Origin of the sequence: Herbiconiux dendrobii (assembly GCF_052048175.1) — a bacterium.
Classification (GTDB): Bacteria; Actinomycetota; Actinomycetes; order Actinomycetales; family Microbacteriaceae; genus Herbiconiux.
Genome location: NZ_JBLZQV010000004.1, coordinates 115,344 through 346,029, shown reverse-complemented (window position 1 = coordinate 346,029; position 230,686 = coordinate 115,344). Strand labels below are relative to the sequence as shown.

The 230,686-nt window shown below is 70.3% G+C and carries 197 protein-coding genes, 1 tRNA gene and 2 pseudogenes (1 of these 200 running past the window's edge); 132 read left to right on the top strand and 68 right to left on the bottom strand.

Translation table 11 applies throughout. The features are described 5' to 3' along the window. From pstA to ACN4JJ_RS14390, 9 genes are all read left to right on the top strand, one after another. On the top strand, positions 1 to 385 hold the 3' portion of the coding sequence (gene pstA, locus ACN4JJ_RS14430) for a phosphate ABC transporter permease PstA (RefSeq protein ID WP_440710579.1). It extends 1,004 nt beyond the left edge of the window; the window shows 385 of its 1,389 coding nt (coding positions 1,005-1,389); its start codon lies off the left edge, out of view; the stop codon is at positions 383 to 385. Then, the gene (gene pstS / locus ACN4JJ_RS14425) at positions 382 to 1,983 is read left to right on the top strand and encodes a phosphate ABC transporter substrate-binding protein PstS (protein WP_440710578.1); all 1,602 of its coding nucleotides are present in this window, start codon (positions 382 to 384) and stop codon (positions 1,981 to 1,983) included. The genes pstA and pstS overlap by 4 nt, the downstream gene beginning before the upstream one ends. A gap of 222 nt (positions 1,984 to 2,205) precedes the next feature. Beyond that, entirely contained in the window at positions 2,206 to 4,788 is a 2,583-nt protein-coding gene (locus tag ACN4JJ_RS14420) for a hypothetical protein (protein WP_440710577.1), read from the top strand. Between the two features lie 118 nt (positions 4,789 to 4,906). Next, positions 4,907 to 6,013 carry a hypothetical protein gene (locus ACN4JJ_RS14415; RefSeq protein ID WP_440710576.1) on the top strand — a complete coding sequence of 369 codons (1,107 nt, stop codon included), beginning with the start codon at positions 4,907 to 4,909 and terminating at the stop codon, positions 6,011 to 6,013. 36 nt (positions 6,014 to 6,049) lie between these two features. Further along, entirely contained in the window at positions 6,050 to 7,111 is a 1,062-nt protein-coding gene (locus tag ACN4JJ_RS14410; RefSeq protein WP_440710575.1) for a hypothetical protein, read from the top strand. Positions 7,112 to 7,241: 130 nt separating this feature from the next. After that, positions 7,242 to 8,423 carry a COG1361 family protein gene (locus ACN4JJ_RS14405; RefSeq protein WP_440710574.1) on the top strand — a complete coding sequence of 394 codons (1,182 nt, stop codon included), beginning with the start codon at positions 7,242 to 7,244 and terminating at the stop codon, positions 8,421 to 8,423. Next, positions 8,420 to 9,211, top strand: a complete 792-nt coding sequence (locus ACN4JJ_RS14400) for a hypothetical protein (RefSeq protein ID WP_440710573.1) — start codon at positions 8,420 to 8,422, stop codon at positions 9,209 to 9,211. Before ACN4JJ_RS14405 ends, ACN4JJ_RS14400 begins: the two co-directional genes overlap by 4 nt. A gap of 140 nt (positions 9,212 to 9,351) precedes the next feature. Then, positions 9,352 to 10,242 carry a sortase gene (locus ACN4JJ_RS14395; RefSeq protein ID WP_440710572.1) on the top strand — a complete coding sequence of 297 codons (891 nt, stop codon included), beginning with the start codon at positions 9,352 to 9,354 and terminating at the stop codon, positions 10,240 to 10,242. Positions 10,243 to 10,470: 228 nt separating this feature from the next. Beyond that, positions 10,471 to 11,244, top strand: coding sequence for a phosphate ABC transporter ATP-binding protein (locus tag ACN4JJ_RS14390; RefSeq protein ID WP_440710833.1), 774 nt, complete (start codon positions 10,471 to 10,473; stop codon positions 11,242 to 11,244). Positions 11,245 to 11,251: 7 nt separating this feature from the next. Here ACN4JJ_RS14390 and ACN4JJ_RS14385 read toward each other — a convergent pair whose 3' ends face one another. Further along, on the bottom strand, positions 11,252 to 11,656 hold the full coding sequence (locus ACN4JJ_RS14385) for a protealysin inhibitor emfourin (protein ID WP_440710571.1): 405 nt from the start codon (positions 11,654 to 11,656) through the stop codon (positions 11,252 to 11,254). After that, on the bottom strand, positions 11,637 to 12,797 hold the full coding sequence (locus ACN4JJ_RS14380) for a M4 family metallopeptidase (protein ID WP_440710570.1): 1,161 nt from the start codon (positions 12,795 to 12,797) through the stop codon (positions 11,637 to 11,639). The genes ACN4JJ_RS14385 and ACN4JJ_RS14380 overlap by 20 nt, the downstream gene beginning before the upstream one ends. Positions 12,798 to 12,956: 159 nt before the next feature. Here ACN4JJ_RS14380 and ACN4JJ_RS14375 point away from each other — a divergent pair, with 159 nt between their 5' ends. Together ACN4JJ_RS14375 and ACN4JJ_RS14370 are read left to right on the top strand one after the other, a co-directional pair. Beyond that, on the top strand, positions 12,957 to 15,176 hold the full coding sequence (locus ACN4JJ_RS14375) for a DNA-3-methyladenine glycosylase 2 family protein (RefSeq protein WP_440710569.1): 2,220 nt from the start codon (positions 12,957 to 12,959) through the stop codon (positions 15,174 to 15,176). Beyond that, positions 15,173 to 15,703, top strand: coding sequence for a methylated-DNA--[protein]-cysteine S-methyltransferase (locus ACN4JJ_RS14370; protein WP_440710568.1), 531 nt, complete (start codon positions 15,173 to 15,175; stop codon positions 15,701 to 15,703). Before ACN4JJ_RS14375 ends, ACN4JJ_RS14370 begins: the two co-directional genes overlap by 4 nt. 118 nt (positions 15,704 to 15,821) lie before the next feature. Here ACN4JJ_RS14370 and ACN4JJ_RS14365 read toward each other — a convergent pair whose 3' ends face one another. Next, positions 15,822 to 16,955 (bottom strand): LLM class flavin-dependent oxidoreductase, encoded by a 1,134-nt coding sequence (locus ACN4JJ_RS14365; RefSeq protein ID WP_440710567.1) that lies wholly within the window; start codon positions 16,953 to 16,955, stop codon positions 15,822 to 15,824. Between the two features lie 136 nt (positions 16,956 to 17,091). Here ACN4JJ_RS14365 and ACN4JJ_RS14360 point away from each other — a divergent pair, with 136 nt between their 5' ends. The 3 genes from ACN4JJ_RS14360 (at position 17,092) to ACN4JJ_RS14350 (ending at position 19,524) form a co-directional block, all read left to right on the top strand. After that, on the top strand, positions 17,092 to 17,433 hold the full coding sequence (locus ACN4JJ_RS14360; protein WP_440710566.1) for a nuclear transport factor 2 family protein: 342 nt from the start codon (positions 17,092 to 17,094) through the stop codon (positions 17,431 to 17,433). 116 nt (positions 17,434 to 17,549) lie between these two features. Next, complete coding sequence (locus ACN4JJ_RS14355) at positions 17,550 to 18,410, top strand: universal stress protein (protein WP_440710565.1); 861 nt, start codon at positions 17,550 to 17,552, stop codon at positions 18,408 to 18,410. Positions 18,411 to 18,486: 76 nt separating this feature from the next. Then, positions 18,487 to 19,524 carry a DnaJ domain-containing protein gene (locus tag ACN4JJ_RS14350; RefSeq protein ID WP_440710564.1) on the top strand — a complete coding sequence of 346 codons (1,038 nt, stop codon included), beginning with the start codon at positions 18,487 to 18,489 and terminating at the stop codon, positions 19,522 to 19,524. A gap of 30 nt (positions 19,525 to 19,554) precedes the next feature. Here the strand turns inward: ACN4JJ_RS14350 and ACN4JJ_RS14345 are convergent, their stop codons facing one another. Beyond that, complete coding sequence (locus ACN4JJ_RS14345) at positions 19,555 to 20,535, bottom strand: NAD(P)H-quinone oxidoreductase (RefSeq protein ID WP_440710563.1); 981 nt, start codon at positions 20,533 to 20,535, stop codon at positions 19,555 to 19,557. Positions 20,536 to 20,652: 117 nt separating this feature from the next. Here ACN4JJ_RS14345 and ACN4JJ_RS14340 point away from each other — a divergent pair, with 117 nt between their 5' ends. The 3 genes from ACN4JJ_RS14340 (at position 20,653) to ACN4JJ_RS14330 (ending at position 23,530) form a co-directional block, all read left to right on the top strand. Beyond that, positions 20,653 to 22,263, top strand: coding sequence for an AMP-binding protein (locus tag ACN4JJ_RS14340; RefSeq protein ID WP_440710562.1), 1,611 nt, complete (start codon positions 20,653 to 20,655; stop codon positions 22,261 to 22,263). Between the two features lie 51 nt (positions 22,264 to 22,314). Beyond that, a complete protein-coding gene (locus tag ACN4JJ_RS14335; RefSeq protein WP_440710561.1) occupies positions 22,315 to 23,079 on the top strand; it encodes a dienelactone hydrolase family protein in 765 nt (254 codons plus the stop codon). A 67-nt stretch (positions 23,080 to 23,146) separates the two neighbouring features. Continuing rightward, positions 23,147 to 23,530 carry a VOC family protein gene (locus ACN4JJ_RS14330; protein WP_440710560.1) on the top strand — a complete coding sequence of 128 codons (384 nt, stop codon included), beginning with the start codon at positions 23,147 to 23,149 and terminating at the stop codon, positions 23,528 to 23,530. Positions 23,531 to 23,575: 45 nt separating this feature from the next. Here ACN4JJ_RS14330 and ACN4JJ_RS14325 read toward each other — a convergent pair whose 3' ends face one another. From ACN4JJ_RS14325 to ACN4JJ_RS14315, 3 genes are all read right to left on the bottom strand, one after another. After that, entirely contained in the window at positions 23,576 to 24,061 is a 486-nt protein-coding gene (locus tag ACN4JJ_RS14325) for a glutathione peroxidase (RefSeq protein WP_440710559.1), read from the bottom strand. A gap of 45 nt (positions 24,062 to 24,106) precedes the next feature. Next, a complete protein-coding gene (locus ACN4JJ_RS14320) occupies positions 24,107 to 24,613 on the bottom strand; it encodes a GNAT family N-acetyltransferase (RefSeq protein WP_440710558.1) in 507 nt (168 codons plus the stop codon). A gap of 144 nt (positions 24,614 to 24,757) precedes the next feature. Further along, the gene (locus ACN4JJ_RS14315; protein WP_440710832.1) at positions 24,758 to 25,372 is read right to left on the bottom strand and encodes a DNA-3-methyladenine glycosylase I; all 615 of its coding nucleotides are present in this window, start codon (positions 25,370 to 25,372) and stop codon (positions 24,758 to 24,760) included. 60 nt (positions 25,373 to 25,432) lie between these two features. On the opposite strand from ACN4JJ_RS14315, the gene ACN4JJ_RS14310 reads away from it, so the two are divergent. After that, positions 25,433 to 25,594: a hypothetical protein gene (locus tag ACN4JJ_RS14310; RefSeq protein ID WP_291053808.1), complete on the top strand. Its 162-nt coding sequence runs from the start codon at positions 25,433 to 25,435 to the stop codon at positions 25,592 to 25,594. A 60-nt stretch (positions 25,595 to 25,654) separates the two neighbouring features. Here ACN4JJ_RS14310 and ACN4JJ_RS14305 read toward each other — a convergent pair whose 3' ends face one another. Both ACN4JJ_RS14305 and ACN4JJ_RS14300 read right to left on the bottom strand, forming a co-directional pair. Beyond that, positions 25,655 to 26,683 carry a zinc-binding alcohol dehydrogenase family protein gene (locus ACN4JJ_RS14305; RefSeq protein ID WP_440710557.1) on the bottom strand — a complete coding sequence of 343 codons (1,029 nt, stop codon included), beginning with the start codon at positions 26,681 to 26,683 and terminating at the stop codon, positions 25,655 to 25,657. 87 nt (positions 26,684 to 26,770) lie between these two features. Beyond that, on the bottom strand, positions 26,771 to 27,208 hold the full coding sequence (locus ACN4JJ_RS14300; protein WP_440710556.1) for a YdeI/OmpD-associated family protein: 438 nt from the start codon (positions 27,206 to 27,208) through the stop codon (positions 26,771 to 26,773). Between the two features lie 64 nt (positions 27,209 to 27,272). Here ACN4JJ_RS14300 and ACN4JJ_RS14295 point away from each other — a divergent pair. Then, positions 27,273 to 27,566: pseudogene (locus tag ACN4JJ_RS14295) on the top strand (aldo/keto reductase); the annotation flags it as partial. 197 nt (positions 27,567 to 27,763) lie between these two features. Here ACN4JJ_RS14295 and ACN4JJ_RS14290 read toward each other — a convergent pair. Genes ACN4JJ_RS14290 through ACN4JJ_RS14280 form a run of 3 tightly spaced genes read right to left on the bottom strand, consistent with a single transcriptional unit; the run spans position 27,764 to position 31,999 of the window. Further along, positions 27,764 to 28,558 (bottom strand): ferritin-like domain-containing protein, encoded by a 795-nt coding sequence (locus ACN4JJ_RS14290; protein ID WP_440710555.1) that lies wholly within the window; start codon positions 28,556 to 28,558, stop codon positions 27,764 to 27,766. Between the two features lie 10 nt (positions 28,559 to 28,568). Next, the gene (locus ACN4JJ_RS14285; protein WP_440710554.1) at positions 28,569 to 30,992 is read right to left on the bottom strand and encodes an SDR family oxidoreductase; all 2,424 of its coding nucleotides are present in this window, start codon (positions 30,990 to 30,992) and stop codon (positions 28,569 to 28,571) included. Continuing rightward, positions 30,989 to 31,999 carry a hypothetical protein gene (locus ACN4JJ_RS14280; RefSeq protein WP_440710553.1) on the bottom strand — a complete coding sequence of 337 codons (1,011 nt, stop codon included), beginning with the start codon at positions 31,997 to 31,999 and terminating at the stop codon, positions 30,989 to 30,991. Before ACN4JJ_RS14280 ends, ACN4JJ_RS14285 begins: the two co-directional genes overlap by 4 nt. 89 nt (positions 32,000 to 32,088) lie before the next feature. Between ACN4JJ_RS14280 and ACN4JJ_RS14275 the strand changes: the two genes are divergently transcribed. Genes ACN4JJ_RS14275 through ACN4JJ_RS14265 form a run of 3 tightly spaced genes read left to right on the top strand, consistent with a single transcriptional unit; the run spans position 32,089 to position 35,494 of the window. Further along, a complete protein-coding gene (locus tag ACN4JJ_RS14275; protein ID WP_440710552.1) occupies positions 32,089 to 32,982 on the top strand; it encodes an SDR family NAD(P)-dependent oxidoreductase in 894 nt (297 codons plus the stop codon). After that, the gene (locus tag ACN4JJ_RS14270; RefSeq protein ID WP_440710551.1) at positions 32,979 to 33,764 is read left to right on the top strand and encodes a lysophospholipid acyltransferase family protein; all 786 of its coding nucleotides are present in this window, start codon (positions 32,979 to 32,981) and stop codon (positions 33,762 to 33,764) included. The genes ACN4JJ_RS14275 and ACN4JJ_RS14270 overlap by 4 nt, the downstream gene beginning before the upstream one ends. Then, on the top strand, positions 33,761 to 35,494 hold the full coding sequence (locus tag ACN4JJ_RS14265; protein ID WP_440710550.1) for an FAD-binding oxidoreductase: 1,734 nt from the start codon (positions 33,761 to 33,763) through the stop codon (positions 35,492 to 35,494). Before ACN4JJ_RS14270 ends, ACN4JJ_RS14265 begins: the two co-directional genes overlap by 4 nt. Before the next feature lie 81 nt (positions 35,495 to 35,575). Here the strand turns inward: ACN4JJ_RS14265 and ACN4JJ_RS14260 are convergent, their stop codons facing one another. The 4 genes from ACN4JJ_RS14260 to ACN4JJ_RS14245 form a co-directional block, all read right to left on the bottom strand. Next, a complete protein-coding gene (locus ACN4JJ_RS14260) occupies positions 35,576 to 36,139 on the bottom strand; it encodes a TetR/AcrR family transcriptional regulator (protein WP_440710549.1) in 564 nt (187 codons plus the stop codon). A 277-nt stretch (positions 36,140 to 36,416) separates the two neighbouring features. Next, entirely contained in the window at positions 36,417 to 37,067 is a 651-nt protein-coding gene (locus ACN4JJ_RS14255; RefSeq protein WP_440710548.1) for a TetR/AcrR family transcriptional regulator, read from the bottom strand. 179 nt (positions 37,068 to 37,246) lie between these two features. Beyond that, positions 37,247 to 39,328, bottom strand: a complete 2,082-nt coding sequence (locus ACN4JJ_RS14250) for a coiled-coil domain-containing protein (RefSeq protein WP_440710547.1) — start codon at positions 39,326 to 39,328, stop codon at positions 37,247 to 37,249. Between the two features lie 101 nt (positions 39,329 to 39,429). After that, positions 39,430 to 39,846 carry an RNA-binding S4 domain-containing protein gene (locus tag ACN4JJ_RS14245; RefSeq protein WP_440710546.1) on the bottom strand — a complete coding sequence of 139 codons (417 nt, stop codon included), beginning with the start codon at positions 39,844 to 39,846 and terminating at the stop codon, positions 39,430 to 39,432. Between the two features lie 98 nt (positions 39,847 to 39,944). Here ACN4JJ_RS14245 and ACN4JJ_RS14240 point away from each other — a divergent pair, with 98 nt between their 5' ends. Then, positions 39,945 to 42,455 (top strand): DEAD/DEAH box helicase, encoded by a 2,511-nt coding sequence (locus ACN4JJ_RS14240; protein WP_440710831.1) that lies wholly within the window; start codon positions 39,945 to 39,947, stop codon positions 42,453 to 42,455. 262 nt (positions 42,456 to 42,717) lie between these two features. On the opposite strand, the gene ACN4JJ_RS14235 is transcribed toward ACN4JJ_RS14240, so the two are convergent. The 4 genes from ACN4JJ_RS14235 to folP all read right to left on the bottom strand — a co-directional run bounded on the left by ACN4JJ_RS14235 (position 42,718) and on the right by folP (position 45,812). Continuing rightward, positions 42,718 to 43,452, bottom strand: a complete 735-nt coding sequence (locus ACN4JJ_RS14235; protein ID WP_440710545.1) for a trimeric intracellular cation channel family protein — start codon at positions 43,450 to 43,452, stop codon at positions 42,718 to 42,720. Beyond that, positions 43,449 to 43,952 carry a GNAT family N-acetyltransferase gene (locus tag ACN4JJ_RS14230; protein WP_440710544.1) on the bottom strand — a complete coding sequence of 168 codons (504 nt, stop codon included), beginning with the start codon at positions 43,950 to 43,952 and terminating at the stop codon, positions 43,449 to 43,451. Before ACN4JJ_RS14230 ends, ACN4JJ_RS14235 begins: the two co-directional genes overlap by 4 nt. Continuing rightward, positions 43,949 to 44,806 (bottom strand): pyrimidine reductase family protein, encoded by an 858-nt coding sequence (locus ACN4JJ_RS14225; RefSeq protein ID WP_440710543.1) that lies wholly within the window; start codon positions 44,804 to 44,806, stop codon positions 43,949 to 43,951. The genes ACN4JJ_RS14230 and ACN4JJ_RS14225 overlap by 4 nt, the downstream gene beginning before the upstream one ends. Before the next feature lie 115 nt (positions 44,807 to 44,921). Then, positions 44,922 to 45,812 (bottom strand): dihydropteroate synthase, encoded by an 891-nt coding sequence (gene folP, locus ACN4JJ_RS14220; RefSeq protein ID WP_440710542.1) that lies wholly within the window; start codon positions 45,810 to 45,812, stop codon positions 44,922 to 44,924. A 58-nt stretch (positions 45,813 to 45,870) separates the two neighbouring features. Here folP and ACN4JJ_RS14215 point away from each other — a divergent pair, with 58 nt between their 5' ends. Further along, positions 45,871 to 46,887 carry an NUDIX domain-containing protein gene (locus ACN4JJ_RS14215; RefSeq protein ID WP_440710541.1) on the top strand — a complete coding sequence of 339 codons (1,017 nt, stop codon included), beginning with the start codon at positions 45,871 to 45,873 and terminating at the stop codon, positions 46,885 to 46,887. 67 nt (positions 46,888 to 46,954) lie between these two features. Then, the gene (locus ACN4JJ_RS14210) at positions 46,955 to 47,944 is read left to right on the top strand and encodes a DNA-3-methyladenine glycosylase family protein (protein WP_440710540.1); all 990 of its coding nucleotides are present in this window, start codon (positions 46,955 to 46,957) and stop codon (positions 47,942 to 47,944) included. A 104-nt stretch (positions 47,945 to 48,048) separates the two neighbouring features. Here ACN4JJ_RS14210 and ACN4JJ_RS14205 read toward each other — a convergent pair whose 3' ends face one another. Then, entirely contained in the window at positions 48,049 to 49,281 is a 1,233-nt protein-coding gene (locus ACN4JJ_RS14205) for an aggregation-promoting factor C-terminal-like domain-containing protein (RefSeq protein ID WP_440710539.1), read from the bottom strand. A gap of 191 nt (positions 49,282 to 49,472) precedes the next feature. Here ACN4JJ_RS14205 and ACN4JJ_RS14200 point away from each other — a divergent pair, with 191 nt between their 5' ends. Continuing rightward, a complete protein-coding gene (locus ACN4JJ_RS14200; protein ID WP_440710538.1) occupies positions 49,473 to 50,027 on the top strand; it encodes a YceI family protein in 555 nt (184 codons plus the stop codon). Positions 50,028 to 50,219: 192 nt separating this feature from the next. Next, positions 50,220 to 51,329 carry a DUF4192 family protein gene (locus ACN4JJ_RS14195; protein WP_440710537.1) on the top strand — a complete coding sequence of 370 codons (1,110 nt, stop codon included), beginning with the start codon at positions 50,220 to 50,222 and terminating at the stop codon, positions 51,327 to 51,329. 83 nt (positions 51,330 to 51,412) lie between these two features. Here ACN4JJ_RS14195 and ACN4JJ_RS14190 read toward each other — a convergent pair whose 3' ends face one another. The 3 genes from ACN4JJ_RS14190 to ACN4JJ_RS14180 are packed head-to-tail and all read right to left on the bottom strand — an operon-like array spanning position 51,413 to position 54,737. Then, positions 51,413 to 52,819 carry an NAD(P)/FAD-dependent oxidoreductase gene (locus tag ACN4JJ_RS14190; RefSeq protein ID WP_440710536.1) on the bottom strand — a complete coding sequence of 469 codons (1,407 nt, stop codon included), beginning with the start codon at positions 52,817 to 52,819 and terminating at the stop codon, positions 51,413 to 51,415. 17 nt (positions 52,820 to 52,836) lie between these two features. Beyond that, complete coding sequence (locus tag ACN4JJ_RS14185; RefSeq protein ID WP_440710535.1) at positions 52,837 to 54,273, bottom strand: aspartate aminotransferase family protein; 1,437 nt, start codon at positions 54,271 to 54,273, stop codon at positions 52,837 to 52,839. Next, entirely contained in the window at positions 54,270 to 54,737 is a 468-nt protein-coding gene (locus ACN4JJ_RS14180) for an Lrp/AsnC family transcriptional regulator (RefSeq protein ID WP_440710534.1), read from the bottom strand. The genes ACN4JJ_RS14185 and ACN4JJ_RS14180 overlap by 4 nt, the downstream gene beginning before the upstream one ends. Before the next feature lie 147 nt (positions 54,738 to 54,884). On the opposite strand from ACN4JJ_RS14180, the gene ACN4JJ_RS14175 reads away from it, so the two are divergent. The 13 genes from ACN4JJ_RS14175 (at position 54,885) to ACN4JJ_RS14115 (ending at position 75,426) form a co-directional block, all read left to right on the top strand. Next, the gene (locus ACN4JJ_RS14175) at positions 54,885 to 55,958 is read left to right on the top strand and encodes an FHA domain-containing protein (RefSeq protein WP_440710533.1); all 1,074 of its coding nucleotides are present in this window, start codon (positions 54,885 to 54,887) and stop codon (positions 55,956 to 55,958) included. Positions 55,959 to 55,989: 31 nt separating this feature from the next. Further along, positions 55,990 to 56,814: a PP2C family protein-serine/threonine phosphatase gene (locus ACN4JJ_RS14170; protein WP_440710532.1), complete on the top strand. Its 825-nt coding sequence runs from the start codon at positions 55,990 to 55,992 to the stop codon at positions 56,812 to 56,814. A gap of 8 nt (positions 56,815 to 56,822) precedes the next feature. Beyond that, the gene (locus ACN4JJ_RS14165; protein WP_440710531.1) at positions 56,823 to 58,241 is read left to right on the top strand and encodes a serine/threonine-protein kinase; all 1,419 of its coding nucleotides are present in this window, start codon (positions 56,823 to 56,825) and stop codon (positions 58,239 to 58,241) included. Further along, positions 58,238 to 64,345 (top strand): Ig-like domain-containing protein, encoded by a 6,108-nt coding sequence (locus ACN4JJ_RS14160; RefSeq protein WP_440710530.1) that lies wholly within the window; start codon positions 58,238 to 58,240, stop codon positions 64,343 to 64,345. Before ACN4JJ_RS14165 ends, ACN4JJ_RS14160 begins: the two co-directional genes overlap by 4 nt. 14 nt (positions 64,346 to 64,359) lie before the next feature. After that, positions 64,360 to 65,358, top strand: a complete 999-nt coding sequence (locus ACN4JJ_RS14155; RefSeq protein ID WP_440710529.1) for an AAA family ATPase — start codon at positions 64,360 to 64,362, stop codon at positions 65,356 to 65,358. Next, positions 65,355 to 66,575, top strand: coding sequence for a DUF58 domain-containing protein (locus ACN4JJ_RS14150; protein WP_440710528.1), 1,221 nt, complete (start codon positions 65,355 to 65,357; stop codon positions 66,573 to 66,575). Before ACN4JJ_RS14155 ends, ACN4JJ_RS14150 begins: the two co-directional genes overlap by 4 nt. After that, complete coding sequence (locus ACN4JJ_RS14145; protein WP_440710527.1) at positions 66,575 to 69,082, top strand: transglutaminaseTgpA domain-containing protein; 2,508 nt, start codon at positions 66,575 to 66,577, stop codon at positions 69,080 to 69,082. Before ACN4JJ_RS14150 ends, ACN4JJ_RS14145 begins: the two co-directional genes overlap by 1 nt. A 2-nt stretch (positions 69,083 to 69,084) precedes the next feature. Next, positions 69,085 to 69,747, top strand: a complete 663-nt coding sequence (locus tag ACN4JJ_RS14140; RefSeq protein ID WP_440710526.1) for an FHA domain-containing protein — start codon at positions 69,085 to 69,087, stop codon at positions 69,745 to 69,747. 184 nt (positions 69,748 to 69,931) lie between these two features. Further along, positions 69,932 to 71,158, top strand: coding sequence for an ABC transporter substrate-binding protein (locus ACN4JJ_RS14135; RefSeq protein WP_440710525.1), 1,227 nt, complete (start codon positions 69,932 to 69,934; stop codon positions 71,156 to 71,158). Continuing rightward, complete coding sequence (locus ACN4JJ_RS14130; RefSeq protein WP_440710524.1) at positions 71,158 to 72,357, top strand: ABC transporter ATP-binding protein; 1,200 nt, start codon at positions 71,158 to 71,160, stop codon at positions 72,355 to 72,357. The genes ACN4JJ_RS14135 and ACN4JJ_RS14130 overlap by 1 nt, the downstream gene beginning before the upstream one ends. A gap of 9 nt (positions 72,358 to 72,366) precedes the next feature. Beyond that, positions 72,367 to 73,278, top strand: coding sequence for an ABC transporter permease (locus ACN4JJ_RS14125; RefSeq protein WP_440710523.1), 912 nt, complete (start codon positions 72,367 to 72,369; stop codon positions 73,276 to 73,278). After that, positions 73,275 to 74,075 carry an ABC transporter permease gene (locus ACN4JJ_RS14120; RefSeq protein WP_440710522.1) on the top strand — a complete coding sequence of 267 codons (801 nt, stop codon included), beginning with the start codon at positions 73,275 to 73,277 and terminating at the stop codon, positions 74,073 to 74,075. Before ACN4JJ_RS14125 ends, ACN4JJ_RS14120 begins: the two co-directional genes overlap by 4 nt. 94 nt (positions 74,076 to 74,169) lie before the next feature. Then, entirely contained in the window at positions 74,170 to 75,426 is a 1,257-nt protein-coding gene (locus ACN4JJ_RS14115; protein WP_440710521.1) for a hypothetical protein, read from the top strand. A gap of 4 nt (positions 75,427 to 75,430) precedes the next feature. Here ACN4JJ_RS14115 and ACN4JJ_RS14110 read toward each other — a convergent pair whose 3' ends face one another. Both ACN4JJ_RS14110 and gabT read right to left on the bottom strand, forming a co-directional pair. Next, positions 75,431 to 76,423: an asparaginase gene (locus ACN4JJ_RS14110; RefSeq protein WP_440710520.1), complete on the bottom strand. Its 993-nt coding sequence runs from the start codon at positions 76,421 to 76,423 to the stop codon at positions 75,431 to 75,433. A 104-nt stretch (positions 76,424 to 76,527) separates the two neighbouring features. Then, positions 76,528 to 77,901, bottom strand: a complete 1,374-nt coding sequence (gabT, locus tag ACN4JJ_RS14105; RefSeq protein WP_440710519.1) for a 4-aminobutyrate--2-oxoglutarate transaminase — start codon at positions 77,899 to 77,901, stop codon at positions 76,528 to 76,530. A 69-nt stretch (positions 77,902 to 77,970) separates the two neighbouring features. Here gabT and ACN4JJ_RS14100 point away from each other — a divergent pair, with 69 nt between their 5' ends. After that, complete coding sequence (locus ACN4JJ_RS14100; RefSeq protein ID WP_440710518.1) at positions 77,971 to 78,441, top strand: OsmC family protein; 471 nt, start codon at positions 77,971 to 77,973, stop codon at positions 78,439 to 78,441. 52 nt (positions 78,442 to 78,493) lie between these two features. Further along, the gene (locus tag ACN4JJ_RS14095; RefSeq protein WP_440710517.1) at positions 78,494 to 78,922 is read left to right on the top strand and encodes a hypothetical protein; all 429 of its coding nucleotides are present in this window, start codon (positions 78,494 to 78,496) and stop codon (positions 78,920 to 78,922) included. A gap of 45 nt (positions 78,923 to 78,967) precedes the next feature. Here ACN4JJ_RS14095 and ACN4JJ_RS14090 read toward each other — a convergent pair whose 3' ends face one another. Both ACN4JJ_RS14090 and ACN4JJ_RS14085 read right to left on the bottom strand, forming a co-directional pair. Then, a complete protein-coding gene (locus ACN4JJ_RS14090) occupies positions 78,968 to 79,093 on the bottom strand; it encodes a hypothetical protein (protein WP_440710516.1) in 126 nt (41 codons plus the stop codon). Between the two features lie 11 nt (positions 79,094 to 79,104). After that, positions 79,105 to 80,355: a glycoside hydrolase family 76 protein gene (locus ACN4JJ_RS14085; RefSeq protein ID WP_440710515.1), complete on the bottom strand. Its 1,251-nt coding sequence runs from the start codon at positions 80,353 to 80,355 to the stop codon at positions 79,105 to 79,107. Between the two features lie 421 nt (positions 80,356 to 80,776). Between ACN4JJ_RS14085 and ACN4JJ_RS14080 the strand changes: the two genes are divergently transcribed. The 9 genes from ACN4JJ_RS14080 to ACN4JJ_RS14040 all read left to right on the top strand — a co-directional run bounded on the left by ACN4JJ_RS14080 (position 80,777) and on the right by ACN4JJ_RS14040 (position 91,443). Then, positions 80,777 to 82,198 (top strand): DHA2 family efflux MFS transporter permease subunit, encoded by a 1,422-nt coding sequence (locus ACN4JJ_RS14080; protein ID WP_440710514.1) that lies wholly within the window; start codon positions 80,777 to 80,779, stop codon positions 82,196 to 82,198. Positions 82,199 to 82,306: 108 nt separating this feature from the next. After that, positions 82,307 to 83,770, top strand: a complete 1,464-nt coding sequence (locus ACN4JJ_RS14075) for an MFS transporter (RefSeq protein ID WP_440710513.1) — start codon at positions 82,307 to 82,309, stop codon at positions 83,768 to 83,770. 47 nt (positions 83,771 to 83,817) lie between these two features. Continuing rightward, positions 83,818 to 84,792 (top strand): FKBP-type peptidyl-prolyl cis-trans isomerase, encoded by a 975-nt coding sequence (locus ACN4JJ_RS14070; RefSeq protein WP_440710512.1) that lies wholly within the window; start codon positions 83,818 to 83,820, stop codon positions 84,790 to 84,792. A gap of 41 nt (positions 84,793 to 84,833) precedes the next feature. Next, positions 84,834 to 85,931, top strand: coding sequence for a 1-deoxy-D-xylulose-5-phosphate reductoisomerase (locus tag ACN4JJ_RS14065; protein WP_440710511.1), 1,098 nt, complete (start codon positions 84,834 to 84,836; stop codon positions 85,929 to 85,931). A 62-nt stretch (positions 85,932 to 85,993) separates the two neighbouring features. Further along, positions 85,994 to 87,322 carry a M50 family metallopeptidase gene (locus ACN4JJ_RS14060; RefSeq protein ID WP_440710510.1) on the top strand — a complete coding sequence of 443 codons (1,329 nt, stop codon included), beginning with the start codon at positions 85,994 to 85,996 and terminating at the stop codon, positions 87,320 to 87,322. Positions 87,323 to 87,478: 156 nt separating this feature from the next. Beyond that, positions 87,479 to 88,609, top strand: a complete 1,131-nt coding sequence (gene ispG / locus ACN4JJ_RS14055) for a flavodoxin-dependent (E)-4-hydroxy-3-methylbut-2-enyl-diphosphate synthase (protein ID WP_440710830.1) — start codon at positions 87,479 to 87,481, stop codon at positions 88,607 to 88,609. Between the two features lie 52 nt (positions 88,610 to 88,661). Then, positions 88,662 to 89,120 (top strand): MaoC/PaaZ C-terminal domain-containing protein, encoded by a 459-nt coding sequence (locus ACN4JJ_RS14050; protein ID WP_440710509.1) that lies wholly within the window; start codon positions 88,662 to 88,664, stop codon positions 89,118 to 89,120. A gap of 27 nt (positions 89,121 to 89,147) precedes the next feature. After that, positions 89,148 to 90,863, top strand: a complete 1,716-nt coding sequence (locus ACN4JJ_RS14045) for an AMP-binding protein (RefSeq protein ID WP_440710508.1) — start codon at positions 89,148 to 89,150, stop codon at positions 90,861 to 90,863. 139 nt (positions 90,864 to 91,002) lie between these two features. Then, positions 91,003 to 91,443: a DUF1801 domain-containing protein gene (locus ACN4JJ_RS14040; protein WP_440710507.1), complete on the top strand. Its 441-nt coding sequence runs from the start codon at positions 91,003 to 91,005 to the stop codon at positions 91,441 to 91,443. A gap of 30 nt (positions 91,444 to 91,473) precedes the next feature. On the opposite strand, the gene ACN4JJ_RS14035 is transcribed toward ACN4JJ_RS14040, so the two are convergent. The 4 genes from ACN4JJ_RS14035 to ACN4JJ_RS14020 form a co-directional block, all read right to left on the bottom strand. After that, positions 91,474 to 93,201, bottom strand: a complete 1,728-nt coding sequence (locus tag ACN4JJ_RS14035) for a dipeptide ABC transporter ATP-binding protein (protein WP_440710506.1) — start codon at positions 93,199 to 93,201, stop codon at positions 91,474 to 91,476. Between the two features lie 112 nt (positions 93,202 to 93,313). Continuing rightward, the gene (locus tag ACN4JJ_RS14030) at positions 93,314 to 94,108 is read right to left on the bottom strand and encodes an ABC transporter permease (protein ID WP_440710829.1); all 795 of its coding nucleotides are present in this window, start codon (positions 94,106 to 94,108) and stop codon (positions 93,314 to 93,316) included. A gap of 80 nt (positions 94,109 to 94,188) precedes the next feature. Further along, positions 94,189 to 95,241, bottom strand: coding sequence for an ABC transporter permease (locus ACN4JJ_RS14025; protein WP_440710505.1), 1,053 nt, complete (start codon positions 95,239 to 95,241; stop codon positions 94,189 to 94,191). A gap of 7 nt (positions 95,242 to 95,248) precedes the next feature. Further along, a complete protein-coding gene (locus ACN4JJ_RS14020; protein ID WP_440710504.1) occupies positions 95,249 to 96,853 on the bottom strand; it encodes an ABC transporter substrate-binding protein in 1,605 nt (534 codons plus the stop codon). Between the two features lie 146 nt (positions 96,854 to 96,999). Here ACN4JJ_RS14020 and ACN4JJ_RS14015 point away from each other — a divergent pair, with 146 nt between their 5' ends. From ACN4JJ_RS14015 to ACN4JJ_RS13985, 7 genes are all read left to right on the top strand, one after another. Continuing rightward, positions 97,000 to 97,581, top strand: a complete 582-nt coding sequence (locus ACN4JJ_RS14015) for a TetR/AcrR family transcriptional regulator (protein WP_440710503.1) — start codon at positions 97,000 to 97,002, stop codon at positions 97,579 to 97,581. A gap of 128 nt (positions 97,582 to 97,709) precedes the next feature. Further along, positions 97,710 to 98,729 carry an ATP-grasp domain-containing protein gene (locus ACN4JJ_RS14010; protein ID WP_440710502.1) on the top strand — a complete coding sequence of 340 codons (1,020 nt, stop codon included), beginning with the start codon at positions 97,710 to 97,712 and terminating at the stop codon, positions 98,727 to 98,729. A 273-nt stretch (positions 98,730 to 99,002) separates the two neighbouring features. Continuing rightward, positions 99,003 to 102,413, top strand: a complete 3,411-nt coding sequence (gene ileS, locus ACN4JJ_RS14005) for an isoleucine--tRNA ligase (protein WP_440710501.1) — start codon at positions 99,003 to 99,005, stop codon at positions 102,411 to 102,413. After that, positions 102,406 to 103,902, top strand: a complete 1,497-nt coding sequence (locus tag ACN4JJ_RS14000) for a bifunctional folylpolyglutamate synthase/dihydrofolate synthase (RefSeq protein ID WP_440710500.1) — start codon at positions 102,406 to 102,408, stop codon at positions 103,900 to 103,902. Before ileS ends, ACN4JJ_RS14000 begins: the two co-directional genes overlap by 8 nt. Then, complete coding sequence (locus ACN4JJ_RS13995) at positions 103,899 to 104,276, top strand: DUF4233 domain-containing protein (RefSeq protein ID WP_440710499.1); 378 nt, start codon at positions 103,899 to 103,901, stop codon at positions 104,274 to 104,276. The genes ACN4JJ_RS14000 and ACN4JJ_RS13995 overlap by 4 nt, the downstream gene beginning before the upstream one ends. Positions 104,277 to 104,673: 397 nt before the next feature. After that, positions 104,674 to 105,093 (top strand): nucleoside-diphosphate kinase, encoded by a 420-nt coding sequence (ndk, locus tag ACN4JJ_RS13990; RefSeq protein ID WP_440710498.1) that lies wholly within the window; start codon positions 104,674 to 104,676, stop codon positions 105,091 to 105,093. 263 nt (positions 105,094 to 105,356) lie between these two features. Next, complete coding sequence (locus ACN4JJ_RS13985; RefSeq protein ID WP_440710497.1) at positions 105,357 to 106,865, top strand: phospholipase D-like domain-containing protein; 1,509 nt, start codon at positions 105,357 to 105,359, stop codon at positions 106,863 to 106,865. Between the two features lie 9 nt (positions 106,866 to 106,874). On the opposite strand, the gene ACN4JJ_RS13980 is transcribed toward ACN4JJ_RS13985, so the two are convergent. Beyond that, positions 106,875 to 107,489 carry a vitamin K epoxide reductase family protein gene (locus tag ACN4JJ_RS13980; protein WP_440710496.1) on the bottom strand — a complete coding sequence of 205 codons (615 nt, stop codon included), beginning with the start codon at positions 107,487 to 107,489 and terminating at the stop codon, positions 106,875 to 106,877. Between the two features lie 257 nt (positions 107,490 to 107,746). Here ACN4JJ_RS13980 and ACN4JJ_RS13975 point away from each other — a divergent pair, with 257 nt between their 5' ends. Then, positions 107,747 to 110,692, top strand: coding sequence for an Rne/Rng family ribonuclease (locus ACN4JJ_RS13975; protein WP_440710495.1), 2,946 nt, complete (start codon positions 107,747 to 107,749; stop codon positions 110,690 to 110,692). Between the two features lie 87 nt (positions 110,693 to 110,779). On the opposite strand, the gene ACN4JJ_RS13970 is transcribed toward ACN4JJ_RS13975, so the two are convergent. Continuing rightward, entirely contained in the window at positions 110,780 to 111,052 is a 273-nt protein-coding gene (locus tag ACN4JJ_RS13970; protein WP_440710494.1) for a DUF4031 domain-containing protein, read from the bottom strand. A 196-nt stretch (positions 111,053 to 111,248) separates the two neighbouring features. On the opposite strand from ACN4JJ_RS13970, the gene rplU reads away from it, so the two are divergent. From rplU to ACN4JJ_RS13920, 10 genes are all read left to right on the top strand, one after another. Next, positions 111,249 to 111,557, top strand: coding sequence for a 50S ribosomal protein L21 (rplU, locus tag ACN4JJ_RS13965; RefSeq protein ID WP_291057460.1), 309 nt, complete (start codon positions 111,249 to 111,251; stop codon positions 111,555 to 111,557). Between the two features lie 12 nt (positions 111,558 to 111,569). Beyond that, entirely contained in the window at positions 111,570 to 111,833 is a 264-nt protein-coding gene (gene rpmA / locus ACN4JJ_RS13960; protein ID WP_440710493.1) for a 50S ribosomal protein L27, read from the top strand. Between the two features lie 106 nt (positions 111,834 to 111,939). Next, positions 111,940 to 113,448 (top strand): GTPase ObgE, encoded by a 1,509-nt coding sequence (gene obgE / locus ACN4JJ_RS13955; RefSeq protein WP_440710492.1) that lies wholly within the window; start codon positions 111,940 to 111,942, stop codon positions 113,446 to 113,448. Beyond that, entirely contained in the window at positions 113,445 to 114,299 is an 855-nt protein-coding gene (gene proB / locus ACN4JJ_RS13950; protein ID WP_440710491.1) for a glutamate 5-kinase, read from the top strand. The genes obgE and proB overlap by 4 nt, the downstream gene beginning before the upstream one ends. Positions 114,300 to 114,378: 79 nt before the next feature. Then, entirely contained in the window at positions 114,379 to 115,647 is a 1,269-nt protein-coding gene (locus ACN4JJ_RS13945; protein ID WP_440710490.1) for a glutamate-5-semialdehyde dehydrogenase, read from the top strand. Between the two features lie 70 nt (positions 115,648 to 115,717). Next, positions 115,718 to 115,942, top strand: coding sequence for a hypothetical protein (locus ACN4JJ_RS13940; protein ID WP_440710489.1), 225 nt, complete (start codon positions 115,718 to 115,720; stop codon positions 115,940 to 115,942). 8 nt (positions 115,943 to 115,950) lie between these two features. Then, positions 115,951 to 116,568, top strand: coding sequence for a nicotinate-nucleotide adenylyltransferase (gene nadD / locus ACN4JJ_RS13935; protein ID WP_440710488.1), 618 nt, complete (start codon positions 115,951 to 115,953; stop codon positions 116,566 to 116,568). Positions 116,569 to 116,615: 47 nt separating this feature from the next. Beyond that, positions 116,616 to 117,653 (top strand): hypothetical protein, encoded by a 1,038-nt coding sequence (locus tag ACN4JJ_RS13930; protein WP_440710487.1) that lies wholly within the window; start codon positions 116,616 to 116,618, stop codon positions 117,651 to 117,653. A gap of 56 nt (positions 117,654 to 117,709) precedes the next feature. Beyond that, the gene (gene rsfS, locus ACN4JJ_RS13925; protein WP_440710486.1) at positions 117,710 to 118,081 is read left to right on the top strand and encodes a ribosome silencing factor; all 372 of its coding nucleotides are present in this window, start codon (positions 117,710 to 117,712) and stop codon (positions 118,079 to 118,081) included. 100 nt (positions 118,082 to 118,181) lie between these two features. Further along, positions 118,182 to 118,254: transfer RNA gene (locus ACN4JJ_RS13920), tRNA-Ala, on the top strand. 77 nt (positions 118,255 to 118,331) lie between these two features. Here the strand turns inward: ACN4JJ_RS13920 and ACN4JJ_RS13915 are convergent. The 5 genes from ACN4JJ_RS13915 to ACN4JJ_RS13895 are packed head-to-tail and all read right to left on the bottom strand — an operon-like array spanning position 118,332 to position 122,055. Further along, positions 118,332 to 118,712, bottom strand: coding sequence for a RidA family protein (locus ACN4JJ_RS13915; RefSeq protein WP_440710485.1), 381 nt, complete (start codon positions 118,710 to 118,712; stop codon positions 118,332 to 118,334). 11 nt (positions 118,713 to 118,723) lie between these two features. Then, positions 118,724 to 119,386: a GntR family transcriptional regulator gene (locus tag ACN4JJ_RS13910; RefSeq protein WP_440710484.1), complete on the bottom strand. Its 663-nt coding sequence runs from the start codon at positions 119,384 to 119,386 to the stop codon at positions 118,724 to 118,726. A gap of 37 nt (positions 119,387 to 119,423) precedes the next feature. Beyond that, positions 119,424 to 120,305 (bottom strand): fumarylacetoacetate hydrolase family protein, encoded by an 882-nt coding sequence (locus ACN4JJ_RS13905; protein ID WP_440710483.1) that lies wholly within the window; start codon positions 120,303 to 120,305, stop codon positions 119,424 to 119,426. Further along, the gene (locus tag ACN4JJ_RS13900; protein WP_440710482.1) at positions 120,302 to 120,781 is read right to left on the bottom strand and encodes a nuclear transport factor 2 family protein; all 480 of its coding nucleotides are present in this window, start codon (positions 120,779 to 120,781) and stop codon (positions 120,302 to 120,304) included. Before ACN4JJ_RS13900 ends, ACN4JJ_RS13905 begins: the two co-directional genes overlap by 4 nt. Continuing rightward, positions 120,778 to 122,055, bottom strand: a complete 1,278-nt coding sequence (locus tag ACN4JJ_RS13895; RefSeq protein ID WP_440710481.1) for an FAD-dependent monooxygenase — start codon at positions 122,053 to 122,055, stop codon at positions 120,778 to 120,780. Before ACN4JJ_RS13895 ends, ACN4JJ_RS13900 begins: the two co-directional genes overlap by 4 nt. Before the next feature lie 204 nt (positions 122,056 to 122,259). Between ACN4JJ_RS13895 and ACN4JJ_RS13890 the strand changes: the two genes are divergently transcribed. The 7 genes and pseudogenes from ACN4JJ_RS13890 to ACN4JJ_RS13860 form a co-directional block, all read left to right on the top strand. Continuing rightward, positions 122,260 to 123,288: an ABC transporter permease gene (locus tag ACN4JJ_RS13890; protein WP_440710480.1), complete on the top strand. Its 1,029-nt coding sequence runs from the start codon at positions 122,260 to 122,262 to the stop codon at positions 123,286 to 123,288. Positions 123,289 to 123,342: 54 nt separating this feature from the next. After that, positions 123,343 to 124,509, top strand: coding sequence for a sugar ABC transporter substrate-binding protein (locus ACN4JJ_RS13885; protein WP_440710479.1), 1,167 nt, complete (start codon positions 123,343 to 123,345; stop codon positions 124,507 to 124,509). 2 nt (positions 124,510 to 124,511) lie between these two features. Next, positions 124,512 to 126,185 carry an ATP-binding cassette domain-containing protein gene (locus ACN4JJ_RS13880; protein ID WP_440710478.1) on the top strand — a complete coding sequence of 558 codons (1,674 nt, stop codon included), beginning with the start codon at positions 124,512 to 124,514 and terminating at the stop codon, positions 126,183 to 126,185. Next, positions 126,182 to 127,504: a DUF3500 domain-containing protein gene (locus ACN4JJ_RS13875; RefSeq protein ID WP_440710477.1), complete on the top strand. Its 1,323-nt coding sequence runs from the start codon at positions 126,182 to 126,184 to the stop codon at positions 127,502 to 127,504. The genes ACN4JJ_RS13880 and ACN4JJ_RS13875 overlap by 4 nt, the downstream gene beginning before the upstream one ends. Continuing rightward, positions 127,501 to 128,550, top strand: a complete 1,050-nt coding sequence (locus ACN4JJ_RS13870; protein ID WP_440710476.1) for an amidohydrolase family protein — start codon at positions 127,501 to 127,503, stop codon at positions 128,548 to 128,550. The genes ACN4JJ_RS13875 and ACN4JJ_RS13870 overlap by 4 nt, the downstream gene beginning before the upstream one ends. A 29-nt stretch (positions 128,551 to 128,579) precedes the next feature. Beyond that, the gene (gene hpaD / locus ACN4JJ_RS13865; RefSeq protein WP_440710475.1) at positions 128,580 to 129,578 is read left to right on the top strand and encodes a 3,4-dihydroxyphenylacetate 2,3-dioxygenase; all 999 of its coding nucleotides are present in this window, start codon (positions 128,580 to 128,582) and stop codon (positions 129,576 to 129,578) included. 25 nt (positions 129,579 to 129,603) lie between these two features. Further along, positions 129,604 to 130,299: pseudogene (locus ACN4JJ_RS13860) on the top strand (RraA family protein); the annotation flags it as partial. Positions 130,300 to 130,341: 42 nt separating this feature from the next. Here the strand turns inward: ACN4JJ_RS13860 and ACN4JJ_RS13855 are convergent. After that, positions 130,342 to 130,947, bottom strand: coding sequence for a helix-turn-helix domain-containing protein (locus ACN4JJ_RS13855; protein WP_440710474.1), 606 nt, complete (start codon positions 130,945 to 130,947; stop codon positions 130,342 to 130,344). Positions 130,948 to 131,002: 55 nt separating this feature from the next. Here ACN4JJ_RS13855 and ACN4JJ_RS13850 point away from each other — a divergent pair, with 55 nt between their 5' ends. The 4 genes from ACN4JJ_RS13850 to ACN4JJ_RS13835 all read left to right on the top strand — a co-directional run bounded on the left by ACN4JJ_RS13850 (position 131,003) and on the right by ACN4JJ_RS13835 (position 136,521). Further along, positions 131,003 to 132,376, top strand: a complete 1,374-nt coding sequence (locus ACN4JJ_RS13850; protein ID WP_440710473.1) for an NtaA/DmoA family FMN-dependent monooxygenase — start codon at positions 131,003 to 131,005, stop codon at positions 132,374 to 132,376. A gap of 107 nt (positions 132,377 to 132,483) precedes the next feature. Further along, positions 132,484 to 133,110, top strand: coding sequence for a PadR family transcriptional regulator (locus ACN4JJ_RS13845; protein WP_440710472.1), 627 nt, complete (start codon positions 132,484 to 132,486; stop codon positions 133,108 to 133,110). Between the two features lie 184 nt (positions 133,111 to 133,294). Beyond that, positions 133,295 to 133,483: a hypothetical protein gene (locus ACN4JJ_RS13840; RefSeq protein ID WP_440710471.1), complete on the top strand. Its 189-nt coding sequence runs from the start codon at positions 133,295 to 133,297 to the stop codon at positions 133,481 to 133,483. Then, entirely contained in the window at positions 133,480 to 136,521 is a 3,042-nt protein-coding gene (locus tag ACN4JJ_RS13835; protein WP_440710470.1) for a helix-turn-helix transcriptional regulator, read from the top strand. Before ACN4JJ_RS13840 ends, ACN4JJ_RS13835 begins: the two co-directional genes overlap by 4 nt. A gap of 39 nt (positions 136,522 to 136,560) precedes the next feature. Here ACN4JJ_RS13835 and ACN4JJ_RS13830 read toward each other — a convergent pair whose 3' ends face one another. Beyond that, positions 136,561 to 137,535 (bottom strand): alpha/beta fold hydrolase, encoded by a 975-nt coding sequence (locus tag ACN4JJ_RS13830; protein WP_440710469.1) that lies wholly within the window; start codon positions 137,533 to 137,535, stop codon positions 136,561 to 136,563. A gap of 95 nt (positions 137,536 to 137,630) precedes the next feature. Between ACN4JJ_RS13830 and ACN4JJ_RS13825 the strand changes: the two genes are divergently transcribed. Next, on the top strand, positions 137,631 to 138,332 hold the full coding sequence (locus ACN4JJ_RS13825; RefSeq protein WP_440710468.1) for a Pr6Pr family membrane protein: 702 nt from the start codon (positions 137,631 to 137,633) through the stop codon (positions 138,330 to 138,332). Here ACN4JJ_RS13825 and ACN4JJ_RS13820 read toward each other — a convergent pair. Continuing rightward, the gene (locus tag ACN4JJ_RS13820; RefSeq protein WP_440710467.1) at positions 138,256 to 139,602 is read right to left on the bottom strand and encodes a flavin monoamine oxidase family protein; all 1,347 of its coding nucleotides are present in this window, start codon (positions 139,600 to 139,602) and stop codon (positions 138,256 to 138,258) included. The genes ACN4JJ_RS13825 and ACN4JJ_RS13820 overlap by 77 nt on opposite strands. Positions 139,603 to 139,822: 220 nt before the next feature. Here ACN4JJ_RS13820 and ACN4JJ_RS13815 point away from each other — a divergent pair, with 220 nt between their 5' ends. Then, positions 139,823 to 140,266: a pilus assembly protein CpaE gene (locus ACN4JJ_RS13815; RefSeq protein WP_440710466.1), complete on the top strand. Its 444-nt coding sequence runs from the start codon at positions 139,823 to 139,825 to the stop codon at positions 140,264 to 140,266. A 9-nt stretch (positions 140,267 to 140,275) separates the two neighbouring features. Beyond that, positions 140,276 to 141,106 carry an aldo/keto reductase gene (locus ACN4JJ_RS13810; protein WP_440710465.1) on the top strand — a complete coding sequence of 277 codons (831 nt, stop codon included), beginning with the start codon at positions 140,276 to 140,278 and terminating at the stop codon, positions 141,104 to 141,106. Here the strand turns inward: ACN4JJ_RS13810 and ACN4JJ_RS13805 are convergent, their stop codons facing one another. Beyond that, on the bottom strand, positions 141,107 to 141,943 hold the full coding sequence (locus ACN4JJ_RS13805; RefSeq protein WP_440710464.1) for a DUF1295 domain-containing protein: 837 nt from the start codon (positions 141,941 to 141,943) through the stop codon (positions 141,107 to 141,109). A 100-nt stretch (positions 141,944 to 142,043) separates the two neighbouring features. Here ACN4JJ_RS13805 and ACN4JJ_RS13800 point away from each other — a divergent pair, with 100 nt between their 5' ends. The 3 genes from ACN4JJ_RS13800 to ACN4JJ_RS13790 all read left to right on the top strand — a co-directional run bounded on the left by ACN4JJ_RS13800 (position 142,044) and on the right by ACN4JJ_RS13790 (position 143,999). Further along, entirely contained in the window at positions 142,044 to 142,526 is a 483-nt protein-coding gene (locus ACN4JJ_RS13800; protein WP_440710463.1) for an FHA domain-containing protein, read from the top strand. A gap of 125 nt (positions 142,527 to 142,651) precedes the next feature. Next, positions 142,652 to 143,299: a transcriptional regulator FtsR gene (ftsR, locus tag ACN4JJ_RS13795; RefSeq protein ID WP_440710828.1), complete on the top strand. Its 648-nt coding sequence runs from the start codon at positions 142,652 to 142,654 to the stop codon at positions 143,297 to 143,299. A 151-nt stretch (positions 143,300 to 143,450) separates the two neighbouring features. After that, a complete protein-coding gene (locus ACN4JJ_RS13790) occupies positions 143,451 to 143,999 on the top strand; it encodes a MerR family transcriptional regulator (protein WP_440710462.1) in 549 nt (182 codons plus the stop codon). 576 nt (positions 144,000 to 144,575) lie between these two features. Here the strand turns inward: ACN4JJ_RS13790 and ACN4JJ_RS13785 are convergent. Next, positions 144,576 to 145,385 carry a ParA family protein gene (locus tag ACN4JJ_RS13785; protein WP_194681152.1) on the bottom strand — a complete coding sequence of 270 codons (810 nt, stop codon included), beginning with the start codon at positions 145,383 to 145,385 and terminating at the stop codon, positions 144,576 to 144,578. A 75-nt stretch (positions 145,386 to 145,460) separates the two neighbouring features. On the opposite strand from ACN4JJ_RS13785, the gene ACN4JJ_RS13780 reads away from it, so the two are divergent. The 3 genes from ACN4JJ_RS13780 to ACN4JJ_RS13770 all read left to right on the top strand — a co-directional run bounded on the left by ACN4JJ_RS13780 (position 145,461) and on the right by ACN4JJ_RS13770 (position 150,418). Then, positions 145,461 to 148,874: a pyruvate carboxylase gene (locus ACN4JJ_RS13780; protein WP_440710461.1), complete on the top strand. Its 3,414-nt coding sequence runs from the start codon at positions 145,461 to 145,463 to the stop codon at positions 148,872 to 148,874. Positions 148,875 to 148,951: 77 nt separating this feature from the next. Then, positions 148,952 to 149,443, top strand: a complete 492-nt coding sequence (locus tag ACN4JJ_RS13775) for a peptide deformylase (RefSeq protein ID WP_291052036.1) — start codon at positions 148,952 to 148,954, stop codon at positions 149,441 to 149,443. An 81-nt stretch (positions 149,444 to 149,524) separates the two neighbouring features. Beyond that, entirely contained in the window at positions 149,525 to 150,418 is an 894-nt protein-coding gene (locus tag ACN4JJ_RS13770) for a cell wall-binding repeat-containing protein (protein WP_440710460.1), read from the top strand. A 4-nt stretch (positions 150,419 to 150,422) separates the two neighbouring features. On the opposite strand, the gene ACN4JJ_RS13765 is transcribed toward ACN4JJ_RS13770, so the two are convergent. Continuing rightward, on the bottom strand, positions 150,423 to 152,246 hold the full coding sequence (locus ACN4JJ_RS13765; RefSeq protein ID WP_440710459.1) for an AMP-dependent synthetase/ligase: 1,824 nt from the start codon (positions 152,244 to 152,246) through the stop codon (positions 150,423 to 150,425). Between the two features lie 103 nt (positions 152,247 to 152,349). Here ACN4JJ_RS13765 and ACN4JJ_RS13760 point away from each other — a divergent pair, with 103 nt between their 5' ends. Genes ACN4JJ_RS13760 through ACN4JJ_RS13750 form a run of 3 tightly spaced genes read left to right on the top strand, consistent with a single transcriptional unit; the run spans position 152,350 to position 155,440 of the window. Next, positions 152,350 to 153,297 carry an ROK family glucokinase gene (locus tag ACN4JJ_RS13760; RefSeq protein WP_440710458.1) on the top strand — a complete coding sequence of 316 codons (948 nt, stop codon included), beginning with the start codon at positions 152,350 to 152,352 and terminating at the stop codon, positions 153,295 to 153,297. A 14-nt stretch (positions 153,298 to 153,311) separates the two neighbouring features. Next, complete coding sequence (locus tag ACN4JJ_RS13755) at positions 153,312 to 154,025, top strand: lysophospholipid acyltransferase family protein (protein ID WP_440710457.1); 714 nt, start codon at positions 153,312 to 153,314, stop codon at positions 154,023 to 154,025. Between the two features lie 26 nt (positions 154,026 to 154,051). Next, on the top strand, positions 154,052 to 155,440 hold the full coding sequence (locus ACN4JJ_RS13750) for a class II 3-deoxy-7-phosphoheptulonate synthase (RefSeq protein ID WP_440710456.1): 1,389 nt from the start codon (positions 154,052 to 154,054) through the stop codon (positions 155,438 to 155,440). Positions 155,441 to 155,673: 233 nt separating this feature from the next. On the opposite strand, the gene pknB is transcribed toward ACN4JJ_RS13750, so the two are convergent. Then, on the bottom strand, positions 155,674 to 157,740 hold the full coding sequence (pknB, locus tag ACN4JJ_RS13745) for a Stk1 family PASTA domain-containing Ser/Thr kinase (protein ID WP_440710455.1): 2,067 nt from the start codon (positions 157,738 to 157,740) through the stop codon (positions 155,674 to 155,676). A gap of 135 nt (positions 157,741 to 157,875) precedes the next feature. Here pknB and ACN4JJ_RS13740 point away from each other — a divergent pair, with 135 nt between their 5' ends. Then, on the top strand, positions 157,876 to 158,217 hold the full coding sequence (locus ACN4JJ_RS13740; protein WP_440710454.1) for an Rv2175c family DNA-binding protein: 342 nt from the start codon (positions 157,876 to 157,878) through the stop codon (positions 158,215 to 158,217). Here ACN4JJ_RS13740 and ACN4JJ_RS13735 read toward each other — a convergent pair. Beyond that, on the bottom strand, positions 158,214 to 159,323 hold the full coding sequence (locus tag ACN4JJ_RS13735; protein WP_440710453.1) for a polyprenyl synthetase family protein: 1,110 nt from the start codon (positions 159,321 to 159,323) through the stop codon (positions 158,214 to 158,216). The two genes, ACN4JJ_RS13740 and ACN4JJ_RS13735, sit on opposite strands and share 4 nt — an antisense overlap. Before the next feature lie 76 nt (positions 159,324 to 159,399). Between ACN4JJ_RS13735 and ACN4JJ_RS13730 the strand changes: the two genes are divergently transcribed. From ACN4JJ_RS13730 to ACN4JJ_RS13635, 20 genes are all read left to right on the top strand, one after another. Continuing rightward, positions 159,400 to 159,792: an SCO2097 family morphological protein gene (locus ACN4JJ_RS13730; RefSeq protein ID WP_291052055.1), complete on the top strand. Its 393-nt coding sequence runs from the start codon at positions 159,400 to 159,402 to the stop codon at positions 159,790 to 159,792. Positions 159,793 to 160,045: 253 nt separating this feature from the next. Continuing rightward, complete coding sequence (gene mraZ / locus ACN4JJ_RS13725) at positions 160,046 to 160,477, top strand: division/cell wall cluster transcriptional repressor MraZ (protein ID WP_291052058.1); 432 nt, start codon at positions 160,046 to 160,048, stop codon at positions 160,475 to 160,477. A gap of 141 nt (positions 160,478 to 160,618) precedes the next feature. Then, positions 160,619 to 161,653 (top strand): 16S rRNA (cytosine(1402)-N(4))-methyltransferase RsmH, encoded by a 1,035-nt coding sequence (gene rsmH, locus ACN4JJ_RS13720; protein ID WP_440710452.1) that lies wholly within the window; start codon positions 160,619 to 160,621, stop codon positions 161,651 to 161,653. Next, on the top strand, positions 161,650 to 162,276 hold the full coding sequence (ftsL, locus tag ACN4JJ_RS13715) for a cell division protein FtsL (protein ID WP_440710451.1): 627 nt from the start codon (positions 161,650 to 161,652) through the stop codon (positions 162,274 to 162,276). Before rsmH ends, ftsL begins: the two co-directional genes overlap by 4 nt. Before the next feature lie 6 nt (positions 162,277 to 162,282). Beyond that, on the top strand, positions 162,283 to 164,073 hold the full coding sequence (locus ACN4JJ_RS13710; protein ID WP_440710450.1) for a peptidoglycan D,D-transpeptidase FtsI family protein: 1,791 nt from the start codon (positions 162,283 to 162,285) through the stop codon (positions 164,071 to 164,073). A gap of 39 nt (positions 164,074 to 164,112) precedes the next feature. Beyond that, complete coding sequence (locus ACN4JJ_RS13705; RefSeq protein WP_440710449.1) at positions 164,113 to 165,738, top strand: Mur ligase family protein; 1,626 nt, start codon at positions 164,113 to 164,115, stop codon at positions 165,736 to 165,738. Positions 165,739 to 165,741: 3 nt separating this feature from the next. Next, positions 165,742 to 167,217 carry a UDP-N-acetylmuramoyl-tripeptide--D-alanyl-D-alanine ligase gene (locus ACN4JJ_RS13700; RefSeq protein WP_440710448.1) on the top strand — a complete coding sequence of 492 codons (1,476 nt, stop codon included), beginning with the start codon at positions 165,742 to 165,744 and terminating at the stop codon, positions 167,215 to 167,217. Then, positions 167,214 to 168,308: a phospho-N-acetylmuramoyl-pentapeptide-transferase gene (mraY, locus tag ACN4JJ_RS13695; protein ID WP_440710447.1), complete on the top strand. Its 1,095-nt coding sequence runs from the start codon at positions 167,214 to 167,216 to the stop codon at positions 168,306 to 168,308. Before ACN4JJ_RS13700 ends, mraY begins: the two co-directional genes overlap by 4 nt. Next, positions 168,308 to 169,876, top strand: a complete 1,569-nt coding sequence (gene murD / locus ACN4JJ_RS13690; RefSeq protein WP_440710446.1) for a UDP-N-acetylmuramoyl-L-alanine--D-glutamate ligase — start codon at positions 168,308 to 168,310, stop codon at positions 169,874 to 169,876. Before mraY ends, murD begins: the two co-directional genes overlap by 1 nt. Continuing rightward, positions 169,836 to 171,164 (top strand): putative lipid II flippase FtsW, encoded by a 1,329-nt coding sequence (ftsW, locus tag ACN4JJ_RS13685; RefSeq protein WP_440710445.1) that lies wholly within the window; start codon positions 169,836 to 169,838, stop codon positions 171,162 to 171,164. The genes murD and ftsW overlap by 41 nt, the downstream gene beginning before the upstream one ends. Beyond that, positions 171,161 to 172,276 (top strand): UDP-N-acetylglucosamine--N-acetylmuramyl-(pentapeptide) pyrophosphoryl-undecaprenol N-acetylglucosamine transferase, encoded by a 1,116-nt coding sequence (locus ACN4JJ_RS13680; RefSeq protein WP_440710444.1) that lies wholly within the window; start codon positions 171,161 to 171,163, stop codon positions 172,274 to 172,276. The genes ftsW and ACN4JJ_RS13680 overlap by 4 nt, the downstream gene beginning before the upstream one ends. A gap of 58 nt (positions 172,277 to 172,334) precedes the next feature. Next, positions 172,335 to 173,759, top strand: coding sequence for a UDP-N-acetylmuramate--L-alanine ligase (gene murC, locus ACN4JJ_RS13675; RefSeq protein WP_440710443.1), 1,425 nt, complete (start codon positions 172,335 to 172,337; stop codon positions 173,757 to 173,759). Between the two features lie 101 nt (positions 173,760 to 173,860). Further along, a complete protein-coding gene (locus ACN4JJ_RS13670; protein WP_440710442.1) occupies positions 173,861 to 174,784 on the top strand; it encodes a cell division protein FtsQ/DivIB in 924 nt (307 codons plus the stop codon). A gap of 225 nt (positions 174,785 to 175,009) precedes the next feature. Then, a complete protein-coding gene (gene ftsZ, locus ACN4JJ_RS13665; RefSeq protein ID WP_440710441.1) occupies positions 175,010 to 176,233 on the top strand; it encodes a cell division protein FtsZ in 1,224 nt (407 codons plus the stop codon). After that, on the top strand, positions 176,230 to 176,913 hold the full coding sequence (locus tag ACN4JJ_RS13660) for a YggS family pyridoxal phosphate-dependent enzyme (RefSeq protein WP_440710440.1): 684 nt from the start codon (positions 176,230 to 176,232) through the stop codon (positions 176,911 to 176,913). The genes ftsZ and ACN4JJ_RS13660 overlap by 4 nt, the downstream gene beginning before the upstream one ends. A gap of 39 nt (positions 176,914 to 176,952) precedes the next feature. Further along, positions 176,953 to 177,435 (top strand): cell division protein SepF, encoded by a 483-nt coding sequence (locus ACN4JJ_RS13655; RefSeq protein WP_440710439.1) that lies wholly within the window; start codon positions 176,953 to 176,955, stop codon positions 177,433 to 177,435. A gap of 7 nt (positions 177,436 to 177,442) precedes the next feature. Then, positions 177,443 to 177,748, top strand: a complete 306-nt coding sequence (locus ACN4JJ_RS13650; RefSeq protein ID WP_291052102.1) for a YggT family protein — start codon at positions 177,443 to 177,445, stop codon at positions 177,746 to 177,748. Positions 177,749 to 177,816: 68 nt separating this feature from the next. Then, complete coding sequence (locus ACN4JJ_RS13645; protein ID WP_440710438.1) at positions 177,817 to 178,473, top strand: DivIVA domain-containing protein; 657 nt, start codon at positions 177,817 to 177,819, stop codon at positions 178,471 to 178,473. Then, positions 178,463 to 179,077, top strand: coding sequence for a signal peptidase II (gene lspA, locus ACN4JJ_RS13640; RefSeq protein WP_440710437.1), 615 nt, complete (start codon positions 178,463 to 178,465; stop codon positions 179,075 to 179,077). The genes ACN4JJ_RS13645 and lspA overlap by 11 nt, the downstream gene beginning before the upstream one ends. A 1-nt stretch (position 179,078) precedes the next feature. Further along, positions 179,079 to 180,002, top strand: a complete 924-nt coding sequence (locus ACN4JJ_RS13635; protein WP_440710436.1) for an RluA family pseudouridine synthase — start codon at positions 179,079 to 179,081, stop codon at positions 180,000 to 180,002. Between the two features lie 16 nt (positions 180,003 to 180,018). Here ACN4JJ_RS13635 and ACN4JJ_RS13630 read toward each other — a convergent pair whose 3' ends face one another. The 4 genes from ACN4JJ_RS13630 to ACN4JJ_RS13615 form a co-directional block, all read right to left on the bottom strand. After that, positions 180,019 to 180,309: a hypothetical protein gene (locus tag ACN4JJ_RS13630; RefSeq protein ID WP_440710435.1), complete on the bottom strand. Its 291-nt coding sequence runs from the start codon at positions 180,307 to 180,309 to the stop codon at positions 180,019 to 180,021. A 64-nt stretch (positions 180,310 to 180,373) separates the two neighbouring features. Then, complete coding sequence (locus ACN4JJ_RS13625; protein WP_440710434.1) at positions 180,374 to 181,393, bottom strand: NAD-dependent epimerase/dehydratase family protein; 1,020 nt, start codon at positions 181,391 to 181,393, stop codon at positions 180,374 to 180,376. Further along, the gene (locus ACN4JJ_RS13620) at positions 181,390 to 181,767 is read right to left on the bottom strand and encodes a hypothetical protein (protein WP_440710433.1); all 378 of its coding nucleotides are present in this window, start codon (positions 181,765 to 181,767) and stop codon (positions 181,390 to 181,392) included. The genes ACN4JJ_RS13625 and ACN4JJ_RS13620 overlap by 4 nt, the downstream gene beginning before the upstream one ends. Positions 181,768 to 182,324: 557 nt before the next feature. Beyond that, a complete protein-coding gene (locus tag ACN4JJ_RS13615) occupies positions 182,325 to 184,070 on the bottom strand; it encodes an NAD+ synthase (RefSeq protein WP_440710432.1) in 1,746 nt (581 codons plus the stop codon). 56 nt (positions 184,071 to 184,126) lie between these two features. Between ACN4JJ_RS13615 and ACN4JJ_RS13610 the strand changes: the two genes are divergently transcribed. The 4 genes from ACN4JJ_RS13610 to ACN4JJ_RS13595 all read left to right on the top strand — a co-directional run bounded on the left by ACN4JJ_RS13610 (position 184,127) and on the right by ACN4JJ_RS13595 (position 189,857). After that, the gene (locus tag ACN4JJ_RS13610) at positions 184,127 to 185,464 is read left to right on the top strand and encodes a glutamine synthetase family protein (RefSeq protein WP_440710431.1); all 1,338 of its coding nucleotides are present in this window, start codon (positions 184,127 to 184,129) and stop codon (positions 185,462 to 185,464) included. Positions 185,465 to 185,477: 13 nt separating this feature from the next. After that, on the top strand, positions 185,478 to 188,471 hold the full coding sequence (locus ACN4JJ_RS13605) for a bifunctional [glutamine synthetase] adenylyltransferase/[glutamine synthetase]-adenylyl-L-tyrosine phosphorylase (protein ID WP_440710430.1): 2,994 nt from the start codon (positions 185,478 to 185,480) through the stop codon (positions 188,469 to 188,471). A 150-nt stretch (positions 188,472 to 188,621) separates the two neighbouring features. Continuing rightward, positions 188,622 to 189,530 (top strand): Ig-like domain-containing protein, encoded by a 909-nt coding sequence (locus tag ACN4JJ_RS13600; RefSeq protein ID WP_440710429.1) that lies wholly within the window; start codon positions 188,622 to 188,624, stop codon positions 189,528 to 189,530. A gap of 93 nt (positions 189,531 to 189,623) precedes the next feature. Beyond that, on the top strand, positions 189,624 to 189,857 hold the full coding sequence (locus ACN4JJ_RS13595; RefSeq protein WP_440710428.1) for a hypothetical protein: 234 nt from the start codon (positions 189,624 to 189,626) through the stop codon (positions 189,855 to 189,857). A gap of 34 nt (positions 189,858 to 189,891) precedes the next feature. Here ACN4JJ_RS13595 and ACN4JJ_RS13590 read toward each other — a convergent pair whose 3' ends face one another. The 4 genes from ACN4JJ_RS13590 to ACN4JJ_RS13575 all read right to left on the bottom strand — a co-directional run bounded on the left by ACN4JJ_RS13590 (position 189,892) and on the right by ACN4JJ_RS13575 (position 193,011). Then, the gene (locus ACN4JJ_RS13590) at positions 189,892 to 190,098 is read right to left on the bottom strand and encodes a hypothetical protein (protein ID WP_440710427.1); all 207 of its coding nucleotides are present in this window, start codon (positions 190,096 to 190,098) and stop codon (positions 189,892 to 189,894) included. 196 nt (positions 190,099 to 190,294) lie between these two features. Further along, a complete protein-coding gene (gene glnA, locus ACN4JJ_RS13585; RefSeq protein WP_440710426.1) occupies positions 190,295 to 191,719 on the bottom strand; it encodes a type I glutamate--ammonia ligase in 1,425 nt (474 codons plus the stop codon). Between the two features lie 150 nt (positions 191,720 to 191,869). Then, on the bottom strand, positions 191,870 to 192,280 hold the full coding sequence (locus ACN4JJ_RS13580) for an RDD family protein (RefSeq protein WP_440710425.1): 411 nt from the start codon (positions 192,278 to 192,280) through the stop codon (positions 191,870 to 191,872). 8 nt (positions 192,281 to 192,288) lie between these two features. Then, positions 192,289 to 193,011, bottom strand: coding sequence for a DUF4191 domain-containing protein (locus tag ACN4JJ_RS13575; RefSeq protein ID WP_440710424.1), 723 nt, complete (start codon positions 193,009 to 193,011; stop codon positions 192,289 to 192,291). 295 nt (positions 193,012 to 193,306) lie between these two features. On the opposite strand from ACN4JJ_RS13575, the gene ACN4JJ_RS13570 reads away from it, so the two are divergent. Next, complete coding sequence (locus ACN4JJ_RS13570; RefSeq protein ID WP_440710423.1) at positions 193,307 to 194,764, top strand: serine/threonine-protein kinase; 1,458 nt, start codon at positions 193,307 to 193,309, stop codon at positions 194,762 to 194,764. Between the two features lie 27 nt (positions 194,765 to 194,791). On the opposite strand, the gene sucB is transcribed toward ACN4JJ_RS13570, so the two are convergent. The 3 genes from sucB to ACN4JJ_RS13555 form a co-directional block, all read right to left on the bottom strand. Next, the gene (gene sucB, locus ACN4JJ_RS13565) at positions 194,792 to 196,291 is read right to left on the bottom strand and encodes a 2-oxoglutarate dehydrogenase, E2 component, dihydrolipoamide succinyltransferase (protein ID WP_440710422.1); all 1,500 of its coding nucleotides are present in this window, start codon (positions 196,289 to 196,291) and stop codon (positions 194,792 to 194,794) included. A 75-nt stretch (positions 196,292 to 196,366) separates the two neighbouring features. Continuing rightward, entirely contained in the window at positions 196,367 to 197,740 is a 1,374-nt protein-coding gene (lpdA, locus tag ACN4JJ_RS13560) for a dihydrolipoyl dehydrogenase (RefSeq protein ID WP_440710421.1), read from the bottom strand. Positions 197,741 to 197,831: 91 nt separating this feature from the next. Further along, positions 197,832 to 199,406, bottom strand: coding sequence for a leucyl aminopeptidase (locus tag ACN4JJ_RS13555; protein ID WP_440710420.1), 1,575 nt, complete (start codon positions 199,404 to 199,406; stop codon positions 197,832 to 197,834). 92 nt (positions 199,407 to 199,498) lie between these two features. On the opposite strand from ACN4JJ_RS13555, the gene ACN4JJ_RS13550 reads away from it, so the two are divergent. The 5 genes from ACN4JJ_RS13550 (at position 199,499) to ACN4JJ_RS13530 (ending at position 205,435) form a co-directional block, all read left to right on the top strand. Beyond that, the gene (locus tag ACN4JJ_RS13550; RefSeq protein ID WP_440710419.1) at positions 199,499 to 200,431 is read left to right on the top strand and encodes a proteasome assembly chaperone family protein; all 933 of its coding nucleotides are present in this window, start codon (positions 199,499 to 199,501) and stop codon (positions 200,429 to 200,431) included. 31 nt (positions 200,432 to 200,462) lie between these two features. Then, the gene (locus ACN4JJ_RS13545; RefSeq protein ID WP_440710418.1) at positions 200,463 to 201,782 is read left to right on the top strand and encodes an MFS transporter; all 1,320 of its coding nucleotides are present in this window, start codon (positions 200,463 to 200,465) and stop codon (positions 201,780 to 201,782) included. Positions 201,783 to 202,024: 242 nt separating this feature from the next. Beyond that, positions 202,025 to 203,335: an RNA polymerase sigma factor gene (locus ACN4JJ_RS13540; protein ID WP_440710417.1), complete on the top strand. Its 1,311-nt coding sequence runs from the start codon at positions 202,025 to 202,027 to the stop codon at positions 203,333 to 203,335. A gap of 4 nt (positions 203,336 to 203,339) precedes the next feature. Further along, positions 203,340 to 204,680 carry a MurT ligase domain-containing protein gene (locus ACN4JJ_RS13535; protein ID WP_440710416.1) on the top strand — a complete coding sequence of 447 codons (1,341 nt, stop codon included), beginning with the start codon at positions 203,340 to 203,342 and terminating at the stop codon, positions 204,678 to 204,680. Then, positions 204,677 to 205,435 carry a type 1 glutamine amidotransferase gene (locus tag ACN4JJ_RS13530; protein ID WP_440710415.1) on the top strand — a complete coding sequence of 253 codons (759 nt, stop codon included), beginning with the start codon at positions 204,677 to 204,679 and terminating at the stop codon, positions 205,433 to 205,435. The genes ACN4JJ_RS13535 and ACN4JJ_RS13530 overlap by 4 nt, the downstream gene beginning before the upstream one ends. A 21-nt stretch (positions 205,436 to 205,456) precedes the next feature. Here the strand turns inward: ACN4JJ_RS13530 and ACN4JJ_RS13525 are convergent, their stop codons facing one another. Then, complete coding sequence (locus ACN4JJ_RS13525; protein WP_440710414.1) at positions 205,457 to 206,476, bottom strand: cell wall-binding repeat-containing protein; 1,020 nt, start codon at positions 206,474 to 206,476, stop codon at positions 205,457 to 205,459. Positions 206,477 to 206,574: 98 nt separating this feature from the next. Further along, a complete protein-coding gene (locus ACN4JJ_RS13520) occupies positions 206,575 to 208,662 on the bottom strand; it encodes a DNA gyrase/topoisomerase IV subunit B (protein ID WP_440710413.1) in 2,088 nt (695 codons plus the stop codon). 206 nt (positions 208,663 to 208,868) lie between these two features. Between ACN4JJ_RS13520 and ACN4JJ_RS13515 the strand changes: the two genes are divergently transcribed. Then, positions 208,869 to 209,096, top strand: a complete 228-nt coding sequence (locus ACN4JJ_RS13515) for a DUF7455 domain-containing protein (RefSeq protein ID WP_291055525.1) — start codon at positions 208,869 to 208,871, stop codon at positions 209,094 to 209,096. Between the two features lie 97 nt (positions 209,097 to 209,193). Here the strand turns inward: ACN4JJ_RS13515 and ACN4JJ_RS13510 are convergent, their stop codons facing one another. Beyond that, positions 209,194 to 211,656 (bottom strand): DNA gyrase/topoisomerase IV subunit A, encoded by a 2,463-nt coding sequence (locus ACN4JJ_RS13510; protein ID WP_440710412.1) that lies wholly within the window; start codon positions 211,654 to 211,656, stop codon positions 209,194 to 209,196. 116 nt (positions 211,657 to 211,772) lie between these two features. Between ACN4JJ_RS13510 and ACN4JJ_RS13505 the strand changes: the two genes are divergently transcribed. Then, entirely contained in the window at positions 211,773 to 212,918 is a 1,146-nt protein-coding gene (locus tag ACN4JJ_RS13505; protein WP_440710411.1) for an alkaline phosphatase family protein, read from the top strand. 75 nt (positions 212,919 to 212,993) lie between these two features. Here ACN4JJ_RS13505 and sepH read toward each other — a convergent pair whose 3' ends face one another. Further along, entirely contained in the window at positions 212,994 to 214,175 is a 1,182-nt protein-coding gene (sepH, locus tag ACN4JJ_RS13500) for a septation protein SepH (RefSeq protein ID WP_440710410.1), read from the bottom strand. 202 nt (positions 214,176 to 214,377) lie between these two features. On the opposite strand from sepH, the gene ACN4JJ_RS13495 reads away from it, so the two are divergent. Then, positions 214,378 to 214,671: a DUF4193 domain-containing protein gene (locus ACN4JJ_RS13495; RefSeq protein ID WP_290809022.1), complete on the top strand. Its 294-nt coding sequence runs from the start codon at positions 214,378 to 214,380 to the stop codon at positions 214,669 to 214,671. Between the two features lie 22 nt (positions 214,672 to 214,693). On the opposite strand, the gene ACN4JJ_RS13490 is transcribed toward ACN4JJ_RS13495, so the two are convergent. After that, a complete protein-coding gene (locus ACN4JJ_RS13490; RefSeq protein ID WP_440710409.1) occupies positions 214,694 to 215,152 on the bottom strand; it encodes a DUF3093 domain-containing protein in 459 nt (152 codons plus the stop codon). A gap of 39 nt (positions 215,153 to 215,191) precedes the next feature. On the opposite strand from ACN4JJ_RS13490, the gene dut reads away from it, so the two are divergent. The 6 genes from dut (at position 215,192) to dxs (ending at position 224,634) form a co-directional block, all read left to right on the top strand. Continuing rightward, complete coding sequence (gene dut / locus ACN4JJ_RS13485; RefSeq protein WP_440710408.1) at positions 215,192 to 215,647, top strand: dUTP diphosphatase; 456 nt, start codon at positions 215,192 to 215,194, stop codon at positions 215,645 to 215,647. Continuing rightward, positions 215,647 to 216,345: a DUF3710 domain-containing protein gene (locus tag ACN4JJ_RS13480; protein WP_440710407.1), complete on the top strand. Its 699-nt coding sequence runs from the start codon at positions 215,647 to 215,649 to the stop codon at positions 216,343 to 216,345. Before dut ends, ACN4JJ_RS13480 begins: the two co-directional genes overlap by 1 nt. Positions 216,346 to 216,347: 2 nt before the next feature. Further along, on the top strand, positions 216,348 to 217,106 hold the full coding sequence (locus tag ACN4JJ_RS13475; protein ID WP_440710406.1) for a DUF3159 domain-containing protein: 759 nt from the start codon (positions 216,348 to 216,350) through the stop codon (positions 217,104 to 217,106). Positions 217,107 to 217,113: 7 nt separating this feature from the next. Next, on the top strand, positions 217,114 to 219,531 hold the full coding sequence (locus ACN4JJ_RS13470; RefSeq protein ID WP_440710405.1) for an HAD-IC family P-type ATPase: 2,418 nt from the start codon (positions 217,114 to 217,116) through the stop codon (positions 219,529 to 219,531). Between the two features lie 183 nt (positions 219,532 to 219,714). Next, positions 219,715 to 222,552 carry an aconitate hydratase gene (locus ACN4JJ_RS13465; protein WP_440710404.1) on the top strand — a complete coding sequence of 946 codons (2,838 nt, stop codon included), beginning with the start codon at positions 219,715 to 219,717 and terminating at the stop codon, positions 222,550 to 222,552. Positions 222,553 to 222,663: 111 nt separating this feature from the next. Beyond that, entirely contained in the window at positions 222,664 to 224,634 is a 1,971-nt protein-coding gene (dxs, locus tag ACN4JJ_RS13460; RefSeq protein WP_440710403.1) for a 1-deoxy-D-xylulose-5-phosphate synthase, read from the top strand. Here the strand turns inward: dxs and ACN4JJ_RS13455 are convergent. The 5 genes from ACN4JJ_RS13455 to ACN4JJ_RS13435 form a co-directional block, all read right to left on the bottom strand. Continuing rightward, positions 224,616 to 225,155: a dihydrofolate reductase family protein gene (locus ACN4JJ_RS13455; RefSeq protein ID WP_440710402.1), complete on the bottom strand. Its 540-nt coding sequence runs from the start codon at positions 225,153 to 225,155 to the stop codon at positions 224,616 to 224,618. The two genes, dxs and ACN4JJ_RS13455, sit on opposite strands and share 19 nt — an antisense overlap. 131 nt (positions 225,156 to 225,286) lie before the next feature. Continuing rightward, positions 225,287 to 227,434 (bottom strand): 3-hydroxyacyl-CoA dehydrogenase NAD-binding domain-containing protein, encoded by a 2,148-nt coding sequence (locus tag ACN4JJ_RS13450; protein ID WP_440710401.1) that lies wholly within the window; start codon positions 227,432 to 227,434, stop codon positions 225,287 to 225,289. Then, complete coding sequence (locus tag ACN4JJ_RS13445) at positions 227,431 to 228,672, bottom strand: thiolase family protein (RefSeq protein ID WP_440710400.1); 1,242 nt, start codon at positions 228,670 to 228,672, stop codon at positions 227,431 to 227,433. Before ACN4JJ_RS13445 ends, ACN4JJ_RS13450 begins: the two co-directional genes overlap by 4 nt. A 72-nt stretch (positions 228,673 to 228,744) precedes the next feature. Continuing rightward, positions 228,745 to 229,965, bottom strand: coding sequence for a ribonuclease D (locus tag ACN4JJ_RS13440; RefSeq protein ID WP_440710399.1), 1,221 nt, complete (start codon positions 229,963 to 229,965; stop codon positions 228,745 to 228,747). Beyond that, the gene (locus ACN4JJ_RS13435; RefSeq protein ID WP_440710398.1) at positions 229,958 to 230,554 is read right to left on the bottom strand and encodes a DUF3000 domain-containing protein; all 597 of its coding nucleotides are present in this window, start codon (positions 230,552 to 230,554) and stop codon (positions 229,958 to 229,960) included. Before ACN4JJ_RS13435 ends, ACN4JJ_RS13440 begins: the two co-directional genes overlap by 8 nt. Positions 230,555 to 230,686 lie beyond the last annotated feature (132 nt).

Genomic DNA, 230,686 nt, shown 5'->3' with positions numbered 1-230,686 from the left:
CGTCACCGCCGTGATGAACGTGAACCCGTTCTCCGGCCCGATGATCTCGCTGCCGCTGCAGGTGTTCGACTTCGTGCGCTCGCCCGAGCCCACGATGATCGCGCGCGGCTTCGGCACGGCGGCGGTGCTCATCCTGCTCGTGCTCACCCTGTTCATCGTCGCCCGGATGATCGGCGGCAAGGGCCCCGGCCAGCTCTCCGACCGCCAGCGCCGCGCCGCCACCGCCGAGTCGATGCGCGACCTGCAGCGCATCACGATGCTCGACGACCGCATCGCCGAAGGCCGCTACCCGGCGCGCGCCGCCGCACCCGCTCCCGCCGCACCCGCTCCCGCCGCACCCACGGCATCCGCCCCCACCCCGACCCCAGAGGACCACCCCGCGTGACCCCGAAATATCGCCGCAGCATCCGCCCCACCCTGGCCGCGGCGCTCTCCGCCCTCGTGCTCGCCACCCTCGCCGTCGTCGGGGGAGCGGATGCCGCTCCCGCCCGTGCCGACACCTACGCGCCGATCACCGGCACCGGCTCCACCTGGTCTTCCAACGCCCTCGACCAGTGGCGCAAGAACGTGTCGGCCAACTACGGCATGACCGTCAACTACTCCGGCACCGGCTCCTCCGCCGGCCGCCGCGACTTCATCTCGCAGTCGGTCGATTTCGCGGTCAGCGAGATCCCGTTCCAGGCCGCCCCCGAAGACGGTTCGGTGCCCGAGGTGCCCACCACCGGTTACGCCTACATGCCGATCGTGGCCGGCGGGACCTCGTTCATGTACAACCTGCAGATCGGCGGCAAGCGGGTCACCAACCTGCGCCTCAGCGGCGACTCGATCACCAAGATCTTCACCGGCGTCATCACCAACTGGAACGACCCGCAGCTGGCTCAGGACAACCCCGGGCTCGCGATGCCCGACAAGGCGATCGTGCCCGTGGTGCGCTCGGACGGATCCGGCTCCACCGCCCAGTTCACGCTCTGGATGGCGACGCAGCACCCGGCGCTGTGGAGCGCGTACTTCGCCGCCGGGTCGAAGACCTCGCAGTACCCGGTGGGCGGCACCATGAAGGCGCAGAACGGATCGCTCGGCGTGGCCGGGTACGTCTCGCAGGGCTACGGCGAGGGCGCGATCACCTACGTGGAGTACTCGTACGCGAAGAACGCCGGCTTCCCGGTGGCCAAGGTGCTCAACAACTCGGGCTACTACATCGAGCCGAAGGCGACCTCGGTGGCCGTGGCGCTGCTCTCGGCGCAGATCAACGACGACCTCACGCAGAAGCTCGAAGGCGTGTACAACAGCGCCGATCCGCGCACCTATCCGCTCTCCAGCTACTCCTACATGATCGTGCCCACCGAGACCACCACCACCTTCACGGCCGAGAAGGGCAAGACGCTCGGCGCCTTCGCGCGCTACATGCTCTGCGAGGGGCAGCAGCAGGCCGACACGCTCGGCTACTCGCCGCTGCCGCTGAACCTGGTGCAGGCCGGGTCGGCGCAGATCGCGCGGATCCCGAACGGCGGCGGCGGCGTGGATCCGGCCACCTGCAACAACCCCACCTTCAGCGCCGACGGCAGCAACGCGCTCGCGGCCACCGCGCCGCAGCCGGCCGCCTGCGACAAGCAGGGCCCCGATCAGTGCACCACGGGCACCGGTGGCGCGGCCGAGACGCCCACCGACACGACCGGATCGGGCAACGGCGGCACCTCCGCGGATGCCGGCGGCGCGGCAGCGGCGGCAGCCCCGGCGGCGGCCGGCGCGGCCGCGGCGGCCACCACGGGGGGAGCGGCCCCCGTCTACGACGAGAACGGCGCCCTGGTCTCCGGCGGCACGGCGGTCGCCGGCGCCGCGGTCTCGAGCCCCTTCACCCTGCCCGACGCCGGGATGGGGCCGCAGCAGTGGCTGATGGTGGCGGCCGGAGTGCTGCTCCTCGGGGCCGTGATCGTGCCCCCGCTCGCCTCCCGGCGCCTCAAGCGCGCCGGTCGCGACAGCTGATACCGGCCCACCGCACACCCTGATCCACCGCTGTTCCCACCCGCTGTGACCCGTTCGCGGGGCACCGGATCCTGCCGCCCCCGCACCGCCCCCGCGCGGTCGCCCGCCCGAAATCTCCCGGGGTGGTGCCCTTACCACACCGTTCATCCCGCCGACACCGAGCGCCCGTACTCTCTCAGGCGTTCACCCACGAATCCACAGGATTCCCACCTGGAGCAACCCGTGCCCTCTGCCCCTCGCCACCGTCGTCCTCGGCGCCGTTCCTGGCTTCTCTCGCTCACCGCGGGCGTCGCCGTCGGCGTTCTCGCGGGCGGTGTCTCCGTGGTCGCCGGTATCGGCACGCCGGCCACGCCGGCCAGTGCCGACACCTCCTCGGCGGTCACCGTCTCGGCGAACCAGCAGGACACCGACCTGCAGAACGCGCCGATGCCCGAGCTCGCGGTGACGGTCTCCCAGACCCGCGACCTGCTCGCCCAGGGCATCCAGGTGAGCTGGACGGGTGGCAAGCAGTCGCAGGCGCCGAGCGGGCAGGACGGCGGCACCGACTTCCTGCAGATCATGCAGTGCTGGGGCGCCGACGACGACGACGCGCCCGACCGCACGAAGTGCCAGTACGGCGCCTTCAACACCCCGGGCACCAGTCGCGACTCCTACCTCGGCGAGACGCCGGTGCCGGCCGAGGACACGATCTACTCGATCCCCGGATCGGGCTTCGCCAACCCCACCTACACGGGCATCCCGTTCTTCGGCGCCAACGGCGACAAGGTCGAGAAGGTCGCCTACGACACGACCACGAAGACCACGAGCCTGATCGACAAGGACTTCCCGGCCGAGGCGAAGATCAACCTCAACTCGAACCAGTTCTTCACCAAGCTCACCAGCAACGAGATCAGCTGGGCGGGATCCGGTGCGAACGGCGAGGGTTCGGTGAAGTTCGAGGTGCAGACCGCGGCGCAGTCGCCCGGCCTCGGCTGCGGAACACCGAAGACGTCGGTCAGCGGCACCGTCACGGGCAGCGCCTGCTGGCTCGTGATCATCCCGCGCGGCCAGGCCGACGCCAACGAGACCAACATCAAGAACTCCGGCCTGCTCTGGGACTCCTGGAAGCACCGGATCGCGGTGAAACTCGACTTCCTCCCCGTCGGCGTGCGCTGCAGCATCGGCGCCAAGGAGCGCCAGCTCTCCGGCAGCGAACTCGTCTCCGAGGCCATCGCCTCCTGGCAGCCGAGCCTCTGCGGGGCATCCGGCGGCGCGGCCTACACCACCATCACCGGGGCGGAATCGGATGCCGCGGTGGCGGCGAACGGCACCACGGTGGCTCCGATGGCCCTCACCTCGAGGGCGCTCAGCGCGCCGGACGTGACCGACTCGCTCACCTACGCGCCGATCGCGCTCACCGGCGTCTCGATCGCCTTCGCGATCGACAGCGAGGTGAACCGGCTCGGCGGCGACCTCCCCGACGAGGTGTCGGGCAGCGAGCGGCTGCCCTTCGAATCGCTCAAGCTCACCCCGCGGCTCGTGGCGAAGCTGCTCACGAACTCCTACCTCGACTCGCTGCCGACCGGCGCCGACAAGTCGCACCTGAACTACGTCAGTCCGCAGGATCCGGGTCACAACGCCCGCAACATCACCAGCGACCCCGACTTCCTGGCCATCAACGACCCGGCCTGGGCCTACCAGAGCATCAACGCCCCCTCGCTGGCCGACATGCTGCTGCCGCAGGGCCGCTCCGACTCGGCGCGCGCCCTCTGGAACTACGTGCTGAGCGACCAGCAGGCGGTCGACTTCCTGATGGGCAACCCCGACCCGAACGGCATGATCGTCAATCCCTGGAGTTCGATGAACCCGGATGTCTATTCGGGGGTGTCCGGCACCGCCAGCGGTGTGCTGACCTTCCCGCGCGACGACTTCCCGAAGGCCGACCCCTCCGAGCAGGAGGCCGGCACGCCCTCCGCCGTGAACCTGGTGACCTGGCGGCCGTACACCAACGACCTCGGCACCAGCGCCTACCTGGTGCTGCGCGGCGACGGCCAGATCCTCGGCCCGTGGGACCCGAACTCGGTTCCGCCGAAGTACACCAAGGCCGCCCGCAACCTGGCGGGCTTCCAGCGGGTCATCGGGCTCACCGACACGGCCGCCGCCGCCAAGTACCAGGTGGTGTCGGCCAGCCTGCTGAACGCGGCCGGCAACTACGTGGCCCCCACCACCGATTCGCTCAGCGCCGCCGCGGCCGCCATGACGGCCGACCCCGCCCAGCCGCAGGTCTATCGCTTCGACTCCACCTCCGAGCAGGCGAAGGGGGCGCCGGGCGCCTATCCGCTGGCCATGCCGGTGTACGCCGCCGTGAACGCGAAGATGGCCGACGCCGCCGTGCGCACCGACTACGCGAACTTCATCAACTACGCGGCCACCACCGGTCAGGAGCCGGGAACGGCGTTCGGGATGCTCCCCGAGGGCTACGCACCCATCCCGGCCGGCTGGCAGGCGCAGGCGCTCACGGCGGCGGCCTCGATCGCCGCCGGCGGAGCGGTGGCCGCCACTCCCACACCCAAGCCCACGGCCGCCGCCACCGCCCCCACCCAGGCCACCGCGCCCGTCGCCGTGCCGGGCGCCGTGCCCGCCGCGGCCGCCCCCGCCACCGGACCCTCCGCATCCGGAACCGCCGCGGGCTCGCTCGTGGGCAAGGCCACCCCCGCCGATCAGAAGCTCGGGGCGATCAGCGCCGCCGTGCCGATCGCGCTCATCGCAGGACTGCTCGCCGCGCTCGCGGTGCCGGCCCTGACCCGCATCCGGAGACCCCTCTGATGCCCCCAGTTCTTGGAGCCCGTCCACCCGGCCAGGTCGGCCGTGCGGATGCCAAGTCGAAGCCTTCGCGTCGCGGATGCTCGGATACCCATCCCGAAAGGAACCATTCACAGTGAAGATGAAGAAAGTCGTTGCGCTCGGCGCAGCGGTCGGCGTCGCCCTCGCGGGGCTCGGCCTCGCTCTGCCCGCGAACGCGGAGCCCGTCTCCAACGGTTACGTGCTCGTCGGCTCCGACACCCTCCAGGACTCCACCAACGCCCTGCTGAACGGCACCTCCGTCGGCGGCGCGCCGGTGCGTGTGACCTCGGCGGGCACGAGCCTCGGATCGTTCGACGCCTTCGGCTCCACCGCCATCCAGACCAAGACCGGCGGCGCGTACTTCGGCCGTCCGGCCGGCTCGGGAGCGGGCGTCAACGCGCTCCGCGCCTCGATCACCGGCAACACCTACACCGGCAACGCGGCCGTTCCGGCGCGCGTGATCACCGGCCAGGTGGACATCGCCCGTTCCTCCAGCGGCGCCGGCGCGAACGCCAACACCAACGGGCTGCTCGCCTACGTGCCCTACGGCCGCGACGCCGTGGCGTACGCGTACAACGGCACCAACTCCGACCTGGCCGCGCTGACCACCGCGCAGCTCAAGCAGATCTACGAGTCGAACACCCCCGTCACCATCGGTTCGACCGTGGTCAAGCCCCGCATCCCGCAGAGCAGCTCGGGCACCCGCTCGTTCTTCCTCAGCGCGATCGGTGTCACCACCCTCGGCACCACCGTCGGTGACTCGACCGCGAACACCACCCCCGAGAACGACGCGTCGATCCTCGGCGCCGACGAGATCATCCCGTTCTCGGCCGCCAGCTGGGTCGCGCAGGCCAACGGCGTCACCGGTGTCAACACCACCGCCGCCGCCAGCGCCGTCAACGTGAAGCTCGGCAGCCCGAACGGCGTCGCGCCGTTCACCGGAACCGGCACCTCGCTCGTTCCGAACTCGGCCTTCTACAGCGCCGCGCCGTTCGGTCGCGACACCTACCTCGTGGTCGAGTACGCCCGCATCAACTCCTCCGACGCGAAGTACGACGCGAACCTCGCCAACCTGCTCGACCCCTCGAAGACCCAGAGCCTCACCAACACGGGCACCTTCGCGAGCACCACGGGTGCGGTGAAGCGCAAGTTCGGCTTCCTCGCCCCCTCCAGCACCACCATCATCCGCGCGTTCGCGACCCTCTAGTCGCCCGACCCATCCCTCAGAAAGGCACACAGAATCATGTTTCGTAAGACCATCGTCCGCGCCGCGGCCGTCGGCGTCGTCGCCGTCGCGCTCGTCGCGGGCAGCGCCGTCGCGGCCCACGCCGCCGACACCGTCCCGCCCACCGTGGGCTCCAAGGGCCCGTACTACATCGGCGACGCCGGTGACGGCTCGATCATCCCCGCCGGCACCGAGCTCGACTTCGACTACGCGCTGATCGGCATGCCCAGCGCCGACCCGGCCCAGATCGAGGCCGTGTTCCCCGGGACCGCCGACGGCGAGACCGTCCGCACGTTCATCTCGCCGCGCGGATCCGAGCACACCCCCACGCAGTGGACCGCCTGGGCCGACAGCGCCTTCAAGACGGGCACGAAGGACGTCATCTACCCGGCGGTCACGCTGGGAGCGCAGATCCTCGGCAACCAGTCGACCGTGCGCGCCGGTGGCAACTTCAGCGTCGGATTCGCGTTCATGAAGAACAACAACCTGAACCTCGCCGACGGCGACGTGTACTTCACGTACATCACCGTGCAGCCCAACGGCAAGTGGACCTTCGCCACGCCGAGCGGCACCGGCCCGGTCGACCCCGAGCCCTCGGCGGACTCGTTCGACGTGAACCTCGAGGCCGTCACCACCTCGGCTCCCGACGGTGCGCTCAGCCTCGTCGCACCGGCGTCGAACACGGCCACCATCGGCAACCCGGCGCTGGTCGAGGGCCTGTCGACCTCGACGGGTTCGCTCGGCGACTTCTCGGTCGTCGACGAGCGCTTCCAGACCCACCCGGGCTGGACGCTGACGACCACGGTCACCCAGTTCACCAACGCGGCCGACTCCAGCAAGATCATCAACGCCTCGCAGCTGGGTGTCGCGCCCAAGCTGGTCGAGCCGAACGCGGCGGTCACGCTGGCGAACCCGCAGGTCGCGGGCTCGGCGACGTACCCCTCGGTGTTCGCGCAGACCGGTGACGCGGCCGCCGCCGGCACCGCGAAGTTCAACGCCGACCTGAAGTTCGTCTCGCCGGCGAACATGCCGGCCGGCACCTACACCTCGAAGCTCACGCTCACGCTCGCGTCGAAGTAGCACCACCAGCACCACCCCGGCGGAGGGGGTCGCGAGCGATCGCGGCCCCCTCCGTTCTCGTGCATCGGGCGTTCACCTTCCAGACACCACGAGGCCGCGCCGGCGACAACTGGCGCTGGCTTAATCAACTGTGCTTGTCATCCCGAACCCGATCCGCGCATCCGACCCCGTGCGCTCCCACCCCGTGCGCCGCCTCCTGGCCGCCGCGCTGGTGGGCCTCGTCCTGGCCTCCGGCATGGTCGCCGGTTCGGCCGCCCTGTCCGCCCGCGCCGACGACACCGACGGCATCTCCGGCTCGCCCTCCAGCGACACGGGCCCCGACGGCCGAAGCCGCTTCAGCTACCAGGTGGCTCCCGGGCAGGTGCTCGAGGACTACTACGTGCTGAAGAACACGGGCAGCACCGCGCAGGTGATGAAGGTCTTCGCCACGGATGCCTACAACACCGACGACGGATCGTACGGTCTGCTCGACACCGACGTTACGCCGACGGGCGCCGGAAACTGGGTCGCCTTCGACGGCGGCCAGAAGGCGCTGGAGATCCCGCTGGATCCCGGAGCCCAGCAGGTCGTGCCGTTCAGCATCACCGTGCCTGCGGATGCCGCCCCCGGCGACCACGCGGCGGGCATCGTGATCTCGGTCACCACGGCCGAGGGGCAGATCCTGGTCGATCGCCGCGTCGCCACGCGGCTGTACGTGCGCGTACCCGGCGACCTGCAGCCGGCCCTCACGATCTCCAGCATCGCGGCCGACTACGAGGGCGAGTTCAACCCCTTCGACGGCCACACCACCATCACCTTCACCGTCAAGAACAGCGGCAACGTGGCGCTCGGCGCCGAGATGGTGGCGGGCGTGAACACCTACCTCGGCATCGGCACGGGGGAGCAGAGCCGGCAGGAGCTGGCCGAGATGCTGCCCGGCAGCACCAGAACCATCACGATGACCGTGAACGGCACCGGCCAGTGGGGCTACCTCAACCCGTACGTGTCGATGCAGCCGACCGTCGACAAGGACGCCCTCGACCCGGGTGCGCTGCCCACGGTGAACCGCGACACCGTGACCGTCGCCGTGCCGTGGCTGCTGCTGGTGCTGCTCGTGATCGCCGCCGCGATCTGGGGGTTCCTGCGCATCCGCCGGGTGCGTGACGAGAAGACGGCGCGCGACTGGATCGCCTACACCGAGGCCGAAGCGCGCCGGAAGGCGCGCGACGAGGCCGCCGTGCCCGTGGGCGCCGGGGCGAACCCGCGCACCGGCACCGGCACCGGCACCGGCTCGGACACCGGCGCCGGCTCGAACCCGGGCGCATCGCGGTGAGGCCCGTCGTCGCCCCCCTGCTGGGCGCGGGCGCGGTGCTCGCGCTGCTCGGCGCGCTCGCGGGCGGCAGTGCCGCCCTGGCCGCCGACAACCCGGCGCCGGACGGCGTGAACATCACCGTCACCGTCGGCCCGGGATCCGGAACCGCCGTCACCCCGCCCGCCGCCGGCACCACCTCGAACACCACCACGCGCACCACCGTGAACGGCGAGGTGGTCGTCACCGGGCCCGCGGTGACGCCCGCCGTGGCCGACGACGAGCAGAGCATCGGCGGCATCCTGTACATCAGCGGGCTGGGCACGGCCTACGCGCCCTCGATCGACCCGCTGAGCGGCGAGCTGCAGGCGCACTTCACCGTGCGCAACGTGTCGGACGCCACCCTCGACAGCACGGCGCGGTTCTGGGTGAGCAACCCGTTCGGTGGCGAGATCAGCGCGGTCGGGCCGGTGGATGTCGCCGGGCTGAAGCCCGACGAGTCCCGCGTGGTCGACGCCACCCTCCCGGGCGTGGGGCAGTGGACCTTCGCCACCGCGCACGTGACGCTCACCCCGCCGGAGACCGTCGACGGGGTGGAGCTGGCGCCGCTCACGCGGGACGCGTTCGTGTTCCTGCCGCCGTGGTTCCTGCTGGCGCTGGGCGCGATCGGCGCCGCCGCCTACGCCGTCGTGCGGCTGATCCGGGCCTCGTCGGGCGTGGCGCCCCTCGCCGGTGCGGGTGCTGCGGCCGGCGCCGGTGCCGGTACTACCGGCACTGCCGCGGAACCGGCGCTGGCGGAGTCGACCGCGTGAGCTCGGCCGTGATCGACGCGCCGTCGCCCGCGGCGGGGCCGCCGCCGGTTCCGCCCGCGCCGCCCCTGCTGCCACCGACGGGAGGGCCAGGTGGGCCGAGCGGCCCCGGCGGCCCGTCGAGGCCGCCCAAGCCGCCGCGGATGCCCAAGCGGATGCCGCGGTCGATGCAGCCGCTGGCCCCGTTGACCCCGCAGCAGGTGCTCGCCCGCAGCGCGCTCGCGCTCGTCGCCTCGCTGCTGTTCGCCTTCGCGCTCAACCTGATGGTGCTGAGCCACCTCCAGCACGCGGTCTCGCAGCAGCAGCTCACCGACACCTACCGCGCCCAGCTGGCGGCGGGCACCGCGCCGGTCAGCGAGGGGGCGTTCGACGACACCCTGCTGGTCGACGGCGCTCCGGTCGCGATCATCGAGATCCCTTCGATCGGCGTGAGGGAGGTCGTCGTCGAGGGCACGTCCGCGGCCGACACCAAGGCGGGTCCGGGTCACCGGCGTGACACCGTGCTGCCCGGTCAGTCGGGGGTCAGCGTCGTGATGGCGCGCTCGGCGTCCTACGGCGGTCCGTTCAGCCGCATCCAGGAGCTCGCACCCGGGGCGACCTTCTCGGTGCTCACCGGCCAGGGCATCCAGAAGTTCGCCGTGATCGGCGTGCGCTACGCCGGCGATCCCGCACCGCCCAGCCCGAAGGCGGGGGAGAGCCGGCTCATCCTCGAGACCGCCCGCGGCGCCGCGTACATCCCCACCGGCATCGCCCGGGTGGATGCGCAGCTCGTCTCCACCACGCAGCCCGCCGGCCAGCGCCAGTCGTCGTACACCACGCTCCCGCCGCAGGACACCGAGCTCGCCACCGACTCCTCGCAGGTCTGGGCGCTCGTGTTCGCGCTGCAGTTCTTCGTGGTGGCCGAGATCGCCGCCGTCTGGGCCTACCGCCGGGTCGGTGCCCAGAAGATGTGGGTGGTGTTCGTGCCCGTCATGTTCCTGGCCGGGCTGCTCGTGGCCGACCAGGTGAACCTGCTGCTCCCGAATCTGCTGTGACCCGAGAGAACTCCTATGACTGACAACGAAACCACCACGGCTCCCGACGAAGTCACCACGGTGATGCCCCCGATCAGCCGTCGTGAGCAGCGCAAGATCATGAAGGGTCAGGCTTCCGGTCCGCGGGACTGGGTTCCCACCGCGCCGCTCGCCCAGCAGCAGATCTCGGGCGCGTCCTCGGCGCAGAGCTACGAGCAGCTGCTGCTCCCCACCCTCGAGCGGCCGCCGCTGGCCGAGCTCGACGCCCGCAACATCACCGCCTGGTTCGGCGACCACCAGGTGCTCGACCGGGTCTCGCTCACCATGCCGGCCGGGGTGATCACCTCGCTGATCGGGCCCTCCGGATGCGGCAAGTCGACCTTCCTGCGCATCCTGAACCGGATGCACGAGCTGATCCCCTCAGCGAGCCTGGCCGGTGAGGTGCTGATCGACGGCGAAGACATCTACGACCCCTCGCGCAAGCTCGTCGATGCCCGCAAGAGCATCGGCATGGTCTTCCAGAAGCCGAACCCGTTCCCGGCGATGTCCATCTACGACAACGTGCTGGCGGGCCTGAAGCTCACCGGAACCAAGGCCGACCGCGACCGCAAGGACTACCTCGTCGAGTCCTGCCTGACCAAGGCGGGGCTGTGGAAGGAGGTGCGGGATCGCCTCCGGGCTCCCGGCGGCGGCCTCTCGGGCGGCCAGCAGCAGCGCCTGTGCATCGCGCGCTCGCTCGCGGTCACCCCGAAGGTGCTGCTGATGGACGAGCCCTGCTCCGCTCTGGACCCGACGTCGACGCGCGTGATCGAGGAGACGATGCTCGAGCTGGTGAACGACGTCACCATCGTCATCGTCACCCACAACATGCAGCAGGCGCAGCGGGTCTCCACGCAGTGCGCCTTCTTCCTCGCCGCACAGGGCCGCCCCGGCCACATCGTCGAGCACGGCGCCACCGAAGCCATGTTCTCGAGCCCGATCGATCCCCGCACCTACGACTACGTCAACGGCGTCTTCGGCTGACCCGCGTTCAGGCGGAGGTGCTGGCGTCCTTGACCCGGTCGACGAGGGGGCGCCACGGACCGAGGGCGCGTTCGGGAACACGGGCGTCGCGCTCGTCGTCGGGCTCCGGGGTGGAGGGCTCGGCCAGCACCACCCGGATCGTGTAGACGAAGCGGTCGGGCGCGCCGGGGGTCGAGCCGGCGACGGCATCCGCGTCCGCCTCGGGGGCGTCCCACGGGCACGACTCGACCAGCGAGAGCCAGGAGTCGACCTCGGGCTCCTCGGTGGCCGTGATGCTCCAGGTGGGTGCGATGCCCGCGACGCCGCCGGATCGCGCGACCGTGATGCGCAGCGCCCGCGCCGGCGCGTTGGAACCCGGGCCCACGGTGCTCTCCGCAGACGGCCGGGTCGGATCATCCTGGGGCTGGTTCATCACTCCTCACGCCCACGGTACGCCATGCCTGCACGATCGCGGCGGTCTCGTCCGACTGCTCGCCGAACCGGGCTCCGGATGCCGTGACCGTCGCGGCAGCGAACATCGCGAAGTCGGCGGTGGGGGAGAGCGACCCCGCGATCGCGTCGTACCAGACTCGACCCGCGCGCTCCCAGGCCGGGCCGCCGAGCTCGACCGCCGCGAGCGCGAAGGCGCGGTTGGGGATACCGGAGTTCAGGTGCACGCCGCCGTTGTCGTCGGCCGTGTCGACGTACTCGTCCATCGAGGCGGGCTGAGGGTCTTTGCCGAGGACGTCGTCGTCGTAGGCGGTGCCCGGCTCGAGCATCGAGCGCAGCGCCCGCCCCTGGACGGCGGAGGTGAACAGGCCTTCGCCGATCAGCCAGCTCGCGGCATCGGCGCTCTGCCCGAGCCGGTGCTGCTCGACGAGCGCTCCGATCACGTCGGAGAACGACTCGTTCAACGCTCCGGACTGCCCCTGGTAGACGAGCCCGGCGGTGTACTGCGTCACTCCGTGCGCCAGCTCGTGACCGATCACCGAGAGCGAGGCGGTGAAGCGACCGAACACCTCGCCGTCGCCGTCGCCGAACACCATCCGCTCGCCGTCCCAGAAGGCGTTGTCGTAGTCGTCGCCGTAGTGCACCGTGGCGTTCAGCGGCAGCCCGCGCCCGTCGACCGAGTCACGCCCGAAGGCCTCCCAGAGCAGCGCGTGGGTGGCCCCGAGCCCGTCGTAGGCCTCGTTCACCGCGACGTCGGCGGCATCCGGATCGCCCTCGCGCCGCACCACCCGCCCCGGCAGCGTCTCGGTGCCGGCCGCGTCGAACACGGTGCGCTGCACGGTGGGAGCCGCCGCCGCAGCCATCGATCCGGCACCGGCGCCACCTCCGGCGGCGGGCCCGGTGCCGGAATCCGTGGTGGGTGCGAGCAGCCCGTTGCGGGTGCCGGACCGCCCCTCTCCGCCGTCGTTCTCGGGGGTCGCGCGCATCCGCTCGTCGCGCACCTCGCGCAGCTGCGGATCGCTCAGCAGCGATCGCCGGGCGGCGGCCGCGGCGCGCTCCATGCCGAACGCGTCGGCGCGCGCGATCCGGGCCAGCAGATACGGGGGAACGATCGATCGCCTCATGCCCCGACCCTACGTCGCCCCACCGACACCCGCCCCTCCAGCCCCGACCCCATTCCCGCCGCGTGACTCTGTGCGCCCGTACGAGCGGAGGGCGTGGGGCGGCACTGCCGTGTCCGTTTTCCGCTAGTGGGGGTCGGTGGGGCGTGTGAGACTCGTGGCATGGACTTCGACGAGCGCTACCGGATCATCCTCTCCCGGGATGCGCGCTTCGACGGGCAGTTCATCACGGCGGTGCGGTCGACGGGCATCTACTGCCGCCCCAGCTGCCCGGCGCGCACGCCGAAGCCGGCCAACGTGACCTTCTACGAGACCAGTGCCGCGGCGCACGAGGCCGGCTACCGCGCCTGCAAGCGCTGCCTGCCCGAAGCGGTGCCCGGAACCCCCGCCTGGAACCTGCGCGACGACCTCGCCGCCCGCGCCATGCGCCTGATCGGCGACGGCGTCGTCGAGCGCGACGGCGTCGACGGGCTCGCCGAGCGCCTCGGCTACTCCAGCCGCCACCTCACCCGGGTGCTCCGTGAGGAGCTCGGCGCCGGCCCCCTCGCACTGTCCCGCGCGCACCGCGCCCAGACCGCCCGCACGCTCATCACCGGCACCGACCTCTCGATGTCCGACATCGCCTTCGCGGCGGGCTTCGCGAGCATCCGCCAGTTCAACGACACCGTGTCGGAGGTGTTCCGGCTCTCGCCCACGCAGATCCGCGAGCGCCCGTCGCGGCACCCGCACGCCACGCCTGGCGCGATCCGCCTCGAGCTGCCCTATCGCGAGCCGTTCGACGCCGCCGGCGTGTTCGCCTGGCTCGCGGTGCGCGCCATCCCGGGCATCGAGTCGGCCCTGCCGGACAGCTATTCGCGCTCGCTGATGCTGCCCGGGGGCCCGGCCTGGTTCACCGTGCGCGACGGCCACCGGCACCTGGTGCTCGACGCCCACCTCACCGTGCTGCGCGACCTGCCGGTGCTGGTCGCGCGCATCCGCCGCCTCTTCGACCTCGACGCCGACCCCGTGGCGATCGACGCCGCGCTCGCGCGCGCTGACGACGGTGCCGGCGCGGGTGGTGGCAGTGGTGCTCCGGCACCTGGCGCCGCTCTCGTGCACGGCGACGACGGTGGCGGCGCGGGTGGTGGCAGTGGTGCTCCGGCACCTGGCGCCGCTCTCGTGCACGGTGACGACGGTGGCGGCGCGGGTGGTGGCAGTGATGCTCCGGCACCTGGCGCCGCTCTCGTGCACGGTGACGACGGTGGCGGCGCGGGTGGTGGCAGTGATGCTCCGGCACCTGGCGCCGCTCTCGTGCACGGTGACGACGGTGGCGGCGCGGGTGGTGGCAGTGGTGCTCCGGCACCTGATGGCGCGCTCGCTTGCGATGGCGACCTCGCAGTCGTGGGCGGCGGAACGGCTGTCGCAGACCCAGCGATCGGTGCGGCTCTGCTGGCCGGGTGGGTTCGCGGGCTGCCCGGCATCCGGATGCCCGGAGCCGTCGATCCGCATGAGATGCTGTTCCGCGCCATCCTGGGCCAGCAGATCACGGTCGCCGCCGCGCGCACCCTGCTGCACCGTCTCGCGGTCGCGGCCGGCTCCCCGTTCCCCGGGGGAGCGAACGCGGCGGGGGAGACGGATGCGCCCGCCGCCGAGTCGCCCGATACCCGGGCGGCGACTCCCGCAAGCAGGCCGGGCTCGACGGCTCCGGATGCGCCGGCCGCGGACACCGGGACGCCGCCCACCCTGCTCTTCCCCACCGCCGCGCAGATCGCGGAACACGCGCGTGCCGTGCTGACCGGCCCGCGCGCGAAGATCGACACGGTCGTGCGCGTGGCCGAGCTGCTGACATCCGGAGAGCTCGAACTGGGCTTCGGCGACGACCCGGTAGATCTGCGCCGTCGCCTCACCGCGATCCCCGGCATCGGCGAGTGGACGGCCGGCTACCTCGCGATGCGCGTGCTTGGCAGCCCCGACGTGCTGCTCACGGGCGACGTCGCGGTGCGCACCGGAGCCCGCCGCCTCGGCATCCCCGACACCCCGCGCGGTCTCACCGAGTGGTCGGCCCCCTACGCCCCCTGGCGCTCCTACCTCTGCCTCCACCTCTGGCGCGCGGCCGCCGACCCCGCGCTCGCCCCGCCGCGCGACCCCGCCGACAAGGCCGCCCCCCGCAAACGCGCCGCCGGATCCGCCCGACCCGAGGCGCCCCACCGCGCCGCAGCCGAGTCCGCGCCCGAGTCCGCGAGTGGCACCGCGCCCGAGTCCACGGCCCGCACCGCATCCGCGTCCGGACGTCACACCGCATCCATCCGCAGCGCCGGACCCACCGCACCCACCCGCAGCGCCGCACCCACCAGCCCTACCGCTCAGACCCGCCCCACCGCACCGACCGAGGAGACCTCATGACCGCCACGATCCAGTTTGTCGGCACCCCCGACGGCCCGTTCGGCATCATCGCCGACGCCGAGGGGCGCGTGCTCGCCTCCGGCTGGACCTCCGACGCCGACGCCCTGCTCGCGCGCCTGACCCCGTCCATCCGGCCGGTCGCCGCCGACCTCGTCCGGGGTGAGACGGCGGCCGCCGAGGCCGTCCGCGCCTATTACGCGGGCGACGTTCACGCGATCGACGCGGTCGAGGTGCGGCAGGCCGGCGGGGAGTTCCACACGCGCGGCTGGGCGGCCCTGCGCGGCATCGCCCCGGGGCATCCGCTCAGCTACCAGGAGTTCGCCGCCGAACTCGGTCGCCCCACCGCCGTGCGCGCGGCCGCCAGCGCCTGCGCCCGCAACGCCCCCGCCCTTTTCGTGCCCTGCCACCGCGTCCTCCGCACCGACGGCTCCTTGGGCGGCTTCGCCTGGGGCGTGGAGGTCAAGCGCTCCCTGCTCGCCCGCGAATCCCGCGCCGCCCACGAGTCCCTCGCATCCCTGCCCGCCTGACCCCCGGGGCTGTCGAGCGCTCGTTCGGGCGCACTTTCGGTCGTAAAATCAGGGCTTTTCAACCAAAAGTGCGACCGAACAGGGCCCATGAGGGTGGGGCGGGTGGAAGCGGCGCGGGCTACGCGTCCGCGAGCAGCTCGCGCACGCGCGGGATGACCTGCGTGCCGTAGAGCTCGATGCTCGTCATGAGGTTCTCGTGCGAGAGGCCGCCGTTGCCGTACTTGAGGTCGAAGCGGTCGATGCCGATCGTGCGCGCGGTGGCCGCGATCTTCTGCGCCACGGTCTCCGGCGAGCCCACGTACAGCGACCCCGAGCGGATCTCCTGCTCGAAGTGCCCGCGCCCCATCGGTGACCACCCTCGCTCGCGGCCGATCCGGTTCATCAGCGCCTGGTAGTGCGGCCACAGCTGCTCGCGGGCCTCCTCGTCGGTGGCCGCGACGTGGCCGGGCGAGTGCACCGCCACCTGCTGGCGCGGCAGCTCGAACTGGTCGAGCGCCCGGTGGTACAGGTCGACGAACGGCGCGAACCGCGAGGGCTCGCCGCCGATGATCGCCAGCGCCAGGTTGAAGCCGTACCGCGCCGCCCGCACCACCGACTCGGGGCTGCCGCCCACGCCCACCCAGGTCTTCAGCAGCCCGTTCTCCACCGGCGGGAACACGCTCTGGTTCGTCAGAGGCGCCCGCGTGCTGCCCGACCAGGTCACCGGATGCTGCGACCGCACGGCCGCGAACAGGTCGAGCTTCTCCTCGAACAGCACCTCGTAGTCCGAGAGCTCGAAGCCGAAGAGCGGGAACGACTCGGTGAACGAGCCGCGCCCGAGGGTGACCTCGGCGCGCCCGTTCGAGAGCGCATCCAGGGTCGAGAAGCGCTGGAAGACCCGCACGGGGTCGTCGGAGGAGAGCACCGTCACGGCCGAGCCGAGGTGGATGCGCGAGGTCTTCGCCGCGACCGCCGCGAGCACGACCTCGGGGGTGGTGACCGCGAAGTCGTCGCGGTGGTGCTCGCCGAAGCCGATCAGGTCGACGCCCACCTGGTCGGCGAGCACGCCCTGGGCCACGAGGTTGCGCAGCACCTGGGCGTGCGGCAGCGGGGTTCCGGAGACGTCGGCGGTGACGTCGCCGAACGTGTCGAGCCCGAACTCGAGAGCCGAAGGAGTCGAGTCGACCTCCGAGGCCGAGTCAGTCGACTCAGCCGAGGAGTGCGAGTGCGGTCCCTGCTCGGCCCGAGCGGCCTGCTGGTCATCGTGCGCCATGCGGATCCCATCCATTTCCATGCGTATGTATGAAGTCTGCAACGCGGTCACGCCATCCGCTATTCCGCCTCCCAGTATCCCGTGCGACGCCCGTGAACCCTGGCGCGTCGCCCGGCGGATCGCTCAGGATGGGGACATGTCCGCTCAACCGTTCGAGCTGCCCGCCGCCATCGACGCCTTCTTCTCCGCCAGCAACGACGAAGACCGTGAGCGCTTCCTCGCCGCCTTCGCCCCCGACGCGGTGCTCGACGACTGGGGCCGCACCTTCACCGGCGTCGGCGAGATCGCCCGCTGGAACGAGAGCGACAACATGGGCGTGCACAGCCGTTTCGAGGTGCGTGAGCTCACCGTCAACCGCGACATCCACGTGGTGACGGTCCAGGTCACCGGTGAGGGCTACAACGGCGGCGGCGCCATCGCGTTCCAGCTCGAGGGCGGGCCCGACGGACTCATCTCGCGCGTCGACATCACAGGCTGACGTGCGCTGACACCCGGCGCGGCACAGGCTGACACCGGGCGCGGCATCCGCCATGCTGGGGATGAGGCCCTCACACAGTGGCGGCCCGCGCACGACGACAGCACGGGAGGCACGCGATGAGCGGTCGGATTCTGGTGGGGTACGACGGATCGCCGTCGGCCACGATCGCCCTCGACTGGGCCCTGCGCCGCGCCGAGGCGACCGGGCTCGACGTGGACGTGCTGTACGTGGCCGACACCTCGTGGGACTCCGAGGGCTTCACGGCCACCCCGCTGCTGGCCAAGCAGGGCGAGGTGGTGCTGGCCGACGCCGCCTTCCACGCCGACTCGAAGGCCCCGCACGTGACCGTCACCTCGCGCACCCTGCCGGGCAACCCGATCGCCGTGCTCTGCGCCGAGGCCGAGTCGACCGGCGCCGAGCTGCTGGTCGTGGGCTGCTACCGCAAAGACGTCTACGAGCGCCTCACCACGAGCGCGGTCAGCGTGCGGGTCGCGGCCGCCGCGACCGTGCCGGTGGCCGTCATCCCCGATCTCCCGCCCGTGCACCGCCGGGGTGTGGTGGTCGGCATCGACGGATCGGGCGGCTCCGACACCCCCGACGTCATCCTCGCCGCCGCCGTCGCCGAGGCCCGCCGCCTCGGCGAACCGTTGCGGGTGGTCACCGCCTGGACCCTCCCGCCGTTCGCCACCCCCGACTTCAGCGACACCGCCGCGCTCTACGACGCCCTCGAGGATCGGGCGCGATCCGTCGCCGAGGCCGCCGTCGAGCACACCGACACCGCTGGGGTCGAGGTGGTCGCGTCGGCCGTCTTCGAGGCGCCCGTGAACGCGCTGCTGCACGCGGCGGCGGATGCGTCGCTGCTCGTGATCGGCAGCCACGGCCGGCGCGGCCTCAGCCGCTTCCTGCTCGGCTCGGTCAGCCACGACGTGCTTGTGCACGCGCCCGCCCCTGTTCTGGTGCTGCGCGTCACGAAGTAGCGCGTCATCCGGGCACCCGGCGCACCCGCACCGATCCCGGAGCCGGGCCACAGGATCGGGCCGGTATCGTGGTCGGGTGTCCGAGAGTCCCGCTGGTGCCACCCCTTACGAGGTGCTCGGCGTCGACCCGGCCGCCAGCGCCGAGGAGCTGAAGCGGGCCTACCGTCGCTCGCTGCGGCAGGCGCATCCGGATACCGGGGGAGACCCGGCGCGCTTCGTGGCCGTGCAGCGCGCCTGGGAGCGCATCGGCACGCCTGAGGAGCGTGCCGCCTACGACCGTGGTCGCGGCCTGGGCGACTTCGGCGGCGCCGGAAGCAGCAGCGGCGGAGCGGGCGCCGCCGGTTTCGGCGCGCACCCCGCCGGCGCCTCGGGCTCGGCCTCCACCTCGGGTTCGGGCTTCGGCCCCGCCTCCGGATCGGCCGGCCGTGCCACGAGCTCGTCCGTCAAGGCCCGCAGCTACGGCCACCCCGGCGGTCAGGAGCGTGAGATCTACCTGAGCCTGCTGCGAGAATGGGTGGGCCGCGGCGTCGACATCGCCGACCCCTACGACCCGGCGCTCGTGCGCTCGGCGCCGCGGGAGATCCGCGGCTGGCTCGCCAAGGCGCTCGCCGAGGAGGCCACCGCCGGCATCGTCGGCACCCTGGGCATCGGCTACACCATCTGGAACAACGTGCTCTCCGGCCGCACGGTCGACGGCGTCGCCGAGACCATCGACCACGTCGTGCTCGGGCCCTCGGGCCTGTACGCCGTGCAGTCCGAGGACTGGGGCGCCCCCGTGCGCCTGAAGAAGGACGAGATCGTCGGCGAGGCCGTGCACCCCGACCACGAACCGCTGCACGAGCTCGGCCGCGCCACCCGCGCGCTCGGTCGCTCGCTGGGCGTGCGATTCACCGGGCGGGTCGTGGTGGTTCCGGATGCCGACCTGGCCGATCCCTTCGAGGTCGTCAGCCGGGGTCGCCTGGCCGGGTCGGTGCTGGTGCGCCGCTCGCTGCTCCCGCAGCTGCTGCGCAACGGCGTCGGCGGCGACTCCGCCACCGCGGCCTCCGCCCGCGAGAGCATCGACCGCGCCTTCGAGCTGCGCCCCCGCCTGCAGAGCGGCATCCGCCTGGCCTGACCTCTGCCGAGGTCGGGGAGCGCCGCCGCGTCAGACCGTCAGCAGGATCTTGCCGATGTGCGAGGAGGTCTCCATCAGGCGGTGCGCCTCCGCCGCCTCCGCGAGCGGGAAGCGTGCGGCGATGATCGGGCGCACGCTGCCGTTCTCCACCAGCGGCCACACGTTCTCGCGCACGCTCGCGATGATCTCGGCCTTCTCCTCGGCCGGCCGCGCGCGCAGGCTCGTGGAGCGGATCGTGCCCCGCTTCATCATCAGCGCCCCGAAGTTCAGCGACGCGGATCCGCCCCCCTGGTTGGCGATGTTCGCGATGCGCCCGTTCACCCGCAGCGCCCGTACGTTGCGGTCGAGGTAGTCGCCGCCCACCACGTCGAGGATGACGTCGGCACCGCCGGTCTCGTTCTTGATGCGCTCCACGAAGTCCTCCGTCGTGTAGTCGATCAGGATGTCGGCGCCGAGCTCCCGGCACGCCTCGAGCTTCTCGGCCGAGCGCGCCGTCACGGCCACCCGGGCCCCGAACAGCGCGCCCAGCTGCACCGCCATCGTGCCGATTCCGCTCGACCCGCCGTGCACCAGCAGGGTCTCGCCGGCGCGCAGATCGGCCAGCAGGAAGACGTTCGACCACACCGTCGCCACCACCTCCACGAGCCCCGCGGCGTCGATCAGGTCGACGGATGCCGGCACCGGCAGCACCTGCGCGGCGGGCACCACCACGCGCTCGGCGTAGCCCCCGCCTCCGAGCAGCGCGCACACCCGGTCGCCCACCTGGAACCCCGAGGCCGCGCCGGTCTCGCCGTGCACCTCGGCCACCACGCCCGAGACCTCCAGCCCCGGCCAGTCGGGGCTGCCGGGAGGCGGGGGATAGGCGCCCTGCCGCTGCGACACGTCCGCGCGGTTCAGGCCCGCCGCGGCGACGTCGATCACGAGGTCGCCGGGCCCGGGTTCCGGCAGCGTCACCTCACCGATCTCGAGCACGGACGGGTCGCCGGGTTCACGGATCACGACAGCTCTCATCCCGCCCACGTTACGCCGAGCCCGTGCGTTCGCCCCGCAGGCATTGCGGATGACGGTCCCTCCGGTGTGCAATAGCCACACCACCGTCGATGGAGACGGTGCCGAAGGAGACAGCTGATGGCCCGTTCGACCTACCCCGACGTCGAGATCCCCGCCCTGAGCGTGTACGACGCCCTGTTCGCCGGATTCGACGAGGCCGACCTCGACCGCATCGCCCTGATCGACGGTCCGTCCGGCGACGAGACGAGCTACCGACAGTTGATCGCGCAGATCGACGCGCTCGCCGGGTCGCTGGCCGCCCGGGGCCTGGCAGTGGGCGACACGGTCGGCATCCTGTGCCCCAACACGCCCGCCTTCGCCACCGTGTTCCACGGTGTGCTGCGCGCCGGCGGCACCGCCACCACCATCAATTCGCTCTACACGGTCGGCGAGATCACGAACCAGCTGAAGAGTGCGGAGGCGCACTGGCTGTTCACCGTCTCTCCGCTCTACGCACAGGCGGCGGAGGCGGCCGCCGCAGTGGGCATCGCCGCTGACCACCTCGTGGTGATCGACGGCGCCGAAGGGCACCCCTCCCTCCGAGACCTCCTGTTCGACCGCGCCGCACCGCCCGCCGTGTCGTTCGATCCGGCCACGCACCTCGCCGTGCTGCCCTACTCCTCGGGCACGACCGGTCACCCCAAGGGAGTGATGCTCACTCACCGCAACCTCGTGGCGAACATCCTGCAGTGCTCGGATGCCATCCCGCTCGGCCGTGACGACCGGGTGCTCGCCGTGCTGCCGTTCTTCCACATCTACGGCATGTCGGTGCTGCTCAACTACGCCCTGCTCAAGCGCGCGAGCCTGGTGACGATGCCCAAGTTCGAGCTCGCCGACTTCCTCCGCACGGTCAGCGAGCACCGCTGCACCTGGATCTTCATCGCCCCGCCGATCGCGGTCGCCCTGGCGAAGCATCCGATGGTCGCGGAGTACGACCTCTCGAGCGTGCAGGTCGTCTTCTCGGGCGCGGCGCCGCTGGACGGCGCGCTCGCCCGAGCGGTGGCGGAGCGGCTGGACTGCGTCGTCTGCCAGGGCTACGGCATGACCGAGACCAGCCCGGTGACGCATGCGGTGCCCCCGTCGGCGACCGGGATCGACCGTTCGGCCATCGGCCTGGCCGTGCCCAACACCGAGTGCCGGGTGGTCGACAGCGAGACGGGAGTCGACGTCGAGGTTCCGGATGCCGGCCCCAGTGCTCCCGGTGAACTCCTCATCCGCGGTCCCCAGGTGATGCCGGGCTACCTGCACGACGAGGAAGCGACGCGGCACACGCTCGACGGGGACGGCTGGTTGCACACCGGCGACATCGCCACCGTCGACGCCGACGGCGTGTACACGATCGTCGACCGGTTGAAGGAGCTGATCAAGTACAAGGGCTACCAGGTGGCGCCGGCCGTGCTGGAGGCCGTGCTGCTGGCGCATCCGGATGTCACCGACGCCGCCGTGATCGGCGTCACCGACGACGACGGGCAGGAGGTGCCCAAGGCATTCGTGGTGCGCCGCGCCCAGGGGGATGACGCGGTCGAGCTCGACGAGGACACCGTCATCGCCTGGGTGCAGGAGCGTGTGGCCCCGCACGAGAAGGTGCGTCTGGTGGAGTTCATCGAGGTCATCCCGAAGTCGACCTCCGGCAAGATCCTGCGCAAAGACCTGCGGGCGCGTGTCGGCCGCCACGCCGCCGTCTCCTGAGGCGTGTATCCCGGGGTTATCGACCTCAGGGGCGCGTGGTAGACCGGAGTCATGACGACGATCTCACCTCAGCACCAGACCATGCTCGACGCCGTGCCGCTGCCCGTCGGAGCCCGGATCGAGAGCGCACGCATCGCGTACGAGGTGCAGGGCTCGCCGGCGGACGGGCGCCTCGTGTGGGATGCGGCGGCGGAGGGCCCGCGGCCCGCCGTGCTGGTGCTGCACGACTGGTTCGGCGAGGGGGAGTACGTCGGCGTGCGTGCCGAGATGCTGGCGCGCCTGGGCTACGTGGCCTTCGCGGCCGACCTCTACGGCAGCGGCGTCCGGCCCGACACGAATGACGAGGCCTCGGGCCTCGCGCACCACTACTACGGCGACCTGCCCGCCCTGCGCGAGCGGGTGCGGGCCGGCTACGACGTGCTGGCGGCCGACCCGCGGGTCGATCCGGAGCGCATGGCCGTGATCGGCTACTGCTTCGGCGGCTCCGCGTCGATCGAGTTCGCGCGCATCGGCGCGCCGATCGCGGGTGTGGTGTCGTTCCACGGCGGGCTCGTGACGCATGATCCGGCCGACGTCGACGCCCTCGAGGCGCCGCTGCTCGTGCTCACGGGAGCCGCCGACCCGGTGGTGCCCGACGAGGCCGTGCTCGCGTTCGAGAACGAGTTGCGCACGAAGCCCGGGCTCGACTGGCAGGTGGTGAGCTACAGCGAGACCCCGCACGCGTTCACGCAGCCGATGATCCCGAGCTACCGGCCCAAGGCGGATGCGCGCAGCTGGGCGGCGATGGAGGGCTTTCTCGCCGAAGTACTCGCCTGAGCGGCCGATCCGTGACATTGTGAACAGTGTCCACATCGGAGTGCCCGAACGAGGTCAGGAGATCACCATGGTGACAGCGGTTCACGGTTTCAGCGGCTTCAGCGTCGACGACATCGACGCGGCGAGGACGTTCTACGGCGAGGCCCTCGGTCTGCCGGTGACGACGAACGAGATGGGCATCCTGGGCATCACCCTGCCCGGTGGCGCCGAGGTGATGGTGTACCCCAAGCCCGACCACGCGCCGGCGGTGTTCACCATCCTGAACCTCGTGGTGGACGACATCGATGCGGCGGTCGACGAGCTCGCCGCCGCGGGCATCGAGCTGGAGCGCTACGAGGGCATGCCACAAGACGAGAAGGGGGTCATGCGCGGCAAGGCTTCGGATCGCGGGCCCGACATCGCATGGTTCCTCGACCCGGCCGGCAACATCCTGTCGGTGCTGTCGAACTAGGTTCCGGATGCGCGCACGGCCGCCCTCGGCGAGACGGCCGGGCGGCTAGCGGGGGAGCGCGGCCTCGACGGCGGCGAGCACCTCGGGGGCGTCGGGCTCGGTGCGCGGGCGGAAGCGGCTGACCGCGCCGTCGGGCGCGATCAGGAACTTCTCGAAGTTCCACTGCACGTCGCCGGCGGAGCCCTCGGCATCCGGAACCTCCACCAGCGCGCGGTAGAGCGGATGCCGGCCCTCGCCGTTCACCTCGCTCTTGGCCAGCAGCGGGAAGGTCACACCGTAGGTGGCCGAGCAGAACTCCACGATCTCCTCGGCCGTGCCCGGCTCCTGGCCGTTGAACTGGTTGCACGGGACACCGAGCACCGTGAACCCGCGGTCGGCGTACTGCCTCTGCAGCTGCTCGAGCTTCTCGTACTGCGGGGTGAGGCCGCAGCGCGAGGCCACGTTCACGATCAGCACCGCGTCGCCGGCGTAGTCGGCGAGGGAGGTGTCGTTTCCGTCGATGGTCTGGAGCGGGATGTCGCGAAGAGTCACCCTCTCACGCTACCGTCCGCCACCGTCGCCGGGCGGCCGTCGCGGCTAGAGCGAGGCGCGCAGCTGGATCGACACCGGATCGACGATGTCGTCGAAGTCGTGGTGCTTCTTCACATAGGCGTCGACGAACGGGCACACGGCGACCGCACGCAGGCCGGCCTCGCGCACCTGACCCAGTGCGCCCTTGACCAGGATGCTGCCGTACCCCTTGCCGCCCTCGGCCGGGTCGATCTCGGTGTGCACGAACACGCGCTGCTCGCCGCGGTCGACGTACTCGGCGATGCCCACCTCGCGGCCCTCGGCCACCAGCACGTAGCGGTTGTGTGCCCCGTCGTACACAACCTCCGTGGCCCCCACGTTCTCGACATCGCTCATGCCCTCAGAGTACGCCCGCAGCCGCGCCCGCAGCCGCGCCCGCAGACGCAGCCGCACCCGCAGCCGCGCCCGCAGCCGCAGCCGCACCCGCAGCCGCACCTGCAGCCGCAGCCGCAGCCGCACCCGCAGCCGCGCCCGGCAGCCCCGCTTGCCTGCCGCCCACGCGCGACTTGCCACACGTTGTGACAAGTCGCGCCGAAAAGCGGCGACTTCTGCCAAGTGGCGGGCGGTGCGTGGCGACTTCTGCCAAGTGGCGGGCGGTGCGCGGCGACTTCTGCCAAGTGGCGGGGGGTGCGTGGCGACTTCTGCCAAGTGGCGGAGTCAGCGAGGCCAGACGCCCGAGCTGCCCCGGCGGTGGCTGCCGAGCAGGTGGGTGTCGACGAGGCCCGCGGCCTCCATCAGGGCGAACATCGTGGTGGGGCCGACGAAGCGGAAGCCCTTCGCGCGGAGCGCCGCGGCCAGCGCGACCGACTCCGGCGAGGTCGTCGGGATCTCGTCGAAGCGGGACGGCGCCGGGGTCTCGGCGGGCTGGAACGACCAGATCAGGCCCGCGAGCCCGCCGTCGACCTCCGGATCGGCGCGTAGCGCCACCGTCGCCCGGGCATTGGCGATGGTGGCCGTGATCTTCGCGCGATTGCGGATGATGCCCGCGTCGCCCAGCAGGCGCTCGACCTCGGCCTCGCCGTAGCCGGCCACGGCATCCGGATCGAAGCCGTCGAACGCCGCCCGGAACGCCGGGCGCTTGCGCAGGATCGTCGCCCACGACAACCCCGACTGGAACGCCTCGAGGCTCACCCGCTCGAAGAGCCCCTGCTCGTCGCGCACCGGCATGCCCCACTCGGTGTCGTAGTACTCCCGCAGCATCGGGTCGACGGATGCCCAGACCGGCCGGGCGAGCCCGTCGTCTCCGAGCACCACGCCCGAGTCGGCCGGCATCCGATCGTCCTCGTCCACACCCTCTAGTATTGGGGAAGCCACTGAATCGGAGGACCTGGAATGAACGTGCTCGCTGCCATCGGAGCCATCCTGCTCTTCCTGCTCGGGATGTTCCTGTTCGGCCTGCTCGAGAACGCCTGGGTCTTCTTCGCCGGCATCCTCTGCGTCTCGGCCTCGCTGTTCATCGTGTTCTCGGTGCTGCCGACGCAGCGTCGCCACTGACCGCGTCTCTCCTCCTCGTCACCGCGTCTCCCGCCGTCACGGCACCGAGCGGCGGCCCGCTCAGCTGCGGCTGACGACGACCTTCCCGATCGACCGGCCCGACTCCACCAGGCCGTGCGCCTCGCGCAGTGTCGCCGCATCCAGCGGGGTCAGGATGCGCGTCGCCGTGGTGCGCAACGCCCCCGACTCCACCAGCTCGGCCACCGAGTCGAGGATGCGGTGCTGCTCCACCATGTCGGGCGTCTGATAGGTGGAGCGGGCGAACATGAACTCCCAGTGGAAGCCGAGCGCCTTCGGCTTCAGCGAGGTCACGTCGAGCACATCGGGATCGTCGATCGCGACGATCTGACCGAAGGGCTTCAGCACGTCGACCAGCGTGGGCAGGTTCGCCTTCGTGCGCTGGGTGCTGAACACCCAGTCGATGCCCTCGGGCACCAGTTCGGCGATCTGCGGGGCGAGCTCCTGAGCATGGTCGACCACGAGGTCGGCGCCGAGCTCGGTCACCCAGGCCACGGTCTCCGGCCGTGAGGCGGTCGCGATGACGGTCACGCCCGTGAGCGTCTTGGCGAGCTGGATGACCATCGAGCCGACGCCGCCGGCCCCGCCGACCACGAGCAGGGTGCCGCGAGAGTCGCCGGTGAGCCGAAGCTGTCGCAGCAGGCCCTCCCAGGCGGTGAGCGAGGTCAGCGGCAGCGCGGCGGCCTCGGCGAAGGAGAGGATCGCGGGCTTCCGCCCCACCAGCCGCTCGTCCACGAGCTGGTAGCCCGCGTTGGAGCCCGCTCGCAGCACGCTGCCCGCGTAGTAGACCTCGTCGCCGGGGGAGAAGAGCTCCACCGCCTCGCCGACCGCAGCGACCGTGCCCGCCGCGTCGAAGCCGAGGATGCCGTCGCCGATCGGCTCGGCCTTCGCCCGCCGCTTCACGTCGACCGGGTTCACCGAGACCGCCTCGACGCGCACCAGCAGGTCGTGCGGGCCGGGAGCGGGCACCTCCACCTCGGCGTCGACGAAGCTGTCCGGAGCGTCGACCGCGCCGGGGGTGCGGTAGATCACGGCGGGCATGGCGGCGGGGATCGGCAGCAGTTCGGTCATGCTCCGACGCTACCGCGCACGCCCGACAGCGGCACGGTGAGGCTGATGCGCGCGAGCTCGGCCATCCGCCGCGCATCGTCGCGCTGGTCAGGCCAGCAGCTCGCCCAGCGTCTTCTCGATGCGGCGCTGCCTCGTGGCATCCGTCTTCGCGCCCTCGACCGAGAGCACGATCCGCCGCTTGTTGCTGTAGGAGAGCGCGGCGAAGGCCGCCGCGGCATCGGCTTCGGCGCCCAGCGCCTCGGCCAGGTCGGCCGGCACCTCCACCTCGCGCGGCTGCTCGTCGAGCTGCACGTCGACCTCGACGGTCTCGCCCGCCGTCACGCCCGCGCCCGCGCGGTTCTCGGCGCTCAACGCGATCAGGTACCGGCCCGTGTAGAACACGATCGAGCTGCGATAGCTGTACCCGTTGATGGTGACGACCACGGGGATCCGCTTGCCCGCATCCAGCGCCTCCACGACGCTCTCGGGCACGGGGATGCCCGTCGCCGTCTTACCGCTGGACAGGATGGTCGCCTCGAACAACATGACTGAATTATGGGGGTTGCCGGTGGATGCTGCCACTCGTTCGACGTCAAAGAAACACCCCCTGATGAAGAAGACCACCCTCGGTGTCGACAGCCCCCTGCAGGTCTCGCAGCTCGGCCTCGGCTGCATGGGCATGTCGGCCTTCTCCACCGGCGCCGGGCACGACGAGGCGGAGTCGATCCGCACCATCCACCGCGCTCTCGATCTCGGCGTCACCCTCTTCGACACCGCCGAGAACGTGCGGATCGCCGTCGAGGGATCGCTGGAGCGGCTCGGCACCGACCACATCGACCTCTACCATCAGCACCGGATGGACCCGGGCACACCGATCGAGGAGAACGCCGCCGCCGCCGAGCTCACCCTGAGCGCCGAGCAGCTCGAGCGCCTCGCCGCGATCGCCCCCGCGACGGGCGACCGCTACGCGGACATGTCCTCCGTCAACCGCTGAACGACCATCGACCCGTCAGTTCGTGCCGCTATTCCGGTCGGATAACGGCACGAACTGACGGGTCGATGCGGTGGAAGGTGGTGGGGTGGAGGGGTGGTGGAGGCGGCTCAGGCGGCGATGCCGCGCTTGTCGAGGGCGTCCTGCACGATGGTGAGGCCGTCCAGGCCGGGCATGCGCGCGACGTGGGCGTCGATCTTGGCGGCCTCGCGACGGCCCTCGGGGCCGCCCATCAGCTGGCCCATCACGTGCTTGACCTCGTCGTCGCTCATCACGCCCGAGCCCACGGGGCCCCAGAAGTTCTTCAGCGCGAAGCGGGCGAGCACCTGAGCCTTCTTGCTCTTGCCGAGGCGCTCCCGGGCCTGGGTGGCGTAGAACGCCACGTGCCGGGCCTCTTGCTTCGCGATGCGGCGCAGCAGCTCGGCCAGAACCGGGTGCCCCTCCATGTCGGCGAGCCGGTTGTAGGCGGCCACGGCCGACCACTCGTTCACGGCACCCCACACCATGTGCACGGCGATGAAGCCCGAGCCCACGATGTTGCCGAGCAGCGACTGCTTCACGGGGTCGAGGCGGTCTTTCCAGCCGAGCTTGAGGCGCGTGGCCTTGAGCTCGTCGAAGTCGACGATGATGTCGTGCTCGGCCAGCACGGCGGCCAGCGCCTCGCCGTGCCAGAACTCCTCGCGGTTCCACATGGTCATGAAGGCGGTGACGTCTTCATCCTTGTGCGAGGGGGTCACCAGCATGTCGCGCAGGTAGCAGACGGTGTGGTACTCGATGTCGCACATGTAGCGCAGGGAGCGCAGTGTGCCCTCGGGCAGCGGGTTCTCCCGGAAATCGGAGAAGTCGAGGTCTTGCCACGCGACCTTGACGGAGGTCTCGGTGTACTTGTCGATGTCGAATGCCATGGCGTGTCGGTCAGCGCGGCTCGTGGCCGGTGGACCGATCTCCTTCCTCGGGTACAGCGGATGCGGCGGGTACAGCGGATGCGGCGGGTACAGCGGATGCGGCGGACGCTCCGGATGCAGCGGACTGCTTCTCGTGCAATGACGTCAGGTTAGCCGGAAGCACCTGCCGTTCGGATGAACGACGTGTCCAATCCTCTACCGTCCACTTGGTTCGTTGCGCGTGCCGATACAGTTCGGTGTCCGGGTTGACCACGGTGGCGTTTCCCAGCAACTGGAGCCAGGAGACGTCCGCGAGGCTGTCTCCGTAGCCGTACGACTGCGTCAGGTTCGCCCCGTGGGCGGCCGCGTATTCGCGCAGCCACGCGGCGCGCGCCTCGTCCACCAGCGGGGGAGTCGCGAGGTAACCGGTCAGCACGCCCTTCGAGGCGTGCATCTCGCCGGCCACGATCTCGTCGAAGTACGGCGCGAACGGCTCGGCGGCCGAGCTCGTGGCCCCCGTCACCAGCACGGTGCGGTGACCCGCCGCGCGGTGCTGGGCCACGCGGTCCAGCGCATCCGGAATCGCCCGGCTGAGCATCGCGGCGCCGAACTGGCCCTTCACGAGCTGCTGCAGGTCTTCGACCCGGATGCCCTTGTAGCGGCGCACCAGGGTGCGGATGAACTCACCGCGGTCGCGGTGGTCGGCCCGCAGGTACTTCGGCACCGAGAACATCAGCGAGGCGAACTCCTGCGGCCACTGCGCCTTCGGGATGAGCGCGAGGCGCACCCAGAGGTACTGCTCCACGAGGTTCGACTCCACGACGGTGCCCTCGAAGTCGAACACGGCCAGCACGTCGCTGCGCACGGGGAGTGCGCGCTTGGCGCGGGCGCGGCCGGCGGGCCGGTTCGCGTAGGCCTTCGTGAGCCCGGTGATGGAGGGGAAGTGGATGTTCTGGAAGTAGTCGTGCCAGTCGATCTCCACCACGTCGAAACCGCGGTCGGCCTTCTGCTCCTCGGGCAGCGAGGCGTGCAGCGCGCGGGTGTTCTTGTCGTCGAAGATCAGCTCGGTCTGCACGTAGGCGCGGTAGAGCTCGGCGAAGTAGCGCAGCTGGTCGAGCCCGCGCTGGCGCTGGTGCAGGGTCTGCGTCCAGGTGCGGGTGCGGGTGGTGGAGGGAAGCCGGGCGACGAGGCCATCGGTGCCCGCGGTCAGCCGCTCCTGCATCCGGAGCGTGCGCTCCACCGAGCGGCCGCCGGGGAAGCGCCAGGAGGGCACCTGGATGGGGCCGTCGACGTGCGGCATCGGGTTGGTGGTGAAGAACTCTTTGACGTTCTCGTACATCGTGTGGAACGGCAGCGGGTTCCGGGCGCCGGAGACCACCTGGTAGTAGTTCGGCTCGTCGACCTTCGCCGGGGTGACGGCGGCGGCGAGGATGGCGTTCACCACGAAGTCGACCGGGATCACGTCGAGGATGGAGTCGGGCACGCCCGGGAACTCGGGCAGCTGACCGCGGCCGTAGGCCATGATCAGCGGGTCGGCCACCTTGAAGCCGTCGAGCCAGCCGGGGAACGGATGGCGCAGGGCGCTCTCGATGATCGAGGGGCGCACGATCGACAGGCGGTGCCCGGCCGTGCCCCAGAGCTCTTCGGCGGCGCGCTCGGCGAAGGCCTTCGTGAGCGTGTAGACGTCGGTCCAGCCGAGCGATTCGGCACGGATGCGGCCGTAGTCGATGAGTCGCTTCGTGACCCACTCGATGCGGGCGGCCTCGGCATCCTGAGCCACCGCCTGGGGGCCCACCTTGCCGAGCTTGGCGCGCGACTTCGCCAGCAGGGAACGCAGCACCTCGGGCTGACGCGAGGCCATCTCCACCCGGCGGCGGGCCGAGCGGGCGGCGTAGTTCTCGGCGCGCCAGTCGATCTCGTGCGTGAGCGAGGCCTCGGGCGAGACACCCTTGCGCATGCCGCCGACGTACGCCGTGGAGACGTGCACGACGTGCGGGTCGCTGCCGGAGGCGAGCAGGGCGCCGTAGATGCCGGTGGCGCCGTCGACGTTGGTCTGGAAGGCCTCGTCGATCGGCGGGTCGAAGCTCACGGTGGAGGCGCCGTGGATGACCACGTCGATGTCGCCGGGCAGCTCGCCCGGGTTGGCCAGGTCGCCCTGCACCACGCGCAGGCGCTCGCGGATGACCCGCTCGACCTCGTCTTCGCCCACGCTCTCGCGCCAGCTGCGGAACACGGGCTTCTTCAGCAGAGTGGTGAGGCGCGATTCGCCGCTGGTGCTCGACTTGGGGCGGATCAGCAGCGAGACGGTGGTCTCCGGATGCGACGACAGCAGGCGTTCGAGAACGGCCTGGCCCACGAAGCCGGTGGCGCCCGTGAGCAGCACGTGCGAGGAGCCCAGGGAGTGGCCGGGCATCGCAGTGGGCGTCTCGGGGTCGGTCGGGGTGGGCTCGGTCATCCGGTCGGGCCGCCTTTCAAGGTGTTCGTCGAGGGGGAGGTCGTGGTGCTTGAAGTCGTGGTGCTCGGGGTCGTGGTCTTCGGGGCGGCCGTGCTTCCGGTCGTGCCGAGCGGGAGGGCGTTCCTGGCCGTGGCCGCCGCGCGCCCGAGCCAGCGGCCCGTCGTCGCGGTGGGCGTCGATCCGCCGCGCAGGGCCTTGACTCTAGCCGTTCTGACCAGCCGCAGTCTCTCCAGCCCGGGCAGACCCTGCACCCTCTCGTCGATCCGGTCGGCCAGCGCCTCGTCGACGAGTGTTTCGTAGAAGAAGGCCGTCTCGGATTTCGGCAGGCTCGCCGCGCCGATCGGCCAGGCCGCCCGGCGCAGGCTCCGGCGGCTGAGCGAGCGGGCGCGGGCGGAGGACTCGAGGCGGTTCACGGCGTCGACCTCGACGAACAGCCGGTGCCTCCTCTTCACCTCCTGCACGTGCTCGAGCACCGTCAGCAGCACGGGGTGCGGGTCGAACTCGGCCAGCCGGGTGTAGGCCGACTCGGTGATCCATTCGTCGACGGTGACGGATGCCAGGTGCACGCCGATCACGTCGGGGCCGATCGAGTTGGCGCGGAACGCCTCCACGATCGGGGTGGCGCGCTCGGCCACCTCCAGCGCGATTCCGCGGAAGCGCGACAGGGGCAGCGGCTCGGTCACGTCGAGGCCGTGCGCGCGGGCGATGGCCTCGAAGGAATCGGCGATCCAGAACTTCTCGAAGGCCCAGGTGGTGAGGAAGGCGGTGACCCGCGCGTCTTTGTGCGTGGGCGTCACGAGCACGTTGCGCAGGTAGGTCATGGTGCTGCGCTCGAGTTCGCGCAACGTGGCGAGCACGCGCACGGTGGCCGGCTTCAGCGGCTGGGCGGCGAAGGCCTCGAGGTCGATCTCCGAGCGGTAGCTGCCCACGGCGGTCCGTGCGAATTCGCGCACGTCGAAGCGGTCGGGCACCGATTCCCCGACGGATGTGGTGTGCTCTCCGGTCAACGGAATCCCTCCGCATCGGCGGCGTACAAGTGGTGGTGAAGAGGCGCGCGGGTCGATCGCTACGCACTCCGTAGCGTATCGTAAGCATCATGGCGACGGCTCTCGTGACCGGTGGCACATCCGGTATCGGTGCCGCATTCGCTCGTGCACTCTCGCTGCGGGGCTACGACCTCGTTCTGGTGGCGCGCGACGAATCCCGGCTCCGCAGCATGGCCGACGAACTCGGGCGTGACGGTGCCACGCGCGTCGAGATCCTCTCGGCCGATCTCTCGGTGCGCGCCGACGTCGACCGGGTCGCGGCCCGGATCGAGTCGACGGACGACCCGATCGAGTTCCTGGTGAACAACGCCGGCTTCGGCATCCACGGTTCGCTGCTCGAGCGCGACGTGTCGATCCACGAGCGCGCCCTCTCGGTCATGTGCCTGGCCGTGCTCGTGCTCGGCGGCGCCGCGGGGCGGGCCATGAAGGCCCGGCACAAGGGCACGATCCTCAACGTCTCGAGCGTGGCGGGTTCCATCGCCACGGGCAACTACTCGGCGGTCAAGGCCTGGACGACGTCGTACACCGAGGGGCTCGCGGTCGAGCTGCGCAACACGAACGTGACGGTCGCGGCGGTGCTGCCGGGCTGGGTGCGCACCGAGTTCCACGAGCGGGCGGGCATCCGTACCAAGTCGATCCCCGAGTTCCTCTGGCTGGATGCCGACGCCCTGGTCGAGGAGTGCCTGCGGGATGTCGCGCGCGGCGCGGTGCTGTCGGTGCCCTCCGCGCGGTTCAAGGTCTTGTTCTTCTTCACGCGGCACCTGCCCCGGCGGGTGATCCGCTGGATCTCGGGGCGCATCTCGTCCAGCCGCAACGTGCCCGCCGCACCGGCCGCGGCCCCCGATGCGGCGCCGTCCGAGGCGGCCGGCACCGAACCGGCCGCACCGGCTGCTCCGAACAACGACGCAGCGGCACCCGCCGCGGGATCGAAGGCGAAGCGATGAGCGACAAGCATCCGCACCTGATCAGGGCCCCGAAAGACCGCTTCACCTCCGGTGTGATGGCGGGCATGCGCTTCGTGGCGCAGCGGATGGTGCTGAAGCCCGTCGTCTGGTCGATCACGCGCGTCAGCGTTCGCGGCCACGACGCCGTAAAGGGCGTGCACGGCGCGTTCATCGCCGTGGCCAACCACTCCAGCCACCTGGATGCTCCGCTCATCATGTGCGCACTGCCGCGCCGCCTCGGCCGGTACCTGGCCGCCGGAGCCGCCGCCGACTACTTCTTCGACATCTGGTGGCGGCGCATCCTCACCTCCCTGTTCTTCAACGCCTTCCCGATCGACCGCACCGGCACCGCCGAGAAGCGCGGCGTGTCGAAGAAGCTGCTCGCCCGGGGCGTGCCGCTTCTGGTGTTCCCCGAGGGAACCCGCTCGAAGACCGGCGAGATGGCCGACTTCAAGGCCGGCGCCGCCGCCCTGTCGATGGCCTGCGACGTGCCCTGCGTGCCGGTGGCGATCGTGGGAGCCTCGCTCGCCATGCCGCGCGGCCGCAACTGGCCGCTTCCCGGCCGCCCGCCGGTCGCCGTCGTCTTCGGCGCCCCCATGCTCGGCCTGCCCGGCGAGACCGCCGATGAGTTCTCGGCCCGGATCGCCAAGGAGGTGCGCCGGCTGCACTCCACCGGATCGGGCACCGCGGCGATCCCCGCGCTGCCCACGCACGCCCGCACGAGCGACCTGAACAACTTCTCCAGCACCGACAGCTCGAACTCCGCGAAGGGAGCCGCATGACCGACGTCAAGCACATGAAGTGGTGGGGCTGGGGCGTCGAGGGCGTCGGCTTCCACTTCGAGGACAAGCCCGAGTTCGTTCCCTTCGTGCAGAAGGCCGTGGCGCTCGACGTGCGCACCCCTCCCGTACCGCCGCTGTCGTTCGACGAGCTGACGATCGCACCGTCGCGCATCTCGCCGTCGTTCGAGGCCGAACTCGTCTCCATCGTCGGCGAGGAGCACGCGCACACCTCCGACGAGCTGCGCGTCATCCACACCTACGGCAAGTCCATCCGCGACCTGCTGCGCATCCGCCGCAACGAGATCGCCCGGGTCCCCGACATCGTGGTCTACCCGGCCGACGAGTGGGACGTGCAGCAGATCGTCGACGCCGCGGTCGCCGAGGGCGCCGTCATCATCCCCTTCGGCGGCGGCAGCAACATCGCCGGCTCGCTCGAGCCGCTGCCCGACGAGCAGCGCACCATCGTGTCGCTCGACCTCGGCCGTCTCGACCGCGTGCTCGACATCGACGAGGGATCGGGCCTCGCCCGCATCCAGGCCGGTGCGCAGGGCCCCTCGATCGAGGAGCAGCTGGGCGCCAAGGGCTGGACGATGGGTCACTTCCCCGACTCCTTCACGCACTCCACGGTCGGCGGCTGGGTCGCCACCCGCTCCTCGGGAATGCAGTCCGACAAGTACGGCGACATCGCCGACATCTGCCGGGGACTCCGGATGGTGCGGCCGGGCGAGATCGTCGAACTCCGTGCCCTGCCCTCCACCTCCACCGGGCCATCCGTCCGCGAGATGATCATCGGCTCGGAGGGGCGTCTCGGCGTCATCACCGAGGTCACCGTGCAGGTGCACCGCACGCCGGCCGTGCGCGAGGTGCAGGCCTACTTCTTCCCGAACTGGAAGGCGGGCCTCGCCGCGATGCACGAGATCTCGGAGTCCGACGCCTCGCCGTCGATCACCCGGGTGTCGGATGCGCGCGAGAGCGGGTTCTCGCTGGCCACGCGCAAGGCGTCCAAGGGCGTCTCGGGGGCCGCGCAGAGCGTGCTGATGTCGGTGCTGAAGCGCCGCGGCTGGGTGCTGGAAGACATGTGCCTCTCCTTCATCGGCTTCGAGGGCTCGGCCTCGCACGTCGCCTACGAGAAGAAGCTCGTGGGCGCGATCGTGAAGAAGCACGGCGGTCTCGGCGTGGGCAAGGGCCCCGGCGCCCTCTACGACCAGAAGAAGTTCGACACGCCCTACCTGCGCGACTTCCTGCTCGATCGGGGAGCGGCGGCCGACGTGTCGGAGACGGCCGCGCCGTGGTCGCGCCTGCAGGAGGTCTACGACGCCACGCGCGCTGCGGCGGATCGCGCCTACGAGGCGCTCGGCGTGCACGGCTGGATCATGTGCCACCTCTCGCACTCCTACCACTCGGGTGCCTGCCTGTACTTCACGTTCGCGTTCGTGCACGGCGACGACCCGATCGCGCAGTACGAGGTGGTGAAGTTCAGCATCCAGCAGGCGTTCCAGGATGCCGGCGGAACGCTCTCGCACCACCACGGCGTGGGCGTCGAGCACTCCCCGTGGATGGAGCAGGACATCTCGCCGGCCGGTGTCGCCCTCATGCAGGGCCTCTTCGACGCGGCCGACCCGGCGCACCTCTTCAACCCCGGCAAGGTCCTGGGCCCCCAGGTCACCGCGCACGACGTCGCGTCCCTCGTCGAGAACGCCCCCCGCGCCGCCAAGGTCCCCGCCACCTGACCTCATCGCGACCCGTCGATTTTGGCCCTGAAGCTCAGGTTTCAGGGCCATTTTCGACGGAACGCCAGGAGGCCGGTGGGGCTAGGCCGGAGGTGTGAGGGCTGGCCAGAGGAGGGTGAGCAGGCGGTCGGCCCATTCCTCGTCGGGCTCTCCGCCTCGGATGACGTGGCCGACAGCGCTTCCGAGCAGCACACTGACCACGAGCTTCACGTCCAGGCCCGCGCGGAGGTCGCCGCGCGCGACCGCCTCGTCGAGGAACGCGACCAGCTGGTGGCTGCGCATCCGGATCATGTCGCGCAGCTGTTCGGCGAACGGCCCACCGTCGTCGATCAGGATGGCGGCGACGGTGCCGCGCCCCACGATGTCCTGCACGCGGATGCGGGCGGCGCCGAGCAACCAGTGCAGGGTGTCGTAGGTGGACATTCCGGTGGGAAGTGTGACCTCGGTGGTGGCCACGTCGATCGCGGCGCCCAGCAGCGCTTCGCGGTCTTCGTAGCGGCGGTAGATGGTGGTCTTGGCGACTCCGGATGCCGTGGCCACCGCCTCGACGTTCACCGCGTTCGGCCCCTTGTCGCGCAGGATCTGCAGCGTCGCCGCCACGATGCGCGCGTCGGCGCCGACCTGGGAGTGGTCGGCGTCGCTCATGACCCCGAGTCTATTTGTTGCCGGTCGGGTCGTGCTGCGCGCGGCCCGACCGGCCCGCGCCGCCGCCTCTGCGGCGCGGGGCGACATGCTCGCGTGCGGTCGCTGTCGCGGCCGCGCGCTCGCCCTGGGTCATTCGGGCACGGCCCGAGACTTCCGTCCCTTACCGTGGTGCCTCTGCGAGAGCTGCCCGTGCCCCGAAGCGGGCACGTTGCTGCGTTCCGCCGCACGTTTGCGGCGTGGCCGATGGCGACCGATCGTGAGGTGACGCCGTCGCGGGTCAGAGGCCTCGGTCGACCATGTCGAGGAGGCGGTCGGTGGCGAAGGAGATCATGCGGTCGTCCAGGCCGCGGAGGGGGCCGTCGATGACGAGCATGCCGAGGCCGTGCACGGTGGCCCAGGCGAGGAACTCGGCGTTCGGGCGGCGCTCGGGCGGCAGCACGCCGGCCTCGAGCAGGCCGTCGAGCGCGATGCCGACGAGCTGGAACGGCGTGCGGCCACGGCGGCCGGCCTTGCTCGGCTCGGCGGCGCGCTGCAGGTTGTCGGGCACCGAGAACGCGGTGCGGAACAGTCCCGGCTCCTCGCGCGCGAAACCGATGTAGCCGAGGCCGACCGCCCGCAGCAGCATCCGGGCGTCGGCCACGTCGTCACCGGTCGACGGATGCGCGTCGAACTCGGCCTCGATCCGATCGGCCGCGAAGCCCAGGCAGGTGTCCGACACGGCGTGCAGCAGCGCGTCGCGGTCGGCGAAGTGCCGATAGGCGGCGTTGGGGGAGACCCCGGCGCGCCGGGTCGTCTCCCTCAGCACGACGGCGGCCGGACCGCCTTCGCGCGCCAGCTCGACGCCGGCCTCCACGAGCGCCTCGCGCAGCCCCCCGTGCCGATACGTCGCCCGGCCGGGTGCTCCCTTTGCGATCGTCTCGTCGCTCATCGCCACCCCTGCCTGCCCTGCCCGGCGTCTCCGCACCTCATCCGCCGTCTTGTGGACAGCGTATACATCTCTCGGATCGATACGTCGTAATCGAAACAGTGTGTCGGACAGGAGCACATCGCGCCGGCGGCTGTGAACACCGCCGCCAGGGTGATGCCGCTCCGAACGACGCCGCCGCGCTACTCCGAGCCGGCGATGGCGTTGAGCACGAGGACGGCCGAGTCGTTGGCGCCGATGGCGTACTCGCTGGTCTCGTCCTCGGCGCAGAGCTGGCCGGTGGCGATGTCCTCGATCTCGCTGACGAGAGCACGCGAGGCCTGGAGCTCGACCTCGAGCGCGCCGGTGGCGACGCCGCCAAGGGCACCGCCCCGAGTGGCCTGCAGCTCGAGCAGGGCGTCGCTCAGCTTCTCACGGTCTTCGAGCGAGATGGCCGCATCCGACAGCGCGCGGTCGCGCTCGTCGGCCAGCACACCGATCTCGGTGCGGGCGACGGCGAGTTCCTGCTCGAGCTCGGCGACCCGCGCGCGGGCTTCGGCGAGCTCGGCGAGGATCTCGACGCTGTCGGAACCGGCTCCCGCGCTCTCGGGGACCGGGGCGGACGAGCCGGCCGTCGCTGCGGACGCCGCTGCCACGGCTGCGGCCTCGGCGGCCGACGCGGCCTCCACCCGCTGCTGCGCCTCGGCGAGCGACTCCTCCAGGGAGGCCTCGCGCTCCTGCGCTCCTGCGAGCGTGCCCTCCAGCCCCGCCACCCGCTGCTGAGCGGCGTCCAGTGCGGCAGCGTTCGAGGCGGCCGCCGCCTCGGATCCGTCGCCCTCCGCGCTCAGCCCGGCCAGCGTCGCGGCGTGCTCCGCCCGCAGGGCCTCCTCGGCCGCCGCGTGCTCGGCGCGCAGGCGCTCGACCTCATCCGCGTGCTCGCTCAGAATGCGCTCCGACTCACCGGAGACCTCCCGCGAGGCCACGATCTGCTCCGCACGCAGGCCCTCGTTCTCCACTGCCAGCGCGTCCAGCGATGCGGCGTGGTCGGCCTGGAGACGCTCGGTCTCGTCGGCGTGCAGTTCGTCCTTGGCGTCGAGCTCGGCGCGCAGCTGGTCCTGCTCGGCGGTGAGCCGCTCCTGGATGCTGTCCCGCTCGCTCTGCAGTTCTTCGGCCTGGGCGGCGGCTGCGGCACGCACCTCTTCGAGAGCGGCCTCGTGCGAGGCGTGCAGCTGCTCCAGCTCGGCGGCGTGCGCAGCCGTGAGCCCTTCGAGCTCGGCGGCGTGGGCGGCGCGGAGCTGCTCGTCGTGCAGGCGCAGCTGCTCCGACTCCGAGGCGTGCCCGGCGCGCAGCTGGTCGGCCTCGGCGGCGTGCGCCGCCCGCAGCTCCTGCACCTGGGCTCCGTGAGCGCTCGTGAGCTGCTCCACCTGCACCCCGTGCGCCGCCGTGAGCTGGTCGACCTGAGCCGAGTGCGCGGCCTGCACCTCGCCCAGCTGGGCGGCGTGCGCCGCGTGCAGCCCGGCGATCTGGTTCTCGTAACCGGCGGAGGAGGCGCGCTGCTCCTCGGTGAGCCGGGTCGTCGTCGCCGCGAGCTCGGCCTGCAGCCGCCCGGTCTCGTCGGCCAGCTGCGCCTGCAGCGCGCCGGTCTCGGCCGCCAGCTGCGCGGTCAGCGCGGCCGTCTCCGCCGCCAGGCGCTCGTGCAGGGCGGCCAGCTCGGCCTCGCGCGCGGCCAGGGCTGCAGCGGTGGCATCCAGCCGCGCCTGGGTGTCTTCGTAGCGGGCCGTCATGTCGACGAGCCGCGCCTGGGTCTCGGCGAGGCGGCGCTCGGCATCCGTGCGGGCGTCGTCGCGCAGCCGCCGGTCGTCGATGACCAGACCGAGGTTCGCCCGGATGATCTCGAGCGGGTCGTTCTCGCCCTCCACCTCTTCGGCCGGCACGATGACGGGCGGCTCGTAGGCGGGGCGGGCCGTCGGGTCCACGAAGTGGTGGCGGTACAGGTCGTCGACGATCGCCTCGTAGCGCTCGCGGAACTCGGGCGTGCCGATCTTCACCGAGGCACCGATGAAGCGCAGGGCGGTGCGGTCGCGGCCGGTCAGCTCGTAACCGGAGGGGTCGGGTTCGGCGGCCCCGAAGGAGGGTGCCCCGAAGGCGGGTGCCCCGAAGCCAGGTGCTCCGGATGCGGGTGCTCCCGCTGCGGCGCCGAAGGCCGTTCCGGGGGTGGCGGGCTCGCCGGCTGCGGCGCCCGAGGTCTCGTTCTGGGGGGCTTCGGTCGGGGTGGCGTCAGACATGATGCTCCTACTGGCCTCGCTGGAGGGGGTGCGGCCGCTCGTCAGCGGCGCGCGGGTGTGATCGTGGTGGCGGTCGTCGTCGTCGTGACCGTGAGTCAAGGTTAGTAGTCGTCCCTGACACCGCGCAGCCGTTCGATCTCACGACGGTCGCGTTTGGTCGGACGGCCGGCGCCGCGATCGCGCACCGGCACCGAGGCGACGGCCTCGCGGGGCGGCGGAGGCGGCGTCAGATCGACGAAGTTCTGGGCGGCGACCGTGGCCGAGCCGCGCTTGACTGCCAATCCGCTGACTTTCAGGATGCGGTCGAAGCCGCTGATCCGGGCGCGCACCTCGTCGCCCGGGCGCACGGTCTGGGCGGCCTTCGCACGCTCTCCGTTCAGCCGCACGTGCCCGGCCCGGCAGGCGGCCGTGGAGAGCGAGCGCGTCTTGTACACGCGCACCGCCCACAGCCAGCTGTCGATGCGCACCCCGCCGCCCGTCGCGCCGGATGCGCCGGCCGCCGATCCTGAACCCGCCATCCGCCCAGCCTTGCACAGCGGCCTGGGCGTCGGGGGAGGATGTCGCACGCCCCGCCTAGGCTGGGGTGGTGCCGATCCAGACCCCCTCCCGCCCGGCGATGCCGGCTCCGTTCGATCCGGATGCCGCCTACGACGCCTTCGCGGGCTGGGCCGCCGGGCGCGGCACCCCTCTCTACCCTGCGCAGGACGAGTCGATCATGGCGATCGTCGCAGGCGAGAACGTCATCCTGAGCACGCCCACCGGAACGGGCAAGTCGCTCGTCGCGGTCGGCGCGCACGCGGTGGCGCTCGCCCAGGGCATCCGGAGCTACTACACGGCTCCCATCAAGGCCTTGGTGTCCGAGAAGTTCTTCGCGCTGGTCGAGATCTTCGGTGCCGAGAACGTGGGTATGGTCACGGGCGACTCCTCGGTGAATCCGGATGCGCCCATCATCTGCGCCACGGCCGAGATCCTGGCGAACCTGGCCCTCCGGCACGGCCCGGAGACGCCGGTGGGCCAGGTCGTGATGGACGAGTTCCACTTCTACGCCGAGCCCGATCGCGGCTGGGCCTGGCAGGTGCCCATCCTGGCGCTGCCCGCCGCGCAGTTCGTGCTGATGTCGGCCACACTCGGCGACGTCGACTGGCTGGCGCTCGACCTCTCCCGCCGCACCGGCCGCGAGACGACGGTCATCACGGGCGTCGAGCGCCCGGTGCCGCTCAGCTACAGCTACGCCACCACGCCCATCCAGGAGACGGTCGAAGAGCTGCTCTCCACCCAGCGCGCGCCGATCTACATCGTGCACTTCTCGCAGCTGGCCGCCGTGGAGCGGGCGCAGGCCCTGTCGAGCATCAAGGTGGCCTCCCGTGAGGTGCGAGACGAGATCGCGGAGCTGATCGGCCCGTTCCGCTTCACCACGGCCTTCGGCAAGACGCTGTCGCGACTCATCCGGATGGGAATCGGCGTGCACCACGCCGGCATGCTGCCGAAGTACCGCCGCCTCGTCGAGCGGCTCGCCCAGCGCGGTCTGCTCAAGGTCATCTGCGGCACCGACACATTGGGCGTCGGCATCAACGTGCCCATCCGCACGGTGCTGCTCTCGGCGCTCACCAAGTACGACGGCATCCGGATGCGTCAGCTCACCGCGCGCGAGTTCCACCAGATCGCGGGTCGCGCCGGCCGGGCGGGCTACGACACCGCCGGAACCGTGGTGGTGCAGGCTCCCGAGCACGAGACCGAGAACCTCAAGGCGCTCGCCAAGATGGGCGACGACGTCAAGAAGAAGCGCAAGTTCATCCGCAAGAGGGCCCCCGAGGGCTTCGTCTCGTGGGGTGAGCCCAGCTTCGAGAAGCTCATCGCGGCCACGCCCGAGACGCTCACCTCGCACCTCACGGTGACGCACGCGATGGTGCTCAACACCATCGCCCGCGGCGGAGACGTGTTCACGAACCTGCGCACCCTGCTGGAAGACAACCACGAGCCGCGCGCCAAGCAGCGCGACCTCATCCGGCAAGCGCTCGCCATCTACCGCACCCTGCGCACCGCCGAGGTGGTGGAGCAGGTGACGGATGTCGCGACCGGGCAGGTGCACATCCGGCTCACCGTCGACCTGCAGCCCAATTTCGCGCTCAACCAGCCGCTCTCGCCGTTCGCGCTCGCCGTCTACGAACTGCTCGACGAGGAGTCGCCGACGTTCGCGCTGGATGTGGTGTCGGTCACCGAAGCCATCCTCGACGACCCGCGTCCCGTGCTCTCGGCGCAGCAGTTCGTGGCCCGCGGCGAGGCCGTGCAGGCGATGAAGGCCGAGGGAATCGAGTACGAGCAGCGGATGGAGCTGCTCGACGAGGTCACCTACCCCAAGCCGCTGCTGGGGCTGCTCACCGAGGCCTTCGACACCTACCGCGCCACCCAGCCGTGGATCGGCGACTTCGACATCTCGCCGAAGTCGGTCATCCGCGACATGTACGAGCGCGCGATGTCGTTCGGCGAGTACATCGCCTTCTACAAGCTCGCGCGCTCCGAGGGCCTGGTGCTGCGCTACCTCTCCGATGCCTACCGCACCCTTCGTTCGACGGTTCCCGACGAGCTGAAGAACGACGACCTGCTCGACCTGATCGAGTGGCTCGGCGAACTCGTGCGGCAGACCGACTCGAGCGTGCTCGACGAGTGGGAGGCGATGGTCGACCCCGAGGCCGTGGCCGCGCGGGCGCTGCTGGAGGATTCGGATGCCGCGCCCATCGTGCCGCCCGCCCCGAAGCTGCTCACCTCGAACCCGCGCGCCTTCACGGTGCTCGTGCGCAACGAGCTGTTCCGGCGGGTGCAGCTGGCCGCCCGCGAGGCCTGGGAGGAGCTCGGTGAGCTGGACGCCGCCTCGGGCTTCGACGCCGACCGCTGGGCCCGCGCGATGGACGACTACTACGACGAGCACGACTCGGTCGGCATCGGCCCGCACGCCCGCAGTGCCGCGCTCCTCATCCTCGAGCAGGAGCCCACGGTCTGGAAGGCGCGCCAGATCTTCGACGACCCCGCCGGCGACCACGACTGGGGCATCACGGCCGAGATCGACCTCGCCGCCTCGAACGAGGCCGGCGTCGCGGTCGTGCGCGTGCTGGCGGTAGACCGGTTGTAACCGCGCGTCAGCCGGTTCACGGTGGTGGTCGCGCGCAGCGAAGGTGCGTTGGTGGTTGTGCTGAATGGTGGAGTCTCTCACCGCCATCCACTTCCACCGCGAAGCACGGTGACAGGCCCTACTCGACGACCCAAGGTGAGCGTGTGGCCGACGGGCGCGAGCGAAGCCCGCGCCCGTCGACCGCGCGCTCACATGTCGCGCTGCGCCGGGCAGGGACCGGCGCAGCCCGGTCACGCCGAGCGAAGCCCGGCGCGACCGGCAGCTAGCTCAGCCGGGGGAGTTGCCAGTCGAACACGATGGCGAGGATACGCAGGGCGGCGCAGGTAGCGAACCCCAGCGTCATGCAGACCCAAGGGGACAGACGCAGACGTGCGGCGACGTAAACCACCAGTGAGGCGGCGGCTGCGGCTGAGGCGTAGACGCTCGAGGTGAGTACCGTCGGGACGTGGCCCAGCAGGAGGTCTCGGGTGATGCCTCCGCCTACGGCGGTCAGGGTGCCGAGGATGACGACGACCCAGCCGTTGGCGTTGTGGTCCAGGGCCTTCTCGGCTCCCGTGATGGCGAAGAGGGCGAGGCCCAGGGCGTCGAGCACGGCGAAGAGGTCGTCGGGAACGGTCGCATCCGGCGCCGCGAAGGCGATCGCGATCGCCGCCAGCGAGCCGAGCAGGGCCACCAGGATGCGGGAGGGCGAGCGGAAGGCGAACGGCGGCGTGTCGCCGAGCAGCAGATCGCGCAGGATGCCGCCCACGAGCGACGAGACGCAGCCCACCACCAGCACGCCGAAGACGTCCAGGCCGGCTTCCGCCGCCAGACGCGCTCCCTCGAAGGCGAAGAGGAGGGTGGCCACGAGGTCGGCCACGGTGAACAGCACGGTCGTCCGTGCCCCGTGACGTGACCAGGCGGACGGCGGGGCTGCAGCACCCGCCGAGGGTGCAGCGGCCTGCGGGCCCACGGAACCGGCCGGGGTCGCGTCGTGTGCCGGGTCGGCCGCGCTCATCCGGTCACCCGTTCGAGGCAGACCAGGCCCTCGCGGTCGTCCCACGAGTCCGTGCGCACGAATCCGGCACGCTCGTAGAGGCGGAGGGCCCCCTCGCGCCACTCCCACACCGAGAGCCGCACGCCGCGGTCGCCGCAGCGGTGCGCCCGTTCGGCGGCGGCGTCGAGCAGGGCGGTGGCGACGCCGGATCCGCGCGCAGCCGGATCGACCCAGAGACGCTTCACCTCGGGGAGCTCCCCGTCGGAGCCGCTCGCCGTGAGCACCAAGCAGCCCACCGGGTCGCCGCCGGCCGTGCGGGCCAGCAGCAGCGAGCAGTCGGCGAAGGCCGCGGCCGGATCCTCAACCTCGGCGCGGTACCGCCCCGGCAGATCGGCCGCCCTCTCGACCGGACGTCCCTTCTCCTGCTCGGTCTGGCGGTGGTAGCCGAACAGCAGCGAGGCGACGGCCGCATCGTCAGCGGTTCCGGGCGTCCACAGCTCGGGCGTGATCGCCGCGGTCATGGAGCGCCTCCCGTTCCGGTACCGGTGTCGGTGCCGTTCGCCGAGCCCTCCGAGCGGGCCCAGCGACTCAGCAGCATGCTGTCGGAGAGCAGCAGACGCACGAGCTCGAAACCGGGCGGCGGCGAGGCGGGGGCCGAGCGCGCCGCCGTGGTCGCATCCGCAGAGCCCGTGGCGCGGGCGTCCCGAGCTCGAGGCGCCGTCGCGATCCGGGGGCCGGCGCCCCCCTCCAGCACCGGGCTGATGCTCAGACACAGCTCGTCGACGAGGTCGGCGGCGATCAGCCCGCCGAACAGCGACGGGCCGCCCTCGCACAGCACCTGCAGCAGGCCGCGGGAGTGCAGCTCCCGCAGCACGACGGCCGGGTCGGCGTGCGTCTCGCCCGCGTCGATCACCGTGGCGACCTCGCTGAGCCGAGCGCGAGCATCCGCCGGCGCCGCCGATGCCGTGAACACCAGGGGCGGCGTCGGGGCCTTCGTGAACATGTCGCCGCTCGGGTCGAGGTCGAGCCGGCCGCTCACCAGCGCGAACACCGGATGCGCGGCGAGGCCCGCGGCCCGCCGCCACTGCACGAACGGCTCGCCGACGGTCAGCGCGCCGTAGCCCTCGGCGCGCGCCGTTCCCGCCCCGACGAGCACGACATCCGAGACCGCCCGCAGCACGTCGAAGACCGCTTTGTCGGCAGGGGAGCCGAGCCCGCCCGAAAGGCCCTCCACGGTGGCCGATCCGTCGAGGCTCTCGATGAAGTTGACCCGCGTGACCGGACGACCGCGGTCGACCGGCGCGTAGCGCTCGAGCAGGTCGTCTCGGTCGAGCGGCCCGGACCGCACGGGATGCAGCTCCTGGATGGCGGACATGGGGGAGTCCTTTCGGCGGCACGGACGAGGGTGATTGCGACGAACTGAAACGCTACCGTTCGGAGCGTCCCGGGTGGCCGTCCCGGTGGGTGACCGGGTGCACGGCCGGGCGCCGTCACACGTTGTGCACGGCTTCGACCGGTTCCCGGAAGCCGAGCACGCCCTCCAGCATCCGCATGGCGCTTACGCTGGCCGGCACGTCGTGCATCCGCACCACGCGCGCGCCGAGCATCGCGCACACGGTGGCGGCCACGAGGGATCCCTCGGTTCGCTGCGACTTCGGCGCACCGAGGGTCTCGCCGACGAAGTCCTTGTTCGACACGGCGGCCAGCGTCGGCAGGCCGATCGCCGTGATCTCGTCCATCCGCCGGGTCAGCTCGAGCGAGTGCAGCGTGTTCTTGTTGAGGTCGTGTCCCGGGTCGATGAACAGCCGGTCTTCGCCGATCCCGGCCGCAACGGCCCGATCGATGCGCTCTTCGAGGAAGGCCCGCACCGAGGTCACGACGTCGTCGTAACGGGGGCTCGGATACGGCTTCCGCGGCTCGGCCAGACTGTGCGTGAGCACGAGCGAGCCGCCCGACGCGGAGTCGGCGACGGCCGACGCCATCTCCGGATCGCTCAGCGCGGTGGTGTCGTTCACGACGTGGGCGCCGGCGGCGAGGCAGGCGGCCGCCACCTCGGCGCGGAAGGTGTCGACCGAGATCACGACGTCGCTCGCCGCTGCGACGGCCTGCACCACCGGAAGCACGCGATCCAGCTCTTCGGCCGCCGAGATCTCGGGACCGGGAGCGAACTTCGCCCCGCCGATGTCGACCCAGTCCGCGCCCTGCCCGGCGGCGAGTACCGCGGCGTCGACCGCGCGGTCCAGTGCGAAGGTGGCGCCCTGGTCGTAGAACGAGTCGGGCGTGCGGTTCACGATCGCCATCACGGCGATCCGCCGGCCGAAGTCGATCGTGCGACTTCCGAGGGTGCGCACCGGATGCCGGAGCTCGGGTGTGAAGATCATGTTTCCATCATGGTCTGCCGGTGCGGTGACCCCTGTCACCTCGTGAGAAGGTGGAGGTATGACCGAGGTTCCCTTCCGCCCCGCGACGCCCCGCGACAGCGGGGACGCCTGGGTGGAGGGCCCCGACGGCCGCCGGTACTGGGGCCGTTACGGCGCCGCGGGGCTGCTGGTGCACGACACGGAGGCCGGCATCCTGCTGCAACACCGCGCCGAGTGGAGCCACTTCGGCGGCACCTGGGGACTGCCCGGCGGGGCGCGGCACCAGGGCGAGTCGGCCGTCGACGGCGCCATCCGCGAGGCCGAAGAAGAGGCCGGGGTGCCCTCCGATGCGCTCGAGATCTCCTTCACCTCCGTCTTCGACCTCGGCTACTGGTCGTACGTGACGGTCGTCACGCGGGCCGCCCGCTCCTTCGACCCGGTGATCGGCGACGCCGAGAGCCTCGAGCTGCGCTGGGTTCCGGTCGACGAGGTCGAGACGCTTCCGCTGCATCCGGGCTTCGGATCGGCGTGGCCGGCCTTGCGCGACAGGCTCGGGGAGAGCATCCGCGTCGTCGTCGATGCGGCGAACGTGGTGGGCTCCCGGCCCGACGGCTGGTGGCGCGACCGCCTCGGAGCCGCCGAGGCCTTGATCGAGCGGGTCGGCCGGCTGAGCGCCTCCGGAATCGACTCGGCCGAGCTCGAGCTGGGCGACGGGCTCCTCGCAGGCCGCAGCTGGCCGCGATTCGGCGTGGTGGTCGAAGGGCAGGCGAGGTCGGCGCGGACGTTGACGGCTCAGGATGCTGACGCGGGGGTGTCCGCGGAATCCCCCGACTCGGCATCAGCGGAATCGGCAGCAGCGAGTGCACTCGGCGACCTGACGACGACCGTCGGCGGGGCATCCGGAACCCTGATCGACGTGGTGCGGGCCGAGGGCAGCGGGGACGACGAGATCGTCGCCGAGGTCTCCCGCGCACCGCGGGGCGCGAGCGTGGTGGTGGTGACCGCCGACCGCGAGTTGAGCGAGCGCGTGCGGATGCTCGGCGCGAGCGTGCGGGGGCCGGGCTGGCTGCTGCGGCTGCTCGACGCCGAATCGTGAGCGATGCCGTCGACCGTGCGCTGCCGGCCCGCCGATGTCGGCGCCCTCGCGTAGTGTTCAGCGCACGATGACCGTTCTGATCCCGTCTGCCACACCGGCGGATGCCGCTGGGCCGCCGGGCGACGCATCCGGCGAGTCCCCGCTGGAGATGCTCTACCAGCCGCGCACGCCGGTCGATCTGCGGGCCACCCTCGGCCCGCTGCGGCGCGGGGGCGGCGATCCGTGCCTGCGCTACGACGACGGCGGCATCTGGATGGCTGTGCGCCTCGAGACGGCCGGTGGTTCGGCCGTGGCGTCGCTGCACTTCACGGGCCTCCGCGGTGCGGTGCGGGTGCGCGCGTGGGGGAGCGGTGCGGGTGCCGCGCTCGAGGCCGTGCCGGCCCTCCTCGGTTCCGGTGACGACTGGAGCGAGCTCGACACCTCGCGCTCGCCTCTGCTCGCCGACGCCGCCCACCGCAATCCGGGCCTGCGCCTGTGCCGCACCGGCCGGGTCCTCGATGCCCTGGCGCCGGCCGTGATCGAGCAGAAGATCACCTCGGTCGAGGCCTTCCGGGCCTGGCGCATCCTCGTCACCCGGCACGGCGACCGGCCGCCCGGGCCGGTGCCCGCGGCACTCCGGGTGGCGCCGACCGCGGCGCAGTGGCGGCGCATCCCGTCCTGGGAGTGGCATCGGGCGGGGGTGGATCCGCGCCGGTCGCGAACCGTCTTGCTCGCCGCCGAGGTGGCCCGCGGCCTCGAGCGCACGGCGACGCGCGATCCGGGAGAAGAGCTCTGGCGCCTGCTGCGCACCGTGAACGGCGTGGGCGTGTGGACGGCGGCCGAGACCGCCCAGCGTTCGCACGGAGATCCGGATGCCGTCAGCTTCGGCGACTACCACCTCGCCTCCACGGTCGGGCTGGCCCTCACCGGCCACAGGCTCGACGACGACGGGCTGGCCAAACTGCTCGAGCCCTGGGCCGGGCAGCGTCAGCGGGTGGTGCGCCTGGTGCTCGCCAGCGGGTTCCGGGCCGAACGGCACGGGCCGAAGATGACCATCCAAGACCACCGCGGTCACTGAGACCGGTCGTCCCGTCGCGCTTTCGTCCCGTCGTGCTTTCGTCCCGTCGTGCTTTCGTCCCGTCGTGCTCCGCCGTCAGCCGGCGGGGCACACCGCGCGTCGGCTCAGTACCAGTGCGGGCTGCGGGCCAGCCAGGCCGACCAGGCGCCGCAGGGCGTGTCGTAGCGGCCGGCGATGTAGTTCATGCCCCAGATGATCTGGGTGGCGGCGTTCGTGACGTAGTCGTCGCCCACCGAGGCCATCTTCGAGGCGGGCAGTGACTGCGGGATGCCGTAGGCGCCGCTGGAGTCGTTGTAGGCGTTGGCGCGCCATCCGGATTCGCCGTTCCAGAGCTGGATCAGGCACGAGAACTGGTCGCCGCCCCAGCCGTACGACCCCATGATGCTCGACGCGTAGTTCTGCGCCTCGGCGGGCGACATGATCTCGCCGCTGCCGGGAACCCAGGCTCCTGTCGGCCCCTCGTCGGCGCCCTCGGCGGCGGCCTGTCGACGTGCTTCCTCGTCGGCGGCCTGCTTGCGAGCGATCTCCTCGGCTTTGGCCGCTTCGCCGGCCCGGTACGCGGCCTCCACCTCGACGGACGTGTTCTTCAGCGACGCGAGCTGGGCCACGAGGGTGTCCTTGTTGGCCTTCTCCTCGGCCACCTGGGCCTCGGCGTCGGCCTGCGCGTCCTTCGCGGTTTGGAGGCTAGCGGATGCCTCCGTGGCCAGGCGGTCACGTTCTGCCTGAGCCTTCGCCGCCTGGTCGGTGAGATTCTTGGCCGTGTTCTGGGCGGCGACCGCCGCATCACGGATCTGCCCGGTCTGCTCGGTGAGCTTCGTCATCGTGCCGAGCTGGTAGAGCAGCGAGTCGGAGTCGCCCTGGTTGAGGATCAGGTTCAGCGTCGAGTCGCCACCGGAACGGTAGAGCTGCGCGGCCAGCTGCCCGACCTGCGTCTGTGACTGCTGGGCCTTGGCAGTGGCGTCGGCCGCCTGCACGGCGAGCATCGCGGCCGTCGTGGTCGCGGCATCGAGGTCGCGCTGGGCCTGGAGGTATTCTTCGCCGCGCTGCAACGCCTCGTTGGCCTTGAGCGCGGATTCCGCTTCGAGGTTGTCCAGCGTGGCGGTGATCCTGTCGACCTGCTTCGCGGCCTCGGCCTCGTTCTGCTTGGCCGCGTTCACCTCGTCCCAAGAGGGATAGTCGTCGCGCACCAGCGAAGCAGGCGCCGAGCCGGCGAGGGAGAAGGCGGTCAGGGCGGCAGGGCTCGATGTGGGCGCTGCCGAGGCGGGCAGCGCGGGTGTGGCCACGAGCGCGACGATCGCGAGACCGGCGGCCCAGGCGCGGGTGGGCGGCTTCCACATGGCCTCTAGGGTATGTGACGAAAGTGAAAGTTGTGGAGTGCGGATGCGCGCGTCCCGATACGGCGCCCGGCAGGACGGTGCGGGAAATTCATCCGCTCTTCGGAATAAATACCCAGATCTATGCATTTGTATTGATCGTGCGCGCTCGTCGCGCCCTTCTCTCGCCTCACCACGACACGAAATGAGACAGCATGACTGACACCATCGAGATCCCCGGTTACAAGGCCGGCACCTGGACCGTCGACCCCTCGCACTCCGAGGTCGGCTTCAGCGTCCGCCACATGCTCATCAGCAAGGTCAAGGGCACCTTCGACACCTTCGACGCCACCTTCGTCACCGGTGAGAACCCCCTCGACACCACCGTCACGGCCACCGCTCAGGTCGCCTCGGTCAACACCAACGACAAGAACCGCGACGGCCACCTGGCCACCAACGACTTCTTCAACGCCCCCGAGTTCCCGGAGATCACCTTCGTGTCGACCGGCGTCCGCAACGAGGGAGGCGACTACAAGGTCGACGGCGACCTCACCATCAAGGGCGTCACCAAGCCCGTCACCTTCCACTTCGAGTTCGGCGGCTTCGGCGCCGACGCCTACGGCAACTACAAGGCCGGCTTCGAGGCGAAGACCGAGATCGACCGCAACGACTTCGGCGTGAACTGGAACGCGGCGCTGGAGACCGGCGGCGTGCTGGTGGGCGACAAGGTCACCATCACCCTCGACGTGCAGGCTGCCCTGCAGGCGTGACACCCGGCCGGTTCGCCGGCTGCGCAGTGATCGGATCGCCGGTCGGAGTCCTGGATTCCGGCCGGCGATCTGCTGTTCCTGGCTGTCAGGGACGCTCGCGAGCACTTCTCCACAGGGTCGGCCCGACCGGGATCCGTCCACAGATGCCGGCCGAGGCCCCCCTCCGCCGCAGCGGCCGACGACACTGGCCGCATGACCACGATCGACACCCGGCCACGCGCCGGATCCTCCGCTCCCACCGTGCTCCACGACATCGACGAGGTGCTCGGCCTCCGCCCCCGGCGCAGTCTCGTGCTGCGCGTGCGCCGTCGTCGCAAGCCCATCGCGGTGCTGCGGCTCGACCTCCCGCAGCCGCCCGGGCCCCGCACCGGGGAGAGCTGGCGACTCGAGCATCTCCGCTTCGCGCACGTGCTCACGGGCCTGCTGGCGCGCGTGCGGCAGGCGACCGCGGTGACCGTGGTCGTCTACGGCGACTGGGCCGACCACGAGCGTCGCCTCGTCGAGGTGGTGGCCGGCTCGCTCGACGCCGCGGGCTTCCCGGTCGAGGCCGCGCTCTGCGTGGCCGGAGACCGGTGGGCGTCTGTACTCGGCCCCTCCGCCGAGAGGCCGGACTGGCAGGAGATGCCTCCGTCGCGCCGGCAGCCGGCCGGAACGCCCGGGCGTGCGGGGCCGCATCGGGGTCCGTTCCTGGCCATCGAGCCGATCGATCCCCAGCGGCGACAGCGGGCGCTGGCCACCCTCGCGGCCTCGTTCGCCGGCGCGGAGGAGACGCACCCGGGGCCGGATGTCGCGGAGGCACTGCTCGACTGGCGATCGGTGCTGAACGACGGCACCGTGCTCCCCGCCGACCCGCGAGCGATCAGCCTGGCCTGGGCGCTGCGTCACAAGCGCGTCCGCGACGGGGTGCTGCTCCAGTGCGCGTGGGGTTTCGACGCGGCGATCCTCGCCCTCCAGGAGGCGGGGTCGCCGTGGGCGCCGGGGATGCTCGACCGCGGCGGCCCGGGCGGCGGGTCGCCCTCGCCGGGGTACGCGAGCGTTCTCGGCGACGGCCGCGAAGCGCCCCCCGCGGCACGACTCCAGCGCGCCGTCGAGGTGCTCCGGCACGTGGTCGCCTGCGCTCCGGAGCCGATCCGGGCACCGCCGCTGGCCATTCTGGCCTGGATCGAATGGTGCCGGGGGCGAGGCAGCGTCTCCGCGGCCTATCTGAAGGCCTGCCTGCGGGTCGATCCCGGGTACGAGCTCGCGCGGCTGTTCGAGCCGATGCTGGCGTCGGGGCACGTTCCGGAATGGCTCGGCCGGTGACTCTGCTCATGGCGCGCGAACTCGTCGACGAGTAGTTCGAGCTCACGCGTCCTCCAGCGCGGCCGGAGGTGTCCGGATGCCGCTCAGTGACCGGTGAGCGGGCCCAGCAGCCGGGCGGCGAGCGATCGCCTGCCGGTGACCGACTCCTCGAGGTCGGCCGCGGTGGTGCCGACGAGGCCGAGGTTCGCTCCGAGGAAGCGCAGCGGCTCGCGTTCCCACTTGGGCGAGAGGTGGTTCACCCACGGCAGCGCGGTGAGGTCGCTCTCACGACCGGTGATCAGGTCGGCCAGCGTGCGGCCCGCCAGGTTGGTGGTACTGAGGCCGTCGCCCACATAGCCGCCGGCGAACCCGAGCCGTGTGCGCGGGTTGAAACCCACCGAGGCGTGCCAATCGCGGGGAACCCCGAGCGGTCCTCCCCACCGGTGGGTGACCTCTGCGTGCTTCGCGGCGGGGAAGAGATCGCCGAGGGTGTCCTGAAGGCGGTCGAACACCCGGTCGACCCGGTCGTACTCCGGCTTCACGGCGCTGCCCCAGTGGTACCGGGCGCCGCGACCGCCGAAGGCGAAGCGGTTGTCCGCTGTGCGCTGGCCGTAGATCAGCAGATGGCGGTAGTCGGAGAAGGTCGTGCCGTGCTCGATGCCCAGCTCGTCCCAGGTCTCGTCCGGAAGCGGCTCGGTGGCGATCATCAGCGAGTACAGCGGCATGATCCGGCGCCCCACGCCCGGCAGCTGCGATCCGTAGCCCTCGGTGGCGATCACCAGATCGTCGCAGGTGATCAGTCCGTCGCCGTCGGCGCTGTGGAACAACGCGCGCCCCGGCGCCCAGTCCACCACTTCGGTCTGCTCGGCGATCACGACGCCGAGCCCCTCGAGAACCCGGGCGAGGCCGCGCACGAGCTTCGCCGGGTGCAGGCGGGCGCACGAGGGGTCGAAGGCGGCGGCGAGCGAGGATGTCGACGCGATCGCCCTCGAGTGGGCGTCGTCGTGCGCACCGGGGGTCACGAGCTCCAGCGGGTCGACGCCGAAACCGCGGGCCGCGTCGACCTCGGCGGCGGCCGAGGCCCGCTGCACGGTGTCGCGGGCGAACGTCAGCGTTCCGCCCTTCACGAAATCGCAGTCGATGCCCTCGGCGGCCGCGACCCGGCCCACCTCGTCGACCGTGTCGATCATCGCGAGCCGCAGCGCGCGGGCCGCCTCGTCGCCGTAGAGCCGGCGCAGGGCGTCGGTCGATTTCGGGAACAGGGCCGAGCACCAGCCGCCGTTGCGTCCCGATGCGCCGAAGCCCACCGTCTCCTTCTCGACGACGGTGATGGTCAGGCTCGGATCCGCCTGCTTCAGGTAGTACGCCGTCCAGAGGCCGGTCAGTCCTCCACCGATGATGCACACACCGGTCGAGACGTCACCGTGCAGAGCGGCTCGGGGTTCGAGTGCGTCGCTCCCGGAGGCGGCGAGCGAGTCGAACCAGAACGAGAGGTCGCGGTATGCGCTCATCCGATCCGTGGCCCGTGTCAGAGCCTGGTCCAGGCTTCGCTGAGCACGCCGCGCAGGATCGACTCGATCTCGTCGAACTCCTTCGGGCCGATCGTCAGCGGGGGAGCGAGCTGGATGACGGGGTCGCCCCGGTCGTCGGCGCGGCAGTACAGCCCGGCGTCGTACAGCGCCTTCGAGAGGAAACCGCGCAGCAGGCGCTCCGACTCGTCGTCGTCGAAGGTCTCCTTGGTGGCCTTGTCCTTCACCAGTTCGATTCCGAAGAAGTAGCCGTCACCGCGCACGTCACCCACGATCGGCAGGTCGTTCAGCTTCTCGAGGGTCTGCCGGAAGATCGGGGAGTTCTGCTGGACGTGCTCGTTCAGCCCCTCCTCCTCGAAGATGTCCAGGTTCTCCAGGGCCACGGCGGCCGACACCGGGTGACCGGCGAAGGTGTAGCCGTGGTAGAACGCGGTCTGACCGTGCTTGAACGGTTCGTACACCTTCTCGTTCACGATGGTGGCGCCGATCGGCGAGTATCCGCTGGTCATCGCCTTCGCGCAGGTGATCATGTCGGGCTCGAAGCCGTAGGTGTCGCAGGCGAAGTAGTTGCCGATCCGGCCGAAGGCGCAGATCACCTCGTCGCTCACCAGGAGCACGTCGTACTGGTCGCAGATCTCGCGCACCCGCTGGAAGTAGCCGGGGGGAGGGGGGAAGCATCCGCCGGAGTTCTGCACCGGCTCCAGGAACACCGCGGCCACCGTCTCCGGGCCCTCGAACAGGATCATCTCCTCGATGCGGTTGGCGGCCCACAGACCGAAGGCCGCCTCGGTTCCCTCGAAGCCCATCTCCTTGGCGCGGTAGTAGTTCGTGTTGGGCACCCGGAAGCCACCCGGGGTCACCGGCTCGAACATCTCCTTCATCGCGGGGATGCCGGTGATGGCCAAGGCGCCCTGAGGAGTGCCGTGATAGGCGATGGAGCGCGAGATGACCTTGTGCTTGGTGGGGCGGCCCTGCAGCTTCCAGTAGTACTTGGCGAGCTTGAACGCGGTCTCCACGGCCTCACCGCCACCGGTGGAGAAGAACACCCGGTTGAGGTCGCCGGGCGCCAGGTGGGCGAGGCGGTCGGCGAGTTCGATGGCCGAGGGGTGGGCATACGACCAGATCGGGAAGAAGGCCAGCTCCTCGGCCTGCTTCGCCGCGACCTCGGCCAGCCGGCGGCGCCCGTGGCCGGCGTTCACCACGAACAAACCGGAGAGTCCGTCGATGTACTTCTTGCCGGCCGAGTCCCAGATGTGGTGACCTTCGCCCTTGGTGATGATCGGCACACCGGCGCCCGACTCCATCACCGACTGCCGGGCGAAGTGCATCCACAGGTGGTCCTTGGCCATCCGCTGCAGGTCTGCTTCGGAACGCGAGGCGCGAGCAGCGCTCCCGGACCCGAACGAAGGCGTGACGGGCTGTTCTGTCGTGGTCATCGTGTACCCCAGTTGTAGAGCTGCTTGTGCAGCTTCAGATAGACGAAGGTCTCGGTCGACTGCACGCCGTCCAAGGCCCGGATCTCGGAATTGAGAAGGGCGATCAGATCGTCGTCGTCTTCGCAGACGACTTCGGCCAGGATGTCGAAGGTGCCGGCCGTGAGCACCACGTAGTCGACCGCCGGCATCCGAGCCAGGGCATCGGCGACCAGACGGGTGTCTCCCGACACCTTGAGGCCGATCATCGCCTGGCGGTAGAAGCCCAGCTGGAGGGGGTCGGTCACGGCGACGATCTGCATCACGCCGGAGTCGGTGAGCTTCTGCACCCGCTGGCGAACCGCGGCCTCGCTGAGCCCCACCGCCTTGCCGATCTCCGCGTAGGAGCGCCGGCCGTCATCTTGCAGCTGCTCGATGATGGCCTTGGAGATGTCGTCGAGCTGCGAGGCTCGCGGTTTCGGGCTCATGGCTCGATCCTGTCAGTTGGAGGGCCTGTCAGCAAGCGGATCCGAAGCAAAACACGTTTCGGTCTGATGAAATCATCATCCCCGGCAGGGCGCGCCCGAGGGGTCGGGATGCGGCGCCGGGCTGCGGGCGGCCGCTAGCGTGGCGGAATGGGGAGTCTGCGATTCGTTCCCGCCGAGGAGGACGGGGCTGCGGGGCACTGGGTGGTGCTTGCAGCGTGGCCGGGACTCGTGCTGATGCCCGGTGACGGGCCGGCCGAGACGGTGCAGCAGGTCTGGGACGCTCTCGGCGCCGACGACGCCTCGCTGGAGTCGATCGTGTCGAGCATCCCGCTGCGGGGTGCGGCGCAGGTCGACTCCTTCGCCGTCATCCGGTTCTCCGAGACCCAGACCCAGACCCGGACCCAGACCGAGGCCGGGACCGGGACCGGGACGGCGACCGTGGTCGTGCGCGGCACCGCCGCCGTCGACCTGCTCTCGGTGGGCGGAAGCCGCCGGTTCGGGTCGGGCGGCGCGCAGCCCTGGGCGCTCGCCGAGTTCGGTTCCGTCATCGGGGTCACCGCGGGCGACACGCCTCCCGTCCCCGAGTCCCGACTCCGGCTGCCCGAGGGAGCCCGGCGGCTGGAGCACGGCGTCGTGCGGGCCCGCCGTGTGCTCTGGGTCGATTCCGCCGACCACTTCGCCGATGACGGCGTCACCGAGAACGACGACGACAACGACGACGACAACGACGACACGGTCATCCGTCCGCGCCCGCTGCCCGCCACCGATCCCTCCGGCGAGCCCGAGTCGGCGGCCGAAGCCCCGATGCCTCTCGAATCCGAGGCGGGCAGGGAGAGCCCGGAATCGCCGCCGACGCCCCGCTACCTCTACCGCCTCGGAGACGGACCCCTCACCGAGCTCACCGGACCGGTCGTGATCGGCCGCCACCCGAGACCACGGATCGGCTACTCCACGCAGACACCCGAGCTGCTGGCCGTCGAGTCACCCCAGGGAAAGGTGTCGCAGAACCACGTCGAACTCGCCCCCGTGGGCCGCACCGTGGTGATCACCGACCTGCGTTCCACGAACGGCACCCGGGTGGCGGTGGACGGATCCGCGCCGCGGCGACTGCGGCAAGGGGATTCGGTGGTGGCAACCGGGTCGGCTATCGTCGAAATCGGCGACGGAAACGTTATCCACATCTCGTCGCGAGACCGAGAAAACACCGAGACCACCGTTTAGGATTCCCGGATAGCTGTCAGGAGTTGGTCCAGTGACCCAGATCGGTCGAACGAGTGCGCGCGCGAACGTCACCCGCGATGGTGCGGAGCCGCGGCGCGTCACCCTGTCGTGGGCCGCGCTCACCGATACGGGCAACAAGCGCGCCGGCAATGAAGACAGCTCGCTCTCCGACGTCCCCCTCTTCGTGGTGGCCGACGGCATGGGCGGGCATTCGGCCGGAGACATCGCGAGCGCGGCCGTGGTGGAGCGCCTGGGTGCGATCACCGATGCGGTGACGGATGCGAGCGCCATCGAGGCGGCTCTCGCCACCGCACTGCAAGACATCGACAGGGTGGGCGACGAATCCGTGCTCGGCACGGGCACCACCGTCACCGGTGTCGCGCTCGCCGAGATCGACGACGACCTCGGCTGGCTCGTCTTCAACATCGGCGACTCGCGCGTCTACCTTCTGGAGGGCGAGGTACTGCGCCAGCTCACCGTCGACCACTCGGTCGTGCAAGAACTCCTCGACGCCGGCCTGATCACCCGGGAGCAGGCCGACCACCACCCCGACAGCAACGTGATCACCCGCGCGGTCGGCTTCCACGAGAAGCCGGTGCCCGACTACATCACCCTTCCCGTGGTCGCGGGCCAGCGCATCCTGGTGTGCTCCGACGGGCTCACGAAAGAGCTCACCGACTTCGGCATCCGCCACTACCTCAGCACCACGCCCACCGCCGAGCGCGCCGTCGCCGAGCTGGTCGCGGCCTCCCTCGCGAACGGCGGCCGGGACAACGTCACCGTCGTGGTGGTCGACGTCGAGTCCGACGAGGTCGGCGCCGCCGCGTCGGCGGGTGTGTCCGGCACCGGAGACTGATCCACCCGATGGCCCGTCGTCTTCCGTCCGCTCCACCCGCACTGGCCGGGTTCACGGCCGTGCGCGTGCTCGGCTCCGGAGGGTTCGCCGACGTCTTCCTGTTCGAGCAGAACATGCCGCGCCGTCAGGTCGCGGTGAAGGTGATGCTGCCCGAGGTGGTGAACGAGCAGGTGCGGCGGATGTTCCAGGTCGAGGCCGATCTGATGGCCACCCTGAGCGCGCATCCGTCGATCCTCACCGTCTACGAGGCCGGGGTCTCCTCCGACGGGCGGCCCTACCTCGTGATGGAGCTGTGCTCCTCCTCGCTCGGCCAGGGGTACCGCCGGCAGCCGCTTCCGGTGCCCGAGGTGCTGCGGATCGGCGTGAAGATCGCCGGGGCCCTGCAGACCGCGCACGACCAGGGCATCCTGCACCGCGACATCAAGCCCTCCAACATCCTGCTCACGGCCTACGGCTCGCCCGTGCTGTCGGATTTCGGGATCTCGTCGTCGACCCGCGGATCGGCGGCGACCGCGCAGGCCGTCGGTCTGTCGATCCCGTGGTCGGCCCCGGAGGTGATCGACGAGTCGACGCAGGGAACGGTCGCCTCCGAGGTCTGGGCGCTCTGCGCCACGCTGTACTCGCTGCTCGCCGGTCGGTCGCCCTTCGAGGTGGCCGGCGAGACCTCGTCTCCGGGCGATCTGGCCCGGCGGATCGCCAAGGCGAAGCTGCCGCCGATCGGGCGCGACGACGTGCCGGCCTCGCTCGAACGGCTGCTCCAACGCGGTCTCGCGAAGAATCCGGCGCAGCGGCCGGAGTCGGCACTGGCCGTGCTGCGCGAGCTGCAGGCGGTGGAGACGGAGCTGGGCTTCACCCCCACGGCCGCCGAAGTCGCCATGGCGGAGTGGGCGGCCGACTACGCCCGCGACCCGGGCGAGCACACGGTGCTGCACAGCACCACCGGGGCGGTTCGCCGGCGCCGTCGTGCGAGCACGGCCGCGCTCCGGGCCGGCGGTACGGCATCCGGCGACTCGCGGCCACCGATGACGGCGGGCTCGGCGCTGGAACGCAGTGACACCGGCACGGGGGTCGCCCGCGCCACCCGTCGCCGGCGCGGCTGGCTCGTCGGCGTGGCCGCCGTGGTCGCGCTCGCCGCGGCCGTCGGCGTGGTGCTGTCTCAGCTGACACCGGGCACGGGGATCCCCCGGGTCGGCGAGATCAGCGCTTCCACGAGTGCCGGCCGCATCCTGTTCAGCTGGGACGACCCCGGGCTGCGCGACGGCGACAGCTACCGGGTCAGCACGGCCGGAGGGGAGAGCTCGGTGCAACGCGGACGCGAGTTCGCGGCCTATCCCACCGACGACGCCACGGTCTGCATCACCGTCGCGGTCGTGCGCTCGGGCAAGTCGGGGGAGGCCAGCTCCGAGAAGTGCGCGGCCGCGGAATGACACCCGCACCCTTCCTCGCCCGCACGGTGAACCGGATGAAGGCCCGGCGAGCCGGTACCCTCACCGCCACGGCCGGTACCGTGGTGGCCGCTCTGGTGGTGGTGACGGCCGTCGTCTCGACCGGGTACACCGCCCAGAAGGTCGAGCTCGACGACGCGACGGTCTGGGTGAGCAGCGACCTGCACCAGGCGGTCGGCCGTGCCAATCCGCCGCTCGCCGAGCTCAACACGGCGCTGCGGATGGAGTCCGGCGCACTGGACGTGAGCCAGTACGGCCAGACCGTGGTGGTGAGCGACCTCGGGCGCTCGGAGGCGCGCCTGATCGACACCGCCTCGGCCGCGGTGACCGACACCGTCGCCCTGCCCGCCGGCGATGTCGACGTGCAGCTGTCCGGCACCCTCGCGGTCGTCACCTCGCACACCTCGGGTGACGTGTGGATGCTGCCGAGCGTCTCGCTCGCCCAGTTCGACGCCACGGCGCCGCCCGACCTCACCCTCGGCGAACACGGCGACACGGTGCTGTCGGCGTCCGGCACCGTCTATGCGGTCTCGCCGGCCACGGGATCGGTGTTCGCCGTCGACCCGACGATCGGCGCCGAGGGCTCGACGACCTGGCCGATCGACGTCGCGGCCGACGACGACGTCTCGATCACCGCCGTCGGCGACCGCTGGGTGGTGCTGGACGCCGACTCGGGTACGCTCTCCACGCAAGACGGCAGCGTCGAGGTCGAGGCGCTCGCGGGATCCGCCTCCGACGACCCGGCCTCCGATTCTCCCGGCGCAGACGCCGGCGACGATCCCGGCGCGCTCGCCGGCGGTGCCCCGCAGGTCGCCCTGCAGGCCGCATCACCCGACGCCGCCGCAGACGTGCTGATCGCCACATCCGGCTCCCTCCTGAGCGTGACGCTGAGCAGCGGTGTCGGCCAGACCCTCGACGACGGCCATCTGGGCCTCCCGGCGGCACCGGCCCGGGTCGACGGATGCTGGTACGCGGCCTGGTCCGACGCCCGCTCATGGAGCCGCTGCGACGGCGACCCGGTCGTGGGAACGCTGGCCGGCGCCGTCGCCACCGACGATCTGGTGTTCCGCACCAACGGCACCGGCGGCATCCTGCTGAGCGACACGGTCTCCGGCCGCTCCTGGGACGTCGTGCGCGAGAACGCGCCGATCGACGACTGGGATCTGCTGCTGCCCGACAGCACCGCCGACCAGAGCTCCGACGAGGCGGTCACCGATCAGCCGGTGCAGGTCGACCCGGCGCAGCGCCCGCCGGTCGCCACCGACGACGACCTCGGCGCCCGGCCCGGGCGTAGCACCGTACTGCCCGTGCTGCAGAACGACTACGATCCCAACGGAGATGTGGTGGTGATCGATTCCGTTCAGCTGCCCGAGGGCGTCGACTGGACGATCGACACGATTCAGCAAGATCAGCAGCTGCAGCTCACGCTGCCCGAGACGGCGAGCGGCGAGATCGCCTTCGGCTACACGATCTCCGACGGCCGGGGCGGGCGGGCGCAGGCGACCGCGCGGGTCACGGTGCGCGATCCCGCCGAGAACTCGGCGCCGGTGCAGAGCAGCTCCCGCGCGGTCGACGTCGGCCTCGGCGGGCGCACCGACGTCGACATCCGCTCCGACTGGTTCGATCCCGACGGGGACGCGTTCTTCGTGCTCGCCGCCGGCGTGCCCGCCCCCGACACCGTCACGTACACGCCCGAGGGGGTCGTCACCGTCACGGATTCCGGCCAGTCGACCGGGTCGAAGGAGGTGTCGGTGACGGTCAGCGACGGCACCGCCTCGAACACCGGCACCGTGACCGTGCGCACGCATCCGGCCGACGAGGTGCCCCTCGTGGCGGAGGGATTCGTGGTGCTCGCCTCGGTGGGGCAGGAGGTCGAGGCCGCCCCGCTCGAGCACGTGCGCGGGGCCTCCACCGACTCCTCCTCGGCACTGCGGCTCACCAACGTGCCGTCCAAGGACGGCTACACGCTCGCGCCCGACTACTCCGGCGGCACCGTGCGCATCACGGCCGCCTCGGCGGGCGACGGCATCCTCGACTACGCGGTGTCCGACGGCGTGCGCACCGCGGCCGGCACCATCCGGGTGATCGCGACCTCGCCGCCGGATGCGAACACGCGCCCGGTCACGGTTCCGCACGCGGCCTTCGCACGGCAGAACACGAGTGTGCTGGTCGACGTGCTGGCGGGCGACTTCGACCCGGCGGGTGGCGTGCTGATCGTGAGCCAGGCCGACCAGCAGGCCGAGGCGGTCGGTGCGCGGGTCGAGGTGATCGACCAGCGGATGATCCGGGTCACCCTGAGCAGGCCGCTGGACACCGGCACGGTCACCTTCGGCTACACCGTCACGAACGGCCTCGCCGAAGCGCGCGGTTCGGTGACCGTGATCGCCATCCCGGATCCGCTGGTGCACCAGCCGCCCATCGCCGTGGCCGACACCGCCTCGGTGCGGGTGGGCGATGTCGTCGACATCCCCGTGCTCGCCAACGACGTGCATCCCGACGGCGACGCGCTCACCCTGAATCCCGATCTCGTGCAGGGCCTCGGCGAGGGTTCCGGCCTGCTCTTCGCCTCCGGATCGCGCCTGCGCTACCTCGCGCCGAGCACACCGGGCGACTTCACCGCCGTGTACCGGGTCGACTCACCCGACGGGCAGTGGGCCACCGCCGCCGTGACCATCAGCGTGCGCGAGGCCGACCCCGCCGCGAACGCCGCTCCGGTGCCCGCGCTGGTGACCGCGCGGGTGATCGCGGGGGAGACCGTGCGCATCCCGATCCCGCTCACCGGCATCGATCCGGACGGCGACTCGGTGCAGTTCCTCGGCATCGACTCGGTGCCCGACAAGGGCACGGTCGGCAGCACCGGGACCGACTGGATCGACTTCGAGGCGGGCGAGTACTCCAGCGGCACCGACACCTTCCGCTACACGGTGATGGACCGACTCGGCTCCCGCGTCACGGGCACCATCCGGGTGGGCATCAGCCCGCGCCTGGAGGGCGCCCGCAACCCGGTCGCCACCGCCGACGACGTTCTCGTCCGGCCCGGCAAGACCGTCTCGGTGCGGGTGCTGCAGAACGACTCCGACCCCGACGGGAGCCCCCTGCGGGTGACCGCCGTGGAACCCGTGGGCGGATCGGCGGACGTCGCAGGCGCCGACGGCCCGGACACCGGCGTCCCGGATGCCGCGTCCGGAGCCGTCGCCGGAGGTGACAGCGGCGCAGCCACGGCCACCGTCGTCGACGACACGCTGCGGTTCGTCGCTCCGGCGGCCACCGGCCGGTACGGCTTCATCTACACGATCGCGAACGAACGCGGCGGCACGAGCTCGGCCTTCGCCACCCTCGAGGTGAGTCAGGACGCCCCGCTTGCGCGCCCGCAGGTCTCCGACACGGTGCTCTCGCTCACCGACATCCTCGACGAGCCGGCCGTCGACGTCGACGTGCTCGCGAACGTCTTCTTCGCCGAGGGCCCGGCGAGTCAGCTCTGGCTCTCGGTGCTGCCCGCCTACTCGCAGGTCGCCAAGGTCGTCGACGGGCGCATCCGGGTGCAGGTGCAGGAGCGGCAGCAGGTCATCCCGTTCACGGTCGCGCATCCGGATGACCCCAACATCCGGGCCTCCGGCTTCCTCTGGGTGCCGGGGCAGGACGACGCACTGCCGCAGCTGCGAACCGGCGCGCCGAAGCTCACGGTCGAGTCGGGAGCGACCCTGCGGATCGCCGTGAACGACTACGTGGTGGCGGTCGGCGGCCGGCCGGTGCGGATCGCCGACACCAATTCGGTGCGGGCCACCCACGCCGACGGCGCGAGCCTGGTCGACGGATCGGGCACCCTCGTGTTCACGAGCGCCGACAAGTACTTCGGCCCGGCGTCGATCTCGTTCCAGGTGGCCGACGGCGACGGCCCGACCGCCCGCACGGCGACGCTGGTGCTGCCCCTCACCGTCACGCCCCGCGCCGACCAGCCTCCGGTGTTCGGCGGCGCCGTAATCGAGTTCGAACCGGGCCAGCAGAAGGCGATCGACCTCGCCAAGCTCACCACGTCGGCCTCCGCCGGGTCGGGCGCCTTGAGCTATCAGGTGCTCGAGCCGCGGCCGGCCGGGTTCTCGGCGGTGCTGCTGGGCTCCACGCTCACCATCACGGTCGACCCGGGCACGAAGAAGGGCACTCAGGGCGCGTACTCCATCGGCGTCGCCGCGGGTGGGGTGACCGGCAAGGCGGGCCGGATCGAGATGACGGTGGTGCCCTCCACCAAGCCCCTCGCCCTTCCGGCGACCGACACCGTGGTCGCTCCGCGAGGCACCACCACTCCGATCGACGTGCTGGCCAACGACGACGCCACGAACCCGTTCCCGCAGATCCCACTCACCGTGGTCGCCGTGCGCGGGATCGACTCGGCCTCGTTGCCGGCCGGTGTGGCGATCGCGCCGAGCGCCGACAGACGGGTGCTGCAGGTGAGCGTGGCCCCGGATGCCGCTCCCGCGGATCTCACGGTGCAGTACCAGGTGCTCGACGGCACCGGCGACCCCGAACGGGCGGCCTGGGGCACGGTGCGGATCGCGGTGCAGGACAGGCCGGGAACGGTCAGCGGCGTCGCCGTGACCGCCTTCGGCGACCGCACCGTCACGGTCTCGTTCTCACCCGGCGTGGCGAACAACGCGCCGATCACCGGCTTCGAGGTCAGTGCCCGCACGCCCGGCGGGGCCGGTGGCGTGACGCGCTGCGAGAGCACGCGGTGCGTCGTCGCGACGCCGGGCAACGGTCCCGGGAACGCGGTCACGCTCGCCGTGTCGGCGCGCAACGCCCTCGGGCTCTCCGATCCGGTCGGCTATTCCGTGCCGGTCTGGTCCGACCTGCTGCCCTCCGCTCCGAGCGCACTCACGGTGGCGCCGCTGGACGGAGCCCTCGCCGTGACCTGGGGCGCCGCCACCGTCGGCGCCGGGGGATCCGAGGTGCGCCAGTACGACGTGGCCGCGAACGGCCGGCCGGTCGCCACGCTCGACGCGACCGGCCCCGGATGCGGCGGGAGCGGCTGCAGCACCACGGTGGGCGGGCTCGCCAACGGCTCCTCGGCCGAGATCACGGTCACGGCGCGGAACGGCGCCTTCCCGGCCCTGGCCGTGTGGCCCTCCGCCTCGGCCGGCGGCACCCCGTACGGGGCCCCGATCGCGCCGTCGATCACGGCGGTGGCGAACCTCGACGCCGGCCCCGGCACGGTGACGGTGCGCTGGCCGGAGTTCGGCGGCAACGGCAACGCCGTGTCCGGCTACATCGTGCAGCAGCTAGCCCCCGGCACGGCTTCTGCTCCCGGTGGCGCCCAGTCCTGCACCGTCTCCGCGCCCGCCCCGGGCGCTGTCTCGCTGCCCCAGGTGGGCGGCGCCGTGCTCGCCCAGCAGGTGCTCGGAGCCGAGGCGCGCGCCGCGACCTTCACCGGCCTGACGGGTGTCGACACCGCGTACCCGTTCGCGGTGTGGGGTTACAACGCAGCCGGCTGTGCGGTCTCGGGGGTGGTGTCGGCGGTCGCCTATCCGAGCCCGGGCACCATCGACGCGGCCGCTCTCCAGGCCGGCCTGCGGATGGTGCAGCAGGGCTCGCTGGTCGACGTGGAAGTGACCTCGGTGCCCGCATCCGGAACCGTCTCGAACGCGCGGTACTACGTGCAGGCCGTCGACGGAGCGGGAGCACCGACCGGTGCGCCCACGGCCCTGAGCGTGCCCGGCTTCCCACGCGCGGTGACCCAGGGCGCCTTCGGCGAGGCGTTCCGGTTCCAGCTGCAGGCCTGCAACGTGTGGGGCGGCACCGAGGTGTGCGGCCCGTTCTCCTCGACCGTGCAGGCGCCGGAGCCCTCGCTCACCTTCGCGTTCGGGACCGCGCCGCGGTACGACGGCACGAGCTGGGGCTGGACGAACGATCCGCCGAACGGGTCGCTGGTGCCCACCTACTACTGCGGATCGACCTCGGCGGGCGCCCCCTCGCGTGATGAGGCCGGCCGCACCGTCACGGCCACCTCGTGCACCCCGGCGTCGCCGGTGGCCCCGGGCGACGCCTGGCTGCTGGTCGCGATCGGCGCGTACGACTACGAATACCCTGGCTAGCGGAAAGGTGATCCATGACGGACACGGGAATCACGGCGAGAAGCACCATGACGGCCGAGCAGGCGGTGCGGTTCGCCGACGTCTTCGACCGGCTCACGGCCAACGTCGAGCGCACCCTGCACGGCAAGTCGCATGTGATCCGGCTGGCGCTCACCGCGATGCTCAGCGAGGGCCACCTGCTGCTCGAGGATGCTCCGGGCACCGGCAAGACCTCGCTCGCCCGCGCCATCGCCGACAGCGTGCGCGGCACCAGCAGCCGCATCCAGTTCACCCCCGACCTGCTGCCCGGTGACATCACGGGTGTCAGTGTGTACGACCAGCGCACGGGCGTCTTCGGCTTCCATCCCGGGCCCGTGTTCGCCAACGTGGTGCTCGCCGACGAGATCAACCGGGCCAGCCCGAAGACCCAGTCAGCGCTGCTCGAGGTGATGGAGGAGGGGCGGGTCACGGTCGACGGCACCGCGCATCCGGTCGGTCAGCCGTTCATGGTGATCGCCACCCAGAACCCGATCGAGCAGGCCGGAACCTACCGCCTGCCCGAGGCGCAGCTCGACCGCTTCCTGATCAAGACCAGCATCGGCTACCCCGATCACGCGACGACGCTCCGCATCCTGCAGGGCGCAACCGAGAAGGCGCACGGCGACCCGCTGCCCCCCGTGGTGACGGCCGAGGGCATCACGCTGCTCGCCGCCGAGGCGCGCACCGTGCACGTCGACGCCACGATCAACGACTACGTGTCGCGGCTCGTGCAGGCCACCCGCGACGCCTCTGAGACGCGCCTCGGGGCGAGCGTGCGCGCCGCGCTCGCGCTCATCCGGGCCGCGAAGACCTACGCGGCCTCCGACGCGCGGCACTACGTGGTGCCCGACGACGTGAAGTCCCTCGCCGGCCCCGTGCTCGCGCACCGCCTCGTGCTCGACCCCGAGGCGGAGTTCGACGGGGTCACACCGCTCGGCGTGATCTCGCAGATCCTGCTCGACGTCCCGCCGCCCGGGGACGTCTCCGCCGCATGACGGGCGAACGGCGCGCCGTCGCCGTCTCGGCCGGCGGCTGGATCGTGGTGGCACTCGCGGTGCTGGGCATCGGGTTCGGGATCGCCTTCGGCTGGCTCGAGCTCCTGGTGATCGGCGCTGCCTGCGCTGTGCTGGCCGTGGTCTCGGCGCTGTTCCTGTTCGGCCGCGCGTCGGGCCGGATCGGCATCGAGGTGCTCGAGGGCTTCGTGGTGGCCGGCGCCTCGGCGACCGTCGCGGTGCAGGTGCACAACGACACCGCCCGGCGGCTCCCGGCCCGTGCGGCCGAGCTCGCGGTGGGGGAGCGGGTCGAGCACATCGTGCTCCCGCCGGTCGCGCCGGGGGAGACCCGGCAGGTCGTGATCGCCGTTCCCACCGAACGCCGCGGCGTCATCCGGCTGGGGCCGGTGACCGTGTTGCGGCGGGATCCGATCGGACTCGCCCGCCGCGAGTCGGTGCGCTCGGATGCGGCGGAACTCTTCGTGCACCCGCATTCCGTGCCGCTGGAACTGCGCAGCACGGGCCTGCTACGCGATCTCGAGGGCATCCCCACCGCCGACCTCACCGACAGCGACATGTCCTTCCACGCGCTGCGCGGCTACCTGCCGGGCGACGACCGGCGCCACATCCACTGGAAGAGCACCGCGAAGACCGGCGACTTCCTGGTGCGCCAGTTCGAGCAGACCCGGCGCAGCCACCTGATCGTGATGCAGTCGCTCGCCGCCGCCGACTACGCCTCCGACGACGAGTTCGAGCTCTCGGTGAGTGTGACGGCCTCGATCGGCGTCAGCGCGATCCGCTCCGGCATGTCGGTGTCGGTGTACGCGGGCTCGCACGACTCGGGACGGCGGGCCGGGAGCGCGCGTGCCCGCGGACCCCGCGCGGAAGGCCTGTTGCGCAGCCGCGCCCCGCGCGAGCTGCTCGACGACCTCAGCCTGGTGCGGGAATCGGGCTCCGCGCCCCGCCTCCCCGCCCTGGCCCGAGCGGTCGGCGACGCCGCACCCGACGCCTCGGTGGTCTTCCTGGCCTGCGGATCGGCCGTGACGGCCCGGCAGCTGCGGGCGGCGGCCGCGCACTTCCCGGCCGGCGTCGAGGTGATCGCCGTGCTGGCCGAACCCGAGGGCGAGTCGGCCCTGGTGCGGATCGACGCGCTGCGGATCAGCCGGATCGGCTACCTCGACGACCTCGTGCGCACGCTCGTCAGGGCGGTGGGAACGTGATGTCCGCGCGCCGCATCGCCGTCTCCGCGGTATTCATGGCCGCGCTCCTCTTCACGGCCGCCGGCGCCTGGTGGCCGGTCTACGGATCGGCGTCGTTCCTGCTGATGGCCGGGGTGACCGTCGCCGTCGGTACGATCGTCGGCGGCGCCGGAGCGCGCTGGTCGTGGCCGGCTCCGGTGCTGGCCGGAGCCCTGCTCGCCGCCTGGCTGCTGCTCGGTGTTCCGCTCGCCGTGCCGGCGAAGGCGTTCGCCGGGGTGCTGCCGACGACCGGCGGTCTGGCCGATCTGGTGGTCACCACCGCCACGGGCTGGCGTCAGCTGCTCACGATCGAACTGCCGGTGGGCTCGTTCCAGGCGCTGCTGGTGCCGGCCTTCGTGCTGCTCCTCGTCTCCTCCGTGCTCGGTACGACCGTCGCCACGCGCACCCGGCGGCCGGCCCTCGCCGCGCTGTTCCCGGTGGCCGTGCTGGTGTCGGGGATCGCCTTCGGGGGCGGGACGGCGTTCGCTCCGATCGTGATCGGCGGAGTGTTCACGGTGCTGCTGGTGGCGTGGCTCGCGATCTGCGCGCGCTTCGCACCCGGAGGTGGCTCCGCATCCGGTGCCGAGCGTGCATCCGGTGCCGGCCGGGCGGCGGCCGCAGCCGCGAGTCGCAGCGCCGCGCGGGTGTCGGCTCGGGGCGCCGGTCCCGGCCGGGTGCGCACGGTGGTCGCGGCGTCGGTGGTGACCGCGCTGGCGGTGCTGGCCTCGGTCGGCGTGGCCACGGCGGTGCCTCCGGGCGAGCGCACCGTGCTGCGCGACGCCGTCGAGCAGCCCTTCGACAGCAGCCGCTCGGCGAGCCCGCTCGCAGGATTCCGGGCGTACGTGAAGTCCCCGCTGGCCGACTCGGTGCTGCTCACGGTGAGTGGTCTGGCCACCGGCAGCCGGATCGCCGTGGCGCGGATGGACGACTACGACGGCGTGGTGTTCGGGGTCGGCGGTGGAACGACGGCGCAGTCGCTGTTCACCCGGGTGCCGGGTGCCCTGAGCTCCGCACGGGCATCGGGCGGCGGCTCGACCGACACCGACACCGACACCGTCTCGGCGCGCGTCACCGTCGGCCGCTACGACGGCGTCTGGGTGCCGACCACCGGCGATCCACTGGCCATCGATTTCGGCGGGCCGGATGCGGCGACGCTTCAGGATTCGCTCTATTACAGCGCCGGCCTGCAGACCGCGGCCACCACCGCGGGACTGACCGAGGGCGATGCGTACGAGCTCCGTGCGGTGCCGGATGCCGTGCCCACCGATGTCGCGGCCCTCACGCCCGGCGAGGTGTCGGCGGGCGACGGCCGCGGGGCCGATCCGTCCCCGGTGACCTCGGGCGACTCGGCCGGGGTGCTCCCCGACGCGCTCAGCACCCGGCTGGCCGAGTGGGCGCCGGATTCGCTCAGCCCGGGTGCCCGCCTGCAGGGCCTGCTCAGCGGCCTGCGCTCCGGGTACCGCAGCAGTGGTCTCGAGGGCGAGGTGTTCAGCCGCTCGGGCCACGGCACCGATCGCCTGCAGGAGTTGCTCACGGCCACTCCGATGGTCGGCGACGCCGAGCAGTACGCCGCGGCCGCGGCCCTGCTGGCGCGCGCGGCCGGGTTCCCGTCGCGGGTGGCGCTCGGCTTCGTGGTGCCGGCCACCGCCGAGGGCGTGGCCGATCCCTCGGTGGTCCCGGCCCCGACCGGGCCGGGGGCGGAGGCCGATCCGGGCGCGGTCGCCGTGCGCGGGCAGGACGCCACGGCCTGGCTGGAGGTCTACACGGCCGAGGACGGCTGGGTGGCCCTGGACCCGGTGCCCGAGCTGCGCCCGATCCCGGAGAGCGCCCTGAACGACACCCGCACCGCGGTGCAGCCGCCCGAGGTGGTGCCGCCGCCCTCCGGCGACCTCGACGACCCGGCGGAGGCCGTGCCCCTGCAGCAAGACGACGACGTGCCTCCCGCCTCCGACGAGCTGCTCGCCACCGCCCTCCGGATCGCCGGAATCGTGGGTCTCGTGCTCGCCGGCCTGGCTGTGCTGCTGTCGCCCTTCCTCACCGTGATCGCGATGAAGGCCCGGCGCCGCCGTCACCGGCGCAGTCGCGGCCCGGCTCGCAGCCGCGCCGCCGGCAGCTGGGCCGAGCTGCTGGACGCCGCGCGCGACGCCGCGCTGCCGCTCCCGGCGAACGCGACCCGGCGCGAGGCCGGCCGCCTGCTCGACGCGGCCGGCCGATCGCAGGAGGCCGGGCATCCGGATGCCGCCGGGCGGGCAGGCGGGGCCGGGCACCCGGAGGCTGCCGGATCCGTGGCCCTCGCGGCCCGTGTCGACGGGGCGTTGTACTCGCCCGTCGAGCCCGACGAGGCCGAACTGCGCGCGCTCTGGGCCGCCTCCGACCAGCGCCGCCGCGAGCTGCGGGCGGGGCAAGACCGCCTCGCGCGGCTGCGCTCCCGGGTGTCGACCCGATCCCTGCGCCCGTATCATGGCAGGGACAGGAAGAGGCGGTCATAGCGGTGAAGTGCAGAACCTGCGGCACGACCCTGAGCGCGGGAGCGCTGCTCTGCGGCGAGTGCGGAACGTCGGCCATCGCGCCGCGACCGACCCTCGGCGACACCGCGCACCACGACCGCCGTGCCCTGCTGGCGGCGATCGCCGCAGAGCAGCGGCCGGCCTCCCCGACCTCGCCGGCCGACCCGCCTCGCTCGGTACCGGGTGCAGCCCCGGCGCACGCGGCACAGGCGTCGCATGCGGCGCACGCGGCGGCACCCGACTCGCCTCCCGCCACCTCCCTCCCGCGCCCCGACGGCCCCGCGCACGCCGCGGCCGCCGAGTCGCGGCGACCGCGCTCCAGCGCGCTCTACAGCCTCGTGTTCAGCACCGGCGAGAGCATCCGTGTCTCCGGCGGAGGCCTCGTCGGCCGTAACCCGGTCGCGGGGCCGGGTGAGCAGCCGGAGTACCTGGTGCAGATCGTCGACCCCGCCCGGAGCGTGTCGAAGACGCACCTGGAGTTCGGCGTCGACGACGAGGGCTTCTGGATCGCCGACCGGGGCTCCTCCAACGGCACCCGGCTCGAACCGGGCACCGCCGCCCCCGTGGAGCTGGTTCCCGGCGCGCGCACACGGGTGCCCCGCGGCAGCCGGGTCGGTCTCGGCGACCAGCACTTCGACCTGCACTGAGCGCGGCGGGCGATCGACCGACCGACCGACCGACGAAATCGTAGGTGCAGCTTCGTAAACATCACCGATTTCGTAAAGGTTGTGTTTCGGGCAGATGTTTTTCGTCGTTTCCGCTGTTTTCGGCGGCGGTCGCTGTGCCAGGATCGGTGCTACTCGTCGACCCCACATGGAAAGCGTGAAGAGCATGGCGTTGAAGCCCCCGACCGACCCGATGATCCTCCAGGCGATCCGGCACTCCCAGGCCCTGCAGCGCGCCAGGGCGCTCTCGCTCTCGCGGCGCGGGTTCCTCGGCGCCGCCGGCTTCGGTGCCACGGCGCTCGCCCTGGCCGCCTGCTCCACCGGCGACAAGAAGGAGCTCACCCCGGCGAAAGACGTCTCGGCCTCGGAGAAGACCCTGGTGTGGGACAACTGGCCCGGTTACATGGACGAGGACGACGACGGCAACTACCCGACCTTGATCGGTTTCCAGGACGAATCCGGCATCGAGGTCACCTACAACGTCGCCGTCGACGACAACAACACCTACTACGCCAAGGTCAAAGACCAGCTGGCCCTCGGGCAGGACATCGGTGCCGACACCGTCTGCCTCACCGACTGGATGGTCGCCCGGCTCGTCCGCAACGGCTACATCCAGAGCCTGGACCACGCCAACATCCCGAACATCGCCAACCTCAGCGACTCCTTCGCGAACCCCGACTTCGACAAGGGCCGTCAGCTCTCGCTGCCCTGGCAGGGCGGTTTCGCCGGCATCTGCTGGAACAAGGAGAAGGTGCCGAACGGCCTCGCCAGCGTCGACGACCTCTGGGACGTAGCGCTCAAGGGCCGGGTCGGCGTGCTCAGCGAGATGCGCGACACGATGGGCCTGATCATGCTCAGCCAGGGCACCGACATCACGGGCGAGTGGGGTGACGACGAGTACGCCAACGCGATGGACGCCTTCACCGAGCAGGTGGAGAACGGCCAGATCCGCAACATCAAGGGCAACGCCTACCTCAACGACCTGCAGAGCGAAGACACCTACGCCGCCATCTGCTGGTCGGGAGACATCACCTCGCTGAACGCCACGGCGGGCGACAAGTGGGAGTTCGCGATCCCGGATGCCGGCGGCACGCTCTGGAACGACACCTTCGTCGTGCCCATGGGATCGGCCCACAAGGCCAACGCCGAAGCGGTGATGAACTACTACTACGAGCCGGAGGTGGCCGCCGAGCTGGCCGCCTGGGTCAACTACGTCACGCCGGTGAACGGGGCGAAGGAGGCGATGGACGCCATCGACCCCGAACTCGCCTCGAACCAGCTGATCTTCCCCGACGAGGACACCCTCTCGACGGTGCACGTGTTCCGCACGCTCACCCCGCAGGAGGAGAACGACTACCAGGCCCAGTTCCAGAAGGTGCTGCTGGGCAGCTGATGGCGATCGCATCCTTCGCCGAGAGCGGCGCCGACCTCGAACTCGTCGGCATCACCAAGCGGTTCCCCGGGTTCACCGCCATCGAGTCGCTGGATCTGCAGATCCCGGCCGGCTCGTTCTTCGCCCTGCTCGGCCCGTCCGGCTGCGGCAAGACCACCACGCTGCGGCTCGTCGCGGGGCTCGAGGAGCCGACGGCCGGCCAGATCCTGATCGGCGGCAACGACGTCACGCAGACCAAACCGTTCCAGCGGCCGGTGAACACGGTCTTCCAGTCGTACGCGCTCTTCCCGCACATGACGATCCTGGAGAACGTGGCCTTCGGGCTCCGCCGGCGCAAGCTCGGCGACCCGGTGGGCAAGGCGCACGAGGCGCTCAAGCTGGTCGAGCTCGACCACCTGGCCTCACGCCGGCCCGCCCAGCTCTCCGGCGGCCAGCAGCAGCGGGTCGCTCTGGCCCGCGCGATCGTGAACCGTCCCGCCCTGCTGCTGCTCGACGAGCCGCTCGGCGCGCTCGACCTGAAGCTGCGCCGCCAGATGCAGCTGGAGCTCAAGACCATCCAGACCGAGGTCGGTCTCACCTTCCTGCACGTCACCCACGACCAGGAGGAGGCCATGACCATGGCCGACACCGTCGCCGTGATGAACAAGGGCAGGATCGAGCAGATGGGGGCCCCCGAAGAGCTCTACGAACTCCCGCGCACCGCCTTCGTGGCCAACTTCCTCGGCCAGTCGAACCTGTTCACCGGCGAGGTCGTCGCATCCGGACCCGAGCACATCACGGTCGACGTGGCGGGCACCCCGATCGTGGTGCCGCGGGCGCGGGCCCAGCGCCACGCGGGTGAGATCGCCATCGGCGTGCGGCCCGAGAAGGTGACGCTGCTCACCTCGGCGCCCGTGCCCGAGGCCGGCCGCAACGTGCTCGGCCCCGGCCGGGTGACGGATGTCTCGTTCAGCGGTGTGAGCACCCAGTACCTGGTCGACGTGCCCGGCGTGGGCGAGCTGGTGGTGTTCGCGCAGAACATGGTGTTCGGTCCGGTCGTGCAGGTGGGCGCCTCGGTGTGGATTTCCTGGAACGCCGACCACGGTTTCGGCCTCGACGACGACCCCGGGGTGGTGCCGCGCTTCGTGCCGGACGACTCGACCGAGTCGATCGCCATCCAGCGGCGGATCGCCCTCGAAGAAGAGCTCGAGCAGGCGTAGGCGCATCCGATGGCCTTCACCGCATTCGCCTCCCAGGCGGCCGTCGAGCAGGCGCCGCGCAAGCGCAGCTGGATCGCGCTCGTGCTGCTGCTCCCCGGCATCGCGTACCTGGTGCTGTTCTTTCTGGCACCGCTGATCTCGCTGATCATCACCTCGTTCCAGCAACCCGTGCTCGACGGCGACATCGGCGAGTACACGGCCGGGTTCCAGTGGCAGAACTACACCGATGCGCTGGGGGAGTACTGGCCGCTCGTGCTGCGCTCCTTCGGGTTCGCGCTCATCGCGACGGTGCTGGCGCTGGCGCTGAGCTACCCGATCGCGTACTTCATCGGCGTGAAGGCCAGGCGCTTCCCGCTGCTGCAGAGCCTGATGCTGACGCTCGTGATCGCCCCGTTCTTCATCAGCTTCCTGCTGCGCACGCTGGCCTGGAAGCAGATCATGTCGGACGAGGGGCCGATCACGCAGTTCCTCAAGACGATCGCGATCCTGCCCTCGGACGGCCACCTCACCGGCACCGCGTTCTCGGTGATCTTCGGCCTCACCTACAACTTCATCCCGTTCATGACGCTGCCCCTGTACGCCACCCTGGAGCGGCTCGACACGCGCTATCTGGAAGCCGGGGCCGACCTGTACGCGAGCCCGTTCACGGTGTTCCGCAAGGTCACCGTGCCGCTGTCGATGCCCGGGATCATCTCGGGAACGCTCTTGACGTTCATCCCGGCGGCCGGCGACTACATCAACGCAAGTCGTGACTTCCTCGGATCCTCGTCGACCGCCATGGTCGGCAACGCGATCGAGGCGAACTTCCTGGTGCTGCAGAACTACCCGATCGCGGCGGCGCTGTCGATCGTGCTGATGGCGGTGATCCTCGTCATCGTGGGGGTCTACGTGCGGCGGGCCGGGACGGAGGACCTCGTATGAAGTTCGGCAAAGGCCTTGGGCTCGGCATCTACACGGTGCTGGCGCTGCTGTTCCTGCTCATCCCGATCGCGTACACCTTCGTGTTCTCGTTCAACGACGCGGGCAAGCTCAACATCGCCTGGCAGGGCTTCACCTTCGACAAGTGGCTCACGGTGTGCAGCACGCCCGGGCTCTGCGAGGCGTTTGGCAACAGCATCCTGGTGGGTCTCGTCTCGACGGTGCTGGCGACCGCGCTCGGCACCCTGATCGCGATCGCGCTGGTGCGCTACCGGTTCCGGGCGCGCTCGTCGATCAGCCTGCTGCTGTTCCTGCCGATGGCGACGCCCGAGGTGGTGCTGGGTGCGGGCCTGGCCGCGCAGTTCCTCACGCTCGGCACCGAGAAGGGGCTGCTGACGATCATCCTGGCGCACACGATGTTCTGCATCAGCTTCGTGGTGGTGACGGTGAAGGCGCGGGTGGCCTCGCTCGACCCGGCGCTGGAGGAGGCGGGCCGCGACCTCTACGGCTCGCCCGGCCAGGTGTTCTGGCGCATCACCTTCCCACTGCTGCTGCCGGGCATCGCGGCGGCGGCGCTGCTGTCGTTCGCGCTCTCGTTCGACGACTTCATCATCACGAACTTCAACTCCGGCTCGGTCGATACCTTCCCGAAGTTCATCTACATCGCTGCGGCCCGCGGCATCCCGGCCCAGGTGAACGTGATCGCCTCGGCGGTCTTCCTGCTCGCGATCGTGCTGGTCGTGGTGGTGCAGGTCTCCCGGGCCGCGCGCGCGAAGCGCCTGGCCCGCCAGCTCGGCTGATCACCCGCTGTGAAAAGCTGACGGATGCTCGCATACCGATGCGAAAGTAATAATATCTCGGGTTATGCCCACTCGAAAACGATCCCGATTCCTCGTGCCCGCCGCAGTGCTCTGCGCCGCACTCAGCCTCTCCACCGGTGCGCTCGCCGCGCACGCCACCCCGCCGCCCCCCGGTTCCATCCAGCTCGTCGACGTGTCGACGACGCCCGGAGTCGCCTCGACCAAGGGGTTGGAAGGAATACTCGGCAACGAAGCCATTTCGATTTCCGGGAACGGACGCTACGTCGCGTTCATCTCCAGCTCACCCGACCTCCCTGAGGCTCTTCCTGGTCAAGCGAGCCTGTATCTGCGCGACCTGGTCGCCGGCTGGACTCGGCTGATCGGGGACTCGAACTGGATCCCCGTCGGTGAGCCGTCCGTCTCCGACGATGGGTCCGTCGTGGCCTACAGTGCCCTGAACACCGGTGTGAGTCCGTTCGGGCAGGCCGTGGTCTGGACGACGGATACGGACACCACTGCGCTGATAAGCGATAGTTACGAAGGCGCAGGGCACGGCGTCAACTCCGAGGTGTCGTGGGTGAAAGTCTCTGCTTCAGGACACGAATTCCTGTACATGACCGGCGCTTCAGACGTTGTGGCTGGCGACCTCGACCTGCGGTTCGCTCCGCGCGCGTATCTACGCGACGCTCGAGGCGACACCGTGTTCGCCGCGGGCGATCCGACCCTCATGGAATATCAGGCAGATCTTTCAGCGGACGGCCGCTTCATCGTGTTCCTATCGTGGGAGGACCACACGGCTCTGCCTGCGAATCGCCACCTGCAGGTCTATGTCCGCGACAGGCTGTTGGCAACGACTCAGCTCGTCAGTCGCAATCTCGGGGCGACGGCCGGGGGCGATGGGGACTCCCTGCACATCTCGATGAGTTCTGATGGACGATACGTCTCGTTCGACAGCAACTCCTCGGATCTTGCGTCCATCGCCCATCGAGATCTGGGCAAGAGCTATTCCTACCTTTACGACCGGTCGCTCGATCACCTCACTGTAGAGAGCCTGGACAGCGCTGGTGATCCCGTGCCCGGAAATGCCCCGTCGATCTCGGACGATGCATCGAAACTCACCTACATCGGCGAGGACGACCAGGTTTATCTGAGGTCTCGAGCCCTCGGATCGACGCGTTTGCTGAGCCTCAACAGGTTGGCTGAGTCGGGAAACGGGGATTCGGGCCTGGCGAGGATCTCTGCGGACGGCCACTTCGTGAGCCTGGCCTCACAGGCCACGAACTTGACCGGCGACACCTACCCCGCGCATGCCATCCCACCGTCTCACGTGCTCGTGGCCAATATCGGCTGAGGGGTCAGAGGGTGGGGGAGACGCGGATGGTGCCGACGGGGGCGGCGGCGCCGTGGATCGTGAGGTCGAGGTCGGCGGTCATTCCGCCGACCTCGACAGCGGTGAGCGCGCCGGTGCGCGCGAGCAGCGTGAGGGCCACGAGAGTGGCCGCGCGCAACGAGCCGTCGAGCATCTTGAGGGCGACGGATGACCCGTCGGGGGTGGCCATCACCATCACACCCTCGGCACCGAGCTTGGCCACCACACCGAGCCTGTCGATCACGACCGTGTTCGCCCGGCCGGGGCCATCGATCGCCCAGCCGTTGGACAGGATGCTGTCGGTGAGCTGCTTGGCCGGGCCATCCGTCGCCCGGCGGATGCGACCGATGCCGCGGGCCAGGGCCACGAGCGACATCGCGTGCACGGGGGCGCCGCATCCGTCGACCCCGGAGTGCGCCACGGGCTCACCGGTCTCGCGCTCGACGACCTCGAGGATGCGCTGCTGCAGCGGGTGCGAGGGCTCGAGGTAGCTCGCGGTGTCCCAGCCGTTCTGCACGCAGGCGAGCAGCATGGCGGCGTGCTTGCCCGAGCAGTTCATCAGGATGCGCTCCTTGTGCCCGTGCGCCCGGATGATGCCGTCGCGCGCCGCCGAGTCGCCCGGCCAGTCGGGCGGGCAGCCCAGAGCATCCTCACCCAGCCCGGCGCGGGCCAGGATCGACCGCACGACCTCGATGTGCGCCGGCGTCGCCGCGTGGCTCGCCGTGGCGAGCACGGTCTGCACGGGGTCGAGCTCGACGCCCGACTCGAGCACGGCCAGCGCCTGGAACGGCTTCATGCACGACCGCGGGTACACCGCGAGCTCCGGCGACCCGACGCTCAGCGCCACCGCGCCCGTGGGGTCGAGCACCACGGCCGAGCCGATGTGCCGCGACTCCACGAACCCGCTGCGCTCCACCACCGCGAGCTCCACCGACTGGTCGATCCGAGCCGTCCCCGGCTCGTTCTGCTCCTCCGTCATGGGCGACCTCTCTCGAAGAAACTCCTCGCGACCCGTCGATTCTGGCCCTAGAAGCTGAGCTATAGGGCCAAAATCGACGGGTCGCGAGGAGGGGGGTGGGGGGGCTACGCGTCGAGCGAGGCGAAGGCCTCGTCGATGACCGTGAGGGCGTCGCGCAGGAGCTCGTCGGAGATCGCGAGGCTCGGCAGGAAGCGCAGGACGTTGCCGTAGGTGCCGGCCGTGAGCGCGAGCACGCCGTGCTGGGCCGCGTACGCGACGATCGCGGTGACCGCGGCGGCGTTGGGCACCTTCGTGGTGTCGGCGGTGCCGGACTCCACCAGCTCGATCGCCACCATCGCTCCGATGCCGCGCACCTCGCCGATGATGTCGTACTTCTCCTGCAGGGCCAGCAGCCCTGAGGTGAGCACGCCCTCGATGCGGGTGGCCTCGGCCAGCAGCGAGGCCGACTCGATCTGCTCGAAGACGGCGATCGCGGCGGCCGCGGCCACCGGGTTCCCGCCGAAGGTTCCGCCGAGTCCGCCGGGCTGGGCGGAGTCCATGATCTCGGCCCGGCCCGTCACACCGGCCAGCGGCAGACCGCCGGCGATGCCCTTGGCCGAGAGCACCATGTCGGGAACCAGCCCGAAGTGCTCGCTCGCGAAGTACGCGCCGGTGCGGGCCATGCCGCTCTGGATCTCGTCGGCGATGAACACGATGCCGTTCTCGGTGCACCACTCCTGCAGTGCCGGCAGGAACCCGGGAGCCGGCACGACGAAGCCGCCCTCGCCCTGGATCGGCTCCACCACGAGGCAGGCCAGGTCGGATGCTCCGACGGTCTTCTCGAGGTACGCGATGGTGCGCGCGGCCGCCTCGGCACCCGAGAGCCCGTCGTGGTACGGGTACGAGTTCGGCGCGCGGTAGACGTCGCCGGCGAAGGGACCGAACCCGGTCGAGTAGGGCGAGGCCTTGAAGTTCATCGCCATCGTGAGGTTGGTGCGGCCGTGGTACGCGTGCTCGAGCACGGCCACGCCGTAGCGGCCCGTGTATTTGCGGGCGATCTTCACGCCGTTCTCCACGGCCTCGGCGCCCGAGTTCACCAGCACGGTGCGCTTGGCGAAGTCGCCGGGGGTGTGCTCCGCGAGCAGTTCGGCCACCCGCACGTACTCCTCGTAGGGCGTGATGGTGAACAGGGTGTGCGTCACGTCCTGCAGCTGCGAGGTCGCGGCGGCGACGACGGCCGCATCCGTGTGCCCGATCGTGGTGACACCGATGCCGGCGCCCAGGTCGATGAACTGGTTGCCGTCGACGTCGACCAGGATGGCCCCGTGCGCCTTGGCGATGTACACGGGCAGAGCGCTGGAGACGCCGGGCGGCACGACGGCGAGGCGTCGGCGGTGCAGCTCCTCGGACTTCGGACCGGGGATCGCGGTGACGACCTTCCGCTCCTGGGGAACCCCGTGGGTCGCTGCGTCGGCCGGTGCGTCGATGGTGTCAGTCATAGTTCTCCGTGAGTGAAGGGTCCTCCGAGTTTAGGCCAGCCCCGCTGAGCGCCGGGTTAGCATGGCCGGGTGAATCATGAGCATCACTACAGCGTGGATGTCGCCTGGCTTGGCAATCGGGGCACCGGAACGAGCGGATACCGCGCGTACGGCCGGCAGAGCACGGTGACGGCCGCGGGCAAGCATCCGATCGACGCCTCGGCCGACCGCACCTTCCACGGCGATGCCGACCGCTGGAACCCCGAGGAACTGCTGCTCGCCGCGCTCAGCGAGTGCCACATGCTCTCGTTCCTGCACGTCGCCGTGCAGCACGGCGTGGTGGTGACCGACTACACGGATGCCGCGACGGGCACGATGGTGCAGCAGGGCGACGGGGGACACTTCACGAGCGCCGTGCTGCGGCCGGTCGTGACGGTAGCCGCGCCCGTGGACGACGAGCTGTTCGCGCGGATGCACCACGAGGCCGCCGGGAAGTGCTTCATCGCGAACTCGGTGAACTTCCCGGTGACGCACGAGCCCCGTGCCGTCGTCGCCGGCTGAGCAGGCCGGGCCTCCGCCCCCATCTCCGCCTCCGCCGCCGGTCGAGTTGTTCGTGACGCCGCGCACCCTGCGCGGAACGCTCGGCCGTGCCTTCGTGCTCTCGTGCGTGGAGCTGTTCGAGCGCGATCACGGAGCGGGCAGCGGATGCTTCACGTCGAGTGCGCGCACCGTCGAGCTGACCGTGGTGGGCATCAGCGCCTCCGGGCCCGTGGCGGTCTCGGCCGGCATCGCCGACCCCGCGTTCGCGGGGGCTGAGGGGGCGTCCCGGGTGCCCGGCCCTCCGTCGTCCCGGGTCGACGTCGACGCGCTGGTCGATGTCGACGCGCTCGTCGATGTCGATGCACTGGAGGGGATCGGTGCCCTGCACGGTCCGGCGGGCGTCGACCTGCGCCGATGGGCGGGCATCCGGATGCTCGGGCCGGGCGGGGAAGACCGGCCGGTCGGCCAGGCGCTCCTGCGGGTGCGCGTAGTAGCACCGTGACGTGTGCGGGTGCCGCCTCGCGCGGCTGCACCCGCACGGTTGTGGCTACACCCGCACGGTTGCGGGTGCCGCCTCGCGCTGCTGCACCCACACGGTTGCGGCTACACCCGCACGGTTGCGGGTGGCGCCGCGCGCGGCCACACCCGCACGGTCGCGGGTGCGCGTGATCACACCGTGGCGCCTCAGCCGGGCCGACTTCGCCTTGCCTCCCAGCGCGCGCGGGCCTCGAGGGTCATCACCGCGCCGAGCTCGGTCGCCAGCGCGGTGGTGCGGGGGGCGGCACGACCCCAGTCGTCGCCCGCGAGGAACTGCCGTGATCCGCGGGGGTGAGCGGCGTCGGCTCCGGCGGGGTGCAGATGCTGCCGGAGGTGATCCGTCGCCACGACGAAGAACCGTGCCAGGTCATCGGGCGTCTCGCCGCGTGTCTCGCCCGGTGTCTCGCCCGGTGTCTCATCGGGCGTCTCGCCGGCGGTCTCGGCCATCGACTCGCCGGGTGTCCCGCCCGGTCGCGCATCCGCCAGTCGCTCGACCAGTCCCTCGAGGTGACGGAAGAAGATGCCCTTGAACAGGCCGGCGTCACCCCCTCCGCGCTCGTCGAGTCGCGCCTTCTCGCCGGTGATGACGCCCTCGGGCGCGAGCAGACGGATGCTCGCCTCGGCCGTGCGGGCGGCTTCGAGCAGCAGGGCGGTGTCGCGGGTGCGGTCGAACTGCTCGGTCAGCACGCCGATCAGGAGTCCCTGGTTGTAGCTGAAGATCCAGTCGCGGTCGACATCGTCGCCTCCGGTGCGGCCGATGCCGTCGAGCACTAGAGAGCGGTCGTCGACGAGGTGGGAACGCATCCAGTCGAGCGCCGTCTCGCCGTGGTCGAGGAAGCGGTGCTCGCCGGTGCGGGCGTGCAGGCGCAGGGAGGCGAGCGCGAAGGCGCCGTTGCTCGGAGCGTTCTTGTAGGCCGGCTGCTGCACCCTCCAGGAGACGCTCAGGCCGTGGGCGGCGTTCCATCCGTGGGTCGAGATGTGCTCCCAGAGCGCCACGGCGTCGTCCAGGTAGCGGCGCTCGCCGGTGGCGTCCGCGAGCCGGACGGCCGCCAGGCACAGCCAGCTCATGTCGTCGAAATAGTCGTTGAACAGGCCGCGATTGCGCTTCAGGATGCGCGCGTACACCGCTCGGGCCTGGTCGAGGCGGTGACGGTCTCCGCTGCGCTGGAAGGCGTCGACCCGCACCTCGACCGCGTGCGCCAGCCACCAGTAGTTGAAGTCGAAGGCCTGCCGCAGCCGCCACGGACTCGTGTTGCGCATCCGCCCGCTGCCGCCCGGCCGCGCCCTGCCGAGCGGCATCCGTTCGCAGACGCGCTCGCTCCACGGCACGAAGTGAGCGTCCAACGCCTCCTGTCCCTGCTCGGCCTCACCGGACCAGGCCCGCGCATCCGCTCTCACCCGCTCACCGTACCGCCGCTTCCGCCCCGCCCCATCCACGCGACTTGACACAAGTTGTGACAACTCGCCCCGAAAAGTGGCGACTTCTGTCAAGTCGCGTTGGCTCGGAGGTGGTTCGGGGTAGCTGCGGGAAGTCGGGACCCGCTCACCGTACTGCGGCGGCCGCCTCCGCCCCACACCCCCGCGACATGACAGAAGTTGTGGCAAATCGGCGCCAGAAGCGGCGACTTCCGTCAAGTCGCACTCTGCCTTGCGCGAAAAGGGCTGGGCACTGGTTGCACCCAGAAGGGCGGCTCCTGTCGAGCGGGTGGGTGGGGGTGGGCCTCAGAGTGGGCGACTTCTGAGAAGTGGCGGGTGCGGGCGGGGAAGGCGGTGGCCCGCGGATCCGGGGTCGGGCGCGTCGGCGTGCTTGACTGAGCGCATGGCGGCAGCAGCAGGAGCAGGAGCAGGAACGGGCACCGGCACGGCAGGCGGCGCGATGAGCGGCGCGCAGCGGGTGGTGCTGGCGGTCGCGATCCTCTCGGCGTTCGTGTCGTTCCTCGACGCCACCGTCATCAACGTGGCGCTCCCCGCGATCAGCCGCGACCTCGGTGGCGCGCTCTCCAGCCAGCAGTGGGTGGTGGACGCGTACCTCATCACGCTGGGCGCCGTCATCCTGCTGGCCGGTTCGCTCTCCGACGTGTTCGGCCGCAAGAAGGTGCTCTTCGCGGGCCTGATCGGCTTCGGTGTCAGCTCGCTGCTGTGCGCCTTCGCGCCCACGATCGAGTTCCTCATCGTGGCCCGCGGGCTGCAGGGCATCGCCGGGGCGCTGCTCGTGCCGAGCTCGCTCGCGCTCATCCTCGCCAACTTCAGCGGTCCGTCGCAGGGCCGCGCCATCGGCACCTGGACCGCCTTCACCAGCGTCGCCAACATCGCCGGCCCCATCCTCGGCGGCGTGCTGGTCGACCAGCTCTCCTGGCGCTACGTGTTCGGCATCAACGTGCTGCCCATCGCGGTCACGCTCCTTCTGCTCACCCGCCTCGAGCACGACCACGTGCGCGATCCGGCCGCCCGCATCGACTGGACCGGCGCCGTCCTCGGCATCCTGGGCCTCGGCCTTCCGGTCTTCGCCCTTATCGAGCAGGCGAACTTCGGCTGGTCGTCGCCGGTGGTGCTCGTGCCGCTGATCGTCGGCATCCTGGCGCTCGCGGTCTTCATCGTGCACGAACGCCGCACGGCGCAGCCGATGCTGCCGCTCGAGCTGTTCCGCGTGCGCAACTTCTCGATGGGCAACATCGCCACCTTCCTCATCTACGGAGCGCTCGGCCTCGGCTTCTTCAGCCTCGCCGTCTTCCTCCAGCAGGTGGCCGGCTACACCGCCACCGAGGCCGGCTTCGCGATGATCCCCACGAGCCTGCTGCTGATCGGCCTGTCGAGCCTGTTCGGCCGGCTCAGCGGTCGGATCGGCCCGCGCCTGTTCATGACCGTCGGCCCCCTGCTCGCCGCCGCCGGCTTCCTGCTGATGCTCCGGATCGGCCAGGACGCCGACTACCTCACCCAGGTGCTGCCCGCCATCGTGGTGTTCGGTCTCGGCATGGCCATCACGGTGGCGCCTCTGACGGCCGCGATCCTGGGCGCGATCGCCCCGGCGCGGTCGGGCATCGCCTCGGCGGTCAACAACGCGGTCTCGCGGGTGGCCGGCCTCGTCTTCGTGGCCTTCGCGAGCGTGATCGCGGGCTCGGCGGTACTCGATCTGGCGGGCTTCCACCGGGTAGCGATCGTGACCGCGGTCTTCTTCGCCGCCGGGGGCGTCGTGTCGTTCGCGGGCATCCGGAATCCGAAGCGGTCCGTCGAGACCTCGTAGCCGGGGTTCGCGAGGTCGGAAGCGCGGTGCCCCGGGATAGGATCGGAGCGTCACGAGACAGCCGGTGGGCGTTCCCTCCTTCGCGTGGCCAGATTGACGAGACACACCGTGCCGCACGACGCCGCCACGCCGTTGCCCGCCACCTCGCAGCCCGCGACCGCCCCGGTGCCTGCGCCAGCGCTTGCTCCCGGTCAGGCGGTTCCGGATGCGCCGAACCCGACGACCTCGCGCGACTCGAACAGCCACACCGGCCCGCTGCGCCGCTACCGCCGCATCTTCGCGGTGCGCGGCTCGGCGGCCTTCTTCGTGGCGGGCTGGATCGGCCGCATCCCGCGCTCCACGCTCAGCCTCGGCTCCGAGCTGCTGATCGCCGGCGCGACGGGCCGCTACACGCTGGCGGCCGCCGTCGCCGCGGCGATCGTGATCGGGGTCGCCGTCTTCGGTCCCCTCTGGTCGCGCGGCATGGACCGCCTCGGTCAGCGCCGCATCCTGATCGTCACCGTGAGCGTCTCGACGCTCGCCGGGCTCGCGCTGCTCGCCGTCGTGCTGGCCGGCGCTCCCCAGTGGACCTGGTTCGTGGCGGCGTTCCTGGTGGGCGCCACCTCGGTGGACATCGGATCGGCGACCCGCGCACGCTGGTCGTCGCTGCTGCCGGCCGGTGAGGCCCGCCACACCGCGCTGTCGCTGGAGTCGGTGGCCGACGAGTCGGTGTTCGTGATCGGGCCGCCGCTGGTGACCGTGCTGGCCGCCGCCGTGAATCCGGTGCTGGGGTTCGGCGTCGGCCTGCTGCTCGGGGTGGTCGGGGGAGCGGCCCTGGTGCTGCAGCGCCGCACCACCCCGGTCGTGCAGCGCGAGCCAGCCGCCGCTGCCTTTGCGGAGCCCGCCGCAGGATCGGCCGCCGCCGCGCATCCGGAGCCGCCCGCCGCCGCCTATCGGGAACCCGCCGCGCCGCCGCGCCGCCGCCGCATGCTCCGCCCGCTGCCGCGCGGCGTGCTCGCCCTCCTCCCCGTCTTCCTCGGGGTCGGCGTGGTGTTCGGCTCGCTCGACCTCACCGCCGTCGGCGTGAGCGAGGCCGAGGGCGCGCCCGCGGCGGCCGGCTTCCTGCTCGCGATGTTCGCCCTCGGCAGCGTCGTCTCGGGCCTCGTGTTCGGCGCCAGAGGTACCCGCATCCGCCCCGCCGTCATGGTGGCCGCCAGCGCGCTCGCCTACGGCATCGTGGTGTCCCTCGCCGTCTTCGTGCCCACCCTCCCCGCCCTCGGCGCCGCCCTGCTCGTCGCCGGCGGCGCCACCACACCGCTGCTGATCTCGGCCATGGCGCTGGTCGAATCCCGCGTCGAGCGGGAACGCCTCACCGAGGGCCTCGCCTGGCCCTCCACCGCCATGAGCATCGGCGTGACGGCGGGATCGGCGTTGGCCGGCATCCTCATCGACGCCTCCGCCGCCCGCGCGGGCTTCCTGATCACCGCCGCCGGAGCATCCGCCGTCGGCGTCGCCGGTCTGGTGGGCATCATCGCGCTCCTGGTACGCCGACGCCGCTCCCAGGCGGTCATCAGCTTGGCCCAAGGGGACTGAGCCAGACTGGCTCGCGATCCCCTCCCCATCTCTCACGAAGAGGAACCATGCGCAGAATCCCGGTCGTCGTGACCGCCGTCGCCGCCGCCACACTCCTGCTGGCGGGGTGTTCCGCGTCCGATCCGAGTTCCACGGATGCCGCCTCGGGGGAGTGCACCTCGGCCTCCTCGGGCAGCGCCTCCGACTCGGTCACCGTCACCGGCGACTTCGGGGCCCTCCCCACCACGGCCTTCACCGGCCCGCTCTCGGTCGACGCCACCGAGCGCACCGTCGTCACCGAGGGAGACGGGGCGGATGTCGTGAACGGCGAGGTCGCCACCATCGACTTCACCATCTACAACGGCACCTCGGGCGCGCAGGTGTTCTCCACGCTCGACGAGGGCGGCACGCAGCTGCAGCTCACACTCGACGACACCCAGTACATCCCCGGCATCGTGAACGCGGTCGCCTGCGTGCCGATCGGGTCGCGCGTGGTCGCGGTCATCCCGCCGGCCGACGCGTTCGGCGAGACCGGGAACTCCTCGCTCGGCATCGCGGCCACCGACAGCATGGTGATGGTCGCCGACGTCGAGGCCGTGGTGCCCACCCGCGCCGACGGCGAAGACCAGCCCGCGCAAGACGGCTTCCCGACCGTCGAGCTCGACGACACGGGCGCGCCCACCGTCACCATCCCCGACACCGACCCGCCCGCCGAGCTCCAGATGGAGACCCTGAAGAAGGGCGACGGAGCGGTCGTGGGTGACGGCGACAGCGTCACCGTGCAGTACCAGGGAGTGATCTGGGGCTCCAAGACCGTGTTCGACCAGAGCTGGGGCAACGGCGGTCCGCGCACCTTCCAGACCACGGGCGTGGTCAAGGGCTTCGCGGCCGCGATGATCGGCCAGACGGTCGGCTCGCAGGTGCTGGTGGTCATCCCGCCGGACCAGGGCTACGGATCCGACGGCAACAGCTCCGCCGGCATCTCCGGCACCGACACCCTCGTCTTCGTGGTCGACATCCTGGCGACGGCCTCGGCGAGCTGATCCCGGCATCCGGAACCGACCGGCAGTGGGATGATGGCACGGTGAGACGTGTCATCATCCTCGGGTCCACCGGTTCCATCGGCGTCCAGGCGCTCGACGTCATCCGCGCCAATCCCGAGCGGTTCGAGGTGGTGGGGCTCGTCGCGGGCACCAACCGCGAGACGCTCGACGCGCAGGCCGCCGAGTTCGGTGTGGATGCCGGTCAGACCGGTCTCGGCGTCGTCGAGGCCGAGCAGATCGTGCGCGACATCGACGCCGACGTGGTGCTGAACGGCATCACCGGATCGGTCGGGCTCGGCCCGACCCTGGCGGCGCTCGAGGCGGGCCGCACGCTGGCGCTCGCGAACAAGGAGAGCCTGATCGTGGGCGGTGAGCTCGTGAAGGGCATCGCGGCCCCCGGGCAGATCGTGCCCGTCGACTCCGAGCACTCGGCCATCGCGCAGGCACTGCGCTCGGGCACCCACGGCGAGGTGTCCCGCCTGGTGCTCACCGCATCCGGAGGCCCGTTCCGCGGTCGCAGCCGCGAGGACATGTCGTCGGTGACGCCCCGCGAGGCGCTCGCCCACCCCACCTGGGACATGGGGCTCGTGGTTACCACGAACTCCGCCACGCTGGTGAACAAGGGCCTCGAGGTGATCGAGGCGCATCTGCTGTTCGATGTGCCATTTAGCGATATCGAGGTGACGGTCCATCCGCAGTCGGTGGTGCACTCCATGGTGGAGTTCGTCGACGGATCGACGATCGCCCAGGCCTCCCCGCCCGACATGCGCCTGCCCATCTCGCTGGGCCTGGACTGGCCGTCGCGGGTGGCCGGAGTCGGCGCGCCGATCGACTGGACGCAGTCGCACAGCTGGACCTTCGCCCCGCTGGACGAGGCCGCGTTCCCCGCGGTCGCCCTGGCCAAGCAGGTCGGACGCGCCGGCGGCAGCTATCCCGCGGTCTTCAACGCGGCGAACGAGCAGGCCGTGGCAGCCTTCCATGCCGGCCGGATCGGCTTCCTCGACATCGTCGACACCGTGCGCCGCGTGGTCGACCTGCACGAGATGCCCTCCGACACCCTCACCCGCGATTCCCTCGCCGAGGCCGAACTCTGGGCCCGCGCCACCGCCGACGCCCTGCTGGCCAAGCCCCGCAGCTAGCCCACATCCCGCGCACAGGGAAAGGTCAGCGGCGTCTTCGGGCGCCGGGGTAGGGTCCTCGTGTGGAAACGGTCCTGCAGTTCATTCTCGGCGTGCTCGTCATCGCCGTCGGCGTCGCCGTGTCCATCGGCCTGCACGAAGTGGGGCACCTGGTGCCGGCCAAGCTGTTCGGCATCAAGGTCACGCAGTACATGATCGGCTTCGGCCCCACCGTCTTCTCCCGCCGGCGCGGCGAGACCGAGTACGGGCTCAAGGCCATCCCCTTCGGCGGCTACATCTCGATGATCGGCATGTTCCCGCCGCGGCGCGAGGGCGAGAAGGCGGTGGCGAACAGCACCGGCTTCTTCCAGTCGATGGTTCAGGATGCGCGTCAGCAGTCCCAGCTCACCATCGGCCTCGACGAAGACCGGGCCTTCTACCGCAAGCCCGTGTGGCAGCGCATCATCGTCATGCTCGGCGGTCCGTTCATGAATCTCGTGCTCGCGGTCGTGTTCTTCTCGATCGTGCTGGTCGGCTTCGGCACGGTGCAGTCCTCCACCACGGTCGGCAGCGTCTCGTCCTGCGTGCTGCCCGCCACGAGCGACCGCCAGACCTGCGAAGACGGCGACCAGCAGTCGCCGGGTGCGGCGGCGGGAATCCAGCCGGGCGACCAGCTCGTCAGCCTCGGCGGCACCCCCATCACCAGCTGGGACCAGTCGACCCAGATCATCCGCGACTCGGCCGGCGACACCCTGCCGCTCGTCGTGCTGCGCGACGGCGTCGAGACCACCCTCAGCCTCACCCCGCTGCTCACCGAGCGCTACGTCCTCGACGACAAGGGCGCCGTGGTGAAGGATGCCGACGGCACGAGCGTCACGCAAGACGTGGGCTTCGTCGGCATCGGGGCCGCCTCCGAACTGGTTCCGCAGCCGATCACCGCCGTGCTCCCGATGGTGGGCGACACGATCGGCAGCACCGTGGGGCTGGTCGCCAACCTGCCCCAGAAGCTCTACGGCGTGGCCCAGGCGGCGTTCGGATCGGGCGAGCGCGACATCAACGGGCCGATCAGCGTCGTCGGCGTCGGCCGGGTCGCCGGCGAGATCGCGTCGATCGACACCATCCCGCTCGCCTCCAAGGCCGCCAGCCTGCTGGGACTGCTCGGCTCGCTCAACGTCGCGCTGTTCGTGATCAACCTCGTGCCGCTCACACCGCTCGACGGCGGACACGTGGTCTCGGCGCTCTGGGAGGGCATCCGGCGCTTCTTCGCCAAGCTGTTCAAGCGCAAAGACCCGGGGCCGGTGGACGCCGCCAAGCTCATGCCGCTCACCTTCGCGGTCGTCATCCTGTTCGGCGGCATGACCGCCCTGCTGGTGTACGCCGACATCGTGAAGCCGATCAACGTCTTCGGGTAGCCCACCGACGTCTTCGGGTAGCCCATCGACGTCTTCGGTTAGATCGGCGCGGCCTGCACCGGGGGTGACCGCGGTCGCGGCATCCGTTCACCCGGTGCTGACCGCTCGTCCAGACAACGGATCTAGACTGAATCCGTGCCTGCAATCAACCTCGGGATGCCGAAACCGCCCCCTGAAACCCTCGCCCCGCGGCGTAAGTCCCGCCAGATCAAGGTGGGCAAGGTGCTCGTGGGCGGCGACGCCCCCGTGAGCGTGCAGTCGATGACCACGACTCCCACGCCGAACATCAACGCCACGCTGCAGCAGATCGCCGAGCTGACGGCCTCCGGATGCGACATCGTGCGTGTGGCCGTGCCCTCGCGCGACGACGCGGAGGCGCTGCCGATCATCGCGAAGAAGTCGCAGATCCCGGTGATCGCCGACATCCACTTCCAGCCCAACTACGTCTACGCCGCGATCGACGCCGGCTGTGCCGCCGTGCGCGTGAACCCGGGCAACATCCGCAAGTTCGACGACCAGGTGGGCAAGATCGCCGCCGCCGCCAAGGCCGCCGGGGTCAGCATCCGGATCGGGGTCAACGCCGGGTCGCTCGAGCCCTCGCTGCTGGCGAAGTACGGCAAGGCCACGCCCGAGGCGCTCGTGGAAAGCGCCGTCTGGGAGGCCTCGCTGTTCGAGGAGCACGACTTCCACGATTTCAAGATCTCGGTCAAGCACAACGACCCGATCATCATGGTGAAGGCCTACCGTCAGCTCGCCGAACGCGGCGACTGGCCGCTGCACCTCGGTGTCACCGAGGCCGGCCCCGAGTTCCAGGGCACCATCAAGTCGTCGACGGCGTTCGGCATCCTGCTCGCGGAGGGCATCGGCGACACCATCCGCGTCTCGCTGTCGGCCCCGCCGGCGCAGGAGGTGAAGGTGGGCCTGCAGATCCTGCAGTCGCTCAACCTGCGTGAGCGCAAGCTCGAGATCGTGTCGTGCCCCTCGTGCGGCCGTGCCCAGGTGGACGTGTACACGCTCGCGAACGACGTCACCGCGGGCCTGGAGGGCATGACCGTGCCGCTGCGGGTGGCCGTGATGGGCTGCGTCGTGAACGGGCCGGGTGAGGCGCGCGACGCCGACCTCGGCGTGGCCTCCGGCAACGGCAAGGGCCAGATCTTCGTGAAGGGCGAGGTCGTGAAGACCGTGCCCGAGTCGGAGATCGTGGCTACGCTGATCGCCGAGGCCAACCGCCTCGCCGCCGAGATGCCGTCGGATGCCGTGGGCGGCCCGCAGGTCGTCACCGCCTGACGCGGGGCACCGCGTCGTCGTGATGCCGGTCGCGGCTCGCTAGCCTGGACGCATGGCTGACACGCACTACTTCGAGGACTTCGAGACGGGCCAGGTGTTCGTCACGCCCGGCAAGACGGTCACCGAGACCGACCTGGTGATGTTCGCGGCGCTCACGAACGACAACAACCAGCTGCACACGGATGCCGAGTTCGCGGCGCAGTCGCGCTTCGGGCGGCGGATCGTGAACGGGCTCTACGGGGCGTCGCTCGCCCTCGGCCTGATCGCGCGTACGGGCATGTTCGAGGGCAGCTCCGCCGCGCTGCTCGGCATCGACGGCTGGCGCTTCGCGGCCCCGGTGTTCATCGGGGACACGCTCACCTGCACCGTGGAGATCCTCGGCCTGCGTCTCACCTCGTCGGGCACGACGGGGGTCGTCGAGCGCCGCCTCACGCTGCGCAACCAGCACGGCGACACGGTGCAGTCCGGCCGGATGGACATGCTCATGCTCACCCGCCCGGTCAGCGGCTAGGCAGGCGGGATGCGGCAGACTGAGGGGATGAACCCGACCGAGAACCTCCGGGCCGCCCGCGACATCCTGATCGAGCACCGCGAGGACGCGGTCGCCGCCGAAGCCGCCTTCGCGTGGCCGGATGTGGGGGAGCAGTTCAACTGGGCCGTCGACTGGTTCGACGCCATCGCCGTCGGCAATGAGAAGACCGCGCTGTGGATCGTCGAGGAGGACGGCCGCGAGACGAGGGTGAGCTTCGACCGGATGCGCTGGCGATCCGACGAGGTGGCCGCCTGGCTTGCCGCGCAGGGCGTCGAACAGGGCGATCACGTGATGCTGATGCTCGGCAACCGGGTGGAGCTCTGGGAGTCGATGCTCGCCATCATGAAGCTCGGCGCCGTCATCCTGCCCACCACCACGCTGCTCTCGCCCGCCGACCTCGCCGACCGGCTGGAACGCGGACAGGTGAGCCACGTGATCGTGGATGCCGCCGACGTCGCCAAGTTCGACGGGCTCGACGGCGACTTCACCCGGATCGTGGTGGGAGCATCCGACGGCGGCCCGACCGGCGGCCCGACCGGTGGCCGACCCGACGGCTGGCTCGACTACGACGACTCCCTCGAGGGGATCGGCATCAGCCCCACGGTCCTGGTGCGCTCCGACGACCCGTGCTTGATCTACTTCACCTCCGGCACCACGTCCAAGCCCAAGATGGTGGTGCACACGCACGCCTCCTACCCGGTCGGGCACCTCTCCACGTCGTACTGGCTCGGGCTCCGGCCGGGCGACGTGCACCTCGCCATCAGCTCGCCCGGCTGGGGCAAGCACGCCTGGAGCTGCTTCTTCGCGCCGTGGAACGCCGAGGCCACGGTGTTCGTCTCCAACTACGCGCGCTTCGAGCCCGCCGCCCTGCTGCGCCGCCTCGACCAGGCGGAGGTCAGCACCTTCTGCGCCCCGCCGACGGTGTGGCGGATGCTCATCCAGGCCGATCTCGGAAAGAAGCCCCGCGCTCTCCGCGAAGCCCTCTCGGCCGGCGAGCCGCTGAATCCCGGTGTGATCTCCGCGGTGCAGGACGCCTGGGGCCTGACCATCCGTGACGGCTACGGTCAGACCGAGACCACGGCCCTGATCGCCAACACGCCGGGCGGGACGGTGGTGCCGGGCGCCATGGGGAGGGCCCTCCCCGGCGTGGCCATCGCGATCATCGATCCGGTGAGCGGTTCGCCGGCGACGACGGGGGAGATCTGCATCGACCTCTCGGTCGAGCCGGTGAACCTGATGGCGGGCTATCACTCCGACGAGGAGCGCACCGCGACGGCCCGCGCGGGCGGTTACTTCCACACCGGCGACGTGGCGGAGCGGTCCGACGACGGCACGATCACCTTCATCGGCCGCACCGACGACATCTTCAAATCGTCCGACTACAAGATCTCGCCGTTCGAGGTGGAAAGCGTTCTGCTGCGGCATCCGGCGGTCGCCGAGTCGGCGGTCGTGCCGGCTCCGGATGCGACGCGCCACACCGTCGTCAAGGCCTACGTCGCCCTCGCCGAGGGCTGGATGGCGGATGCCGCGACCGCGACCGCGATCTTCGACCACAGCCGCACGGAGCTCTCGGCCTTCGAGCGGGTGCGCCGGATCGAGTTCTTCGAGCTGCCGAAGACGATCTCGGGCAAGATCCGCCGGGTCGAGCTGCGCGAGCGCGAGCAGGCCGCCTACGACCGCGGCGAGGAGCTCGCCTCGGAGTGGCGCGGCGACCGGCTCTGACCTCGCCCCGTTCGTGATCGTGGGGCTCGGAATCACGGGGCTCGGGACGCTCGTCGATCGAGCAGGATCTGAGAAGCGAAGCACCGACAGGTGTCGATACCGTGGTGTCACAAGTTCGACGTCGAAGGGAAGGCACCTCATGACCGCAGCAGCCGGGTTCTCCGCCGAGGAGAAGGCCGCCATGAGAGATCGTGCGGCCGAGCTGAAGGCCGACGCGAAGCGCGGCAAGGCCGAGGAGAAGGCCGCCGCCGACGCCGCGACGATGCGCGAGAAGATCGAGGGCATGCCGCAGCCCGACCGCGGGATGGCCGAGCGCCTGCACGGGATCGTCGCCGAGGCCGCTCCCGACCTGCTGCCGAAGCTGTTCTACGGCCAGCCGGCCTGGACCCGCGGCGGCAAGCCCGTCGTCTTCTTCCGCAGCGGCCAGCAGGACAAGGAGCGATACAGCACCCTCGGCTTCAGCTCGCAGGCGAACCTCGACGACCCGAACGGCCTCTGGCCGACCTCCTACGCCCTCACCGAGATCACCGACGACACCGCGCCGACGATCGCCCGCCTCGTCGCCCGGGCGGCCGGCTGACGACGGTCGCGTCGCTCCCGCTCGTCCGCGTCACGACGATGCGGACGGCCTGATCCGGGGTGCGGCGGCGAAGAGCGCTCGGGTATACGGATGCTCGGGCCGGGCGAACACCTCGGCCGACGAGCCCTGCTCCACGATCCGCCCCTCCTTCATCACGGCGAGCCGGTCGCTCATGTGCTGCACCACGCCGAGGTCGTGCGAGATGAAGAGGTAGGCGACGCCGCGCTCGCGCTGCAGACGGTCGAGCAGATCGAGGATCTGCGCCTGGATCGAGACGTCCAGCGCCGAGACCGGTTCGTCGAGCACGATCACCCGCGGCTGCGGGGCGAGTGCCCGGGCGATGGAGACGCGCTGGCGCTGACCTCCCGAGAGCTGCAGTGGCCGAGCCTCGGCGGTGTCGGAGGAGAGGCCCACCTCGTGCAGCAGGCCGCCGACGCGCTCACGCACGCCGCCGCCGCCCGCGTTCTCCCCTCGCAGCGCATCCTCGAGGATCCGTCCCACGGTGAGTCGCGGGTCGAACGACGACAGTGCGTCTTGGTACACCGCGCCGAGCAGCGGCCGGCGGGAGCGCCGTTCGCGCTCGCGCAGCGGGGCCCACGCAGCGCCGTCGAGCGTCACCGTGCCGGCATCCGGAGCCGTCAGCCCCAGGATGATGCGTCCCAGCGTGGTCTTGCCCGACCCCGACTCGCCCACCAGGCCGAGCGTCGTGCCGGGGGCGATGGCGAGCGACACCTGATCGACCGCCGTGCGGGCCCCGAAGCGCTTGCTCACCGAGGCGACCTCCACGACGAGAGGCGGCGCATCGGCCGCAGTGCCCGGAGCCGCTGCCTCCCGCGCGGAGGTGGGTGCGGCGGCGGGCGGACGGGGCGCGCGGCCGGACACGCCCTCGAGGCCGCTGACCCCCCGGCTCACCGAGAGCGGTACCCCGCGCGGAACCCCCGTCGGAACCGCGCGCAGCAGCGTCTTCGTGTACTCGTGCTGCGGGTCGCCGAGCACCTGGGCGACCGGCCCCGACTCCACCACCCGTCCCGCACGCATCACGAGCACCTCGTCGGCGATCCGCGACACCACCGCGAGGTCGTGGCTGATGAACAGCAGCCCCGTCCCGCGCGCCTTGATGCTCTCGAACAGCTCGAGGATCTGCGCCTGCACCGTGCTGTCCAGCGCGGTCGTCGGCTCGTCGGCGATCAGCACCGCGGGGTCGGCGGCCAGCGCCGAGGCGATCAGCGCCCGCTGCCGCAGCCCGCCCGACAGCTCGCCCGAGCGCTGTCGCATCCGCTCGGCCGGCTCGGGCATCCCCACCGACTCGAGCAGTTCGAGCACCCGCCGCTGACGCTGCACCGGAGAGAGGTCGGTGTGCAGCCGCAGGGCGTCGCCGATCTCGCGCCCGATCGGCCGCAGCGGATCCAGCGACACCAGCGCATCCTGCACCACCAGCCCGATCTGCCGGCCCCGGATGCGCCGCCACGCCGCCGCCGGCAGCCCGCGTGCGGTCCCGTCCCGTCCGATCGGGCCGAGAACGGATGCTCCGCCCACCTCGAGCGCCTCGGCCGTCATCCACGACCCCGGCCCGGCCAGCCCCACCAGAGCCCGCGCCGTGACCGACTTGCCCGATCCGGACTCGCCCACGATCGCCACCGCCCGCCCTGCGTGCAGCTCGAACGACACCCCATCGACGACGGCCGGTCCCTGAGCGCGGCGCCCGCCCGCCCCGAACCCCACCCGCAGCCCCTCGACCCGCACCACCGGAGCGCTCACGAGGCCACTCCGGGCACGTGGCGCCGGGCGACCTGGCAGAAGTCGACGGTTTCGGTGCCGACTTGCCAGAAGTGGTGGCAAGTCGTGGGAGCCTGGGTGGGAAGACGCGCGCTCACCGCGGGCCCCGGCGCTGCAGGGCACGGCCGAGCACGGTGGCGGCCACGGCACTCAGCACGATCGCGAGGCCCGGGAAGAACGTCATCCACCAGGCCGTGGCCAGGTAGTTCTTGCCGGCGAACAGCATCGCGCCCCACTCGGCGGCGGGCGGCTCGGCGCCGAGCCCGAGGTAGCTCAGCGCGGCGGCCCACACGATCGCCTGCCCGACCCCGAGCGTGACGAGCACGAACACCGGCACGACCGCATTCGGCAGGATGTGCTGCACCAGGATGCGCCCGCGCGACCGCCCCAGAACCACCGCCGCCTCGATGTACGGCGCCGAGGCCACCGAGCGCGTCTGCGACCGGATGATCCGCGCGTACCCGGGCGCCGTCGCGAGTCCGACGGCGATCGTGGAGGTCACGATCCCCGGTCCGTAGACGGTGATCACGAGCAGCGCCAGCAGCAGCCCCGGGAACGCGAACAGCACCTCCAGCAGCCGGCTCACCCCGAAGTCGACGACCCGCCCACCGAGTGCGGCGGCGAGCCCCAGCACGAGCGCGAGCACGATGCCGATCGCCGTGGCGGCGACGCCGATCACGAGCGAGGGAGCCGCGCCGTGCACGACCCGCGTGTAGATGTCCCGCCCCGACTCGTCGGTGCCGAACGGATGCCCCCAGCGCGGCGAGAGAAAGGCCTGCGCCGGGTCGATGGCCAGCGGATCGCCGGGAGCCAGCACGCCCGGAAGCACCGCCGCGAGCAGCAGCACCGCCAGCACCCCGATCGCCCCCCACTGAGCGACCCCGAGCACACGAGCGCCGCGAGCGGCACCCGGGCCGCGCCCGATACCCGCGCGACCACCGCCGCGCGCCGGCAGTTCCACCAGCGTCGTCACAGCGCCACCCCCGCCCGGCGCAACCGCGGGTCGGCGAGCCGGGAGGCCGCATCCGTCGCCACCGTCATGATCACGTACCCGAGCGCCACCACCAGCACGACGCCCACCACGAGCGGCACGTCGCGCAGCTGCACCGCGTTCAGCAGCGTGCGCCCGAGCCCCGGCCGGGCGAAGATCGTCTCCACCACGACGGCGCCCGAGATGAGGAACCCGAAGGCCCATCCCGACAGGGCGATGCCGGGCAGCGACCCGTGCCGCAGCACGTGCCGCCAGCGCACGCCGTTCTCGCTCTCGCCGCGCGCCCGGGCCGACAGCACGAAGGGCGCGCTGAGCGCATCCAGCACCGATTCGCGCATCACCTGCCCGAGGAACCCCGCCAGCGGCAGCGCCAGCGTGAGCACCGGCAGCACGAGCCCCTCCGGCCCCGAGGTGCTCACCGCGGGGAACCAGCGCAGCGCCGTGCTGAACACCAGCACCAGAACGGTCGCCAGCCAGAAGTGCGGCACGGCGGCGGCCACGATCTCGAGCGTCGAGCCCACGGCGGCCGCGATCCGTCCGCCCCGCGTCGACCACACCGCGAGCCCGAGCGCGATGGTCCACGCCACGATCAGCGCGAGGGCGGCGAGCAGCAGCGTGCCGCCGATCTGCGCGCCGATCACCTCCGCCACCGGGCTCCGCAGCGAGTACGAGGTGCCGAGGTTGCCCGTGGCGAGCCGTGCGAGCTGAGCGAGGTACTGCACCCCGATCGGCTGGTCGAGCCCGTAGTCGGCCCGCACCTGCGCCAGCGCCTCGGCGCTCGCCTGCGATCCCGGCCCGCCGAGGATGGCCTGGGCCGGGTCGCCCGGGATCAGCCGCAGCCCGAAGAAGGTGAGCGTGGCCGCGGCCCACAGCACGAACAGCCCGCCTCCGATCCGGAGCAGGATGCCCCGCGCGACCCGCCACGCTCGCGACGCGCGCGAACGACGGAGTTCCGGCCCCGATGCCGTCGACGACGGAGCGGGGGCCCGAACCGCGGCTTCCACTCCGTCGTCACCGACCGTGTGCGTCATCCGGGCGCTACTGCACCCACGCGTCGGCGAGGTACGGCAGCTGCAGCGTCGGCAGCAGCGAGAGCCCCTGCACCGAGGTGCGGTAGCCGATCTTCTGCAGGTGGTCGTACAGCGGCAGCACGTAGGCGCCGTCGGAGAGGATCTTCTGCGCCTCGGCGTAGGCTTCGGCCCGCTCGTCGGCATCCGTCGTCTCGCCGGCCTCGGTCAGCAGGGCGTCGAGCTCGGGGATGTCGACGTGCGAGTGGTTCGGGTGGTATCCGCTCGGCGCCGGCTGGATGTTGGCGGAGTCGTAGAGGATGCGCAGCACGTCGGCCGAGTTCTTGGTGTAGATCGCGCTGGTGACCCCGAAGTCCCAGGCGGCGAGCGAGGCGTACCAGCTGGACAGGTCCAGCGGATGCAGCTGCACGTCGAAGCCCACCTCCTTGGTGGTGGCCTGGATCTGCTCGAACAGCGACTGTTCGGCCGGGATCGATTGGTTGGTCGAGATGGGGAAGTCGACCGTCAAGCGGGAACCGTCCTTCGTGCGGTAGCCGTCGGCGTCGCGGGTGGTCCAGCCGGCCTCGTCGAGCAGGGCGTTCGCCTTGTCGACGTCGATCGCGAAGTCGTCCTCGTAGGAGGCGCCGAAGGGGGTCGAGGTCGACAGCACCGAGTACGAGCGCTCGACCGTACCGAAGAACAGGCTCTCGATGCCGGGATTCACGTCGGCCGAGGCGATGAACGCCTTGCGGACGCGCTCGTCGTCGAAGGGCGCGTAGCCCGAATTCAGTTCCAGGCGGATGGATGCTCCGGGCAGCGCCCCCTGCAGAACGGCGAGGTCCTGAGACGAGGTGGCCGTCACCACGTTGTCGGGCTGCATCTCGTCGATGACGTCGACCTGGCCGGACTGCAGCGCCGCGAAGCGCGTGGCGGGATCGGGGATGAAGCGCCAGACGATCTTCTCGAGATAGGCGGGCCCTTCGTGGGCGGCTCCCGTGGGGGAGGAGTTGTACGACTCGTTGCGTACGAGCGTCACGTTGTCCTGCTTCGTCCAGCTCTCGACGGTGAAGGGGCCGGTGCCGATCGGGGCCTCGCAGTTCTCCTCCTGCGAGCGGGCGAGCCCGGCCGGCGACTCGATGGCCAGCCAGGTCTGCGCGAGCGACTCGAGCAGCGCGCTGTCAGGTTCGCTCAGCACGAACCGCACGGTGGTGGGGTCGACGACCTCGACGGAGGCCACCTTGCCGAGCGCGAGGATGGCGGTGGAGGATGCCGTGGCCGGGTCTTTCATGTGCTCGACGTTGGCCTTCACGGCTTCGGCGTCGAAGGGCGTGCCGTCGGTGAAGGTCACGTCGTCACGAAGCGTGATGTCCCAGCTCAGACCGTCGGCCGAGGGGGTGCCCGCCGTCGCGAGCCAGGGCACGATCGCGCCGTCGGCGTCCTGCGAGAACAGCGACTCGAGCACGTTGGTGCCGAGCAGCGCCTGCGGCATGTTGCCGCCCACGTGCGGGTCGAGGCAGGTCGGCTCGCCGAACCCGGTGGCGTAGGTGAGCGTGCCGCCGGCGACCGGCGTGCTCTCGGTGGCCGCGGGGGAGGCGCCCGCACAGCCCGCCAGCAGGATGGCGGTGGCGGCGGTCACCGCGAGGGCGGACAGGGTTCGTGATCGATGGCGGAGTGGCACTCTGGAGCTCGTCTCATGTGGAATGGTGGGAGGGCGATCTGCTGTGATCGTCACCAGTCTAATTGTTGGACTGGGTCTAGTTATTCCCTTCAGGAGATCACGCCATGGCCGGACGCCCCCGCGCCTCCTCCCAGCGGATGCTCGAAGAGGCCGCCAGCGAACTCTTCCTCGAGCAGGGCTACACCAAGACCACGATCGAGCAGATCACCCAGCGCGCCGGGGTGAGCCGCAACACCTTCTTCAACTACTTCGGCTCGAAGAGCGATCTGCTCTGGGTCGAGCTCGACGCCAGCCTCGCCGTGCTCGCCGAGGCGCTCGCCGCGGCGGCCGGCGAATCCTCTCCGCTCGAGGCGGTGGCCGGTGCTCTGCACGCGACCGCCGAGACCTTCACGGCCGAGCGTGCCCCGCTCGTGCTCACCCAGCACGAGGTGATGGGGATCGACGCCGAGCTGAAGGCGGCCGGGCTGGCGCGGGCCCTCGCGCACGCCGACGCGATAGAGCGGTTCCTGGCCGTGCGCCTGACCGGTCCGGATGCCGCACTCCGCGCACGGGCGACCGCGCTGGCGGTGCTCGGCGCCGCGGCGGCTGCGGTGGGGCGCTGGGCGGCCGACGGCCCCGAACGCGATCCCCTCGTCTCCTACGTCGACCGCGTGGTGGAACCGGCGCTCGCCGGATTCGCCGGCTGACGGCATCCGCCGCCCGGCTCAACCGGACGGGCCACCGGCGGGGCACGCCTCGGCGGGCGACGTGTCACAGTGTTACGGCGACATCGCGTCGATGACATCCGGCGGGCGGGCGCTCGTACGATTGAGGGATGAGCGCAACGCAGACCGAACCGGTCGTCCACATCCTGCACGAGAACGCCGAGTGGATCCCGCCGCTCGCGAAAGCCCTCGACGCAGCCGGTGTGGCGTACCGCGAATGGCCGCTGACCGGCGGGTCGATCGACCTCTCGGTCGAGCCGCCCGCGGGCGTCTTCTGGTCGCGCCTCAGCGCCTCGTCGCACACCCGCGGAAACGAGCACGCCAAGGAGTACGCCCGTGCGGTGCTGCGCTGGCTCGAGGCCTGGGGTCGCCGGGTCGTGAACGGATCGCGCGTGCTCGAGCTCGAGGTGAGCAAGGCCGCGCAGTACGCCGCGTTGCGAGCCGCCGGCTTCGACGTGCCGCACACCGTGGTGGTGTTCGGCCGCGACGACCTGAAGGTGCGTGCCCGCGACCTGGCCACGCCGTTCATCACCAAGCACAATCAGGGCGGCAAGGGGCTGGGCGTGCGCCGCTTCGACTCCGTCACCGAGTTCGACGCCTACGTCGACGGCCCCGACTTCGAGGAGCCGGTCGACGGCATCACCCTCCTGCAGGAGTACGTGCTGACCGCCGAGCCCTTCATCACCCGCGCCGAGTTCGTGGGCGGCCGCTTCGTCTACGCCGTGCGCGTGGACACCTCGGCCGGCTCGTTCGAGCTGTGCCCGGCCGAGGCCTGCGCGGTTCCGGAGCAGGGCTTCGCTCCCGCCGCCTGCGACGTGCCGGGATCGGGGGAGACGGATGCTGTGGGTGCGGCGCTCCCGGCCACCGGTCTCTTCCAGGAGCGCTTCGACATCGACGCCTCCACCCCGCTGATCGCGCGCCTCGAGGCCTTCCTCGCCGAGCAGGGCGTCGAGGTCGCCGGCGTCGAGTTCTTCGAGACCGCCGACGGCCGCCTCCTGCCCTACGACATCAACACCAACACGAACTACAACCCCGACGTCGAAGCCGTCTCCGCGCGCCCGGCGACCGCCGCCCTGGCGCAGTTCCTCGGCGCCGAACTCGCCGCGCGATACGAGCCCGCCGCGGTCTGACGCGCATCCTGTCGCCATCGGTTAGAATCGACTCCGAAACGACTGTGAACCGGCCATCACCGGGGAGTCTTCGGAAGAACGGCACGTGCGCGCGAGCACACGGGCCCAGTAGAACCGAACGGGTCGGGCCCGTCACAGCCTAAGAACGAGCGGTCTCCCGCGGTCCCGACAGGGCGAACGGGTGGTCAGCGAGGTGGTACCACGGTGGGGGCGCGAGCCCGATCCGTCCTCGTGGAACAGGCAGCAGCAGCATCCAGCCCGTCCAGGAGCATCATGACGTACCCCAAAGACCCCGACGACTTCTCATCCGTCGTCCCCTCGCCGAGCTTCCCCGAGGTCGAGCAGGGCGTGCTCGGCTTCTGGAAGGCGGATGACACGTTCCGCGCGTCCATCGCCAATCGCGAAGGCGGCGACGAGTGGGTGTTCTACGACGGCCCGCCGTTCGCCAACGGCCTGCCGCACTACGGGCACCTGCTCACCGGCTACGCCAAGGACGTGTTCCCGCGCTTCCAGACCATGCGCGGCAAGAAGGTCGACCGCCGCTTCGGCTGGGACACGCACGGCCTGCCCGCCGAGCTAGAGGCGATGAAGCAGCTCGGCATCACCGAGAAGAGCCAGATCGAGGAGATGGGCGTCGAGGTGTTCAACGCCGCCTCCCGCGAGTCGGTGCTGCGCTACACCAAGGAGTGGCAGGAGTACGTCACCCGCCAGGCGCGCTGGGTCGACTTCGACAACGACTACAAGACGCTCGACATCACGTTCATGGAGAGCGTGCTCTGGGCCTTCAAGCAGCTGCACACCAAGGGCCTCGCCTACGAGGGCTACCGGGTGCTGCCCTATTGCTGGAAGGACGAGACGCCGCTCTCGAACCACGAGCTGCGGATGGACGACGACGTCTACAAGATGCGTCAAGACCAGACGGTCACCGTGACCTTCCCGCTGGTGGGCTCGCGCGCCGAGGCGCTCGGCCTCACCGCCGTGCGCGCACTGGCCTGGACGACCACGCCCTGGACGCTGCCCACCAACCTCGCCCTCGCCGTCGGGCCCTCTATCGAGTACGCCGTGCTGCCGGCCGGTCCCAACGGGACGCTCGACTCCGAGGTCTCCCGGGAGGACGCATCCGGAGCCGCGCACACCGTGCTCGGAGCCGAGTACCTGCTGGCGATCGACCTGGTGGGCAACTACGCCAAAGACCTCGGCTACGACTCGGCCGAGGAGGCGAAGGCCGCGGTCTCCCGCACCATCACGGGCCGCGACCTCGAAGGCGTCGCCTACGACCGGCTCTGGGACCACTACGCCGACACCGAGAAGTACGGCACGCAGAACGCGTGGCAGATCCTGGTGGCCGACTACGTCTCCACCAGCGACGGCACCGGCATCGTGCACCAGGCCCCCGCCTACGGTGAGGAAGACCAGAAGGTCTGCGAGGCCGCGGGCATCCCCGTGGTCATCTCGGTCGACGACGGCGGCCGCTTCCTTTCCAGCGTGCCCGAGGTCGAGGGCCTGCAGGTCTTCGATGCCAACAAGCCGCTCACCCAGCTGCTCAAGGCGCAGGGCCGGCTCATCCGCCAGGCCAGCTACGAGCACAGCTACCCGCACTGCTGGCGCTGCCGCAACCCCCTCATCTACAAGGCCGTCTCGAGCTGGTTCGTGCGGGTGAGCACCATCCGCGACCGCATGGAGCAGCTCAACCAGCAGATCGAGTGGGTTCCCGAGAACGTGAAGGAGGGGCAGTTCGGCAAGTGGGTCTCCGGCGCCCGCGACTGGTCGATCTCGCGCAACCGCTACTGGGGCTCGCCCATCCCGATCTGGAAGAGCGACGACCCGAACCACCCGCGCACCGACGTGTACGGCTCGCTGGCCGAGCTCGAGGCCGACTTCGGCCGCCTGCCGCTGAACCGCGACGGCCAGCCGGATCTGCACCGCCCCTTCATCGACGACCTCACCCGCCCGAACCCCGACGACCCCACGGGGAAGTCGACCATGCGCCGGATCGAGGACGTGTTCGACGTCTGGTTCGACTCGGGCTCGATGCCGTTCGCCCAGGTGCACTACCCGTTCGAGAACCAGGACTGGTTCGCCACGCACAGCCCCGCCGACTTCATCGTGGAGTACATCGGGCAGACCCGCGGCTGGTTCTACGTGATGCACGTGCTGTCGACCGCGCTGTTCGACCGCCCGGCGTTCAAGAACGTGATCAGCCACGGCATCGTGCTGGGCTCCGATGGGCAGAAGATGTCGAAGTCGCTGCGCAACTACCCCGACGTCTCCGAGGTCTTCGACCGCGACGGCTCGGATGCGATGCGCTGGTTCCTGATGTCGTCGTCCGTCTTGCGCGGCGGCAACCTCATCGTCACCGAGGAGGGCATCCGCCAGGGCGTTCGCGAAGTGCTGCTGCCGCTGTGGAGCACCTATTACTTCTTCACCCTCTACGCGAACTCGGCGAAGGACGGCGGCTACGACGCCCAGTGGCGCACCGACTCCACCGACGTGCTCGACCGGTACCTGTTGGCCAAGACCCGCGAGCTGATCCAGGATGCGACGGCCGACCTCGAGCAGCTGGATGCGACGCTCGCCTCGGCGAAGCTGCGTGACTTCGCCGACGTGCTCACCAACTGGTACGTGCGCCGTTCGCGCGACCGGTTCTGGTCGGGCGACGACCGTGACGCCTTCGACACGCTCTTCACGGTGCTCGAGACGGTCACGCGGGTCGCGGCCCCGCTGCTGCCGCTCGTCTCCGACGCGATCTGGAAGGGCCTCACCGGCGGGCGCAGCGTGCACCTCACCGACTGGCCCGACGCGAACCTGTTCCCGGCCGACCCCGGGCTGGTGCACACCATGGACACCGTGCGCGCCATCTCGTCCACCGTGCTCTCGCTGCGCAAGCAGGCCGGCCTCCGCGTGCGGCTGCCGCTCGCCACGCTCACGATCGTGGCCGACGACGCGGCGGCGCTCGGCCAGTTCGAGGGCATCCTGAAAGACGAGCTGAACGTCAAGGCGGTGCGCCTGGTCGACCAGTCCGAGTCCAGCGCGGCCGAGTTCGGCGTCACCTCGCGGCTCACCGTCAACGCCCGGGTCGCCGGTCCGCGCCTCGGCAAGACGGTGCAGCAGGCCATCCAGGGCGCGCGCAGCGGCCAGTGGTCCGAGGCGAACGGCGTGGTCACCTCCGGCGGCATCGAGCTGCTCGAGGGGGAGTACGAGCTCGTGCTCGAGGCCTCGGCCGATGCATCCGGAGTCGACGGAGCCTCCAGCGCCCTCGCGCTGCTTCCGGGTGGCGGCTTCGTGCTGCTGGACACCACCCTCACGCCCGCTCTCGAGGCCGAGGGGCTCGCCCGCGACGTCATCCGGGCGGTTCAGGATGCGCGCAAGTCGGCGGGCTTCGAGGTGAGCGATCGCATCGCCCTCGACCTGGTGTTCTTCGCCGACGCCGATGCCGACGCCGTGCGCGCCGCATCCGGGGTCGTCGACATCGCGGGGGAGACGCTCGCCGTCGACTTCACCGTGCACGCGCCGGCCACCTCGGCAGCGGTCGAAGCCAACCGCGAGGTGCTCGCCAGCGAGTGGCTGCCCGCGGTCACCGCCAAGGCGCCCGAGCACTTCGCGCGGATCGCCGGCGGAAAATACGCCAACCAGGATGAGTTCCTCATCGCCGTGAGCCGGAAGTCGGTGACCCAGAATGTCTGACAACTTCTTCGGAGGCGACTTCGGTCCGCCGGCTGACGACCCGAACGAACCCGAGAACGACGGGGTGAACATCCCGCGGCCCGACGACGACTTCGACGGGGTGGGGCTGGATGCGCCGGACGAGTTCGTCGAGGAGGGCGACGCGGTCTACGCCGCCCTGCTCGCGCGACTCGGCGAGGCCTCGCCCGAGCCGCGCCTCTCGGCGACGCGCCGGGCCGTCGAGCTGCTGGGCGACCCGCAGCGCAGCTATCCGATCATCCACATCACCGGAACCAATGGCAAGACCTCGACCAGCCGCATCACCGAGAGCCTCTTGCGGGCACTGGGCCTGCGCACAGGCCTCTTCACGAGCCCGCACCTGGAGCGCCTGAACGAGCGCATCATGATCGACGGCTCGCCGATCTCCAACGAGGCCCTCGCCGCCAACTGGGCCGACATCGAGCCGTTCCTCGGCATCATCGACGCTGAGCTGGAAGCCGAGGGCGAAGCGCGCCTGACCTTCTTCGAGGCGCTCTCGGTGCTCGCCTTCGCCTGCTTCGCGGATGCGCCCGTCGACGTCGCGGTGATCGAGGTGGGGATGGGCGGCGAGTGGGACTCCACCAACGTCGCCGACGGTCAGGTCGCGGTCATCACACCGATCTCCCTCGACCACACCGCCCGACTCGGCAACACCGTGGCCGAGATCGCACGCACCAAGTCGGGCATCGTCAAGCCGGCCGCGCAGGTGGTCAGCGCCGTGCAGCCGGCCGAGGCGCTGGCCGAGCTGCAGCGGGCCGCCGAGCTCACCGAGTCGACCTTCGCGGTCGAGGGCGAGCAGTTCCGGCTGCTCGAGTCGAAGGTCGCCGTCGGCGGGCAGCTGGTGTCGATCCAGGGGCTCGCGGGGCGCTACGACGAGCTGTTCCTGCCGCTCTACGGCAACCACCAGGGTCACAACGCGGCGGTCGCCGTGGCGGCGGTGGAGTCGTTCCTCGGCGGTGGCACGCAGGCGCTCGTCGACGACATCGTCACCGAGGGCTTCGCCACGGTCACCTCGCCCGGCCGCCTGCAGCTGGTCGGCGTCGAGCCGACGGTGCTGGTGGATGCGGCCCACAACCCGGGCGGCGCGCAGGCGCTGGCGGCGGCCGTCACCGAGTACTTCACCTTCGACAAGGTGATCGCCGTGATCGCGGTGCTCGCCGACAAAGACGTGGAGGGCATCATCCGCGCCCTCGACCCCGTGGTCGACGAGTTCGTCGTCACCTCGTCGACGTCCGACCGCGCCATCGATCCCGACGAGCTGGCTTCGATCGTGGTGGGCATCGCGGGCGCCGACCGGGTGCTGGTGGAGCACTCGCTCGAGGCCGCTCTCGACGAGGCGCGCAGTCTCGCGGGGGATTCGGAGAAGGGTGCGGTGCTGGTCACCGGGTCGATCACCCTCGTCGGTGAGGTCATCACCCTCGCCGAGCGCGAGGGCTGGAAGGGTGAGAGCACCGGCGGGGCCGGCTCGTGAGAGGCTCATCCCTCCGGCAGAGCCTCGCCTCGATCATCCTCGTGTTCGAGGCGGTCGTGATGTTCTTCGCGGCCTTGACGATCTTCGGCCTGAAGGCGCTGCCGGCGGGCCTCGCGCTCGGCGGCGGTGCGGCCGTGTGCGTGCTGCTGATGCTGAACGCCGGGCTGATCATGCGCTTCAATCGCGGCTACATCCTGGGCTGGGTGCTGCAGGCGGTCATCGTGGCGGCGTGCTTCCTGGTGCCGATGCTCGCCATCGTCGCCGTGATCTTCATCGGCCTCTGGGTCTACGCCATGATCAAGGGCGCCCGGGTCGATCGCGAGAAGGCGGCCTGGCTGGCGGCTCAAGCCGAGGAGGCGCCGCCGGCGCCCTGAGCTCCGGATGCCGGCGCCGCAGTGCCGCCACAGCATCCTCGAATTCGGGGTCGATCGCCGCGCCCGTCAGGAACTCCCCGATCTCCTCGAGGCACTCGCCGTTCATCTCCTCTCGTTCGCAGAGGTGCTCGACCGCCCAGAGGCCCGCCCGTCGCATCCGTCCGCTGCTGAGGGCCAGCTCGAGCGGAAAGCATCCGAAGTCCCGCACCGCGTGACAGAGCACGCGGATGTCGGCGCCGAATCGCTCGTCGTCGGCGCCGCAGCTCATCGGTCAGTTGTACCATTAATGAGCAATGGTCACACTCATCGCTCCCCGTCGGTGATGCTCATCCGGGCCCGCTAGGGTGTCTTCGGACTGTTCGCGCCGCGCACTCCGCGGCCCCCCGGAAGGATCACCGTGACCACGCACGTCGAAGAAACCCTCGTCCTCGTCAAGCCGGACGGCGTCGCCCGCAACCTGACCGGCGAGATCCTGCGCCGCATCGAAGCCAAGGGCTACCAGCTGGTCGACATCAAGCTGATCGAACCCGACCGCGAGCTGCTCGCGCAGCACTACGAGGAGCACCAGGGCAAGCCCTTCTACGAGCCCCTGGTGGAGTTCATGGAGTCCGGCCCGATCGTGGCCCTGCGCATCGCCGGCAACCGCGTGATCGAGGGCTTCCGCTCGCTCGCCGGCACCACCGACCCCACCACGGCCGCCCCCGGCACCATCCGCGGCGACCTCGCCCGCGACTGGGGCCTCGCCGTGCAGCAGAACCTCGTGCACGGCAGCGACTCGCCCGAGTCCGCCGCCCGCGAGCTCGCCCTCTGGTTCTAGCCCCGACAGTTCTGCTGAGCGACACGCCCACCGTCCTTCTTGACGTCACGGTGGGCGTTTCGTTCGGACATGTCTGACGCAAGCGCGGAGCAGTCTGCCCGTCGCGGTCCTGACTGCTAGGGTTGTCGCGTTTCCCTGATCGTGAAGGGAAATCCGTGCAGAACCGCCTTGTCGTCCTGATGCTGGTTGCCGCTCTGGCCCTCTCTGCCGCGGCTCCAGGCCCACGAGCCGCCTCAGCGGAGGGCCTCGTCACGGCCGAGCCAGTGAGCACGTACTTCGCCCCGGACGATCAGACGCTCGATGTCGAGCTCGCTGCGATCCAGGACGTGATCGATGCGCGTAGCGCAGACACCGGCACCTATGGGGACGCGGATAACCCCTACCAGATCCGTTACGCGGTGATGAGCGTCAGCGACCCCGCAATCGCCCAACGACTCGCGGACGCCCGAGACGCGGGTGTGCGAGTTCAGATCCTCGAGGACTACCGGCAGCTCGACCCCGCGTATCCCTGGCTCGACACGGACGAATACCTGTCCGGCCGAGGATTCTCGGTGGTGCCCGACCACACGCATCTCACGGCGGCGACGAAAGTCACCGCGAACGTGGTGGGTGTCACGTCCTCGGGGTTCATGCATTTGAAGGCTCGCCTGTTCGAGTTCCCCGGGCACCGCTCAGTGCTGACGGGAGGCCAGAACGCCAGCACGGAAGGGTGGAAGTTCAACGAAGACGACCTCCAGATGATTCGGGACGACGCCGTGTTCTCGCGGTACCGAGCCGAATACGATGCGGTTCTCAACAACACGAGGACTCCCAACGTCTGGGATCCGAGCGCTGCCGTCAACGTGCTCTTCTCGCCGACGGCCTCCGGAACGCGAGCCGGTGACACCATCCTCGGCTGGCTCAAGAGCGAGAACACCCTCATCGTGATCATGGTCTTCTCCCTTCGTGATTTCAGTGCTCGCGATTCGGCCGGCAAGACTACATCCCTGCTCCCCGTGCTCGCGGAGAGGGCTGCAGCCGGGGTTCCGGTATACGTCTTGACCGACGAACACCAGGCAGACGGGGAGCCCGGCGAGCCGGACGATCCGACGGAGGACCGCCTGCGTGCAGCCGGCGTCCATGTCTACGAAGTCGAGAACGATCGCGACACGTACGCGGCCATGCACACCAAAGCAGCTGTCCTCGGTACGGCATGCCCCCGAGTCATCACCGACACGGCCAACTGGTCGACGTCCGCATTAGGGTCCCCAACGGCAGCGGCCGCGAACACCGAGAGTGTTCTCTTCATCGATTCAGCCAAGTCCGGCAGCTGTGTAGCCGGGCAGCGCTACCTCGCACAGTGGCTGAAGATCCTGTCGCGGTTCGGCTACCAAAGCGTGCGTGACGACGGCGAAAGCGACTACCGCACAGTGTTGGCTCGACTTGTGGGCCTGCCGGGATGGCCGGGTGTTCCCGTCGGATTCACCGCACACGGGGTGATCACCGTGTGGGGTGAGGATGCGTGTGTGCTCGGTGATGAACAATCGCTGGGGGACTGGGGGAGGGCTCCGGGAGGGTCGGTACTCGTCACGGATGCCGGCCACTACCCGGATTGGACGTCGTCGGCGCCTGTGTCGATACCACTCGGAACCTGGTTCGACTGGAAGCTTGCGGTCAGTGCAGGTTCCGGGCCGCCCGTGCGCTGGGAGCACGGTGGAAACCGGTCCAGTTTCGCCCAGCCGCCGACCACCGATCCCGGAGCTGGTCTCACGCTCGACGCCACCTGGCGGTGAGGCTGCGCGCTAGAGCGTCTGGAGGATCGACGTGATCGCGTCGAGGCGCAGCTGCGCGAGCACGATCACGGTGAGGTAGCCCAGGATGGCGAGTAGCCAGATCCACGGGTAGACGAGCGCCGCGACGTCGCGGCTGGCCTGCCCGTTGCCGAAGTGGCCGTGCTTGAGGTTGAAGGCCGTCACGTAGAGGAACAGCGGGATCACCGCCAGCCACACGAGCATGCAATACGGGCAGAGCGTGCCCAGCACGAAGATCGACTGGCCGATCAGCCAGATCACGAACACCAGCGCCAGCGCCATGCCCAGGTTGAACAGCACCCAGAACCACTTCGCGAAGCGCGCACCGGCCAGGATCGCCACGCCGACGACGATCGGCGCCACGAAGGCCGCCACGCCGATGATCGGGTTCGGGAACCCGAAGACCGATCCCTGCGAGCTCGCCATGTTCGGCCCGCAGCTCACCAGCGGCGAGATGTTGCAGCTCGGCACATAGTCGGGATTGAGGAGAGTCTGAATCCTCTCCAGCGTCAGATCGAACGCCGAATACCAGCCCACGAGACCGGCCACGATGAGGAAGACGGCGAAGCCGATCGGACGTCGATAGGTCACGGTCTGCTCGCTCATGCTCGGATTATTGCATGGGGCTTTCGCGAGCATTCTGGGAATGCGTGCGATAATCGTGGGAGGTTTCCACGATCGACGTGGTGGCCGCGATGACTTACCGGGTCGCACCCGAAGCGGTGCACACCCGGATACGGAAGAGCGCGAACCGCGCTACGACAAGCAACACCAGTGCGGCGCCCCGCTGACGCAGGGTCCCACTCGTGAGAGAGTACCTGCCGGCGGGCGAGAGCCCCCGGCTGGCAAGGAGTGCACCAGAGATGGTGGAGAAAATTTCAGACAATGACCACGACAACAACGAAGGAACGGGGCGGCGCAAGGGCAGGCTGTTCGGCGGCCGTCGCGCGACGAGGAAAGCGGATGCCACGGCACCCGTGACCCCGCCGGTGACTCCTCCCGCCCCGCCCGTCGCTCCTGACGCGCCGGAGCCGGAGGCCGCGGAGAGCGCCCCGGCCGTGTCGACGGATGCGGTCGAGCAGACCGCCCCCGTGGCATCCGGAACCGACGCCGCATCCCGCACCGACACCGGATCCCGCACCGACGCCGTGATCACGCCGGGCGACCACGACGACGAGCCGGGCCTGGCGCCCTTCAGCGCCGCAGCCTCCGACTCGGCGCAGGCTCCGGGGTCGTCGGCCGAGAAGCCCGCCCGGGCCCTCAGCACCACGTCGCTGTTCTTCCAGGCACCCGATCTGCCCGATCTCCCGCCGCTGCCGCCTCGCTCCGAGCGCGACGGCCGCGACCCGCGTGACCGTGAGCCCCGCGACCGTGAGCCGCGCGATCCGCGTGACCGCGACGACCAGGCTCCCGAGTCCGGCGTGCGCCGCCGCTCGCGCCGCCGCTCCGGCGAGGAGAACCGCGGGGGAGACAACGACCCGGCGAACACCGTCGTCAAGGTGCGCACCCCCCGCGAGCCCGAGCTGATCACCGAGCCGCAGCGCATCAAGGGCTCCACGCGCCTCGAGGCCAAGAAGCAGCGCCGTCGTGACGGCCGTGACGCCGGCCGCCGCCGCCCCGTGGTCACCGAGGCCGAGTTCCTCGCCCGCCGCGAGGCCGTCGACCGCGTGATGGTGGTGCGTGCCAAGAACGACAAGATCCAGATCGGCGTGCTCGAAGACGGCGTGCTGGTCGAGCACTACGTGGCCAAGGCCCAGGATGCCTCCCTGATCGGGAACGTCTACCTCGGCCGGGTGCAGAACGTGCTGCCGAGCATGGAGGCCGCCTTCGTCGACATCGGGCGCGGCCGCAACGCCGTGCTCTACTCCGGCGAGGTCGACTGGGACGCCGCCGCCGAGGCCAACGAGGGCAAGGGCTCGCAGCCCCGCCGCATCGAGCTCGCCCTGAAGTCGGGCGACACGGTGCTGGTGCAGGTCACCAAAGACCCGGTCGGCCACAAGGGTGCCCGCCTCACCAGCCAGGTCAGCCTGCCCGGCCGCTACCTCGTGTACGTGCCCAACGGCTCGATGAACGGCATCTCCCGCAAGCTCCCCGACACCGAGCGTGCCCGCCTCAAGCGCATCCTCAAGGAGGTGCTGCCCGAGAACGTGGGCGTGATCGTGCGCACGGCGTCCGAAGGCGCCACCGAAGAGCAGCTGACGCTCGACGTCAACCGCCTCACCGCGCAGTGGGCGCACATCAGCGAGCTCGTGAAGACCAAGCAGGGCCCGCACCTGCTGCACTCCGAGCCCGACCTGCTGATCAAGATCGTGCGCGACGTCTTCAACGAAGACTTCCACCGCCTGGTCATCGCAGGCGACGAGGCGCAGGCCACCATCGAGAACTACCTCGCGGCCGTGGCGCCCGACCTGCTCGACCGCGTCGAGAAGTACGAGGGCGAGCGCGACGCGTTCGACGAGTACCGCGTCTCGGAGCAGATCGAGAAGGCGCTCGACCGCAAGGTCTGGCTGCCCTCGGGCGGCTCGCTCGTGATCGACCGCACCGAGGCCATGACCGTGGTCGACGTCAACACCGGCAAGTTCGTCGGTTCCGGCGGCAACCTCGAGGAGACCGTCACCAAGAACAACCTCGAGGCGGCCGAGGAGATCGTGCGCCAGCTGCGGCTGCGCGACATCGGCGGCATCATCGTGGTCGACTTCATCGACATGGTGCTGGAGAGCAACCGCGACCTCGTGCTGCGTCGCATGATCGAATGCCTCTCGCGCGACCGCACCAAGCACCAGGTGGCCGAGGTCACCTCGCTCGGTCTCGTGCAGATGACCCGCAAGAAGCTCGGCCTCGGCCTGCTGGAGTCGTTCAGCGAGCCCTGCGAGCAGTGCGCCGGCCGCGGCATCATCGTGCACCACGACCCGGTCGTGAAGCACCGCTCCGGCGGGCAGCAGTCCTCCGGCGGCTCGAACGGCGGCGGCTCCAACGCCGGCAACGGCAACGGCAACCGTCGTGGCCGCGGCGGCTCGAACGGTGGCGGCGCGGCGTCGAACGGCAACGGGGGCGGATCGGGCCAGAACGGGTCGGGCCAGAACGGTTCGGGCCACAGCGGCTCGTCCACGACCGGCAACGGCGGCACGCACGCCATCACCGACGACGCCAAGAACGCCCTCGCGAAGATCGCGGCCTCGACGATCGCCGCGGCACACGGAGAACCGACGACCGCCACGGGCTCCGTGTCGCTCGCGGCCGTGGCCGACGCGGTCGAGGCGGCGGCCGACGCCATCCATTCGGCTCAGGATGCCTCGCAAGCGCCGGCGCAGGCGCAAGCGCAGGCCCCGGATGCGGCGGCCTCGACTGCGGAGGCCCCCGAGCCGTCCGCCCCGGAGGCGTCGGCAGCCGAGTCGACCTCGCGCAGCTCGCGTCGCCGCAAGTCGCGGCACAGCCGGGCCGAGACCGAGGAATCCGGATCGGGTTCCGCCGCCGCATCCGCCGACCCCGCTCCGGCCGAGGTGGGGGCTGAGGACTCCGCTCCGGCCGGGTCGGCACAAGCCGAGTCGGCGCCCGTCGAGCAGGCTCCTGAGGCCGTTGCGGCCGCTCCGGAGCCCGAGGTCGAGGCGCCCGTGGCGATCCTCGACATCCCGGTCACGAAAGCCGCCCGTGCCCCGCGGGTGAGCCCCCAGGATGCGACGCAGCTGCTGGACTCGGTGCTGGATGCCCTCCCCGAGCCCAAGCAGCCCGGCCAGGGCCGCACCCGCAGCCGTCGTGTCTCGACGGCCGCCGTCTCGGCACCCATCGAGTCCGACACCCCCGCATCCTGACCCACCCCCTCGTCGACCCGTCATTTCGTACCGTTATTCACCTCGAATACCGGGACGAACTGACGGGTCGACGTCGTAGACGAGCAGTCAGTGGGCGGGGCGGTCCTTGCCGCGCACGCGGAGGCCGCTGTCGCGCAGGCGCGTGACGAGTTCGCGGTAGGTGACCGGCAGGGCACCGGCGGCGATGAGTGCCGCGTGCTTGTCGACCGGCACGTCGTAGTGGTCGAGGTCGAAGCTGCGCGGCGGGAGGCCGAATCGCCGGGCGAAGGCGTGCAGCTCTTCCAGCGAGTCGTCGCTCACCAGGTGGCCCCAGATGGTACCGTGGGCGGGCCACATCGGTTCATCGATCAGCACGGTCACGCTGCCGAGTATCCCACTCGCATCCGTTCCGCCGCCAATCCGACCGGTTTGACCAACGCGGTCCAGTCGAGTAGGCTTGACCGCTGGTGTGCGTTGAGACTTGTCATCATCTGGATGACCTGCTCGCGTGATCGCCAAGACTTCCAAGCGTTGCAGATTGCGCTTTTGAGGGCCCTAGAAGAGTTAGGTACGTAAATTGGTTTACGCAGTTGTGCGCGCCGGTGGTCGGCAGGAAAAGGTTGAGGTCGGCACCATCGTCACCCTCGACCGAATCAAGGCCGACAAAGACGGCAACATCGAGCTGGCGGCAGTGCTGCTCGTCGATGGCGAGAACATCACCTCCGACGCCTCGTCGCTGTCCAAGGTGAAGGTCACCGCCGAGGTCCTCGAAGACCTCCGCGGCCCGAAGATCGTCATCCAGAAGTTCAAGAACAAGACCGGGTACAAGAAGCGCCAGGGCCACCGCCAGGAGCTCACCCGTGTCAAGGTCACCGGAATCAAGTAAGGATCAGGGCAGATGGCACACAAAAAGGGCGCGAGTTCCACTCGCAACGGTCGTGACTCCAACGCACAGCGCCTCGGCGTGAAGCGCTTCGGTGGCCAGGTCGTCGGTGCGGGCGAGATCATCGTCCGCCAGCGCGGCACCCACTTCCACCCCGGCGTGAACGTCGGCCGTGGCGGAGACGACACGCTGTTCGCCCTCTCGGCCGGTGCGGTCGAGTTCGGCAACAAGGGCGGCCGCAAGGTCGTCAACATCGTCGCATCGGCCGTCGCCGAGTAGCGTCGAAGGTTTTCCGAGCAGGGGTGGGCATCGCGCCCGCCCCTGCTTTTCCTTTTCAGTCAGACCCTGTTAGTTCAGATCATTCAGAGAGCATGAGGGAACCGGAATGGTGACTTTCGTCGACCATGTCACCCTCCACCTGCGGGCGGGTCACGGCGGCAACGGCTGTGTGTCGGTCCGCCGCGAGAAGTTCAAGCCGCTGGCCGGCCCCGATGGCGGCAACGGCGGCCACGGCGGCGACATCGTGCTGGTGAGCGACCCGCAGACCACCACGCTGCTCGGCTTCCACCGTGCCCCGCACAAGTCCTCCGACAACGGCGGCCCCGGCATGGGCGACCACCGCGCCGGCGCGAACGGCGAAGAGCTCGAGCTGATGGTTCCCGTCGGCACCGTCGTCAAAGACGTCGAGGGCAACGAGCTGATCGACATGGACGAGCCGGGGATGCGCTTCGTCATCGCCGAAGGCGGTCAGGGCGGCCTCGGCAACGCGGCGCTGTCCACCACGAAGCGCAAGGCCCCCGGATTCGCGCTGCTCGGCACCGAGGGTTGGCAGGGCGACGTGCTGCTCGAGCTCAAGACGGTCGCCGATGTCGCCCTCGTGGGCTACCCCTCCGCCGGCAAGTCGAGCCTCGTCGCCGCGCTCTCGGCCGCAAAGCCGAAGATCGCCGACTACCCCTTCACCACGCTGCATCCGAATCTCGGCGTCGTGCAGGCGGGCGAGATCCGGTACACCGTCGCCGACGTGCCCGGCCTGATCGAGGGCGCCAGCGAGGGTAAGGGCCTCGGCCTGGAGTTCCTGCGCCACGTCGAGCGCTGCAGCGCGCTGCTGCACGTGCTCGACTGCGGAACCCTGGAGCCCGGCCGCGACCCGATCAGCGACCTCGACATCATCCTGGGCGAGCTCGGCGCGTACCCCGTGCCCGAGGGTCAGCTGCCCCTGCTCGAGCGCCCGCAGCTGATCGCGCTCAACAAGATCGACATCCCGGAGGCCCGCGAGCTCGCCGAGTTCGTGAAGCCCGAGCTCGAGGCGCGCGGCTACCGCGTGTTCGAGATCTCCACGGCCACCCACGAGGGGCTGCGTCAGCTCTCCTTCGCGCTGGCCGAGCAGGTCGAGACCGCCCGCAAGGCCGCGGCGGCCGAGGTCAAGCCCGCGAAGATCGTGATCCGTCCGCGCGCGATCGACGACGCCGGCTTCGTGATCAAGGTCGAGGGCGGCAGCCACGGCAACATCTACCGCATCATCGGCGCCAAACCCGAGCGCTGGGTGCAGCAGACCGACTTCACCAACGACGAGGCCGTCGGCTTCCTCGCCGACCGGCTCGCCAAGCTCGGCGTCGAAGACCAGCTGTTCAAGTCGGGCGCCGTCTCCGGCTCCACCGTGGTCATCGGCCGGGGCAACTCGATCGTGTTCGACTGGGAGCCCACGCTCACCTCCACCGCCGAGCTGGTCACCGCTCCGCGCGGAACGGATGCCCGCCTCGACAGCCCGCGCCGGCGCACGAGCAACCAGCGACGCGAGGAGTACTACGACCTGATGGACGCCAAGTCCGAGGCGCGCGCCGAGCTGGTGCGCGAGAAGGAAGCGGGGCTCTGGGACACCGAGGACGAGTCGTGACCCTCGGGCACACCGAAGCTCCGCGGCTCCTCGCTCGCGAGCAGATCCCGGCCGCCCGGCGCGTGGTCGTCAAGGTCGGTTCCTCGTCGATCAGCGGCGAGAACGCCGGCCAGATCGAGCCGCTGGTGGATGCCCTGGCCGCGGCCCACGCGCGGGGCACGGAGATCATCCTGGTCTCCTCGGGGGCCATCGCCACCGGCATGCCCTTCCTGCAGCTCGATGCCCGGCCCAACGACCTCGCCACGCAGCAGGCCGCGGCGGCCGTCGGCCAGAACGTTCTGATCTTCCGCTACCAGAACAGCCTCGACCGCTACCGCATCGTGGCCGGCCAGGTGCTGCTCACGGCCAGCGACCTCGAGAACCCCACGCACCGCTCGAACGCGCAGCGCGCCATGGACCGCCTGCTGGGCCTGCGCATCCTGCCGATCGTCAACGAGAACGACACCGTGGCCACGCACGAGATCCGGTTCGGCGACAACGACCGGCTGGCGGCCCTCGTGTCGCAGCTCGTGGGGGCGGATGCCCTCATCCTGCTCTCCGACGTCGACGCGCTCTACACGCGGCCTCCCCAGGAGCCCGGCGCGGTGAAGATCAGCACCGTGCCGATGGGCGACGACCTGGCGGGCGTCACCTTCGGCGACATCGGCGCCGCCGGCGTCGGCACCGGGGGAGCGGCCACCAAGGTCTCGGCCGCCCGTCTCGCGGCCGCCTCCGGCACCGCGGTGCTCGTCACCTCCACCTCCCGCGTGGCCGAGGCCCTCGCCGGCGCCGACATCGGTACCTGGTTCGAGCCTGCTCCCGTCACGCGCACGCTCACCCCCACCGGATCGATCGCCCTCTCCCTCGACTGAGCCGGGCACCGCGACTGGTCCGCGCACAGAGCGTCCGTGCGCCGCCCGGCGGCGCGGTGGGCTCGCGTAGAATTCAGGCATGCCTGAGGTCGTAGAAGTCGCCGTGTCGTTCGACGAGAAGCTTGCCGCCGCGCGAGACGCCTCGCGGGTTCTCGCCATCATCACCACCGCGCAGAAGAACAGTGCGCTCGAGGCGATCGCCGCCGCGATCGAGAACGGTGCCGACGAGGTCGTGCCCGCCAACGACCTCGACCTCGCGAACGGCCGGGAGAACGGCCTCAGCCAGGGGCTGCAGGATCGCCTCCGGCTCGACGCGCCGCGGCTGAGCGCCCTCGCGGCTGCCGTGCGCGAGATCATCGGGCTCACCGATCCGGTGGGTGAGAGCGTGCGCGGCAGCAGGTTGCAGAACGGCGTGCGGATCGACCAGGTGCGCGTGCCCTTCGGCGTCGTCGGCGCCATCTACGAGGCCCGGCCCAATGTGACGGTCGACATCGCGGCGCTCGCCCTGAAGAGCGGCAACGCCGTCGTGTTGCGCGGCGGATCCGCGGCCGAGAACACCAACCGCGTGCTCGTGCGCCTCATCCAGGACGCCCTCACCGGGTCGGGACTGCCCGCCGCCTCCGTGCAGACCATCGACGAGTTCGGCCGCGACGGCGCCAAGCGCCTGATGCAGGCACGCGGTGCCGTCGACGTGCTCATCCCGCGGGGGAGCGCGCAGCTGATCGACACCGTCGTGACCGAGTCGAAGGTGCCCGTGATCGAGACCGGCGCCGGTGTGGTGCACGTCTTCCTCGACAAGACCGCGAACCTCGACTGGGCCGTCGACATCGTGCACAACGCCAAGGTGCAGCGGCCGAGCGTGTGCAACGCCCTCGAGACCCTGCTGGTGCACGAGAAGGCGGCGCCCCGGGTGCTCGGGCCGGTGCTCGCGAAGCTCGCCGCATCCGGAGTGCTGGTGCACGGCGACGAGGCCACCCGGGCGCTGTTCCCGGATGCCGTGGCCGCCACCGAAGACGACTGGGCGACCGAGTACATGGCCCTCGAGATCGCCGTCCGCGTGGTTCGCGACATCGACGAGGCGATGGAGCACATCCAGCGCTACTCCACGCACCACACGGAGTCGATCATCACGAACGACCTGGGCGCGGCCGAGCGCTTCCTGAACGAGGTGGACTCCGCCGTGGTGATGGTGAACGCCTCCACGCGCTTCACCGACGGCGGCGAGTTCGGCTTCGGCGCCGAGGTCGGCATCTCGACCCAGAAGCTGCACGCGCGCGGTCCGATGGGGCTGCCCGAACTCACCAGCACGAAGTGGCTGGTGCGGGGTTCGGGGCAATCGCGCAAGTAGCGGTATCGTAAGAGGGTTCGTTCGACGCGCTGTTCCCCCGGGCAGCGCTGATTCTCACGTGGGAGTTGCAATGTCAGTACTGGTGAGTGTTCTCGCTGTAGCCGTGGACCAGCCCATGGAACTGCCGTTCCCGCCCATCGTGTTCGGCCTGATCGCGGCCGTCATCTTCACCGCACTCGCCTTCGTCACCTGGAGCTACCGCAACGTGGCCAACCGCCACCCGCAGAAGTCGGCCAAGTACGCGGCCAGCCACGACGTGCACGGTCACGCCGACCGCACGGGCGCCGACCACTAGTCGGGGGCATGACGATCGACGCCGCGGGATCGGCGGAGACGCGCCGACGCCGCATCGGTGTGATGGGCGGCACCTTCGACCCGATCCACCACGGGCACCTCGTGGCCGCCAGCGAGGTGGCCACCTCTTTCGATCTCGACGAGGTCGTCTTCGTGCCCACCGGCCGGCCCTGGCACAAGCAGCCGGTCACCCCGGCCGAGCACCGCTACCTGATGACGGTCATCGCCACCGCGTCCAACCCGCGCTTCACCGTGAGCCGCGTGGACATCGATCGCGGCGGGGTCACCTACACGATCGACACCCTGCGTGACATCCAGGCCGCGCATCCGGATGCCGACCTCTTCTTCATCTCCGGCGCCGACGCCATCGCGCAGATCCTGAACTGGAAAGACGTCGACGCGCTGTGGGATCTCGCCCACTTCGTGGCGGTCTCCCGGCCGGGTCACACCTTCGCCATTTCGTCTTTGCCGCGCCAAGACGTAAGCTATTTGGAAGTTCCCGCGCTTGCGATATCGTCCACTGACTGTCGCGGCCGGGTAGGCCGGGGTTTTCCGGTGTGGTACTTGGTACCCGACGGTGTCGTTCAGTACATCACCAAGCACCATCTATATCGGAGTGTTGAATGAGTTCGTCCCACGAAGAGCAGCCGCTGACACGGCGCCAACTGCGTGAAATGGAACGGCAGAAGCCGCGCAAAGAGCGCGAAGCCGACGCCAAGGCGGCCGACGAGGCCGAAGCCGCTCGCAAGGCCGAGGCCGAGCGCGAGTCCGCCGCATCCGGAGCCGACTTCGTCGAGGGTGCCACCCCCGGCGCGTCGCGTCGTGCACTGCGCGAGCAGGGACCGGCCGTGGCCGCGGCCGACACCGATGCCGGCGCCACCACGGGCGCCTCGGGCTCACACGACGACGAGATCGTCGAAGACACCATCATCCCCGAGGTCGTCTCCGACGACGAGCCGGTCGACGACACCGAACCTGCCGGATCGCATCCGATCATCGACGTGGTGCCGGTCTCCCTGCCGGCGTCGTCCGAGCCGGCGGAGGCCGCCGACGACGACACCCTCGACCACGCCGAGATCCTCGCACCCACCGACGACACGTCGAGCACGGTCGTCGAGGAGATGGTCATCGACCTTCCCGCCGATGCCGTCGACCCCACTCACGAGGCCGCCGCGCACGCCGAGGCCGAAGAGCGCAAAGAGGCGACCCCGCCGCTGGCCCCGCTGTTCCAGAGCCCGAGCGAGCGCACCACCGTCACCAGCGAGAATCTCCCGTCGTCGTTCGACGACCTGATCTCGGTTCGCAACGCCGCTGCCGCCAACTCGATCTCCACCACCAGTGCCCTCGTGCTGCCCACCGTTCCGGGCTCCAACGACGTCGGCACGGCGCTGGATGAGACCGGCGAGGTCATCATCACCGGCTCGATCGACCTGCCGGCGAGCTTCGGGTCGCTCGGCGCACCCGCATCCGGTCTCGAGTCCGGCGACCTCGACACCCTGCTCGAGCGCTCCGAGGTCGAGCAGACCGGGTCCGACGTGGCACCGGTCAGCGCGAGCCGCGCGATCAGCACCAACACGTCCTCCACGTCGCTCATCACGCCGCCCAAGCGGGCGCGCGCCAACGCCCCCGTGGTGCTGGCCGTCACGGCGGCAGTGCTCGCGGTGGGCGTCGTCGGCCTCCTGCTGGCCGTCTTCGTCTTCCGCGTCTTCTAGTCGCGTCCGCCCTCCGCGCCGGCCGCATCCTCCCCACCACCGATCAGAGAGTCTTCGTGACTGCATCCACCGAATCGATCGACCTCGCTCAGCTCGCCGCCGAGGCGGCCGACGCCAAGCAGGCCGAGAACCTCGTCGCACTCGACGTGTCGGGCCCGCTGCCCCTCGCCGACGTGTTCCTGCTGGCTTCGGGCCGCAACGAGCGCAACGTCATCGCCATCGCCGAGGAGATCATCGATCGCCTCGGCGAGAACGGCACAAAGGTCATCCGCCGCGAAGGCATGGCCGAGGGTCGCTGGATCCTGCTCGACTTCGGCGGACTCGTAGTGCACGTCTTCCACGAGGAAGACCGCATGTACTACTCGCTGGAGCGCCTGTGGAAGGACTGCCCGGTCGTTCCGCTGTCGGTCACCGCGACGGAGGCGTGACGCTCGCGAGATGGTCACGAACACCCTCCCGGATGTAGTAACCTAGACAAGTTGTTTCCGAGAGATCGGAAAACAGCGAAGAACAGAATCAACTGAAAATGGGCCCGTGGCGCAGCTGGTAGCGCACCTGCATGGCATGCAGGGGGTCAGGGGTTCGAATCCCCTCGGGTCCACGAAAAAAGAGCCGCCCCCTTGGGGCGGCTCTTTTTTCGTCCCCTATTCGACGCGCCGCCCCTCGTGCGGCGCGTCGTCAGCCGAGCCAGGCGATGAGGTCGGCGTGCACGAGGGCGCCGCCGTCGAGGGTCGCCGCGAGCACCTGCCGGGCGGGGAGTGTGCCGGGATCGGTGAACATCGCCGTCCAGGCACGGTTGAGCGCCGTTCGGTCGCGGTAGTCGACCAGGTGGAAGGTGATCTTGACGATCGCATCCGTCGAGCTGTCCACGGCCGCCAGGAGTGCCCGGATGTGGCCGAAGACGTTCTCGATCTGCGCCTCCAGCCCCGCGGGCATGTCCCCGGTCACCGGATCGCGGCCGGTCAGCGCTCCGGAGGCCAGCAGGGGCCCGACACGACTCGCCGCAGGAATGGGATTGGCGTGGGCGAAACCGGGCAGCCACACGGCCTGGCGGTCCACGGACGACCCCGTCAGCCCGCGACAGCCGGCGAGTCGGCCTCGTCGTGCGCCAGCACCGCTTCGAGGGTGTTCATCTCGTGCCGGCGCGCCGCCGTCTCGATCAGATCGGCGTCGACGCCGCCATCGATCAGATCCAGCAGCGCGGCGTGCTCGCGCAGGGAACCGACCGCGCGGCCCGGCGCGTTCCAGTGCACCGCCCGGCGGATGACGTCCATCCGCGCCCACTCGCTCATCACGAGATCGAGCAGGCGGGCGTCGTCGCAGCGCGAGCACAGCACCTCGTGGAAGGTGCGGTTGAGGCGCCCGAACCGCACGGTGTCGAAGTTCGCCAGGGCGTCGCCCATCTGCCGGTTGAGGTCTTTCGCGTGCGCGAAGTCGTCGTCGGTCAGGTGCGGCGCCGACAGGGCGGTCGCCAGCCCCTCGATGCGGGACAGCAACCGGATGCTCCGGGCCCACGCGAAGGCATCGTACGTCTTCACGACGGCGCCCGCGTTCGGGATGATGTCGACCCACCCCTCGGCTTCGAGGCGGCGCAGGGACTCGCGCCACGGCACCGAGCTGATGCCGTGTTCACGCCCCAGCTGGTCGATCACCACGCGATCGCCGGGCTGGAGCGCCCCGTCCATGATCTTGGTGCGCAGGATGTCGTAGGCCTGCTCCGTCTTGGTCGTCATATCGTTCGAATCCTAACGCCGTCGTGCGCGCTTCTCGTCAGCCTCGCGGCGGTGCCGTGCGGGCCCCGGGCTCGTCGACGACGGTGTTCCGGAGCGCGCCGAGTCTCTCGATCTCGGCGTGGACCACGTCGCCGGGCTTCAGCCAGGTCTGCGTGGGCGCTCCGATGCCCGCGGGCGTGCCGGTGGCGAGGATGTCGCCGGGCTCGAGCGTGAAGACCTGCGAGAGGTAGGCGATCTGGTCGTAGATGTCGTAGATCATGTCGTCGGTGCGGCCGCGCTGGCGCACCTCGCCGTTGACCGACAGCGTCATCGCGAGGTCGAGCGGATCCGCGACCTCGTCATCGGTGGTCAGCCACGGCCCGATCGGACCATGGGTGTCGAACGACTTGCCCAGGGTGAACGTGGGGGAGCGCTTCTGCAGCCAGTCGCGCACCGAGACGTCGTTGGCCACCAGGTAGCCGGCGATGACCGAGCGGGCGTCCTCGCGTGGCACGTGCCGGGCCGGGCGGCCGATCACGACGGCCAGCTCGATCTCGTAGTCGAGCGCATCCGACACTCGGGGACGCTCGATGTCGGCGTACGGACCGACGATGCACGAGACCTGCTTGTTGAACCAGAACTGGCTGGTGGGGGTAGGGATGCCGGCGGCGGCGGCCTCCCGGGCGTGCTCGGCGTAGTTCATGCCGATGCCGAGGTACTTCTGCGGGTCGTCGATCGGTGCCAGCAGGTGCACCTGGTCGAGGGTGTACGACGTGCCGGATGCCGCCTCGATCGCCGGACGAAGGGCCGGCAGCTCGGGCAGGATCGCGCGCAGCGAGGTGCCGACACCGGCCACGCCGGAGATGTCGACCAGTCGCTCCCCGTCGACGCGGCCGAGGCGGGGCGAGTCGTGGCCGACGCGGTAACGGGCGATCTTCATCTCTGCTCCTCGGTGGGCGAGCCGGTCGGTGCGGTGGCGGGGGACTGCGAGGCCTTCTCGGAGGCGGTGGGCTCCCAGATGTGCTCGCCGCTCGGCGTCATCTGGAAGCTGAGGTACGTCCAGCCCCCCTGGCCGCGACGCAGCACCTGCGTCACCGGACCGGAGAGCTTCCGCTCGGTGCCGTCGGGAGAACCGAGCGTGTTGAAGATCATCCCCGTGACGACGGCGACGTCGCCGAAGCGGCGGATGGTCAGGTCGCCGCGGTCGATCGCGCGGTAGGCGCGGCGCACGGCGACGTGCTCGAGCAGCTGGGTCTTGTCGTGCATCAGGCCCGGGGCGTGGATGTGCACGATCGATTCGTCGAAGAGCTCGTCCAGGGTGGCGATGTCGCCGTCGATGAGCGCCCGGATGCGCCGTCGCTCGACGTCGAGGATCTCCGCGCGGGTGATCGCGTCGGCCGTGCCGGTCCCGCTCATCGGGCCGACTCCGTCTCCCAGGTGCGGAAGCCCGTCGCCTCGCCCGAGGCGTGCCCGGGGCGGGGGCTCCCGACCAGCGCGTGATACCTCGAGAAGATCTCGTCGGCCTCGGCGAGCGGCAGCACCTCCTCGATGTCGTCGAACGGAGCGCCGCCGGTGCGATCGGCGACGATGCGGCGGATGACCTCGTACCCCTCGCCGCGCATGTTGTCGACGATCCGGTTCACGGGCCCCCGGCGGATCCCGTCGTAGGCGGTGAATGCCGCGTGCGGGTCACCGGGGTGCGCGACGAGCTGCTCGACGACGACGCGCGCGTCGATCATGGCCTGCGTGATGCCGTTGCCGCCGCGGGGATACATGGCGTGGGCGGCGTCGCCCAGCAGGGCGACCCGTCCGTCGACCCAGGTGTCCAGCGCCTCGTGCCGGATGAGCGGGAACAGGTAGACCTCGCGTGCCTCGCGCATGAGCTGCTGCACGTCGAGGAACGGGATCTCCACGGTGTCGTAGAGCGGGATGACCTCGGTGATGTCGCCGACCTGGTTCCAGTCCTCGATGGTCTCCTCGCCGTGGGTCTCCACGACCCAGTTGATGAGGTCCTTGCCACTGCCCTCGAAGTTCTCCGCGATCGGATACACGATCATCGAGGACACGTGCGGATTGCCGATGTGCAGGATCGTGTGGCCACCGCGGAAGGGCTCCGCCAGGGTCGTGCCGCGCCACATCGTGATACCGGAGAACTCCGGGTCGGCCTGCTCGGGGTGCATCCGGCGGCGGACGGCCGACTTGATGCCGTCGGCGGCGATGACCGCCTCGTGCCGGGTCTGCGCCGTGGAACCGTCCCGGTACTCGATGTCGAGCGTGACCCCCGCGGCATCCTGCGTGTAGCCCGTGACCTTCGCGCCGAGCACGATGTGATCGGCGCCGATCCGTTCGATCACCGCCCGGTAGAAGAGCATCTGCAGAGTGCCCCGGTGCACGAACCGCTGCTCGTGCAGGTAACCCATGTGCACTCCGCACTTCTCGGCGTAGATCTCCTGACCGTGACCGGTGAAGAAGATCGAGTCCTCGGCGTCGACCGAGATGGCCCGGAACTCCTCGAGCAGGCCGAGGTCGTCGATCTCGGCCGTGCCCACCGTCTTGATGTCCACGCCCACACCCAGGGGCTTCAGTTCGGCCACCGATTCGTAGACGGTGGGGAGGATGCCCTGCTGGTGCAGACGGAGAGCGGTCAGCAGACCGGCCGGGCCGGCGCCGATGATGGCGATGTCACGCATGTGGTCCTCTTCCTTGAGGGGGATAAGTGTGCTCGATCGTACACGATCCAGCGGATTGAAAAGAGCCTTACCTGCGTTTATCGGCGCAAACGCGGCGAAGTAGGTCCTCTCGCTTCGAGTGCGATTGTCAGAATAGCTCTGGTCATGTACTGTTTCACACACGAAACTTCCGCATCGCGACGAAGCGAGCATTGGAGATTGCCCTTGACTGACACCTCGACGGCCGAAGTCGCCGCCGCCGACTCCGCCACCGGGCCGACGCCCCGTCCGACCCGCCGACGGCTCTCGCCCGGCTGGTTCGGAACGCGCTTCGCCGTCATCGGCGTGTGGATCCTGCTGATCGTCCTGTTCGGCGTGCTGCGCCCCGACACCTTCCTCACACCGGGTGCGTGGCGGTCGATCTTCGGCGGCCCGAACAACACGGCGCTGATCTTCCTGACGGCGGCCCTGCTGTGCACCATCATCGTCGGCGAGTTCGTCGACATGTCGGTGGCCAACAACTTCGGGTTCGCCGCGATCATCGTGACCGTCGTCAACACCGACCTGCACATCAACGGCTGGGTCGCCGCCCTCATCGCCGTCGCCGCCTCCACCGCGGTGGGGGCGGTCAACGGGTGGCTGGTCGTGAGGGTCGGGGTGAACACGATCGTCGTCACCCTCGGCATGGGGACGTTCATCTTCGGTCTCTCGCTCTGGTTCGCGAACCTGCAGCCGGTGAGCGGGCTGGCGAAGTACCTGTCCGTCATCTCCAGCTTCGAGATCGCGGGTCTGCCGATGGCCTTCTACCTCGGCGTCATCCTCATGCTCGGGTTCGCCTACGTGATGCGCTTCACCCCGCTGGGGCGCAACATGCGCTTCGTGGGCGAGAACCGCGAGGTGAGCCGCCTCGCGGGTGTCCCGGTGCAGCGCATCCGCTTCCTCGCGTTCACGGTCGCCGGACTCATCGCTGGCCTGGGTGGCGTCGTCGCCGCGGCCGGCATCGGCGGCTTCGACCCCAACGTTTCCAACGCCTACCTGCTGCCCATGTTCGCGGCCACCTTCCTCGGCACCGCGATCCTCGAGCCGGGCCGGTTCAATCCGCTCGGCACCCTGATCGCCGTCTTCTTCCTCGGCACCGGCGTGCTCGGCCTGCAGCTGCTGGGCGCCACGTCGTGGGTCACCAACGTCTTCTACGGCGGTGTGCTCGTCATCGCGGTGACGATCACCACCATCCTCCATCGCCGATCGCGCTGAGCGCCCGGCATCCCGCACCACCCGTCCCTGTCAATGAAGTCAAGGAGCATCCCTGTGAACACCGTCCGACCCACTCGTCTGCGAGCCGTCTCGCTCGTCTCCGCCGCCGCACTCGTCACGATCGCCCTCGCCGGCTGTGAGGGCTCGCCCGCCGATGACGGCCCCGTCGCCGACCCCTCGGCCTCCTCGAGCGAGACGCTCACCGGTCTCGCCGCCGAGGTCGCCGCCGCCCTGCAGGCCCCGGGCAACACCGTCCCGACCGAGAAGGTCACCGACGGGGGTGCGCTCGAGGGCGAGGTCGTCTACTACGTGCCCATCACGCTCCAGTCGGCCCAGTTCAACGTCACCGGCACCGCGCTCACCGCGGCGCTGAAGGAACTCGGCGCCACCATCCAGATCTGCGACGGCAAGGGCACGCCCACCGACGTCTCGTCGTGCGTGAACCAAGGCGTCTCCGCCGGAGCGGCCGCCATCATCTCGGATGCGGTGCCCTACGGCCTCGCCGAGAACGCCTTCGACGCGGCGCAGGATGCGGGTATCCCCGTCGTGATCTCCAACCAGATCGAGGCCGACGGGCATCCGGCCTCCGCGACGCTCGGCTACATGGCCACCGGCGGTTTCAGCCAGCAGGAGATCACCGCCACGTGGATCACGGAGGACTCCGACGGAGCGGCGCACCTGCTCGCGAACGTGACCGCCGACGGTCCCTCGCCGAAGGCGTTCTTCGCCGCCGGTCAGGACGTCTACGACAAGGAATGCCCGGACTGCACCATCGTGACCAACGAGGTGAGCTCGGCGAACTTCGCCCTGGTGGCGCCGTCGACGCAGTCCGCATTGCTGGCCAACACCGACACCGACTACGTGCAGACGCAGTTCGCGCAGTTCCTGCAGCCCACGCTCGGCGGCATCCAGGGCGCCGGCGTGGCCGGCAAGGTCGAGGTCGTGGCGGGTTCGGTGCAGCTGGCCGACCTCAAGGCCGTCGCCGACGGCTCGGTGACGGCGGCGACGGGCCAGGCATCCGCATTCACCGGCTGGCTGCTGGCCGACATGGCGCTGCGCCTGGTCGCCGGCGAGCCCCTGCCCGAGTACACGGTCCCGGTGCGCCTGTTCACGGCGGACAACATCGGCGACATCGAGCTCACCGACGCCGCGGAGGCCTCGGGCGAGTGGTACGGCGACACCTCGTTCCCTGACGAGTTCGCGGCGATCTGGGGTCGTTGATCGTGATCGTCGCAGAGGATCGGGCGAGCCGGGCGGCGGCGCCCGCGCGCCCGGCGCGGCTCTCGGTGCAGGACTGCTCGATCACGTTCGGCAGCAACCGTGTGCTGAGGGACGTCGCGATCCAGGTGCGGCCGGGCGAGGTGCACGGGCTGATCGGCCAGAACGGCTCGGGCAAGTCGACCCTCGCGAAGATCCTGACGGGCCTGTACACCCCGGATGCGGGAACCCGCGTGAGCGTCGACGGCGACGCGCTCCGGCTGCCGGTGCGTCCGCTGCAGTCGCGCGCGGCCGGCGTCGCCGTGGTGCACCAGAGTCTCGGCCTGCTGCCGCACCGGAGCGTGCTGGAGAACATGCGCATCGGCCGGCTCGCCGGACGGGGCTTCGGCCGCCGCATCGACTGGGCCGCCGAGCGCGCCGCCGCCGCGGAGGTCTTCGCCCGGCTGGGGCGGAGCGTGCCGTTCGACGCGCTGGTCGGCGAGCTGCGGGAGGAGGAGCGCGCCACCGTCGCGATCGCGCGGGCGCTGCAGGATGCCACGCCAGGGCGGGGCCTGATCATCTTCGACGAGTCGACCCGGGCCCTCGGCCGCCGTTCGCTCGAGCACTTCTTCGGGATCGTGGACGGCATCGTGCGCACCGGCACCGCGGTGCTGCTGATCACGCACCGCCTCGAGGAGATCGTGGATGCCGCGGACCGCGTGACGGTGCTGCGGGACGGGAGAGCCGTCGAGCAGGGCCGCGAGGTCGCCGGGCTCACGGAGGCCGACCTCACGGCGCTCATGCTCGGCCGGGGTCTGCTCGATCTGGGTGCGAAGCGGCGTTCCCGCGATCCGCGGGCCAGCCAGGAACGCGTCGGCGTGCGGGGCCTGACGGGTCTCGGCGTGTCGGGCATCGATCTCGACATCGGCGTGGGCGAGGTCGTGGGCGTCACCGGCCTCGCCGGAAGCGGCTACGACGACGTCCCGTACCTCCTCAGCGGGGCGACGCCGGCCGAAGCCGGGACGGTCGACCTGCCCACCGGAACGGTGGCGATGCCCGGGCTCACCCCTGCCGCGGCCGTCGCGGCCGGCATCGCCCTGGTGCCCGAGACCCGCGATGTCGCGGGCCTCGCCGGGGAGATGTCGGTGACAGAGAACCTCGTGTTCCCGCAGACCGCGCGCGCGAAGGCCTCGCTCGCCCCGTTCTCGCGGGCGGGGGAGCAGAAGCTCGTGGACGAGTGGATCGAGCGTCTGGACATCCGGCCGCCCGACCCGAGGGCACTGGTCAAGAACCTCTCCGGCGGCAATGCGCAGAAGGTGCTGCTGAGCAAATGGCTGTCGGTCTCGCCGCAGCTCTTCCTGCTGCACGAGCCCACGCAGGCCGTCGACGTCGGTGCCCGCCACACGATCGTGGCGGCGATCCGTTCCGAAGCCGCCCGCGGCCGGGCGGTGCTGGTCTCCGGCAGCGACGAGAACGAGCTCGCGCTGCTGTGCGACCGGGTGCTCGTGATGGACGAGGGCCGCATCCGCGAGGAGCTCGCCGGTGATTTCACGCCCGACGACATCGTCGCCGCCCTGTACTCCAGCGGTTCCCGCGTGCGGTTGCGCCTGCGCCCCGGCCACGGTGCTGCCGCCCCTGCCGCCACCGTCACCCCTTCCGCAGACACGGTCGGCGCATCCGAGGAGGAGGAGACGGAGTGAGTGACGACCGCATCGACGAGTTCTTCTCCGCCGAGCGGGTCAGCGCCCAGGATGCGGTGCCGACCCTCCCGGGCGACGACTACCGCGACCACCTCTACGACCTCGACGCGGAGGTGCTCGCTCCGTACCGGGGGATGACCTACGAGGAGTTCACCGCAGACCGGTACCGGGCGCCGTTCCTCCGTGAACTGCTCGAGCACTGGGACGGTCTGCTGGCCGAGCCGTTCGTCGGCATCACCGCCGACGGCGTGATCGAACCCGGCCTGTACCCGCTTCCCGAGGGCGGGGCGAACGACCCTGCGCTGGTCACCGTGGCCGTGCGAGCACTCCGCCTGCTCGGCGACGCCCAGCGCGAGCGGATCTCCTATCCCCTCGACTCCGCCGAACGCCGGGCCTGGAGCAACCCGGAGTTCGTGTTCCACCGGGTGGGGCTGCGGCTGGAGGACCTCGCGCCCGAGCAGAGCGACGCGCTCCTGGAGGTCGTGAAGGCCTCGCTCAGCGAGGACGGGTGGGCGCGCGTGGACGGCGCGATGAGGCTCAACGGCTTCCTCGGCGAGCTGACCGGTCTGCCGGCCATCATGAACGAGCGCAGCTTCTGGTTCTCGCTGTACGGCGAGCCCGGCGTCGGAGAGCCCTGGGGCTGGCAGCTGTTCGGTCACCACGTGGCCGTCTCCTTCCTCACGGTCGGCGGCCGTGACGTGGTCGCACCCGTCTTCCTCGGCGGCGAGCCCGCCCTGTCGGACGAGCATCCGCCCCTCTTCGCCGCGCGCGAAGAGCTCGGCCTCGCCTTGATGGCATCGCTCACCCCGGGGCAGCGCGCAGCGGCGGTGGTCTACGACTCGGTGCTCGACCCGCGGATGCCGGCCGGCCGGGTGCATCCGGCCGACGAACGGCACGTGGCGGGCGCGTTCCGCGACAACCGCGTCGTGCCCTACGAGGGGCTCCCGGCGCGCGAGCTCGACGACGCCCAGTGGGCGCTCGTGCGGGCCGTCGCCGACGATGCCCTCATGCTGCTGAAGCAGGAGCAGCGGGCCCTCACCCTGGCCGGCTTCGACGCGCACCGCGCCGAGACCTACGTCTCCTGGTACGGGGCGACGGACGGATCGACCCCCTTCTACCTGCGCGTGCACAGCCCGGTGCTGCTCGCCGAGCTCGACCACCACGCGGGGGTGTGGCTGAGCAACCGGCTGCCCGCGCGGTTCCACGTGCACACCACCCTGCGCCATCCCAACGGCAACGACTACGGCAACGCCTTCCTCGCCCACTGGCGAGACCGCCGCGCCGCCCACCGATCACCGGAAGAACGAGAGAGAACATGACCGTCGTCGACATCAACATCCACCACCTGCCGGAGGACCTCTTCACCAACGAGGCGATCCTGAACGGCTTCCTGAACTCCGCGCCGCGTGGTTTCGGGGAGATCGCCCGCGTCATCGAGATGGACTCCGGCAAGAAGCAGCTCATCCTCGAGAAGCCGGCCGGCTACCAGAACCTCAACTACGTCGAGGGCGACTACTCGGTCGAGGCCAAACTCGCCGCGATGGACGAGGCCGGTGTCGACTACGGCATCATGCGCGTGCCGGTGTGGCAGGAGTGGCTGGGGCTGGACACCTGCCGGGCCGTCAACGACAACGCCGCCGACATCGTCTCGCGCTCGGGCGGGCGCCTTTTCGCGACCGCGTGCGTGCCGCCGTGGGGCGGCAAGGAGAACATCTACGAACTCGAGCGCTGCGTCGGCGACCTCGGGGCGGTCGGCGTGCAGCTGGCCTGCCACTACGGCCAGCTCTACCTCGACGACCCGGTGTTCGAGCCCTACCTCAAGGCCATCGAGAAGCTCGACATCCCCGTCGTCGTGCACCACACCCCGCTTCCCGTGGAGTGGCGATCCGTCATCGACTACACGAACCTGCGCCGGGAGTACGGCCGCATCCTGGACCAGGGAGTGGCCGTCGGCCGCGAGCTCTTCAGCGGCATGTTCGACCGGATGCCGGGACTGCGCTTCATCCACACCATGTTCGGCGGCAACTGGTTCGCCAGCACCGCGCTGCTGACGCCGCACCGTTCGAACAAGGCCGAGGCGATGCAGCGGCTCGACCCCACCGGCGGCGACAAGATCAAGCAGTACCTCGACGAGAACATCTTCTTCGACATGACCCACCCGCACTCCTGGGGCAAGGAGCAGGTGGAGGCCGCCATCACGATCAACGGCGCCGACCACTACCTGTTCGGCTCGTCGTTCCCCGTCTTCTACTCCTGGATGGGGCAGGGTGTCGAGTTCCTGAAGAGCGGGATCGAGCTCTCCGACGCCGATCGCGAGGCCGTGCTCTCCGGCAACGCCAAGCGCCTGTTCAACCTCCCGATCTGATCGACCATCGCCCTGACAAGGAGCCCGTCATGACCCTTCCGGTCTGGAACCAGCATCCGGAGTTCTCGATCACCCGTGCGAGCCACACGGTGCTCGCCGTCACCGACCTGCACCGCAGCCGCGACTTCTACCGCGATGTCGTCGGTCTCGTGGTGAGCGAGGAGACCTCGGATGCCGTCTACCTCCGAGGCCTCGAGGAGGCCGCGCACCACAGCCTCGTGCTCGAGCAGGCGGCCACCGCTCAGGCGCTGCACGTCGGGCTGCGCGTGCGCACGGACGCCGACATCGTGGCCGCCGAGCGGTTCTGCGCGAGCAACGGCCTCGACCACCGGCGCCTGGAGCGGCCGTTCCAGGGCGAGACCCTGCAGTTCCGCGACCCGGTCGGCACGCACATCGAGCTCACCAGCTCGATGGACGTCGTGCCGCGCCAGTACCAGGCGTACGACCGGTTCGTCGCGGGCGCTCCGCAGCGCCTCGACCACTTCCAGGTCGTCACGCACGACGTGCAGGGGGCGACCGACTTCTGGTCGGCCCTCGGCATGCGGATGTCGGAGTACACCGCGACGCCCGACTCCGACGAGCTCTGGGGAACCTGGCTCGAGGTCAAGGGCAACACGCACGACCTCGTGTTCACGAACGGCCGGGGCCCTCGGCTGCACCACTTCGCCTTCGCGGTGCCCGACGCCACGGCGATCATCCACGCCGCGGATGTCGCCGGAGCCCTCGGCGCGGGCGACGAGATCGACCGCGGCCCCGGCCGGCACGGCCTGAGCAACGCGCTGTTCCTGTATCTCCGCGACCCCGATCAGCACCGGGTCGAGCTGTTCAACTCGCACTACCAGTTCATCGACCTGGAGACCCCGCCGATCCGCTGGGAGGTCACCGATCCGCGTCGCGCCCAGCTGTGGGGGATGCCCGCCTCGCGGCGATGGTTCTTCGAGGCGAGCGGGTTCCCCGACGAACCGGTGCGCGAGCCGCTGATCAGCGCGAACCCGGCGACCCTGGAGGACTACCTCGGTGTGCACTGATCGCGTGTCCGATTCGGCAGACGGCGCGCTGCCCGCCGAGCTGCGGCGGAAGCTCGAGCGCACCCCGGTGGCGGGGCTCTCGGCCCAGCTGCGCCGGCACGGGCTCGACAACGTCGCCATCGACGGCGTGCGGCCCCTCCCGGGCACGGGAAAGCTCGTCGGGGTGGCACGGACGCTCCGCTTCGTTCCCAACCGGGAGGATCTCTTCGCCTCGCACGGCGCCGGCCACAACGCGCAGAAGCGCCTCTTCGACACCGTCGGCGCGGGCGAGGTGATCGTCATCGAGGCGCGCGGCGAGGCCGGTTCGGGAACCCTCGGCGACGTCCTCGCCCTCCGCGCCCACGCGCGCGGCGCCGCCGGGATCGTGACCGACGGGGGCGTGCGCGACTACGACGCCGTGGCCGCCGTAGGCATCCCCGTGTTCTCGCAGGGAGCGCACCCGGCCGTGCTCGGGCGCAAGCACGTGCCGTGGGACACCGACCTGGCGGTGGCCTGCGGTGGCGCCACGGTGTGCCCCGGCGACGTGATCGTCGGGGACTCCGACGGGGTCGTCGTCATCCCGCCGGGGATCGTCGAGGAGATCGTGGACGCCGCCCTCGCGCAGGAGATCGAGGACGAGTGGATCGCGGCTCAGGTCGCCGCGGGGCAGGCGATCGAGGGGCTGTTCCCGATGAACGCGGCCTGGCGTGCCCGCTTCGACTCCGAGCGCACGCCGACCTGACCTCGCCCGCGCTGCGGGAAGCCGGATGGATGCCTGCGCCGGCTAGTCGCCGGCGTGACCGTGGTCGCCTGAGGTGACCGTGACGACGCGGTAGCCCCCGGCGTCGACGGCCCGCCAGCCGTGCGCGGTGCCGGCGGCCACGGCGATGCTGTCACCGCGCTGCAGGCGGTGCACGACGCCGTCGGCCAGGCCCACCTCCAGCACGCCGTCGAGCAGGTAGAGGAACTCGTCCTCCTCGTGCACGGCGTACTCCGAGAAGACGGTCTCGGTGCCGGCAAACTCGGTGCCGAACAGGCCGCCGGGCAGCTGCGCGAGCTGCCACACGGTGCGGTCACCCGTTCGTTCGCGCGGATCGTCGCCCCGCAGCACCACGTCGACACGGGCATCCGTGTGCCGGCCCGCCGGAGGTCGGGCCAGCAACGACCCCGAGCGCACGCCGAGGGCGGTGGACAGCTTCGCCATCGAGGCGAGGCTCAGCCGGGCGTGGCCGCGCTCGACCAGGCTGAGGAAGGGCTGCGACATCCCGACGAGCTCCGCGAGCTGCACCAGGGTGAGACCGCGCTCCTTGCGCAGGGAACGGATGCGCGCCCCCATCGTCTCGGCCTCCTCGTCGAGCGGTGCGGTCGAGCGCTCACGGCCCGTCGTCATACCGGCGAAACCTCCCGAAATCTGCCCGAAAAATATTTATGACATAAATATAGTCATGACTCCTCTTCTTCTCGGCATCTTCCAGTACATCGGCCCCAACGGCACGGTCGGCTCGGCGTGGCAGCATCCGCGGGACGAGTCGGCGAACTTCACCAAGCTCTCGCACTGGACCGCGCTGGCGAAGAAGTTCGAGGACGCCCGGCTCGACTTCCTCTTCCTCGCCGACAGTTACGGCTTCCCGGCCCTCGAGGGCGAGCTGATCGAGGCCTCGGTGCGCGAGGGGCGCGGGATCCCGCACGGCGATCCGATGCCCCTGATCTCGGCACTCGCGGCGGCGACCGAGAGGCTCGGCTTCATCCTCACCACCTCGACGACGGTCGAGCCGCCCGCGGCGAACGCCCGCCGGTTCGCCACCCTCGACCACTTCACCGACGGCCGGATCGGCTGGAACATCGTCACCGGCTCCTCGGGGGCCACGGCGGCGGCCCTGATGGGCAAGGAGCTGATCGCTCACGACCTGCGCTACGACATGGCGGAGGACTACGTCGACGTGAGCCTCACGCTGTGGGAAGGATCGTGGGAGGACGACGCGCTCGTGCTCGACAAGGAGAACGCGACCTACGCGGATCCGGAGAAGGTGCACCTCGTGCACCACGACGGGCCGTACTTCCGAACCGACGGCATCCTGAACCTGCCGCCGTCGCCGCAGCGCACGCCGCTGCTGGTGCAGGCCGGTGCCTCGGGGCGCGGCCGGGCTTTCGCGGGGCGCAACGCCGAAGCCGTGTTCGTGGGTGGGGGAGAACCGGCGACGGTGGCGGCGAACGTGGCCGGCATCCGGGAGAGCGCCGTCGCGGCCGGCCGGCCCGCCGACGCGATCAAGATCCTCGTCGGCGCGCTGTTCATCACGGCGCCGACCAGCGCCGAGGCCTGGGCGAAGCACGAGGAGATGCTCGCGATGTCGACCCCGGAGGGTGCGGCGGCCATCTATGCGGGCAACACCGGTGTCGACCTGCTGGCGCTGGATCCGGATCGGCCGATCGCGCAGACCACCACCGAGATGGGGCAGTCGAACCTCGAGCGCTACCTCGGCAAGGACGGCAAGCCCGCACCGCTGGTGCGCGAGGTGCTGGAGAACTTCCGGCGCACGGGCATCAACGGCAGCGTGTTCGTGGGATCGCCGGAGGAGGTGGTCGATCAGATCCAGGAGTTCGTCGAGGCGACCGGGGTCGACGGATTCCTCATCCAGCCGCACATGACCCCGGACACCTACGACGACCTGATCGACCTCATCCTGCCCGTCCTGCGCGAGCGCGGCCTGGCCCGATCGGAGTACGAGGGTGAGACGCTGCGCGAGCGGATGTTCCCCGACGGCGGCCCGCACCTGCCTGAGACCCACCGCGGGTATGACTTCCGAGTAGGTCGCCGATAATAAAAGATATATCGGTGACTTGACTTTCACGAATGGGCGATATATCTTTAACACATCGCGAACAATCGCGGTACACAAACCTCATTTCTTGAAAGGCGGTCTGCGACATGAACAGCATTCATGACACACACCACAACGATTCACCGTCCTGGGGTCGCCGTTCCGGCCGTGCCCCTCACGAGTTCGCCCCGCGGGGCCCGCGCGGCCACGGCCAGCGCGGGTTCGGTCCCGGCTTCGGTCCCGGCGGGCCCGGTTTCGGAGGCTTCGGCCCCGGATTCGGTCCGCGCGGGCCGCAGCGGGCCAGCCGCGGCGACGTGCGCTCGGCCATCCTCTCCCTCCTCGCCGAGGCACCCTCGAACGGCTACGGCCTGATCAAGGCCATCGCCGAGAAGACCGGGGGAGTCTGGCGCCCGAGCCCCGGCTCGGTCTACCCCACCCTCCAGCAGCTCGTCGACGAAGAACTCATCGTCGCCACCGGCGACGGCAAGCGCACCGAGTTCGAGCTCACCGACGGCGGCAAGGCCTACGTGGCCGAGCACGCCGAGGAACTCGACCGGGCCTGGCAGGCCACGGCCGGCACCTCGGCGGCCGACACCGAGTTCCAGGCGAGCCTCGGCAAGCTGATGGGCGTGCTCAAGCAGTTCCGCTTCGCGGCGACCGACGAGCAGCGCGCTCAGGCCACCGAGAAGCTCGACGAGGCGCGGCGCGCGCTGTACCTCATCCTGGCCGACTGACGCCTGGCCGACCGACACCCGGCCGACCGACACCCGGCCGACCGACACCCGGCCGACCGACACCCGGCCGACTGAGCCCGGCTCACGGCATCCGGTCGTGAGCTAGGGCATTCGCCCGATGTCCTCCCTCCTCCTTAGAGCGCACTCTCGAACCATCGAGAGACTCCGAGAGAGGGAGGACGTCATGCAGGTCACCGAGTATTCGTTCCCGTGGCTGTACCAGGCCGAGCAGGAGCGGTTCAGCCGTGAGCTCGAGCAGCGCCGGGTGATCGCCGAGCGGATCGACCAGCAGGTTCCCGCGGAGCACACGTCCAGGCGGGTGATCCGGCTCATCCGGCGACTGTCGGCGGCCGATGGCACGATGGGGGCATGACCTCCACCGCCTCGATGATCGGTCGCGAAAGCGATCTCGAGTCGCTCGGCGACGCCCTGCGGCAGGCGCGCTCGGGCGCGACGCGGGCGGTGGTGCTGAGCGGCGAGGCCGGCATCGGCAAGACCCGGCTGGTGGCCGAGTTCCTCGAGGGCCTGCCCGAGGGCACGCTCGTGCTGCGGGGCCAGTGCATCGACCTCGAGCGCGACGCCCCGCCCTACGCCCCGGTGGTGGCGCTGCTGCGCGCGCTCGCCTCCGACGTGGGCCTCGAGGCGCTCGCGCTCTCGGCCGGGCCGGCGCGCGACTCGCTCGCCGTGCTGCTGCCCGAACTGCGCGGAGACGGGCCGGATGCCGGCACCGGCGGCGTCGGGCCCACCGCAGCCGGAGCGCTGGGCGGTGCGGATCGGCTCTACGACGCCGTGGCCACGGCGCTGGAGGCCGCAGCCGTGGATCGGCCCGTGGTCGTCGTGATCGAAGACCTGCACTGGGCCGATCAGGCCACCCTCAGCCTGGTGCGATTCGTGCTGCGGGTGATGGAGCAGGCGCGGGTGCTGTTCGTGCTCACCTATCGCAGCGACGAGCTGGGGCGCGGGCATCCGCTTCGCTCGTGGATTCCGGAGCTCGATCGCAACCGCCGGGTGGTGCGCCGTGAGCTCGCGCGGCTGAACCGACGCCAGGTGCGCCGCCTGATCTCCGCCCTGCGCGACGGGCCGCTCGAACCGGGCGACTTCGAGATCGTGCTGCAGCGCACCGACGGCGTGCCGTTCTTCGTCGAGGAGATCATCGGCTGCGACGTCGTGTCGGTCGAGAGCGTGCCCGACACGCTCCGTGAGATCCTGCTCGCCCGGTACGAGATGCTGGGCGATCCGGCCCAGAAGGTGCTGCGGCTGATGGCGGCCGGTGGAGTGCGCGTGGAGCACGAACTGCTGGTGGCGGTGGCCGACACCCCCGTCGAGGCCCTCGAGGCCGCGGTGCGGGAGGCGGTTCTGGCGCGCCTGCTGGTCGCCGACGACACCGGCTACACCTTCCGGCATGCGCTCGTGCGCGAGGCGGTGCACGACGAACTGCTGCCGGGGGAGCGGATCCGCTTCCACACCGCCTTCGCGCGCGCCCTGGACGAGCACGGCGACGCCACCGCCGTGTCGTACCACTGGATGGCGGCCCACAACCTGCGGGCCGCCTTCTCGGCGTCCCTGGTGGCCATGGCGCAGGCGCGCGCCTCGTTCGCGAGCGCGACGGCTGCGCGGATGGGCGAGCGTGCCCTCGAGCTCTGGGATCAGGTGCCCGACGCCGAGGCGCTGGCGGGCCTCGGTCGCCGCGAGCTGCTGTCGGAGACCGCGTACATCCTCCGGAACGCGGGGGAGAGCGATCGGGCCGTGGCCCTGATCGACGAGGCGCTGGCCTCGACGACGCCGGCCGAGCATCCGGCGCTGTACGCGCGGATGCTGCGGGACAAGGCGTCGTTCCTGGCCAACCTCGGCCAGACCGGCTCGGTGGAGCTGCTGCGCAGCGCTCTGGCCGTGCTCGAGGGCCAGCCGCGCAGCGTGCTCCGCGCGAACGTGCTCGGCGAACTCGCCGCCCGGTTGATGCTCGACGCCTGCTTCACCGAGGCGATCGCCACGGCGGACGCCGCGTTCGGCGAGGCGGAAGACGTGGGGTCGACGGCCCGGAGGTCGGTGGCGGCGAACATCCGCGGGTTCTCCCGGCTCTCCGTCGGCGAGATCGACGCGGGCCTCGCCGACCTGGCGCTGGCCGGAGGGCTGGCCGAGGGGAACGACTCGGCCCAGTTGCGCTACCTGGTCAATCAATCGGACGCGCTGCACCTCCTGGGCCGGTTCGAGGAGGCCGTCGTGATCGCCGACGAGGGCGTCGAGTTCGCCCGCCGGCGCGGTGTGGAGCGCACATCGGGGGTGATGCTGCTGGCCAACGTGATCGCGCCGCTGCTCGCCCTCGGTCGCACCGCCCGGGCCGAGGAACTCCTCGACCGGGCGCTCGAGCTCGAGCCGCCGATCGGCTTCAGCGCCCACCTGCAGATGATGAAGTTGCAGACCACCCTGTGGAGCGGCGACACCGCCGCCGCCCAGAAGCTGTTGCGAGCCTGGCGGCCCGGGCTGCTGCTGCAGACGCGGATCGACGCGCAGTCGCGGGCCACCCTGGCGCTGGTCGCTGTGGAGATCGCCCTGGCCCGAGACGATCTGGCCGGTGCCTGGGCGGAGGTGGCGGCCGTCATCGATCCCGGTCACCGGGGTTTCGCGGCCTACGACCTCCCCCTGCTCGCGTCGGCGGCGCACGTGCTCGCCCGCGCCGAGGCGGCGGGCCTCGAACTCGGCGCGCCGCCCGAGGTGCTCGAAGCGCGGCTCCGCGACTTGCTGGCCGAGGTCGCGTTCTGGCCCACCGCACCCGCGTTCGTGGCGGTCTTCGAGGCCGAGCTCGCGCGTGCGGGTGCCGCCGGCGCCGTCGGGAGCGACGCGGGCGGGGCGGGCACCCCTCCCACCTGGGCGGCGGCCCGCGACGTGCCCGGTGCCGATCCGTCGGCGTGGGAGGCGGCGACGACCGCTGCGGCGGCACCGGGTGCTCCTGCTCGCCTGGAGCCGTACACCCGCTTGCGCTGGGCCGAGGCGCTGGCCGTCGGCGGCGATCGCGGGGCGGCGCAGGCGGCGGCCGAAGCCGCCCGCGAGAGGGCCGAGGCCATCGGCCACGGCCTCATCCTGAACGCCGTCATCGATCTGGAACGTCGGCTCGGCCTGGTGCGGGCGAACGCCAGGGCGTCTGCGGGTGAGCGATCATCGGGGGCGACGGATGCGACCGCCGTCGCGGCGACCGCCCCGGTGCTGCGCACCGTCGAAGACGACCTCACCGAGCGCGAACGGCAGGTGCTCGATCTGCTCTCGCAGGGGCTCAGCAACCGGCAGATCGCCGAACGGCTGTTCATCAGCTCCAAGACGGCGAGCGTGCACGTGTCGAACATCCTGCGCAAGACGAAGACGGCCTCCCGCACCGAGGCGGCCTTCCTCGCTCGGTCGTTCGCCGGGGATCGCTGAGACGAGCCCCGAGCCCGCCCCGGAATGCGGGCGGGTCGGTCAGTAGCGGGAGGCCCCGCGCTGCCGGGGCAGCACCTCGCCGACCGCGTCGAGCACGGCGAACGGCGACTCGACGTGACCGAAGTGCCCGGCCTCCGGAAGCACGGTCACACGCAGGTCGTGCACGGTGTTCGACAGCCCGTGGTCGTCCGAGGCCGTCACGAAGGCGTCCCGCATACCGTGCACGACTCGCACCGGCACCCGGATGCGCCGCCAGCGCACGGCGTCGTAGCGCGCGGCCTCGCGCGCCGCCAGAAGGAAGGCCTTCGGCCGTACTTCCCGGGCCAGCGCCTGAACGACGCTCGCATCGATCCGCGACGGCTCGGCGAACAGCGGCGACACGATCCGCCGCAGCAGCCCGAGGGTTCCGGCCGCGCGCAGCAGCGCCGACGCCGTGCGCCCGAGCGGCGCGAAGGCCCGCATCACCGTGAGCAGTCCCACGAACGAGGGCACCGTGCGCCGCCCGAGTTCCGGGTCGCGCGACGCCTCGGCCACCGCGAAGGTGGTGGGGGAGACGAGGGCGACCGCCTTCGTCGCCTCGGTCTCGACCGCCGCGAGGTGCAGGCCGATGAAACCACCGAGCGAGTGGCCCAGCACGATCCACTCGTGGTAACCGAGCTCCCGCAGCACCGCGGCGATCATCCGCGCGTACCCGTCGACGGTGCGGAGCGATCGGTCGTCGGGCAGGGGTGACGCGCCCCAGCCGGGGAGGTCGATCAGCACCGGATCGCGCAAGGCCCCGCCCGCGCTGTCGGCTGCGGCGCGCAGCAACGGCGTCCACGTCGTCCACGATCCTGCGGCGCCGTGCAGCAGCACGACGGCGGTGCGGCCGCCCATGGTGCGCTGCTCGGTGTACACGGTCACCTCGCCCAGTGCGGTGGCGAGCGTGCGGGCCACCAGGCCGAAGCGCTCCGGACTCCCGTCGAGCGGGAACGGCGAGTAGGCGGACCGCTGCCGTGCCCAGGAATCGGTCATGCGCAGTGTTCGGAGCGGGCGGTCGGATGGATGGGTGGGATGCACGCGCGCCCGCGTGACGTCCGGCACCGGCCGGACCGACTACCCTCGAATGGATGACAGCGTCCGGAGCCCGTGTGCGACGTGCAGCCGCGCTCGTGCGCCTCGCCGTCGCGGTGCTCGGAGCCGTGGCGCTGATCTTCGACTTCGACTACGTGCTCGGCTTCAGCACCTTCTCGACGGTGAACTACTTCAGTTACTTCACCTTCCAGTCGAACCTGCTGAACGTGATCGTGCTCGGCGTCTCCGGGGTGCTGCTCCTGCGCGGTCACGTCGTGGGGCGCTTCCTCAGCAGCATCCGGGCCGGCTCCACCACCTACGTGATGGTGTCGGGGATCGTGTTCGGCCTGATCGTGTCGCAGGCCGGCAGCCACAACTACCGCATCGACGTGCCCTGGTCGAGCCAGGTGCTGCACTTCTGGATCCCGTCGTACATGCTGCTGGACTGGTTGATCGGCGTCGGCCGGCGCCGTCTGCTCTGGCGGCTGGTTCCCCTGGTGCTGATCTTCCCCGTGGTCTGGGGCGTGTTCACGCTCATCCGCGGGTCGATCGTGCGCTGGTACCCGTACTTCTTCCTCGACCCGGATCAGGTCAGCGGGCCACTGGAGTTCCTGATGTACTGCGGCATCGCGCTCGGCCTGTTCGCGGGCATCACCGCCGGCCTGGTGGGGCTCAGCCGGCTCAGGCCGCCGGCGTCGCGGTGGGCCGGAGCGAGTCGTCGACGAACGGTTCCAGACTCACCAGCGCCGCCCGGATGAAGTCGGCGTCGCTCTGCGTTCCGGTCACCGGAACGTCGTCCGCCGCCGTCAGCCCGATCAGGATCGGCTGACCGGTCGAGGGCAGCAGGTTGATCCACTCCGCGACCTCGGAGGTCTCGTCGATCACCGAGAGCACGGTCGCCTCGGTCGACCAGAACGGTTCGTCGAACCGCAGCCAGAGCTGCTCGAGCGTGCCCATCCCGAGCGCCTCGATCGCCGCCTGCGCGGCATCGGGCAGCGGGGGATCGAACTCGATCGTCCCCGCCTGCAGCACGCCGATCGGTGCGGTCACCACCACCCGGTCGATCGACAGCGATTCCCCGGTGCCGAGCCGCAGGCTCACCCCGTCGTCGTCGTACGCGATGCGGATGACCGTGGCCGAGAGCAGCACGTCCAGATCGCTGACCGCGTTCGCGACCACCGTCGAGAGCCCGCCCACGATCAGGCCGGTGCCGTCCACCAGGCCCGCCTTGTCGAGGCCGTAGCTGCCCGAGAGCCGGAAGGCGGTTGAGCCGTACCGGCTGGCGATGGTGGTGTCGAGGTAGTGCGTGAGCTGGTCGGAGGGCGAGACGCCGTCGGCGGCGGGCTCGGTCGAGAGCTCCGAAGCCCCGGATGCCGACAGGGCCGAGGCGAGCGAGGAATCGGCGGGCTGCGCCTTGGCCCAGGCCACGGCGGCGGCGACCGCATCCGGACCCGTGCTGGAGGGCGGCACCGTCGCGCCCTCGGCCGTGCGGATCTCCCGGCTCGCGTCGAGCGTCAGCGTGTCGACCTCGTTCGCGAGCAGCAGGCCGTCGAGCCCGTCACCCGAGACGGATGCGGCGCCGAGCTCCACCGGGAACGGCCAGCCGGCCTCGTCCCGGGTGTCGATGCGGCCGCCGACCCGATCGCGGGCCTCGATCACGACCACGTCGAATCCGGCGTCGGCCAGGGCGCGGGCGGCGGTGGCGCCGGCCAGACCGGCGCCCACCACCGCGATCCGCTCTCCGGGCTCGGCCAGGGCGGTCACCCGTTCGGCGGCGGCGTCACCCGAGGCGGCCGCGCCGATCACCGTGCCCGGGTATTCGCTCGAGAGGGCTTCACCGGCCAGGAACACCCGGTCGGCGACGGTCTCGCGCAGTGTCGCGCGGTCGGCGGGACTGGCTCCCACCGGCGTCATGCTGAACGAACCCAGCGAGAACGGATCGGTGGCCCAGGAGCTCCGCAGGAAGGCGGCCGGCTGCGGCACGGGGGAGAGCGGCACCGGCGTCGGCGTGGCGGTGGGGGTGGGCACGGGTTTCATCGGCGTACACGCGGCCAGCGCGGCCAGCGAGACCGCGGAGACCGCGCCTGCCAGGAAGGTCCGTCGCTCAAGTGCCAATTCTGCGGTGCCGTTTCTCGTGGTGAGTGGGGCCGTCTCCCGTGGTGACGGGGGATCCCCGGTACCTCCACGTTAGCCAACGATCCGGCATTCCGCCCCGGCGGTACGGTGCCGACGCTGGAATGATGGGCAGATGATCACCCCAGAGCTCGCTCGCGCCCTTCGCACCGCCGGACTGCGCTGGCATCCGCGCTCCGGAGACGCGTTCCGGATCGAGACCGCCGAGGGGGCGGACGAGGTGTTCACCGTGAGCGAGATGACGGTCGAGGTGCACGAGTTCCCCACGGGCCGGCAGATCGGCTTCAACGGGACCACGGAGTGGGCCCTCGACTCGGTGGCCCTCGCCGACACGCTCTGGCTGCCGCACGAGGCGCAGTTGCGCGAGCTGCTGCGCGACGGTTTCCGGCGGCTGGAGGCGGTGGACGGCCTGTTCGTGGTGACCGCGGTGGTGCGCGGCGTCGAGCGCGCCTACGAGGCCGAGACCGCGGAGGACGCCTACGGCGAGGCGGTGCTCGATCTCATCGTGCAGACGCTCGTGAGCGACACGGACGGCCCGGATGTCGGCCCCGCGGAATAGGGTTGGGGAATGACTGAAAACGCAGTTCCCCTCGTCACCCTGAACAACGGTGTGGAGATCCCCCAGCTCGGCTTCGGGGTCTTCAAGGTCGACCCCGACAAGACGAACCGCATCGTGCGCGATGCGCTCGATGTCGGCTACCGTCACCTCGACACCGCGAAGATCTACCACAACGAAGAGGGCGTCGGCCACGCCGTGCACGAGTCGGGCATCGCGCGCGACGAGCTCTTCATCACCACCAAGCTCTGGAACGACGACCAGACGAACGCGCCCGAGGCCTTCCAGAAGAGCCTCGCCCGCCTGCGTCAGGACTACGTCGACCTGTACCTCATCCACTGGCCCACTCCCGAGCGCGACACCTACATCGAGGCCTGGCGTGCCCTGGAGGGCATCCTCGAGTCGGGCAAGGCGAAGGCCATCGGCGTCTCCAACTTCACGGTCGACCACCTCGACCGCCTGATCAGCGAGACCGGCATCGTCCCGGCCGTCAACCAGGTCGAACTGCACGTCGACTTCCAGCAGGCCGAACTGCGCGCCTACGCCGCGGAGAAGGGCATCGCCATCGAGGCCTGGGGCCCCCTCGGCCAGGGCAAGATCAACGAGTCCGAAGAGCTCGCCGCGATCGCCTCGGCGCACGGCAAGTCCGTGCCGCAGACGATCCTGCGCTGGCACCTCGACGTGGGCAACATCGTCATCCCGAAGAGCAACAACAAGGAGCGGATGGCCGAGAACTTCGACATCCTCGACTTCTCGCTCACCGACTCGGAGATCGCGACCATCGCCACGCTCGACCAGGGCGAGCAGGGCCGCAACGGCAGCAACCCGCTCGAGGTCAACTAGCTAGTTCGCCGCGGCAACCGGAGCGTCCGCGTTCGTCTTCCTGGGAAACCAGGGGACGAGCGCGGACGTTCTGTTCTTGTAATCCGCGTATTCCGGGTACCGGGAGGCCGAGATGCTCTCGGTGAACACGGTGGAGCCGATGAACAGCAGGGTGAGCAGGACGGCGCCGGCGGCGGTCCACTGCAGCACGCTGCCTGCGGCCACGGAGCCGATCAGGAAGAACACCCACCACTGGGCCTGCTCGAAGAAGAAGTTCGGGTGCCGGGAGAAGCGGAACAGCCCGGTCTGCAGGAAGCGCGGCCGGGCCTCGCGGCCGGCGGCGGTCTCGGCCTTCTTCCACTGATGGAAGTCCCACTGCTGCTGGTCGGCGACCGTCTCGCCCACCAGGAAGGCCAGGAAGAGCACCAGCAGGGCGATGTCGAGCCAGCCGAACGGCGTCGCGCGGTGCTCGTACGCCATGAACGCCGGCATCGCGATCAGGAACAGGATGATGTTCTGGTAGATCGTGATGAAGAACAGGTTGAAGAGCTGGTACGCGGCCGGCGGCATCCGCTTTCGGAGAATCGCCCACCGGTAGTCTTCGCCACCCCGGGCGTAGCCGCCCTTGCGCGAGAAGTTGAAGGTGAGGCGAGCGCCCCACAGCGTCACGACGGTCGCCATCAGGTTCAGCCGCAGGTCGCTGAAGCCCGCGGATGCGGCGAAGATCCACACGTACACGAGGGGGATGACCGACCAGATCCGGTCGACCCAGGAGTACTCGCGGGTGACCAGTGAGAGCACCCACACCAGCAGGCAGACCGCCCCGAGAACCCACAGAGCCGCGAACAAGGGAGCCATGGCAGAAGTGTAGGTGACCGTACGGCGATCATGCGGGGAACTCGCGGGTCGGAGAAGGCCTCTCATCGGCTACGCTGGTCACAGCAAGGAGGGCAGCTGGATGACGAACGATTCGAACACCGATCACACGACGAGCATCCCCGTCCCCGCGAACTCGGCCGACACCACGCTCTCGCTCACCGGAGAGTTCGCCGCTCAGCTCGCGGCACTCGAGGGTGGCGTCTCCACCGAAGAGCTCGAGGCCATCGGCGCGCTGCCCTCGGGCTCGGCTCTGCTGATCGTTCGGCGCGGGCCCAGCTCGGGCGCCCGGTTCCTGCTCGACACGACCGTCAGCACGGTCGGGCGTCATCCGAACGCCGACATCTTCCTCGACGACGTCACCGTCTCGCGCCGCCACGCGGAGTTCACCCGCCACGGCCACACCTTCGGTGTGAAAGACCTCGGCTCGCTGAACGGCACCTACGTCGAAGGCGTGCGGGTCGACGAGGCTCTGCTGGACGACGGCGCCGAGGTGCAGATCGGAAAGTTCCGCCTCACGTTCTACCCATCACGCATCGACGTGGTGACCTCCGCAGGGCAGTAGTGCCGCCCGCCGCAGAACCTCGCCGTTCGGGGTCTCGATCCAACGCTGCCTCCGACGAGCCGGTCCGCTCCGCAGCACCGGCCTCGGCCGCCGACTCCGCCGCCGGATCCGCTCAGCTCCTCGGCATCGGGCAGGTGCTCTCCAAGCTCACCGCCGAGTTCCCCGAACTCACGCCCTCGAAGCTGCGGTTCCTCGAGGAGCGCGGTCTGGTGCATCCCTCCCGCACCCAGTCGGGCTACCGCAAGTTCTCGCAGAACGACCTGAGCCGGTTGCGCCTCATCCTGAGCCTGCAGCGCGACTGCTACCTGCCGCTGGCCGTGATCAAGGACTACCTGGCCGATCTGGATGCCGGGCTGAACCCGCCGATGCCGGGTGCCGGCCTCGCCGGTGGCGCCTCCATCCTGCAGTCCGGCCGTCGGATGAGCCGCGACGAGCTCACGAAGGCCGCCGGCGCCACGCCGATGCTCGTGCAGGATGCCTTCTCCGCGTCGGTGCTCACGCCGGCCGAGACGTACGGCGAAGACGCGCTGGTGGTGCTGAAGGCGCTGGTCGAACTGCAGCGCAGCGGCATCGAGCCGCGGCACCTGCGCGGCTTCCGGCAGGCCACCGAGCGCGAACTCGGCCTGATCGAGAGCGCTCTGATGCCGGTGGCGCGCCGCCGGGATCCCTCCAGCCGCGCCAAAGTGGCCGAGATGGCGGTGGAGATCGCCGGGCAGCTCGAGATCGTGCGGTCCAGCCTCATCCGCTCGGCTCTGGGGCGGATCGCGCCGTGACGCCTCGGCCGACTCGATAACGATCCGGTCCGCCACGGCGACACGCCGGGGGCAGAAGTGGGATGTCGTTGCCCCGGGGTCCCGGCATCGCTAGCGTGGTCACAGAACACGAGTTCCGGATGTCCCGGTGCTCGCACCATGGAAGGCCCTGATGAACGAGATAAGCAAGAACGACGATTCTCGCTACGATCTCGGCCTCCTCTTCACGGACGGGCTGCCCGACCTCGATCAGGCCGCCGGCTACCGGGGTGCTGTCGCGGCCCGCGCCGCCGGAATCACCTACCGCCAGCTCGACTACTGGGCGCGCACCGCGCTCGTCGAGCCCACCGTGCGCGGTGCGGCCGGTTCCGGTTCGCAGCGACTCTACGGTTTCCGCGACATCCTGGTTCTCAAGCTCGTCAAGCGCCTGCTCGACACGGGCATCTCGCTGCAGCAGATCCGCACGGCCATCAACCAGCTGCGCGAATCCGGCATCAACGACCTGGCGCAGACGACCCTGATGTCCGACGGCGCCAGCGTCTACCTCTGCACTTCCAACGACGAGGTCATCGACCTCGTCAGCCGCGGCCAGGGCGTCTTCGGCATCGCCGTCGGCAAGGTGCTCCGCGAGGTCGAGAACTCCCTCGTCGAGCTCGACAGTGTGGTCGCCGACCCGCAAGACGAGCTCGCCGCACGGCGCTCCGCGCGCAAGGCTGTGTAGTTGCCGTCGCGGCCGGGCTTCGCTCGGCCGTGACGGGTTGCGCCGGTCCCTGCCCGGCGCAGCGCGACATGTGAGCGCGCGGTCGCCGGGCGCGGCCTGCGGTCGCACCCGTCGGCCACCCACTCACCCTGGGTCGTCGAGTACGGCCCCTCGCTTCGCCAACACGTCGGTACGAAAACGAAGTTGCACCTTCGAAGTTCCTCGGGACGTGTCTCGAGTCTCGGGCCTTTTTCGACGACCCAAGGTGAGCGTGTGGCCGAACGGCCCGACCGCAGGCCGGGTCGTTCGACCGCGCGCTCACATGTCGCGCGGCGCCGGGCAGGGACCGGCGCCGCCCGGTGACGCCGAGCGAAGCCCGGCGCCACCGGCAGCTAGCACAGCCGGACAAGCCACCCACGTATTACCGCTAACGCGCCATCGCTACGCGCAACCGCCGCCGTGTCCTGGCTAACGCGCAATCGCTACGCGCAACATCCACCGTGACCTGGCTGACGCGCAACCGCTGACGCGCCGTCGCTACGGACAACCACTAACGCGCAACCGCCGCCGTGTCCTGGCTGACGCGCCGGCGGGACCCTAGGCCTTGAGGTCGGCGTACTCGCCGACGCGGCCGGTACGCATCACGCGCTCCAGCAGGAGGTCGAAGTTGCGGGCCATCTCCTGGGCGCCCTCACCGGGCCAGACGTGCAGGGGCTTGGCGGCACCCTGGGCCTGCTGGAGGGAGGTTCGCTCGGGGAGCTGAGGCGAGAGCACCAGAGGGCCGAACATGTCGCGCAGCTCCTTGATGCGGAACTGGTGCTCGAGCGACTGCGAGCGCACGCGGTTCACGATGATGCCGAGCGGCTGGAGGCGGGGGGAGAGGCCGCGACGGATCTCCTCGATCGCCCGCAGCGCGCGGTCGGCGGCAGCGACCGAGAACAGGCCGGGCTCGGTGACCACCGAGACGCGGTCGGATGCCGCCCACGCCGTGCGCGTCAACGCGTTCAGCGAAGGGGCGCAGTCGATCAGCACGAGGTCGTACTCCGACTCGACCGTGGCGAGGGCCTCTTCGAGCTTCCAGATGTCGCGGATCGACGGGTGGGGCCCGTCGAAGTTGAGGGCGGAGGGGCTGCCGATCAGGACGTCGATCTTGCCACCGCGGTCTTTGGTCCAGCCCGAGGGAGCGATCGCCGCACGGACGACCTTCTCCTTGGGCGAGGCCAGCACATCGGCCACGTTGAGATGCCCGGCGACACGGATATCCATGCCGGTGGAGACGTCCGACTGCGGGTCGAGGTCGACGACGAGGGTTCGCAATCCCTTGGCGAAGGCGGCGGAAGCGAGACCGAGCGTCACTGTGGTCTTGCCCACACCCCCCTTGAGGGAAGAGACGCTGAGTACATGCACAATCCCCAACGTTACCTTCACTAGGCTTAGAGAACCTAACTGTTCGCTGTACGCGCATGCGCCTGAAAGGTCTCGATGTTCACGAAGATCCTTGTTGCCAACCGCGGCGAGATCGCGATCCGCGCGTTCCGGGCTGCCTATGAACTAGGCGCCAAGACGGTCGCGGTGTTCCCCTACGAAGACCGCAATTCCCTGCATCGCCTCAAGGCCGATGAGGCCTACCAGATCGGGGAGGTCGGGCATCCGGTGCGCGCCTACCTCGATGTGTCCGAGATCATCCGTGTGGCCAAGGAGAGCGGCGCCGACGCCATCTACCCCGGCTACGGCTTCCTCTCCGAGAACCCCGAGCTGGCGAAGGCGGCCGCGGAGAACGGCATCACCTTCATCGGCCCGGGCGAGCACGTGCTCGAGATGGCCGGCAACAAGGTCACGGCGAAGGAGCACGCGATCGCGGCCGGCGTCCCGGTGCTGCGCTCCACACCTGCCACCCGTGACATCGAGGAGCTGCTGGCCGGCGCCGACGACATCGGCTTCCCCATCTTCGCCAAGGCCGTCGCCGGCGGCGGCGGGCGCGGGATGCGCCGGGTCGAGAGCAAGGAAGACCTGCGCGACGCCCTCGAAGCGGCCATGCGCGAGGCCGACAGCGCGTTCGGCGACCCGACCATGTTCCTGGAGCAGGCGGTGCTGCGCCCCCGGCACATCGAAGTGCAGATCCTGGCCGACGGCGCGGGGGAGACCCTGCACCTGTTCGAGCGCGACTGCTCGGTGCAGCGCCGCAACCAGAAGGTCGTCGAGATCGCGCCGGCCCCGAACATCTCCGACGAGCTGCGTGAGGCCCTGCACTCGGATGCCATCAAGTTCGCCCGCTCGATCGGTTACGTGAACGCGGGAACGGTGGAGTTCCTGGTCGACACGGTCGGCCCGCGGGCCGGCGAGCACGTGTTCATCGAGATGAACCCGCGCATCCAGGTGGAGCATACGGTGACCGAAGAGGTCACCGACGTCGACCTCGTGCAGTCGCAGATGCTCATCGCGAGCGGCAGCACCTTCGACGACCTGGGCCTGCACCAGGAGGACATCGTGCTGCACGGCGCCGCCCTGCAGTGCCGCATCACCACGGAGGACCCGTCGGCCGGTTTCCGCCCCGACACCGGCAAGATCGGTGCGTACCGCTCGCCGGGCGGCGCGGGTGTGCGGCTCGACGGCGGCACCGTCTCGGTGGGCGCCCAGATCAGCCCGCACTTCGACTCGATGCTGGCCAAGATGACCTGCCGTGGCCGTGACTTCCCGACCGCGGTGCGCCGGGCCCGCCGTGCGCTGGCCGAGTTCCGCATCCGGGGCGTCTCCACGAACATCCCCTTCCTCCAGGGCGTGCTCGACGATCCCTCGTTCGCCGCGGGTGACCTCAGCACGAGCTTCATCGACGAGCGACCCGAGCTGCTGGCCGGCCGCGAGTCGAAGGACCGCGGATCCAAGGTGCTGAACTACCTCGCCGACGTGACGGTGAACCAGCCCAACGGTGCCCGTGTGGGTTCGGTCGAGCCCTCGGCCAAGCTGCCCTCGATCGACCTCTCGACGCCGGCCCCGGATGGGTCGCGCCAGAAGCTGCTCGAACTCGGCCCGACCGGCTTCGCCGCAGCCCTGCGCGCGCAGACGGCGCTGGCCGTGACCGAGACCACGATGCGCGACGCCCACCAGTCGCTGCTGGCGACCCGGGTGCGCACCCGCGACCTCGTGGCGGTCGCCCCCTACGTGGCCCGCCTGACGCCCGAGCTGTTCTCGGTCGAGGCCTGGGGCGGTGCCACCTACGACGTGGCGCTGCGTTTCCTCGGCGAAGACCCCTGGGAGCGGCTGGCGACGCTGCGGGAGGCGCTGCCGAACGTGGCCATCCAGATGCTGCTGCGCGGCCGCAACACGGTCGGCTACACCCCGTACCCCACCGAGGTGACGGATGCGTTCGTGCGCGAGGCCGCCGCCACCGGCGTCGACGTCTTCCGTATCTTCGACGCCTTGAACGACGTGTCGCAGATGCGCCCGGCGATCGAGTCGGTGCTCGCCACCGGCACGACCGTCGCCGAGGTGGCGGTCTGCTACACCGGCGACCTCCTCGACCCGGCCGAAGACCTCTACACGCTCGACTACTACCTGCGACTCGCCGACGACATCGTCGCCGCCGGGGCGCACGTGCTGGCGATCAAGGACATGGCCGGTCTGCTGCGCCCGGCTGCGGCCGGGAAGCTCGTCACTGCGCTCCGGGAGCGCTTCGACCTGCCGGTGCACGTGCACACGCACGACACCGCGGGAGGCCAGCTGGCCACGCTGCTGGCGGCATCCGCGGCCGGCGCGGACGCCGTCGACGTGGCATCCGCCCCCATGTCGGGCACCACGTCGCAGCCCTCGCTCTCGGCGCTCGTGGCAGCCATGGCCCACACCGAGCGCGACACCGGCCTCTCGCTGCAGGCGGTGGGCGACCTCGAGCCGTACTGGGAAGCCGTGCGCCAGGTCTACCGGCCGTTCGAGTCGGGGCTGCCGGGCCCGACGGGTCGCGTCTACAAGCACGAGATCCCGGGCGGGCAGCTGTCGAACCTGCGCCAGCAGGCGATCGCACTGGGCCTGGCCGACGACTTCGAGCGCATCGAGGATCTCTACGCGGCCGCGAACGGCATCCTGGGCCGCATCCCCAAGGTGACGCCCTCCTCGAAGGTGGTGGGCGACCTCGCCCTGCACCTCGCGGCGGTGAAGGCCGACCCGGCCGACTTCGCCGAGAACCCGGGCAACTACGACATCCCCGACTCGGTGATCGGCTTCATGGCCGGCGAGCTGGGCGAGCTGCCCGGCGGATGGCCCGAGCCGTTCCGGTCGAAGGTGCTCGAGGGGCGCACGGTGAACGTGGGCGTGACCCCGCTGAGCGAGGCGGATGCGGCGGCGATCGCCCCGGAGTCCGACTCGCGCACCCGCCAGTCGACGCTGAACCGCCTGCTTTTCCCGGCGCCCACGGCCTCGTTCGACCAGCAGCGCGAGCAGTTCGGCGACCTCTCGGTGGTCGACACGGTCGACTACCTCTACGGCCTCAACCAGGGCACGGAGCACGTGGTCGAGATCGACAAGGGCGTGCGCCTGTTCGTGGGCCTCGAGGCCATCGGCGAGGTCGACGAGAAGGGCTTCCGCACGGTCATGACCACGCTCAACGGCCAGCTGCGCCCGGTGAACGTGCGCGACCGCTCCGTGAAGGTCGAGTCGAAGGCGGCCGAGAAGGCGGATGCCGCGATCCCCGGCCAGGTGCCCGCCCCGTTCTCGGGCGTGGTGACCCTCAAGGTCGAGCAGGGCGCCGTGCTGGCTGCCGGCGACCCCGTCGCCACCATCGAGGCCATGAAGATGGAGGCGGCGATCACCACGCCCGTCGCCGGAACCGTGACCCGGCTCGCCATCCCGAAGACCCAGCAGGTGGAGGCCGGCGACCTGATCGTGGTCGTCTCGCCGAACGCCTGATGATCCGGATGCGGGGCCCGTGCTCGTCGTGGGTCTCGGGCCCCGCATCACCTCTCCACCGAAAGTGAACTCCCGCTGTGACCGTCCGTGAGATCCGCCTGTTCGGCGACCCCGTGCTGAAGACCGTGTCCGACCCGATCGGCGTCATCGACGACCGCGTGCGCGGGCTGGTCGACGACCTGCTGGACAGCGTGAAGGTGCCGGGACGAGCCGGGGTGGCGGCCTCCCAGATCGGGGTGAACCTGCGGGCCTTCAGCTACAACGTCGACGGCGAGGTGGGCTACATCCTGAACCCGGTGCTGGTGGAGGTGTCGGGGGAGCCCGAGCTGGTCGACGAGGGCTGCCTCTCGGTGCCCGACCTCTGGTTCAAGACGGCGCGCTACCCCTTCGCCCGGGCGACCGGCATCGACCTCGACGGCAACCCGGTGGAGGTCTCGGGCACGGGCGTGCTCGCGCAGGCGCTGCAGCACGAGACCGACCACCTCGACGGCCTGCTCTACCTCGACCGCCTCGACAAGCCCTCCCGTCGCGAGGCCATGCGCCAGGTGCGCGAGTCGACCTGGTTCTGAATAGCTCTCGGGCTCGGCGCCCTGCTCCTCGCCGCCTCGGCGGCGGGAGTCGTTGCTCCGGCGTCCGCCCTGACTCCGCCGGTGGTGAGCCGTGTGCAGGGAACCGATCGCTACGACCAGGCCGTACAGGTGTCGAAGGCGGCGTTCACGACCGCGAACACGGTGTACCTGGCGAGCGGCGAGAAGTTCTCGGATGCGCTGAGCGCCGGGTCGGTCGCGGGCCTGCACAATGCGCCGCTACTGCTCACTCCGGCGGCCGTGCTCACAGCGGGCACGCTCGCCGAGCTGCAGCGCCTGAACCCCGATCACATCGTGATCGTCGGCGGCGCGAACTCGGTCAACGAATCGGTGGCCGACAGACTGATCGAGAAGATCCCGGATGCCGCCGTCTCGCGCATCGGGGGTGCCGACCGTTTCGAGGTCTCACGGAACCTCATCGCCAGCCCCGACTTCGGGGTGCCGAGCACGCCGTGGGTCTACGTGGCCTCGGGAGCCACCTTCCCCGACGCTCTGGCCGCCTCGCCGGCCGCCGTGGCAGTGAACGGACCGGTCCTCCTGGTCAATGGTGCGGAGAGTGCGTTGACGACGGCCGAAGCCGGCTTCTTCGACGATCTCGGCGTGGCGAACGTGCGCATCGCGGGTGGTCCGGCCTCGGTGAGCTCGGCCCTGCAGGCGTCGCTGGCGGCGAAGTATACGGTGACGCGGGCATCCGGAGCCGACCGTTTCGAGGCCGCGGCGGCCATCAACAAGGAGGCGTTCATCGCGTCGACGACCGTGTACCTCGCGAGCGGGCTGGTGTTCCCGGATGCCCTGAGCGCGGCGCCCGTGGCCGGGAAGAACGGAAACCCGATCTACCTGGTTCGGAAAGACTGCATCCCGCAGGCCGTCATCGCCGAGATCACCCGCCTCGCTCCCGCGAAGATCGTGATCCTGGGCGGACCTGACACGATCGGAGACGACCTGAAGCCCTGCTGACCGGTCAGTGCACCAGGGACTGGCCCTCGGTGGCGGGGGCCGCGTTGTAGATGCCCTCGATCACGGGCGCGAAGTCCTTCAGGATGACGTTGCGCTTGATCGTGAGCTTCGGGGTGAGGTGGCCGCTCGCCTCGGTGAAGTCCGAGGTGAGCACCACGAACTTGCGGATCGACTCGGCACGGGAGACCAGCGTGTTGGCCGCGTCGACCTCGCGCTGGATCTCGGCCAAGACGGCGGGGTTCACCGCAGCCTCGTCGACGGTGAGCGTCGCCGACTGACCGTTGTTGGCCAGCCACACGGGCAGCATCTCCGAGTCGAGAGTGATCAACGCCGAGATGAAGGGCTTCTGATCGCCGACGACCACCACCTGACCCACCAGCGGGTTGGCGCGGATCGGGTCTTCGAGCGCGGCCGGAGCCACGTTCTTGCCACCGGCCGTGACGATGATCTCCTTCTTGCGGCCGGTGATGGTGAGGAATCCCTCGTCGTCGAGCGCGCCGATGTCGCCGGTCTTGAACCACTCGCCATCCATCACCTCGGCGGTGGCCTCGTCGTTCTTCCAGTAACCGGCGAACACGTTGATGCCCGAGACGAGGATCTCGCCGTCGTCGGCGATCTTGATGCCGACACCCGGCAGCGCAGGGCCGACCGTACCGATCTTGAACTTGTCGGTGAGGTTCACCGTGGCCGGCGCGGTGGTCTCGGTCAGGCCGTAGCCCTCGAGGATCGTGACGCCGAGGCTGCGGTAGAAGTGCCCCAGACGGTGACCGAGCGGAGCGGATCCGGAGACCGCGTACTGCACCCGGCCGCCGAGCGCGGTGCGCAGCTTGGAGTAGACGAGTCGGTCGAACAGCTTGAACTTGAGCCGCAGTCCCAGCGGCACGTGTCCGGCGTCGAGCGCTTCGGAGTGCTCGACCGCGACGTGGGCGGCACTGCGGAAGATCTTGCCCTTGCCGCCGGTCTCGGCCTTCTGCTCGGAGGAGTTGTAGACCTTCTCGAACACCCGGGGCACGGCGAGCAGGAAGGTCGGCTTGAACGAGCCGAGCGCCGGCAGAAGCTGCTTGGTGTCGGCCTGGTGGCCCACCTTCACGCCGCCGTGCACGCTCAGGATCGAGATGAAGCGCGCGAAGACGTGGGCCGTGGTGATGAACAGGAGCGTCGAGGCACCCGGCCGAACGATGTCCTTCATGCTGACGGCGGCGTTGCGCGAGAGTTCCACGAAGTTCGAGTGGGTGAGGATGCAGCCCTTGGGGCGCCCGGTGGTTCCCGAGGTGTAGATGAGCGTGGCGAGATCCGAACCGACGGCGATCGAGCGACGGCGCTCGATCTCCTCGTCGGAGACGGCCGAGCCGGAGGCGGCCAGCTTGTCGAGATCGCCGAGGTCGACCTGCCAGACGCGCGTGACCAGCGGCAGGTCGGCGTGCACCTCGTCGAAGCGGGCGAAGTTGTCGGCGGTCTCCAGGATGACGGCGGTGGCACCCGAGTCGCTCATGTTCCACTGCAGCTGGGTGGGCGAGGAGGTCTCGTAGATCGGCACCAGCACGGCCCCGGCGAACCAGGTGGCGAAGTCGATCAGCGTCCACTCGTAGCGGGTCTTGCACATCAGGCCGATCTTGTCGCCCGGCTCGATGCCGGCGGCGACGAGGCCCTTGGCCACGGCACGCACCTGGGTGAGGAACTCGGCTGCGGTGACGTCGCGCCATCCCGCGCCCTCGGGCACGGCGAAGAGAGGTTCGTCGGGAGTGAGCCGCACCCGCTCGATGAGCAGGTCGGTGGCGTTCGCCGTGGGATCGGCGGGGACAACGGGAGGGACGAAATACTGGTCCACGGCAGCTCCTTCGGTACCGGTCGAGTGCATCTCATCTACACTCTACTTGGTGCGTCCGAGGCTTCCCTGGACGCGTTCACTCCGGGAGACAAGGAACATCATCATGCGGGCCATCGGAATCGACATCGGTGGCACAAAGATCGCCGGAGCGGTGGTCGACGAGTTCGGTCACATCGTGAAGCACGACCGCCGGCCCACCTCCGCCTCCGAGCCGCAGGTGATCGAGGACACGGTCGTCGAGATGGTGCAGTACCTCTCGCAGGGCGAGGAGATCTCGGCCGTCGGCGTGGCCGCCGCCGGGTTCATCGATGCGGCGCAGTCCATCGTCTACTACGCCCCCAACATCAGCTGGCGCAACGAGCCCTTCCGCGAGAAGCTCGAGAAGCGACTGGGCATCACCATCGTGGTCGAGAACGACGCCAACGCCGCCGGCTGGGCCGAGTTCCGCTTCGGGGCCGGGCGCCTGGTCAGCGACATGGTCATCCTCACCATCGGCACCGGGGTGGGCGGCGCGATCGTCAGCGGCGACCGTCTGTTCCGCGGCGGCTTCGGTGCGGGTGCCGAGCTCGGGCACCTGCGGCTCGTGCCGGGCGGGCTGCCCTGCGGCTGCGGCGCCCACGGCTGCATCGAGCAGTACGGATCGGGCCGCGCGCTCCTGCGCATCGCCAACGAGCTGGCGGATGCCGGCGGCATAGGCCAGGCGCTCGCCTCGGTGCGCAGCCGCAACGGCGTGCTCACCGGTCTCGACGTGAGCGAACTGGTGGAGATCGACGACCCGGGCGCCCTCGCCGCCCTGCGCACCCTCGGCAGCTCGCTCGGCCAGGCCTGCGCGAGCCTGGCGGCCGTGCTCGACCCCCAGCTGTTCGTGATCGGCGGCGGCGTCGCCCAGGCGGGGGACAAGCTGCTGGAGCCGATCCGTCTCGCCTTCCTGGACTCCCTCCCGGCGCGCGGCTACCATCCGGAGCCCGAGTTCGCGATCGCGCAACTGGTCAACGATGCCGGCGTCGTCGGTGCCGCCGACCTCGCCCGCCACTACGCCGAGACGATCTGAGGGGCCGAGCCGTCATGTTCTACTTCCTCGCGAAATACCTGCTCATCGCGCCGGTGCTGAAGACGTTCTTCCGGCCCTGGGTGATCGGCCTGGAGAACATCCCCGCCACCGGGGGAGCGATCCTGGCGTCCAACCACCTCTCGTTCAGCGACTCGGTCTTCCTGCCGGTGATCGTCGACCGGCACGTGTCCTTCCTCGCCAAGAGCGACTACTTCACCGGCAAGGGCATCAAGGGCTTCTTCGTGCGGCTGTTCTTCAACGCCAGCGGCCAGCTCTCGATCGACCGCACCGGCGGCAAGGCCTCCGAAGCCTCGCTCAACACGGGCCTGGCGGTGCTCGGCCGCGGTGAACTGCTCGGCATCTACCCCGAGGGCACGCGCAGCCCCGACGCGAAGCTGTACCGGGGCCGCACGGGCGTGGCCCGGATGGTGCTCGAGGCGCACGTGCCCATCATCCCGGTCGCCATGATCGACACCGAGAAGGTGATGCCGATCGGCAGCAAGATCCCGAAGATCCGCCGGATTGGCATCATCATCGGCGAGCCACTAGATTTCTCTAGGTTCGAGGGGCTGGAATCCGACCGATTCATCCTTCGCTCCGTGACCGACGAGATCATGTACGAACTGCACCGCCTGGGAGGCCAGGAATACGCGGACGTGTATGCAACTTCGGTCAAGGAGAAACGCACGAGAGCCGTGCGACCGAGCGCGAAACAACCCCGCGCCTGACAGATAGATACAGGAAACAGGACCCAGTGGTAGATCCAACAGAGCTGATCGTCGAAGCGGATGAATCTGTGATCGCGGGTCTGGACTATTGGCGTGACCTGCCGGTGAAGCAGCAGCCGGAGTGGCCCGACCGCCTGGCGGTCGAGTCGGTCTCGCGCGAGATCTCGAGCTTCCCGCCCCTCGTCTTCGCGGGCGAGGTCGACAACCTGCGCGAGCGGCTCGCCAGCGCGGCCCGCGGTGAGGCGTTCCTGCTGCAGGGCGGCGACTGCGCCGAGACCTTCGCCGGTGCCACCGCCGATCAGATCAAGGATCGCGTCAAGACGATCCTGCAGATGGCCGTCGTGCTCACCTACGGCGCCTCGATGCCCGTCATCAAGATGGGCCGGATGGCCGGTCAGTTCGCGAAGCCCCGCTCCAGCGACACCGAGACGCGTGACGGTGTCACGCTGCCCGCCTACCGCGGCGACATCGTGAACGGCTACGACTTCACACCGGAGTCGCGCACCGCGAACCCGCAGCGCCTGCTCGACGGGTACCACGTGGCCGCCTCGACGCTCAACCTCATCCGCGCGTTCACGCAGGGCGGTTTCGCCGACCTGCGTCAGGTGCACACCTGGAACAAGGGCTTCACCTCGAACCCGGCGAACGTGCGCTACGAGCAGCTGGCCGGCGAGATCGATCGCGCCGTCAAGTTCATGGTGGCCTGCGGCGCCGACTTCGAGGCGCTGAAGCGCACGGAGTTCTACGTCAGTCACGAGGCCCTGCTGTTCGACTACGAGCGGCCGATGACCCGGATCGATTCGCGCACCGGAACGCCGTACAACACCTCGTCGCACTTCGTGTGGATCGGGGAGCGCACGCGCGACCTCGACGGCGCGCACGTCGACTTCCTGTCGCGGGTGCGCAACCCGATCGGCGTGAAGCTCGGCCCGTCGACCACGGCCGACGACATGCTGCGGCTGATCGACAAGCTCGACCCGAACCGCGAGCCCGGGCGCCTCACCTTCATCACGCGGATGGGCGCGGGCAAGATCCGCGACGCCCTGCCGCCCCTGCTGGAGGCGATCAAGGCCTCGGATGCGCTGCCGCTCTGGGTCACCGACCCGATGCACGGCAACGGCCTCACCACGCCCAACGGCTACAAGACCCGTCGCTTCGACGACGTGGTCGACGAGGTGAAGGGCTTCTTCGAGGCGCACCGCGACGCGGGAACGCACCCCGGTGGCATCCACGTCGAGCTCACCGGTGACGACGTCACCGAGTGCCTCGGCGGCTCGGAGCACATCGACGAGGACACCCTCGCCACCCGCTACGAGTCGCTCTGCGACCCGCGCCTGAACCACATGCAGTCGCTGGAACTCGCGTTCCTGGTGGCCGAGGAGCTCGTGGCGTCGGGCAGCTCGCCCCGGAGCTAGGTGTGGTGCGGCGGAGGTGTTGGGACTGACACTGTCTCGCTGTGCTAGCTGCTGAGGCGGCCGGGCTTCGCTCGGCCGTCTCAGGCTGCGCCGGTCCCTGCCCGGCGCAGCGCGACATGTGAGCACGCGGTCGACGGACGCGGCCTGCGGTCGCATCCGTCGGCCACACACTCACCTCGGGTCGTCGAGTACGGCCCGAGACTTCGTATGCCTTCCGAGGTGTTCTGTGCGTTCTAGAAGACGCTGAAGGAGACCGTCATCTTGGAGCCCTTCGGGACGCTCGCGCCTCCTGCGGGGTCGGTGGCGCTCACCTTGAAGGTGTCGGGGAAGGCGTCTGCGACGGCGTTGTACTGGAGGGCGAAGCCGAGCTTCTCGAGGATGGGCTTCGCCTCCGTCCAGGACTTGCCGTTGAGGTCGGTGGGGACCGTGACCGGCTCCGGACCGCGCGAGACGTTGAGCGTGACGCTCTGGCCGGGGACGACGGTGCCCTCGGGGGCGATCGCCTCGTAGACGTGGCCCTCGGGGATCTCGTCGTTGAAGTCCTGCGACCCGTCGACACCGGTGAGGCCGACCGCCGCGAGGGTGGCTTTGGCGTCGTCGAGCGACTGGCCGACGACATCCGGGATCGCACCGAGCGAGACGACCAGCGTGATCGGCTGCTGCTCGGGGTAGGTGGCGCCCAGGGGTTGGCCGTCGGCTCCGAGTGCGGCGATCACCACGCCGGCCTCGACGTCGGCGTTGAACTGCTGCTGAGAGGGAGCGGTGGTGAACTCGCCGGCCTGGACGGCCGCTGTCGCGTCGGCCTCGGCCATACCGGCCAGGGCCGGCACCTCGAGCATCCGGGGCCCGGCCGAGACGATGACCGTGACGGCTGCGCCCTTGGACAGCGTGCTGCCACTGGCCGGATCGGTGCCGATGATGCTGCCGGCGGCCACGGCGAGGCTGTTCTGATCGGCTCGGGTGGGAACGAGTTCGAGACCCTGGAGCGTGGCGATCGCGTCATCCGGGGTCAGGGCGCTCACGTCGGGCACCGTGACGTTCGCGCCGGGACCGGCGGCGAAGTACCAGGCGCCGCCACCGAGCGCACCCGCGAGCAGCAGCACGAGGGCGAAGATGAGGAAGCCGCGCTTGCGCCGCGAGGACGCCTTGCGGGCCAGCCTGTCCTGCGCCGAGGGCGGCGTGGGACCGCCGCCTGGGCCGCCGGGACCGATGAGCGGACCGGCGGGCGGGGCAGGCGGCGCGATGGCACTGCCGTAGACGGTGGTGGGGCCGGCGGCGGCGGCGCCGACGGCCGCGGACGCCACGACCGTGGCCGCGGTGGCCCCCACGACCTTCGTCGCACCCGTGCGGCGTCGCTGTTCCAGCACCTGGGTCTGCGCCTGGTCGAGATCGGCGTCGAAGGTGGCCGGCGGCAGAACCGCCGTGCGCGCGGTCGCATGGTGCGGCACGGGGTTGCCGGCGATCTCGCTCTCGGCCGAACGAAGGCGCTCCAGCATCTCGCGTGCGTCGTTGGGCCGGTCGTCGGGGTCTTTCGCCGTCGCCCACAGCACCAGGTCGTCGAGCTGTTCGGGAACATCCCGGTTCGCCGCGCTCGGCACGGGCATCGGGTCGTTGGCGTGCTGGAACGCGATCGCCATCGGCTGCTCGCCCACGAAGGGCTGCGCGCCGACGAGCATCTCGTACATCATGATGCCGGCCGCGTAGATGTCGCTGCGGGCATCGGCCGTGCCGCGGGTGAGCAGCTCGGGGGAGAGGTAGGCGATCGTTCCGAGCAGCGCCTGGCCCGTGGCGGTGTTGGCCGAGACGGCGCGCGCCAGGCCGAAGTCGCTGATCTTGATGCGCCCGTCGTCGGCCATCAGCACGTTCTCGGGCTTGAGGTCGCGGTGCACGATGCCGGCCTTGTGCGCCGCCGCGAGGCCGCCCAGCACCGCGTCCATCACATCGATGGTCTGCGCGGTGGTGAGCTTGCCGTACTCCTTGAGGATGTCGCGCAGCGTCTTGCCGGGCAGGTACTCCATCACCAGGTAGGCCATGTCGGTGTCCTGACCCTGGTCGAACACGTTCACGACGTTCGGATGCGCGAGCCGGGCCGCCGACCGGGCCTCCTGCACGAAGCGCTCCTTGAACGCGGCGTCGTCGGCCAGATGGCCGTGCATGATCTTGATCGCGACCTGGCGCTCGAGCCGCAGATCGGTGGCGAGGTAGACCGTCGCCATGCCGCCGCGCGCCACGCGCGACCGAACCTGGTACCGGCCGTCGATGAGACGTCCGATTATGGGGTCGGGTGGGGCGCTGGTCACGACCTCCACTCTAGAGAGCGTCGTCTCCACTTCCCCGTATAGACACTGCGAGCGGGGGGTTCCGGTGCCGAACTTTATCCATTCGTGACGGAACGGGATCACCACGGTTCTCCGGATGCGTGGCAATCTGTACTCGTGACTGATCTGCCCGCCACCGAATGGCTGACCGTTCCCGACCTCGTCGACCTGCTCGGCCTCACCCCGAGTCGCGTACGGCGACTGATCGAAGACCGCCACCTGGTGGGGGTCAAGCGCGACGGGGTGCTGTCGGTTCCCGCCAGCTTCGTGCGCGACGGCGAGCCGCTGACCGAACTGCGCGGCACCATCATCGTGCTCACCGACAACCGCTTCAGCGACGACGAGATCGTGGAGTGGCTGCTCGAGCCCAACGAGCTGCTGGATGCGGTGCCGATCGACGCGCTGCGGGCCGGCCGCAAGGCCGAGGTGCGGCGGATCGCCCAGGCGCTCGCCTTCTAGCTCTCGCGCTGGGTGATCACCCGGGCAAGCGACGCGAGCTCTGCCCGGGCGGTGTCGCCGAAGGGCGCGCGCTCGAGTTCGCGCAGGGCCGCCTTCGTGCGGTCGGCGATCATGGTCTCGACCTCGAGGACCGCGCCGGTCTCGCGCATGGTCTGCTGCAGCATCCGGATCTGGCTCTCGTTCAGCTCGGGGTCGCCGAGCAGCTCGTCGAACAGGCGGCGGGATGACGCATCCAAGCGCGCCCGGGTGAGCGCCACCAGCACGGTGCGCTTGCCCTCGCGCAGGTCGTCCCCGGAGGGTTTTCCCGTGCGCTCGGCGTCGCCGAACACGCCGAGCAGGTCGTCGCGCAGCTGGAACGCGATGCCGAGCGGCAGGCCGAAGCGGCGCAGGCTGTCGAGCTGCTCGACGGATGCTCCGCGCAGCGTCGCGCCGATCACCAGCGGCGCCTCCACGCTGTACTTCGCCGACTTGTAGACGATCACGCGCTCGGCGCGCTCAAGCGCCTGCGGCAGCTCGACCCCGGCCCAGGCGCGCTCCTCGAGCAGATCGAGGTACTGGCCGAGGGTGACCTCGGTGCGCATCTGGTCGACCGCATCGCGGGTGGCGAGCAGGGCGTCCACGTTCGGAGCCCCCAGGATGGCACGCGAGATGAGCTCGTCGCTCCAGGCCAGCAGCAGGTCGCCGAGCAGGATGGCGCTGCCCTCGCCGAAACCGCGACCGGGCCCCCGCCAGCCCTCCTCGGCGTGCAGGGACTCGAACCGGCGGTGCACCGAGGGGCGGCCGCGGCGGGTGTCGGAGTTGTCGATGATGTCGTCGTGCACGAGCGCGGCGGCGTGGAACAGCTCCAACCCGGCGCAGAGATCGACCAGGGCGTCGAGGTCGCCCGCGCTCGGAACGGCCGACGCGGAGTTGGCCGGCGACACCGCCCGCCAGCCCCAGTAGCAGAACTGGGCGCGGAACCTCTTGCCACCGCTGAGAAGATCCCGCGAGAACGTCGCGAACGGGGCCAGCTCGGGTGCGATCCGCAAGAGAATGGAGTCCCGGGACGCGAGGAACTCGCTGATTCGTGTCTCGACCAGATTGACTAGGCGCGGGCTTTCCATCACTCGCCTAGCCTAGCCAGACCGAGCGCACTAGAATCAGCGTTACCATGCGTCGGTCCCGAGCCTGAGGTGAAATAGGATGCCGCTTTCGGAGCAAGAACAACGACTCCTCGATGAGATGGAGCGCAGCCTCTACCACAACGATGCCGATTTCGTCTCGGCCGTCAGCGGTGGTCGGGGTCGACTCAATTACGGCGCCTTGGTGCTGGGGATCCTGGTGGGGATCCTCGGGCTGGGGATCGTCATCGCCGGAGTGATCTTCCACCAGCCGCTGATCGGCCTGGTCGGCTTCGTCGCCATGTTCGGCGGCGTTCTGCTGGCCCTTCGCCGCAGCAAGCGAGGCCGTGGGGTGCCGGCTGCTCCCTCGCCCTCCACATCCACCCCCCGCGGAGGCAAAGCCGCCTCGAAGTCGGGATTCATGGATCGCTTGAACGACCGCTGGGAGCGTCGCGACGACGACCGCAGCGAGTGATGACGCCGCCGCCCGGGCGCACCGGGTGAGCTGAAAGAAGAGACCGGCCTTCGGGCCGGTCTTTTTTTGTGCCCGGACACTCCACGGTGCACACACTGCCCTCCATTTCCCTCCACCACTCGGATCCTTGTATTGGCGCGGATTTTTTTGCATTTCGGTCACGCAACACCCCCGTTTTGATTGATTGGTGGGGGAGAGTGGAGTAAAGTGGAGTGAAGCCCACAATTCTGGCCGGAAGAGTAAGGGGAGGTAAGTGTTCCTTGGCACGTACGCTCCCAAGCTCGACGACAAAGGGCGCATCATCCTCCCCGCGAAGTTCCGCGACGAGCTGGCCGGCGGTGTGGTCATGACCCGCGGCCAGGAGAACTGCATCTACGTCTTCTCCACCCGCGAGTTCGAAGACCTGCACGAGAAGATCCGGCAGGCGCCGGTCACCTCCAAGCAGGCCCGCGACTACCTGCGTGTGTTCCTCTCCGGCGCCAGCGCCGAGACCCCCGACAAGCAGCACCGCGTGACGGTGCCCGCTCCGCTCCGCAGCTACGCCAACCTCGATCGCGACCTCGTCGTGATCGGCGCCGGCAGCCGCGCCGAGATCTGGGACGCCGAGGCCTGGAACACCTACCTCGCCGCCCAGGAAGCCGCCTTCTCCGAGACCGACGAGGAGGTGATCCCGGGACTCTTCTGAGTCGTCGCCCCTGACTCCCAGCCGTTGCCCGCCCTGGCGCACTTCCCCGGTGCCAGGTCGACCGCCCTGACACTCTTCCCCGATGTCAGGTCGGAACAACGGATGGGGATCAGGGGCCGCGAACCAGCAGAACGGATGCTCATGGCCACAGACAGCAGCAAGGCAGACAGCAGCAAGGCAGTCGGCATCGAGGCAGACGGCACCGGGGCACACGGTACCGAGCGGGACATCTCCGGCATCCACGCCTCGGTGCTGCTCGAGCGCTCGATCGAGCTGCTCGGCCCGGTGCTCGGCGAACCCGGCGCGGTGCTCGTCGACTGCACCCTCGGTCTCGGCGGCCACTCGGAGGCCTTCCTCGAGGCCTACCCCGACCTGCACCTGGTGGGCCTGGACCGCGATCCCAACGCCCTCCGCCTCGCGGGGGAGCGGCTCGCCCGCTTCGCCGACCGCATCGACCTCGTGCACTGCGTCTACGACGACATCGACGAAGCCCTCGAGGGCCTCGGCATCGACGAGGTCGACGGCATCCTGTTCGACCTCGGCGTCTCCTCGATGCAGCTCGACATGGTGGAGCGCGGCTTCTCCTACTCCAAGGACGCGCCGCTGGACATGCGGATGGACGACACGGCCCCCTTCACCGCGGCGGAGATCATCGCCACCTACTCCGAAGCCGACCTCCGTCGCATCTTCCGCGACTACGGCGAGGAGAAGCTGGCCGATCGCTACGCCCGCAAGATCGTGGCGGCCCGCGATGAAGCCCCGGTGACCCGTTCGGGCCAGCTGGTCGACATCATCCAGGCCGCCACCCCTGCCAAGTTCTCGAACCAGGGGCACCCCGCCAAGCGCGTCTTCCAGGCGCTGAGGATCGAGGTGAACGCCGAGCTCTCGGTTCTCGAACGGGCGATCCCGCGGGCGGTCGACGCCCTCCGGGTCGGCGGCCGCATCGTGGTCCTGGCCTTCCAGTCGCTGGAAGACCGGATCGTCAAGCGCGAGCTCGTGAAGCGCTCGACCTCCACCGCTCCTGCGGGCCTGCCGGTCGAACTGCCCGAGCACCGCCCCGAACTCCGACTGCTCGTCCGCGGCGCCGAATTGGCCGGCGACGAGGAACGAGCCCGTAACCCCCGTGCCATCCCCGTGCGCCTGCGCGCCGCCGAGAAGATCCGGAGCATCGCATGACGAACCTCGCCGGTGCCGCAATGGCACGACCGCGGATGACCCTGTCCGCCACCGCCGCGGCCCCCGCCCCCGAGTGGGACCTGCCGGAGATCGCGCCGCGGATCGAGATCGTGCCCACCCGGGTGCAGAAGCGCGCCCGCCCGAAGATCGCGTACGCCGCCGTGGTCGTCACGGGCGTGCTCGCCATCGTGGTGACGCAGCTGCTGCTGAGCATCGGCCTCTCCGACGGCGCCTACGAGGTGTCGTCGCTGCAGCAGCAGCAGAAGGAGCTCGACCGCACCAACCAGGTGCTGAGCGAGCAGTACGACAGCCTGTCGTCGCCGCAGAACCTCGCCGCCAGCGCGGAGTCGCTCGGCATGGTGGCCAACAGTGCCCCGGTGTACCTGCGGCTCTCCGACGGCGCCGTGCTCGGCTCGCCCGTGGCGGCCTCGGCCGGCACCCCGAACCTCACGGGCGGCCAGGCGCTGATCCCCAACTCACTGCTCGCGCCGCCCATCGCCGCGGCAGCGGGCACGACGACGGATGCGGCCGCCGCGGCCGCCGCCGTGAGCGCGCCTCCCGTGGAACCGCAGCCCGCCGACGTACCGTGGCAGGGTGCACTTCCTTCCCCGACCACGCGGTAATCGCGCGTGAACGCCGCCGCCCGCATCCACCGGAGCACCAAGCGCCGCGCCGCCGTGGCCGTCGCCGTCGTCGTGGCGGTGGTGGCCGTCTTCATCGTGCGGCTGGTCTCGATCCAGATCGTGCAGGCCGACGAGCTGAACGCCCAGTCGGCCGACAAGCTCTCGGCGCAGACCTCGATCTACGGGCTGCGCGGTGACATCGTCGACAACGACGGCACCGTGCTCGCCACCACCGTTCTGCGGTACGACGTGACCGCCTCCCCGGTGTCGGTGACGGACTTCGACCGCACGGGAGACGACGGGAGCACCACCACGGTCACCCCCACCCAGGCGGCGGCGGAGATCGCGGCGATCACCGGCCAGACCCCGGATGCGGTGTACGGCATCCTCACCGCCGATCCCTCCTCCAACCACGCCTACGTGGTGCAGGGCATCGACGTGGATACGTTCCGGGCCATCCGGGACCTGGAGATCCCTTGGCTGTATTACGAGTCGCATCCGGTGCGCACCTACCCCAACGGCGCCGTCGCCGGCAGCGTGGTGGGGTTCATGGGTGAAGACGAGAACGGCGCCGCGGTCGGCACCGCGGGCGTCGAGCAGATCGAGAACCAGTGCCTCACCGGAACCGACGGCCTGGAGACCTACCAGCGCGGCGCCGACGGCGTCGCCATCCCGGGCAGCACCGAGACCGCTGTGCAGGCCGTGCAGGGCGGAACCGCGAAGCTCAGCATCGACAGCGATCTGCAGTGGTTCTCGCAGCAGGCGCTGGCCGACCGCATCACCGAGACCGGAGCCGCCTGGGGCACGGTCGTGGTGCAAGAGGTCAAGACCGGCAAGCTGCTGGCCGTGGCCGACTACCCGAGCGTGGATCCCAACAACGTCGACGCCACGCCCGAGGCGGATCGCGGCTCGATCGCCTTCCAGTCGCCGTTCGAGCCCGGCTCGACCTTCAAGGCGCTGACCGCGGCATCCGTTCTCGAAGCCGGGGCGGCGGATGTCGGAACCCAGGTCGAGGCGCCCTACATCTTCACCGATGCGAACGGCGCCTCCACCCGCGACAGCGAGTTCCACGTCGACCCGCTGCGGCTCACCTTCGCCGGTGTGATGCAGGAGTCCTCCAACACCGGGTTCGGCATGCTCGGCGAACTGCTCAGCTCCGAGCAGCGCTACGACTACATGCAGAAGTTCCATATGACCGAGCCCAGCGAGGTGGGCTTCCCGGCCGAGTCGGGCGGCATCCTGGCCCCCTGGCAGGACTGGGACGACCAGACCAACCTCACCACCACCTTCGGTCAGGGCGTGTCGACCACCGCCGTGCAGATCGCCAGCCTCTACCAGACCATCGGCAACGGCGGCGTGCGCCTGCCGGTGTCGCTCGTGCAGGGCTGCGAAGCGGCCGACGGCACGGTGACGGATGCCCCGGCCACCGACGGCCAGCAGATCGTCTCGGGCACGACGGCGACCGATGTCGTGAACATGCTCGAGACGGTCGTCACCGGCGGTTACGCCAGCGCCGACCTCGAGATCCCGGGCTACCGTGTGGCCGCTAAGACCGGTACCGCGCAGATGAGCGACGGCAGCGGAGCCTACGGCGACAGCTACATCACCTCGGTCGCAGGTCTCGCTCCGGCGGAAGACCCGCAGTACGTCGTTTCGGTCACCATCGCGAAGCCCGTTACCATTGAGTCTGCTCTGGCTGCCGCGCCGGTCTTCCAGAAGATCATGTCGCAGGTGCTGAAGCAGAACCGGGTGCTCCCCTCCACGGAGCCCGGGCCCGACCTGCCCACCACCTACTGAGGCGCAGACGGGCGATGACGACGAGAACCAAGGAGACCAGTGGCTGATCGGGGCTCTTCGGCTCTACGACCGGAGCATCCGATCGCGCGATCGCTCCCGCACCTGGTCGAGGAGTTCGGCCTGGAACTGCAGGGCGCTCCCGTGGCCGAGGTCGTGAGTGGCATCTCGCTGTCGTCCCGCGAGGTGATGCCGGGCGACCTCTACGTGGGCCTCAAGGGCAAGCACGTGCACGGCGCCTCCTACGCCGCGGCCGCCAAGGAGTCCGGCGCGGTCGCCATCCTCACCGACCAGGAGGGCGCGGCCATCGCGGCCGACTCCGGTCTGCCCGTGATCGTCACCCCCGACCCGCGACTCGCCCTCGGCGAACTCGCCGCCTGGATCTACCGCACCCGCGAAGACCAGCCCACGATGTTCGGCGTCACCGGTACCAACGGCAAGACCAGCGTCGCCTACCTGCTCGAGGCCGTCCTGCGCCAGCTCGGCATCGTGGCCGGCATCAGCACCACCGCCGAACGCCGGATCGGCGACGAGACCATCGTGTCGACCCTCACCACGCCCGAGGCCACCGAGATCCACGCCATGCTGGCCCGGATGCGCGAGGCCGACGTGCGCTCGGTCGTGCTCGAGGTCTCGGCGCAGGCCATCACCCAGCACCGCGTCGACGGCATCGTGTTCGACGTGGTGGGCTTCACCAATCTCAGCCACGACCATCTCGACGACTACGAGACCATGGACGTGTACTTCGAGGCCAAGCGCGAGCTGTTCCAGCCCGACCGGGCGCGGCGCGGCGTCGTGATCGTGGACGGCGGATGGGGGCGGCGCCTCGTGGAGGAGTCGCGCATCCCGCTCACCACCATCTCGACCGATCCCGACTCGGCGGCGGCGGCCGACGCCGAGTGGACCCTCACGGTCGACTCCGAGACGCTGGACCGCACGAACTTCACCCTGCGGGGCCCCGACCACCGCGAGCTCTCGACCTCGGTGCCGCTGCTCGGGCGCATCATGGCCGCCAACGCCGCCCTGGCCATCGTGATGCTGGTGGAGTCGGGCTTCGACCTCGACGCCATCTCGCACGCGCTGAACGAGCCGTTCGAGCGCGACGAGTCCGAGCATCCGTGGGACCCCGAGGTCGACTGGGAGCAGGACGAGCAGCGCGAGCCCGGCATCGACGTCTACATCCCCGGCCGCGCCGAGCGGGTCTCGGGCGACCGCGGCCCGGTCGTGTTCATCGACTACGGGCACACACCCGACGCCTTCACCTCCACCCTGGAGTCGATCCGCCGGGTCACCGACGGCCGGATCGTCATGCTCTTCGGCGCCGACGGCGACCGCGACCCCTCCAAGCGCGCCGACATGGGCGCGATCGCCGCGCGGCTGGCGGACGCCGTGGTGATCACCGACTTCCACCCGCGCACCGAGAACGCGGCCGACATCCGGCGGGTGCTGCGGGACGCGGCGCGGGCCGCGGTGCCCGAGCGCGAGATCCACGAGGTCGCGGATCCCCGGGCCGCGTTCCGCAAAGCCCTGTCGATCGCCGGCGAGGGCGACGTCATCCTCTACGCCGGCCCCGGCCACGAGGACTACCACGAGGTCGCGGGGGAGAAGATCCCCTACTCGGCCCGCGACGATGCGCGCAATGCGCTCCGCGAAAACGGATGGCTCTGATACATGCTCGACCTCACACTCACCGAGATCGCCGAAGCCCTGCAGGGCGAACTCGTGCTCACCCCGGAGGCCGTCGCCGCCGGGTACACGCCCGGCACCGTGCTGAACGGCACGGTCGACACCGACTCGCGCCTGATCGGTGCCGGTGACCTGTTCGTCGCCAAGCGCGGCGAGTTCGACGACGGGCACCGCTTCGTGCCGAACGCCGCCGAGGCCGGTGCCGCGCTCGTCGTGGTGGAGCATCCGTTCGCCGCGGAGCAGGGATCGGCACTGCCCGTGCCCCAGGTGGTCGTGGCCGACTCCGTGCTCGCGCTCGGGCACTTCGCCACCGAGGTCGTGCGCCGGGTGAAGGCGCTCGGCGCGCTCAAGATCGTGGGCATCACCGGCTCCAACGGCAAGACCACCACGAAGAACCTGCTGCGCGCCGTGCTCGAGCGGGTGGGCGAGACCGTCGCCCCGCGCGACTCGTTCAACAACGAGGTCGGCGCCCCGCTCACCATGCTGAAGCTCACTCCGTCGACCCGGTACCTGGTGGCCGAGATGGGCGCGAGCGGCAAGGGCGAGATCACCCGCCTGATCCGGATGGCCAAGCCCGACGTGGGCGTGGTGCTCACCGTGGGCCTCGCGCACGCCGGCGAGTTCGGCGGCATCGAGACGACCCTCGCCACCAAGACCGAGATGGTGCAAGACCTCGAGCCGGCGGATGTCGCGGTGCTGAACATCGACGACCCGCGGGTGGCCGGGATGGCGGAGAAGACCGCCGCCTCCGTGCTGTGGTTCGGCCTGAACGACAAGGCCGCCGTGCGCGCCACCGAGATCGAGGCCACCGCCGCCGGTACGCGCTTCGTGCTGCACCTGCCCGACGGCTCCTCGAGCCCCGTGCGCTTCGCCGTGCTGGGCGAGCACCACGTGATGAACGCCCTCGCCGCCGCGGCCGCCGCCCACACGCTCGGTGTGCCGATCGCCACGATCGTCGAGGCGCTGGAATCCGTCACCCGCGCCGAACGCTGGCGCATGGAGGTGCTGGGCGGCCGCGACGGCGTGACCGTCATCAACGACGCCTACAACGCCAGCCCCGACTCGATGGTGGCGGCACTCAAGACGCTCGCGCAGATCGCGGGCCCCGGGCAGCGCACCGTCGCCGTCCTCGGCGCGATGAGCGAGCTCGGCGAGTTCTCGGTCGAGGAGCACGACCGCCTCGGCCGGCTCGTGGTGCGACTGAACATCGAGAAGCTCGTCGTGGTGGGGGAGGGCGCCCGCGCCATCCACCTCGCCGCCGAGCACGAGGGCTCGTGGGGCGGCGAGGCGATCTTCGTCGGCACCGCCGACGAGGCCTTCGAGCTCGTGGCCGCCGACACCCGGCCGAACGACCTCATCCTGGTGAAGTCGTCCAACTCGGCCGGCCTGCGCTTCCTCGGCGACCGGATCGCCGAGGCCAACGCGCCCGTTCCCCCTTCTCCCGAGGCGGCCACCGCATGATCACCCTTCTCGCCTCGGCCTCGCTCTCGCTGGCCTTCACGCTCTTCCTCACCCCGGTGTTCATCCGCCTTTTCAAGCGGTTCGCCTGGGGGCAGTACATCAACGTCGACACCCCGGATGCGCACCACGTCAAGCGCGGAACGCCCACCATGGGCGGCATCGTCATCATCCTGGCGGTGCTCTTCGGCTACTTCGTGTCGGCCCTGTTCACCCAGGAGCCGCCGACCGTGTCGGGCCTGCTGGTGCTGTTCCTGATGACCGGCCTCGGCGTGGTCGGGTTCCTCGACGACTTCCTGAAGGTGCACAAGGAACGCAGCCTCGGTCTCACTCCCTGGGCGAAGATCACCGGGCAGGTGCTGGTGGGCGTGATCTTCGCACTGCTGGCCATCCAGTTCCCGAACTCCGCGGGCGAGACCCCGGCCTCGACGCAGATCTCGTTCATCCGCGACCTGCCCTTCGACTTCCTCTCCTGGGGGGTGATCGTCGGCACGATCGTGTTCGTGATCTTCATCAGCGCCATCGTGATGTTCACCTCGAACGGCGTGAACCTCACCGACGGTCTCGACGGCCTGGCTCCCGGGTCGAGCATCCTCGCCATCGGCTCGTTCGTGATCATCGGCTTCTGGCAGTTCAACCAGAGCTGCCAGAACGCCACGATCGACCTCGACGTGCTCGACAAGTGCTACGACGTGCGCGATCCGCTCGACCTCGCGGTCGTGGCCGCCACAGTCGTCGGCGCGCTGATCGGCTTCCTCTGGTGGAACACCAACCCGGCGAAGATCTTCCTCGGCGACACCGGCTCGCTGGCCCTCGGTGGCGCGCTGGCCGCCCTCGCCATCCTGACCCGCACCGAACTGCTGCTCATCCTGATCGGCGGCATCTTCGTGGTGGTGGCCGGCCAGGTGGCCGTGCAGCTGACCTACTTCAAGCTCACCAAGGGCAAACGCATCTGGCGGGCCAGCCCCCTGCACCACCACTTCGAGATGAAGGGCTGGGCCGAGGTCACGATCGTGGTGCGGTTCTGGATCATCGCCGGGCTCTTCGTGGCCGGCGCCGTGGGCTCGTTCTACCTCGAATGGCTGTCCCGCTGATGAGCGGTAGAGACACGGGCCGCACCGACGCGCTGACCAGCTGGCACCACGACTGGAGCGCCCTGCGCGTCGCCGTGCTCGGCCTCGGCATGACCGGTTTCTCGGTGGCCGACACGCTCACCGAACTGCGCGCCGACGTGCTCGTGATCGCGCCCGATGCGAAGCAGGAGTACGCCGACCTGATCCCTGTGATCGGCGCGCGCTTCGAGCGCACCCCGGCCGGCACGGTTCCGGATGCGCTGCTCGCGCACGATCCGGAGCTCGTGGTCGCCTCGCCCGGCTACCACCCCGACGACCCGCTGCTGCTCTGGGCCGCCGAGCGCGGCGTCCCGGTGTGGGGCGACGTGGAGCTCGCCTGGCGCCTGCGCGACAAGGTGACGGATGCCGAGGGCAAGCCGGCCGACTGGATCGCGGTCACCGGCACCAACGGCAAGACCACGACCGTGCAGCTCACCGCCTCGATGCTGCTGGCGGCCGGCCACCGGGTGGCGCCGTGCGGCAACATCGGCATCCCGGTGCTCGACGCCATCCGCGACCCCGAGGGCTTCGACGTGCTCGTGGTGGAGCTCTCCAGCTACCAGCTGCACTCGACCTCGAGCATGTCGCCGTTCTCGTCGGTGGTGCTGAACGTGGCCGACGACCACCTCGACTGGCACGGCTCGTTCGAGGCCTACGCGGCCGCGAAGGCGCGGGTGTACGCCCGCACCCAGGTGGCCTGCGTGTACAACAAGGCCGACGCGCTCACCATGACCATGGTGGAGGAGGCCGAGGTGATCGAGGGCGCGCGCGCCATCGGTTTCGACCTCGGCATCCCGGGGCCGAGCGACTTCGGCGTGGTCGACGGCATCCTGTGCGATCGTGCCTTCCTCGAGGAGCGCCGCGACTCGGCGCTGGAGATCGCCACGGTCGACGAGCTGGCCGCCCGCGGTCTCGGTGCTCCGCACACGGTCGCCGACGTGCTGGCCGCCGCCGCGCTGGCCCGCAGCTACGGCATCTCGATCGAGGCCGTGCGCGCCGCGCTGGCCGGCTTCTCGCTCGACCGGCACCGCATCGAGCACGTCGTCACGGCCGGCGGGGTGACCTGGGTCGACGACTCGAAGGCCACCAATCCGCACGCCGCCGAGGCCTCGATCAAGGCCTACCCCTCGATCGTGTGGATCGTCGGCGGGCTGCTCAAGGGCGTCGACATCGAGCCGCTGGTGCGCGCGTCCCTGGCCGGCGACGTGTCCGGCGAGGGCTCCGGATCGGCCGGCCGGGTGCGCGCGGTCGTGGTGATCGGCGTCGAGCGCCACGAGGTGCTCGGGGCCATCCGGCGACACGCGCCCGCGCTGCCGCTGTTCGAGGTCGATCACGATGAGACTGAGGACGTGATGTCCGCAGCGGTCGCCTTGGCGGCAGCGGCCGCGCAGCCCGGCGACGTCGTGCTGCTCGCGCCGGCCGCGGCATCGATGGATCAGTTCAAGGACTACGCCGACCGGGGAAACCGGTTCGCGGAGGCTGTGCGCAAGCACGTGGGAGGTATTGCTGGTGACGACACCCTCCCGGACTCTCCCACGATTCGGCCGTAGCGCGCGGCCGGGCCCCGGCGCAGGCACGGACTCCTCCGGGGCCGGCACGGCCGCATCCGGCGCCCGCTCGGCCCGCATCTCGCTCGGCGAGGTGTTCACCGCCGAGTCGAGCAACTACTTCCTGCTGCTCGGCACCACGCTCTTCCTGGTGCTGCTCGGCCTCGTGATGGTGCTCTCCTCGAGCTCCATCGACTCGTTCACCGCGGGCCGCGACTTCTTCAGCGTGTTCCTCAAGCAGGGGCTGTTCGCGCTGATCGGCATCCCGCTGATGCTGGTGGTGTCGCGCATCCCGATCCGGGTGATGAAGAAGTGGGCCTGGGTGGCCATCTTCGTGGCCGTGGGCGTGCAGCTGCTGGTGTTCACCCCGCTCGGCGACGAGGTGGGCGGCAACCTCAACTGGATCGCCATCGGCAGCTACACCTTCCAGCCCTCCGAGCTGGTGAAGCTCGCGCTGGTGGTGTGGATGGGCGCCATCCTGGCCAAGAAGGAGGCGCTGCTCGGCAACTTCGGGCACGTCGTCATCCCGGTGCTGCCGATCGCGGGCGGAGCGATCCTGCTGGTGCTGCTCGGCGGCGACCTCGGAACCGTGATGATCATGGCGGGCCTGGTGTTCGGCGCCCTGTTCTTCGCCGGCATCAAGCTCCGGATGCTCGTGGTGCCGATGATCGTCGGCGCGATCCTCGCCGTGGTCGTGGCCTTCACGAGCGCCAGCCGCACCGAGCGCATCATGTCGTTCTTCTCCGGCACCAACGCCGACTACGAGGGCGTGGACTGGCAGGCGCAGCACGGCGAGTGGGCTCTCGCGGGTGGCGGCGTGTTCGGCGTGGGCCTCGGCAACTCGCGGGCCAAGTGGTCGTGGCTGCCCGCGGCCGACAACGACTACATCTTCGCCATCATCGGCGAGGAGCTCGGCCTCGTGGGCGCGATCGTGGTGCTGCTGCTGTTCATCGCCCTGGCGATCGCCTTCGTGCGCATCATCCGTTCGTCCCACGACATGTTCTCGAAGGTCGTCACCGGGGCGGTGATGGTGTGGCTGATCGGCCAGGCCTTCGTGAACATCGCCGTCGTGCTGGGCGTGCTGCCGGTGCTGGGTGTGCCGCTGCCGCTGATCTCGTCGGGGGGATCGGCCCTCTTGACGACCCTCGCGGCCATCGGGATCGTGCTCGCCATCGCGCGCGAGAACGCGGTGGCCTCGGCGCGCGACGCCCGGGCCTTCGAGGCGCCCGCCGCCCCCACCGGCCGGCCACCCGTTCCGCGCGCTCGCACCGTCAGCGGACGCACCCGATGACGCGATACCTCCTGGCCGGAGGCGGCACCGCGGGGCACGTGAACCCGCTGCTGGCCACGGCCGACGAACTGCGCCGCCGTGACCCCTCGGCCACCGTGATCGTGCTCGGCACGGCCGAGGGCCTCGAGGCGCGGCTGGTGCCGGAGCGCGGCTACGAGCTCGTCACCATCCCGAAGCTGCCTTTTCCGCGCCGGCCCGACGCTGCCGCGTTGCGGTTCCCGGGCGGGTTGCGCCGCACGATCGCGCAGGTGGCGGAACTGATCCGCTCCCGGCGGATCGACGTGGTGGTGGGTTTCGGCGGCTATGCCTCGGCGCCCGGCTACCTCGGTGCCCGGCGTGCGAAGGTGCCGTTCGTCATCCACGAGGGCAATGCGAAGCCGGGGCTGGCCAACCGGCTCGGCGCCCGCTTCTCGCCCTGGGTGGGCGTGACCTTCGGCTCGACCGTGCTGCCGCACGCCACCCTGGTCGGCATGCCGCTGCGCACCGAGGTGACCGCGCTGGCCGCGCCGGAGGTGCGTGCCGCCGCCGCGGCCGAGGCCGCTTCGTACTTCGGACTGGATGCGTCCCGGCCCACCCTGCTGGTGACCGGCGGATCGCTCGGCGCCCGCCGCATCAACGCCACTGTGCACGCCTCTGCGGCCGCCCTGGTGGGAGCCGGCTGGAACGTGCTGCACATCGCGGGCAACCGCTCCGAGGTGAGCGATCCGGGCCTTCCCGGCTACGTCTTCGTGGAGTACTGCGACCGCATGGAGCTCGCGCTGGCGGTGGCCGACTTCGCGCTCTCCCGCGCCGGAGCCTCGACGCTCAGCGAGTTCGGGGCGATCGGCGTGCCCGCCGTGCTGGTGCCGTACCCGGTGGGCAACGGCGAGCAGCGCTTCAACGCGCGCGACCTGCTGCAGGCCGGGGGCGCCGTGCTGGTCGACGATGCGGACTTCGTGCCCGAGTGGGTGACCCGCGAGGTGCTGCCGCTGCTGGCCGACCGTGCGCGCATCGAACGGATGGCCGCTGCCGCCCGCGAGGTCGGCATCGCCGACGGCGACGCGCGGCTGGCCGCCTTGATCGGGCGGGCCCTGGGCGCCCCGGCCGAGCCGGGCCCGACCGCCTCCGCGTGAGCGTAACCTTGTATCCCGAAACCCGACGCTTTCCCCCCAGCAGAAAGGGCGTGACCGCATGATCAAGCCCGACCTCACCATCGAGATCCCCGAGACCCTCGGCGCCGTGCACTTCGTGGGCATCGGCGGCGCCGGCATGAGCGGCATCGCCCGCCTGTTCGCCGCCTCCGGCCTCACCGTCACCGGCTCCGATCGCAGTGACTCCAAGACCGCGGCCAAGCTGCGGGCGCTCGGCATCCCGGTGGCCGTCGGTCACGACGCCGCGAACGTCGGCTCGGCCGACACCCTCGTGGTCACGAGCGCCCTCTGGCCCGACAACCCCGAGTACCTCCGGGCGCAGCAGAACGGGCTCACCATCCTGCACCGCTCGCAGGCGCTCGCCTGGCTGGTCAGCCGCCAGCGGCTCGTGGCCGTGGCGGGCGCACACGGCAAGACCACCTCGACCGGCATGATCGTGACCGCCCTGCGCGAGCTCGACGCCGACCCGAGCTTCGTGAACGGCGGCGTCATCTCCGACCTCGGAACCAGCTCCGCGCTCGGCGAGGGGGAGCTGTTCGTGCTCGAGGCCGACGAGTCGGACGGGTCGTTCCTGCTCTACGACTCGGCGGTCGCCCTCATCACCAACGTCGACCCCGACCACCTCGACCACTACGGCTCCGTCGAGGCCGTCGAAGACGCCTTCGTGCGTTTCGCCGACGAGGCCTCCGAGCTCGTGGTCATCTCCTCCGACGACGCCGGCGCCCTGCGCGTGGCCGAGCGGCTCGCGCATCCGCGGGTACTCCGCTTCGGCGAGGCGGAGGACGCCGACATCCGCGTGCACTCGATCGTCACCGACGGGCCGGTCTCCTACGTGCTCGACTACGAGGGCGTGAGCTACCCGGGCGTGCTGCGCGTGCCCGGTCACCACAACGCGATCAATGCCGCCGGCGCCGTGGCGGTGCTGGTGGGCCTCGGCTTCGCTCCGGATGCGGCCGTGGAAGCGGTCGGCGCGTTCGGCGGCACCGGCCGACGGTTCGAGCTGCACGGCACCGTGGGCGGCGTGAGCGTGTACGACGACTACGCGCACCACCCCACCGAGGTCGACGCGGCGCTCACCGCCGCCCGCACGGTCGTGGGCGAAGGGCGCATCATCGCCGTGCACCAGCCGCACCTGTACAGTCGCACCCAGCTGATGGCGGGGGAGTTCGCCGAGACTCTCGAGCGCACCGCCGACTTCACCGTGGTGCTCGAGGTGTGCGGCGCCCGCGAAGACCCGGTGGAGGGCGTGACCGGGGCCCTCGTGTCGGAACGCTTCGCCGATCCTTCGCACGTGGCCTACATCGACGACTGGCAGCGCGCCGCCGACTTCCTGGCCGAGTACGCCGAGCCGGGCGACTTCCTGGTGACCCTGGGCTGCGGCGACGTGAACCTCATCGTGCCGCAACTGCTCGACTCGCTCGAGAAGGTGTCCGAACCCGCTCCCACGGGCGCCCTGGCCGAGTGAAACGACCTCCCGGCATCACGCCGCCCCCACCACCGGCTTCGCCGCCTCCCGCGGAGAAGCCCGCAGCCTCCGCGCGGAGGCCGAAGAAGGCGCCAGAGACGGTGACGCCCCGCCCGGCGAAGCCGGCGCCGGCGTCGGCGCCGGCCAGCGAGGCCGACACCGTTCCGGTCGAACGGCTGCCGAAGAAGCCCGCGCCCGGTTCCCCGGCGCCCGCCTCCGCGTCGCCGAGAGCACCCGGCCCTGGCGATCCGTACAGCCCGGACGCCCGCCGGGAACTGCGCAAGGCCACCCGCTCGCGCCGCCGCTACGAGCGCGCCGAGTCGCGCCGCTTCACGCAGCGTTCGCGCCGGCGCCGCCTCGCCTGGCTGATCACCGGTGCGACCCTCGCCGGGCTGGTGCTGGTCGTGCTGCTGGCGGCGTACTCCCCGCTGCTGGCCGTGCGCACGATCGCGGTGGAGGGCACCTCGCGACTGGATGCCGCCGCCGTCACTGCGAGTCTGGACGACCAGCTCGGCCGCCCGCTCGCCCTCGTCGACTACGGGGCCATCGAGCGCGACCTGGCGCAGTATCCGCTGATCGCCTCGTACGCCGTCGAGGCCCGCCCGCCGGACACACTGGCGATCAAGCTGGTGGAGCGCCGGCCCGTGGCGCAGGTGCAGACCGCGACCGGCTTCGACCTGCTCGACGCCGCCGGGGTGACCGTGCAGCAGTCGGGCGAGCGGATCGCCGGCTTCCCGGTGCTCGACCTCACCGGCACCGAGATCGGCAGCCGGGGTTTCACGGCCGCCGCCGCGGTGCTGACCTCGCTGCCCGACGACATCCTGGGGCAGGTCGACCGCATCGCGGGCACGACTCCCGACAGTGTGACCTTCGTGTTCACCGGCGCCGGCCAGAGCGTGGTGTGGGGGAGCCCGGACGACAGCGAGCTCAAGGCGCGCATCCTGGCCCGCCTGATCGCCACGCAAGACCCCGCGTCCCCGGTGCAGTACGACGTCTCGAGCCCCGCGAGCCCCGTGGTGCGCTGAGCCTCCGCCGACCCGTCACCTGGTCCCGCTTTGAGGCCCGGATAACGGGACGCAGTGACGGGTGGGCGGATATCGGGCGAGGGGATCGCGACACGCGGCGCGGCGCGGCTGCTGCGGGGGCATCCTCGCGTACCGTCAGATCAAGTAAATACCTACTCGGAATAACTTTAACTTTCAACCTGAACTTTAGAGTTTCCAGCCCGGGAAATCCAGCGGAGGCCGGACGTGACTTCAAACCAGAACTACCTCGCCGTGATCAAGGTCGTCGGCATCGGCGGTGGCGGCGTGAACGCCGTCAACCGCATGATCGAGCTCGGCCTCCGCGGGGTCGAGTTCATCGCCATCAACACGGATGCGCAGGCGCTCCTGATGAGCGACGCCGACGTGAAGCTCGACGTGGGCCGGGAGATCACCCGCGGCCTCGGCGCCGGCGCCGACCCCGAGGTGGGTCGCCGTGCCGCCGAAGACCATGCGGAGGAGATCGAGGAGGCCCTCGCCGGGGCCGACATGGTCTTCGTCACCGCGGGTGAGGGTGGCGGTACCGGCACCGGTGGCGCTCCCGTGGTCGCCCGCATCGCCAAGTCGATCGGCGCACTGACCATCGGTGTAGTCACCAAGCCCTTCGGTTTCGAGGGCAAGCGCCGCGCGGCCCAGGCCGAGGACGGCGTGGCCACCCTGAAGAACGAGGTCGACACCCTCATCGTGGTGCCCAACGACCGCCTGCTCGAGATCAGCGACCGCGGCATCAGCATGCTCGAGGCCTTCTCCACGGCCGACCAGGTGCTGCTCGCCGGTGTGCAGGGCATCACCGACCTCATCACCACCCCCGGCCTGATCAACCTCGACTTCGCCGATGTCAAGTCGGTGATGCAGGGTGCGGGCTCCGCGCTGATGGGCATCGGCTCCTCGCGGGGCGCCGACCGCGCCATCAAGGCGGCCGAGCTGGCCGTCGCCAGCCCGCTGCTGGAAGCCTCCATCGACGGCGCGCACGGCGTGCTGCTGTCGATCCAGGGCGGCTCGAACCTCGGCATCTTCGAGATCAACGACGCCGCCAAGCTGGTTCAGGATGCGGTGCACCCCGAGGCCAACATCATCTTCGGCGCCGTGATCGACGACACCCTGGGCGACGAGGTGCGCGTCACCGTCATCGCCGCGGGCTTCGACGGCGGTGAGCCCAACTCCAACACGCCGGCCGAGTCGCGACGCGGCAGTTTCGCCGCCGCGGCCGAAGAGGTCGACCCGTTCGGCCGCGGGGGCGCCGCCACGGCCACCCTGCGTCGCGAGCAGAAGGCCGAGCCGGCCGAAGAGGCTCCGGCCGCCGCTCCCGCCGCGCAGCCGTCGTGGCAGAGCAGCGCTCAGAGCGACCTCGGCCTCGCCGGCTCGGTCGCGCTGGACCCGGCCTCCGAAGACGACGACTCCGACCTGGACGTCCCCGACTTCCTGAAGTGAGCTCCGAACTCGCCGAGCGCGTCGCCCGGGTGACCTCCGCCATCGCCGAGGCCGCCCGGGCGGCCGATCGCGATCCGGCCGAGGTCACGCTGATCGCGGTCACCAAGTTCCACCCCGCCTCGCTCGTGCGCGAGCTGCACGCCCTCGGCATCCGGGACTTCGGGGAAAACCGGCACCAGGAGGCACGCGAGAAGGCCGCCGAGCTGGCCGACCTCGATCCCACCTGGCATTTCGTCGGGCAGCTGCAGTCGAAGAAGGCCCGCCAGGTGCGGGAATACGCCTCGGTCATCCACTCGATCGACCGGGAGGCGGTTGTGGCCGCGTTGGCGATGCCCGCCGACGGCGATCCGCCCACCGACTGCTTCCTCCAGATCAACCTCACCGACGACCCCGCACGCGGGGGAGCCGCACCCGCCGATGCGCTGCCGACGGCCGAGAAGATCCTCGCCGCCCCGGGTCTGCGCCTTCTGGGCGTCATGGCGGTCGCTCCCCTGGAGGAGGAGCCGCGACGGGCGTTCGCGCGCCTGCGGGGCCTCAGCGAGGGCGTGCGTGCGCTCGATCCCTCGGCCCGGTTCATCTCGGCCGGGATGTCGCACGACTTCGCCGAAGCCCTGGCCGAAGGCGCGACACACCTGCGGATCGGCACGGCAATCACCGGAAATCGGCCGCCGCGCGATTAATCTCGGGGGAGGAAGACGCAACCGCAACCGGAGGATCTGATGGCCAACCCGCTTCGCAAGACCATGGTGTACCTGGGACTCGCCGACGAAGAGCTCGAATACGAAGCTCCCGCCGCGCCGGCCTCCTCCCCGGTCGCCCCCGTGCCGCACCCGCAGGCCGCCCCCCAGCCCGCCGCCACCCGCGCGCCGGTCACCCCGCTCCGCAAGCCCGCGCAGACGAAGAATGTGGCTCCTGCTGAAATGAACGAAATCCTCACCGTGCACCCCAAGCAGTACAAGGACGCGCAGATCATCGCCGAGAACTTCCGCGAGGGCATCCCGGTGATCATCAACCTGTCGCAGATGACGGATGCCGACGCGCGCCGCCTGATCGACTTCGCCGGCGGCCTCTCGCAGGGTCTCTACGGCAAGATCGAGCGCGTGACGAGCAAGGTCTTCCTGCTCTCGCCGTCGCACGTGGCGGTCTCCGGCGACGCCGGCGGGGAGGCTCGTGCAGAGTCCTCCTTCTTCGTGCAGTCATAATTACTGAGTGAGTTCCCTCGTCGCCATCATCGCGACCGTCGTCTATTTCGCTCTGCTGCTCTACTTCTTCCTGATGTGGGGTCGATTCATCCTCGACCTGCTCCGGACGGTCCGCCGTGACTGGCGGCCGACCGGAGCACTGCTGGTGGTGGCGGAGGTGGCCTATACGGTCACCGACCCGCCCATCCGCTTCTTCCGCCGGATCATCCCGCCGCTGCGCGTCGGCGCCATCGCGCTCGATTTCGGCTGGAGCATCACGATGCTGCTGGTGATCGTGTGTCTCTCGGTGGCGGGATTCGTGCGCTCCGCGTGAGTGCCCATGTATCCTGAGAAGAACGCACCGCGTTATCCCTGTCTGTCAATGCAATAAAGGTGGAAACCATGGCGTTAACTCCGGAAGATGTTGTTAACAAGAGATTTTCTCAGACCAAGTTCCGTGAGGGCTACGACCAGGACGAGGTGGACGACTTCCTCGACGAGGTCGTCGTCGAGCTCCGCCGTCTGACGCAGGAGAACGAGGAGCTCAAGGCTCAGCTCGAGTCCGGCTCGTCTGCGGCTCCCGCTCCGGTCTCCGCCGCTCCGGCTGCTCCGGCCGCCGAAGAGGTCGTGGAGGCTCCGGCCCCCGTCGCCGAGGCACCCGCGCCCGTCGCCGCTGCTCCGGCCGCACCCGTCGCCACCTCGACCTCCGACGTCGACGACGAGACCGGTTCGACCACGAACCTGCTGCAGCTGGCCCGCCGCCTGCACGACGAGCACGTCAAGGAGGGTGCCGACAAGCGCGACGCCCTCATCGCCGAAGGTCACGCCACGGCCGCGCGCATCGTCGCCGAGGCCGAGACCAAGCAGCGCAACGAGCTGGCCCGTCTCAACCAGGAGAAGGCCGGCATCGAGCACCGCATCGACGAGCTGCGCACCTTCGAGAAGGACTACCGCGCCGGTCTCAAGACCTACATCGAAGACCAGCTGAAGGAACTGAGCTCGGCCCCGGCCGAGGAGAAGGCTCCTTCGTCGGCCGGCTTCAGCGGCTTTGGCGGATAGCTCCCGCTCGAAAGGCCGCCCCCGGGTACTGATCGTCCTGGCGATCGTCGCAGCCGCGTCGATCGCCCTGGACCAGATCGCCAAGTACCTGGTGGTTCAGAACCTCGAATTGGGTGAGGTCGTCCCCGTAGTGGGCGACCTCATCCAATTTCACTTCGTGAAGAACTCGGGTGCGGCCTTCTCGATCGGAAACGCCTACACCTGGATCTTCTCGATCCTCGCCGCCGCCGTGACGGTGTTCATCATCTGGTTCGCGCGGCGCATCCGCTCGTTCGCCTGGGCCTGGGTCTTCGGGCTCCTGCTCGGCGGCACGATCGGCAACCTGATCGACCGGCTGTTCCGGGAGCCCAGCTTCGGCCAGGGGCACGTGATCGACTTCCTCACCATCCCGCTTCTGCCGGCGATCTTCAACCTCGCCGACGTGTCGATCACGGCGGCCATGGTGCTGTTCCTCATCCTGACGATCCGCGGGATCGGTCTGGACGGCACGAGGTCGCAGCCCGAGACCGTCGCCGCCGCACCGGATGCCGACAGTTCGGCTCCGCTCGCCGGCAGCACCGCTCCGGATGCCGTGGCCGAGCCTGGCGATCGCGAACAGGCCTGACGTGGCCGAATCCCGCACCCTGCCGGTTCCGGACGGGCTCGACGGCTCGCGTGTGGACGCCGGCATCGCCAAGCTGCTCGGCTTCTCGCGCACCTTCGCAGCCGAGGTGGTCGATGCCGGTGGCGTGAGCGTCGACGGCCGTGTCGTCGGCAAGTCGGACAAGCTGCGTCGCGACACCTGGCTCTCGGTCGAGTGGTCGCCGCGCGAGGAACCGCGCATCGTGCCGGTCGTCGTGCCGGAACTCGAGGTCGTCTACGACGACGACAGCATCATCGTGATCGACAAGCCCGTGGGCGTGGCGGCTCATCCCTCGGTGGGGTGGGAGGGTCCGACGGTGCTCGGTGCCCTGGCCGGCGCCGGCTACCGGATCGCCACCAGCGGGGCGGCCGAGCGAGCCGGCATCGTGCACCGGCTGGATGCGGGCACCAGCGGCCTGATGGTCGTCGCCAAGAGCGAGGCCGCCTACACCTGGCTCAAGCGGCTCTTCCACGACCGCGAGGTCGACAAGATCTACCACGCGCTCGTTCAGGGGCATCCCGATCCGTTCGCGGGCACCATCGACGCGCCGATCGGGCGGCATCCGAAGTCCGACTGGAAGTTCGCCGTGACCGCGGCGGGCAAGCCCTCGGTGACGCACTACGAGACGCTCGAGGCGTTCCGGGCGGCGACGCTGCTGGAGATCCATCTCGAGACCGGGCGTACGCACCAGATCCGCGTGCACATGGCGGCCCAGCGGCATCCGTGCGTCGGCGATGCCATGTACGGGGCCGACCCGGTGCTCTCGGCACGGCTCGGGCTCACCCGACAGTGGCTGCACGCCATGAAGCTCGGCTTCGTGCATCCGGAGACCCGGGAGTACGTGTCGTTCGAGAGCCGGTACCCGGCCGACCTGCAGCACGCGCTGGACATCGTCCAGAACGACTGAGGCCGGCCGCGGTCAGCTATTGGGAGGCGCCGGTCGACCCGCTGGTCGGCTCCGCGATGGCGGGATCGACGTCGTTGAGGAACGCCTTGACGATCTGCTCCCAGTCGCTGCCTTCGGTGTTGCCCTCGCTGCCGTCGGGGTGGCGGATGGTGTAGACCGGCTCGCCCTCCTCGCCGGCCGGTGACTTGATGACCAGGTGACCGAGGGTGCGTCCGTCGCGCTCGATCGCCCACTCGGGCTCGCCTCCGCTCAGCGTGTAGGTGAGACCGCGGTGCTCGAAGGTGGTGCGGTCGAGTTCCAGTGCCATGGTGTGTTCCTTTCGTGGGAGTGCGGCGGTGGCCGCCGTGGGGGTGATGGGGGCGGGAGAACGATCAGCCGCCGAGTGGCGGTGAGGCCGCAAGCCCGCGATCGCCCGCGAAGGCGTCGACGAGGGAGCGGAGGGCGTCGGTGGAGCTCACGGTGGGATGCCAGTCGAGCACCGTGCGGGCGCGGGCGGTCGACATCACGGGGATCGAGGTGGACAGGTCGATCCAGCCGGGATCGGTGGCCTGCAGGTGCAACCGCCAGCTGACGGCCACGAGTGCGCGCACCACCTCCCGCCGGATCGGCACCGTGCGCGGCACCCCGAGGGCGGCCGCCACCTCGGCGGGACCGAGCACGGGTTCGGCCGCGATGTTGAACGCCCCTCCGGCCCGGCGCTCGATCGCGCGCCAGAAGGCGTCGGCGACGTCGTCGGCGTGCACGCCCTGCGAGATCAGCGAGGTGGGGAGGGGCAGCGCGGGCAGGTACCGGAGCAGGCCCAGTGCGCGCACGGGCACCAGCGGGCCGGCGAACAGGCGCGCGATCTCGCGCCCGGCGTCGGGCTGGAAGACCAGGCCCGGGCGCAGGCGGGTGAGCACGACGTCGGGCTGCGCGCGCTCGAAGGCATCCATCGCCCGCTCGTTGATGGCCTTGTGGCGGGCGTAGTGCGAGGTCTGCACGCCGCCGGTGGGCCAGTCCTCGCTCACCCGCCGGTGCTTCGGGCCGACGCTGTAGGCGCCCACCGAGGAGGCGAGCAGCACGTGCGGCACCCCCGCCACGGCCACGGCGGCGAGCACCGCGCGGGTGCCGCGCACGTTCGTGGCCGCCATCACCTCTTCGTGGCGATTGGGTTGCAGGGCCCAGCCGAGGTGCACGACCGCATCCGCTCCGGCGAAGACGGCGGCGAGCCGGGCCGGCGCGTCGTCGGCGGAGATGTCGATCGGATGCCACGCCACACCGCGGTAGGGCTCGGCCTCTGGAGCGGGCGGTCGGCGGGAGACGCCGACCCGTTCCAGACCCGGCTCGTGGGCGAGGCGGCGCAGAAGCGCCGTGCCCAGATTGCCCGAGGCGCCGACCACGACGATCTTCACGGGGTGGGTGTCGACATAGCCGGGCCGTCGTCGAACGGTCCGTGGTCGAGGTCGCGCTCCTGCTGCAGTTCTTCGGCGTTGAACGGGGTGGCACGCTGAGGGGTGTTCAGCAGCCGGGTCTTCTCCTGCATGTAGGCGATCGCCTCGGCATTGTCGGGCTCGGCCACGCTCGTGCTGGCGGTCTCCGCCATCAGCACGGTGCCGGAGTCGAGCACGAAGATGGCCTCCACGTCGTCGCCGTCGGCGCCGATGGCGCGCAGGGTGACGGTGTCGGCCGACAGGGCCCGGGCGAGGGCGGCGGCGTATTCGGTGATCAGCGTTCCCGCCTCATCACCGACGATCAGGGATTTATGCGCGTAGGTGATGTGCATCATGATGCTCACGCTAGGCCGCTGTGCCGGGTTCGCCTATGCGCTTGACAAGCGCCGCCAATCCGACAGTGCGAGCCCGCCGCCGGTTCCGGCACTGCGTCGTCGTTCGCCGTCGGCAGATCCTCCTTCCGTGTCGGCAGCTGTCCTCTCGATCCAGGGCACGCCACGCCCGCGGTGGCATCGGGTGCCGTGTCGGCAGCTGTCCTCTCGATCCAGGGCACGCCACGCCCGCGGTGGCATCGGGTGCTCAGAACGGAGGTGGATCGTAGTCGGGTGGGCTCGGTGGTGGGTCGGAGAGCGCGCCGAAGATCTCGACGGGCGGCCGTGGTCGCGGTCTGGCGGGTGGAGTCGGCGGCGTCGAACGTAGTGGTGCGGAGGGTGGGTGCGTTCGTCCGGTGGTGCCCGTAAGGGCCTCTGGACTGGTGGGGTGTACCGGGTTTGGGTGAACACCACCCTCGACTGGTTCATGAGAATGATTCAATCAGCAGCCACCGACATCAGCCTCCGACCATCGAGGGCAAGTGCGAAGCGCGCGGCAGCCCAACCGGCCGCCGACCGACTCAAATAGCGGAAGGCCGATAGGTGATGGGTAGACGCCGGTCGCGTCCGAACGCCGTCCGCGAGATCTTCGGCCCGATGGCGCTCTGCCGCCGCTTCCATTCGGCCCGGTCGACCAGCTGCGTGATGCGCTCGACGGTGGGCGCGTCGAACCCGAGCTCCACGATCTCGCCGATGCTCAGGCCGCCGTTGATGTACGCCTCCAGGATGGCATCGAGCACGTCGTAGTCGGGCAGCGAATCCTGGTCGGTCTGGTCGGGCCGGAGCTCGGCCGAGGGCGGCTTCGAGATCGAGTTCTCGGGAATCGGCGGGGTCTCGCCCCGCGCGGCGGCGTGGCGGTTGCGCCACTTCGCCAGCTCCCACACAAGCATCTTCGGCACGTCCTTCAGGGGCCCGAACCCGCCCACCGCGTCGCCGTAGATGGTGGAGTAACCGACCGCCAGCTCGCTCTTGTTGCCGGTCGTGAGCACGAGGTGGCCTTCCTGGTTGGACAGGCCCATCAGCAGCACTCCGCGCGCACGTGCCTGCAGGTTCTCGGCCGCGACATCCGTGAGTCCGAGCTGGGTCTCGAAGGGGATCACCAGGTCGGCGATCGCCTCGGTGCGGAAGTGCAGCCCGATCCGCTCCGCCAGGTCGTCTGCGTCTGAGCGGGAGTGGTCGGAGGAGTAGCGCGAGGGCATCGACACGCCGTACACGCGGTCGGCACCGATCGCGTCGGCCGCGAGGGAGGCGCAGACGGCGGAGTCGATGCCGCCCGAGAGCCCCAGGATGACCGAGCGGAAGCGGTTCTTCTCCACGTAGTCGCGGAGGCCGAGCGCGAGGGCGTTCCAGATCTGCTCGAGGTCGTCGGGCAGTTCGGCGATGTCGGGCGCCAGCTCGGGCTTCGAGGAGGCGGGTGCTCCGGATCCCAGTTCCACCCGTCGCACATCGGCCGGCAGCTCGTCGGCAGGAGCCGTCGCGGCCTCCGGGTCGAGGTCGGCCAGTAGCAGGTGCTCCACGAACTGCGGCGCGCGGGCGAGGATGGAGCCGTCACGGTCGACCACGACGCTGTCTCCGTCGAACACCAGGTCGTCTTGCCCGCCCACGAGGTTGACGTAGGCCACGATCGTGTCGGTCTCGATCGCGCGGCGGGTGACCAGCGGGAGACGCACCTCGTCTTTGTCGCGCTCGTACGGCGATCCGTTGATCACGACCAGCAGCCCGGCATCCGCGTGCAGCACCCGGCCGACGGGGCCGCCGTCGCGCCACAGGTCTTCGCAGATGATGAGCGCCACGTCGACGCCCTTGAGTCGCAGCACCAGCAGCTCGTCGCCCGGGATGAAGATGCGGTACTCGTCGAAGACCGAGTAGTTGGGCAGATGGTGCTTGGCGTAGCGCGCCACCACGCGGCCCCCCTGCAGCACGCTCGCGGCGTTCTGCGCGATGGCGGTGGGTGCGTTGCTGGTGCCGAGCAGGCGCGGCTCGAACGGGCCGTCGGGATGACCCACGATCACGGGGAGATCGCCCAGTCCGGCATCCTGCAGCTCGCGCGCCAGAAGCTCGATCCGCTCGTGGGCGGCGGCGAGGAAGCTGGGCCGCAGGGCGAGGTCTTCGATCGGGTAGCCGGAGATCGACATCTCGCCGAACGCCACCAGATCGGCGCCCGCACGGGACGCCTCGCCGGCCACGCGGACGATCTGCTGGGCGTTCGAATCGAGGTCCCCGAGCACGGGGTTGGTTTGGGCCAACGCTAAGCGAAGTCTCGGCATAGCCACTAGCCTAATAGGGGCATGAACCGGTGCCGGAGAGAGGGTTTGTTCCGCCGATGGATAAGCAAAGGGACTTCGTTCTTCGCACAATCGAAGAGCGGGGCATCAAGTTCGTGCGACTGTGGTTCACAGACGTCGTGGGCACCCTGAAATCCGTCGCGATCGCCCCGGCCGAGGTCGAGGGCGCGTTCGCCGAAGGCCTCGGATTCGACGGCTCGGCCATCGAAGGCCTCACCCGCTCGTTCGAGGCGGACGTGCTGGCGCATCCCGACCCCACCACCTTCCAGATCCTGCCCTGGCGGGGCGAGATCGACCCCACGGCGCGGATGTTCTGCGACATCACCACGCCCGACGGCCAGCCCGCCGTCGCCGACCCGCGCAACGTGCTGAAGCGCACGCTGGCGAAGGCGGCCGACCGAGGCTTCACGTTCTACACGCACCCCGAGATCGAGTTCTACCTGCTGAAGTCGTCGAAGTACGGGCCCGAAGGCCCCGAGCCGGTCGACTCGGCCGGTTACTTCGACAACGTCCCCGGGGGCACGGCGCACGACTTCCGCCGCCGTTCGGTGCGGATGCTCGAAGACCTCGGCATCTCGGTGGAGTTCAGCCACCACGAGGCCGGTCCCGGCCAGAACGAGATCGACCTGCGGTACGCGGATGCTCTCACCACGGCCGACAACATCATGACCTTCCGCACGGTCATCAAAGAGGTGGCGATCGAGCAGGGCGTGTACGCCACGTTCATGCCCAAGCCGCTGTCGGGGCATCCGGGTTCCGGCATGCACACCCACCTCTCGCTGTTCGAGGGCGATGCCAACGCGTTCTACGAGGCCGGCGCCGAGTACCAGCTGTCGAAGATCGGCCGCAACTTCATCGCGGGCCTCCTGAGGCACGCCCCCGAGATCACGGCCGTCACCAACCAGTTCGTGAACTCCTACAAGCGGCTCTGGGGCGGCGACGAGGCCCCGAGCTTCGTGTGCTGGGGCCACAACAACCGCTCCGCCCTCGTGCGCGTGCCGCTCTACAAGCCCAACAAGGGCCAGTCGTCGCGAATCGAGTACCGCGCCATCGACTCGGCGGCGAACCCGTACCTCTCGTACTCGCTGCTGCTGGCCGCGGGCCTCAAGGGCATCGAGGAGAACTACGAGCTGCCGCCCGAGGCGGAGGACAACGTGTGGAGCCTCACGGATGCGGAGCGCAAGGCGCTCGGCTACGACGCCCTGCCGGCCTCGCTCGACCGCGCCATCAGCCTGATGGAGGAGTCGGAGCTCGTGGCCGAGACCCTCGGCGAGCAGGTGTTCAACTACGTGTTGCTGAACAAGCGGCAGGAGTGGAAGGCCTACCGCGCCCAGGTGACGCCGTACGAGCTCGAGTCGAACCTGGAGATGCTGTAGCGGATCAGCGCTGATGCCTCGTTCCAAGACCACGCTCACCGAACTGGCGCGGGTCGGCTTCGCCGAGCTCGGCTGGGCCGGCGACGAACTGCGCGCGCTCGAAGAGGCTTCGGGCGTGCCCCAGGCCGAGGTCGTGCCGGCGTTCCAGCTGGCCGCCGATCCCGACCAGGCCCTGCGCGGGATCGGGCGCATCCTGCAGCGATCGCCCGAGGTGATGATCGCCGTGCTCCGCGAGGAGGCGCTGCGCACCCGGGTGATCCGGCTGTTCGGCGCCTCGGGTGGTCTGATCGAGTTCTTCTCCCGCCATCCGGGCCGCCTGGCCGAGATCGACGCGGGTGCGCTCGAGCTTCCGGATGCGGAGACCGCGAAACGCGAGCTGCTCGAGTCGGTGCAGGCCGTCGACGGCTTCTCGGGCATCGTCGGGGAAGACGCCTGGACCGCGCTGCGCGTGCGCTATCGCGTGCTGCTTGCCCGGGTCACCGCCTTCGACCTCGAGCAGCCCAACCCCGTGGCCGGGCTCGACCAGGTCGCCCGCTCGCTCGCCGACCTCGCATCCGGAGCCCTCGAGGCCGCCTTGGCCGTGGCGCGCTCCGAGGTGTCGACCAAGGGGCACGGGCTCTGGCAGTTCCCGGTCGACGACGTGCGCGCCACCCGCTTCGCCATCATCGGCATGGGCAAGGCCGGTGCCGGTGAGCTCAACTACGTCAGCGACGTCGACGTGATCTTCGTGGCCGAGGGCGACGAGGCCGCCGGGCTGAAGACGAGTACGGCGATCGAGATCGGCACCCGGCTCGCCATGGTCACGATGCGCGGCATCGGGGAGACCGGCCTCGAGCCCGGCCTCTGGGAGGTCGACCCCAACCTCCGGCCGGAGGGCAAGGCCGGGGCCCTCGTGCGCTCGCTCGAGTCGCACGCTGCATACTACGAGCGCTGGGCCAAGAACTGGGAGTTCCAGGCGCTGCTGAAGGCGCGGCCGCTGGCCGGAGACCTCGCCCTGGGGGAGGACTACACGAGGCTCGTGGCACCCCAGGTGTGGTCGAGCGCCTCGCGTGAGAACTTCGTGGAGTCGGTGCAGCGGATGCGCGAGCGCGTCACCGAGCACATCAAGGCCGCCGACATCGAGTACCAGCTGAAGCTCGGACCCGGAGGGCTGCGCGACATCGAGTTCACCGTGCAGCTGCTGCAGCTCGTGCACGGACAGCAAGACGACAGCGTGCGCCAGCGCAGCACGCTCGAGGCGCTCGGTGCCCTGGCCGATGCCGGCTACATCGGCCGTGTCGAGTCGGTCAAGTTCGCGCAGGACTACCGCATCCTGCGCCTGCTCGAGCACCGGCTGCAGCTGCGCCAGCTAAGCCGCACGCACCTGATGCCGCGCGACGAACCCGAGCAGCGCGTGCTGGCCCGCAGCAGCGGTCTGGCCGCCAGTGCCGCCGACCTGATCACCCGCTGGAGCGCCATCAAGGTGCGCGTGCGCAGCCTGCACGAGCGACTGTTCTACCGGCCGCTGCTCGCGGCGGTGGCGGCGCTCTCGCCCGACGAGCAGGCGCTCACCAGCGCGCAGGCCGAGGCGCGGCTGGCCGCGATCGGCTTCGTGAACCCGGCCGGCGCGCTCGGGCACATCGCCGCGATGACGGCGGGGGTGTCGCGGCGGGCCGCCATCCAGCGCACCCTGCTGCCCGTGATGCTGCAGTGGTTCGCGAACGGCGCCGATCCCGACTACGGCCTGCTGGCGTTCCGCCGCCTCTCCGACACCCTCGGCGAGACCTACTGGTTCCTGCGGATGCTCCGCGACTCCTCGGGCGCGGCGGCCCGGCTCACCCAGGTGCTCTCGGGCTCGCGATTCGTGGGGGAGCTGCTCGAGCGCATCCCCGAGGCCGCCGCCTGGCTGGAGAACGACGAGGAGCTGCGTCCCCGCGCCCGCGCCCTGCTCGAAGAGGAGACGCGGGCCATCGTGGCCCGGCACGAGTCGCCGGATGCCGCCGCCATGGCCCTGCGCACCGCCCGCCGCCGCGAGGTGCTGCGGATGGCGATCTCGTCGATCCTCGGGATGTGCACGGTCGAGGAGCTCGGCAAGGCGCTGACCGACATCACCACGGTGCACCTCGAAGGCACGCTCGCCGTCATCCGGCAGTCGGCGGCGCCGGCCTCGGGAGACGGCATCGAGTTCGCGATCATCGGAATGGGCCGCTACGGCGGCGGCGAGCTCGGCTTCGGCTCGGATGCGGACGTGCTCTATGTGTACAAGCCGCAGCGGGTGGACAAGCAGACCGCGCAGTCGGTGGCGCAGTTCATCGTGAACGAGCTCGGGCGGCTCACCGAAGACGCCCGGCTGCCGCTGGACCTCGACGTGGATCTGCGCCCCGAGGGCAAGAACGGGCCGTCCGTGCGCTCGATCGACTCCTACGCGGCCTACTACGAGCGCTGGTCGCTCACCTGGGAGGCGCAGGCGCTGCTGCGGGCCAACGGGGTGGCGGGGGAGCGCACGCTGATCGAGGAGTTCCACGCGCTGGCCGACACCGTGCGCTACCCGCGTGACATCTCGGAGACCGAGATCCGCGAGGTCAAGCGGATCAAGGCGCGGGTGGAGAAGGAGCGCCTGCCGCAGGGCGCCGATCCCGCGCGGCACCTGAAGCTCGGCCGCGGATCGCTCAGCGACGTGGAGTGGTACGTGCAGCTGCTCCAGCTGCAGCACGCGTCACGGGTGCCCGCGTTGCGCACGACGTCGACGCTGGAGGCGCTGGCCGCCGAGGAGGCCGCCGGCCTGATCTCGCACGACGACGCGCGCAAGCTGCACGACGCCTGGATCTTCGCCTCCCGGGCACGCTCGGCGATGACGCTGTGGACCAACAAGACCTCGGACGTGCTGCCGACCGACCGTCGCCAGCTCGAGGGCGTGGCGCGGCTGATGGAGTACCCGCCCGGCTCGGCGACCCAGCTCGAGGAGGACTACCTGGGCGTCACCCGCCGTGCCCGCGCGGTCTTCGAGCGCCTGTTCTACGGGCAGTGACGACGCGCATGCGGAGCCCCCGCCGCCGGTAATCCGTCCATCAGGCGTCGCGTCATCCGATCGTGATCCTTCGCTGCACAGGCGTCGAACAGCGGCCGATATGCTGAGCGGCGGGGGTCTCCCGCTCCCTCATCCGTCTCGAGGAGTGACATGCACGATCGGCCCCGTTCTCGCACCCGCCGGGTTGTCCTGGCCACACTGGCGACCGTCGGTGCGGCGATCCTCTCCCTCGGGAGCGCGCTCCCGGCCTCGGCGGCTGACGACGCTGCGGCCGCTCCGGTGGTTCCGACGCCGGCGGCGACCACGATCACCCTGAGCACGCCCGAGCAGCTCGTGTTCGGCGATCCGGTCGTCCTCGACGTCACGGTGGGGGAGACGGCGAACCCGGAGACGCCGGGCGAAGGCTCTGTTCGCGTCTTCATGGGGACGCTGCCCTGGGGGATCGAGTATCCGCTGATCGACGGCGAAGCCCACATCACCGTCGGCGGCATCGGGCCCGACGGGCCGTTCGCCACGAGCTTCGCGCCCGGTGTGTACGAGGTGGGCGCGGAGTTCGTGCCCAGCGATCCCCCGGTTCAAGCGGGATCGACCGCCACGCCGGTCGCGGTCACGATCGCTCCCGGTCGCAGCTCCGTCGTGCTCGTGGCGCCCGGACTGCTGCAGGCCGGCCAGCCGACGGCGCTCTTCGCGGTCGTCAGCACCGCGGTCGAAGGCACGGTCTACGGCACGGTCTCGTTCTTCCACGACGGTGTCCTGATCGGTTCGTCGGAGGTCTCCTCCAACTCCGCGCAGGTGCCGTGGACTCCGGATGCGGCCGGCTCCGTGACCCTCACCGCGGAGTACAGCGGCGACCCGATGTATGCGGCATCCTCGAGCCTGCCAGCGACATACGTCGTCACGGCAGCCGCCGTGGTGCCACCCGCCGAGCCGCCGGTAGCCGACACCGGATCGCGGCTCGCCGACACCGGTGCACCCTCGTCGGCTGCGCTGCTGGCCGGATTCGCAGCGGTCGTGCTGGTGGCAGCGGGCCTGATCCTTCACCGCCGCCGCGTGGCCTGACGCGACACGCCCGAGCGCGATTCATCGCGCATTCCCGTCGACCGTGGGTAGAGTCGCAGCAGATCCACCAGTCGAGTGAGAGCGAGGATGCTCATGGTCTCAGTACACGTTCCCCCGACCAGGCGTGCGGTGACCCGTCTGCGCCTGCGCCTGTTCGCGCTCGGTCTCGCGCTCGTCACCGGCATGGCCATGATCGGTGCCGGGCTCGCCACCATCGGACTCGCCGAGTCGCGCGAGACGAGGGTGGGCACCCTGGGCCTGCTGCTGATCGGCGTCGTCCTCGTGCTGATCTCGCTGGTGCGACTTCGGCGGGTGACGGCGCGCTGACCATTCGCCTCGGCCTAGACGGAGACGGTGCTTCTCAGCCGCCGAGGATGTCGTTCGCCTGGCGCCGCACGCGGTCGTAGTCGATCACGAACTCGGGATCGTCGGTCTGCAGATCGAGCTCGACACCGGAGGCCGTCGTGCCGCCGTTGTCGCTGATCTGCTCGGCCACCTCCGCGGCCAGCTGCTCGTAGATCTGGTCTTCGCCCCAGTCGCCGAGGTCGTCTGCTCCGATGTCGCTCATCGTGATCCTTCCGGTTCGTCCGTGGTCCCAGTCTCGTCGCCCTGGCGGGAATCTGCACGGGGCGGAGGACCCGGATCGCCCGCACAACGCAGAATCCGCACGAGCCGTCGTCCAGGATGTCCTGGCGGCTCGTGCGGATTCCTGCGGATCATGGGGGAGCAAGAACGCTCCGATCCCCTAGATCAGCGGTGCGTGACTAGACCCCGTAGTACAGCTCGTACTCGAAGGGGTGAGGGCGCTGGGCGATCGGCTTGATCTCGTTCTCCCGCTTGTACGAGATCCAGGTCTCGATCAGGTCGGGCGTGAACACGTTGCCCTTGGTGAGGAACTCGTGGTCGGCCTCGAGCGCGTCGAGGGCCTCGCCGAGCGACGCCGGCACCTGCGGGATGTTCTTGGCCTCTTCGGGCGGCAGCTCGTAGAGGTCCTTGTCCACCGGCTCGTGCGGTTCGATGCGGTTCTGGATGCCGTCCAGGCCCGCCATCAGCTGAGCGGCGAAGGCCAGGTACGGGTTGCCCGAGGCATCCGGAGCACGGAACTCGATGCGCTTGGCCTTGGGGTTGGTGCCCGTGATCGGGATACGGATCGACGCCGAGCGGTTACCGGCCGAGTAGACCAGGTTGACCGGGGCCTCGAAGCCGGGGACCAGGCGGTGGTAGGAGTTCACCGTCGGGTTCGTGAAGGCCAGCACCGCGGGGGCGTGCTTCAGCAGACCACCGATGTACCAGCGGGCGAGGTCGGAGAGCCCGCCGTAGCCGGCCTCGTCGTAGAACAGCGGCTCGCTGCCGTTCCAGAGCGACTGGTGGGTGTGCATACCCGATCCGTTGTCGCCGAACAGCGGCTTGGGCATGAACGTCGCCGTCTTGCCCCAGAGGTTCGCGGTGTTCTTCACGATGTACTTGAACTTCAGGATGTCGTCGGCCGCGTGCACCATGGTGTCGAAGCGGTAGTTGATCTCACCCTGGCCGGCGGTGCCGACCTCGTGGTGGGCGCGCTCGAGGATGAGGCCCGCGTCGATCAGCTTCAGCGAGATGTCATCGCGCAGGTCGGCGTGCTGGTCGACCGGCGAGACGGGGAAGTAGCCGCCCTTGTACGGGGTCTTGTTGGCCAGGTTCCCGCCTTCTTCGACGCGGCCCGTGTTCCAGGCGGCCTCGGAGGAGTCGACGGCGTAGAAGCTCTTGTTCTGCGTGATCTCGTAGCGCACGTCGTCGAAGATGTAGAACTCGGCCTCGGGGGCGAAGAACGCGGTGTCGGCGATGCCGGTCGACGCGAGGTACTTCTCGGCCTTCTTGGCCACCTGACGCGGGTCGCGCGAGTAGATCTCGCCGTTGCGCGGGTTGTAGATGTCGAAGACCAGGATGAGCGTGCGCTCGGCCCGGAAGGGGTCGATGTAAGCCGTGGAGACGTCAGGGATGAGCTGCATGTCCGACTCGTGGATCGACGCGAAGCCGCGGATCGACGAGCCGTCGAAGAGCTGTCCGACCGCGAAGAACTCCTCGTCGACGGTGGAGGCGGGAATGTTGAAGTGCTGCTGGACACCGGGGAGGTCGGTGAACCGGATGTCAAGGAACTTGACGTCGGTGTCCTTGATGAACTTGAGCACCTCGGAAGAATCACTGAACATGTGAGAGATCTCCAAATGGCTTGGAACAGAAAAAGCTACAGATGTAACCACTCACAAGGATAGAGGTAGGCCATTACCCCTCGGTGACGCCATTGTTTCCGGGATGTTACGGGGCCGATTCCGGTGGGCTCCGGTCGACCCCGGAACGGGTCACCTCTTGACCAGCACCGTGCCTGAGAACACGTCGTGCAGGCCGCGCTGATCGGAGTCCCAGATGACGGCCGGGATGACCAGTACCAGCAGCACGGTGCGCAGGATCGGGCGCCACCAGCCCGCGTAGCCGCCGTTCAGGCGCACCAGCCGCATGCCGAGCACGAGGTGACCGATGCCGCCACCCAGAGTGACCAGCAGCACGATCTGCTCGATCATGAAGATGACCAGGCTCGCCCAGTCGTTGCCGAAGAAGAACGCGAAGTAGATCACGTAGCAGACCGCGAAGTCGATCAGCAGACCGGCGATGCGCCGCCCCGGCCTGGCTACGGAACCGTGGCCCTCGCGGTTGAAACCGAGGCGCTCGCCCGGCCACTGGCTCGGGGCGGCGCCACCGGTGGAGGTCGTCACGCGGCGGCTCAGCGGCCGCGCTGGGGGCGCATCCGCATCGGGTCGATGCCCTTGGGGATGGGCAGCGGCGAGCTGGAGAGCGAGGTGAGGCGGTTGCTCACGGCCAGCACCTCGGGCTTGGTGAGCGCGGGCTTGATGCGCTGCATCTTCGCGGCGACTCGGTGCAGGGGGACGTCTGCGGGATCGTTGCCGACCGTCAGGAAGGTGACCGGGACGTTCGGCAGGATGCGCAGCACCTTGCGGCGCTCGTCTTCGAGCATGCGGGTGGTGCGGGAGTGCGCGCCCTCGCCGATCAGCACGACGCCGCCGCGGCCCACGGCGCGGTAGACCGCATCCTGGGTCTTGCCGTTCACGGCCACGGGCATCTCGCTGCCGGTCCAGCTGCGCTTGAGCGAGCTGCGCAACACGGCGCCGACCGCTCCGGGCTGGCCCTCGATCTGCTTGTAGGCGGCACGTTCGGCACGGCGGCCGAGGATGATGAGGGCGGCCAGCAGACCGGCGAGCACGCCCGCGAGGATCCACATCACCAGGCCGAAGACGTTCTCGCGCGAGAAGATCAGCGCGAGCGCCACACCGACGATCACGGGCACGGCGAAGCCGAGGGCCATGATCCAGACCGCGCTGCTGTCGTAGCGGCGGGTCATCTTGAAGACCTGCCACATCTGCTTGATGCGGCCGGGCTCCTTCTGGGGCTTCGGGGCCTTCTGGGGCTTCTCGGTGCGGCGTGCCATGCCTCCTAGGATACTTCGTCGCGCCCGGCCGCTGGGCCACGAGCGGGGGTCCGATCGGGGATTCCCGTAGTGGGGTCGAGCGATGGGTTCGGCACGGTGGTTTCTGCGCAGGGCGGCTGGGCTCGGGCGGTGGGTTCTGCACAGGGCGGGTGGATGGGCGGTTGTGCACAGATGCGGCCGACGCAGACCGTGTCGGGCGGTGGCGGGTCAACCTGGGGGCATGACAACGCACTCACTCGTATCGGTCGCCGGCTACCGCCTCCGGGAGGTCATCGGGGTGGGGGAGAGCGCTGCGGTGTATCTGGCCGAGCCCGCCGCTGCGCGCGTGGATGCGGGACCGGTGAGGATGCGCGGTTCCGGGCCGGGTCGGGACTCCGATGCCGGGCCGGGTCTGCTGTCCGACGGCGGGCGAGCTCGGGCGTCCGGTGGCGAGCCGGTCGTCGTCAAGGTCTGCCGCGGGCCGGGCGCCGATAAGCGGGTCCCCGAGTGCCAGGTGCTGCTCGACCACCCGGTCGCGGGCATGCCGCGGCTGCTCGACGCCACCCGTCTGCCGACAGGCGAGCAGGTGATCGTGATGACGTTCTGCTCGGGACGCAGCCTGCGGGTGCGTTCGGCTACGGAAAGCCCACCGGCGCTTCCCGAATCCTGGCCCGCCGATCTCGATCGGCTGGTGACCGAGCTGCATGAGGCCGGGGTGGCGCACGGCGGGATCGACCCGGGCGATGTTCTTGTCGATCATGACGGCAGCGTCGCGCTGCTCGGGTTCGGAGCCACGGTGCGCCGAGGTGAGGAGGGCTTCGAGCGAGCGCGGGCGACGGACCGCTCCGACCTCCGCCGCCTCTTCGCAGAGTACGCTCCCGCCTCCGCCCGTGCATCCGCCGTCCCGCCTTCCCACACCGCCGTGAGCGGCGGACAGGCGCTGCCACTGGATCGCGGAGGCTCCGGCCAGCACTTCGACGAGGACGCCTGGGCCTGGCGAGAACTCGAGGCGGAGCCGGTCGCGGTGCCGGAGCCGAGTGTGGCGGCAGTGCTGGAGCCCGCCTACGAAGCTCTGGTCGAGGGTTCGCGGGGTCTGAAAGCACTCGCCGCCGTCGGAGCGCGGCGCCTGCTGCGCTCTCGCCGGCGAAAACTGCTGGTGGGTGCGGCAGTCGCGGTGGTGACGCTGGTGGGCGCACTGTGTCTGACCGTGCCGCCTCAGGATGCGGTCGCAGAAGCGGGCGTTGCGCCGGTGCGTTCCACTGTGCCCGGTCTTCCGGCGACACCGAGGCCCGCGGCCCCCGCGACACAGACCCCGGTTTCGGCGTCCGATGCCGCCGAGGAGGAGGTGCTCCGGGCGGATGATCCTGTTGCGGCCGCCGTCGTGCTCCTGCGGGAGCGGGACTCGTGCCTCTGGTCACGGACCCCTGGATGCCTGGAGCGGGTCGACGAGGCCAACTCGCCGGCTCTGCGGCTCGACCGGGCGGCAGAGGCAAGTGGCGACGGGCAGCGCACGGTCGAAACGGGAGGCGCGGGCGATACCGGGCGTACGAGCGGTACCGGGCGTATGGGCGCCCCCGAATATACGGGCGACATCGGGGGAGGGGGCAGAGCGACAAGCGCGGTGGAGGCGGTCTCCGCTCCGGCGCTGGTGCAGCGTATCGGGGCCACGGCCATCCTCGCACTCGACGGCGCGGGCGGAACGACGAAGCCGGCCTCGCTTCTCATGGTGAGAGGCGAGGCCGGCTGGCGGATCAGGTCGTTCGACCCGTTCTAGCTGTCGTCTGCGACGGTTCCGATTCGGTCAGATGCCGAGGTCGGCAGCGAAGTCGCCGTCTTCCAGGCGGTCCTTGACCGCGGTCAGGAAGCGGGCGGCGTCGGCACCGTCGACGATGCGGTGGTCGTAGCTGAGGGCCAGGTACACCGTCGAGCGGATGGCGATCGCGTCGCTGCCGTCGACCTTCACCACGACCGGCTTCTTCACCACGACACCGGTGCCGAGGATGGCGACCTGCGGCAGGAACACCAGCGGGGTGTCGAACAGGGCCCCGCGCGAACCGGTGTTGGTGAGCGTGAAGGTGCCACCGGACAGCTCATCGGGCTTCAGCTTGTTGTCGCGGGTGCGAGCGGCCAGGTCGGCGATCTGGGCGGCGAGGCCCGCGATGTCGAGATCGCCCGCGTTCTTCACCACGGGGGTGAGGAGTCCGCGCTCGGTGTCGACCGCGATGCTGATGCTCTCGTGGTCGGGGTAGACGATCGAGTCGCCGTCGACCGTGGCGTTGATGATCGGGTACGCCTTCAGCGCCTCGGCGGCGGCCAGAGCGAAGAACGGCAGGAAGGAGAGCTTGTTACCCGTCTTTTCGACGAACGAACCCTTCACCGAGTCACGGAAGGCCGCGACCTTGGTGACGTCGACCTCCACCACGGTGGTGAGCTGGGCCGAGGCCTGCATGGAGGCCACGGCGCGCTCGGCGACGACCTTGCGCAGACGCGACATCGGCTGCGTGGTGCCGCGCAGTGCCGAGGTCTCCAGCGGAACGCGCTTGCTGGCGGGAGCGGACGACGGGGACTCGGCCGGGGCGGAGGCCGCGGCGAGCACGTCTTCCTTGCGGATGCGACCGCCGACACCGGTACCGGTGACCGTGCTGAGATCGATTCCCTTGTCGTGGGCGAGCTTGCGCACCAGCGGCGTCACGTAACCGGCGTTGGAGCCGGAAGCGGCGGGAGCCGCCGGCGCAGCGGCCGGAGCCGGGGCAGCAGGGGCGGCAACCGGAGCCGGAGCCGGAGCAGCGGCCGGGGCGGGCGCAGCGGGAGCCGGGGCAGCGGCCGGCGCAGGTGCGGCGGCGGCCGGAGCGGCGGCGACAGGAGCCGGTGCGGCATCCTGCTCCGGTGCGGCGGCCGGAGCATCCTGCACGGGGGCGGGGGCTTCCGGAGCGGGCTCCTCGGCCGGAGCCGGTGCCTCGGCCGACGGGGTGACCGTCTCGGCGGGCGCCTCCTCGGCCGGAGCAGCCGGAGCGGTCTCCTCCGCCGCCGGGGCGGCAGGGGCCTCGGACGCGCCGGCGCCCGATCCGTCGCCGATCGTGACCAGCGCCGTGCCGACCTCGACCGTCTCGTCTTCCTGCACGAGGATCGCCTCGATCACACCCGCCACGGGCGAGGGGATCTCGGTGTCGACCTTGTCGGTCGATACCTCGAGCAGGGGCTCGTCAACCTCGACACGATCGCCGACGTTCTTGAGCCATCGGGTGACCGTTCCTTCGGTGACACTCTCACCGAGTGCGGGAAGGTTGACGGATTCGCTCATGACTTTTGTCTCCTTATGGAACCGTTCGATTTCGAGCCTAGTCGGCCCGGCCGTTCAGGGAAGCGCGCGGGGCGCTCAGATCGCGTGCAGCGGCTTTCCGGCCAGGGCCAGGTGGGCCTCGCCGAGCGCCTCGTTCTGCGTGGGGTGGGCGTGCACCAGCGAGGCGACGTCTTCGGGGTACGCCTCCCAGTTCACGATCAGCTGGCCCTCGCCGATCAGCTCGCCCACGCGGGCGCCGATCATGTGGATGCCGATGACCGGGCCGTCGTTCACCCGCACGACCTTCACCGAACCGGTGGTTCCGATGATGTGGCTCTTGCCGTTGCCGGCCAGGTTGTAGTCGTACGACGAGATCTTGTCGGCGCCGTACTTCTCGGCGGCCTTCGCCTCCGTGAGACCCACCGAGGCGACCTCGGGGTCGGAGTAGGTCACCTTCGGGATGTTGACGTCTTCGACGACCTGCGGGTTCAGGCCCGCGATCTCCTCGGCCACGAAGATGCCCTGCTGGAAGCCGCGGTGCGCGAGCTGCAGGCCGGGAACGATGTCGCCCACGGCGTAGACGCCGGGAACGCTCGTCTCGAGACGCTCGTTGGTGATGACGAAGCCGCGGTCGACCGTGACGCCGGCCTCTTCGAAGCCGAGACCCTGGGTCGCGGGCCCACGACCCACGGCCACGAGCAGCAGCTCGCCGTCGAAGGTCTTGCCGTCTTCGAGCGTCACGACGACGCCGTTCTGGTCTTGGGTGACGCCGGAGAAGCGGGTGCCGAGGTTGAACGCGATGCCGCGCTTGCGGAACGCGCGCTCGAACTGCTTGGAGATGGCCTCGTCTTCGTTGGGCACCAGGTGCGGCAGCGCCTCGACGATGGTGACCTCGGCGCCGAACGACTTCCAGACGCTGGCGAACTCGACGCCGATCACGCCGCCGCCGAGGATGACGACCTTCTTGGGGATGAAGTCGAGCGCGAGCGCCTGCTCCGAGGTGATGACCCGGCCGCCGATCTCGAGCCCGGGCAGCGTGCGCGAGTACGAACCGGTGGCGAGGATGATCTTCTTGCCCGTGATGGTGTCGTCGTCGACCTGCACGGTGGTGGGGGAGGTCAGTCGGCCTTCGCCGGCGATCGTGGTGACCTTGCGCGCCTTCACCAGACCCTCGAGGCCCTTGTACTTGGAGGAGACGATGCCCTCGCGGTACGCCGTGACCGCCGCGATGTCGACGCCCTCGAACGTGGTCTTCACGCCGTACTTGGCCGACTCGCGCGAGACGTCCGCGACCTCGGCGGAGTGCAGCAGCGCCTTCGTGGGGATGCACCCGCGGTGGAGGCAGGTTCCGCCCACCTTGTCCTTCTCGATCATCGCCACTGAAAAGCCCAGCTGGCTGGCACGCAACGCGGCTGCATAGCCGCCGCTGCCGCCACCGAGAACCACAATGTCAAAATTCTGTTCCGACACCTAGAAACTCCCTCGTGCGTCAGGATCCGTGCCGCATCAGCGCGACGGGCACCGGAGATAGGGCGAGATTTTTTCCGCCCATACGACCTTACTACTCTCCGGAGACCGCCTCGGCATACCGCAGGAGGGTACGCACGGTGGCACCGGTCGGCCCCTTGACGGTGAATCCGTAGCCGCCGTCCTTGTTCTGGGCGGCCCCGGCGATGTCCAGGTGCGCCCAAGGGATGGCCGTGCCGTCGGGCCGCGTGCCGACGAACTCCTTGAGGAACACGCCGGCCACGAGCATCCCGCCCGCCGTGTTGCCGGGCTTCACGTTCGCGAGGTCGGCGATGTCGGAGGCGAGCAGGGGCCGCAGCTCTTCGGGCAGCGGCATCGGCCAGAGCGGCTCACCGGCCTCGCGCCCGGCGGCGACGACGGATGCCACCAACTGCTCGTCGCCCATGGTGGCGATGTAGCGGTTGCCGAGCGCGACGACGGCGGCGCCGGTCAGCGTCGCCACGTCGATGATCGCGTCGGGCTGCTCCTCGCTCGCCGCGACGATGCCGTCGGCCAGCACGAGCCGGCCCTCGGCATCGGTGTTCAGCACCTCGACCGTGCGCCCGCCCTTGATGCGCAGCACGTCGCCCGGGCGGATGGCCACACCCGAGGGCATGTTCTCGGCCAGGCAGAGCCAGGCGGTGAGGTGCACGGGCAGCTCGAGCGAGGCGGCGGCGAGCACCGTGGCCAGCACGGTCGCCGATCCGGCCATGTCGTACTTCATGCCGATCATCGACACCGGCGGCTTGAGCGAGAGGCCGCCCGTGTCGAAGGTGATCCCCTTGCCGACAAGGGCGATGTGCTTGGCGGCCCCGGCCGGGTTGTAGTCGACGCGCACCAGGCGGGGGAGCCGGGTCGACCCCTGGCCCACGCCCGCGATGCCGCCGAAGCCGTCGGCCAGGAGCTCCTCGTAGTCCCAGACACGCACGTCCAGCGGGCGTCCCTCGGCCAGCTCGAGCACCCGCTCGGCGTACACCTCGGGGTAGAGGTCGAGGGCGGGGATGTTCACGAGGTCGCGTACGAGGTTGACGGCGTCCGCCGAGGCCGTGCCGCGGGCGAGGGCGGTCGAGGCCGCCTCGTCCGAGAGCTCACCGGCCAGCACGGTGATGCTGCGGGACGGTGCGGCCTCGCCGGCATCCGTCCCGGTGCCCTCCGCTTCGCCGTCGTCCGCGGTCGGGTCGCCGTCGTCTGCGGAAGCGGCCTTGGTGCCCGTTCCGCGGTAGTCGGTGAAGTCGTACGAACCGAGCGCGGCGCCCTCGACCACGGCCTCCAGCTCGGCCGCATCCTGAACCGCGAACTCGATGACCAGCGGATCGCGCCCCGCGAGCCGTCGTGCCGCGGTGCCGGCGCCGTACCGCAGCGCGGCGGCATCCGCCTCGTCGGCGGCGGTTCCGAGACCCACCACGGCGATGCTCTTCGCACTCACGCCCGACGGGGCGGGGAGGCGCACCACCTCGTCCTTCTTGCCGGTGAAGCCCACCGCGGCGAGCGACACCGCCAGGTCGCCGGCGAACGTCAGATCGCCGCGCACGACGATCGCGTCGCCCGATCCCGACGCGGCGACCGCCAGCACCTCCTCGGCGGAGGCGGACGGAGCGGACGGGCGGACGGAGAGCGATGCCGAAGTCATCACGCCATGCTACCGACCGCCGTCCGGGCCTGTTCGCTCTCGGCATGCCGTCGAACGGAGTCGGCCCCCGACCCCCGGTTTAGAGTTGACGCATGGATGAATCGAGCGCGCTCTACGAGCTGGTGACCGATTCCGGCGTGGTGCCGGAGGGGCTGAACCTCGTCGCGGCGCTCACCGGGTTCACCGACGCGGGCGGTGCGGTCGCGCAACTCGGCGAGTACCTGATCGACACGCTGGACAGCCAGATCGTGGCCGAGTTCGACAACGACGCCCTGCTCGACTACCGTGCCCGCCGGCCGATCATCACCTTCGACGAAGATCACATCAGCGACTACGAGCCGCAGACCCTGCGCCTCTACCTGATGACGGATGAGCTCGGCCAGCGCTTCCTCTTCCTGAACGGCTACGAGCCCGACTTCCTCTGGGAGCGGTTCAGCGCGGCCGTGATCGAGCTGGTGCAGCGCTTCCAGGTCAAGACCACCACCTGGGTGCACGCCATCCCGATGCCGGTGCCGCACACCCGCCCCGTGAACGTGACCGTGAGCGGCAACCGCGTGGAGATCACGGATGCCCTCTCGGTGTGGCGCCCCACCACCCAGGCGCCCGCCAACGTTCTGCACCTGGTGGAATACCGTCTGCAGGCGCTCGGCCATCCGATCGCCGGCTTCGTGCTGCTGGTGCCGCACTACCTGGCCGACACCGAGTACCCCGCCACGACGCTCGTCGCGCTCGAGAGCATCAGCGCCGCCACCGGCCTCATCTTCCCGACCGACCGGCTGCGGCAGGAGACCCGTACGTTCGCGGCGAAGATCGACGAACAGGTGGAGTCGAACGCCGAGCTGGCGCGGCTCGTGCACACGCTCGAGGAACGCCACGACACCTACATGGAGGGCACCAGCCTGCGGTCGCCGCTCACCGACAGCGACGGCGAACTGCCCTCGGCCGACGAGATCGCCGACGAGCTCGAGCGCTTCCTGGCCGGGAACCGGCCGGGCGACGACTTCCCGGGCGAGGGCCGTCCGTAACCTGCGCGGCTGAGCGGCTACATTTGAGTCGGTGAACTCCCGTCGATCCTGGCTCATCTTCGCCGTCGGCGTGTTCGCCTACATGGCGGCGGTGATGCAGCGCTCCACGCTCGGGGTGGCCGGCGTGTCCGCCGCAGAGCGCTTCGACACGACCGCGGCGCTCCTGTCGACCCTCGCCGTGCTCCAGCTCGTGGTCTACGCGGGCCTGCAGATCCCGATCGGCCTGCTGATCGACCGCGTCGGCCCCAAGCTGCTCATCACGGCCGGCTCGGCGGTGATGGTGGCGGGGCAGCTCACGCTGGCCTTCGCCTCCGACATCGGCATCGCCGTGCTCGGCCGGATGCTCGTGGGCGCCGGCGACGCCGCCGTGTTCATCTCGCTGATCCGCCTGATCAACTCCTGGTTCCAGGGGCGCACGGTGCCGGTGCTGTCGCAGTGGATCGGCAACATCGGCCAGCTCGGCCAGATCCTCTCGGCCGTGCCGTTCGCCTGGCTGCTGCACGAGGCGGGCTGGACGGTGGCGTTCTCGGCAGCGGCGGCGCTCTCGTTCGCGGCGTTCGTGCTGGCCCTGGCCTTCCTCGCCGACCGGCCGGCCGAGGTGCCCGAACCTCCGCGGGTGGCCTCGGTGAAGGATGCCCTGCGCGGCCTGGTGCAGACCCTGCGCCGCCCGGGAACCCAGCTGGGCTTCTGGGCGCACTACACGACGCAGTCCTCCGGCACCATGTTCGCTCTGTTCTGGGGCTTCCCGTTCCTGGTGTCGGCGCTCGGCTTCGACCCGGGCTTCGCCTCCTTCTGCCTGGTGCTGATCGTGCTGACCGGGGTGGTCGCCGGCCCGATCCTGGGGCTCGTGACCGCGCGTTACCCACTGCGCCGCTCGAACGTGGTGCTCGGGATCATGACGATGCTGGGCGTGGTCTGGGCGGCGGTGCTGCTGTGGCCGGGCACCCCGCCGACCTGGCTGGTGATCGCGCTGCTGGTCTCGATGGGACTGGGTGGTCCGGCGTCACTGATCGGCTTCGACTTCGCCCGCTCGTTCAACCCGATCCGCTCGCTCGGCTCGGCGAACGGCATCGTGAACGTCGGCGGGTTCACCGCGAGTTTCGTCGTGATGTTCCTGGTGGGCATCATCCTCGACGCCCAGTTCGACAGCGGCCTCAGTGCGAGCCTGTACGACCTGAACGCGTTCCGGCTCGCGTTCGCGGTGCAGTACATCGTGATCGGCTTCGGTGTGGTGATGCTCGTGCGCGCCCGCCACCGCACCCGGCGCAAGATGGAAGAGGACGAGGGAATATCGGTGGGGCCGATCTGGGTTGCACTCTCCAGAGCATGGAAGCGCCGCAGGGCCCGATAGCGGGGACGGCCTGGCGCGGTCTCCCAGCGCAGTGTCCTAGCGCAGGACGGCGTCCGGTGCAAGGCCCGGGTGGTTCCGTGCAATAATTGATGGTGTAGACCCGTTCCTGTGTACGGATGCAGTTGCTGTTTCGGCTGCGCGAATCCCGCACTTGACATGGGTCTTAGTAATGTCCAAAAACATCTTCACGCGAGCGATGTCTCGCCGGGGCCCTCACCATCGTCCCGGGTTCCCCGCGTGGCATGAAAGGTGAACTAATGGCCACCCCCAAGACCGCAGACACCCTCGAGCAGGCAACGGCGCCTGACGAGGTCGCGCCCGCCGCCAAGGCTCCGGCCAAGCGCGCGCCGGCGAAGAAAGCCCCCGCGAAGGCGGCACCCAAGCGCGCCACCAAGGCGAAGGCGAAGGCCGCCGACGACGACGAGGAAGAGATCGAGCCCGGAGACGAGGCGGAGGTCGAGGAGGTCGTCGAAGACGTCGTGGACGACACCGAAGCGGTGACCGACGACGACGCATCCGACACCGAGGAGGGCGTCAAGGCCAAGCCCGCCGCCACCGAAGAGGTGCTGCCCACGGGCGCGCTGGTGCTCTCCATCGTCGACGACGATGACGACGTGCCGGTGTACTCCTCCACCATCACGGGCGCCACCGCCGACCCGGTGAAGGACTACCTCAAGCAGATCGGTAAGGTCGCCCTGCTGAACGCGGCCGAAGAGGTCGAGCTCGCCATGCGCATCGAGGCCGGACTGTTCGCCGAAGACAAGCTGGCCAACACCGAGAACCTCAGCCCCTCCGCCAAGCGCGAGCTGCAGTGGGTGGCGAAAGACGGCCAGCGTGCCAAGAGCCACCTGCTCGGTGCCAACCTCCGTCTGGTGGTCTCGCTGGCCAAGCGCTACACCGGCCGCGGCATGCAGTTCCTCGACCTGATCCAGGAGGGCAACCTGGGTCTGATCCGTGCGGTCGAGAAGTTCGACTACACCAAGGGCTTCAAGTTCTCCACCTACGCCACCTGGTGGATCCGTCAGGCCATCACCCGTGCCATGGCCGACCAGGCGCGCACGATCCGTATCCCGGTTCACATGGTGGAGGTCATCAACAAGCTCGCCCGCGTACAGCGCCAGATGCTGCAAGACCTTGGCCGTGAGCCCACGCCCGAAGAGCTCAGCCGCGAACTCGACATGACGCCCGAGAAGGTCGTCGAGGTGCAGAAGTACGGCCGCGAGCCCATCTCGCTGCACACCCCGCTGGGTGAAGACGGCGACAGCGAGTTCGGCGACCTGATCGAAGACACCGAGGCGGTCGTTCCGGCCGACGCCGTGGGCTTCACCATGCTGCAGAAGCAGCTGGAGTCGCTGCTCGACTCGCTCTCCGAGCGCGAGGCCGGCGTCATCCGGATGCGCTTCGGCCTCGGCGACGGCATGCCGAAGACCCTCGACCAGATCGGCGACACCTTCGGGGTGACGCGTGAGCGCATCCGCCAGATCGAGTCGAAGACCATGGCGAAGCTGCGCCACCCGTCCCGTTCGCAGTCGCTGCGCGACTACCTCGAGTAGGCCCGTGTCTGCTCGCACCACGGCCGCCGTCCTCGTCGGACGGGCCGTCCGGGTCGCCGCACGCGTGCGTGGCGGCGGCTCGGCCATCCCCGGCAACATCGCCCTAAAGATCGATCCCGACTTCCTCGAGCGCACCATCGCCCGGATCCCGGACGGCGTCGTCGCGGTCTCCGGATCGAACGGCAAGTCGACCACCACCAACATGCTGGCCGCCATCATCCGGGCCCACGGCCTGAAGGTGTTCACGAACCCCTCGGGGGGAAACCTCCCGCAGGGCATCGCCTCGGCGCTGCTCTCGGAGGTCTCGACCGGCGGCCGGCTCGACTCCGACATCGCCATCCTCGAGGTGGACGAGGGGTACGGCACCCGGCTCGCTGAGCTGTTGAAGCCGCGCACGGTGCTGCTGCTGAACATCCAGATCGACCAGCTGAACCGCTACCACGAGCCGGATCGCGTGGCCGTGATGCTCGGCCGGGTGGCCGCGGCGTCGACCGAGGGGCTCATCCTCAACCGCGAGGACAACTTCCTGGTCGACCTCGACACGCGCATCCCCGGCAAGCCCGGGCGCGCCGTGAGCTTCTTCGGCGGCGTGCCGAGCCTGGTCGACGGCGCGAGCCACGGTGTGGCCTCGGCCGATCGCTTCGGCGACGTCGGCGCCGAGCCCGGATCCCGTCCCGCCGCGGTCGAGGTGATCGCCCTCGACGGGGCGCGCGCCACGCTCTCGATCGAGTCCGCGACGCTGCCCGGCGGCTCGTCCGCGGAGGACGCACCGGCCGGCGCACGCACCGAGATCCAGGTCAAACTCCCCGCGCGGGGCATGCACTACGCCCTCGACGCCGCCGGAGCCGCTGCTGCGGCCCGCAGCGTCCTGGGCGACCGCTTTCGGCCCGAGCTGGTCTCGCAGGCCCTCGACTCGCTCGAGACCGTCTACGGTCGCGGCGAGCTGCTCGAGGTCGACGGCGAGCAGATCGAGATCATCATGATGAAGAACCCGGCCTCGCTGCAGCTGAACCTCGACTCGCTCGAGAGCCCTCCCGAGCAGGTCTTCCTCGCGGTCGACGAAGGCACGCCCGATCCCGCGTGGATCTACGACATCGACTTCTCGGCGCTCGACCACGTCGACGGCATCACCGGATCGAAGGCCTGGCAGTTCGCCGTTCGCTTCGGCTACCTCGGCATCCCGGTCGGGTCGGTCGAGCTCGACGTGCGCAAGGCGCTGAAGGAGTTCCTCGCGCGCCCGAAGCCCAGCACCGGACACAAGGTGATGATCCTGAACTACGAGCAGATGATGCTGATCCGCAAGATCCTGGGCTTCAAGGAGCTCGAGGGCGGGGGAGCGGCATGAGCGGCGGCCGTCCGGGCGCGGGTGCTCTGCGCATCCTGCACCTGTTCCCCCGGCTGCTCGGCCTGAACGGCGAGAGCGGCAACGTCGACATCCTGCGTCTGCGCTCGGAGTGGCGCGGGTTGCCCGTCGAGGTCACCACTTACGACGGAGGAGCCGCTCAGGACTTCGACGATGCCGACCTGGTGTTCATCGGCAGCGGACCGGTCTCGGCCGAGTTGCTCGCGCATCCGCTAGTACGGGCGATCGCGCCCGACCTCACGGCGCTGGCCGCCGACGGCCGTCCCTTCCTCGCCATCGGCGCCGGCTTCCAGCTGCTCGGCGAGCGGATCACGCTCGAGGGCGGCGAGGTGCTCGAGGGCGCGGGCGTGTTCCCGGTCACCACCCGGCACGGCGGCACGCGCGTCGTGGGTGACTTCGTGCTGGAGTCGCCGCGCCTCGGTCCTGTCGTCGGTTTCGAGAACCGCGGATCCTTCGTCGACGTCGGGCCGCACGGCACGCTCGGCCGCGTGGTCTACGGCCGCGGCAACACCGAGACGCCGGGCGAGGAGGGCTTCTGGGAGGACAACCTGCTCGGCACCCACATGCACGGCCCGATCCTCGCGAACAACCCGATCCTGGCCGACTCGCTGCTCGACACCGCGCGGGCCCGACGCGGTCTCGAGTACAGCATCCCCGACCCGGAGGAGCTGCGGGTCATCGACGAGCGTGCCCGCCACGCCCGCGGAACCATCGCCGCCGCCCCGCTCTCGGAGTAGCGTCTCCGCAGCGCGACGGGTTCAGCAGGGTGTGAGCCGCTCGACCGCGGCGCTGAGCGTCGTGATTCCGCCGAGCAGCACCACGTTGCGGGTGCCGTTCGCGGCCAGCGACGAGAGCACCTCGCGGGTGACGCAGGTGCCGGGCACGAGATAGAGCGGATGGCCCAGCCGGCCCGCGAGCACCCCGCCGGCCAGCGCGTCGGGGAAGTTCACCCCGGTGGCCAGGTAGGCGGTGGATTTGTCGTTGTCGATGCTGTCGCTGGCGGCGACCGAGACCGCATACCGGTCGGGCCCGTCGAATCGCGTCACCGGAGCGATGGTGGCGAGAGAGGTGGCGATACCGGCCGAGACCGACATCGGGCCGCCCGCGATGCTCATCCACGACGGGTGCAGGGAGGAGATCGTGGCCAGGGTGGCGGGGTCGGCGGTCGGGCTCGCTCCATCGACGAGCACGATCGGTGAACCGAGGTAGGATGCGGCGGGTCCCGCCGAAAGCGCGTCGGGGAACCGGGTGCCCGTCGCCACCAGGGGGGCCATCGCTCCGGCGGGGAAGGCGGATGCCGCCAGCCGCCGGCTGACGTCGAAGCGGTCGGCCCCGCTGATGCGCGTGACGGGCAGCGCGCCGAGCAGCGCACGCGTCTCGGCGATGACCGAGTCGGGCACCGACAGGGATCCCCCCACGATCACGACGCGTTTCGGGGCCAGCGCCACGAGTTCGGCCCCCACCGCTCCGGCGAGCCCGCCCGGAGGCACGAGCAGCAGTGCGCCCTGGTCTTTCACCGCGGCCGGCCCGGCACTGAGCGCGTCGGGGAAGTCGGCTCCCGAGGTGAGGTAGACCACATCCGCCGGCCCTCCGATCGCCTGCGCCATGCGCACCGCGCCGTCGAAGCGGTCGATGCCGGCGATGCGGCTGACCGCGATGGAGGAGACGTCGGGCGGATCGGTGGGCGGGATTCCGCTCGCCTCGGCTCCGGCGCCGACCAACCCGACCGATGCGGCGACGCAGACGACGGCCGCGAATGACAGTGCTCGAACACGCATGTGAGCTCACTTCCCCAGAAGGCCCCCCACGAGATGTGGCCCAACGGGGCAGGGTCACTCTATCATTAAAGCGAGAAAACCTCAGAACGAGTTGGGAATCAGACGTCGATGCGGTCGCGGGACATCGTGTCAGAGCCGGTGATGATGAACTCCTTGCGCGGGGCGACGTCGTCGCCCATCAGCAGCTCGAACATCTTCTCGGCCACCGCGGCATCCGCCACCCCCACCCGGCGGAGGGTGCGATAGCGCTTGTCCATCGTGGTGGAGGCCAGCTGGTCGGCATCCATCTCGCCGAGGCCTTTGTAGCGCTGGATCGGATCCTGGTACTTGCGGTTCGACTTCTTCAACTGAGCGAGCACGCCCTGCAGCTCCGCCTCCGAGTAGGTGTAGATCGTCTCGTTCGGTTTGGAGCCCGGGTTGATCGCCACCACACGGTGCAGGGGCGGCACGGCGGCGTAGACCCGGCCGTCTTCGATCAGCGGCCGCATGTAGCGGAAGAACAGCGTCAGCAGCAGGGTGCGGATGTGCGCGCCGTCGACGTCGGCGTCACTCATCAGGATTATCTTGCCGTAGCGCGCGGCCGAGAGGTCGAACGATCGGCCCGATCCGGCGCCGATCACCTGGATGATCGAGGCGCACTCGGCGTTGGAGAGCATGTCGGCGATCGACGCCTTCTGCACGTTCAGGATCTTGCCCCGGATCGGCAGCAGCGCCTGGAACTCGCTGTTGCGCGCGAGCTTGGCGGTGCCGAGCGCCGAGTCGCCCTCCACGATGAACAGCTCGCTGCTGGTGACGTCGGAGGAGCGGCAGTCGACCAGCTTCGCGGGTAGCGAGGAGGACTCCAGGGCGTTCTTGCGGCGCTGCGTCTCCTTGTGCGCGCGCGCCGAGATGCGGGACTTCATCTCGGCCACGACCTTGTCGAGGATGAGCGCCGACTGCGCCTTGTCGTCGCGCTTCGGTGAGGTGAAGCGCTCGGCGAGGCCCTTCGTCAGCACCTGCGAGACGATGTTCCGCACGGCGGGCGTGCCGAGGATCTCTTTCGTCTGGCCTTCGAACTGCGGCTCGGGCAGGCGCACGGTGAGCACGGCCGTGAGACCGGCGAGCACGTCGTCCTTCTCGAGCTTGTCGGTGCCCACCTTCAGCCGCCGGGCGTTCGCCTCGACGTTCGTGCGCAGGAACTTCAGCAGCCCGGCCTCGAAGCCGGCCTGATGGGTGCCGCCCTTGGGCGTGGAGATGATGTTCACGAAGCTGCGGAACGAGGTCTCGTAGCCGATGCCCCAGCGCAGGGCCACGTCGACCGTCGCCTCGCGGGTGAGCTCGGTGGGCACCATCGCGCCGTGGTCGGAGAGCACCGGGACGGTCTCTTTGAACTCGCCCGTTCCGGTGATGCGCCAGATGTCGGTGAGGGGAGCATCCGGAGCCAGGTATTCCGCGAACTCGGAGATGCCGCCGTCGAAACGGAACGACTCGCGGCGGGGCTCCTCGCCGCGCTCGTCGTCGATGGTGATGGCGAGGCCGGGCACGAGGAAGGCGGTCTGGCGCGCGCGAACCACGAGGTCGTCGGTCTGGAACTCGGCGCCCTTGGTGAAGATCTGGCGGTCGGCCCAGTAGCGCACGCGGGTTCCGGTGACACCCTTGGCGACCTTGCCGACCACGCGCAGTTCACTCTTCTTCTCGAACGGCGTGAACGGCGCATCCGGGCTCGGCGCGGCGCCCTTGTCGTCGAAGATGCCGGGCTCGCCGCGATGGAACGACATGGCCCAGGTCTTGCCGCCGCGGTCGACCTCCACGTCGAGTCGCTCGGAGAGCGCGTTCACCACCGAGGCGCCCACGCCGTGCAGGCCACCGGATGCGGCGTACGAGCCGGATCCGAACTTGCCGCCGGCGTGCAGCTTGGTGAACACCACCTCGACACCGGAGAGCCCGGTCTTCGGCTCGATGTCGACGGGCACACCGCGGGCGGTGTCGCGCACCTCGACGCTGCCGTCGGCGTGCAGCACCACGTCGATGCTCGTGCCGAAGCCGCCGAGCGCCTCGTCGACCGAGTTGTCGATGATCTCCCACAGGCAGTGCATGAGACCGCGCGAGTCGGTGGAGCCGATGTACATGCCGGGGCGCTTCCGAACCGCCTCGAGGCCCTCGAGAACGGACAGGTGCCGGGCAGAGTAATCGGACGGTGATGCCACCGGGTCTCCTTCGGGTGTTGTCGGGCAGCGGACGGCCCCGATCTCCAAGGCTAACCGCCCGCCGCCCCGTGCCCGCGCGCGACACCCGGCCGCCTATTCCCGGTACGCGCAGAGCGAAACACAGCGGAATGGGGGTTCGCTCCCGCAGAACAGTGCTTTGATGTCACTACCAGCCAGTGATCGTTCGAGCCGCTAAGGAGCAGAAGATGCCGTCAGTTACTGCAGATAACAGCACTGTTTCCGACCTGGAGAACGCGTACCAGCTCACCGCGGCCGACCGTTGTGACAGCTGTGGCGCTCAGGCCTACATCCGAGTCGACATGCCCTCCGGCGGTGAGCTGCTCTTCTGCGCTCACCACGGCCGCAAGTACCAGGACAAGCTGTCCCAGGTCGCGACCGGGTGGCACGATGAATCCGCCAAGCTGAACGACTGAGTCCAGCCAGCCGGATCATCCGAACCGGATCCACGACGAACGAACGGCCGATCTCCCTCGCGGGGATCGGCCGTTCGGCGTCGTGGGCCGTTCTCCCTCAGGAGCGTGCGGAGCCGATCGAGCCGATGACCGCGGCCAGGGCGACGCCCGAGGCATCCCGCTTGGCGCCCGGCTCCGGCAGCACGCGCGCCGCCCCGTCGTTCGCGACGGCCAGGGCGGGCCCGTGCCCGGCCCACGCCACGGTGAGCACGTCCTCGCCCTTCAGGAATCGGTGCGCCCGCACGCCGCCGGTGGCCCGGCCCTTGGGCGGGAACTCGGCGAACTCCGAGACCTTGCCCGAGCCCGCATCCGTGCCGGCCAGCGTCGAGGTGCTGGCGGCGATCGTGACGACCACCGCATCCGGACCGTCCGGCACCGAGCCGAACCAGATCACCGAGGCACCCGCACCGAGGTTGATGCCCGCCATGCCTCCCGCCGCGAGCCCCTGGGGCCGCACGCTCGCCTGGAAGAAGCGCAGCAGCTGCGCGTCCGAGGTGATGAACACCAGCTCGTCGTCTTCGGAGTGCTGCGTGACGCCCACGACCGTGTCGCCGGGCTTCAGGGCGATCAGCTCGAAGTCGGGCTTCGGGGGATAGGCTCCGGCGGCCACACGCTTGACGATGCCCTGAGCCGTGCCCAGAGCGATCGGAACCGCCGAGGTGAGCGACACAAGCCCGACGATCTTCTCGCGCTTGGAATCCATGGTGAGGTAGTCGCCGATGCGCACGCCCGCCCCCAGCTGCACCGAGTTCACCGGCACGGCGGGCAGGTCGATGACGGGCATCCGGATGACCCGTCCGGTGTCGGTCACGGCGCCCACCTCGCCACGTCGGGTCGTCTCGACCTCGCTGCGGATGGCGTCGTGCTTGCTTCGGCGCACCGTGACGGCGGGGCCGCCGCTCTGCTCGTCGTCGTCGGCGCGGTCGACCCGCACCACCCGCCCCGTGGTGCTGAGGTACACGGTGCAGGGCACATCGGCGACCTCGAGCACGGGCTGCGCGCGCTTGGACGTGCCGGGCACGGCCGGCCGGGCCTCGGTGAGCAGGGTGCGGCGCGGGGTACCGAAGCGCTCGGCCACCTCCTCGAGTTCGTTCGAGACGGCGGCGCGGATGAGGGCCGGATCGGCCAGCAGCGCCTCCAGCTCGGCGATCTCGGCTCGCAGTTTGTCGCGCTCGGTCTCCAGCTCGATCCGCGAGAAGCGGGTGAGGCGGCGCAGGCGCAGCTCGAGGATGTACTCGGCCTGCGGCGTGCTGAGCTCGAACACCTCGATCAGGCGGGTGCGCGCCGCATCCGTGTCGTCGCTGGTGCGGATGACCTGGATGACCTCGTCGATGTCGAGGATGGCGATCAGCAGGCCCTCCACCAGGTGCAGGCGCTCGCGCCGGCGGTCGAGGCGGTAGCGGGTGCGCCGGGTGACGACCTCGATGCGGTGGTTCACGTAGACGATCAGCAGGTCGCGCAGCCCGAGCGTGAGAGGGCCGCCGTCGACCAGTGCCACGTTGTTGATGCTGAAGTTGTCTTCGAGCGGAGTGAGCTTGTAGAGCTGCTCGAGCACGGCCTCCGGATCGAATCCCGTCTTGATGCCGATCACCAGCCGCAGGCCGTGCGTGCGGTCGGTGAGATCGGTGACGTCGCTGATGCCCTGGATCTTCTTGCTGGTGACGCCGTCCTTGATCTTGGCGATCACCTTCTCGGGGCCGACGAGGTAGGGCAGCTCGGTGACCACGAGGCCGGTCTTGCGCGCGGTGAGGTTCTCGACCGAGACCTTGGCGCGGGTCTTGAACGCCCCGCGGCCCGACTCGTAGGCGTCGCGGATGCCGGCGAGCCCCACGATCGTGCCACCGCCCGGCAGGTCGGGGCCCGGGATGAACGACATCAGCTCGTCGAGGTTGGCGTCCGGATGCTCGATCAGGTAGCGCGCGCCGGCCACGACCTCGATCAGGTTGTGCGGCGCCATGTTCGTGGCCATGCCGACCGCGATGCCGCTCGCCCCGTTCACCAACAGGTTCGGGATGGCCGAGGGCAGCACGTCGGGCTGCAGCAGCTGGTTGTCGTAGTTGGGCACGAACTCGACCACGTCTTCGTCGAGGTCTTGCACCATCGCCATCGCCACGGCGTCCAGCCGCGCCTCGGTGTAGCGGGCGGCCGCGGGGCCGTCGTCGAGCGAGCCGAAGTTGCCGTGGCCGTCGACCAGTGGAACCCGCATGGTCCAGGACTGCGCCAGGCGCACCAGGGCGTCGTAGATGGCGGTGTCGCCGTGCGGGTGCAGCTTGCCCATCACCTCGCCCACCACGCGGGCGCTCTTGACGTGACCGCGATCGGGCCGCAGGCCCATGTCGCTCATCATGTACAGGATGCGCCGCTGCACCGGCTTCAGGCCGTCGCGCGCATCCGGCAGGGCCCGGGAGTAGATGACCGAGTAGGCGTATTCGAGGAACGAGTCCTGCATCTCGGTGGAGACGTCGACATCGAGGATCTTCTCGACGGCGGTGCCGCTCGGATCGTTCGTGGCTGCTGTCATTCCTGTATTTCTCGAGCGTGCCGCATCCGGTGCCCGGGGAGGGCGTGCTCCCGGCGGGGGAGCCGACGCGGCGGAGGGTCGTGTGCCTGCCCGGGTGCTATGCCAGACTTGGCCGAATGTCCACCATGCTACCGACGCGCGGGTCAGGCGAGCTCACGCTGGCCGACGTGTTGCCGAGTTGCGTGCGTTCGCTGCGCGGCGAGGAGAACGCCCTGGGGCTGCCGGCGGCCGATCGCGTGCTCGTCGTGCTGGTCGACGGGCTCGGGGCATCCGCTCTCCGCGCCCGGTCGGGCCATGCGCGGCAGCTGGCCGCGGGGCTGACCAAGCGCACCGTGCTGATCAGCGGCTTCCCCACCACCACCGCCGCCGCCCTCGCGAGCCTCACCACGGGGGAGCGGCCGGGAACGCACGGCATCGTCGGGTACACGGCGCTGGTACCGGATGCCGGCGTGGTGCTGAACCAGCTCTCCGGCTGGTCGGACGTGATGCCGCCGGCCACCTGGCAGCGCCGCCCGACCGTGTTCGAGCAGCTGTCGGCGGAGGGCGTGCCGAGCAACACGATCGGGCCCGCCCGCTACGCCGGTTCCGGTCTCACCCAGGCCATCCTGCGCGGCGCCGACTACGTGCCCGCCGCGACGATCGCCGAGCGCTTCGCCGCCGCCCGCCGTCTCTTCGACGAGGGCGGCAGCCGGATGGTCTACCTCTACGTGCCCGAGCTCGACCAGCTGGCGCACGCGCGCGGCTGGGAGAGCGATCGCTGGCTCGCCACGCTCGAACAGCTCGACGCGGAGTACGGGCGCTTCACCTCCACGCTTCGACGCGGCGAGGGGATGCTGCTGACGGCCGACCACGGCATCGTCGACGTGCCCGCCACGGGTCATGTGATCTTCGGCGAGGTGCCGTCACTGGTGGAGGGGGTGGCGCACGTGGCGGGGGATCCGCGCTGCCTTCAGCTGCACCTGCACGACTCGACGCCGGATGCTCGTCACCGGCTGGCCGAGGCCTGGCGCGCTCGCGAAGACGCCCGAGCGTGGATCGCCACCCGCGAGGAGGCGATCGCGGCCGGCTGGTTCGGCGAGGTCGACCCCGCCGTCGAGGCCCGCATCGGCGACGTGATCGTGGCCGCCCGCAAGCTGGTGGCCTACTACGACGGTCGCGACGGCGACACCACGGGCCGTTCCATGATCGGCCAGCACGGCTCGCTCACGCCCGAGGAGACCCTGGTGCCGCTCCTCCGAGCCGGCGCCTACCGCCTCGCCTGACGAGCCTCACCACTTCACGACGGCTCGCCGGGCTGATGGGGCGTCGGGAATACGGGGCCTCGTGTTAACGAGGCGTCAGGCGGGGTCGTCGTCGCTTCGTGCCCCGAAGACGATCTCGTCCCAGCTGGGCATCGCGGCGCGCTGGCGCTTGGGGGCCGGGGACTTCGACGGGGAGGCCCCCGACTCGCCGTGCGGGGCCGGCGGCACGAACTCGGGCTCGAGACCGGGCAACGGGGTGTCGGCCTCGGGGGAGATCGGGCGCGGGCCGGAGAAGAGGGAGGGCTCGGCCTGTTCCTGCGGCGGCTCGAAGGCCGCGGCCTCGCGCTCACCGCGACGGCGGCGCAGGGCCTCCAGCAGGTCGGCGGTCTGGTTGTGGTCGGCGGTCTCGGTGGTGGCGGGCGCGCGGTTGACGGCGTAGGCGTCGAAGGGCTTGGCCTGCTCCTTCTGCCTCGGCACGCCGATCGTCGCCGCGGGAGCGAGGGGAGCGGATGACGGCGAGGGCGACGCGGCCGGAGCATCCGGTGCCGTCGATGTGGGGGAGACGGAGGTGTCGTCCGCGTCGGGGGAACCGCCGTCCGGGGCATCCGGAACATCGATCGCGACCTCGATCGTCGCGAACGCACCACTGTCGAAGCGGGCGTCGGTGCCCTCGTCGCTCAGCGAGACCGCGCGCAGGCGTGGGATCAGGCCCTCCGTCAGCTCGCCGTGCCGGGAGAGCGTGGTGGCCTCGTTGTTCAAAGGAGTGAGCACGTGCCGCTTGGGGTCGAACTGCCAGCGGGCGTCGTGGTCGATCTCGCGCGAGGTGAAGGTGAGCTTGACGATCCAGCCGGTCTCGTCCTTCCAGCTCGCCCAGCGCACGTCGCGGGCGTCGAGGCTCTCCAGTCGCTCCTCCAGCGCGTCGCCGAAGGTGGTGAGCGGTTCTTCGCCCAGCGGGTCGGCCAGCGTGGTGGGCTGCACCGGTACGCGGAGGGCGGAATCGACCATGAACTGGCGTTCGGCGACCACGGGGCCCTCGAAGCGTTCGATGTAGTCGACATCGGCGCCGGTGAGCTCGGCCACCTCGAAGGCTGAGAGTCCGGCACGAATGTGCGTCTGGATCTCGCGCGGGGAGACCTTCTTTCCGCCCTGAGCGGACGCGATGCCCTGGCGCAGGCGCGACTGGAGCACATCGTCGATGACGATGCGATACCGCTCGCCCCCGTCGCTGGCGACGATCAACGCCCCGTTCTCGACTCCGATTACCGTCAAATCCTGCATGCTGAAAGGCCTCCAGAGGTCACTGTTCGCTGACAGGATGACACGCGCCGCCCCCGTATTCCGGGAATGTTCCGGGCGTGCCGCAAGTTGAGGGCGGCGTGAGTAATTGATGCTCACGAACCGGTTTGCTATTCCGGCGGCTTTGATGCAAACTAACGCCGCCGATTTGGTTAATACGGCTGTATTCAAGAAGTGGATGGGCATGGCGACTGATTACGACGCACCGCGCAAGACCGACGACGACTCGGACTCGATCGAAGCGCTGAAGGAGCGAGTCCCGGACAAGATGTCCGGGGTCGTAGACGTCGATGACGCCGACAACCCGGGTGGCTTCGAGCTGCCGGGCGCCGACCTCTCCGACCTCGACCTCGACGTCGTCGTCCTGCCTCCGCAGGCCGACGAGTTCACCTGTGTGAGCTGCTTCCTGGTGAAGCACCGCTCGCAGATCGATCACGAAGAGAAGATCGGCGCCATCTGCGTGGAGTGCGCCTCCTAGTCCCGTACCGAACAGGTACGGCCTAGCGGGCCCTCTGCGAGGCTGTCACCGCATCGATGAGATCGCCGGGACGCCGGGTCGACACCAGCCAATAGGGTGTCGGATCCTGCGGATCGGCGATTGTCATTTTGACGACCGGTTTGATCCAGCCCCGGATGGCGAGGTAGGCGCGGGCATCCAGCAGGCGACCGCGCTGCGCGGTGGCCGCCTCGCCGGTGTAGACGGTGCACTCGCCGATCAGTTCCGAGGGGATGCGGGCGCGACCGACCCGCACCGTGCCCGGCGTGACCTCGATCACGGGCGCCCCGAACAGCAGCAGGCCGATCATGCCGGCGTACAGCACGACTCCCACCGCGGTGCCCACCAGCACGCCGGGAACGGTGCTCAGCGGGGCGAAGACGATGATGCTGGCGGGCAGCACGAGGGCGGTGGCGAGGAATACCCACAGGGCCGGAGAGAGCCTCTCCCGATAGTGCGTCATGTCCCTATTCGACCATTCTTTCTGCACTACCCTCGACTCGTGACGTCTTCCATCGAGATCCTGATCCGCGCAGATCAGGTGCCCGCCTACGCCCATCCGGGCGACGCCGGCGCCGATCTGCTCTCCACCGAATCCCTCACCCTGGCCCCCGGCCAGCGGCAGACGGTGGGAACCGGCGTCTCGGTCGCGCTGCCCGACGGCTACGTCGCCTTCGTCGTGCCGCGCAGCGGTCTCGCCGCCAAGCACGGCATCACCGTGGTGAACGCGCCGGGAACGGTGGATGCCGGGTACCGGGGCGAGATCAAGGTCGCCCTCCTGAACACCGACAGCTCGGTGCCGTACGATATCGCCGTCGGCGACAGAATCGCGCAACTGATCGTGATGCCGGTGACGCGAGCCGTGTTCGTGCCCGTCGAGGAGCTTCCTGGAAGCCATCGCGGCGAGGGCGGCTTCGGCTCCACCGGATACTCGTCGCCCACGAACGGAAACCAGTGATGACCGACAAAGACATCGTTCCCGAGGATTCCGGCGACACCGCGGCCGAGCTCGAGACCAGCGACACCTCCGGCGACATCGACACCACGTCTACCGAGGTGGAGGACCGCGACGCGAAGTCGGCCCCCGCCGACCGTGAGACCGAGGGCCCCTTCGACGCGACCGAGGCCAACCCGGCCCGCCCCTACGTCGACCTGGGCGGCCTCAAGATCCTTCCGCGCGAGGGTCTCCACCTCCGCCTGGAGGTGGAGGAGGGCACCAACCGCGTCGTCGCGGTGGGTCTGGACTTCGCCGGCTCCACGCTGCAGGTGCAGGCCTTCGCCGCCCCGCGTTCCACGGGCCTGTGGCACGAGATCCGCGAGCAGATCGAAGACCAGATCCTCAAGCAGGGCGGCAAGAGCACGGCCCAGGTGGGGGTGTTCGGGCCCGAGCTCGTGGCGGGCGTCCCCGCCACCGCGCCCGACGGCACCCAGGGCCTGCGCGTGGCGCGCTTCGTCGGCGTCGACGGTCCGCGCTGGCTGCTGCGGGGCGTCATCGCCGGCGAAGCCAACACGAACCCGGCCGCCAAGGCCGCGATAGAAGAGCTGTTCCGCAGCGTCGTCGTGGTGCGCGGCTCGCAGCCGATGCCGCCGCGCGACCTCATCCCGCTCACCATCCCCAAGACGGCGGCGGGCGGCGCGCAGCCGGCGGGTTCGTGAGCGTGAGCGGAACGCCGGCTCCGGATGGCGAGGCCGAGCGCCCCACCTTCCACGAGGCGTTCGCCCAGGCCGCCCGCAACGCGGGCATCGGGCAGGTCGCGCCGGGCGAGACGCCCGACGGGGCGTCGCTTCTGCGCGCCATCGGCGGTGTGCGGGGGCTGATCGAGTCGATCCTGCCCGGCCTCGGGTTCCTCGTGCTCTACACCTTCACCAAGAACCTTCCCCTGGCCGTGATCGCACCGATCGCCGTCTCGGTGATCTTCGTGGTGGTTCGGCTGGTCACTCGCAGTGCCGTGATGCCCGCCGTCGCCGGACTGATCGGCGTGGGCGTCTCGGCCGGGCTGGCGCTGTTCACCGGCCGGGCGGAGGACAACTTCCTCCTCGGCATCGTGATCAACATCGTCTGCCTGGTGGCCCTGCTGGTCTCGCTCGCGGTGCGCCGGCCGCTGATCGGCATCATCGTGAGCCTGCTCTCCAACGACCCGGGCGGTTATCGCCGCGACCGCGCCAAGGGCCGAGTGGTGCTCGTCGCGACCTGGTGCTGGGTGGGGCTGTTCGCCATCCGGCTCGGCGCCGAGCTGCCGCTCTACTTCGCCGGCGAGACCGAGCTGCTGGGCTCGGTGAAGCTCATCCTCGGTGTGCCGTTCTATGCCATCGTGCTCTGGATCACCTGGCTGCTGGTGCGGGCCGCGTACGCCAAGCCCGCCGCCGCACCCGCGCCTCCCGCGCCACCCGCGCCTCCCGCGCCGAGCAGCGACTGAGTCGCGGATGCCCACGGTGGGGAGGGCCGCAGGGGGACTGACATCGGCCGAGGTCGCCGAGCGCGTGGCGCGCGGACTCGTCAACGTCGCCGACAGCACCACCTCGCGCTCGGTGGGGAGCATCCTGCGTGAGAACATCCTCACCTTCTTCAACGGCATCCTCACCGTCTGCTTCCTCGCCGTGGTGCTGCTCGGCGACATCGGCGACGGCCTCTTCTTCGGCATCGTCGTCGTCAACTCCCTGATCGGCATCGTGCAGGAGCTGCGCGCCAAGGCCAGCCTGGAGCGACTCGCCCTGCTCGCCGCCCCCGAGGCCGCCGTGCGCCGCGACGGCGAGATGCGCGTCATCCGGCCCGAGGAGGTCGTGCAGGACGACCTCCTGCTGCTGCGCCCGGGCGACCAGATCACGGCCGACGCCGAGCTCGCCGCCACGGCCGACCTACTGGTCGACGAGTCGATGCTCACGGGGGAGTCGGAGCCGATCGCCAAGAAGGCGGGCGACGCGTTGCTCTCCGGGTCGTTCGTCGTCTCCGGCACCGCCGAGGCGGTCGTCACCGCCGTGGGCGCCGACTCGTACGCGAACAAGCTCACCCGGGAGATCAAGAAGCACACCCTCGTGCACTCCGAGCTGCGGGCCGCCACCACGAAGATCCTGGTGTACCTCAGCTGGCTGCTGATCCCGGTGATCATCATCGTGCTGATCGGCCGCATCATCACCTACGGAGGCGCGGGGCCGGATGGCGTGTTCGAGCTGGACGACCTGGGGCAGGTGCCCTGGGAGTCGTGGCGGCTGGCGGCTCTGGACGCCGTCGCGAGCGTCGTGGGCATGATCCCCGAGGGACTCGTGCTGCTCACCAGCCTCGCCTTCGGCGTCGCGGTGGTGCAGCTCGGGCGGCAGAAGGTGCTCGTGCAGGAGCTCGCGGCGGTCGAGGTGCTCGCGCGCGTCGACGTGCTGTGCCTGGACAAGACCGGCACGCTCACCACCGGCGAGATCGGCTTCGAACGCCTGATCACCCTCGACCCCGCCGTCGATGCCGCCGCGATCGACACCGTGCTCGGTCTGATCGCGCACGACGTGGCCGCGAACCCCACGGCGCAGGCGCTGCGTCCGCACTTCGCCGACGACGGCGAGACCGTGGTCGAGCGGCTGCCGTTCAGCTCACGGCGCGCCTTCAGCGCCCTCACCGTCGAGCGGGCGGGGGTTCGGCAGACCTGGCTGCTGGGGGCTCCCGAACGGTTGCTGGCGGGGCATCCGGAGGGCTTGCAGCAGGCGATGGGGGTCGCGTCCACCGGCCGCCGCACCCTGGCGCTGTCCCGGGCCGACGGGGAGGCGGGCGACTACGCCGATCGGCAGCAGGGCGAGCAGCTCGGCTCCGGCGTGCGGCCCGTGGCGATCGCGGTGTTCCACGAGTCGGTGCGGCCGGATGCCCGCCCCACCCTCGACTACTTCGCCGAGCAGGAGGTGCGGGTGGTCGTGCTCTCCGGCGACAACCCGGTGACGGTCGGCGCCATCGCGGGGGAACTGGGCCTGGACTCGCAGGCGGTCGACGCGGGTGGCCTGCACCACGACGCCGAGCTGGATGCGTCACTGGCGTCCACGAGCGTCTACGGGCGGGTGGCGCCCGAGCAGAAGCGCCGGGTCGTGCACGCGCTCCAGGCGCAGGGCCGCACGGTCGCGATGACCGGCGACGGCGTGAACGACGCCATGGCCATCAAGGACGCCGACCTCGGCATCGCGATGGGCAACGCCACCCCGGCCACCCGCGCCGTCTCGCGGATCGTGCTGATCGAGGGCCGCTTCGACCGTCTGCCGACCGTGCTCTCGTACGCCCGGCGGGTCATCGCCAACGTCGAGCGGGTCTCGAACCTCTTCCTCGCCAAGACGGTCTACGGCGTCGTACTCGCCCTGGCGAGCGCGTTCCTGCTGTGGAAGTTCCCCTTCCTGCCCCGTCAGATGACGCTCGTCTCCACGCTGGCCATCGGCATCCCCTCGTTCTTCCTGGCGCTCGCGCCGAACCGGCGGCGCTACCGGGCCGGGGTGCTGAAGCGCGTGCTCGGCTTCTCGATCCCGACCGGGCTGATCGCCTCGGTCGCGATCGTGGCCTCGTTCTCGCTGCTGCAGCGGATGGTGCCGCTCGCCGAGGCGCGCAGCCTGGTGTGCATCACGCTGTTCGCGGTGTCGCTGTGGATCCTCTGCGTGCTGGCCCGGCCGCTGAACGGCTGGCGGCTCGGGATGATCGGGGCCGTGACGGCGGCGTTCGTGCTGGCGTACGTCGTCCCGCTCGCCCGCGACTTCTTCGCGCTCGGGCTGCAGAGCCTGCCCGCTCTCGCAGTGGCCGTCGCCATCGGCGTCGCCGGCGCGCTGGGCGTCGAGGTCTGGTACCGGGTCGCCCGCCGCCGCGGCCTCGTCTCCGACCGGGAGTGATGCGCAGCCGGCCGCGCGCGCCGCGACGCCGGGCCTCCGCCGCGGTGCTATATTTATCTTGACGTCAAGATAAATAGTTCCGGGTGTGACCAGCGATTCCGGCCTTCTCTTAGGTTCGCCTTGCTAGCCATTCACCCCTCTCGCGCACAAAGATTGGCGTGAGTCAGCGAAGGTGAGGTCGACGTGTCGGCAGTCAACAGTTTTGGTTCGAAAGACACCCTCCAGGTCGGAGACGCGTCTTACGAGGTCTACCGGATCGATCAGGTCCCCGGCTACGAGAAGCTCCCGTTCAGCCTCAAGGTGCTGCTCGAGAACCTGCTCCGCACCGAAGACGGTGCGAACATCACCGCCGAGCACATCAAGGCCCTCGGCGGCTGGGTTCCCACGGCGGAGCCCGACACCGAGATCCAGTTCACCCCGGCCCGCGTGGTGATGCAGGACTTCACCGGTGTGCCCTGCATCGTCGACCTCGCCACGATGCGTGAGGCCGTCTCCACCCTGGGTGGCGACCCCACCAAGATCAACCCGCTGGCGCCCGCCGAGCTCGTGATCGACCACTCGGTCATCGCCGACCTCTTCGGCACCGAGAACGCCCTCGAGCGCAACGTCGAGATCGAGTACGAGCGCAACGGCGAGCGGTACCAGTTCCTGCGCTGGGGCCAGACGGCCTTCGACGACTTCAAGGTCGTGCCGCCCGGAACCGGTATCGTGCACCAGGTCAACATCGAGTACCTCGCCCGCGTCACCTACACCCGCGAGGTCGTCGACTCGTTCGGCAACACGGTCACCCGCGCCTACCCCGACACCTGCGTCGGCACCGACTCGCACACCACCATGGTCAACGGCCTGGGCGTGCTCGGCTGGGGCGTGGGCGGCATCGAGGCCGAGGCGGCCATGCTCGGCCAGCCCGTCTCCATGCTGATCCCCAAGGTCGTCGGCTTCAAGCTCAACGGCTCCATCCCGGCCGGCGTCACGGCGACGGATGTGGTGCTCACCATCACCGAGATGGTGCGCAAGCACGGCGTGGTCGGCAAATTCGTGGAGTTCTACGGCGAGGGCGTCGGCGAGGTTCCGCTCGCGAACCGCGCCACCATCGGCAACATGAGCCCCGAGTTCGGCTCCACCGCCGCCATGTTCCCGATCGACGACGTCACCCTCGACTACCTGCGCCTCACCGGCCGCAGCGACGAGCAGGTCGCCCTGGTGGAGGCCTACTCCAAGCTGCAGAAGCTCTGGCACAACCCCGACGAGGAGCCCGTCTTCAGCGAGTACCTCGAGCTCGACCTCGCCACCGTTGTGCCCTCGATCTCCGGCCCGAAGCGTCCGCAGGACCGCGTCGAGCTCTCGGTCGCCAAGCCCACCTTCATCCGCGACCTCGAGAACTACGCCAACTCGGGCGACGACGTCTCGCGCGTCGACGCCTCACTGGAAGGCACCTTCCCGGCCTCCGACCCGCTCGGTTTCACCGCGCAGGACGAAGACACGGCGCACGAGATCTCGCACACGCACACCAGCCACGCGCCCGGCGGGTACTCCAAGCCCACCAAGGTGACCACGGCATCCGGAGACAACTACACGCTCGACCACGGTGCCGTCGCGGTGGCCGCGATCACCTCGTGCACCAACACCTCCAACCCGAGCGTCATGCTCGCCGCCGGCCTACTGGCCCGCAACGCCAACAAGCTGGGCCTCAAGGCCAAGCCGTGGGTGAAGACCACGCTGGCTCCGGGTTCGAAGGTCGTCACCGACTACTACGAGAAGGCCGGCCTCACGGGCGACCTGGAGGCCCTCGGCTTCTACACGGTGGGCTACGGCTGCACGGTCTGCATCGGCAACACGGGCCCGCTGATCGAGGAGGTCAGTGCCGCCATCAACGACAACGACCTCGCCGTCACCGCGGTGCTCTCGGGCAACCGCAACTTCGAGGGCCGCATCTCGCCCGACGTGAAGATGAACTACCTCGCCTCGCCGCCGCTGGTGATCGCCTACGCCCTGGCCGGGTCGATGAACTTCGACTTCGAGACGGATGCGCTGGGTCAGGACACCGAGGGCAACGACGTGTTCCTGAAAGACATCTGGCCCGACGCGGCCGAGGTGCAGGAGACGATCGACACCTCGATCAACACCGAGATGTTCACCCACGAGTACTCGAGCGTGTTCGAAGGCGACGAGCGCTGGCGTTCGCTGCCGACGCCCACCGGCCCCACCTTCGAGTGGGACTCGGAGTCGACCTACGTTCGCAAGCCCCCGTACTTCGACGGCATGACGATCGAGACCACGCCGGTCTCCGACATCGCCGGTGCCCGCGTGCTGGCGAAGCTCGGCGACTCGGTCACCACCGACCACATCTCGCCCGCCGGCAACATCAAGGCCGACAGCCCCGCCGGCAAGTACCTCGACGCCCACGGAGTGGCCCGCAAGGACTACAACTCCTACGGCTCGCGCCGCGGCAACCACGAGATCATGATCCGCGGCACCTTCGCGAACATCCGTCTGAAGAACCAGCTGCTGGACGGCGTGGAGGGCGGCTACACCCGCGACTTCACGCAGGCCGACGGCCCGCAGTCGTTCATCTACGACGCCTCGGAGAACTACCAGGCGGCCGGTACGCCGCTGGTGATCTTCGGCGGCAAGGAGTACGGATCGGGCTCCTCGCGCGACTGGGCCGCCAAGGGCACGTCGCTCCTCGGCGTCAAGGCCGTGATCGTGGAGAGCTTCGAGCGCATCCACCGCTCCAACCTGATCGGCATGGGCGTCGTCCCGCTGCAGTTCCCGGCCGGGGAGAGCTGGGCCTCGCTCGGCCTCGACGGCACCGAGGTCGTCTCGATCTCGGGCATCGAGGAGCTGAACGAGGGCCGTACGCCCAAGACGGTGCACGTCACCGCCGTGCCGAGCGAGCACTCGCCCGCCGGCAAGCAGCCGATCGAGTTCGACGCCGTCGTGCGCATCGACACCCCCGGTGAAGCCGACTACTACCGCAACGGCGGCATCCTGCAGTACGTGCTGCGCAGCCTGGTCTGACGGGCAGATAACAGTTCTCGAACGGTGAGGGTGCCCAGGGCGCCCTCACCGTTCAGACATTTCAGGGCGGCGTAGACTGCGAGATCACGTTGTCATGGGAAGGTGGAAGGTATGAGCCTGCTCGAAGGGATCAACGGACCCCGTGACCTCGACACCCTGACCCCGGAACAGCTGGAACAGCTGGCGGGGGAGATCCGTGCGTTCCTGGTCGCCGAGGTGTCGAAGACCGGCGGTCACCTCGGCCCGAACCTCGGGGTGGTGGAGACCACCATCGCCATCCACCGGGTCTTCGACTCGCCGCGCGACTCGATCGTGTTCGACACCGGTCACCAGTCCTACGTGCACAAGCTGCTCACGGGCCGGCAGGACTTCTCGATGCTGCGCCAGAAGGGCGGCCTCGCCGGGTACCCGCAGCGCTCCGAGAGCCCGCACGACGTGGTCGAGAGCTCGCACGCCTCCAGCTCGCTCTCCTGGGCCGATGGCATCTCGCGCGCCTACGACATGACCGGTCAGCGGGACCGGCACGTGGTGGCGGTCGTCGGTGACGGCGCACTCACCGGCGGGATGACCTGGGAGGCGCTGAACAACATCAGCGACGACAACTCCCGCAACCTCGTGATCGTCGTCAACGACAACGGCCGCTCCTACGCCCCCACGATCGGCGGCATGGCGCGCTACCTGAACGGCGTGCGCACCCGCAAGGGCTACCACGACCTGCACCAGTCCAGCCGCAAGCTGTTCGACCGCCTGGGCGCTCCGGCGCGCGCGCTCTACCGCGGAGCGCGGGGCGGCCTGCACGGCTTCCTCAGCCGCATGACGAACAACTCCTCGCTCTACGCGAACCTCGACATCAAGTACCTCGGCCCCATCGACGGGCACGACGTGCACGCGATGGAGGAGGCGCTGCGCCAGGCCAAGGAGTACGCGGCCCCCGTGATCGTGCACGCGATCACCGAGAAGGGCCGCGGCTACGGGCCGGCGCGAACGGATGCCGCCGACCAGTTCCACGCGGTCGGCCAGATCGACCCCGAGACGGGTGAGCCGCTGACGGCGCCCTCGGGTGCGCCGTCCTGGACAGGAGTGTTCGCCGACGAGATCGTGTCACTCGCCTCGGAGGATCCGACGATCGTCGGCATCACCGCCGCGATGCTGCGCCCCACCGGTCTGCACAAGTTCGCCGAGAAGTTCCCGACCCGGGTGCTGGATGTCGGCATCGCCGAGCAGCACGCGGCCACCTCGGCGGCCGGTCTCGCCTTCGGGGGCCTGCATCCGGTCGTCGCCCTCTACGCCACCTTCGTGAACCGCGCCTTCGACCAGATCCTGATGGATGTCGGCCTGCACGAGGCCGGCGTCACCTTCGTGCTCGACCGTGCCGGGGTCACGGGGCCCGACGGCGCGAGCCACCACGGCATGTGGGACCTCGCCATCCTGCAGGTCGTGCCGCGCATCCGTCTGGCCGCCCCGCGCGACGCCGAGCGGCTGCGCGAGGAGCTCGGCGAGGCCGTGCGGGTGACGGATGCCCCGACGGTCATCCGCTTCCCCAAGGGCAACGTCGGCGCCGAGCTGCCTGCTGTCCGCCGCACCCGTGACGGCGTCGACGTGCTGCGCGAGGACGAGCGCAACGACGTGCTGATCGTGGCCGTGGGCACCATGGCCCAGCTGGCCCTCGACGTGGCCCAGCTGCTCTCGGCCGAGGGCATCGGCGCCACGGTCGTCGACCCGCGCTGGGTGGTGCCGGTACCGTGGTCGATCATCGAGCTGTCGGATGCGCACCGCATCGTCGTGACGATCGAGGACGGCGTGCGCGTGGGCGGTATCGGAACCCGCATCCGCCAGGATCTGCGTCAGGCCGGCGTCGACACGGCCGTGACCGAGCTGGGCCTGCCCGACGAGTTCCTGGAGCACGCCACGCGCGAGCAGATCCTCGAGCGGGTCGGCCTCACCCCGCAGCAGATCGCCGAAGACCTGATCGCTCAGGTGCGCGGTGACAAGATCCCGATCGCACGGCCCCTCACCGCCCGCCCGGGCGACGGCGTGGGCACCGACACGGGCGAGAACCCCTCTTACCGCCTGGTGCGATAGACCGAGCCGATCGCACCCGAGGGGTACACCGTCGTACCGGACACCTCGAACGCGGTGGAGGTGGTCTTCAGCGGCAGCAGAGGAGTGCCGGCACCGAGAACCACGGGCATCGTGGTGAGCAGGATCTCGTCGAGCAGCCCGGCGTCGGCCACCTGAGCGGCCACGTCGCCCCCGCCGACGATCCAGATGTTCTTGCCGGCCGCCGCTTCGACCCAGTCCTGGTGCAGCTCGGCCACGTCGCCCCGGGCGAAGCGGATGTCACCACCCGGAATCACCCCCAACGGCCGGCTCGACAGCACCCAGCTCACCTTCTCGGGATAGGCCCACGCCTCGGGCGAGTCGCGCTGTACGAACTCGTAGGTGGCCGATCCCATCACCACCACGCCGACCTCGGCGAGGAACGCCTCGTAGCCGGCCCCGAACTCCTCGAACCCGAACTGCATCAGCCACTCGAGCCCACCCTCCCGATCGGCGATGAACCCGTCCAGGCTGCTGGCCACGTAGTACTGCGTCTTCGTCATCCCCCGAGCCTAGGTTCACCCTCCGACATCGAGCACCTCACGCCCACACACCACCGACCCGTCACTCAGTCCCGCTATTCAGTGCTGAAAGCGGGACCAAGTGACGGGTCGGCGGCTGGGTCTGGGGCGAGTTAGGAGACGCCTCGGATGACGGGGTGGTGGAAGGTGTCGCCGAAGACGCGCTCCGAGGCTCCCACGCGGTCGAGGTAGGGCGTGAGACCGCCCATCTGGAACGGGTAGCCGGCGCCGAGGATGAGGCAGAGGTCGATGTCCTCCGCCGCGTGCACGACGTCGTCTTCGAGCATCCGGTGCACCTCGTCGGCCAGGCCGTCCTCGACGCGGCGCAGGATCTCCGCCTCGGTCATCGGCGTCGAATCCGCACCCTTCGGGGGAGTCACGATGGCGACCGCCTTCTTGTCGAAGCCGGTGATCTTGCCCTTGCCGTCGCGATCGAAGATCTTGCCGTGCTCGGCCAGCTTGTGCAGGTTCGTGCTCTCGAAGAAGCGGTCGGGGAAGGCCGCGTGATGCGTGTCGAGCACGTGCGCGCCGACCTTCAGCCCCACCAGCTCGAGCAGCTCGAACGGGGTCATCGGCAGCCCGAAAGGATCCAGCGCCCGGTTCATCACTTCGAACGGGGTTCCGGTGTCGACCGCGTGCATCGCCTCGCCCAGCACCTTGGCCAGGATGCGGTTCACCACGAAGCCCGGGGTGTCGCGCGTGATGACCGCGTTCTTGCGCAGCTTGGCCGCCGTGACCATGGCCGTCGACAGCGTGGCCTCATCCGTCGCCGGGGCGTTGACGACCTCGATCAGCGGCATCACGGCCACCGGGTTGAAGAAGTGGAAGCCCACCAGACGTTCCGGATGCGCGAGCTTGGCACCGATCTGCTCCACCGAGAGCGACGAGGTGTTCGTGGCGAGCACCGCGGTCTCGGAGACGTGCTTCTCGATCTCGGCGAAGACGTCTTGCTTCACGCCGAGCTCTTCGAAGACGGCCTCGATCACCCAGTCGGCGTCGTTGAACTCCGACTTGTCGGTGGTGCCGTGGATGAGCGCGTTCAGACGGTTCGCCTCGTCGGAGGAGATGCGCCCCTTGGTGGCCAGCGCACCGATCTCGCCCCGGATGTACTCTAGTCCCTTGTCGACGCGCGACTGGTCGAGGTCGGTGATGACCACAGGCACCTGCAGCCGGCGCACGAACAGCAGCGCGAACTGCGAGGCCATCAGACCGGCACCGATGATGCCGACCTTGGTGACCGGCTTGGCCAGCGCCTTGTCGGGCGCGCCGGCCGGCTTCTTGGCCCGCTTCTGCACCAGGTTGAAGGCGTAGATCGAGGCGCGGAACTGGTCGCCGGCGATGAGTTCGGCCAGGGCCTCGTCTTCGCGGGCGAAGCCCTCTTCGGGGGTTCCGGATTTCGCGGCCTTGAGCAGATCGAGCGCCTTGTAGGGCGACTTGGCGACCGTGCCGATGCGCGACTCGAGCATCTTGCGGGCGATCGCGATGGCCGCGTCCCACTTGACCAGGCGCTCCACCTTGCCGGGCTCGTTCGGGCGCTTCACCTTGTGTGCACCCGTGAGCACCGAGTCGGCCCAGCGAAGCGAATCCTCTAGGTAGTTGCCCGGACCGAAGATCGCATCGGCGATCCCGAGGTCGAAGGCTTCTTGCCCCTTCAGGGTGCGGTTGTTCTTCAGCGGGTTCTCGATGATCACCTTCAGGGCGTTCTCGATGCCGATGAGGTTGGGCAGCAGGTAGGCACCACCCCAGCCGGGGATGATGCCGAGGAAGACCTCGGGCAGAGCCAGCGCCGGGATGGAGGAGTCGATGGTGCGGTAGTCGGCGGCCAGGGCCACCTCCACACCGCCGCCGAGCGCCAGTCCGTTGATGAAGGCGAAGGTGGGAACCCCGATCTGCTTCATCTTGCCGAAGGCGAAGTGCCCGAGCTGACCCATCTGCAGCGCGACGGCCTTGCTCTCGAGCTCGCCCACCTTGCTGAGGTCGGCGCCGGCGGCCAGGATGTACGGCTTGCCCGTGACGGCCACCGCGTCGATCTCGCCCGCCGCCGCCCGCGCCTTGAGGGCGTCGAGCGTGGCCGCGTACTCCAGTAGGGTGACCGGGCCGAGGGTGCTCGGCCGGGTGTGGTCGCGGTCGTTGTCGAGCGTGATCAGCGCCAGCGTCTTGCCGCTGGGCAGCGGGATGTCGCGCACGTAGGAGTGCGTGACGACCTCGCCCTCGGACATCTTCTCGAGCTCGGAGAAATCGATGGTGGAGTAGTCGGTCATCGTGCCGCCTTCTTGCTCGCGCCGGTCTTCTTGTCGGACTTGGCCGCCTTGCCGCCGAAGTTCGGGTTCTCCCAGATGACCGTGCCGCCCTGGCCTAGGCCGACGCACATCGCGGTGACGCCGTAGCGCACCTCGGGGTGCTCCTCGAACTGGCGTGCGAGCTGGATCATCAGCCGCACACCCGAGGAGGCGAGCGGGTGGCCGAGCGCGATGGCTCCGCCGTATTCGTTCACCCGAGGGTCGTCGTCGTCGATGCCGAAGTGGTCGAGGAACGACAGCACCTGCACGGCGAAGGCCTCGTTCAGCTCGAACAGGCCGATGTCGTCGATCGACAGCCCGGCCTTGCGCAGTGCCTTCTCGGTGGAAGGCACCGGGCCGATGCCCATGATCTCGGGTTCGACGCCCGCGAAGGCGAACGACACCAGGCGCATCTTGACGGGCAGACCGAACTCCTTGGCCGCCGCCTCGCTCGCGATCAGCGAGGCGGTCGCTCCGTCGTTCAGGCCGGAGGAGTTCCCGGCGGTGACCCGGCCGTGCGGGCGGAACGGCGTGCGGAGGCCGGCGAGGCCCTCCAACGTGGTCTCGGGGCGGGGAGCTTCGTCGCGCGTGGCGAGCCCCCATCCGGCTGCGCTGCGGATGGCGACCGGCACGAGGTCGGGCTGGATCTTGCCGGCCTCGTAGGCCGCCGCGACCTTCTGCTGGCTGCGCAGGGCGTAGCGGTCGGAGCGCTCCTTCGTGAGCTGCGGGAACCGGTCGTGGATGCGCTCGGCCGTGTTGCCCATGTTGAGCGCATCGACGCTCACCAACTTCTCGGCGAGGAACCGCGGGTTCGGGTCGGCGTTGAACCCCATCGGATGCCGGCCCATGTGCTCGACGCCGCCGGCGATCGCGAGATCGTACGCACCGAACGCGATGGCCCCGGCCACCGTGGTGACGCTCGTCATGGCACCCGCGCACATCCGGTCGATGGCGTAGCCCGGCACCGAGAGTGGCAGGCCGGCCAGCAGCGCCGTGGTGCGGCCGAGGGTGAGGCCCTGGTCGCCCTGCTGCGTGGTGGCGGCGATGGCCACGTCGTCGATGCGGTCTTTCGGAACGCCCGGGTTGCGCTCGAGCAGCCCGGTGATCGACTTCACGGCGAGATCGTCTGCTCGCGTCTGCCAGTACATACCTTTTTCGCCCGCGCGCCCGAACGGGGTGCGCACTCCATCGACGAAAACGACTTCAGATCTTTCGGCCACTATGCCTCCTGGGATTGGATCGACTTCGATCCTAGAAGCGACCCCTGACAGCCCGGAATCGTTTGACTGTTCCTACGACGCCGCTTCCGGGTCGCTCTCGGGCTCTTGGAGTGGTTCTACAAAGGCAAGGGCGATCGGCTGTGCAGTCAGTTCAATCTGCCAGGGACGTGCCCCGAGCGCCGCGAGGGCATCCGACACCGACTCCACGGTCACCGGATCGGGGGCGTTCCAGGCCACGCGCCGCAGGAAGTCGGGGGTGAGCAGGTTCTCCAGCGGGATCGAGCGCTCCTCGGAGACGGCCGTGAGGGCGGCGCGTGCGGCCTTCAGCCGGGCATCCGCTTCGGGATTGCGGTCCGACCAGCTGCGCGGGGGAGGGAGGGTGTCGGTCGCGCGCCGGTGCACCGGGATCTCCTCGGTGGTGAGGGCGCGTTCGATCGCGGCCCACCAGCGGTCGAGCTCGCTGCGGCTGGCGCGGCCGGAGAACTGCTTGAGGCTCGCCAGTTCGCGGCGGGAGGCCGGCAGGGCGCGTGCGGCCACCATCAGCGAGGCATCCGGAACCAGCCGGCCCGGCGCCACGTCGGTCTCCCGGGCGAGCTCGTCGCGCGCGAGCCACAGCTCACGGGCGGCCGCCAGGTGCCGATCGGGGCGCAGCGCCTGCACGCCGGTCAGCCGGCGCCACGGCTCGGCCAGCGGCGCCTTCTCCTCCTTGCTCACGACCGCGGCGAACTCCTGCCGGGCCACCTCCACCTTGCCCTGCTGCTCGAGCAGCTCGGCCATGGCGTCCCGCAGATCGATCAGCAGTTCCACGTCGAGGGCGGCGTACTCGAGCCAGGAGGCGGGCAGCGGCCGGGTCGACCAGTCCGCCGCCGAATGCTCCTTCTTGAGGTGGATGCCGAGCAGCTCCTCCACCACGGCGCCGAGGCCCACCCTCGGGAGGCCCAGCAGCCGGGCGGCCAGCTCGGTGTCGAAGACGGTGACGGGGTCGAGCCCCACTTCGCGCAGGCACGGCAGGTCTTGGCTGGCCGCGTGCAGCACCCACTCGACGTCGCCGATCACCGACTGCAGGGGAGCGAACTCCTGGATGGCCGGCGGGTCGATCAGGAAACTGCCCGAGCCCCTCCGGTACAGCTGGATCAGGTACGCCCGCTGGGAGTAGCGGAAGCCGCTCGCGCGTTCGGCGTCGACCGCGACGGGCCCGTGGCCCGCGGCCAGCGCCTCGACGGCGTCATGGAAATCGTCGACCGTCGTGATGACGGTGCGTTCAGGTGTCTCGCTCAGTTCTTCTTCACTCACGTCGTGCTCGCCTGGTCTGCAGCATCGTCACGCCATCGACGACGGGTGGCAGACCGGCCAGCATGCAGAGGAGTTCGCTCCAGCCCTCGACATGGGCCTGGAGATTGTGGTCTGTGGGTGTCCAGGATGCGCGCAGCTCGATCTGCGCACCGTCTCCCTGGGCGGAGAGCTCGCCGAAACCGGTCGAAATGATCTTCGTCGCGGTGCCGGACGCGCTGGTGTAATTCGCGCCCCGGGCGTCCAGGGCGTCGACCAGCCACGACCAGGCCACGTCGGCGAGGAAGGGGTCGAGCCCGATCTCGGTCTCCAGCGGCGCCTGCGCGAAGCAGACCACCCGGAATTCACCGCCCCAGGCCTCCGGCTCCTCGGCGTCGTGCAAGAGGATGAACCGGCCCGTACCGAGCTCGGAGTCGGCGCCGTGGCGGCGGGGACTCACGTCGGCCGAGAGGGCGACCGCGTTCGGGGCCAGGTTCGCGGGAGCGGGGATCTCGTGGATCACGAGTTCCTCCCGCGTGTCGGCCCGGCGCAGCGAGTCGAGCGCTGCGCCGAACGCCGCCGGGAGATCCGGCGTGAAAGGGGAATCGGGCACGTCTGCAGACTAGAGTTCTTTAGGTTCCGCGAGGCGAAGGCACGCCGGATGACGCGGAGGCAGTGGCGAGGCGAGCGAGACGAGCCGATGGGGTCGGGTGGCGACAGACCGCCCGCCGTCGGCCCGGGAGGG

Coding starts and splice junctions, on each gene's coding strand:
- ACN4JJ_RS14415 (WP_440710576.1), top strand. CDS start 4,907: ATGAAGAAAGTCGTTGCGCTCGGCGCAGCGGTCGGCGTCGCCCTCGCG.
- ACN4JJ_RS14410 (WP_440710575.1), top strand. CDS start 6,050: ATGTTTCGTAAGACCATCGTCCGCGCCGCGGCCGTCGGCGTCGTCGCC.
- ACN4JJ_RS14395 (WP_440710572.1), top strand. CDS start 9,352: ATGCCCAAGCGGATGCCGCGGTCGATGCAGCCGCTGGCCCCGTTGACC.
- ACN4JJ_RS14385 (WP_440710571.1), bottom strand. CDS start 11,656: ATGAACCAGCCCCAGGATGATCCGACCCGGCCGTCTGCGGAGAGCACC.
- ACN4JJ_RS14380 (WP_440710570.1), bottom strand. CDS start 12,797: ATGAGGCGATCGATCGTTCCCCCGTATCTGCTGGCCCGGATCGCGCGC.
- ACN4JJ_RS14375 (WP_440710569.1), top strand. CDS start 12,957: ATGGACTTCGACGAGCGCTACCGGATCATCCTCTCCCGGGATGCGCGC.
- ACN4JJ_RS14370 (WP_440710568.1), top strand. CDS start 15,173: ATGACCGCCACGATCCAGTTTGTCGGCACCCCCGACGGCCCGTTCGGC.
- ACN4JJ_RS14365 (WP_440710567.1), bottom strand. CDS start 16,955: ATGGCGCACGATGACCAGCAGGCCGCTCGGGCCGAGCAGGGACCGCAC.
- ACN4JJ_RS14360 (WP_440710566.1), top strand. CDS start 17,092: ATGTCCGCTCAACCGTTCGAGCTGCCCGCCGCCATCGACGCCTTCTTC.
- ACN4JJ_RS14355 (WP_440710565.1), top strand. CDS start 17,550: ATGAGCGGTCGGATTCTGGTGGGGTACGACGGATCGCCGTCGGCCACG.
- ACN4JJ_RS14345 (WP_440710563.1), bottom strand. CDS start 20,535: ATGAGAGCTGTCGTGATCCGTGAACCCGGCGACCCGTCCGTGCTCGAG.
- ACN4JJ_RS14340 (WP_440710562.1), top strand. CDS start 20,653: ATGGCCCGTTCGACCTACCCCGACGTCGAGATCCCCGCCCTGAGCGTG.
- ACN4JJ_RS14335 (WP_440710561.1), top strand. CDS start 22,315: ATGACGACGATCTCACCTCAGCACCAGACCATGCTCGACGCCGTGCCG.
- ACN4JJ_RS14330 (WP_440710560.1), top strand. CDS start 23,147: ATGGTGACAGCGGTTCACGGTTTCAGCGGCTTCAGCGTCGACGACATC.
- ACN4JJ_RS14315 (WP_440710832.1), bottom strand. CDS start 25,372: ATGCCGGCCGACTCGGGCGTGGTGCTCGGAGACGACGGGCTCGCCCGG.
- ACN4JJ_RS14310 (WP_291053808.1), top strand. CDS start 25,433: ATGAACGTGCTCGCTGCCATCGGAGCCATCCTGCTCTTCCTGCTCGGG.
- ACN4JJ_RS14305 (WP_440710557.1), bottom strand. CDS start 26,683: ATGACCGAACTGCTGCCGATCCCCGCCGCCATGCCCGCCGTGATCTAC.
- ACN4JJ_RS14300 (WP_440710556.1), bottom strand. CDS start 27,208: ATGTTGTTCGAGGCGACCATCCTGTCCAGCGGTAAGACGGCGACGGGC.
- ACN4JJ_RS14290 (WP_440710555.1), bottom strand. CDS start 28,558: ATGGCATTCGACATCGACAAGTACACCGAGACCTCCGTCAAGGTCGCG.
- ACN4JJ_RS14285 (WP_440710554.1), bottom strand. CDS start 30,992: ATGACCGAGCCCACCCCGACCGACCCCGAGACGCCCACTGCGATGCCC.
- ACN4JJ_RS14275 (WP_440710552.1), top strand. CDS start 32,089: ATGGCGACGGCTCTCGTGACCGGTGGCACATCCGGTATCGGTGCCGCA.
- ACN4JJ_RS14270 (WP_440710551.1), top strand. CDS start 32,979: ATGAGCGACAAGCATCCGCACCTGATCAGGGCCCCGAAAGACCGCTTC.
- ACN4JJ_RS14265 (WP_440710550.1), top strand. CDS start 33,761: ATGACCGACGTCAAGCACATGAAGTGGTGGGGCTGGGGCGTCGAGGGC.
- ACN4JJ_RS14260 (WP_440710549.1), bottom strand. CDS start 36,139: ATGAGCGACGCCGACCACTCCCAGGTCGGCGCCGACGCGCGCATCGTG.
- ACN4JJ_RS14255 (WP_440710548.1), bottom strand. CDS start 37,067: ATGAGCGACGAGACGATCGCAAAGGGAGCACCCGGCCGGGCGACGTAT.
- ACN4JJ_RS14250 (WP_440710547.1), bottom strand. CDS start 39,328: ATGTCTGACGCCACCCCGACCGAAGCCCCCCAGAACGAGACCTCGGGC.
- ACN4JJ_RS14245 (WP_440710546.1), bottom strand. CDS start 39,846: ATGGCGGGTTCAGGATCGGCGGCCGGCGCATCCGGCGCGACGGGCGGC.
- ACN4JJ_RS14240 (WP_440710831.1), top strand. CDS start 39,945: ATGCCGGCTCCGTTCGATCCGGATGCCGCCTACGACGCCTTCGCGGGC.
- ACN4JJ_RS14235 (WP_440710545.1), bottom strand. CDS start 43,452: ATGAGCGCGGCCGACCCGGCACACGACGCGACCCCGGCCGGTTCCGTG.
- ACN4JJ_RS14230 (WP_440710544.1), bottom strand. CDS start 43,952: ATGACCGCGGCGATCACGCCCGAGCTGTGGACGCCCGGAACCGCTGAC.
- ACN4JJ_RS14225 (WP_440710543.1), bottom strand. CDS start 44,806: ATGTCCGCCATCCAGGAGCTGCATCCCGTGCGGTCCGGGCCGCTCGAC.
- folP (WP_440710542.1), bottom strand. CDS start 45,812: ATGATCTTCACACCCGAGCTCCGGCATCCGGTGCGCACCCTCGGAAGT.
- ACN4JJ_RS14215 (WP_440710541.1), top strand. CDS start 45,871: ATGACCGAGGTTCCCTTCCGCCCCGCGACGCCCCGCGACAGCGGGGAC.
- ACN4JJ_RS14210 (WP_440710540.1), top strand. CDS start 46,955: ATGACCGTTCTGATCCCGTCTGCCACACCGGCGGATGCCGCTGGGCCG.
- ACN4JJ_RS14205 (WP_440710539.1), bottom strand. CDS start 49,281: ATGTGGAAGCCGCCCACCCGCGCCTGGGCCGCCGGTCTCGCGATCGTC.
- ACN4JJ_RS14200 (WP_440710538.1), top strand. CDS start 49,473: ATGACTGACACCATCGAGATCCCCGGTTACAAGGCCGGCACCTGGACC.
- ACN4JJ_RS14195 (WP_440710537.1), top strand. CDS start 50,220: ATGACCACGATCGACACCCGGCCACGCGCCGGATCCTCCGCTCCCACC.
- ACN4JJ_RS14190 (WP_440710536.1), bottom strand. CDS start 52,819: ATGAGCGCATACCGCGACCTCTCGTTCTGGTTCGACTCGCTCGCCGCC.
- ACN4JJ_RS14185 (WP_440710535.1), bottom strand. CDS start 54,273: ATGACCACGACAGAACAGCCCGTCACGCCTTCGTTCGGGTCCGGGAGC.
- ACN4JJ_RS14180 (WP_440710534.1), bottom strand. CDS start 54,737: ATGAGCCCGAAACCGCGAGCCTCGCAGCTCGACGACATCTCCAAGGCC.
- ACN4JJ_RS14175 (WP_440710533.1), top strand. CDS start 54,885: ATGGGGAGTCTGCGATTCGTTCCCGCCGAGGAGGACGGGGCTGCGGGG.
- ACN4JJ_RS14165 (WP_440710531.1), top strand. CDS start 56,823: ATGGCCCGTCGTCTTCCGTCCGCTCCACCCGCACTGGCCGGGTTCACG.
- ACN4JJ_RS14160 (WP_440710530.1), top strand. CDS start 58,238: ATGACACCCGCACCCTTCCTCGCCCGCACGGTGAACCGGATGAAGGCC.
- ACN4JJ_RS14155 (WP_440710529.1), top strand. CDS start 64,360: ATGACGGACACGGGAATCACGGCGAGAAGCACCATGACGGCCGAGCAG.
- ACN4JJ_RS14150 (WP_440710528.1), top strand. CDS start 65,355: ATGACGGGCGAACGGCGCGCCGTCGCCGTCTCGGCCGGCGGCTGGATC.
- ACN4JJ_RS14145 (WP_440710527.1), top strand. CDS start 66,575: ATGTCCGCGCGCCGCATCGCCGTCTCCGCGGTATTCATGGCCGCGCTC.
- ACN4JJ_RS14135 (WP_440710525.1), top strand. CDS start 69,932: ATGGCGTTGAAGCCCCCGACCGACCCGATGATCCTCCAGGCGATCCGG.
- ACN4JJ_RS14130 (WP_440710524.1), top strand. CDS start 71,158: ATGGCGATCGCATCCTTCGCCGAGAGCGGCGCCGACCTCGAACTCGTC.
- ACN4JJ_RS14125 (WP_440710523.1), top strand. CDS start 72,367: ATGGCCTTCACCGCATTCGCCTCCCAGGCGGCCGTCGAGCAGGCGCCG.
- ACN4JJ_RS14120 (WP_440710522.1), top strand. CDS start 73,275: ATGAAGTTCGGCAAAGGCCTTGGGCTCGGCATCTACACGGTGCTGGCG.
- ACN4JJ_RS14110 (WP_440710520.1), bottom strand. CDS start 76,423: ATGACGGAGGAGCAGAACGAGCCGGGGACGGCTCGGATCGACCAGTCG.
- gabT (WP_440710519.1), bottom strand. CDS start 77,901: ATGACTGACACCATCGACGCACCGGCCGACGCAGCGACCCACGGGGTT.
- ACN4JJ_RS14080 (WP_440710514.1), top strand. CDS start 80,777: ATGGCGGCAGCAGCAGGAGCAGGAGCAGGAACGGGCACCGGCACGGCA.
- ACN4JJ_RS14070 (WP_440710512.1), top strand. CDS start 83,818: ATGCGCAGAATCCCGGTCGTCGTGACCGCCGTCGCCGCCGCCACACTC.
- ispG (WP_440710830.1), top strand. CDS start 87,479: ATGCCGAAACCGCCCCCTGAAACCCTCGCCCCGCGGCGTAAGTCCCGC.
- ACN4JJ_RS14050 (WP_440710509.1), top strand. CDS start 88,662: ATGGCTGACACGCACTACTTCGAGGACTTCGAGACGGGCCAGGTGTTC.
- ACN4JJ_RS14045 (WP_440710508.1), top strand. CDS start 89,148: ATGAACCCGACCGAGAACCTCCGGGCCGCCCGCGACATCCTGATCGAG.
- ACN4JJ_RS14040 (WP_440710507.1), top strand. CDS start 91,003: ATGACCGCAGCAGCCGGGTTCTCCGCCGAGGAGAAGGCCGCCATGAGA.
- ACN4JJ_RS14025 (WP_440710505.1), bottom strand. CDS start 95,241: ATGACGCACACGGTCGGTGACGACGGAGTGGAAGCCGCGGTTCGGGCC.
- ACN4JJ_RS14015 (WP_440710503.1), top strand. CDS start 97,000: ATGGCCGGACGCCCCCGCGCCTCCTCCCAGCGGATGCTCGAAGAGGCC.
- ACN4JJ_RS14010 (WP_440710502.1), top strand. CDS start 97,710: ATGAGCGCAACGCAGACCGAACCGGTCGTCCACATCCTGCACGAGAAC.
- ileS (WP_440710501.1), top strand. CDS start 99,003: ATGACGTACCCCAAAGACCCCGACGACTTCTCATCCGTCGTCCCCTCG.
- ACN4JJ_RS14000 (WP_440710500.1), top strand. CDS start 102,406: ATGTCTGACAACTTCTTCGGAGGCGACTTCGGTCCGCCGGCTGACGAC.
- ACN4JJ_RS13980 (WP_440710496.1), bottom strand. CDS start 107,489: ATGAGCGAGCAGACCGTGACCTATCGACGTCCGATCGGCTTCGCCGTC.
- ACN4JJ_RS13975 (WP_440710495.1), top strand. CDS start 107,747: ATGGTGGAGAAAATTTCAGACAATGACCACGACAACAACGAAGGAACG.
- rpmA (WP_440710493.1), top strand. CDS start 111,570: ATGGCACACAAAAAGGGCGCGAGTTCCACTCGCAACGGTCGTGACTCC.
- obgE (WP_440710492.1), top strand. CDS start 111,940: ATGGTGACTTTCGTCGACCATGTCACCCTCCACCTGCGGGCGGGTCAC.
- ACN4JJ_RS13945 (WP_440710490.1), top strand. CDS start 114,379: ATGCCTGAGGTCGTAGAAGTCGCCGTGTCGTTCGACGAGAAGCTTGCC.
- ACN4JJ_RS13940 (WP_440710489.1), top strand. CDS start 115,718: ATGTCAGTACTGGTGAGTGTTCTCGCTGTAGCCGTGGACCAGCCCATG.
- nadD (WP_440710488.1), top strand. CDS start 115,951: ATGACGATCGACGCCGCGGGATCGGCGGAGACGCGCCGACGCCGCATC.
- ACN4JJ_RS13930 (WP_440710487.1), top strand. CDS start 116,616: ATGGAACGGCAGAAGCCGCGCAAAGAGCGCGAAGCCGACGCCAAGGCG.
- ACN4JJ_RS13910 (WP_440710484.1), bottom strand. CDS start 119,386: ATGACGACCAAGACGGAGCAGGCCTACGACATCCTGCGCACCAAGATC.
- ACN4JJ_RS13905 (WP_440710483.1), bottom strand. CDS start 120,305: ATGAAGATCGCCCGTTACCGCGTCGGCCACGACTCGCCCCGCCTCGGC.
- ACN4JJ_RS13900 (WP_440710482.1), bottom strand. CDS start 120,781: ATGAGCGGGACCGGCACGGCCGACGCGATCACCCGCGCGGAGATCCTC.
- ACN4JJ_RS13895 (WP_440710481.1), bottom strand. CDS start 122,055: ATGCGTGACATCGCCATCATCGGCGCCGGCCCGGCCGGTCTGCTGACC.
- ACN4JJ_RS13870 (WP_440710476.1), top strand. CDS start 127,501: ATGACCGTCGTCGACATCAACATCCACCACCTGCCGGAGGACCTCTTC.
- hpaD (WP_440710475.1), top strand. CDS start 128,580: ATGACCCTTCCGGTCTGGAACCAGCATCCGGAGTTCTCGATCACCCGT.
- ACN4JJ_RS13855 (WP_440710474.1), bottom strand. CDS start 130,947: ATGACGACGGGCCGTGAGCGCTCGACCGCACCGCTCGACGAGGAGGCC.
- ACN4JJ_RS13850 (WP_440710473.1), top strand. CDS start 131,003: ATGACTCCTCTTCTTCTCGGCATCTTCCAGTACATCGGCCCCAACGGC.
- ACN4JJ_RS13845 (WP_440710472.1), top strand. CDS start 132,484: ATGAACAGCATTCATGACACACACCACAACGATTCACCGTCCTGGGGT.
- ACN4JJ_RS13840 (WP_440710471.1), top strand. CDS start 133,295: ATGCAGGTCACCGAGTATTCGTTCCCGTGGCTGTACCAGGCCGAGCAG.
- ACN4JJ_RS13835 (WP_440710470.1), top strand. CDS start 133,480: ATGACCTCCACCGCCTCGATGATCGGTCGCGAAAGCGATCTCGAGTCG.
- ACN4JJ_RS13830 (WP_440710469.1), bottom strand. CDS start 137,535: ATGACCGATTCCTGGGCACGGCAGCGGTCCGCCTACTCGCCGTTCCCG.
- ACN4JJ_RS13825 (WP_440710468.1), top strand. CDS start 137,631: ATGACAGCGTCCGGAGCCCGTGTGCGACGTGCAGCCGCGCTCGTGCGC.
- ACN4JJ_RS13815 (WP_440710466.1), top strand. CDS start 139,823: ATGATCACCCCAGAGCTCGCTCGCGCCCTTCGCACCGCCGGACTGCGC.
- ACN4JJ_RS13810 (WP_440710465.1), top strand. CDS start 140,276: ATGACTGAAAACGCAGTTCCCCTCGTCACCCTGAACAACGGTGTGGAG.
- ACN4JJ_RS13805 (WP_440710464.1), bottom strand. CDS start 141,943: ATGGCTCCCTTGTTCGCGGCTCTGTGGGTTCTCGGGGCGGTCTGCCTG.
- ACN4JJ_RS13800 (WP_440710463.1), top strand. CDS start 142,044: ATGACGAACGATTCGAACACCGATCACACGACGAGCATCCCCGTCCCC.
- ACN4JJ_RS13790 (WP_440710462.1), top strand. CDS start 143,451: ATGAACGAGATAAGCAAGAACGACGATTCTCGCTACGATCTCGGCCTC.
- ACN4JJ_RS13780 (WP_440710461.1), top strand. CDS start 145,461: ATGTTCACGAAGATCCTTGTTGCCAACCGCGGCGAGATCGCGATCCGC.
- ACN4JJ_RS13760 (WP_440710458.1), top strand. CDS start 152,350: ATGCGGGCCATCGGAATCGACATCGGTGGCACAAAGATCGCCGGAGCG.
- ACN4JJ_RS13755 (WP_440710457.1), top strand. CDS start 153,312: ATGTTCTACTTCCTCGCGAAATACCTGCTCATCGCGCCGGTGCTGAAG.
- ACN4JJ_RS13730 (WP_291052055.1), top strand. CDS start 159,400: ATGCCGCTTTCGGAGCAAGAACAACGACTCCTCGATGAGATGGAGCGC.
- rsmH (WP_440710452.1), top strand. CDS start 160,619: ATGGCCACAGACAGCAGCAAGGCAGACAGCAGCAAGGCAGTCGGCATC.
- ftsL (WP_440710451.1), top strand. CDS start 161,650: ATGACGAACCTCGCCGGTGCCGCAATGGCACGACCGCGGATGACCCTG.
- ACN4JJ_RS13700 (WP_440710448.1), top strand. CDS start 165,742: ATGCTCGACCTCACACTCACCGAGATCGCCGAAGCCCTGCAGGGCGAA.
- mraY (WP_440710447.1), top strand. CDS start 167,214: ATGATCACCCTTCTCGCCTCGGCCTCGCTCTCGCTGGCCTTCACGCTC.
- murD (WP_440710446.1), top strand. CDS start 168,308: ATGAGCGGTAGAGACACGGGCCGCACCGACGCGCTGACCAGCTGGCAC.
- ACN4JJ_RS13680 (WP_440710444.1), top strand. CDS start 171,161: ATGACGCGATACCTCCTGGCCGGAGGCGGCACCGCGGGGCACGTGAAC.
- murC (WP_440710443.1), top strand. CDS start 172,335: ATGATCAAGCCCGACCTCACCATCGAGATCCCCGAGACCCTCGGCGCC.
- ACN4JJ_RS13655 (WP_440710439.1), top strand. CDS start 176,953: ATGGCCAACCCGCTTCGCAAGACCATGGTGTACCTGGGACTCGCCGAC.
- ACN4JJ_RS13645 (WP_440710438.1), top strand. CDS start 177,817: ATGGCGTTAACTCCGGAAGATGTTGTTAACAAGAGATTTTCTCAGACC.
- ACN4JJ_RS13630 (WP_440710435.1), bottom strand. CDS start 180,309: ATGGCACTGGAACTCGACCGCACCACCTTCGAGCACCGCGGTCTCACC.
- ACN4JJ_RS13620 (WP_440710433.1), bottom strand. CDS start 181,767: ATGATGCACATCACCTACGCGCATAAATCCCTGATCGTCGGTGATGAG.
- ACN4JJ_RS13615 (WP_440710432.1), bottom strand. CDS start 184,070: ATGCCGAGACTTCGCTTAGCGTTGGCCCAAACCAACCCCGTGCTCGGG.
- ACN4JJ_RS13610 (WP_440710431.1), top strand. CDS start 184,127: ATGGATAAGCAAAGGGACTTCGTTCTTCGCACAATCGAAGAGCGGGGC.
- ACN4JJ_RS13605 (WP_440710430.1), top strand. CDS start 185,478: ATGCCTCGTTCCAAGACCACGCTCACCGAACTGGCGCGGGTCGGCTTC.
- ACN4JJ_RS13600 (WP_440710429.1), top strand. CDS start 188,622: ATGCACGATCGGCCCCGTTCTCGCACCCGCCGGGTTGTCCTGGCCACA.
- ACN4JJ_RS13595 (WP_440710428.1), top strand. CDS start 189,624: ATGGTCTCAGTACACGTTCCCCCGACCAGGCGTGCGGTGACCCGTCTG.
- ACN4JJ_RS13590 (WP_440710427.1), bottom strand. CDS start 190,098: ATGAGCGACATCGGAGCAGACGACCTCGGCGACTGGGGCGAAGACCAG.
- glnA (WP_440710426.1), bottom strand. CDS start 191,719: ATGTTCAGTGATTCTTCCGAGGTGCTCAAGTTCATCAAGGACACCGAC.
- ACN4JJ_RS13575 (WP_440710424.1), bottom strand. CDS start 193,011: ATGGCACGCCGCACCGAGAAGCCCCAGAAGGCCCCGAAGCCCCAGAAG.
- sucB (WP_440710422.1), bottom strand. CDS start 196,291: ATGAGCGAATCCGTCAACCTTCCCGCACTCGGTGAGAGTGTCACCGAA.
- ACN4JJ_RS13555 (WP_440710420.1), bottom strand. CDS start 199,406: ATGACTTCGGCATCGCTCTCCGTCCGCCCGTCCGCTCCGTCCGCCTCC.
- ACN4JJ_RS13550 (WP_440710419.1), top strand. CDS start 199,499: ATGGATGAATCGAGCGCGCTCTACGAGCTGGTGACCGATTCCGGCGTG.
- ACN4JJ_RS13540 (WP_440710417.1), top strand. CDS start 202,025: ATGAAAGGTGAACTAATGGCCACCCCCAAGACCGCAGACACCCTCGAG.
- ACN4JJ_RS13530 (WP_440710415.1), top strand. CDS start 204,677: ATGAGCGGCGGCCGTCCGGGCGCGGGTGCTCTGCGCATCCTGCACCTG.
- ACN4JJ_RS13525 (WP_440710414.1), bottom strand. CDS start 206,476: ATGCGTGTTCGAGCACTGTCATTCGCGGCCGTCGTCTGCGTCGCCGCA.
- ACN4JJ_RS13515 (WP_291055525.1), top strand. CDS start 208,869: ATGCCGTCAGTTACTGCAGATAACAGCACTGTTTCCGACCTGGAGAAC.
- ACN4JJ_RS13510 (WP_440710412.1), bottom strand. CDS start 211,656: ATGACAGCAGCCACGAACGATCCGAGCGGCACCGCCGTCGAGAAGATC.
- ACN4JJ_RS13505 (WP_440710411.1), top strand. CDS start 211,773: ATGTCCACCATGCTACCGACGCGCGGGTCAGGCGAGCTCACGCTGGCC.
- sepH (WP_440710410.1), bottom strand. CDS start 214,175: ATGCAGGATTTGACGGTAATCGGAGTCGAGAACGGGGCGTTGATCGTC.
- ACN4JJ_RS13495 (WP_290809022.1), top strand. CDS start 214,378: ATGGCGACTGATTACGACGCACCGCGCAAGACCGACGACGACTCGGAC.
- ACN4JJ_RS13490 (WP_440710409.1), bottom strand. CDS start 215,152: ATGACGCACTATCGGGAGAGGCTCTCTCCGGCCCTGTGGGTATTCCTC.
- ACN4JJ_RS13480 (WP_440710407.1), top strand. CDS start 215,647: ATGACCGACAAAGACATCGTTCCCGAGGATTCCGGCGACACCGCGGCC.
- ACN4JJ_RS13470 (WP_440710405.1), top strand. CDS start 217,114: ATGCCCACGGTGGGGAGGGCCGCAGGGGGACTGACATCGGCCGAGGTC.
- dxs (WP_440710403.1), top strand. CDS start 222,664: ATGAGCCTGCTCGAAGGGATCAACGGACCCCGTGACCTCGACACCCTG.
- ACN4JJ_RS13455 (WP_440710402.1), bottom strand. CDS start 225,155: ATGACGAAGACGCAGTACTACGTGGCCAGCAGCCTGGACGGGTTCATC.
- ACN4JJ_RS13450 (WP_440710401.1), bottom strand. CDS start 227,434: ATGACCGACTACTCCACCATCGATTTCTCCGAGCTCGAGAAGATGTCC.